The organism is Sinorhizobium meliloti (genome assembly GCF_017876815.1).
GTDB lineage: Bacteria > Pseudomonadota > Alphaproteobacteria > Rhizobiales > Rhizobiaceae > Sinorhizobium > Sinorhizobium meliloti.
Genome location: NZ_JAGIOS010000001.1, coordinates 449,088 through 671,936 on the forward strand (window position 1 = coordinate 449,088; position 222,849 = coordinate 671,936).

Here is a 222,849-nt window from a genome sequence, read left to right on the forward strand (position 1 = left end):
GGCAATCGCGCGCGACATGGGTGTCGGGCCGATCACGCTGAAGCTCGCGCTGACCTCCTATATGGTGGCGCTGGCGATCTTCATTCCCCTGAGCGGCTGGATGGCGGACCGGTTCGGCGCGAAGCGCATCTTCCGCGCGGCGATCCTCGTCTTCATCGCGGGCTCCGTCTTTTGCGCGGTGGCGGATAGCCTCTTCGCCTTCGTCGTTGCGCGCTTCCTGCAGGGCATGGGCGGTGCCATGATGACGCCGGTCGCGCGGCTCGTCCTTGTCCGCAGTGCGCCACGAAGCGAGCTTGTCTCGGCAATGGCTTTGCTGACGATCCCCGCACTGGTCGGACCGCTCGCAGGCCCGCCGCTCGGCGGCTTCATAACGACCTATTTCTCCTGGCACTGGATCTTCCTGATCAACGTGCCGGTCGGCATTGTCGGCTATTTTCTTTCCGGCATCTACCTGCCCGAGATGGAGCGGCGAAATCCGCCCCCGGTTGATATCATCGGTTTCCTGCTCGGGGGCATTGCCGCCGCCGGCGTGGTCTTCGGGCTCTCAGTCATCAGCCTGCCGGCCCTGCCGCCGGCGATCGGTATCGCTTCCGTGTCGGCCGGCGTCGCCGCCTCGCTCCTCTATATCTTCCATGCGCGCCGGCATCCGGCGCCCGTGCTCGATCTCAAGCTCTTCCGCGACGGCGCCTTCCGCGCCGCGTCGATCGGCGGCACGATCTTCCGCATATCCGTCGGCGCTGTGCCTTTCCTGATGCCGCTGATGCTGCAGGTGGGCTTTGGTCTCAGCCCGTTCCAGTCGGGCCTCATCACCTTCGTCGGCGCCGTCGGCGCCATCACCACGAAGTTCCTCGCGCGCCGCGTGTTCGCTTTCGCCGGCTTCCGCACGACGCTGCTCATCGCCGCCGTGATCGCGGCCGTCACGACTTTCGCCAACGGCTTCTTCACGCCGGCGACACCCTATCTCCTGTTGATCTCCGTCCTGCTGATCGCCGGCTTCGCCCGGTCCTTCTTCTTCACCGGCGTCAACGCACTCTCTTTCGCCGATATCGACGATGCCGACGCCAGCAAGGCGACGTCGATGAGCGCCGTACTGCAGCAGATCAGTCTCGCATTGGGGGTCGCAGTCGCAGGCGCCATTCTCGAATTCGAGACGGCGCTCAGCGGCAAGCCGCTTGAGCTTGCAGACTTTCACGTCGCGTTCATGATCATTGCCATCGCCAACCTTCTGGCGGCGATCCCCTTCATCGCCATGGCGAAGAATGCCGGCGCCTCGGTTTCGGGGCATCGGCTGGCAGTACGGGAAGTGGAAACGACGGCTGCCGGCAAATAATCTGCCGCAGGGTCTGATTAGGCAGCACTGTCAGGGGGGCGCTCCGCCCCTGCCCTTTCAAGCAAGCCGCACAACTCCTATTCCGGCCGCTCGCAGACCGCCGAAAGCTTGTTGCCGTCCGGGTCACGGACGTAAGCCGCATAAAAATTGGCATGGAACGGGCGCAGCCCCGGCGCGCCCTCATCGGTGCCGCCGCCGGCGAGCGCCGCGGCATGGAAGGCGTCCACCGCCGCGCGGCTTTCCGCTTCGAGCGCCACCATCGAGCCGTTGCCGATCGTCGCGGCCTCGCGATTGAACGGCGTCACCACCCAAAGCCGGCAGCGGACGTCACCCTCCGCGCCGTAACCGATCTCCACCTCATCCTCCTTGCGGCGCTTCAGGCCGAGGGGCGCAAGCGCCCGATCGTAGAAAGCGCCCGCCGTTTCGAGATCGTTGGAGCCGAGGGTCACATATAGCAGCATGGCTCTATTCTTCCGCAGCACCCTCTGCCGGTTCGTCGCTCTCAAGCGCATGGCGGCCCTTGAAACCCTTGGCGAGCAGAAACATCTCGACCGATTCGGCACGCGACGATGCCGGCTTCACATGGACGACCTGGCGGAAATTCTGCTTCAGCATGTTCAGGAGGTCGCGCTCGGTGCCGCCCTGGAAGGTCTTCGCCAGAAAATGTCCGCCCTCCGCGAGTACCTCGACGGCGAAATGCGCCGCCACCTCGCAGAGATGCATGGTTCTGATATGGTCGGTCTGTCGATGACCCGTGGTCGGCGCCGCCATATCGGACAGGACGATATCAGGAGCTCCGCCGATCGCCTGTTTCAGGTTTTCCGGCGCCTCGGGATCGAGGAAATCCATCTGCAGGAAGCGGACGCCCGGGATCGGATCCATTTCGAGGAAGTCGATCGCCGCGACCCGCGGATCGGCATCGGTCGAGTTCGTCACCTTGGCGGCGATCTGAGACCAGCTACCGGGTGCCGCGCCCAGATCGATGATGCGCTTGGCGCCGGCAAGAATCTTGTGCTTCTCGTCGATCTCGAGAAGTTTGAACGCCGCTCTTGCGCGGTAGCCTTCGAGCTGCGCCCGCTGAACATAGGGGTCGTTGATGTGGCGCTCGATCCAGCGGCGCGAAGACGCCTTGAGCTTGCCCTTCTTGACCTTCTGTCCGAGCTTGCGGCCGCTGCGATTGCCGCCGATCGGGGATTTCGTCATGCCTCGGTTCCTTCGTGGCGCTTCACCCGTTCCTCGCCCGCCTGCGCAGAACCGAAGCTGCGCTGATGACGGCGCGGACGCCCCCGGCGCCAGGCCCCGTCATCCGCCATCATATCGGTCAGCAGCCCTTCGCGAAGCCCGCGATCGGCGACGCGCATGCGGCTCGACGGCCAGCGGCGGCGGATCGCCTCGAGAATCGCGCAGCCGGCAAGCACCAGATCGGCCCGGTCCGGGCCGATGCAGGGATTGGCGGCACGTGCGGCGAAATCCCAGGAGAGCAGGCGTGCCTGCATGGCCGAGACCTCGTCGTCGGAAAGCCAGAGCCCGTCCACGCGGCGGCGGTCGTAACGCGGCAGGTCGAGATGCACGCCGGCGAGCGTCGTCACGGTTCCCGACGTTCCGATCAGATGGAAGCCGTCGCCGTAGGAGCCGCTTGCCAGCGCGTCGACCGAGGGGCTCTCGAAGCCGGCGAGCATCGCCTCGACCTCGCGCACCATCACCTCGAAACTCTGGGGCGTCACATGCTCGCCGCCGTGGCGCTCGGAAAGGGTGACGACGCCCACGGGCAGAGAAGTCCAGTGGGTAATGTGATTGGCAAGCCGGCTCGAGCGATTTTCGCCTATCCGGATGACGGCGATTTCCGACGAGCCGCCGCCGATATCGAAGAGCACGACGGACCTGGTTTCGCGGTCGACGAGCGACGAGCAGCCGGACACGGCAAGCCGTGCCTCCGTCTCGCGATCGATGATCTCGAGTTCGAGACCGGTTTCCTCGGCGACGCGCTTCATGAAGGCTTCGCCGTTGGCAGCCGCACGCGCAGCCTCGGTCGCAATCAGCCGGCGACGGCGGATCGAGCGGGCACCGAGCTTGGCGGCACAGACCTTGAGCGCTTCGACCGACCGCTCCATCGCGTCGTCCGAAAGCCGCCCGCTGGCGCCGAGCCCCTCGCCCAAGCGGACGATTCGCGAAAACGCATCGACCACACGGAACTGGCCCGGCCGGGTCGGCTGCGCGACGAGCAGCCGGCAATTGTTGGTGCCGAGGTCGAGTGCCGCATAAAGCGGTGCCGGCGGCTCGCCCGGCGCGACGAACGGCGCACCGAGCCTCTCCGGACGCGCCTGCTGTTGCGCGGCGGCTTCGCCGTTCCGCGGCCGCGCAGTATCGCCGGGCCGCTCGCCCGGCCGGCCGCCGGGCCGCTCGCCCGGCCGGCCGCCCGGCCGCAGGCTTGTCGTCGGGTTGCCCGCGGAAGCCAGCGGCCGCCCCTGAAGGCCGCGCCGATGGCGCGCCTTCCTGTTGCGCTTTTGGCCGCCCTTCTTGTCGCTGAGCGCCGCATCCAACGCCGGCGCGCTTGCACCGGAGGCAGCGGACTGATCTTGCGGTCTTGCTGATTTCGAACGCCGGCGCCGTTTGCGCTTGCGCGACGGCTCCGCCTCGTTCAGTGCTGCGGGACGCCCTGCTTCCCCGGACGGGCCGGATCCGCTGGCAATTGCAGACGGGGAACCGGACAGCTTACGCCGCCTCCGTTTGCCCTTGCCGCCCCGCGGCGCGCCTGTGCGCGCCTCGCTGCGGTCTGCTGCCGACGCCCCGGATTCAGACGGCTTCTCGCCGTGATCGGGGTCTTTCACTTGTCTCAACCATGGCGCCGCGCGAAGCCTGACGGCCGCTCAAGGCGCTCTCTCGATTTTGCGTTGGCGCGACTGTACCAGCGCCGCTTCTTTTCGCCAAACTTTTTTTGAAACCATAGCGGAGCGGGCGACCCCGACCGCCCTTCCCTGCGGTTGCCGGAGACCGATGGACTTCGAGGCTCAACCCAGAAGCAGAAGGACACAGCCCGGCCGCATTTTTTTGGCAAAAGGTATTTGCATCGGGCGTTCTTTTGTTTATAAGCCCGCCACACCGACGCGGCGGTACACCGTCTGCGGGCCTTGGGGAATAGGTTAACGGTAGACCAGCGGACTCTGACTCCGTTAGTCCTGGTTCGAATCCAGGTTCCCCAGCCAACCACTTTCCCTGATAAAACAGCTACTTAGCATGCATTTTGCTTAAATAAGCGATTATCGTCGCCTATCGGCGCTGTACGCTGTTGCCGCTCAATGAAATGTCTTACTCAGCCGACGATCCCGCACCAGACCCCAACCGTTGCCCGCATGTTTCCGCAGCGATCTAGCATCCAACGGCACCTCGCCGCCCTTCCCGCCCCAGTGCCGGGCTCCTCCGGCAGCGGGCCGCAAGCATCGCCGCGAAGCATGTTGTTAATATCTCCTTCCGGTTGCATTTCCTTGTAGACAGATCGGGGGGAAGAGCGATTGATTGCTCTTGTAAGAACCTATGGGCAATCGGGGCTATCAACATGAATCTAAGAATATTTTCGGCGCTGACCGTGATGGTTGCGGTGTCAGGTTGCGGATCCATCACCCGCGGAACCACGGAAAACGTAACCATTACATCGTCACCCAGCGATGCAAGTATAAGTACTTCTATAGGAAAGTACTGCCCTCGTTCTCCATGCACGATCGAAGTCAACCGTCGCACGGAGTTCACCGCATATGCTGAGAAAGATGGTTACAAAAAGGGGTCCATCGAGATCAAGACAAAAGTAGTCGGCGCGGGTGCTGCCGGTTTTGCTGGCAATGTTTTGATTGGCGGCGTCATCGGAATGGGTGTGGACGCAGCGACTGGAGCGGCGTTGGACCATTATCCCAACCCTGCGCATATCGAACTGGTCCCGCTGGGAAAGCGTGCTCCCGATAAGGCGGCCAAACCAAAAAGGCGGAAACACACGAGCACGGCTAAACCATCCGTATAGCGCCACGCTCTTCAGCGAACACAGGCCCGCCGCTCTTGACCGGCGGGCTTGTCGAGCGCCCCGCCATACCTCTCCTCGCAGCATCGTCGTTGCCTGCCATTCATCCGGCGTTCAGGGCCGATCTTCGAAACTAAGCGCTCAGAGATGCGTTGATCCGGCATACGAGAATACGACGAAGGAGCCCGACCATGAAGCTTTTGACCATCGCAGCGGCGGCCGGCGTGGCTCTCACCCTGTGCGCCGGCAACGCGCTGGCCGACCCCTGGAAAGACGAAAGCGGTCACGGGCGCTGGCGTGGGTATCATGACGAGCCACGCTATGAACGAAGAGCATACAAGGAAGAGTATCGCCGCGGTCGCTGCAAGATCGAGCGGAAATGGGACGAGGACGAGTACAAGGAAGAGATCAAGTGCAAGCGCGGGCCGCGGCCTGCCTATGGATATTACCGGTACTGAACGCAGCTCGCGTGGCTATCTTCCGGTCAGGCGCCGGTGGCGCTCGCCGGCGGCCGGTCGGTGCCGCTTATCAGTCGACGCATCTGGTCCATGGCAGAGATCATCGCGCGCGGAGCCCGAAACATCCGGACCATTGACCATCGCTTGACAACGACAGCCAAAGGCCAGAAAACACGTTCCATGGGGTTGCGATCACCCCACGAGGCGACAGCCGAAGCATCGCGTCCGATAAACCGCCAGGCGGAGGACGCGCCATGTCTTCACTTCTCGAAATTTCCCCCGAAAAGCTTGCCCGCTTCATAGGCACCCCGAACTGCCCGGTCCTCATCGCCGTGCGCTGGTGCCGTGACGCGACTGATGAGATACACACATGGCCGTCGCCGAAGAAGGGAGCGTGGAATTGACCGAAACTGCACAGAACACCACCGCATCGGCTCAAGGTCAGGCTTTGAGCCATGGTATTTCCTTTGGCGAGGCGCTCCGGGTCTGGGCACGCGTGGCGGCTTTGAGCTTTGGTGGCCCAGCCGGACAGATCGCGATGATGCACCGCATCATTGTCGAGGAGAAACGCTGGATTGGCGAGACCCGGTTTCTACATGCGCTGAACTATTGCACCCTGCTGCCGGGGCCGGAAGCGCAGCAGCTTGCAATCTATATCGGCTGGCTCATGCACAAGACCAAGGGCGGTCTGGTCGCCGGAGCCCTGTTCGTGCTCCCCGGCGCCGTTGCCATCATGGTGCTGAGCTGGATCTACGCCATCTTCGGAAATGTCGGCGCCGTTCAGGCGCTGTTCTTTGGATTGAAGGCCGCGGTTCTGGCGATCGTGCTCGAAGCGGTTCTTCGTATCGGCCGCCGGGCGCTCAGGAACCGTGCCATGATAGCCCTTGCCGCCGGGGCATTCATCGCGCTCTTCCTGTTCCGCGCTCCCTTCCCACTGGTCGTCCTCACTGCGGGTCTCATCGGCTTTGTCGGCGGTCGAGCCGGCTGGGCTGCCTTTCAGGCGGGGAACGGACACGGAAAAGTTGGCAGCAGGCAAGTCGCTGATATCGAGACCGCGCTTGGCGAAGAGGTTCCGGCCCATGCACGACCCCCAATCAGCTGGTCGCTCAAGGTTGCCGGTGTCGCTCTCTTTTTGTGGTTCGCTCCGGTGCTGGCACTTGTCGCGTTGCTTGGCCCAGGCAATGTCTTCACCGACATCTCGATCTTCTTTTCGAAGATGGCGATGGTCACCTTTGGCGGCGCCTATGCGGTTCTCTCCTATGTCGCTCAACAAGCCGTCGAGCACTATCATTGGCTGAAACCCGGCGAGATGCTCGACGGTCTCGGCATGGCTGAGACGACGCCTGGCCCGCTGATCATGGTCACTCAGTTCGTGGGCTTCATGGGCGCCTACCGCGACCCCGGTCTGCTTCATCCATTGCTCGCCGGCACGCTCGGCGCGCTGCTCACGACCTGGGTGACTTTCGTGCCCTGCTTTCTCTGGATTTTCCTCGGCGCGCCGTTCATGGAAACGATGCGCAACAACAGGGCTCTGTCCGCCGCGCTGGCGGCGATCACCGCGGCGGTCGTCGGGGTCATCCTCAATCTGGCAGTCTGGTTCGCGTTGCACGTGCTCTTTCGCGAACTCTATGAAGCGCGCGGATTCGGCATGACGGTCGATGTGCCGGTTCTGAGTTCTGTGAACCTTGCCTCTCTCATCCTGACCGTCGGCGCGATTGTCGCGGTGTTCCGGTTCAAAATCGGCATGCTGACAGTCTTGGCCGGCTGCTCCCTCATCGGCCTCGTCTATGGATTGTTCATGGGGTGGATCTAGCTCCCGAAAACGCGATCCGGCAGCGCTTCGATTGAGAAGCGCGCAGGGCTCGAGGGAGGGGGCGCTCCGAGCGAAGGTATGAAGGCGGTGCAAAGCATTCATCCGGCCACCTATCTTTTTGCGGCGCGCGCCTTACGCGATTTTGGCGACGGGTTCGTCGCCATTCTGTTGCCGGTCTATCTGCTTGCTTTGGGATTTTCGCCGCTGCAGGTCGGCGTCATCGCGACCGCATCGCTCTCCGGCTCCGCACTCTTGACGATCGCGATCGGATTCCTCGGTGCGCGCCGTGATCTCCGCGGCTTGCTCCTGGCCGCCGCCGGCCTGATGGTCGCCTCCGGTGTCGCCATGTCTATCGTCAATGATTACGCGCTCCTGCTGGTGGTCGCCTTTGCAGGTACGATCAATCCATCGGCAGGCAGCGTGAGCGTCTTCGTCCCACTGGAGCATGCGGTGCTTACCCGCGAAGTGGCGAGTGCCGAGCGGACGCGCATGTTCGCTCGCTACAGCCTCGCCGGAGCGCTCGCAAGCGCCGTCGGGGCGCTCGCGGCAGCTCTACCGGATTTCATGACGACCTTCGGCTCGGGCAACTGACCGCCATCAAGCTGATGTTCGTTGTCTACGCGTTTTTAGGTCTGGCTGGCGCAGTACTTTATGCCCGCATGCCTCCGCGCATCACCCGCGGCGAGCCCGCGAAAGCAGCACTTGGCCCTTCGCGCGCTATCGTATTCAAGCTCGCAGCCCTGTTCAGCCTCGATGCATTCGCTGGCGGGTTCGTGGTGCAGTCGTTGCTCGCCCTGTGGCTGTTCGAGCAATTCAATCTGTCGCTCGCGGAAGCCGGGGTGTTTTTCTTCTGGTCGGGCGTGCTGTCGGCCTTCTCTTTTCCTGTCGCCGCATGGTTATCGAAGCGGGTTGGCCTCATCAACACGATGGTGTTCACTCACATCCCATCGAGCATCGCCCTGATGCTGGCAGCATTCGCGCCTACCTTGCCGCTGGCGCTTGCCTTGCTATTGATACGTGCGGCACTCTCGCAAATGGATGTTCCGACGCGTTCATCCTATGTGATGGCGGTCGTGACCGAGGCGGAACGCGCCGCGGCCGCAAGCTTCACCTCGGTGCCGCGCAGTCTCGCCGCAGCGGTCAGCCCTGCACTGGCAGGCGCTCTCTTCGCTGCTTCGTTTCGTGCTTGGCCGTTCCTAATCTGCGCCGCGCTGAAGATCACCTACGACGTCCTGCTCTTGCTGCAGTTCCGACACCACAAGCCACCTGAGGAATACTGAGCCGACCGCCTCCTCCGCACCAGGAACCACGCCGCGGCTGGCCCGTTCTCCTTCTGCCGAAAGGAGAAGACGATGAGTACCAAGGATACCAATGCCACTCCGGAACAGTCGGAACCAGCCGACGTCCGTCAGCCGGCAAACCGAAAGAAGCATCGGGACGAGGAGTCGATCGCACCACCAGCGGTCCAGCCTCCAGGGGCAAAGGACACAAGTGAGAAACCCGAAGTGAACCCGGTCACCGGCGGGGCGTTGTAGCGCTCGCCGCGCCTATTTGACCACCTGCACGACGGTGCGGCTCTTCACATCCGCGATGACGCGCTTCTCGTTGACCACCGCAAAACCATAGCGCCTGTCGGCCGGAACCGTATTGAGAAAGACTGTTTCAGGCACCGGTTTGCCGACGGATATCTGTTCCTGCAGCACAAGCGGCCGTTGCGGAAATGGCTGCAGTTCGACGTATTCCGTCACGCCTGGCGGCGGCGGATCGATCGCCGCACCCTCAACGGGCCCTGCGACAGCCGCCACGGTCGTATCGGCAGCGCTGATTTCGTTTGTGCTTTGCGCTTGGGCAGGAGCCGCGGTCAAGAAAACCGCAACACCCAATGCAACGGAGCTCTTGACGAGTACAATTGTCATGAGAGCTACTCCAGCTACGAATCCCTTCTCATGAAGAATCGCCTGCCGAGAGCTTTGTTCCGGCGTGCCTGCGGCATCAGACCTTGGTCCTACACGGGAAGGTTAAAGGTCCTAGGACCGTTGCACGCTGCTCCTCGTGACGCATATCGCTCTGAGACGACCACGGCGGCATCCTCGTCAGCCGTCCACGTCGTCTGAAGGTCCCGGAGCCAACGCGATTGTCCCTTCTAAACGCTCCGGGACCTTCATTTCCGTCCATATACGGGGGACCGTCTAAGCGGAGACCCGGCTTGGCCTGCGCACGGCCCTCACCTTCCCGCTGCTTCCTCCGCCACAGTAAAACCGGTCTCCGCCATCGGATTCGAGGCCGGAAACGCCTACACCCGGGGGCATCTCGAGCGTTTCGAGGACTTCTCCCGTTTCCGGGTCAAGGCGCCTCAGGTCGCTCTCGTCGCCTTCCCATGTGGCATGCCAGAGCTCGCCGTCGACCCAGGTGACGCCGGTGACGACTCGGTTGGATTCGATGGTGCGGAGAATCTTCCCGGTGTCGGGATCGACCTGGTGGATCTTCCGCCCTCGATAGTGGCCCACCCAGAGCGTTCCTTCAGCCCAGGCGAGGCCTGAATCACCGCCCTCGGCAGGCGCCGGAATGGTGGCAAGCACGCGGCCGGTCGCCGGATCGATCTTCTGGATACGATCCTCTGCAATCTGGTACAGATGCTCACCGTCGAAGGCCGTTCCCGCATGTGCGGCGACATCGATCGAGCGCACCGTCTTGCCGCTCTCCGGATCGAGGGCGTTCAGCCTGTCGCCGGAGGCGAACCAGACATGCCGGCCATCGAAGGTGACGCCGGCCACCTGCCCGGTATTCGGGAAAGGTCCGTATTCCTGGAGAATTTCTGCTTTCGATCGTTTCATTTTTCCGTCCTCGTCGCTGTAATGTCTCGCATCCTAGTCGCTCGGTAGCGGGCCCGGGAGTAACAAGACTGTCGGGAAGCCCAGGACGGGCGGGGTCATCCAGCGAAGCGCCCGTCCGCGGCCGAAGGACTGCACCTTGCCGGCCGACGCAAGCTGCTCGAGTGCCCGCTGCACGGTGCGCGGGCTCGCCCCGAGCGCAATCGCCAGCGCCGAGCTCGACCACGATTCGCCGTCGGCAAGGAAGGCAAGCACCGCCGCATGCTGGTCTTCGACGGGCGGCGCCAGCACGACGATCTCACCGGCGGCGCGGAGTGAGAGCGCGAAACCCTGCTTCGTCGCCCGCACCTCCGCCAGAGACCGAAGCTCTGCCCGAAGGCGTCCGATCTCCACGCGCAACCGCGCGCGGTGGGATTCGTCTGCATGTCTCGCACGGAAGGCGCGCGCTAGGAGCGTTGCTCTCGGCACGTCTTCCGGCCAGGCTTCGCCGAGCGCACGCGCAAGCGCGAAGAGCACCGGACGCGTGGCGAGCGAGACCACGCGCTTTTCGTTCCGCACCACATTGCGGCAGGCATCCACCACGAGTGCCCCGGAAGAGAGCAGCGTTTCGACTTCCTCGATGAGGAGAGACCGCTCACCGCCGCTGCCGATCAGGCGCGCGACCGGCGCATCCAGCACGAGCGATGCGCTTTCGACCTCAGCCGTCAGTGCCGGGATGTCGGCTTCGCGCGCGGCGCGTTCGGCTCGGGCGAGCGATATCCGCGCGGCTTTCGCCTGCAGACGCCGTATGGCGATGCCGGCGATGACCAGTTCGCGGGCCGCCCGCGTCGCCGGGGGGAGCGGCATGCCGGAGTCGAGCTCCGCAAGCGCGCGTTCGGCCTCGTCCAGGCGGCCGATGAGAAGCAGGCGCCGGGCCTCGAGATTGCGCGCATGCGCGGCATTGACGTGGTCGCCATGCGCTTCGAGGGTCGATCTCGCCGCTTCGAGCGTTTTCGTGGGCCAGCCGAGATCCCGCGAGACGAGAGCGATCTCGGCCTCGGCGACGATGCAGCGCGCGCGCGCCACCGCCTGCCTCTGGCCGAAGGCATGCGCAGCACTTCTGAGAAGGGTCTTCGCCCGGCCGAAATCGCCGAGCTGCGCCATCGCGATGCCCCGAAGCGCGAGCGCATGGGCGTCGTCGCGCAAAGCCACGCGGTTCAGTACGCCGAGAAGATCGCCGGCCGCGAGCGCCCGTGCCGCAGCGGTGATCAGCGAGTCCATCGAAATCCCGTCACACTTGTCACTCTCACCGTTCGATCTCCGGCTCTAGTCTGGGTTCCTGTCGGTCGAGCAACCCGCCCCCGGGCAATGTACGACGACAAATGGCCAAAGGAGAAGAATGATGACGGCACATGCAATCGGAACACGGGAAGAATGGCTGGCTGCGCGGCTCGACCTGCTCGAGGCCGAAAAGAACCTGACGCGGCGAAGCGACGAGCTGGCGAAGTGGCGCCGGGAATTGCCTTGGGTACGGATCGACAAGGCGTACCGGTTCGAGACTGACGAAGGCGAGGCCTCGCTGCGCGACCTCTTCAAGGGGTGTTCGCAACTCCTCGTCTACCATTTCATGTTCGGGCCCGATTATACCGCCGGCTGCCCGTCCTGTTTGGCGATCGCCGATGGTTTCAACGGGATCGTCGCTCATCTCGAAAACCACGACGTCGCCTTCTCCGCGGTCTCGCGCGCGCCGCTTGCGAAGCTCACGGCCTATAAGCGACGGCTGGGATGGAGCTTCCCCTGGGCTTCTTCGGACGACGGCGCCTTCAACCGTGATTTCTGCGTCTGGTTCACCGAACAACAACAGCGCGAGGGCGGCATCGAGTATAATTTCCGCCGCGAGCCGCCAATCCCCGAGCAACCGGCGTCCGAGCCGCTCGCGGGCAGGACAGTCCGGGAATGGGACGCAAGCGGCAGCGAGGGGCCGGTCGCACAGATCGCAGCCATGACGGGGACCGACGTCGCCACCTATACACGCGACAGGCCCGGTGTCAGCGCCTTCGCGCTCGAAGACGGCATCGTCTACCACACCTACTCCAGTTATGCGCGTGGACTGGATGGGCTATGGGGCATGTATCAGTGGCTCGACCGGACCCCCAAGGGACGCAACGAGAACGGCATCTGGTGGCGCCGCCACGACGAATATGCCCAAGGGTGACCGTCCGATGCGGCTCGCAACGGGTACCGCCGCGCGTGGCCTGGCCGACTGGCTGGGCCTCGCCGCCGCACCGGCTTTCGCGGTCATGGCGCTTCTGACCGCCGGCGGTGATGCGGATATCTGCTCATCGATACAAGGTGCTTCGCTGCTGAGCGGAATGAGCAGCATGTATTTGCTGATGTCAGTTTTTCACCTGGCGCCATGGCTGAAGCTGATTTCCGCAAGACGGGAAGCGCCAACCGATCCGGCGCTTCCGCGGATCACTCCGCCGACTTGAACTGCAGCGTGAACACGTTGCCCGCGATCTCATCGGAGAGTGATTTCGAGAACTCCAGCGGCACGCAATTCTGCAGCGCCTCGGTGGCGGCGGTCACGAAAGCCTGCCGCTGCTTTTCGTCGCCGTTCACTTCGATCGCGGTCGGCCGGGGCGGCCCCATCAACGTACCGTCGCCGCGGAACCCGAACCTGAGGGTGACGAAGGAATCCTTGAAGCCTTGCGGCGGAGTCCAGCATCTGCCAAGCGCGGCTCCAAGGTCGGCCACCGTATAAAGCGGCTCGGCGTGGAGCCTCTCAGCCCCCGAAACGGCAAGGATTAGACCAGTGCAAGCCAGTCTCGCCATCTGCATCGTCTTCAGCCCCTATCCCAGAGGATGGTGAAGCTAGAGCGGGATGAGGAAAAGTGTGTGCAGTTTTCCGCCCGCATCCCGCGTCTCAACCTACTAGAATCGATCACGTTCATGCCTTTAGGCCGACGGCCTGAAACCATCATGATCTAGCAGATTCGGAAACGCCTGCAACGGGCCCGTATTCACATACGGACTTGCGCCTCAGCGGCGCTTCGTTTTCAGCGCCGCATGGCTCGTGAGGCTGAGAAAGACGGCCAGGAACATGATGCCGAGGATCTTGAAGCCCTCCTCGACGAAAACCAGTCCGGCGAAGTTTTCCGAAACCGCGTCCACCAGGAAGGAACAGCCGAGCGAGGCGACGGCGGCAGCAAGCAGGACCCACTGAATATTCCGGCGGATAAACCAGGCGTGATAACAGAGCGTCGCCAGCAACAGCATATGGGGAACAAGGACAAACGGCTCCGGGACCCCGGCCGTGGCAATCGCCTCATGAAGCATCAGGAGATCGTCGATGCCCATCAACCCGGAAAAGAGCCCGCCGGCGAGAAGCGTGCGTCGCAGATGCGGCGCGTCGTAGCCGGCTCCGGACCAATAGGCCTGGAGAGCCGCGATCCCTCCCGTAAACCAGAGAATGACGCCGAGATTGGAGACCAGCCCGAAATATTTCGGCTGCCCGGCAATCGCGTTGGGGTCGCGTACGAGGTCGTAGTAGTCGATGCCAAAAAGCCGGTCGGCGATGACGATCGACGTCAACAGCACGATGCAGGAGCAGATGACGAGGAGGGCGTAGTGGAAATCACCCTGTATTCGCCTCTCCCGTGGCAGGGCTTTGGCCGTGGTGATGCCTTCGACATCCATCTCGATCCTCCGCAACAGATGCCCCAGCATGCCACCGCGGACGGTCAGCTGCCTTTGTGACAGTTTTATGACAAGGCGCGACCGGCGGTTGCGGACCTCCCGGCAAGGTGGTCCGGGACGCGCGGCACGGTCCCGCACACAACGGAACCTTGCAGGTTTTCGGACGTTAATCGTTGCGTCGTGTGCTCACCGGCCCGCGACAAGGTCGCAATTTACTTGCGGTGGTACGGAACCCCTCCCCTAGGGTCATGCTGATTGGGGATCTATGCAAAGGCGAATTTGCAGGCGGGGTGACGGAGAGAAAGGATGTATGCCATGAACCAGCACGAAGAATTGCGGGAGAAGCCGCCGCTCGATCCTGCCACCGGCCAACCGACGCCGCGGGACCCGGAAGTGCCCGTGACCAGATCGCGCCGTAGCAGCTGGCCTTTGCTGGTCATCATTCTTGCCGGTCTGATACTCGCGTTGATCGCCTGGCTTCCGGCAGAGCTGACCAGGGATGCCGAGAACGAGCCGGTCGCGCCGGGCCAAACCGAGACGACCCCGTCCGACGCCACCCCGCCGGCCGCTCAACCCGCGCCTACGGACCAGGCCGCGCCTACGAATGAGGCCGCACCTACGGACCAGGCGACGCCGCCCGCCGGGGGAACCACGGCGCCGGCAGCACCTGAGACCCAGACCCCGGCAGCGCCCGAGACGCCGGCAGCACCGGCAGCACCTGCCACGCCGGCACAGCCGCAGAGCGCTCCTGCGCAGTAGAACGACGAACGCCCCTTGTCGAGCGGGATGAAGCGGCTTGCCGCGCCATCCCGCTCTTCTGCAGTTAGATCCTCCCCGAGGGGTCGAGTGACGGAGCGGGTTCGTCTTTCATGAACGAAATCTTTGCCGACATCCTTGCCGATACCCAAACACCTTATCCGGTGATATTCGCGCGGCTCTTCGGCGCGGTCCTGCTCGGCGCAATGATCGGCGTCGAGCGTGAGAAGCGGCAGCGGCCGGCAGGGCTCAGGACCCATATTCTCGTCAGCCTCGCCTCCGCGATCTTCGCGGTGGTCGCCATCGAAAGCGTGCACATGAAAAGCCTTTCCGGCCCCGAGGTGCGCATCGATCCCATTCGCGTCGTGGAAGCCGTAACCGCGGGAGTGGCCTTTCTCGCTGCCGGCATGATCGTCTTTTCGAAGGGGGAGGTGAAGGGGCTGACGACCGGCGCCGGCATGTGGCTTGCCGGCGCCGTCGGTCTCTCGGTCGGCTTCGGCTTCTGGCTGATCGCGGCCTTCGCCGCCGTTGCGAGCCTCGTCGTGCTCTTTGTCCTCGGCCGGCTGGAGGTGGCGCTGCAGTGGAAGGCACCGGACGAGTTCTACAACACGGGTTCTACGTCGCAGAAGAATGAAGATGCAGGAGAAGACCGGCCCCGAGACCGGGACGATATACGCGAACGTTGATCGGAGCCGCCAATGGCGGTTCGATCAGCGCAGTTCGGAAATTGGGGTTGTTTGATACCCGCCCAAGGGGAGCGGACGGTTATCGAAGACCGCCCTCCCCTCCTTCAGGCCATGAATGACAGCAACGGCCTTGCGGGCTTCGTCCGGCGTCGCGAACAGCTGGCCTTCCAGGGACCAGACGCTGAATTTCACGGCCATGAACCGCAACCGTCCGTTCTCCGGAATCAGCGCGCCGACAGCCTCGCCGGCAAACTCCACCGTCTGCTTGCTCATCGTGTTTGAAACTCCTCCCTCGGCCGGGCAAAGCCCAAGCGGGCCGACTCTTGCGGTCAGCCGCAGGAGAAACACGCGAAGCGCAGGTTGGTTCCGGCGCCGAACGGAAAAAGCTTGAGCCATGAAGGATAAGGACCTCCGGATGGAAACCGCTCTATGCGAGGAAGCGCTCCGGCCGATACGGCGTGATGTCGATCACAGGCTTCTCACCCGTCATCGCCTGTGCCAGCGCCCGGCCGGTGACCGGCCCGAGCGTCATGCCGTGATGCGCGTGGCCGAAGGCGAACCAGAGGCCTTCGTGCCGCGGAGCCTTACCGATAACAGGCATCATGTCGGGCGTGCAGGGGCGCGCGCCCATCCACGGTTCCTCGTCGCGCCGCTCGGCGAGCGGGAAGAACTCGCGAGCGACCCGCTCCGCTCGTGTCAGCTGCACCGGCGTTTTCGGCGCATCGCGCAACGCGAACTCGGCGCCGGTCGTCAGCCGGATACCGCGCAGCATCGGCGCCAGGAAATATCCCTTCTCGGCGTCGAGCACCCAGTTGTTGAGCTGAGCGCCCTCCCTGATGCCATAATGCATGTGGTAGCCGCGCTTCACGGCGAGCGGGAAATGGTAGCCGAGCTTTCGCGTCACCGTGTCGGCCCACGGCCCGAGCGCGACGACGACCTCCCGGGCCTCCAAAGGGCCGTCCGGTGTGGCGACACGCCAGCCCGCCCCTTCCAGAATATGCTCCAGCGTCGCCGCATCGCCGGAAACGAGCCGGCCGCCGAGCGACTGGAAGTAGGCGAGATATGCCTTGTTCAGGCTGTGCGGATCGCGGATCGACCACGGATCGGTCCAGCGCAGGCCGCCGGCGAGTTCGGCCTGGATGGATGGTTCGATCGTCTTCAGCTCGCTGGTCGAAAGCTTCTGGTGATTGACTCCGAAGCCGGCGGAAAGCCGCTCTGCGTCCTTATAGGCCGCGTCCCGCTCCTTTTCGGTGCGGAAAACCTTCATCCAGCCATCCTTGCGAATGAGGTCGCCGGCGCCGGATGCGTCGATCAAGTCCTGATGTTCCGCGATCGAATGTTCGATAAGCGGTGCATAAAGATGGGCTATCTTCTGGTGCTGGGTGAAGCCCGAGTGCCACCAGTAGCGCGCGAGGAACGGCACGAGACTGGGCAGCGCACGGAAGTGATAGCTGGCGTCGATCGTGTTGTTCAGGGCGTAACGGAAAAGCGCTCCGAAATTGTGCGGGAAGCCGTAGGGGAAGACGCCCTCGCGCTGTATCAGGCCTGCATTGCCGTAGGACGTCTCCTCCCCCGCACCGCGCCGGTCCAGAAGCACCACCGACTTTCCAAGCCGAGCCAGATGGATCGCGCTGGAAATGCCGACAATGCCGGCACCGAGAACCACTACGTCCGTCTTCATGTGCAGATGCTCTCCTATCCGTCAAACCGCCGTGCCGCGTCACTTCACGACGACAACTTCCAGGGATTTCGTGGGAGGTGGTGTCCTGACATGCGCGGCGGGTATTCGCATGAATAGCCAAGCGAGCCCGGCAGGGCAAGGGAACAGAGCGTCACACCGCAACTGGAAAGGGGTGGAGACGAGAGCTCCACCCCTTATCGTTCGGCACCAATTTGCGGGCGGCAAGCCCCGCCTGGAGGCTCACGTTCGCCGGATGAGACCCGCTACGAGCGAGATCACGAGGAATATGAGGAACAGGAAGAACAGGACCTGCGCAATTCCCGCCGAAGCGCCGGCAATTCCGCCGAAGCCGAGCACACCGGCGATGATCGCGACGATCAGAAACACGAGAGCGTAATAGAGCATCTGCTATCTCCTTGTCTGCGCTACCGAAATCGAAACGCGTGTCGGCTCGCCTTTGTTCCCGGATCGGCCCCGGCTGCGCGGCGCGAGGGTGTTTGCGTGGTTCAGAAAGCATTGATTAACCAAGAGAACCGCAAATAGAACGGAACTTATATTTCCCGTGCAAGCGAGAGGAACCTTCGAAAGGCGCTTGGCGTTGTTCGCATTGAAAGAATTTCCGGGAAGACAATGAAGATACCATCGCGACATATTTGGAAGACCGTAAACGAGGCCGGCCGTTATCAGGCGGATCTGCGCGATCGGAATCTTCATATAGGCAGGACGATGCGCGACCTTCAGCGCCACTCCGAGGAAAAGTACAACAAGCGGATCCAGGCACTGCTTGAAACTCTGGAACGTGCCGAACGCCAGTCGCATAAATGACGATCGCTCCGTGTCCCTCCGGCAACAGGCATGCGCCCTGGCGTCGTGCCGCGCGGAACAAAAGGCGCCAATCGGCGTTTTGGCGACAATAACAAGCGCCGCGGCGGCGGCATCCATGGGAGATGGGAATGCAAGCCTCGGCGGCGCCTGTTGTGATCACCCCTCCAGTGGGGATCGACGCTCAGATGAGCGTCGCAGCGGCTCCAGCCATGGCCTCGGCGCGCATTTCCGCCGAAGACTGTGCTCGGCAACTCCAGCAGTTCTGTATCAACCCTGAATAGGAACGCGTCATGAAGAAGCTACTCGTCGTCGCAAGCCTGATCCTTCCCCTGGCTGCCTGCACGCAAACCGAACGAGGTGCGGCGATCGGCGCTGCCTCCGGCGGTATCATCGGTGGTGCCATATCGAATGATGTCAGGGGAGCTGCGGTAGGCGCCGCTGTCGGCGGTGTCGCCGGAGCCCTTATCGGTCGTGCGAACGAGCCCGGCTATTGCGTCTATCGCGACCGCTACGGCCGCCGCTATACCGCGCGCTGCTGATACGAACGGCCAGCCGAGCCGCGCTCCGGCCGGCTCGGCTCGTTTCGTCGGTGGCCGACTGGCGTGAACGCTGCGACGTTACTCGCGCGGTCGTTCTTCGGCCTCATCCAGACGGTGCAGAAGGTCCAGAAAGTGCTGCGGCACCGGCTCGTTCTCCACCGCCTGGTAGAGCGCCTTCAGCTTCGAAGCGATTTGACCGTGAGGTTGCGTCGTTTCGGCGGGGGCGACCCCCGCTGGCACGGCGCCTTTCTTTGAGGACTTCTTCATCTTCCCGTTCCGTGCGGGCTGCAGTTCCGCGCCATTTTCAGATCCGCGGTAACCTGATGTGGCGCTTTTCGTGCCTGTCGGGTTCAGCTTCGGCCAATCCCATCCAAGGCCGCACCAGCCGGTCGCCCAATTCATTTGCCGCGACTGTTTCTCAAGGCTTTCCATAAACCGGAATACGTGCTCAAAACATTTGAGGTATCCTGCTGCGCGCCGTCGGCAAGACAGGAACATATGCATAATAGTTTAGGAAGGTCTAAATGCCACTTTCCACAAGGATTGCGCCCCACCTCCCCTATCTTCGGCGTTACGCCCGTGCCGTCACCGGCTCGCAAGCAGCAGGCGATGCCTATGTCGCTGCCGTGCTCGAAGCGCTGATCGACGATCTCGAGCTTTTTCCAGCCGCGTCGAACGATCGCATCGGTCTTTACAAGCTGTTCTGTTCCCTGTTCGAAAAACTCAAGATCGACCGAACCCAGCTCGCCTCGCCTTTCGCATGGGAGCAGAGGGCGGCCTCCAATCTCTCCCTCATCGCGCCGCCCCAGAGACAGGCATTCCTGCTCGTCGCCCTCGAGGGTTTCTCGACCGGCGAGGCGGCGGAAATCATGGGGCTTGACCAAGGCGCCTTCGGCAAGCTGCTGACCAGCGCCTCGGAGGAGATTTCGCGCCAGATCGCAACCGACGTGATGATCATCGAGGATGAGCCTCTCATCGCGTTGGATATCGAGGACATGGTGACGAGCCTCGGTCACCGGGTCACCGGGATCGCCCGCACGCGCCGCGAGGCGCTTGATCTCTATCACCAGACATCGCCGAAAATGGTGCTTGCGGATATCCAGCTGGCCGACGGCAGTTCGGGCATCGACGCGGTCAACGACATCCTGACGCAGGCGGCCGTACCGGTCATCTTCATCACCGCCTTTCCCGAACGGCTGCTGACCGGCAAGAAACCCGAGCCGGCCTTTCTGGTAACCAAACCCTTCAACCCGGAAACCGTGAAGGCGCTGATCAGCCAGGCTCTTTTCTTCGACGAACATGCGCAAGCCGGAGCGAGCTAGATAACCCTTGAAGTCAGCATGAAGGGTCAGCCCGGCAACTGGCGTTCCGGCTGGGGCAGCAGTATCTGCTCGAATATGATCATCGCGATCAGCGACAGCGGAAAGGCGAGGAGCGCCCCGACAGCACCCCACATCCACGTCCAGAAAATGATCGCGACGAAGACCAGAAACGGATTGATATCGAAGCGTTGGCCGAGGATGGCGGGCACCAGCAGATTTTCCATGGCGAGGTGAACGGTGAAGAAGGCGACCGCCGGGGCGATGGCCACGATGAGCGCATCATGCGTCATCAGCCCGCCGACGACCAAAGAGAGGGTCATGAAGGTGACGCCGAGATAGGGAATGAAACTCGAGACGAAGGCGAACAGCCCCCAAAGCGGGGGCATCGCCAGTCCGCCGACCAGCGCAATGACCATGGTTATGAAGCCCAGCGCCAGATAGATCAGGCTGGCGGTCGAGAAATATTGCGTAAGCGCATCCTCGAGGGCGTTCATGACTCGGATCGCGCTCAGGCGACCTTCGCGGCTGGGAAAAGCGAGAATGATCGTGCTGCGCAGCTGAACGCGCCCGAGCAGGAAGAGTACAAGGGCGGCCAGGAAGATCAGGGTCTGCACCAAAGCGGGCGTCAGGCTCGCCGCCGCGCCGCCGATCAGCGGTCCCGCATTCTTGACGATGACGTCGGCAAAAGCCTCTTCTCCGCTGCCGCGGGCAAGCGCTACGTTTACCCATTCGAAGCGCTGCAGATAGGGCAGTATCCGCTCCATGAGGCCTTCGACGAGCCGCGGCGCCTCGCGCGCGACCTCGGTGATCGGCCAGAGGATGGCATTGACCAGGTATGACAGGCCAAGCAGAAAGCATAGCGCCAGCAAAAGGCCGCCGAACATGGGCGGCAGCCCGAACCGCGCCAGTTCATCGGCAGCGCGGCCGAGAACGATGCCGATGACGACGGCGAGCGTGATCGGCAGGAGGATCGCTTCCATCGTATAGACGACTGCCGCGCAGGCGATCACGAACAGGCCGATGACGCTCCAGGCGCCGGCGAGATCGATGTTGTCGCGTTTTCTGGCGACGATCGCCGATGCCTCTGCCAGAGCGATTTCCCTCTCCGCTTCGCGCTTTCGTCGACGCTCGGCCGTCGTCCGCCCGGCTGTGTCCATCGGCACCTACCTCTCAAACGCTCGTGCGGCGAACAGCCCGTTCGCGGATGCAGGACGGAGGTGGCGCACTCCACCGCAGGATGCCCCCCGCGAAGCGTTGCTCAATGTTGCTCAGGCGGGAACAGGTGGAGCGTGGCGGAAAGCAGGCCAAGCCCACCGATGATGATCAGCAATGTGTAGGCCACGTCCTCCGGCGTCCGCGGGAAGAGACCCATGCCAAGTACCAGCACGGCAAGCGCTGACACGACGAGCCGTGGCACCCAGTAGAGCATGTCTCAACCTCCATTGCGGAACGCACCGATAAACGCCGCAACTGCGGAAATCGTTCCTGCGCGACACGCGTGTAAGGACGGCAGCAAAACGCCGCCGGCCCAGGGGCCGACGGCGGGGAAAGTGGAGCGTATATCTGCTTGCGTGAAACGGCTTAGAGAGCTGCCGTCACGATGACTTCGACGAGATATTCCGGGGTTGCGAGTTTCGCTTCGCCGGTCGCGCGGGCCGGCGCGTGGCCCTGAGGCACCCAGGCGTCCCAGACCGAGTTCATCTTGGCGAAGTCCGCCATGTCGGCAAGCCAGACGGTCGCGGAAAGAATGCGCGTCTTGTCCGTGCCTGCGAGCGCCAGCAGACGGTCGACCTCCGCCAGCGCCTGCTTCGTCTGGGTGACGACGTCGTCGCCGGCATTGCCGACCTGGCCGGCGAGATAGACCGTGTTGTTGTAGACCACGGCCTGGCTCATCCGCGGGCCGGTTTCGAAACGCCTGATTTCCATAATCCTCATCCTGGTATTGAGCCGAACAACGGTCTGCCGGCATTTGGGTGATACGTATTTCCGCTCAGGCGGCATTCTTCCGGGCGAGCCGGGCCTTGATGCTGGCAACATCCGCCCGCGGCGTCGCCGCGAACAACGTCTTCGTATAATCGTGCTGCGGGTCGGAGAATACCGCGTCCCGGCTGCCATACTCGACCGCTTCGCCGTAATACATCACCATTACGTCATCGGCGATGTAGCGCACCACCGACAGATCGTGACTGATGAAGACATAGGTGAGCTTGAATTCGTCCTGCAGATCGGCGAGCAGGTTCAGAACCTGCGCCTGTACGGAGAGGTCGAGGGCCGAAACCGGCTCATCCAGAACCAGAAGCTTGGGATTGAGCATCAGCGCACGGGCGATCGCGATGCGCTGCCGCTGGCCGCCGGAGAACATGTGCGGATAGCGATTGTAGTGCTTCTCCTCGAGGCCGACCTTCTTCAACATCGCCATTGCCCGCTCGCGGCGTTCGCCTGCCGGGACCTTGGTGTTGATGATGAGCGGTTCCGCGAGAATATCGCCGATCTTCTGGCGAGGATTGAGGGAGCCGTAAGGGTTCTGAAAGACGATCTGGACCTTGCGGCGCATCTCCGCCGTCAGCCCTTCGCGGGCGATGTCGACCGTCTTGCCGTCGATCAACAGCTCTCCCGCGGTCGCCGGGTCGATGAGCGTGATGATGCGTCCGAGCGTAGACTTGCCGCAGCCGCTTTCGCCCACGATCGCGAGCGTCTTGCCCTCGTCGACCGTGAAGCTTACGCCCTTCAGCGCATGAACGGTGCGCGCCTTGCGGAACAGGTTGCCGGGAATGTGATAGTCACGCACCAGGTTGCGGGCTTCGAGAACATGGGTCATCGAGCAGCTCCCTCGAGCATTTGTTGCTCATTGAAAAGTTCGGAAATCGTCGGCAAGCGGTCTCCCGTCGCATTCTCCGGCAAGGCCGAGAGAAGCGCGCGGGTGTAATTGCTCTTCGGCGACTCGAACAGCGACAGGACATCCGCCTCTTCGATCTTCCGGCCCTTGTACTGCACGATGACGCGATCCGCCGTCTCCGCCACGACGCCCATGTTATGGGTGATCATGATGAGGCCCATGCGGAATTCCTGCTGCAGCTTCATCAGGAGATCGAGAATCTGCTTCTGGATCGTCACGTCCAGTGCGGTTGTCGGCTCGTCTGCGATGAGCAGTTTCGGGTTGCAGGCAAGCGCGATGGCGATCATCACGCGTTGGCACTGCCCGCCCGACATCTGGTGCGGAAAGTGCCCGAGGCGCTCGGCCGGGTCGGGAATGCCTACCGCCTCGAAAAGCTCGATCGCGCGCTTGCGCCGCGCGGCCCGGTCGAGGCCCATATGTATCCGCAGCACTTCCTCGATCTGGAAACCGACGGTGAAGCATGGATTGAGGCTGGCGATGGGCTCCTGAAAGATCATCGCAATGTCCTTGCCGACGATCTTGCGACGGTCGGAGGCCGGCATCTTCAATAGATCCCGTCCGTTGAAGGCGAGCTTGTCCGCGGTCACCTTGGCGGTCCAGGGCAGAAGCCCCATGGCGGCAAGCATGGACACGGATTTGCCGGAGCCCGATTCCCCGACGATCGCCAGGACCTCGCCCTCATGCACTTTGAGCGAGACGCCGTCGACGGCTCGGAACGGCCCGGACGCCGTCTGGAATTCGACGACGAGGTTTTCGATTTCGAGAAGCGCCATGTCAGGACCTCTTCAGCTTGGGGTCTAGAGCGTCGCGCAGGCCGTCGCCCATCAGATTGATTGCCAGAACGGTCACGAGGATAGCGAGGCCTGGAAGCGTCACGACCCACCAGGCACGGAGGATGAATTCGCGTGCTTCCGCCAGCATCGTTCCCCATTCCGGCGTCGGCGGCTGCGCACCCATGCCCAGGAAGCCGAGTGCCGCCGCATCGAGGATCGCGCTCGAAAACGAGAGCGTCGCCTGAACGATGAGCGGCGCCATGCAGTTCGGCAGGATGGTCTTGAACATCAGCCTCGCATGTCCGGCTCCGGCGACCTTCGCCGCCACCACGTAGTCGCGCGTCTTCTCCGTCATCACCGCCGCCCGCGTCAGGCGAACGAAATGCGGCTGGAAAACCAGCGCGATCGCGATCATCGCATTGGTGAGGCCCGGCCCCAGCACCGCCACCAGGACGAGCGCCAGCAGGAGCGACGGGAAGGCCAGGATGATGTCCATGACCCGCATGATGACCGTGTCGATCCACCCGCGGAAATAGCCGGCGATGACGCCGACGAGGATTCCGCCGGTCAGCGACAAAACCGTCACGATGACGCCGACGAAGAGCGAGAAGCGGGTGCCGTAGATGAGACGGGAGAGCATGTCGCGGCCGACGGCGTCGGTGCCGAGCAGGAAAGTCGCGCGGCCGCCTTCCTGCCAGACGGGCGGGAGCAGCACCGCCTCACGGAACTGGATGGTCGGGTTATGGGGTGCCACCAGCGGAGCGAAGATGGCGAGCAGCACCAGGAACAGGAAGAAGAACAGGCCGATGACGGCGCCGCGGTTCTCCGAGAAATAATACCAGAACTCGGCGAGACGCGCCCGGCGCGTCGGATCGGTGGATATGGCGGTTGTTGCGGTAGCTTCGGTCATATCGCTCTCCTCAGTGCCGGATGCGGGGGTTGATCAGGCCGTAGAGCAGATCCACGGCGAGGTTCACCAGCATGATGACCGCGGCTATGATCAGGAGCCCGCCCTGTATGACGGCATAGTCGCGCCGGAAGACCGAATCGACCATCCATTTGCCGATCCCCGGCCAGGAGAAGATCGTCTCCGTCAGGATCGCGCCCGCCAGCATCACACCGATCTGCAGGCCGATGGTGGTGACGACAGGGATCATCGCATTGCGCAGCGCATGAATGCCGACCACACGGAAGGTGGAGAGCCCCTTGGCACGCGCGGTGCGCACATAGTCCTCGGAAAGCACTTCGAGCATTGCCGAGCGGGTCTGGCGCGCGATGACGGCGAGCGGAATGGTGCCGAGAACGATCGTCGGCAGGATGAGGTGATTGAAGGCCGACTGGAACGCCCCTTCCTGGCCGGACAATAGCGAGTCGACCAGCATGAAGCCGGTGACAGACGGGAAGAAGAACATCAACGAGATGCGCCCGGACACCGGCGTCCACTGCAGAATGCCGGAGACGACGATGATCAACAGCAGGCCCCACCAGAAAATCGGCATCGAGAAGCCGATGAGCGCGGTGCCCATGATGATCTGGTCGAAGATGGACCCGCGCTTGACTGCCGCGACGACACCGGCGGGGATGCCGACGACCACCGCGAAGATGATGGCGCAGAGCGACAGCTCGACGGTCGCCGGGAAGAGCTCCATGAACTGATCGATCACCGGCTTCTTGGTGACGATCGAGGTTCCGAAATCGCCCTGCAGAACGCCCCAGAGATAATCCAGGTACTGCATGACGATGGGGCGGTCGAAGCCCAATTGGTGGGAGATCTCGGCGTGCCGCTCCGGCGACATCACCCGTTCGCCGGAAAGCAGCGCCACGGGATCGCCGGGAAGCAGGCGGATGAAGGAAAAGGCGATGATGGAAACCCCGATGAAAGTCGGGATCAGAACTGCCAAACGCCCCAGAAGGAATCGGAACATAGTCAAACCTCATGCCAACCGTGGCCGCATAAGCGGCGCACTGGCAAAAAGGAAGAGGGGCGCTCGCCAGCGGCAAACGCCCCCTTCGGATCATTCGATAAGATTACTCTACAATATCAACGCCGTCGAAAGCAAAGTCGCCGAGCGGGCTCTGCACGAAGCCTTCGACATTCTTGCGCATCGGGACGATGGAGAGCGAGTGGTCGAGCGTCGCCCAGGGGGCTTCGCGCTTGAAGACGACCTGCGCCTCCTCGTAGAGCTTGGTGCGCTCTGCCACGTCGGATGCTTCCTTCGCCTTCGTGACGAGTTCGTCGAACTCCTTGTCGCACCACTGCGCGCGGTTGTTGCCGCCGACAGCGTCGCAACCGAGCAGCGTGTCGAGGAAGTTGTCCGGGTCGCCATTGTCGCCCGTCCAGCCGAGGATGACCGCACCGTCGCGGTCCTTCGCCTTGGACTTCTCGAGATATTCCGCCCATTCGTAGGAGACGATTTCGACCTTGACGCCGACCTTGGCGAAATCGGCCTGCATCAGCTCGGCGGCACGGCGGGCGTTCAGCATGTAGGGACGCGCGACCGGCATCGCCCAGACCTTCATCGAAAGGTCCTTGACGCCGGCATCCTCGAGCATCTTCTTCGCCGCTTCCGGATCGTAGGTGTCGTCTTCGATGTGTTCGTTATAGGACCACATCGTCGGCGGGATCGGGTTGGTCGCCGGCGTGGCCTGGCCCTGGAAGACGGCGTCGACGATCGCCTGCTTGTTGATCGCCTTGTTCAGCGCCTTGCGCACTTCGACCTTGTCGAAGGGCGGCTGCGTCGTGTTGTAGGCGAGATAGGCGACGTTGAGGCCGGCCTGCTCCATCACCTTGAGGTTCGGATCGGCCTTCATGGCTTCCACATCGGCCGCGTTCGGATAGGGCATCAGGTGGCATTCGCCGGCCTGCAGCTTCTGGAAGCGAACGGCCGCATCCGTGGTGATCGCGAAGACCAGATCGTCGATCTTCTGTTTTCCGCCCCAGAAGTCCGGATGAGCCTTGTAGCGGATGACCGCGTCCTGCTGGTAGCCGACGAAGGCGAAAGGACCGGTGCCGAGCGGCATCTGGTTGAGCTGGTTCATCTTGCCTTCGGCCTGCAGCTTGTCGGCATATTCCTTCGACATGATCGATGCGAAGGGCATGGCAAGATTGGCGAGGAACGGCGCTTCCTTGCGCTTCAGCTTGATCTTGACCGTCATGTCGTCGACTTTCTCGACCGACTCGAGCAGTTCCGGCAGGCCCATGCCCGCGAAATATTCCCAGGAACCGCCGGTTACGTAGCCGTGCCACGGATGGTCGGACTTCCACTGGCGCTCGATCGAGAAGATCACATCATCGGCGTTCAGTTCGCGGGTGGGCGTGAAGAACTCGGTCGTCTGGAACTTGACGCCGGGACGCAGCTTGAAAGTATATTCGAGACCATCGTCGGAAATCGTCCAGCTTTCGGCGAGCCCGGGCTCGGTCTCCGTCGTGCCCTTCTTGAACTCGAGAAGACGGCTGTAAACGGTATGCGCGGCAGCGTCGAACGTGGTGCCGGCCGTATAGAGGCCCGGGTCAAAGCCTTCCGGCGACCCTTCCGAGCAGAAGACGAAAGTTTTCGACCAGGCAGTGCCGGCCATCAGCGTGGCAATCGCCGTCGCTGCCAAGAGAGTAGTGAGCTTTTTCATGAGCTTGCTTCCCAGATTTGTTTTTGTTCTCGCAATTTATCTGACGCGGCATGACGTTTACACCCGGTCAAGGCCGGATGGAACGACATTTGGCGTCGCAATGCAATAAGTCGCTTTGGAATTTTGTCTATGCGAAAAATTCTTCCGCAAATAGAACGTGCGGAACTATCCCCGACTTTCGCCGACAACCGCGGTTCCGGGGCAAGCAGCCCGAGTCGCGAACCCTTAAGGGGAGTGCAGATAAACTCTAAGCTGTGCTGTCGAAGGGAAGCATTCGACCTCGAAAGTGCTCACCACCGTTCGAGGTTCTGAGTTCGCCCGCCGGAAGCACGAGCCGCCGAGGCAACTAGAAGCAGCAGGTCGCGGGTGAGCTCCGCCACCAGCATGCGTGCCGCGGCATGCGTGGGCTTTCCGCCCGCTCTCACGCTGCTTCAAGGCGGAGCTTTACGGCCCGCAAGCTCGCAGACGCGAGTGAATTCAGGCGGCCGAGGTCTGCGGGCGCACCGGCTCTTCCAGGCCCAGGAGGAAGTTGATCTGCGGCCGGGCCTTGACCAGGTCGTCGATCGTGTATCCCTGAAGTACTTCGAAAAAGGCGTTCAGCGCCTTGCGCAGCGCGGCATTGAGGCCACAGCTGTCCACCAGCGGGCAGTCGATCTCGCCCGCCTCGAAGCATTCCGCCATGGCGAAACTGTCTTCCGTCACCTTCACGACGTCGAAAAGAGTGATCTCCGACGCCGGTCTCGGCAGGCGGACTCCGCCGTTGCGGCCGCGTACCGTCTCGACCAGGCCGGCTCTCGTGAGCGGCTGCAGTATCTTGAAAAGGAACAGTTCGGAAACGCCGTAAGCCCTGGCAATCTCGGGAATGCGGCTGAGCTTCTCGCCGTTCGCAGCGCAGTACATCAACATGCGTACCGCGTAGTTGGTTTGCTTCGTCAGACGCATTTTTTGCTCCGGATCCGATAAATTCGTGCCTCATCATATAGGACGGATCGTAGTTTGGAACAATTCCAAAAAGTGGAAAAGTTCACGAAGGTTATCTCTTCACCGTTTCGCTTGTTGACTGGCGCGCCTGCTGGCGGCAGAAATACGAGAAATATGATTGACTAAGTTAAGTTTAAAACACGAAAAAGGAGAGAACACCATGAATATTTCAAAAGCGCTGATCGGCGCGCTGTCCGTGGCGGCGACATTTCTTGCCTCGACGGCGCCTGTCCGCGCCGATGGGGAGGTCAACATCTACTCCTACCGGCAGCCGGACCTCATTCAGCCGCTATTGGACGCCTTCACCAAGAAGACGGGCATCACGACCAACGTGCTCTTCCTCGACAAGGGTCTCGTCGAGCGCATTCAGGCCGAAGGCGCGAACTCTCCCGCCGACGTAATCCTGACCGTGGATATCAGCCGCCTGACCGAGGCCAAGGATGCGGGCGTGACGCAACCGGTCGCCAACGAGACCATCAACAAGGACATCCCCGACCATTTCCGCGATCCGGACGGCAACTGGTTCGGTCTGACGACGCGCGGCCGCGTCGTCTATGCCTCGAAGGAGCGCGTCGCACAGGACGACATCACCTATGAGGAACTCGCCGACCCGAAGTGGAAGGGCAAGATCTGCACCCGCGACGGCCAGCACTCCTACAATGTCGGCCTGTTCGCCTCCATGATCGCCCACCACGGCGAAGCCGAAGCGGAAAAGTGGCTGACCGGCCTCAGGAACAATCTTGCCAAGAAGCCGGACGGCGGCGACCGCGACCAGGCCAAGGCAATCTTCGCCGGGGAGTGCGACCTGGCGCTCGGCAACAGCTACTATGTCGGCCTGATGATCACCAACGAGAAGGAGCCCGAACAGAAGGAATGGGCCTCGGCGATCAAGGTTCTGTTCCCGAACACGAAGGACCGGGGCACCCATGTGAACATCTCCGGCATGGCGCTCGCCAAGAACGCGCCGAACAAGGAGAATGCCCTGAAGCTCATGGAATTCCTGTCCGAAGGCGAAGCGCAGAAGATCTATGCCGAGCAGGTCTTCGAATATCCGGTGCTGCCGGGCGCCGAACCGTCGGAAGTCGTCAAGTCCTTCGGTGAGATCAAGCCCGACACGCTGCCGCTCGCCGAAATCGCGGCAAACCGCAAGAAGGCCTCGGAACTCGTCGACAAGGTCGGCTACAACGACGGCCCGCAGGATTGACGGGAACCCGCCGGATAGGTGCGACGACGGCGGGCGAATGCCCGCCGTTTTCGTCCGTGCCGGCGGAAGTGCTCCCTATTTCCGTTCGTGGCCGATCCAGTCCAGGATCGCCTTGCGCCGCTCCGGCGTCGAGGGATGCGTCGAAAAGATGCTCGTTCCACCTTTGTCGTCGAGCTTCGTTTCCAGCAGTTCGAAGAAACGGGCGATCGCTGCCGGATCGAAACCCGCCTTCATCATCAGTTCGACCGAGTGCCTGTCCGCTTCCGCCTCTGCTGAGCGTGAGTAGGAAAGTGCGAGGAGGCCGCCGCCCTGCACCAGCATGTCCTCGGCTCCCGATCCGATATCGCCGGCGACCAGCATGAGGAGGGCAGTGATGCCGGCGGCACGATAGATCTGTCGAAGGCTGTGCTTGTGCGCGACATCGCCGATCTCATGGGCCAGCACGCCGAGGATCATCTCGGTATCTTCGCCCGCGAGTTCCACGAGTTCGTCGGTAAGGATCAGTGTTCCGTCGGGCAAGGCGAAGGCGTTCGGACCGAGCGCGCCGCCTCCGCGGAAGTGGAGCGTATAGCCCGCCTCTCCCCGTGCGGATTGCGACGCGACGCGGCGGAACCCTTCCACGATCCTGTTGCGCTTCGCCTCGTCGAGCTTCGACTTGTCCAGCAGGGTCCGATCCATCGTCTCCAGGGCGCTCGCCGACATGATTTGCGGCACGGCCGGCGGCGTGACGGCGATGGCAACCTCCACCAGCAAGGGCAGTGCCGAGCGATAAATCAGCGCGCCAAGCAGGATCGCGGCGGCGACGAAGGCGATCAGCCGCGGATGGAAGCGCTCCAGCCGGTGGATCGCTCCCTCGCTTGCGCGACCTTTCCCGGTTAGGAACCGGTCGACCGCGTCATTGTCGGCAGTCTCGAACAGCGATCCGTCCGGAAAGGTGACCCGGCGCGGAATGCGGCCTACCCGGGACGATATCTCGATCGAGTGCAGGTTGCCGCCCGCAAGCTCGCCGCCGCTTTCTCCGTCGACGACAAGGTGCCCTGCTCTCTCGACGAGGCTTGCGGGAACCGAGCGACTCGATCCCGGAGGATGCCACTCGCCTGAAGCGATCGTCGTGCCGTCAGAAGCCAAAGTCGAATCCTTCTATATCCATGAATTCGGCACCGACCGCCGAGCCCTCCTGCGCAATCTGCGACAAGAGTTCGCCGACATCTCCTTCGAATCGCACGCCCGTATGCTCGTTCACGTAGCGCGCCATCCTCACTGCCGCCCAGGGCCGCATCAGGCCGAGCGTAACAAGGGTAACGATCAGGTTTGAGACGGCGATCCAGGTATAGCGCAGGCGCGACAGGTCGCTCAACAGCCGATGCCTGCCGTCGAAAGAGGTGGCGGACCAGGCGACGTTGCGCACGCCGGCGCGGTAGATCAGCGCCGCCAGGCCGAAGATCGCGAAGAGAAGGAGGTAACCGAGCACAAGCAGCAAGCCGGTAAACCCCTGCAAAGCCTGGGAAGAGAGTTCGGCACCCTCTGCCACGGCGTTGACCAACGCCACGCCGAGGAAAACAAAGAAGCCGCCGATCAGCATGCCCAGCACCAGGACCGCGGCCGGGGCCACCCAGGTTCTGTAGAGCCGACCAAGAGGGGGATCGGTCGAAAACGGCTTCTGACCATAGCGCAGATTGTTGCCGACATAGCGGTAGGACCAGCGGCTGGCGAGCGGCGCCAAAATGCCGAGGGTCAAGGCCGCCAGGACCGGACCGATGATAAAAGCAAGGAACGCCCCGCCGGCGCCGCCGACGAAGTCGAAGCGCACGTTGCGGTAGCTCGTCACCCTTGCGCTGAAGCGCAGCCCCCGCGCGACGAGCCAGGGTACGAAGAAAAGCATCAGGACGCCGAGACCGATGCCGACGAGCGGCACGAATGTGAGCATGATGTTGTAGAGGACCAGATAGGCGAACACGATCAGGCGGCCGATGAGGATCTGCCCGCCACTCGCGTGATACTCGAACCCGCGCCCGAGCAGGATGGTGTTGCCGTAGAAATAACGATTGCGGCGGACCTTCGCCCAGGCCGAATAGATGCCGAGCGTTATGATCGTCAAAAGGATATTGACGATCCATATCCCGAAATATTCCCTGCCGCTTCCCGTGAAGGATAGGCGCTGGATATCCCCTTCAGCCGCGCGTCCGAAGCTGCGCTCGCCGGCATTTTGTGCCGGCAACGACTCTGCCATTGTCATGGTGCCCCCTACAAACCGATGCCTGCCGCCTCAGCGGCAGGTGCCGCTTGAATATTCGACGGCCATCCCCCAACGACCATCTGCTAGAGCACTTAGGTAACGGTTTTCCGTCCCGAAGTGCGTATCTGACGAAGGATGCGAATCTGCGATTCACATCGAGCACAACTGACGATAGTTTCCCTGCCGGATCTCGCGCAACAAAAAAGAGCCTCCCGAAGGAGGCTCCGATTGGAGGAGGAGAGCTTTGTTCGCGTTACCGCATCGTCGGTATCGAGAACTCGGCGCCGTCCTTGATGCCTGACGGCCAGCGCGAGGTGATGGTCTTGGTCCGGGTCCAGAACTTGATCGAATCCGTGCCATGCTGATTGAGGTCGCCGAAGGACGAGGATTTCCAGCCGCCGAAAGAATGATAGGCGAGCGGAACCGGGATCGGAACATTGACGCCGACCATGCCGATATTGATGCGGGAGGCGAAGTCGCGCGCCGCATCGCCGTCGCGGGTATAGATGGCGACACCATTGCCGTATTCATGCTTCATCGGCAGCGACAGGGCCTCTTCGTAGTTCCTGGCGCGGACGACCGACAGGACGGGTCCGAAGATTTCGGTCTTGTAGATGTCCATGTCGGGCGTGACGTCGTCGAAGAGGCAGCCGCCGATGAAGTGGCCGTTCTCATAGCCCTGCAGCTTGAAGTCGCGGCCGTCGACCACGAGCTTCGCACCCTGCTCGATACCGCTGTCGATCAGGCTGCGGATGCGCTGCTCCGCCTCCTTGGTGACGACGGGGCCCATATCGGCCTTTTCGTCGGTATAGGGACCGATGCGCAGGCTTTCGACCATCGGCACGAGCTTGTCGATCAGCCGGTTTGCGGTTTCCTCGCCGACCGGAACAGCGACCGAGATCGCCATGCAGCGCTCGCCCGCGGAACCGTAGCCGGCGCCAATGAGGGCGTTGGCCGCCTGGTCGAGGTCGGCGTCCGGCATGATGATCATGTGGTTCTTTGCGCCGCCGAAGCATTGCGCACGCTTGCCGTTCATCGCAGCCGTGCCGTAGACGTAGCGGGCGATCGGGGTCGAGCCGACGAAGGAGACGGCGGCGATATCGGGATGCGTCAGAATCGCATCGACCGCGCCCTTGTCACCGTTGACGACGTTGAGGATGCCCGCCGGCAGACCGGCTTCGATCATCAGTTCGGCAAGGCGGATCGGCACGGAGGGATCGCGTTCGGAAGGCTTGAGGATGAACGCATTGCCGCAGGCGATCGCCGGGGCGAACATCCACATAGGGATCATGCCAGGGAAGTTGAACGGGGTGATGCCGGCGCCGATGCCGACCGGCTGGCGGATCGAGTACATGTCGATGCCGGGACCGGCGCCTTCGGTGAATTCGCTCTTCTGCAGGTGCGGAATGCCGATGACGAATTCGCAGACCTCGAGGCCGCGCACGATGTCGCCCTTGGCGTCGTCGATGGTCTTGCCGTGCTCGCGGGAGAGCATCTCGGCCAGCTCGTTCATGTTGTCGTTCAGGAGCTGGACGAACTTCATGAAGACGCGGGCGCGGCGCTGCGGATTGGTTGCGGCCCACTTGGGCTGGGCAGCCTTGGCGCTCTCGACGGCGGCGGCCAGGTCCGCGTCGCTCGCCAGCGCCACGGTGCCTTGAACTTCGCCCGTTGCCGGGTTGAAGATGTTGCTGACGCGACCGCTCGTGCCGGCAACGCGCTTGCCGTCGATGAAATGACCGAGTTCATACATGAGTGTTCCTCCTGACCCTTGATTGTGCCCTCATGATCGCACTACGATTTCAACAATTCAATTTCCGAATTTCAGGAACCGTTGTGCGCAAATTAAAGTCCATGAAAGCGTTCGCATGAACTGGGACGACGTCCGGGTATTTCTGGCTGTCGCGCGGACGGGCCAGATTCTCGCCGCCTCGAAAAGGCTCGGCATCAATCACGCGACGCTCAGCCGGCGGGTTACCGCGCTCGAGGAAGAGCTGAAAGCGAAGCTCCTCATCCGGCGTCCCAACGGCTGCGAACTGACGGCCGAAGGCGAGGTCTTCTTTGCCGCGGCCGAGCGCATGGAAACCGAGATGCTCGCCGCCCAATCGCAGGTCGGGCGGATCGACACGGCGATCGCCGGCACCGTGCGCATCGGCGCGCCTGATGGTTTCGGCGTCTCCTTCCTGGCGCCGCGTCTCGGGCGGCTCACGGCACGCTACCCGGAACTGAAGCTCCAGCTCGTTCCTGTTCCGCGCTCCTTCTCGCTGTCGCAGCGCGAGGCCGACATCGCGATCACCATCGAGCGGCCGGAACAGGGGCGGCTCGTCTCGTCCAAGCTCACCGACTATACACTGGGTCTCTACGCATCGGCAGAATATCTTGGCCGCTACGGCACACCCGGGACTGTCGACGACCTCAAGAACCATCGCCGGATCGGCTATGTGGAAGACCTCATCTTCACGCCGTCACTCAATTTCTCCACCGAGGTCATGCGCAGCTGGGGCGCCTCCTTCGAGATCTCCAGCGCCATGGGCCAGACCGAGGCGGTCCGCTCCAGCGCCGGGATCGGCATCCTGCACAATTATATCGCCCGGCAATATCCGGAGCTTGTACGCCTGCTCCCCGATAGGACGATCCGCCGCGCCTATTGGACGACCTATCACGAGAGCGCCCGCGACCTGGTGCGCGTGCGCACGGTCGCAGCGTTCCTGCAGGAAATGGTGACGGCGGAGCATCAGATATTCGTTTAGCGCGGGATGAGGAAAAATGTGCGGTTTTCCGCCTGCATCGCGCGTCTCAACTCGACCTGAAATCATCGCTGTCAGCCGAGCAGCATCTTCAGATGGTCGTTGAGGAAACGACCCTTCGGGTCCAATTCCCTTCGCAGCGCACGGAAGTCTCCGGCGCGCGGATAGAGATGCGTCACGTCGTCGGTGTCGAGGAAATGCATCTTCCCCCAATGCGGCCGCGAGTCGTATCCGCGCAGGATCTGGTCGACGTCCTTCAAAAACGCCCAGTAATCGATCCCCGGGCCACCCGAGACGGAGAGCGTGATGCTGTCCTGGTGATGGAACGGGCTCATCCACGCCGGATCGCCGGCGGTGAAGCGATACTCGATCGGATAGATGCAGTTCGTATGCTTGTTGAGCATGAGGTCGCGCACGGCTCTGACTGCTGCCTTGCCATGTTCCACGGGCACCGCATATTCGAGTTCGACGAAGTTCGGGACGTATTCGATGGGATAGACTTCCGAACTGTAGGCGATCTTTTCGAACTCGCTCTCCATCGGCGCCGCGTCGGTGATGTCCATCACCTTCATTTCGCAGACGTCGGCCGATTTGTTCGTGGAGGAGACGGCCGAGGTATCCGGCAGGCAGTAGAGATGGCGGCTTTCCGGCGTCGGGCACCAGAAGAATCCGAAATGCCGGTGGTTTGCCGCCAGTTCGTCATGGCGCTCCATGCAGGTCTCGAAGTCGTCACGCCACAGCCGCTCGTGCAGGTTATAGGCATCCATGACGTTGAGGGTCATGGATGAGATGATACCGAGCGTGCCGACCGAGACCTGCGCCGCGTGGAGGAGTTCTTCGTCACTCCCATCGATGTCGAGTATCTCGCCGTTCGCCTTTACGATTCGCATTCCGGCGATCGAAGAGGCCATGTTTCCGAGCTTGATCCCGGTCCCGTGCGTTCCGGTGGTAAAGGCGCCGGCGACCGCCTGGCTGTCGATATCGCCCTGATTGATCAGCGAGAGTCCGTGCTGCTTCAGCGTCTTGCCCACCTCGTTGATGCGCGTTCCGCCTGCTACGGTAATTTGCTTGCGTGCCTTGTCGACCTTCTGGACGCCCCTGAGATCTGCGAGCGACAAAAGGAGACCACTGGTTCCGACGACCGGCGTGAAGGAGTGGCCCGAACCCGAGACGCGAACTCCGAGATCCCGCTTGTCCGCTTCTGCGACCAGCTCCGCCAGTTCGGCCTCGGTGCCGGGCGAGGCCTTGTACTGCGATACGCAGTACTGATTGCCGACCCAGTTCCGCCAGACTCCACCTTTCTCGAAAGCCATGTTTCTTCCCCTCACATCGCTGTAAAACAATTGTCGACGAACAGATGGGCGCCGCTGACAAAACTCGCGTCTTCGCTCGCAAGATAAAGGGCTGCCTTGGCGACCTCGTCCGGCCGGCACATCCGCCCCTGTTGGGCGGCGATCGCTGCGTCGGAAACATCGACCCCGTACCGGGTCAGCTCCTCGACCTCCCTCTGGCCGTGAGCCGTCTGGATGAAGCCGGGGCAAACCGCATTGCACCGGATATTCCGGTCCCTGAACTCCACGGCGACGGACCGGGCGAACATATGGCACGCCCCCTTGGTCGTATTGTAAAGGACCTCCATGGGGGTTGCCGCAACCGCCGATATGGAAGAGGTGCAGACGATCGATCCGCCGCCGGCGTCGATCATCTGGGGAAGGACGGCGCGGGTCATGAGGAACATGCTGCGCACGTTGACCGCCATCAGCCGGTCCCACTCCTCGGCCGTCGTCTCCAGGAACGGCCGAATGACGATGGTGCCGGCATGGTTGAACAGGACCGTGATCGGTCCGAGTTCTCCCGAAACCCTCTCCACCGCCTGCGTTACCTGACGTTCGTCCGACGCATCTGCCGAGGCGAAAGCCGCCCTGAAGCCCTCGCTGCGGAGGCGGGCGGCGACGGCTTCGCCCTGGCTCTGCGGGAGATCGACAATCCCGACCGCTGCGCCCTCCCGAGCGAAAAGCTCGGAGGCTGCGAGACCACATCCCCCTGCCCCGCCGCTGATAAGCGCAATTTTTCCATGCAATCGACCGGCCACCTGCTCCTCCAGCTGTCGTAGTGCTGCCTTTGGGCGCGGCTTGGAGGACTGCTCTTGGCGTTTTGGTGTCTGGTGTCCGGCCGGCTTGCGGGCAGCTATGATGCTTGTTCCACGCGGTCACATTGCCGGAGGATGACGAGCAGGTCCATATTCCGGCGACGGAACGTGCGCGTATTCTCAGGAGAAACAGCAATCACAGACGATTTTGAAGAAAATGGTACGGTTGGGGGGGATCGAACCTCCGACCTCAGGTGCCACAAACCTGCGCTCTAACCAACTGAGCTACAACCGCACTCGGCAAGCGACTCCAACTTCGTTTGGGGTCGTCGCTTGGCGGCTCACATACGGTCACTCACACCGATTTGCAAGCCTTAAGTTCAGATTATCCAGCAAAAAGACCGGATGGCAAGTCACCCGGTCTTTGCTTTGAATCCGATCGATACGGCGCGGCCGATCAGCCCTTCTTGAGGCTGGACATCGCCTTTTCCGCGGCATCCTTGCCGGGCTTGGCAACGTTCTCGGCGACCTTGCGCGTCGCTTCCTGCATCGTCTTCGCCTGCTCGACGGCAAGTTCGGCCTGCTTGCGGATGAAGGCGGTCTGCAGCTCGACGAGTTCGGAGAGCGACCTCACGCCGAGCAGAGCTTCCATGTGCGAGAGCGAGCTTTCGGCATTGGTGCGCAACGCGTCGATGGCCTTGAGGCCGAGTTCGACGGTTCCCGACTGAGCGCTCTCGACCGTCGCTTCGACGGTCTTCGCTGCTTCTTCGGTCGCGGTCTTCATCTTGGCGTAGGCTTCCTTCGACTGCGCGGCGCCCTTTTCGGCGAACTCGCGGAAGCTGTCGGCAAACTTGGTCGGGTCGAAAGAGAGGGAAAATGCGTCTTCGGTCTTCCTGGTAGCCATTTCATGCGCTCCTTGGTGTGGCCCTCTTCAGAGGCGCCGTTTTGATTGATGGCCGTTCTATAGCCGATTTGGTTGTGCGTTGCAATAAATTTGTGCAGTGCACAATAAGCCATGCCCATTAACCTTCCGCGCCGAAAGACGTGGCCGAGGCCGTCCCGTTGCTGGACCCTCGCCGATGGGCTGGGTATTAATAGAGCGTTAACGCGCAAACGATCCGTCAGTAGGTCTGCCTATGCCCGAAAGACAGTACCCCTTCATCGACATTGCCGTGCATGCACGGGTGCGGGAGCATTTTGCCCGGGGGGATGCGTCCGTCCTTTTTTCGAAGAATGTCGCGCGGGTGCTATGGGCCAACGACCAGGGCGCAAAGCTGTTCGGGACGACCTCGGTCTACGATTTCATCGATACCGACCTCGACCCGAGCGATCTTTCGCTTCGCCAGCTGCGCGCCGCCGCGGCGCAGCTCGCGGCCGTCGGGGACCGCCGGCAGCTTCTGATCCGTATGGCGTCGGGCTTTCGCCGGCTTCCGCTCAATGCCGCCGTGGAGTTGATCCGCATCGGGCCCGGCGAAGAGGCAATTCTGTTCACCGTGCCCAACAACGGCAAGGCGCTTTCGACCGAAGCGCGCGCAGAGGCGATGATTGCCGGCCTCGACGGGCCGGACACGCATATGGCCGTGCTCGATGCCGATGGGACCGTCATTGCCGGCTCGCCCGGCTTCGAGAGTCTTGGCCTTTCGGCGGATATTCGCCGGACGCTCGTTGCAGCCGCTGCGAGCGACAAGGATCGGCTGATCAAGCGTCCGGTCGCGACGGAAAAAGGGCGCCTGCCGGCGGCAGTCGGCAAGATTTCGGACCATCCGGCGCTCCACCTGCTCTTCGCGGTCGAGGCAATTCTCGAGAAATCCGAGACCGGAGAGGCGGTCGGCGCGGCGGCGGCGGAGCAGGCTATCCCCGCCGCACCTGCGGCGCCCGCTGAAACACGAGAGGCGGTCCCCTCCTCCGCGGCACCGGCGGAGACGGAACAGCCGGCGGGCCGCCTCGAGGAAGCCGAGCCCGCTCCCTCGCCGGAGGCGGCAGCACCGGCAGAACACGAAGCGTCCGTCGGGGACGGCACCGACGACGAAGCGCAAGGGGAGCTCGCTCCGCAGGACGAGGCCGAGGCCGCCGATCTCGCCGAGCCTGAAACGCCGCTTGAAGCAGAACCGGCTTCCGGTGAACCGGCTGCCGATGCGGACCGTGGCGGAGAAACCGCCGACTTCGCTTTCGCAGCCGGCGGACGGGCGGTACGGTTCGTCTGGAAGATCGACGCGGAGGGACGTTTCAGCGAAATTTCCGAAGAGTTCGCGTCAGCCGTCGGCCCGAAGGCCGCCGACGTGATCGGCGTTAGCTTCACCGATCTCGCCGATCGCTACGATCTCGACCCCGACGACAAGATCAACGAGCTCCTGCATCGCCGCGATACCTGGTCCGGCAAGACGATCTTCTGGCCGGTCCAGGGAACCAATCTCAAGGTGCCGGTCGATCTCGCCGCTCTTCCCACCTATTCCCGTTCGCGCGAGTTCGACGGCTTCCGCGGCTTCGGCATCGTCAGGATCGCCGACGCTGTGCCGGACGCCAAGGCGGCCGGGCTTGCGCTCGACCGGCCGGCGCCGGCGCAGATCGCGCAGGCTTCAAGCGACATGTCGGCTGAGGGCGCCGGTGCGCCGCAGGCTGAGGCTGGCTCCAAGACCGGCCCTGACGCCGGCAGTGGGAAAGATGCGGCCGAGGCTGCACCGGACGTATCGGAAGACCCGTTCCGTGGCGAACAGCCCGCGTTGCGGGTCGTCGAAACGCCCGGCCGGCAGGCCTCCGACAAGGTCATCGATCTCGACGAGCGCCGACCGGCGGGAGCCGGCGCGCTGACCCGCGGTGAGCAGGCGGCCTTCCGCGAGATTGCAAGGCAGCTCGGCGAGCATTTCGCCCCTGACCAGCTGCCGCAGGAAGGCAATACCGAAGGCCGGCACGAAGCTGACACCTCCCCCAGCACGCCGGCTGACACGGAAGAAAGCCGACAGACGGAGGAAGCGGAGGCGCCAGGCGGATGGCACGATCCGACGCCGGCGGGCGAGACCCCTGCTGCGGCAATGGAGCCCGGCCTCACCGCACGCAATGGTGCAGCCATGAGCAGCGAGATCCTCGACAGGCTGCCGGTCGCATTGCTGGTTCACCACGGCGACGCTTTGCTGCATGCCAATGCGGAATTCCTGCGGCTGACCGGATATGAGAATCTCGAAGCCTTCGAACAGGAGGGTGGCCTGGAGGCCCTGTTCGCTCTCGGAAACGAGGCCGGCGCGGCAAAGCCGAACGGAACCATGACGCTGGTCCGCAAGGATGGCAGGCTCATTCCCGTCGGCGCCCACCTGCATTCGATCCGATGGGAAGGAAAGAGCGCGCTGATGCTTGCGCTGACCCCGGCCGGCGCAAGCGAAGCGGAGAAGCAGGCGCGCGAAGACGAAGGAGCGGCAGAGGCAAGCCGGCTTCGGATGGAGATCGACGAGCTCCGATCGATTCTGGAAACCGCGACCGATGGGGTCGTGGTCCTCGGACGGGACGGCGACATCCGGACGATGAACCGTTCCGCAAGCGCGCTCTTCGACTATGACGAGTCCGATATGCGCGGAAAGCCGTTCGCCGCGCTCTTCGCCCATGAGAGCCAGAAGGCGGTGATCGACTATCTCCAGGGCCTTTCCGGCCACGGCGTCGCAAGCGTGCTCAACGACGGCCGGGAAGTGATCGGCCGCGAAGCCGCCGGCGGCTTCATTCCGTTGTTCATGACCATCGGCCGGCTCTCCTCCTCCAACGGTTACTGCGCGGTCATCCGCGACATCACCCAGTGGAAGCGGACCGAAGAGGAGCTTCGCAACGCCAAGCGCGCCGCAGAGACGGCAAACGCCCACAAGACGGAATTCCTGGCCCGGGTCAGCCACGAGATCCGCACGCCGCTCAACGCCATCATCGGGTTTTCCGACATGATGGCGAGCGAGCATTTCGGCCCCATCGGCCATCCGCGCTATATCGAATATGCCGGCGACATCGGCCGGTCGGGGCGTCACGTCCTCGACATCGTCAACGATCTGCTCGATATCTCGAAGATCGAGGCCGGCGAGATGGATCTCGACTTCGGCGCCGTGGATCTCAACGAGGCCGTCTCCGAGGCCGTGTCGCTGGTGCAGCCGCAGGCCAATAGCCAACGCGTGATCATCCGCACTTCGCTGTCGGGCTCCGTGCCCGAGGTCGTCGCCGACGACCGTTCGATCAAGCAGATCGCCCTGAACATCCTGGCGAATGCCATCCGCTTTACGCCGTCGGGCGGCCAGATCGTCGTGTCGACGTCCTACGAGGCTAATGGCAGCGTCATCCTGAGAATCCGCGACACGGGCATCGGCATGACCCGCAACGAGCTCGACCAGGCGATGAAGCCCTTCCGCCAGGTCACGACCGGCGGCCGCAAGCGTGGCGACGGCACCGGGCTTGGCCTGCCGCTGACGAAGGCGATGGCGGAAGCGAACCGCGCGCAGTTCGCCATCACTTCGGCCCCGAACGAGGGCACGCTGGTGGAAATATCCTTTCCCTCACAACGCGTCTTGGCCAATTGAGACCGAATGCTGTAAGGAAATGTTGACCTGCGGGAGCCAGTTTGTCGGTTCTTGAAGGTTGAGGAAACTGCGGGCCGTTCCCTCACTCGTCATTTCGATCGGCATTGCTTCGGACGGATCGTTTGCACTTCACCGCCAAAAGCCTCAAGCGGCGCTACGCCAGCTCCGGCACCGGCCTTCACCATCCGCTGCTCACCGGCTGGGCCGGACTCGCCTCCGCCGTCGTGCTCATGCCGATTCTTGCCATTGCGTGGCTAGCCGTTTCCGGCGGCACCGCAGACTGGCCGCATCTCATCCAAAACGTGATCCCGCGTGCAACCGGCCGCACGCTTCTCCTGGTCCTGTTCACAGGCACCGCCACCGCCATGATCGGCATCGTCACCGCCTGGCTGGTGGCGACCTATGAATTTCCATTACGCCGCTTCCTTTCGGCGGCCCTGGTGCTGCCGCTTGCCATACCGGCCTATCTTTCGGCCTATGCCTTCGGGGAGTTGCTCACCTTCACCGGCCCTGTGCAGGGCTTGGTGCGGGCCCTCTTCGGATTTCAGACGAGCCGCGATTACTGGTTTCCCGACGTGCGTTCCCTCGGCGGCGCGGTGCTCGTTCTGAGCTCGGTGCTCTATCCCTATATCTATCTCGCCTGCCGTTCCATGTTCCTCATGCAGGGCCGCGCCGCCGCGGACGTGGCGCGGACGCTCGGGGCCGGACCGCTGAAGGTCTTCTTCCGCGTCCAGCTTCCGATGGCGCGGCCGGCGATCATGATCGGCCTCACGCTCGTTGCCATGGAAACGCTGAACGATATCGGGGCGGTAGAATTTCTCGGCGTGCAGACCCTGACCTTCTCCATCTTCGATACCTGGCTCAACCGTGGCAGCCTCGCCGGCGCGGCGCAGATCGCCTGCATCATGCTGGTTTTCGTCATCGGCCTGATGATGGTCGAGCGGGCGGCACGCCGCAGACAGCGCTTTGCGAGCCAGAAGACCACGGCCGCAGTTCACGACGCCGCGAGGCTGAAACTTTCCGGCTGGAAGAAATGGGCCGCGACGGCCGCCTGCCTTCTGCCGATACTGTCGGGCTTTGCCGTTCCCTTCCTTGTTCTGGGCGACTATGCCCTGAAACGCCTCGACCAGTTCCTGGCGCCGCGCCTCCTGAGCGCGCTGCTGCACAGCATCCTGGTGTCCGGTCTGACGGCGTTTGCGACCGTGCTCCTGGGTTTCGTGCTCGCCTATGCCGCGCGCACCGGGCGTTCGCGCATCACCGATATCGCCGGGCGGCTCGCCTCCTTCGGCTATGGTGTGCCCGGTACCGTACTGGCGATCGGGGTGCTCTTTCCGCTCGCGGCCCTCGACAACACCATCGACGCCGAGATGCGGGGGCTTTTCGGGATTTCCACCGGCCTGCTCATGAGCGGCACCGGCTTTGCCATCATCTATGCCTGCACGGTCCGCTTCCTGACCATGGCGGAAGGGACGCTCGAGGCCGGCTTCCAGAAACTGTCGCCGCATCTCGATATGGCCGCACGAGCGCTCGGGCGCACGAGCGGCCAGACGCTGCGCGCGGTGCTCCTGCCGATGATGCGGCCCGCAGTGCTGACGGCCGCGCTCCTCGTCTTCATAGAAACGATGAAGGAGCTTTCCGCGACCATCATGCTGCGCCCGTTCAATTTCAATACGCTGGCGACGCTCGTCTACGAGGATGCCTCGCGGGCGAAGGTGGAAGACGCCTCCGTTGCGGCGATGATCATCGTCCTCGCCGGGATGGTCCCCGTCATCCTGGTGTCCCGGTCGCTCGAACGCCGGTCATAGATCACGTATTCCTGTGCCCGTCGCAGGGATGAGATGGTTGGGCAGAGGGGGGTGTCACCCGACCTAAAATCTCGTGATCTATGCAAGGGATCGCACCCTCTCCGCCCTCATCCCTGTGCTCGTCACAGGGATGAGGAAGTCGGGGATGAGCCGGCACTACGACAACGTCCGCTTGCGGTATGCGAGTGAGTCTCACGGACTGCACCCACTCTTCCTTCCATTCTCCTGCCCCGCGTCAGCGGCGCGGGCAGAAGAACAGCGGCGCAATGGAGACGGATGTCAGCCCCAATTCAGCTCTTGAGTTCCTCGAGCGCCGCAAAGAGGTCGAGAGCTTCCGGGTTCGCCAGCGCTTCCTTGTTCTTGACCGGACGGCCGTGCACCACGTCGCGCACAGCCAGTTCGACGATCTTGCCGGACTTGGTGCGCGGGATGTCGGCGACGGCGATGATCTTCGCCGGCACGTGCCGCGGCGAGGCGCCGGACCTGATCCGGTTCTTGATCTCCCTGGTCAGTGCTTCGGTCAGCTCGACCCCGCGGGCCAGCCGCACGAACAGAACGACGCGGACATCGTCCTCCCAGTCCTGGCCGATGCACAGTGCTTCGGCGACTTCATCCATCTGTTCGACCTGATTGTAGATCTCCGCCGTGCCGATGCGCACGCCGCCGGGGTTCAATGTCGCGTCGGAACGGCCGTGGATGACGATGCCGCCATGCGGTGTCCATTCGGCAAAATCGCCGTGGCACCAGACATTGTCGAAGCGGTCGAAATAGGCGGCTCGATACTTCGCGCCGTCCGGATCGTTCCAGAACATGACAGGCATCGACGGAAACGCCCTGGTGCAGACGAGTTCGCCCTTTTCCCCCCGCACCGGCTTGCCTTCGTCGTTCCAGACATCGACGGCGAGCCCGAGGCCGGGGCCCTGGATCTCTCCGCGCCACACGGGTTTCAGGGGATTGCCGAGCACGAAGCAGGAGACGATGTCGGTGCCGCCGGAAATCGAGGCGAGCTGGAGATCGGGCTTGATACCCTCATAGACGAAGGAGAAGCCCTCCGGCGAAAGCGGCGAGCCGGTGGACGTCATGAGCCGCAAGGACGACAGATCGTGCGTCCTTGCCGGGGTGAACCCGCCCTTGCGCACGGCGTCGATATATTTCGCCGAGGTGCCGAACACGGCGAAGCGTTCGGCGGCGGCATAATCGAAGAGCACGTTGCCGTCGGGGCAAAAAGGTGAGCCGTCATAGAGGCACAGCGTTGCGCCCACTGCGAGGCCCGAGGCCAGCCAGTTCCACATCATCCAGCCGCAGGTGGTGAAATAAAACAGCCGCTCGCCGTCCCTCAGCCCGCAATGGAAGCGATGTTCCTTGAGGTGCTGCAGCAGCGTTCCGCCGGCCGAATGGACGATGCATTTGGGTACGCCGGTCGTGCCCGAGGAGAACAGTATGTAGAGCGGATGGCCGAACGGCAGGCGCTCGAAGACAAGCGGTCCGGCCTGGAATCCGGCGATGAAATCGGCAAGCGTCACCCCGCCCTCGACGGTCGGCGCAAGCGCGGCGCTGTCTCCGGCATAGGGAACGATGACGGTGGGCGCGCCGAGCGACTTGGCCACCGCACGCACCTTCGAGTCCACGTCCTGCCGCTTGCCGTTGTACCAGTAGCCGTCGCAAACGATGAAGAGCTTGGGGGCGATCTGGCCGAAGCGGTCGAGGACGCCCTGCTCGCCGAAATCGGGCGAACAGGACGACCAGATGGCGCCGACGGAAGCGGTCGCAAGCATGAGTGCGATCGTCTCGGGCATGTTCGGCATCATCGCGGCGACGCGGTCGCCGGCGCCGATCCCCTGCGCCCTCAGCGCCTGTTGCAGACGCGACACCAGGGCGCGCAGTTCGTCCCAGGTCAGCCGGTAGCTCACCTTGTCCTCGCCGCGGAAGATCAAGGCATCGCCGCTCCCCGTCTTGCGCAGCAGGTTTTCGGCGAAGTTGAGCCTCGCTTCCGGAAAGAAACGGGCATCGAGCATCCGGTCGCCGTCGACGAGCGCCTTCTCCCCGCTTTCGCCGATGACCTTGCAATGTTCCCATACGGCGGTCCAGAACGCGCCGCGCTCGCTCACCGACCAGTCATGAAAGGCATCATAGTCGGCGAAGCTGCGCCCGAAGCGCTCCCCGCACCAGTCAATGAACTCAGCCATCGGGCTGCGTTCGACTATCTCCCTGTCCGGAACCCACAAAGGTCGTTCTGCTTGCATGCTCTCCTCCACTCTTCGGACTTTTCTATATCATGCTGCAGCGCGGTACAAACAGCGCGGATGCGGCTCCGCATGGTCGCGACGGCGACATTTTCATGTCAGTGGCATTTGCTTTATGCAAGCCGAAGTCCTATCCAAGCGGCTTACCCGAGGCGATGGCAAGTCCGACCGAATGACGAGGAAGATGTTCCAGATATTGCGCGATTCGCGCCTGTGGGCGCGGCTTCGCCGACGCCACCTCGTTTGGTCGGCCGCCATAGGCATCGCCCTCGCCGCCGCGTACAATGCCGCGCTGCCGCTCGTGGTTTCGACGACCGAGGCCCGCGCGACGATGGAGCGGATGCTCGACGACTGGTCGGGCGGGAAGAGCACGATCAGCGGCGAGCCGGAAGTCCGGTTCTGGCCGGAACCCCTGGTGACGCTCCCCGCAACGACGATCGTCTCCACCGGACCCGAACCGCGCCGGCTCGCAGAGATCGGCCGCATCACCGCTTCGTTCAGCCTGCTTTCCGCACTTCGGGGCGAACAGGCTCTTGAGGAGATCACGCTCGTCGATCCGGTCATCACGCTCGAGCGCGGAGCGAACGGCGCCGTCAACTGGCAAAAGCCGGACTGGCTGGTGCCGCCGGGTAATGCCATGCCGCGGGATGAGGCTCCCTTCGGAGATATCACGATCGAGAATGGCCGCTTCCGCGTTGTCGACCGCCTGGCGGCGACCGGGGAGGGCGTAGACGTCGCGGGGATTTCCGGGACCCTCAAATGGCCTTCCTTCGGTGGGCGGCTGAGCGCACAATTTGCCGCGGTCATCGGCGGCGAAGCGGTAGGCTGGGCCTTCGTATGCGAAGAACCGCTCGCCCTCTTTGCCAGGCGCAACGCCGCTCTCAAGACATCGCTGACGTCGGCTCCGTTGACCTTTTCCTTCGAGGGCACCGGCAATTTCTCGTCGCAGCCTTTCGCCTCCGGCCATCTGCAGATGTCCGCACCTTCGCTGGCAGCGCTTGCCGCGTGGTACCGCGGGTCTCCGGATGCGGAATTGCCCCCGGGCGGGTTCAGTATCGATACGAGGGTGACCACCGGTGAGACGGCGCTGAAGCTCGAGGAGCTCCAGCTGGCGATCGGCGAGGCCACGGCGACGGGCGTTCTGGACGTGCAATTGCCGTCCGGCAAAGGGCCGCGCGTGGAAGGCACGCTCGCCTTCGACCGGATCGATCTCAACGGTTTGCCATTGGCAACGCTGAAGCCGGCGCAGGGGGACGACCGCGGATGGCGGATGGCCCAGGCTCTTGTCGGGGGCTGGCGCCTGGATGTCCGGCTGTCGTCGCAGGAAGTCCTGGCCGGTCCGTTGCACCTGACCGATGTCGCGGCCGGGGTGATGATCGATGGAAGCCGGGTTTCGCTCGACATCGGAGACAGCACCTATGCGAATGGCAGGCTGAGCGGCCGCGCCGTGCTTTCAGAGAAAGGGGTGGGGCAAGGCGGCAAGCTGCAGGTGAACCTGAAAGACGCCGACTTCGCTGCGGTCCTCGACAGCTTCGGCCTCAAGGGTCCCGTTCCGACAGGCCGGGGCGTTCTCAGCGTCGATCTTGCCACCGGTCGCCCCCTCTGGGAGGCCGGCGTCGCCGATGTCTTCGGCCGTCTCGATTATTCGCTCACCAATGGCAGGCTCGCCGATTTCGACGTTCACGCCTTCACCGATCTCGTGCGCAAGGGGGAATTCTTCTCCCTGTCGCAGGCAAGCGACGGCACGCTCGAGTTCCAGACGGCAGACATCGAGGCGAGCTTCGGCGGCGGCACCGCCCGGCTGGACCGGGCCGCTTTCGTCGGCCCCGCCGGCAATATTTCGGTGACCGGCGTCGTCCCCTATCGAAGCGGCAGTCTGGCCCTGGCGGGGACGCTCGCGGCCCCCGAGGCCGGCAAGGAGCCGCTGCAATTCTTCATCGGCGGCTCCTGGCCGAATGCGGTGATCTCGCCGCTTTCGGTTCTCCTCAGCCCGAAGTGACATCGATGCAATAACGCACTTCCGGAGGGAAAACCATTACACACTTTTCCTGGAAATGCTTTGAGGCCTGTTGAGATTGGGAATCTCGCCGCGGCTTGTTTGATCTTCTCATCCCTGTGCTCATCACAGAGATGACGAGGAAGAGAGATGGCACTCGTCCGAGCAGCCGTCACAAACTCGAGATGAACCTCAACACGCCCTCGCTCACCCAATCGCCGCGAAGGCTGCTCGCTCGTCCTTTTCGCGCTGGACTTCACGACGCTTCGTGACGATCGATGCGACGATCACGCCCAGCGCGACGATGCCGATCAGGATCGTGCAGATGGCATTGATTTCCGGCGTCACGCCGAGACGGACCTGGCTGTAGATCTTCATCGGCAGCGTCGTGGCGCCCGGCCCGGTCGTGAAGCTTGAAATCACGAGATCGTCGAGCGACAGCGTGAAAGCGAGAATCCAGCCGGAAAAGACGGCCGGCGCGATCACCGGCAGCGTGATCGCGAAGAAGGTCCTGACCGGGGTCGCGCCGAGATCGAGCGCCGCCTCCTCGATCGACTGGTCGAAGCTCAGAAGACGCGACTGGACCACGACCGCGACGAAACACATGGTGAAGGTGATATGGGCGAGCGTGATCGTCCAGAAACCGCGGTCGAACCCGATCGCCACGAAGAGCAGCAGCAGCGACAGGCCGGTGATCACCTCCGGCATCACCAGGGGCGCATAGACCATGCCGGAAAACAGAACGCGGCCGCGAAAGCGGGTGTAGCGCACCAGCGCGAGCGCCGCCAGAGTTCCGAGGACGGTCGCGCAGGTCGCCGAAAGGAGCGCCACCCGGATCGTTACCCAGGCCGCGTCAAGAAGTCCCTGGTTATGCCAGAGCTGGGTGTACCATTTGGTCGAGAACCCGGCCCAGACGGTGACCAGTTTCGACTCGTTGAAGGAGAAGATCACCAGGAGCACGATCGGCAGATAGAGAAAGCCGAAGCCCAGAACGACCGAGGCGATGTTGAAACGGGACCACTTCTCCATAGGTCACCTCTCCTCGCCGTCGGCTTTGGCCTGGATGTTCTGGAAATAGACGATCGGTATCACCAGGATCATGAGCAGGATGATCGCCACCGCCGACGAAACCGGCCAGTCGCGATTGGAATTGAATTCGCTCCACAAGGTCTTGCCGATCATCAGTGTTTCCGAGCCGCCGAGGAGGTCGGGGATCACGAATTCGCCGACAGCCGGAATGAAAACGAGGAGGCAGCCCGCCACCACGCCGGGGAGCGACAGAGGAAAGGTCACGCGCCAGAAGGCGGCGGCAGGCGTGCAGCCGAGGTCCTGGGCGGCTTCCGTCAGCGAATGGTCCATCTTCTCAAGCGCCGAGTAGATCGGCAGCACCATGAAGGGCAGATAGGAATAGACGATGCCGATATAGATCGCCAAGTTGGTGTTGAGGATGATGAGCGGCTGATCGATCAGGCCGACCGCCGACAGAAACTGGTTGAGCAGGCCCTCCGGCTTCAGGATGGCGATCCAGGCATAGACGCGGATCAGAAAGCTCGTCCAGAAGGGAAGGATCACCATCATCAGCAGCGTGGGCCGCAGCGAACGCGGCGCCTTTGCCATGCCATAGGCGATCGGATAGCCGATCAGGAGCGTCAGGAAGGTCGAGATGGCGGCGATGACGACGCTCGACACATAGGCGTTGAAATAGAGGACGTCCTCCGTCAGCCAGACGTAGTTGTCGAGCGAGAATTCGCCAAGCTTCTCCATAATGCCGGAAAGGCCGCCGGCCAGGTCGAAGACGGGCATATAGGGCGGCATCGCAACGGCCGTCTGCGACAGCGAGATGCGGAAAACGATGAAGAACGGGATGAGGAAGAAGAACAGGAGCCAGGCATAGGGAATGATTATGACCAGGCGGCTGACGAGGGCTGAGGCAAGTTTCGCCATGGCTTCAATCCTTCAATACGACGCCCGCGTCGTCGCCGAAGGAGATCCAGACCTGCTGGTCGTAGCCGAGCGGGTCCTCGACCGCCCGCACCGCATTCAGCGATGACGCCTTGACGACCTTGCCGTCCTTCAGCCGGATGTGAAAAACCGTCATGTCGCCGAGGTAGCCGATGTCCCATATCTCGCCTTCGGCGGCGTTCACCGGCGCATGCGCCGGCGGCTGTCGGCCGATTCTGATCTTCTCGGGCCGGATGGCGACAGCCGCCTTTGCGCCGTTCCCCGGTTTTTCCGGCGACGCCATCCGGACCGGGATGCCGCCCGTCGTCTCGACACGGATATAGCCGTCTTCAGCCGAGGTCACCTTACCGTCGAATATGTTCACGTCGCCGATGAAGTCAGCGACGAAGCGCGAATTCGGCGCTTCGTAGATCTCCGCCGGCGTCGCCACCTGGACGACCTTGCCGTGGCTCATGACGGCGATGCGGTCCGCCATCGTCATCGCCTCTTCCTGGTCGTGGGTGACGACGACGAAGGTGAGGCCGAGTTCCTGCTGCAGGTCCATGAGCTCGAATTGCGTTTCCTCGCGCAGCTTCTTGTCGAGCGCGCCGAGCGGCTCGTCGAGCAGCAGCACCTTCGGCCGCTTTGCCAGCGAACGGGCAAGGGCGACGCGCTGGCGCTGGCCGCCGGAAAGCTGATGCGGCTTGCGCTTGGCGAACTTCTCCAGCTTGACAAGCTTCAGCATCTGCGCGACGCGTTCGGCGATGTCCGCTTTCGGCATTCCGTCCTGCTTCAGGCCGAAGGCGACGTTGTTTTCGACCGTCATGTGCGGAAACAGCGCATAGGACTGGAACATCATATTGACCGGGCGGCGGTAGGGCGGGATGCCCGCCAGGCTCTGGCCGTCGAGGATGATTTCGCCTGATGTCGGCTGCTCGAAACCGGCCAGCATCCGCAGGAGGGTGGATTTGCCGCAGCCCGAAGCGCCGAGGAGCGCGAAGAATTCGCGCGTGTAGATGTTCAGCGAAAGATCGTCCACGGCGGTGAAGTCACCGAACTTTTTGGTGACGTTCTTGACGGAAATGAAAGGCTTGGAGGCGGGGTCCGCCCATGGCGCGAAAGAACGCCGGATACTTCCGAGAGACTTCATCATCTATCCTCGAATGGCACAGTCCATACGCAATGGCCGGCGCCGACACGTCGAGAGTTGAGCGCAGAAACTTACAAGAAAATTGCCCGGATTTGAGGTCCGGGCAATTCGTTTTCGCTCCTACTGACCAGTGACGATCCTGGTCCAGAGCCGGGTCAATACCCTCTGCTCCTTAGCCTCGAAGGGCGTCGTGGTGAAGAGTTTCTGCATCACGGCATCGGACGGATAGATGGCGGTGTCCTCGAGCACTTCCTTGTCGAGGAACTGCTGCGAGGCCTTGTTGCCATTGGCGTAGAACACGTAGTTCGAGGCCTTGGCGATGACTTCCGGCTTCATCATGTAGTTGATGAACTCGTGCGCCTCGGCGACATGCGGTGCGTCGGCAGGGATAGCCAGCATGTCGAACCACATCTGCGCGCCCTGCTCCGGGATCGAATAGTCGACCGTCACGCCGGCCTTTGCCTCGGCAGCACGGTCGCGCGCCTGGAAGACGTCGCCCGAGAAGCCGACGGCCAGGCAGATGTCGCCGTTTGCGAGCGCGTTGATATATTCAGACGAATGGAACTTGCGGATATTGGGACGGACCTTCATCAGCAGGTCGGCTGCCTTTTCGAGATCCGCCTGGTCGTGGCTGTCGGGATTGAGCCCCAGATAGGCGAGCGCCGAGGGCATGATGTCGGTGGGCGAATCGAGGAGATGGATGCCGCAGTCCTTGAACTTCGCCGCAATCTCCGGGTCGAAAATCACATCCCAGTTCGGCTTCTCGTCCGTGCCGAGAATCTCCTTCATCTTCTCGACATTGTAGCCGATGCCGGTCGTGCCCCACATGTAGTCGACGGCGTATTCGTTGCCGGGATCGTACTGCGCGGTACGCTCCATGACCATGTCCCACATGTTGGAAATGTTCGGCAGCTTCGACTTGTCGAGCTTCTGGAACACCCCGGCAGCGATCTGGCGCTGCAGGAAATAGGCGGTCGGAACGACGACGTCGTAACCGGAACCGCCGGCGAGCAGCTTCGTTTCCAGAATCTCGTTCGAGTCGAAGACGTCATAGACGACCTTGATGCCGGTCTCCTTGGTGAACTCCTCCAGAATACTGTCGTCGATATAGTCCGACCAGTTATAGACGTTGACGACCCGCTCCTGAGCGAAAGCCAGCATGGTGGATCCCGCAAGCACCGCGGTGGTCAAGGTTGCGACGATGAGTTTGGACATACAACTCCCCTCTTGATTATCGGCTCGGGACAGTAATCTTCTTCTCCAGTGCCGTTACGCCCCGTCTGTTGATCGTGCCGATGCGGAGGTTAGGCATCTTTCTCGATAAGCTCAAGGAGTTAGAGCGGTTCCAGGAAAAAAGTGGCTCGCGGTTTTCCAGCCCGAAATTCCCTCCTCTCACCTCATCCCTGTGCTTGTCACGGGGCCCAGCAGCGCCGCGTCTGCGGACGCGTAAGAGTTCAATCGGCCCAAGGACTTGGGCCGGCTGGATTCCTGTGACGTTTCGGGACTCGCGGTCGTATAACGACGTTCGCTTGCGGATTGCGCGCCATTTCGCGCGGGCTCACTGAAAGTCGAAGACGCTCAGCCCGGTGGCCATTTCGTCGAGACCGAGCGGTCGGGTGATCGGCGGTTCGGCGCGCGCCAGGCACCCCTGCCGCTCGCAAAGCCGGCAGGCCGGACCGGTTGCGATCGCCGGCATGACTGCGGCGGCGCCATAGACCGTCTCGTTCGCTAAGGTGGCCTCGCAGCCGATGAGAATCGCCGTGCGCCGAACCCGTTCGTGGAAGGCGGCCTGCGGACCGTCGACGGTGCGGGCGACAGTGAGGAATTCGGTGCCATCAGGCATCTCGACGCGGTCGACGAGAAGCTGGCCGGGCACGGCAAAGGCAGCCTGGACGTTGAGCTTGGGACAGCCGCCGCCGAAGCGGGCATGGGGAAATCCTTGCGCTCCGGCGCGACGCAGCCTGTTGCCGGCGCTGTCGATCTCCATGAGAAAAAACGGAACCCCCGCCGCGCCGGCCCGCTGCAGCATCGTGAGACGATTGGCGACCTGCTCGTAGGAGACCTGGAAACGCACCGCAAGAACCGCGACATCGTATTTCATCCGCTGCGCGGCGGCGAGAAATGCCGCATAGGGCATCATCAGCGCATGGGCGGCATAGCGCGCCAGTTCGAAGCGGCCGATGCGCCGCGCTTCGGCGGTGGTAAAGCGGAACTGCTCGAGCTCGGCGGCAATCGCCTCGTGGCAGGCGATCGAAGCCACCTCGATCGCGATCTCGCGCAGCCGATCGAAAGGCGACAGACGTTCGGAGATGAAGAGGCGCATCGAGTGGCGGTCGAAGCGGCGGCGCAGGGTGGGCATAACGTGCACCGGCAGGGTCCGGACCGCAAGTCCGTGCTCCCTTCTCAGCCAAGCCTTCATTGCGCCTGAAAGATCGTCGCCGGGCGAGAGGCTTGCATGCAGGGCCTCCGCCGCCTCCTCTATGCGGGCGAAGTGATTGGGCCGAGCCTCGAACGCCTCGCGGACTTCGTCCATCGGCAGCCGGGTATCGGCAAGTGCCGCCATATGTCCCTCGCCCGCCAGCAGAGCGGCGAGATCCCTCAGACGCGAGGCCTGTTCGCGGTAGGCGCGATAAAGCTTGACGATGCCGCCGGAGACGTTCGGCGCCGCTTCGGCGACCTCCACCAGTTCCTGGTCCCCCGGCAGTTCGCCGGCAAGCAGCGGATCGGCAAAGACCTCGCGCAGCTGCGCAAGACCGCTGCCCGCCTCACCCTGAAGCTCTTCGAGATCGACCTTGTAGACGGAGGCCAGTTTCAAGAGCAGCTGCACCGTCAGCGGCCGCTGGTTGCGCTCGATGAGATTCAAATAGGAAGGAGAGATGCCAAGCGCCTCGGCCATGGCCGTCTGCGTCAGCTGAAGGCCGTTGCGGATCCGCCTGACCCGCGGCCCCGCAAAAATCTTGTTCTCGGCCATTGTAATTCCCTTTACAAACCAGGCAGATGATCCGCTTTGACATCTTTTACAACTTTACTTGCGGATACTGTCAAAGGCAAGACAAGCTAACCCGTTTCCGCCGGCTTGAAACAGGAATTCGATAGCGGGTTTCTGCAGCGCAATGTAAAAACTGTCACATGATCTTCCGGCCTAGAGACGCCATAAGACGAAAGCCGAAGACGAACCGATTTCACGAGGAGGCAGGTATGACTGATTTTTACAAGCTCGTTCCAAATGCGCCGGAGGGGCGCTTCGACGGAATCGAGCGGCCCTATTCCGCCGAGGACGTGAAGCGGCTCAGGGGCTCGGTGGAAATCCGTTATTCGCTTGCCGAAATGGGGGCGAACCGCCTCTGGAAGCTCATTCACGAGGAGGACTTCGTCAACGCACTCGGCGCGCTTTCCGGCAATCAGGCGATGCAGATGGTGCGCGCAGGCTTGAAGGCGATCTATCTCTCCGGCTGGCAGGTTGCAGCCGACGCCAACACCGCTTCGGCCATGTATCCGGACCAGTCGCTCTATCCGGCCAACGCGGCTCCGGAACTCGCCAAGCGCATCAACCGCACGCTTCAGCGCGCCGACCAGATCGAGACGGCGGAAGGCAAGGGTCTCTCCGTCGAGACCTGGTTCGCGCCGATCGTCGCCGATGCGGAAGCCGGCTTCGGCGGGCCGCTCAACGCCTTCGAGATCATGAAGGCCTTCATCGAAGCGGGTGCGGCGGGCGTCCATTACGAGGACCAGCTCGCGTCGGAAAAGAAGTGCGGCCATCTCGGCGGCAAGGTGCTGATCCCGACCGCGGCTCATATTCGCAATCTGAACGCGGCACGGCTTGCCGCCGACGTGATGGGCACGCCGACGCTGGTCATCGCCCGTACGGACGCGGAAGCGGCGAAACTGCTCACCTCTGATATCGACGAGCGCGACCGCCCATTCGTCGACTATGATGCCGGCCGCACCGTCGAGGGCTTCTACCAGGTGAAGAACGGCATCGAGCCCTGCATCGCCCGCGCGATCGCCTATGCGCCGCATTGCGACCTCATCTGGTGCGAGACCTCCAAGCCCGACCTGGAGCAGGCGCGCAAATTCGCCGAAGGCGTGCACAAGGCACATCCGGGCAAGCTGCTCGCCTATAATTGCTCGCCGTCCTTCAACTGGAAGAAGAACCTCGACGACGCGACGATCGCCAAGTTCCAGCGCGAATTGGGCGCCATGGGCTACAAGTTCCAGTTCATCACGCTCGCCGGCTTCCATCAGCTGAACTACGGCATGTTTGAACTGGCGCGCGGCTACAGGGATCGTCAGATGGCGGCCTATTCGGAGCTGCAGGAAGCGGAATTCGCTGCCGAAGCCAACGGCTATACGGCGACCAAGCACCAGCGCGAAGTGGGCACCGGCTATTTCGATGCCGTGTCGGTCGCGATCACCGGCGGCCAGTCGTCGACCACTGCCATGAAGGAATCCACCGAGCACGATCAGTTCCGCCCGGCAGCAGAATGAACGAGCGGGACGCGCGGCACCCCTGCCCCGCCGCGCGTCCCCAACCAGACCTCGAAACTGAAGCGGGGATCAACGAAGTCCCCCGCGACCATCGCCCAAAGGAGCACTCCGATGACTGTACAGACACGCGTCAAGGAACGGGCCGAGGAACAATCGTCGGCCATGACACCGGAACAGCAGGCGGCGATCCGCATGGTCGCCAACGACCTGCACCGCCTCAACCAGGCGGTCATGAAGGCCGTCGATGCGGGGGTTTCCGTAGAACTGGTCCGTTCGGCGCGCCATCACGGCGGCGACGGCAACTGGGGCGACCTGCTGATCCCCGTCATCGTCACGCAAGGCAGGCACTGATTGTTGTCGTGCAGCGCGACGTCGCCGAGGCCGGCGATCGAAAGATCGCCGCCGAGAATCCCCGTTTGACGCCGTTGCGTCGAGAGAAGATGGCCCGCGCCGTCGTAGCAGGCGGTCTTTTCAAAGCAGCATTGAAGACGGAGTGAGTTCGCTTCACTACGGCGCTATGTAGGAGCCCGTTCCGAGGTCTTTTCCGATCCGGCCCAGCCGACCAGACCGACGCTGGACCTGGCAGCGGGGATATACCGGTAAAGCGTCGCTGGCGAGACACCAAGGCGGCGGGCCACGTCCTCTACGTTGATCTCCCGATCAGCGAGGAGTACCTTCGCGGCCTCCAGATCGGATGCCTTCAACTTCGGCGGCCGGCCACCCTTGCGGCCGCGTGAGCGGGCCGCATTGAGGCCGGCGCGGGTACGCTCGCGGATCACGCCACGCTCGAACTCCGCAAGCGCCCCGAAGATCTGGACCACGAGCCCGCCGCCGGCCTTCGTCGTGTCGATCGCTTCGGTCAGCGACCGGAATCCGATTCCGCGATCCTCCAAGGCTTCGACTGTCTCAATGAGCTGCTTGAGGGACCGGGCAAGCCGATCGAGCTTCCACACCACGAGCGTATCGCCCTCGCGCATGTAGTCGAGTGCGGCGGCGAGCTGCGGCCGATCGCGGTTCGCCTTCGAGGCGGTCTCCTCGAAGATTCGGGCGCACTCAACCTTCTGCAGCTCATCGAGCTGCGCGGCGACTGTGTGATCTCGCGTCGAGACACGGGCATAACCTATCAACGCCATTTTTCGATATCCGTGTGTATGAAATCGTCACCCTTGAAGAGCAGGGGAGCCGAGAGGCTCTTGGCGAGGGCATAGGCGGCACAGTCAGCGAGGTTGAGTCGAGCTTTCGAGTGAATGCCCTTGCCGAATCGGCCGAAGGCTTCCGAGGCCTCGCGCGCCTGTTCCTCATTAAAGGGGGCAACCTCGATGCCGTTTACGCTTAGGAAGCGCCAGAAATCCTCCGCGCTCTCAGGGCCCCGCGTGCTCGCAGGATCATCGCGGTTTCATGTGCGTTGACCGCCGACATGACAAGCTGGTCGGCTGACGCCATAGCGTCAGCGAGCGGTAGGGCGTCGTCTTCTGCTTGGAAGATCGCGACAACGGCTGACGAATCTACGACCATCATAGGGCGTTCAAATCGTCAGCTATTTCCTGCGGGCTACGTGGGTCGAGGACCGGCCGAGCGGCGACCTTCTTACCGAAGGCGAGCATTTCGGCGGCCGTCATCCGGCGCTTCGCCGACAACTCGTCGGAGACGCCGAGCGCCTTGGCCTCGCGTTCGAGCGCGGCCCGGATCAGGTCTTCAGGTTTGCGGCCAACCCGGGCTGCAACCCTGCGCGCGAGCTGTTCAGTATCGTGGGTGAGCCGCAACATTGGCTTCTCTCTCAAAAGTCGCGAATATGTAGCATGTTTTGAGAGATCGAAACAAGCAAGCGTTTTGAGAGACAAAGGCTTGTGCTTCGATGCCCGTCGGGATGTCCGCGAAGTCGTTCAATGCTTCATGGAGGAAGCTCATCGCGGCGGTGTAGTCCTGCGGCCACGCCGACTGCGCTGTCGCGTAGTCGTAGAGCGGGAGGTTCGACAAGGCCGTTTCGGCGTTCAGAAGCGTGTTGCGATGTTCACTGGAGCCGCTGTCGAGTTGCCCGAACACGGTTTGGCCGTCGACATAGATCGGCCCCACGTAACTCTGCTGCGTCTTCGCATCGTAGGAATAGATGTCCTGCACGGCGGCGAGGCACGACCTCGTCCTTCGCGGCGAGGCGGATGGAGCCGCCGCTGCCGAGCGCCGTGCCTACGAGGACCGCGCTGTCGCCAGCTTGACGATCAGCAGTTCACCCCTAACGTCTCAACATTAGCCATTGGCACGCGCAAGAGGTGCCCAGGTGGTCTCAGCTATTCGAGCCGGCACACTGAGTTAACCGGCGCCCGCACGCTGCTACGTTCATCGCGTAGCTGCTCGCGCCGTCTTCCGGAAAAGGTCGTTCTGGACAGAAACTTTAAGGTCACCGCAGCCCGCCCGCACTGATCCGTTTCGAGCCCAGAAACAGGGACACCGCCCAGCAGGAACGCACGGACGAGGTGAACCTCAGGCTTTCTCCAATGCAATATCAATGGCACGGTCGATCATCTCAGGCTTGATCATCGGCACAAAATTTAAACGTTTTCCCCTCCTGAATATCTCCTGGTAATCCATTAACGTGCTGAAATCGCCCAAATATGCCAAAGCGGTCAAATGTTTCAACTGAGATTGGCCATTATCGGGCGGAGGACCAGAAAGCGCCTTGACTTCAGTAAAATTGTCCTGGGCTTGCCACCATTCGATTGCTTCGCGGCTAACCATCTCTATCTCTTTTCTGGAAATTTCGGCAGCTCGCCTTTTCACGCAGTTCTGAAGAAGCCACATGTGCGTTTGCTTTATTCCGGCTATTCTTCCAAATATACTTGTGTAAGATTTTAAACCAGAAGAGATGCCGAAATACATTGTCTGATCGCAAAGAAGCTGACGGATCTGAAGAACGGCTTGGAGCTCATTATCGCCCTCGTCCATGGACAGGACAGCATCACCTGATTGTTTCTCCCTACTTGCTGTCCAGCGGAGCAACTTGAATTCCGCAAGCGCCTTCTTTTCAAATGTATTCATGATTTACAATCCCGGTGCGGAAATTTGAAAGACAGGTATACCGTTCGGATAGCCTTGATCCCGCAGGGGGACATTCGGAATGAGCCTCAAACGTTCTGCGACTGGACCTGACGGCACAGCATCGCCACTCGAAATCTGCGGAAAGATCGACATTTGGGACGACGTGTTTGGCCCATTTCCAGTCTTAATCTCAATGATGCCACTGACCTGAGTTTCGCCGGGTCGACGATAAACAATGTCCGGCTTACATGAACCGGTTTTGCAGAGGCTCCCGAACGTAACGTCATTCTCAACGGTATAGCCTTGCGACGACAATTGTGCACTCACATCATTCACATATTCTTGGTGATGCTTGTATTTCCGCGTGATCGACACATTTGGATTGGTTGATGGGTTTGGAACCTGTGCTTTTCTCCCGCCAACTAGGGTGTAGTAGCGGCCACTGGTGTCCCGATAAACCTGCTGACCATCAAGGTCCGTACCTGCGACCGTGTACGATCCGCCTCTCGGGCCGGAAATCGTTCCGTCGGCATTGCGGGAATATCCCGTGGGCAGTCCACCCTCTGGAGCCTCAACCGCCTGCCTTGCCTCAGCGACCGTATCGTACTGCTTGCCGTCCGGATCTTGTAGCACACGACGACCCGAGGACAAGGCGACGACGGTCATCCCTCTTGTCAAAAGATCGCCGAACAATGCCTCTTCCAAGGCAACCCCGGCGACCGGCCCCCATGTTCCGTTGAGGACGGCGTTTTCTACCTCCTCGGGCGTAAGGCCCGTGCGTCCCGTCGTTCCCTCGGCAAAGCCGATGGCCGCCGCTGACCGTGACTCCGAGGGCAGCGCGGCAAGCAGCTTCTTTATCCCGTAAGCTGCTGCTATCGTCGGCTCTGCCGCACGGATGTTCGAGGCGCCATACGCCGCGAAGATCGACCGCGTCCGATCCGGCGAAGACGACAGAGCGGCGACAAAGGCTTGTGCTTCGATGCTCGTCGGAACGTCCGCGAAGTCGTTCAATGCTTCATGGAGGAAGCTCATCGCGGCGGTGTAGTCCTGCGGCCACGCCGACTGCGCTGTCGCGTAGTCGTAGAGCGCGAGGTTCGACAAGGCCGTTTCGGCATTCAGAAGCGTGTTGCGATATTCACTGGAGCCGCTGTCGAGTTGCCCGAACATGGTTTGGCCGTCGACATAGATCGGCCCCACGTAACTCTGCGCAATGAATGCTCGGGCTTCGTCTTTATAGTTGGCGCGTCGGCCGGGACCTCCATACACGCCGAAGGCGTCCGAGACGCCGTCGAGGGTTTCTGCTGCCAGGATGCCCAGCGCCTGCTCCCGTGTCAGGTCGCAGACGTTCTTCATCCGGCACATCCAGGAAATGAATGCGCCCGCGTTTTCGTTGATCCATTCGACTTCCGTGCGGTGAAGCTGGCGGTTGTTGGTGAGCGCGGATACGGCAATCGCAGCGGCGAGGTTGACGTTATCAGCGTCACCGCCGGAAAGTAGGTAGCCGGCGACGGCGCCGATCAGCTCGGCGCGATCACGCTGCTCCTGATCGGACAGAGTCGTACCCTTGAGAGAGCCAGCAAAAAAGCTCTGCGCGACGGCGCCTGCCGCACCCGCTGCGCAATTGCCGCCCTGTGCCTCGGCTGCGGCGCAGCCGGCAAGCCCGTGCAGCAGCGCGCTCGGCAGGGTGCCTTCGCCGAGCCCGAGATCGCCGATGCCGCCCTGGACATCGGCGAGCGCCAGGTTGACGACGGTGCTGAGCAGCGCCTGGGAGAAGCCGGACCCGAAATCGGTGCCGTAGACGAGCGACGTCAGGCCGGAACCGATGGCGCCGTCGAGCGCTCCGTCGAGAATGCCGCCGAGCGTCAGCTGGCCGTTGCCGAAGCCGCCGAGCAGGCTTTCGTTGAGGAGGCCCTCCGTATCGATGCCGAGGGCCGAGAGATTGACGGCGTCCTTCAGCCCCGCGGTGGCACCGGAGAAGGCGGCGCCCTTGAGGATCTCGCCGATGTCGTAGTTGCCCGAGACGATGCCGTCGAGGCTCTCGACGATGAAGGAGGAAGTGAAGGCTTCGGCGGCGGCCCAGCCGCTGAGACCCGGCAGGACCGTTCCGACGATGGCCGGCGCCACGAAGTTGGCAACCGCGACGGCGACGAGGGCCTTGAAGGCGGGCGAGAGGGCGACCTGCTTGTCGTAGAAGTATTCGTTGGCAAGGCCCGCCTCGATGAAGGCGAGCCCGGCGATGGCGAGGAGTTCCTCCGGATAGAGATCGCCCGGATTGGCCGGATCGACGCCGGCCTGGTTATAGAGGCTGAGGTTCGCCTGGCCGCCGATCGAGAAGTCGACCGCGCCGCCTGCCTCGAAGGAGGAGAGCTTGGCGGTCTCGCGGAAGCTTCTCTCGGTGATCGTCGTCATGGTGACGAGGCCGAGATTGTTGGAGAAGAAGGCCTTGCGCTCGCTGTCGATCGCCGCTTCGACCTTGAAGTCGCCGCCGGTATCGACCGAAAGATTGCCGCCGGCGGCAAGATGCGCCCCGACGAGCGTGGTATCGGCGCCGGAGACGAGGGTCAGATCGAGCGCTGCGAGCGCATCGGTGCCGGTGCTGAAGCGGCTCTCGGCGCTGGAGTTCGTGGTCGAGCCGAAGAGGCCGAAGAAATAGCTTTTCTTCGTCGTGCGGCTTTCCTGGAAAATGTCGGTATAGGCGCCGGCGTAGATGTCGCCTTCCGTCGCCGAGAGGCCGATGTCGCCGCCGGCCGAGACGAAGCGGGAGCCGGCGGTGACGAAATCGCCGGTCTCGGCGATGACGTCGACGTCGCCGGCCGCTGCGATCGAGACGCCCTCATTGGTGACGCGGGCCTTGGAGACGGAGGTCGACTTCTTCTTGAAGAGGCTCTTCTTCTGCGTCTTCGCATCGTAGGAATAGATGTCCTGCGCCGCGGCGAGCACGACCTCGTCCTTCGCCGCGAGGCGGATGGAGCCGCCGCTGTCGAGCGCCGTGCCGACGAGGACCGCGCTGCCGCCGGCAAGCGCCGACAGGTCGCCGCCGGCGTTAAGCTTCGTCGCGGAGCTGGCGACGGTGGAGATGTCGAGGCTGGACCTGCGGCCGCTCCTTTGAAACGCGGTGGTGGACTCCACCGCCGACAGCACCAGGTCGCCGGCCGCCGCCAGGCTGAGGGCGCCCGCCGCATCGCCGGTGACGCCGGCAAGCGTCAGCGCGCCGCCACTGACGATCGCAAGGTCGCCGCCGGATTGGAGGGTGGAGAGCTGTTGGTCGACGGTCTCGAAGGTGCCGTTGGCCCAGGTGCCGGCGAAGCTGCGTTCGAGCCCGGTCAAGGTCACGCCGGCGTTTCCGTAGATCGAAAGGTCGCCCGCGGAAACGATCGAGGTGCCGGCCGCGAGGAGTTCGCCGCCGGTCACCAGCGCAACGCTGCCGCCGCTGATCGTGGCGTTCTCGAAGGACGCGGCGTCGAGGGCGGAGAGTGTCAGGGCGCCGCTTTCGGCGATGAGTCTGCCACTATCGACCGAGACCGTGCCTGCGCTGACCGTCAGGCTGCGGCTTCCCGCGATTGTCCCGCTGCTGGTGAGCGAGCCGGAGGCGATCGCCACGTCCCTGCCCTGGATCAGGGCGCCGGTCGCGTCGAGCGAGAGCGGCACGGCCTTCGGATAGACGGTGCGCGAGCCCGAGCCGTCTGGCGCCGGCACCTGGACCGGCTTGTCGAGATAATCGAAAGCGGGGACGGGCACGCGCTCACCCGCGCGCTTCAGGGCAGCGAGGATAGTCTCCCGACCGTTGTTGACGAGGTCGTCCCGGTAGGCGAGCCGCCCCTCGGACATCAGGTAATCAGAGGTGACGAAATTGGCGTATTGCGTGAACTCCGGATCGGTCTCGGCAAGCGTGGTGAGGCCGGCGACGAGGAGCGCATCGACGGAAGCGGTGGGCGAGAGCGAGGGCCGAAGCGGCACGACCGGCAGCAACTTTTCGGAGAGCACCGCGGTATCGACGGGAATGACGGTCGGCGTGCCGGGAAGCGCAACGGACGCCGGTGCGGGCCTGTCCACCGCGACCGGCGCCAAAGGATCGACGACGACCGGCCCGTACCGGTTGACGGCAATCGGAGAAAGCGGATCGAACTTCGCAGGAGGGCCGGTATCGACCTTCGTTTCTGATCCCAGATCGGTGCCTTCGACCTTGCGGACCTCGCTGCCGTTGCCGGCCACGGGCGCCGTATAGTCGTCTGTCCGGGTTTCCGTAAGCTCGAAGTTCTTGTCGCTGGCGGGCGGGACGCCGGCCATGTCCGGATCGCCTGCAGCCTGCCGCTCGGCGATATAGGCGTTGAGTTTGTCGAGCACGTCCTTCGTGGAGAGCTCGGAGGAAGGCAGCGTGACGTTCTCGAGATTGCCGGAGATCGCAACCGTGCCGTTCGCCTCGATGCGGCCGCCGAAGGTGTCGTAGAACTCGACCTTGCCTTCGTGGCAGGTGAAGCAATCCGGGCGCTTATGCACCTCGACGAGGAACTGGCTGGCGCCGAGCGCCTGGTTCTTCACGTCGTCGGCGGTGATGACGATGTTTTCGGCCGCCGAAATATTGCCGTAGATGTTCTCGACCTTGCCGGCTTTGATGTCGATGCTGCCGCCGGCGACCAACTCGGCAAGCACGCCGTCATCCTGGAAGCGGTCCTGGTAGAGGATCTTGACGATGTCGTAGGCGGCGCCGGACCCGGCGGTCATCGCGTTCCACGGCGAGGTTGCAGCGGCCACCAGCCGGTTCGAATAGACCGTTGCGGTTTCACCCGTCGCGGGATCGGTACCGGTGCCTTCGACCTCGAGCGAGGTCGGTTTGAGGATTGCCTTGACGTCGTCCGTGACGGTGGTGCCGCCGGAGGCGAGCGTGTCCCAGAGCGCCGCATAGGCTGCGGCGTTTTGCGGCAGGATGTCGCCGTTTGAGGCGAAGGCGGTGTCGCTGACGAGCTCTTTGATCGCGGCGGCCGGATCGGGCGTTCCGGCGGCATTCGCCCTGGCGAGCATGTCCGGCCAGATGCCGGCGAAGGCGGCGGCGAGCGCCGTACCGCTCGGTGTCGTCACGCTCGGTTTGACGATCGAGCGGCTTGTGGCGGAGAGCAAGGAACCGCCACTCACCAGGTCGGCCCAGAGCGCGGCATAGGCACCGGCATGGGACGGCTTGATGTTGCCGTCGGCATCGAGATAGGCGGGATCGATCAGCTTGAGGATCTCTTCCGCCGGCTCGGTCGTCCCGGCACTGCCTTTCTCGAGCCATTTGATGATCTGGCTCGAGCCTATCGTGGGCGCGGTGCCGACATTGTAGACCTCGTTCGCGCGGATCGTCAGGTCGCCCTGGAGAGCCTCGATGCGGCCATCGGTGTTCTGGACGACATCTGCGGGATCGAGCGCGGCGTTCGCGGCAAGTGTGATCGAACCGTTCGCCCAGATGACGCCGCCATTGTTCAGGATCTGATCGTTGTAGATCGCGAGGTCGCGGCCGGAGACGAGCGCGGCGGCGTTGATGAAGGGGGCGGCGGCTGCAATCGTCAGGGTATCGCCGCCCGAGACGAGACCGGTATTGGCGAAGGTGCCGGCGGAGACGAGATCGATAGAGCCGCCGCTGAGCGTGCCGCTGCTCTTCAGACCGCCGGAGCCGGCATTCACGGCAAGCAGGCCGGTTGCGGCAAGCTTTCCGGCGATATCGACGGCATCCGCAGAAATTGCCGCATCGCCGGCGCGAATGCTCGAATCTTCCGTGGCTGCGAAAACGGTGGCCGCGGCGATCGTCAGCGCCGACGTGCCCTCTATATTGCCTTGGTTGTCGATCGCCGCCCCGGAAGCAAGCGTCGTGCTGCTGCTGACGAGGCTGCCGGAATTGAACAGACCGCCGGTGCCGGCGGAGACGTTCAGGCCGGTATCGGCGAGGGTCGTACCGGCGGAGAGAATCCTCTCGGCGGCGAGGTCCACGGCGCCGCCATCGATGCGGGCGTCGGCCGTGGTGGTCAGCGTTTTGCCGGCGTCAAGCCGGATCGCCCCGTCGCCTGCGAGGACGCCGCTGTTGGTGATATTCTCGGCGGCGGCAAACAGGTCCTGGGCGCCGACGATGCGGCCGTCGTTGCGGAACGCCGCCGTGGTCTCGAAGCGCGCCGATCCGCCGATGAGCGTCCCGCTGTTGCCGATACCGCCACTGTCCGCGACGATCTCCAGCGTCCGGTCGGCCACGATCGTGCCGGCGGTAGCGACGCTTGCGGCATCGATCGCGACCGCGCCGGCCTGGATGCCGGAGCCACGGCCGGTGGCGACGGTTCGATCGGCGTCGATCCCAACGCGACCGCGGCTGAGCAGCGTGCCGTCGTTGGTGACGGCCGCGGCGCCGATGATGACCTTATCGATCCCCTCGACGACCCCGGCATTGCCGACCTCGCCCGTGGACACGAGCTCGGCAGTCGAGGCGCTGATCGTTGCCGAACTGGCGGTTCCGCCGCTGCCCGAAGCGAGCCGCAGCGTCGTTTCGGCAAGGATGACGCCGGCGGTTGCAAGGCTCTCCCCGGAGACATCCACGGCACCGCCGGCGACCCTGGAACCGTCATCGGTGACGACCGAACGCGCGGCCTTCAGCAGAACGAGGCCATTGCTGGAAAGCACGCCGCTGTTGCGGATATCGGTCGCCGCGATGAGCAGTTCGGTACTGCCCGCGACCGCGCCCTCGTTGCGGAAGGAGCCTCCCGTCCCCGCGACCGCCCGGGCGCCGACGAGCGTGCCGCTGTTGACGATACCGCCGCTTGCCGAGACGATTTCGAGGGCGGCGTCGGCGACCACCGTGCCGGCCGAACGGACCGAACCACCCGTGAGCGCGACCGATTGCCCGGCGATTTCGGCGGCGGCCATCGTTGACAGCGTCTGCTCCGCCGAGAGGCCGATCGTGCCTTCGCTGGTGATCGAGCCGCTCACCAGCAGACTGGCGGCGGCGCCGAGGGAGACGGCGCTGCGTCCGCTGATGGCGCCGCTATTTGCAAGTTGACCCTTTGCCGTAGCGTTAACGGTCTCGCCGGCCAGAAGCCCGCTGTTGCCGATGCCGCCGCCTCCGGCCGCAATCGTCAAGGCGGCGTCTGCGACGACCGTGCCGGCGGAGTGAAGCGCTGCCGCTGAGAGGGCGACATTCCCGCCGGATGTCTCGGAGTTCTTGCCGAGCGCCATCGTCGCGCCGGACTGCAGCCGCACTGTCCCGAGGCTGGAAATCACCCCTTCATTGCCGAGATCGGCGGCGGCGGCGATTGCCACCTCGTCCCGGCCGCCGATCTGCCCCTCGTTGAGGAGGGCGGCCGCCGAGCGGATGCCGGTCGTCGCCGCCTGGACGGTTCCCCTATTGGACAGACCTCCCGCCGCCGCTTCGATCGTCAGTGCAGCATTGGCGACGATCGTGCCGGCGGTTTCGACCGTTCCGCCGCTGAGTGCGACGGTTCCGCCTGATATCTTCGAGCCGGCCGTTGCCGAAAGCCTGAGCCCGGCGGATATATCGAGTGCACCCGCGGCCGCGATGGTGCCGCTGTTGGCCGTGTCGCGCGTGGCAACGAACGTCGCCGATGCCCCCGCGAGCGAACCGCTATTGGCGATCGAATCGAGGCTCTCGATACGCAGGTCACGAGCAGCGAGGATCGCGCCGGAATTGCTTGCATTGCCGGTGCTGGCAATGGCCACCGATTCGCCGCTGAGTTCGCCATTGTTCGCCAGACCGCCGGAGCCGGCCGTCACGGCCAGAGCGCCGGCGGCCTTGAGCAAGCCCGCGGTCGCTACCGCCGTGCCGCCGAGCCGCAGGCTGCCGGCCGAGACCTTCGCGCCCGCTCCCGCTTCGAGCGTCTCGCCGGCAGCGAGTTCTACTGCCCCGCCGGCGTCCAGACTGCCCTTGAGGGTGAGGTTCCCGCCGGCCGTGAGCACGGCGCTGCGCGCCGAGAGCGCCGCATCGGCCCCGACGGCGAGGGAACTGCCCGTCGAGCGCAATGTGAGCTTGCCGCGGGCCGCGACGGCGGCTGCGACATTGGCGGCGCCGGCGCTTTCGAGCAGGATGTTGCCGCCGGAGGCCTGGCCGGTAAAGGTCAGCGCGCCTCCCGTGCGGATGTCGACGAGGTCGCCCTGTTCGGAGGTTACGGACCCTTCGAGCAGAAGCGGTCCGTCGCTGCGCACGATTACCTTCTGCCTGGCCTTGAGGCCGACGCCGGAGGATGAACCGAGGCTCAGGCGTCCGGCACTCGAGAGCGAAAGGCTGGATCCCGAGGCCATTTCTCCATCGATGCGCACCCCGACGCCGCGCTCCGTGGCGATCATCTGAATGGCATCGGCGTACATGCCGCCAAGTGCCGAGACGTCGACGGCGAGCGCCGGCGCGGCCCCGATTCCGTCCTGGGGTGCGACGCCGGTTACCTTTCCGGTGGCCGGATCGTAGGACCAATCGTATTTGACGGCGTTGGCGCCGCTGACGACGTTCAGGCCTTTGGCACGCATGCGGCCGTAGATCGCGGCCGCGCGCGCGATGACGTCGACACGTCCCGTATCGGAAGCGCCGACACGGCTTTCCGGGTTCAGGCCTGCGCCGGTGATCGTCACGGTGCCCTGGCGCACGTCGAACCGGTCGAGGCCACCGGCCGCGTTCAGCGCCGGGGCTCCGGTCGTAAGTGTCGCGCGGCCCGTATTGATGAAGCCGCAGCCGCTGCAGGTGATGCCGTACTCGTTGGCAAGCACGACGTCCATCGTCGGTCCGCCGACCTCAAGCATGCCGTTCAGCTCGGCCGCACTGCCGCCGACGACTTCGCCGATCCAGAGCTTTGCGGGATTGGCGGGCTTGAGGTTCGGATTGCCCTCGATCCATCCGCCGAGTTCGGTCGTGACATTCGTCGGCGAGTTGTTGAGGATCAGGTCCCCGGCGGAGAACTTCCTGTATTGATCATGCGAGACGCCGGCGGCATTCGGCGTGTCGATGTTGAGGATCGTCGTTCCATTATGGGCGCGGTCGACACGCGGGCGTGCGGTGTCGGGTCTGACATGGACGATCTCTCCGGCACGAACGAGCATGGGCTGGAATGCCAGGACGGCGGCAAGCAGCCCGCTGATCGACCGTTTGAACCCATTCTTCATTCCCGAACCCTCATGGTGCCGGCCCGGGCCCGCAGACTGTGGCCGTCGTCAATGCCTCAAAAGCCGATTTGGCCGGCCCGCCTGTGCGGACCGGCCAAAATCCTCAAAACCGCAGGTCGACGCCTGCGTAGCCGATGGTCCGCCCGGCCCCGAAATCCGAGGGCCGGTCGAGCGCATGCGCCAGGACGAGGGACATGAACATGCGTTGCCGGATGATGACGTCGGCCGACAGGCTGACGCCGATCAGGTGACGTTGATCCCATTGCCGCAGCGGTGAGGGCTTAAGCCAGCCGACGTCCAGTCCGGCGCCGAGGCGCGCCTCCAGCCCCGGACGGCTGAAGGCCAGCCACTCGAGCGTGTTGCGGAAATAGATGCCGCTTTCGCCGTACATGTTGTCATCGTGGAATCCGCGGACACTCGACCAGCCGCCGATCGAGAATTGCTCCGATGCGGGAGGATATCGCTGGCGAGCTGCGCCGAAATCACGCCCCTATAGGTCAGCGGACTGGAACCGAGCGGCTGTTCGTTGGTGAGACGCAGGCTCCAGCTCTTGAAGCTGGGGTCGATGGCGCTCTTGTCGGGAACCTCGCTGCCGAGCGCCTCGATACCGAAGCGCGCGCTCGCGTCGAACTCGAACTTGCCGGCGCCGGCAAAGGTCTCGCCGCGCAGGCCGAGGCTGCCGGTCGCAAGCCGCTGGCGCTGGCTTTCGATTTCGTAGCCTTCGATGAAGCTTGCCGAGCGGCTGAACTTGAGGCCACCATAGGCATGGAGTTTGCTGATGCTGTCGCGCGAGATCAGGCGCTCGAGGGTGAGCGACAGATGCCGGGAGCGGCCGGAGACGGGATAGGTCTGGTTGACGCCGTCGAGAGCGAAGGCATAGCGGCTGGTGCCCGCATCGAGCCCAAGGGACCAATTGCCGTAGGGAATGAGAGTGTTCACCGACAGCGCGTCGGAATAGCGGCTGCCGCGCGGGTCGAACGGCGTGGAACTCAGGCTGAAGCTCAGCTGGTCGTTGATGCCGATCAGGTTGTCGATGCCGACCGTGGCATTGCCCTTGTAGACACCGGTCGACTTGAAGCCGGTATTGTCGGTCGAGAGATTGGCGTGGAACCGCCGCTCATCCTCGGACAGCACCTGGACGAAGGAACCGCCGACGGCTTGGCCCGGAATCAGCTGGAACTTCGCCGAGGCCGACCGTGGCGCGTTGTAGTTGTCGAGGCCCTGCTCGATGTCGCGGAGATTGAGGAGATCGCCCCGCGCGGCGGGGAATGCGGCGGCGAGGCGCCGGTCCGCCTGCCGGCCGTCGCCATAGATATAGCCCTCGATGCGGCCGGGAATGACGGAGATTTCCAACGATCCGTCCGAGACGTCCTGTTCGGGCAGGTAGGCGCGTGTGGTGATGTAGCCTTCCTCCTGGTAGAAGGCGTTGATGCGGCCGAGCGCACGGGCGATATCGGCCGCGGTAGCGCAGGTGCCGACGAGCTGCTCGTGGCCCGCCGGAGGCTTGCCGAATGGTTCGTGGCCGGTAATCCGGATCTCATGGATGGTGAAACAGGGCCCGCCCTCCGCAGGTGCCGAGCCGCTCTCTGCGGCGGGGACTTCGGAAGCGCTCTCCGCGCGGGCGCGCGCCGCATCGCGCCTGGCGCGCTCAGCTTCGGCGCTGGTGCTTGCCTCGTTCTGCAGGGTGTCGCGCAGCGTGTCGATCGATTGCGCAAAGGCTGGTGCGCCGCAAAGGAGCCACAACAGGCTGGCCAAGAGGCGATGGCTTACGGGCCGAATCAACGAGAAGGTCTGTCTCACGGTCACGGCTTGCCTCCGCGCTTTAGCCCCTCGAGCGCTTTCGAAAAGCCGTTAAGGGAGACGGCGAACTCGACCGCCTTGTCTTTCGCAGTCCATATGCGGACCTTGGCTGCTGCGCCGCGGCGAAAAGCGTCGAGGACCGGACCGGCGAGCTTGAAGCCGGCATGGCAGCCGGCATCATCGCAGAGTTCGAACAGCGCCTTGAACGGCCGGCGCTTGTCGACACGGATCTCGATGCCGGGCACGAGGTACACCCTTTGCGGGGCAGTAATGACCGCGAATTCCCCCGACCCGTCCGAAGCGGGCGTGACCGTCAGCAGGAAAGCCGGCGGAGCTCCGTTGCGGGTCTCAGGTGCGGCGTACATCTGGCATGAGGCCGAGGCATCCTCCCGGCACTCGACCTTCCAGGCGGGCGAGCCCGATGCTGCCGCGGCCGACGAGCAGGGAAGCGTTGCGGCAAGGAGCACCAGGGCGATCAGGAACGTTGTAACCGACATGCCCGGCTACTCGCCGGTTTGGTCGATCGGAAGCGCTTTCCAGTCGCGTGCGGTGGCGTGCGCCTTCTTGAGTTCCTCCGGTCTCAACCGCGCGCCAAGCTCGTCGCGCAGGGATGCGGCCTCGACGTGGCCGCGGGCGGCCGCGAGATTCGCATAGGCGTGTGCCATTATCGGATCAGCGTCGACGCCCACACCCTCGGAATAGGCCCTTGCGAGTTCGTAGAGCCCCATCGGATTGCCGGCGGCGGCGGTTCGGCGGAAATACGAGACTGCCCTGTTGCGATCGGCATCGACGCCGTTCCCCTCCCGATGAGCAAGTCCGAGATAGTTGAGAGCGGCGACACTGTGCTGCGCGGCAGCCTTTTGCCAGTAGTCGATGGCCTTCGCCCAATCCTGACCGACAGCCTTGCCTTCCGAATAGATCAGGCCGCAATTGAACTGACCGTTCGGATCGCCCGCCGCGGCCGCGGCGCAGATCAGTTCGGTGGCGCGGGCGTAATCCTGGATGACCAGTTCGCCCTTGAGATACATCAGACCGAGCCGGTTCTCGGCCTTGGCGCTCTTCTTGCTGACTGCAGCGGCATAAAGTTCCGCGGCGCGCCTCATGTCCTTGTCCGTCCCGAGCCCCATTTCGAAGAGTCGCCCGATATAGAAGGCTCCATCGGCGTCACCGGCCTCGTAGGCCTCCTGGAATTCCTTGACCGCTCCGGCGATGTCGCCGCCTTCGAGCGTTTTGATCCCCTCGGCGACGCCCGCCCGGGCGGTAGTTGCCGACACCAGTAAGAGCAGGCTCAACGAAGCGTAAAAGGATGCGGTCATGAGGGCCTCGAGTCGGGTGCAGGAACTGCCTGGGACAATCGTGCGATCCGTCGGTGCCAGCCGAAATGGAACGTCAGTGGCGCGAGCGCGGAATCCCTCCGCGCAGCGCAGTCCGTCTCACGCCATCTCGTCGTACAAGACCGAGCGAATCCAAGGAATCAAAGCGCGAATAGCTGATTATATGCAAATAAGGGTTGCGTTGCGGAAGACGAATTCAGCCAGGCAAAACAAGGACCGGCCGGCCCCGGCGCCGGCCGGTCAAGGCTGGAGGCTCATGCCGAATTGCGCGGCGGGCGCTTGCCGGCAAAAAGGTCCGTATGGCTGCGCAGGAAACGTGTCATCCGGTCTACGACCGTGCGGATGTCGCGCCTGTGGCGGTCCTCGTTGTTCATGACGATCCACTGCCGGTGTCTGAGCGGCTCGATCTCGTCGCCCACCCGCTCGAGCAGAGGATCGAGATCGCCGACGAAACAGGGCAGCACCGCCCGTCCCGCGCCGGCTCGCGCGAGATCCAGCAAGGACCGAGGCCGTGTGACGGTTGCAACGATCCGGCCCGGCGCATGCTCGTGCGGCCATCTCAGATAGGCCGATATAGCATCCTCTTCGGCGACTGCGACCCAGCGCTCCACTCCGCCCGGGGCGTTCTTCTGCCGGTAGGCGGCATAGGCGACTTCGCCCACCGGCCGCGCCGCAAGATAGGTTTCCTCCGGCTCGAAGGCACGGATGCCGATATCGCTTTCGCGGTAGGCGAGATTCGCCCGCGCCTCGCCGATCGTCAGCGAAATGTTGAAAGCGTCCCGTTCCGTGCAGATGGCGGGAAAATTCTCGGCGATAAGCCAGGAGACCCATGTGCCGGCCGCGATGCGGACGACGGTCGCCCCCTCGCCCTCCTTCTGCCAGCTTTCGACCTTGCGGGCCGCCGCCTCCATTTCCTGCAACTGTTCGAAGAGAAAGCGGCCGTCTCCCGTCAGCGTGTAGCCGGTCTGGCTGCGGATGAAGAGCGAGCGGCCGGTGCGCTCCTCGAGTTCCAGCATCCGGCGGCCGACGGTCGCGGGGCTGAATCCCGTCGCCTGCGCCGCCCCGGTCAACCCGCCGGTACGCGCCACGGTCACGAAGCAGCGGTAGATGTCCCAATCCGTGTTTTTCATAGCTGAAAAACATATGGGGAAATCGGCTGTATGTAAAACAATTCCGGATGCATAAAAAAGGGGATGCCCAAGAATGAAGGAGCATCACCATGGATATGATGGCAATGGCACTGCTGTTCGATATGGCCTCGAGGAACCGTCCCTGGGACGAGAGGTTCGAGCCCCGGCCGCCGAGCCGCCGGCGGCGCTTCGCGAAACGCCTGCTTTCGGCAGTGTTCCGCAAGCGGCAACCGGCGGAGACAAGTGAAGGTTGCGCCGGCAGCTTTGCTGTTTCCTGCGCAGGCGGCGTCAAATGAAAGCGCCGCGCATCCGGGATGCGCGGCGCCACTAGCAGCGTTTTGAATCCGATTAGGCCGCCCGGTAGCTGTGGTCGGCTGCGGCCACCGGCTCGAGCCGGAACTGCTCGACCAGCATCATCAGCGTATCCGCCTGATTGGCGAGCGCCCGGCTGGTGCCGGTCGCCTCCTCCACCATGGAGGCGTTCTGCTGCGTCATCTGGTCCATCTGGTTGACGGAACCGTTGACCTCGTTCAGGGCTGCGGCCTGATCGCGGCTGGCCGTGGCGATCATCTCGACATGCTGGCTGACCGTGACGATCTCGGCGCTGATCGAGGCGAGCACCGCGCCCGTTTCCTTGACGAGACGCGAGCCGGAACTCACCTCTTGGGTCGATTTGTCGATCAGCCCCTTGATCTCTCGCGCCGCCTCGGCCGAGCGCTGCGCCAGTTCGCGCACTTCCTGAGCCACGACGGCAAAGCCCTTGCCCGCCTCGCCGGCACGCGCCGCTTCGATACCGGCATTGAGCGCCAGGAGGTTGGTCTGGAAGGCGATATCGTCGATCACTTCGATGATCTGCTCGATCTGGCGGGAGGCGGCCTCGATGCGTCCCATGGCGGCGACGGCGTTGGTGACGACCGTCGCCGAACTGTCGGCGCTCCGCTTGGTATGAGACACGGCCTGGTTCGCCTCGTGCGCCCGCTCCGCCGAGGAGCGCACCGTCACGGTGATCTGGTCGACGGCCGCCGCCGTCTCCTCGAGCGAAGCGGCCTGAGCCTCTGTCCGCTTCGACAGCGCGTCGGCGGACCGATGCATGTCGGCGCCACCCTGCTGGATAGCCTGGGCGTTGGCGCGAATCTGCGCCAGCGTATCCTGAAGGCGGAAGAGCGATCCGTTGAAATCCAGCCGCAACTGTTCGAGACGGCCGGCGAAGGGCACTTCGATCTGTCGCGACAGGTCGCCCTGTGCCAGGCGTCCGAGACCGGCTGCGAGTTCGCTCACGGCAAGATCGATCTGTCTGTCGAGCTCGCGCTTCTCCGCATCGTTGCGGCTGCGCTCGGCTTCGGCGCGGGCACGCTCTTCGGCGCTTTCCGCCTCGATGCGCACCTTGGAGAGCGCATTTTCCTTGAAGACGCCGAGGGCACGCGCCATGTCGCCGATCTCGTCGCGGCGCATGCCGCCGTCGATCGAGGTATCGAGCGCGCCGTCCGCCAGCCGCCGCATGGCAGCCGTGATCTGGCCGATCGGCTTTTTCAGCGTGAGCGTGAGCGCGATGCCGGCCAGGAGCGCGATCACGACGCCGGTGATCGTCGCCGCAACGGAGATCTGATTGGCTTCCGCACGCTCGCTGCCGGCGGCGACCTTCTGCTGCTCGGCAAACCCGGTGAGGTCGCTCCAGATCTCGTTGATCGCGGCGCCCGCGGCCTCGAATTCGACAGTGCGCTTATCCGTGATCTCGACCAGCGCAAGGCCATCCTTCTTCATCCCGTCGATGATCGGCAGAAGTGCGCCGGCGGCCTGGTCGAAGAAGCTCATGCCGCTCGCGATGCCGCGCAGAGTTGTGAGGTTGGACTGGACTGCAAGGAACCTGTCGAGGAGCTTCTTGCGGCTTTCCTCGCTCGTCGTTCCGAGAAATGCCGCGGCGGCGATCTGAATGTCGGTAAGCGATGTGGAGAGCCTGCGTGTCGCGGTCAGTACCGACTCCGTCCCGGCGATCTTGCCGTCGAGCTCGCTGAATATCTGCGTCGCCTCGCGCATCTTGCCGACCGAAGCTGCCTCCAGCCGGAAGCTCGCGGTGCGGAAGCGGTCGACATATTTGGAAAGGCCGGCGAGCGTTTCGGGGCCGGGCGGCGTCTTGATAAGGGCGCCGATCGCCCCGGAAGCAGAATTGACGGTTTCGGCAAGGGATTTCTCGCCCTTCGGCAAAAGCACGAAGATATCCCGTTGCGTGCGGCCTATGGCCGGGAAGTGACCCTCTGCGACCTTCAGCTTCTCCTCGACCGTTATCGCCCCGCTCACCTCGGTCGCGAATTCGGCGTAGAAGCGGCTGGCACGCATGAGTTTTTCGGCGTTGCGCAGCATCGTCTTCGCCGCATTCTCGTCCTTGCGCACCGCGTATTGCAGCCGGTTCGCCTCTTCGTTGATCTTCGCCTGTTCGGCCGCCAGACGCTCCAGATCGGCCCTCGTCTCGGCCCGGAGCTTCTGCTCGCCCTCATGCAATGTCCAGAGCCCGTCGATGCGCGTCTCGATGTCGCTGGTCGCGGCAATGGCGGCAGCCAGCTCGTCCTCGCCGTTTCCGCCCGCAACCTGCGCCGCGGTTTCGGCCAGAACTTCCTTCTGCGTGACGATTGCGTCCTTGAGCATCCGCCGACTTTCGTCGGTCGTCTGCTGCAGGAAGTTGTTCATCTGGGCATAGACGTCCTTGAAGCCGCTCAGCGTCTTGAGGACGCTGTTCGAAATCTCCATGCGGCCCTGCAGCAGTCCAGAGGCATAAAGTCCGGTTATGCCGACGGCCGAGATGCTGACGACGAAGGGCAGGATGAAGAACAGAACCTTCGTCTGAATCTTGAAGCGGGCAAGTATCCTGTCGATGAACATGGAAAACACCTTGGCTACAGCGCGCGTTCGCCTCCCCGATGGCTCGAAGCGCTCCGGGGCGCGTCAGGTGAACGCACCAAAGGCGCTCGGGCGCCACCCGATGCGCAAACAGGCTGATGTTTTTCGGAAAAGTCATGCGGCGCACGCCGCCAGCCCGCCAGCAGTCATTGCGGGACCGCGCAGCCGGCTTGGCGGCGAGGACCTGGCGGTGCTCATTTGCTCGCCATAATCATTTCAAACGATTAAGAATTCCATAAGCGGAATTTGCCCCGTTGGGGGCGAAATACCGGTGCTCCGGCACATCGACGTGGCGCGTCGGAAGCGACGCCTCAAAGCCAGGAAAAGAGAGCAACGGCCGTGACGGCAAACAGAGCGAGCGTCGCAAGGTAAGCCGTCAATTCGTTCTGCCCGCGGCTTTTCTCTGCGCGGGCGATGGCTATTGCACGGGGACGGCGGCGTTGCTGGTTCATGGCCTCTTGTCCTTGTCGCTGCAGCACCGAGCGTCTTGGGCGCGCAAGGTCGCTGCAGCACTTCGAGTTGCCGGCAAAGACCGGTCTGTCTTTGCCGTTACCATCATGGTGCATCCATCCTGCGGCTGAAGAAAGTCCCCGAAATGGAAACAATGCGGTTTCCGTTTGTTGACTTCCGCTGCCCTTCGCGGCTGTCGCGCCATGATAAACAGGTTCAGTAATTTCCCTTATATTTCCCTTAAGAATGGCCGAAGAAGCAAATCACCAATTTTGCCGCACGGTTACACGTCTTGACCGGCGACGAAGCCCGACGCCCAGGCCCATTGGAAATTGTAGCCTCCAAGCCAGCCGGTCACGTCGACACACTCGCCGACGAAGTAGAGGCCGGGGACTTCTTTTGCCTGCATGGTCCGGGAGTCGAGCGCACGCGTATCGACGCCGCCGAGCGTGACCTCGGCCGTCCGGTAGCCTTCCGATCCCGCCGGCTTCACCGCCCAGGCCTGGATGGAGCTGGCAAGCGCGTCGATCGCCTTGTCGGAAAGGTCGGCAAGCATGCGCCCCGTCAGCTTCGCTTCGTCGGCGAAGAACTGCGCGAGCCGGCGCGGCAGGATGTCGGCAAGTGCCGTCTGGACTGCCTGGCGGCCGTTCGCCCGGCGCATTCCCTTGAGGATCGAGGCGATATCGATGTCCGGCATCAGCCGGAGGACGATCTCCTCACCCTCACGCCAATAGGATGAAATCTGCAGGATAGCCGGTCCGCTCAAGCCTCGATGGGTGATGAGGACAGCCTCGCGGAAGGCGGCCTTCCCGAACCGCGCCTCGGCATCGGCCGCGACGCCGGCAAGCGCGCCGAGCTTTGCGAGCTGCGCCTGGTCGAGTGTCAGGGGAACCAGTGCCGGCCGGGTTTCGACAACAGGCAGGCCGAACTGCTCCGCGATGCGATAGGCAAGACCCGTCGCTCCCATTTTCGGGATGGACTTGCCGCCGCTTGCCACGACCAGCGAGGCGGCGTCGACCGTGCCGGCGCTCGTCGTCACACGGAACCCGGAGGCGGTCCTCTCAACCTCCCCGATGCTGGTTTCGAGCCTCAGTTGCACTCCCGCCGCCATCATCTCCGCCATCAGCATGCGGATGATGTCCTTGGCCGAATGATCGCAGAAGAGCTGGCCGAGCGTTTTCTCGTGCCAGTCGATGCCATGGCGCTCGACCAAAGCGACGAAGTCCTGCGGCCGGTATCGGGCAAGAGCCGACTTGCAGAAATGCGGGTTGCCGGACAGGAAGTTCCTGGGGGACGCATGGATATTGGTGAAATTGCAGCGGCCGCCGCCGGAGATGCGGATCTTCTCGCCGGGCGCCCTGGCGTGGTCGATGACGACCACCCGGCGCCCGCGCTTGCCCGCCTCGATGGCGCACATCATGCCGGCGGCGCCCGCCCCGATGATCACCACGTCCTGCATTTGCGCCACGGAAGCTCCCTTCTGTTTCCGTATCCTCCTTTCCGGTGAGCAGGGCGAAAGTCAATCGCGGGCATCTAGCTAATTGCCGAACTGCGGCTATGATTGCGCTATCCGAAGCCAAACCCGGTGATTTATGTCTTCCAAGAGAAGTGTTGCCCAAGAGACAGCAAAGGTCAGCAAGAGTTCGAAGATACCCCTCGCCCTGCATGCCGCCCGTGGCGTGAAGACCTGGACCGAAGCGGTCGACTGGCTCAAGATCCGCGGCATCGAAGATATCGAGTGCATCACGCCCGACCTTGCGGGCGTTGCGCGCGGCAAGATGATGCCGACGTCCAAGTTCACGTCCAATACCTCCCTTGCCTTGCCCTCGGCGATCTACCGGCACACGATTTCCGGCGAATATCCGGAAGAGACCGGGCAATTCCGCTATGATTCCCGCGACAGCGACATCAAGCTCGTTCCGGACCTGTCCACCCTTTCCATCGTTCCATGGGAAAGCGACCCGACGGCGCAGGTCATCTGCGACATCGTCGGCTCGCAGGGCGAGCAGATCAGCTACACCCCGCGCAATGTGCTGAAGCGCGTCATCGAGCTCTACCGGCAGAAGGGCTGGAAACCGGTGGTCGCACCGGAGATCGAATTCTATCTCGTCGCCCAGAACGACGACCCGGACTATCCGCTGCGGCCGCCGAAGGGCCGGTCCGGCCGCTCGATCCTCGGCGGCCAGGGCTATTCGATCGCCGGCATCAACGAGTTCGACGAGCTCATCGACGACATCTACCATTTTTCCGAAAAACAAGGCCTCGAGATCGATACGCTGATTCACGAAGAGGGGCCGGCCCAGCTCGAGATCAACCTCAGGCACGGCGATCCGATCGAGCTTGCCGACCAGGTCTTCCTGTTCAAGCGGACCATCCGCGAAGCGGCGCTGAAGCACGGAATCTATGCGACGTTCATGGCCAAGCCCATGCAGGGCCAGCCCGGCTCCGCCATGCATATCCACCAATCGGTGATCGACATCGAGACCGGCCGCAACATCTTCTCCAATCCCGACGGCTCGCCATCTCAGGCGTTCTTTTCCTTCATAGGCGGCATGCAGCTTTACGTGCCGCGGACGTTGTCGATGATGGCGCCCTATGTGAACTCCTATCGGCGCCTCACGCCGGACATGTCGGCCCCGGTCAACACCGCCTGGGGCTATGACAACCGGACCACGGCGTTCCGTATCCCCGTCTCCGATCCGGTCGCCCGGCGCATCGAGAACCGCCTGCCGAGCTCCGATGCGAACCCCTACCTGGCGCTCGCGGCTTCGCTCGGCTGCGGCTATCTCGGCATCATCGAGGGCCTGCAGGCGACACCGCCCACGGAACACACCGCCAATGAGGGCGAAATCGAACTGCCGCGAGGGCTGCTCGAGGCGGTTTCGCTGCTCGAATCGGCTCCCGCGCTGGCGGAGGTCTTCAGCGCCGAGTTCATCGCCATCTATGCCGGCGTGAAGCGCGGCGAGTTCGAAACCTTCATGCAGGTCATCAGCCCGTGGGAACGCGAGTTCCTGCTCCTGAATGTCTGATCCGGAATAGGTTCCATGACCTGGCAAAGCCCGATCTCGCCCGGATATTCCTGGTACGAGGCGACGATTCCCGAGCGGCCCGTCTTCCCGGTCATGCCGGGCTCCCGCAAGGCCGACGTCGCCATTATCGGCGGCGGCTACACCGGCCTGCAGGCCGCCTGCAATCTCGCCCGGAGCGGGACGGACGTCACGCTGATCGACGCCTGCCGCTTCGGCGACGGCGCCTCGGGCCGAAATGGCGGGCAGTTCGGCACCGGGCAACGTGTCTGGGCCGACGAAACGGAGGAGGTGCTCGGCCGCGAATGGGCGCAACGGCTCTTCGATATGGCCGAGAACGCCAAGCGCTATGTCCTGGGATTTGCCGAAGAGCACGCGATCGACATCGAATTCATGCCGGGCCAGCTCTCGGTCGGCCACAAGGCAAGCCTCGAAAGGGACTATCGCAACCACGTCGAGGCGATGACCGGGCGGTACGGCTATCCGCACCTTTCCTTCATGGATCGCGAGGAGACCGTGAGCCGGCTCGGCTCCAGCCATTACCACTTCGGTATCCGCGACACCGGGACCGGCCACATCCACCCGATGAAGCTGGTTGTGGGGCTCGCCAGACAGGCGGCGCTCGCCGGCGCCAATCTCTACGAAGGGACGAAGGCGCTCAAGATCGAGAAGAAGGGCGGCGCGGTCGTCATCGAGACGACAAGCGGCACGATCACGGCCGACCGGGCGCTGATCGCCTGCAATGGCTATATCGGCAATCTCGAGCCGGTGACCGCGAGCCACGTCATGCCGATCCGCTCCTTCATCGGCGCGACGACGGTGCTGCACGGCCATCCCGAGATTCTGCCCGGCGGCGAATCGGTCGACGATTCGCGCTTCGTCGTTCGCTATTTCCGAAAATCGAAAGACGGGCGGCTGCTCTTCGGCGGGCGCGAAGCCTACACTGCCGACAATCCGCGCGACATTTCGGCGCACATACGCCGGCAGATCTGCGAAATCTACCCGGATCTCGCCGATGTCGAGATCACCCATGCCTGGGGCGGCTCGGTCGGCATCACCATGCCGCGCCAACCCTTCTGCCGCGAGGTCATGCCGGGCGTCACCACGATCGGCGGTTATTCCGGCCATGGCGTCATGCTCGCCAATTATTGCGGCAAGCTCTATGCCGAGCTCGCGCTCGGCAAGTCAACCGAGCTCGATCTGCTGAAGCAGCTCAAGATACCCGCCTTCCCCGGCGGGACGCGGTTCCGCTCGGCACTCCTGTTCCTGGCGCTCAGCTGGTACGCACTGCGCGACCGTTTCTAAAGGGAAGGCCGTCCCTGATTTCCGACGGTGGCGCAAAGTCCTTGAAATCCCGCATATTTCTGTTCCCCGGACGGCGGTGATATAAGGATCGGTGCGTCGGCAGCCGTGCGGCCGCCCATTTTGTTGCGGTGCACCCTAGCCATTTTAAATCGATTAGATTATACCAGCCCAGACCTCAACGAGATCGAGACATCCCATGAGCAGCCAGATCATTCCCGTCGAACCGTTTGACTATGTGGTGTTCGGGGGCACCGGCGATCTTGCGGAGCGCAAGCTGCTGCCGGCACTTTATCACCGTCAGATGGAAGGTCAGTTCACGGAACCGACGCGGATCATCGGCGCATCGCGCGCGAGCCTTTCCCATGACGAATACCGCAGGTTCGCGAGCGACGCCCTGAAAGAACACCTGAAGTCCGGGGAGTTCAACGAGGCGGAAGTCGAGAAATTCACCTCGCGTCTCTATTACGTCTCCGTCGACGCCAAGTCCGAGCAGGGCTGGGACGATCTGAAGAAGCTCCTGGAAGAGGGCAAGGATCGTACCCGTGCCTTCTATCTCGCCGTCGGGCCGGCGATTTTCAGCGACATTTCCGAAAAGATCCGCGATCACAAGCTTATCACGAGGAACACCCGCATCGTCGTCGAGAAGCCGATCGGCCGCGACCTCGCTTCCGCGACGGAGCTCAACGACACGATCGGCAAGGTCTTCCGCGAAGAGCAGATTTTCCGCATCGACCACTATCTCGGCAAGGAAACGGTGCAGAATCTGATGGCACTGCGCTTCGCCAACGCACTTTACGAGCCATTGTGGAATTCCGCCCACATCGACCACGTGCAGATCACCGTTTCCGAAGCCGTCGGGCTCGAGAATCGCGCAGGCTACTACGACAAGGCGGGCGCGCTGCGCGACATGGTGCAGAACCATATCCTCCAGCTTCTCTGTTTCGTCGCAATGGAGGCGCCGACGTCGATGGACGCGGAGGCCGTGCGCGACGAGAAGCTCAAGGTGCTTCGCGCGCTGAAGCCGATCACCGCCTCCAATGTCGAGCAGGTGACGGTCCGGGGCCAATACCGCGCCGGCGCATCGTCCGGAGGCCCGGTCAAGGGCTATCTCGAAGAGCTCGAAGGAGGCGTTTCCAACACGGAAACCTTCGTCGCGATCAAGGCCGAGATCAGCAATTGGCGCTGGGCAGGCGTGCCCTTCTATCTGCGTACCGGAAAGCGCATGGCGGGCCGCATGTCGGAGATCGTCATCACCTTCAAGCAGATCCCGCACTCGATCTTCGATCAGAGTGCCGGCCGGATTTCGGCCAACCAGCTGATGATCCGCCTGCAGCCGAATGAAGGCGTCAAGCAGTCGCTGATGATCAAGGATCCCGGACCGGGCGGCATGCGGCTGAGGAACGTGCCCCTCGACATGAGCTTCGCCGAGGCCTTCGCGGTCCGCAATGCCGATGCCTATGAACGCCTGTTGCTGGACGTCATCCGCAACAACCAGACCCTGTTCGTGCGCCGCGACGAAGTGGAAGCGGCCTGGCAATGGATCGACCCGATCCTCAAGGCCTGGGAAGCAACCGGACAGCAGGTGCAAGGATATACCGCCGGAACCTGGGGCCCGAGCCAGTCGATCGCGCTGATCGAGCGCGACGGCCGCACTTGGAACGATGCGATCTAGGGCCGATCATGAGCGCGAACATGCACATATTCGAAAATCCGTCCGCACTGGCCGAGGCCCTCGCGGATGACGTCGGTGCAAGGCTCGCCGCCGCGATCGCTGCGAGAGGCACGGCAAGCCTCGCGGTATCGGGCGGCTCGACCCCGAAGGCCTTTTTCCGGTCGCTGTCGCGTCGCGAGCTCGATTGGTCGAAAGTGACGGTCACCCTCGTCGACGAGCGCTTCGTGCCGCCGGAAAACGACCGCTCCAACCATCGTCTGGTTGCCGACAACCTGCTCAAGGACGGAGCTGCTGAGGCGCGTTTCGTTCCGCTCTATCAGGCGGCCGAGACTGCGGAAGCGGCCGCGGCGATCGCGAGCGGGAGGACGGCAAGCCTCGGCGCCCCCCTCGATGTCGTGGTGCTCGGCATGGGAACGGACGGCCATACGGCCTCGTTCTTCCCCGGGGGGACGCGCCTTGAAGAGGCGCTCGACCCCACGACGCCACGCGGCGTGATCACCATGGAAGCGGAAGGCGCCGGCGAACCCCGCCTCACCTTCACCTTCTCCAGCCTGCAGGATGCCGGCTATCTGGTGCTGCATATCGAAGGCAGCGGCAAGAAAGAGGTGCTTGCTCAGGCCGAAGCGTCCGGCGACGAGGCGGAGATGCCCATCCGGGCCATGCTTCGGCGGGCCGCATCGCCGCTGCAGATATACTGGGCGCCCTGAGGCGACCCGGAAAGCGCCGCAACGCTGTGGCGCTCGAAGCCGATGATCGATGAAAAAGAGGAGTCGTAAGACTCCGGAAGAGGATGTGTCCATGTCCGCCGATTCCCGCATAGCCGCCATTACCGCCCGCATCGTCGAACGCTCGAAGCCTTACCGGGAGCCCTACCTCGATCGCGTCCGCAGCGCTGCGACGAACGGACCGCACCGGACCGTTCTCGGCTGCGGCAATCTCGCGCATGGATTTGCGGTCTGTTCCCCCGCCGAGAAGGTGGCCCTTGCGGGCGACCGCGTCCCCAATCTCGGCATCATCACCTCCTACAACGACATGCTCTCGGCGCATCAGCCGTTCGAAACCTATCCGGCACTGATCCGGGAGGCCGCGCACGAGGCGGGCGGCGTCGCTCAGGTCGCCGGCGGCGTTCCGGCAATGTGCGACGGCGTCACCCAAGGCCAGCCCGGCATGGAACTGTCGCTCTTCTCGCGCGATGTCATCGCCATGGCGGCCGGCATCGGCCTGTCGCACAACATGTTCGACGCGGCCGTCTATCTCGGCGTCTGCGACAAGATCGTGCCCGGACTCGCGATCGCCGCGCTCACCTTCGGCCATCTGCCCGCGGTCTTCATCCCCGCCGGACCGATGACCACGGGCCTGCCGAACGATGAGAAGGCCAAGGTTCGGCAACTCTTCGCCGAAGGCAAGGTCGGCCGCGACGAGCTCCTGGAGGCTGAGTCCAAGTCCTATCACGGCCCTGGCACCTGTACCTTCTACGGCACCGCCAATTCCAACCAGATGCTGATGGAGATCATGGGCTTCCACCTGCCCGGCGCCTCCTTCATCAATCCCGGCACGCCGCTTCGCGACGCGCTGACCAGGGAAGCGACGAAGCGGGCGCTTGCGATCACCGCGCTCGGCAACGAATTCACGCCCGCCGGCGAGATGATCGACGAACGGTCGATCGTCAACGGCGTCGTCGGCCTGCATGCGACCGGCGGCTCGACGAACCACACGATGCATCTCGTCGCGATGGCCCGCGCCGCGGGCATCGTGCTTACCTGGCAGGACATTTCGGAGCTTTCCGATCTCGTGCCGCTGCTCGCGCGCGTCTATCCGAACGGGCTGGCCGACGTGAACCATTTCCACGCGGCAGGCGGCATGGGCTTCCTGATCGCCCAACTCCTCAGGAAAGGCTTGCTGCACGACGATGTCCGCACCGCCTACGGGCAGGGGCTGAGCGCCTATGCGATCGACGTGAAGCTCGGCGAGAACGGCAGCGTCAAGCGCGAGCCCGCGCCGGAGGCAAGCGCCGACCCGAAGGTGCTCGCGACCGTCGACCGCCCGTTCCAGCACACCGGCGGCCTCAAGATGCTGAGCGGCAATATCGGCAAGGCGGTCATCAAGATCTCCGCCGTGAAGCCTGAGAGCCACGTCATCGAAGCGCCGGCCAAGATCTTCAACGATCAGGCGGAACTGAACGCCGCCTTCAAGGCGGGAAAGCTCGAAGGCGATTTCGTGGCCGTCGTGCGCTTTCAGGGGCCAAAGGCCAACGGCATGCCGGAACTGCACAAGCTAACGACGGTGCTCGGCATCCTGCAGGATCGCGGCCAGAAAGTCGCGATTCTCACCGACGGGCGTATGTCCGGTGCCTCCGGCAAGGTTCCGGCAGCGATCCACGTGACCCCGGAAGCGAAGGAAGGCGGCCCGATCGCACGTATTCAGGAAGGCGACATCGTCCGCATAGACGCGATCAACGGCAAGGTCGAGGTGCTCGTCGAGGACATCGCGCTGAAGACGCGCGTTCCGGCGCATATCGACCTCTCCGACAACGAGTTCGGCATGGGCCGCGAGCTCTTCGCTCCGTTCAGACAGATCGCCGGTGCGGCCGACCGCGGCGGAAGCGTGCTGTTCCATTAGGCAAGGCCCAGTCCGATCGGGTTATCGCGGGAACCGCCCCCTCTGGCCTGCCGGCCATCTCCCCCACAGGGGGCTACGGCATGCACATATCTCTACAGCGCCGCGCGTCTTATGAGACGCGCAAAGGTCGCTGTAGCACTTTGATCTGCTGCATGTTTTTGTCCTTTAATCGGATAGGATTAAAGGAAACATGCAGTAGATTGCCCCCTCATCCGCCTGCCGGCACCTTCTCCCCGCAAGCGGGGCGAAGGAACAAGCGGCGCCGACTGAACCTCGCATTCACCGCCCGCTCGAGGGAGCGAGCGGGCGCGGCATATCCCTTCTCCCCGCCTGCGGGGAGAAGGTGGCGGCAGCCGGTTGAGGGGCAATCCCACGCTCGGCCTTCCCTCGAACCGCCAGGTTGTGGGGAGATGGCCGGCAGCCCAGAGGGAGTATAGCCCGCAAACCACACCGAGCATCGCCAGCGGACGGCCGCGTCATTCTCAGCGATAGATGTCGAGCGTGCGGTTCCGATGGTTCGGATGGGTGCTGTAGACGAAGATCCGGTCGAGGTCCCGCTCGCTCAGGAGCCGCAGGAAGCGCGCCTCGATGATGTTGTTGGCGTGGACCCGCCTCAGGAGGCAGCCGATCAGGGGAATGCGGGCGCTCGGTATGTCGAGATAGAAATTCTGCGGCAGCTGGAACTGGGTCAGGATGCCGATCAGGGCGCTGCTCCTGGAGAGCTTGATGATCTCGCAGCGGCGCGACGAGAGATGCTGCATACCCTTTTCGGTGAATTCGATCCGCGCCTCGTTCCGCGTGTCCTCCATCGGGAAATTCGCCTCCCGATCGTACATGAATGACTCTTCCTTGTTGAGAAAGTGCCGGTTGATCACGGGGGCTGCACTGCTCATCGAACTCGCCTTTTCGCATTTCACTGCGACGACGCTAACCCATGAAATTTAACAGAGGGTTCAGGGCTGCAGGCCGAAAATGCCCCCGGCCCTGCAGCCGAACTACGCCCGATAGCTCTGTCCCTTGGTGTCGAAGAGATGCAGCTTCGCCTTGTCGGCCGTGAACCGCACCTTGTCGCCGCGGCCGACGCGGGCGATACCGGGCATCTTGGCGATGATCGGCTCGTTTTCGACCAGTCCTTCGATGTAGAGCAAGGTCACCTCGCCCAGCGCCTCGACGATCGAGACCGTGCCCTCGAACAGGAAATCGTCGGTCTCGGTCACCTGCAGGTCTTCCGGGCGCACGCCGAAGCTTGCCGTCTTGCCGTTTTCGGAGGCATTCGTCGGAATGTCGAGCGTCACCGATTTTCCGCCCGCGAGCGTGACGGCGGTCTGTTGGCCGGTCGCGGTGATCGTCGCCGGGATGACGTTCATGGCCGGGGAGCCGATGAAGCGCGCAACGAAGAGATTTGCCGGCCGCTCGTAAAGTTCGAGGGGCGCCCCGACCTGTTCGATGTGACCGGCGGAGAGGACCACGATCCGGTCGGCGAGCGTCATCGCCTCCACCTGGTCATGGGTGACGTAGATCATGGTGGTGTCCGACATCCGCTCGCTGAGCTTGGCGATCTCGATGCGGGTCGCTACCCGGAGCGCGGCGTCGAGGTTGGAGAGCGGCTCGTCGAAAAGGAAGACCTTGGGATTGCGGCAGATCGCCCGGCCGATGGCCACGCGCTGCCGCTGGCCGCCGGAAAGCGCCTTCGGAAGCCGGTCGAGATATGGGGTGAGCTGAAGCATATCCGCGGCTCCACGCACACGCCGGTCGATCTCCTCCTTCGATTCCCTGGCGATGCGCATGCCGAAGGCCATGTTGTCGTAAACGGTCATATGCGGATAGAGCGCATAGGACTGGAACACCATGGCGATGCCGCGCTTCGAAGGCGGCACGTCGTTGACCCGCTCGCCGTCGATGAACATGTCGCCGCCGGTTATTTCCTCGAGCCCGGCGATCATGCGCAGAAGTGTCGACTTCCCGCATCCGGACGGTCCTACGAAGACGACGAACTCGCCTTCCTTGATGTCGAGATCGATGCCGTGAATTACGTCGACGGCCCCGTAGGACTTGCGGATATCTTTCAGCAGCAGGCCTGTCATGGCACCCTCCCCTCGGTTCTCAGGCCAGGCGCGCGAAAAACGCGCCCCAGGCCGGCAGCTTGACCTCGTGATCCAGTATCTCAGAGACGAAGCCGTGACCCTCGAGCGGCTCCAGCCGCTTCATCGGCAGTTCCTTAGTCGCAGCTTCGTCGCTCATGTTGAACAGGCAAAAGACTTTCTCGTTGCCATGGCTGCGCAGGAAGCCGAGCAAGGAGCCCCTGGTCTCGACGAATTCGATCTCGCCCTTGGCCAATGCCGGATTTGCCTTTCTGAAGGCGAGAAAGCGTCGGTAGTGGTGCAGCACCGAGGCCGGGTCGCCCTCCTGCACGGAAACCGCCCGCGGAATGTGGCTCTCGGAAATCGGCAGCCACGGCGTCGCGCTGCTGAAGCCGCCATCGGGCAGGCTCTCCCACACCATCGGCGTGCGGCAGCCGTCCCGGCCCTTGAAGTCGGGCCAGAACTGGATGCCATAGGGATCCTGGAGATCCTCATAGTCGAGCTCCGCCTCGGCGAGCGCGAGTTCCTCGCCCTGAAAGATGCAGACGGTACCGCGCAGCGACATCAAAAGGCTGGCGAGCAACTTCGCATGCGCGTCGTGATCGGTGACGCCATCGGCCCAGCGGCTGACGTGGCGGACCACGTCATGGTTCGAGAAGGCCCAACAGGCCCAGCCTTCGGGGGCCGCCCTGTGGAAGTCGCGCAGAACCTCGGCCACGCGCTGCGGCGTCAGCCGATCGGGCGCCAGAAACTCGAAGGCGTAGCACATGTGCACCTTGTCGCCGCCCGACGTGTATTCGCCTGCGATCTCGAGGCCGCGCTGGCTGTCGCCGACCTCGCCGACGGCGGCGATCGCCGGGAACTCGTCCATAACCGCGCGGAAGCGCTTCAGGAACTCCAGGTTCTCCGGCCGGTTCTTGTCGTAGATATGCTCCTGATAGTTATAGGGATTGACCGCCGGCGCAGTCGAGGCGTTTCGGCGTTCGGGCACGAGCGCGGGGTTGTCGCGCAACTCGCGGTCATGGAAATAGAAGTTGATGGTGTCGAGCCGGAAACCGTCGACGCCCCGCTCCAGCCAGAAGCGCTCGACGGCAAGCAGCGCTTCCTGAACCTGCGGGTTATGCAGATTGAGGTCGGGCTGCGAAGTGAGGAAGTTGTGCAGATAATATTGCAGGCGGGTCGGATCCCACTGCCAGGCGGACCCGCCGAAAATCGACAGCCAGTTGTTGGGCGGTGTGCCGTCCGGCTTCGAATCCGCCCAGACGTACCAGTCCGCTTTCGCATTGCTGCGGCTGGAGCGGCTTTCGACGAACCAGGGGTGCCGGTCGGAGGTATGTGACAGCACGAGGTCGATCATCACCCGGAGACCGAGCCGGTGGGCCTCTGCGATCAGCGCATCGAAGTCTTCGAGCGTCCCGAAGATCGGGTCGACATCGACATAGTTCGAGACGTCGTAGCCGAAGTCCCGCATCGGCGACGTGAAGAAGGGCGATATCCAGATCGCATCCGCGCCGAGCCCTGCAATGTGGGGCAGACGGGCCGTTATCCCCTGCAGATCGCCGATGCCATCGCCATTGGTATCCTGAAAGGAGCGCGGATAGATCTGATAGATCACCGCGCCGCGCCACCAATCCCTATCGGGCTCGAGGGGTGAGCTCGTCGTTTCGTTCATTGTCATGCTGTTCAGGGTTCCTTGTCTGAAATCGATCAGCCGCCCTTGACCGACCCAGCCAGCAGACCGCGCACCAGGTAGCGTTGCAGGGCGAAGAAGACGATCAGCGGAACGACGATGGTGATGAAGGCGGAAGCGGTGAGAATTTCCCAATTGCCGCCGCGCGAGCCGAGGAGATTGACCAGACGCCCGGTCAGCACCAGCTTGTCGTCCCCCGCGCCGAGGAAGACGATGGCGACGAGAAGGTCGTTCCAGGTCCAGAGAAACTGGAAGATGGCAAAGGAGGCGAGCGCCGGAAACGACAGGGGCAGAATGATCTTGACGAAGATATCGAAATCGCTGGCGCCGTCGACGCGCGCGGATTCCATGATCTCGCGCGGCAGGCCGGCCATGTAGTTGCGCAGGAGATAGATGGCGAGCGGCAGGCCGAAGCCGGTATGGGCGAGCCAGATGCCCATATAGGTCTTGGCGGAGACGCCGAAGAAGGCGCCGACGCCATTATAAAGCTGCAGCAGCGGAATGAGCGACATCTGCAGCGGCACGACCAGAAGGCCGACGACCACGGCGAGCAGCACCGCGCGGCCGGGAAAGGGCATCCAGGCGAGCGCGTAGGCAGCGAAGGCCGCAATCAGGATCGGAATGACGGTCGAGGGTACGGCGACGGTCAGCGAATTCAGGAAGGACCTGCCGATGCCCGCAGCACTCAGGACCTCGGCATAATTGTCGAGCGTGAAGCGCGGTGGCGTGGTGGCCGTAAAGAATATCCGCTGGCCGCGCGAACCCTCCATCCGCTGATCCGAAACGATTTCGAAGCTGCCGTCGGATTGTACCGTCAGCCTTTCGCCGTCGTTGAGCTCAGCCGTTTCGCCGGGCTTGAATTTAGTGGGTTCGCGGCTGGAAAATCCGAAGGCGGAAACCTCGCCCCGGCCCTCCAGCAGGTTTCCGGAAATCACGAACTTGCCGTCGCGCTCGACCTGGTCCTCGGCCGAGGGCGCGCGGACGACGGCATTGCGCGACGAGCTGGAAAGAGCCGTCCACCAGCCGGAAACGGCGAGCTGGTCCTTGTCGCGCAAGGAGGAAATCAAGAGGCCGGCCGTCGGCAGGGTCCAGAGCAGGACCAGAAGCAGGACGGAAAGATGCACGGCCCAGGTGAGCGGAGAACGCCTTGACGGATTCATCTCAGTGGCCTCCCGATTCCCTGGTCGCGTTGCGGATGTTCCAGATCATGATCGGGATGACCAGGATCATGATGACCACCGCGATTGCCGCGCCCCGGCCGAAGTCGCCGCCGCCGCGGAACATCCAGTCGAACATGAGATTGGCAAGCACCTGGCTCTGCCATTGCCCGTTCGTCATCGCCAGCACGATATCGAAAACCTTGAGGACCAGGATGGTGATGGTCGTCCACACGACGGCGATCGTGCCCCAGATCTGCGGCACCATGATCTTGAAGAAAATCTGCCAGCCATTGGCGCCGTCGATAACCGCCGCCTCGATCGTCTCCTCCGGAATGCCGCGCAGCGCCGCCGAAAGGATGACCATGGCAAAGCCGGTCTGGATCCAGATGAGGATGACCATCAGGAAGAAGTTGTTCCAGAAGGGCAGCGTGATCCAGGCCTGCGGCTCGCCGCCAAGCGCGACGACGATGGCGTTCAGGAGACCGATCTGTTCGGAGCCTGCGGCGCGGTAATCATAGATGAATTTCCAGATGACGGCTGCGCCGACGAAGGAAATCGCCATCGGCATGAAGATCAGCGTCTTGGCGATATTGCCCCACCAGATGCGGTCGGTCAGTGCCGCAATGATCAGGCCGAAGAAGGTCGAAAGCGCCGGCACGACGAGGAGCCAGAGGAAATTGTTGAAGATCGACTGGCGGAATTCGCCGTCATTGATCATCCAGGAATAGTTGCTCAGGCCGACGAAGTTCTGGCCTCCGCGCCCGTGAAGGCTCAGCCAGACCGATTGGACGACGGGGTAGACGAGGTAGAGCGTCAGCGCCAGCAGGGCCGGGGCGAGAAACAGCCAGGGACGAATGCTGTTGGCGATACGCAGGTTGCGCGAGGCGACGGCCCCGAACTTCCCCTTGGAGGGGAAGATCCAGTCGAGAACGAGATTCGTGCTCCAGAAATAGGCCGCGCAGACCAGAACGCCGGCCACCATCGTCAGAATGGCAGCAATCAACTGTTCCATGACACATTCCTCCCCTCTCACGCCTTCGCAGGCGCCTGCTCCAGGCGCCTTGAATAACGGCGGCTGCTTTTTATTGGCGGCCCTCTACAGCGCCGCGCGTCTTATCAGACGCGCAAAGGTCGCTGTAGCACTTTGATCTGCTGCATGTTTTTGTCCTTTAATCGGATAGGATTAAAGGAAACATGCAGTAGCCGGAGGGCCGCCCAATCAGGAACAGGCGGACGATGCCCCCACCGTCCGACCGACCGGATCTTACTTGATGGAGTCCCATGCCTTCTGTACGCCGGCCGCGACGTCAGCCGAGGACTTGCCCCCGACGAAATCGACCATGCCGGTCCAGAAGGCGCCGGCGCCGATCTTGCCGGGCATCAGGTCGGAGCCGTCGAAGCGGAACGTCGTGGCGTTCAGCAGGATTTCACCCTGTTTCTTCAGCGGCGGATTTCCGTAGACGTCGACGTTGACGCTCTTGTAAGGCGTGAGGAAGCTCGTCTGCGCCATCCAGACCTCGTGCGCGATCGGGGTCTTCAGGAACTCGATGAAGGCGCGTGCCGCCGGCGTGTCCTTGGTGATCATCGCAAGCGTGCCTGCGCCGAGCACCGGATTGCCGAGCTCCTTTTTGCTTTCATAAGGCGGCATGTAGAAGAAGTCGGCATCCTCTCCGACGACCTTGCCTTCCGGGAAGAAGGACGGAATGAACGAGGCCTGGTGGTGCAGGTAGCACTTCGGCGGAGAACTGAAGAGGCCTTTCGGGCTGTCCCGGAAGTCGGTCGACGCCACCGCCGCTGCGCCGCCGTCGACGAAGGCGTCATTGCGCGCGAACCAGCCGAACTCCTCCAGTGCACCCGTGACCGCCGCATCCGTGAAGGGTATCTCGTTCTTCACCCATTTGTCGTAGGTCTCGGCGGGCTGGGTCCGCAGCATCAGGTCCTCGACCCAGTCGGTCGCCGGCCAGCCGGTCGCGCCGCCCGAACCGAGACCGATGCACCACGGCTTTTCGCCGTCCTCGGCGATCTTCTCCGTCAGCGCTTTCAATTCTTCCATGGTCTTGGGCACTTCGTAGCCGGCATCCTCGAAGTTCTCCGGCACGTACCAGACGAGAGACTTGACGTCGATCTTGTACGGGAAGGCGTAAAGCGCGGACGTTCCGTCCTTGCCGTTATAGGTGGAGAGGTCGACCCAGGACTGGCCTGCAGCGTAGTTGTCGAGGAGCCATTGCTTGGTTTCGTCGCCGAGCGGCGTCAGAAGGCCCTTGGCGGCCAGATCGGCGATGAGACCCGGCTGCGGCAGGATTGCGACATCAGGCGGGCTTCCCGCCTGCGTATCGATGACGATCTGCTGCTCGTAGTTTTCCGAGGAGGAATATTTGAGCTCCACGCCGGTTGCCTCGACGAAATAGGCGTAGACGCTCTTGAACAGAGCCTCGTCCTCGCCGCGCCAGGGACCGAAGATGGTGAGCGTCTGACCCTTGAGGTCGTGACCCTTCTTGAACTCCTCCAGGCTCGCCCAGTTGAACCTGGAATCCTCTCCCGGCTTGAATTTCAGGTCGGCGGCGCCGGCAGTCCCTGCAAGCCCAGCAGTCCCTGCAAGCAATGCGAATGCGGCCACGCCGATCAGCAATGATCTCTTCACCTCTTGTCCTCCCCCAAAAAGAAGCCCGGGCGGACGCCTCGGGCGAATGTCAAAGCGCGAATTCATGGCTCCGTTTTATGCCGAGCATTCAAAGCGCTTTGAGCTCGCTAACACTCCATCGCTGCAGAGAAAGAGTCAAGAGCTTTCCTTCCCCTGCAGAATTGTGCGGCATTTTGCTTTGCGGCAACGTTTTGCGGCGCAAGATGCAGGTTTTTCGCTTTTTTGAAGCCGATCCCGATGATACAGGTCATCAGAGGTGCTTGCCGAAGCAAGAAAAATGAAAAAGATATTCAAAGCGCTTTGGAAGGAATCTCGCCATGCCGGTCAACCTCAAGCAATTGGCGGAACTGCTCGGCCTGTCCCAGACCACGGTCAGCCGGGCGCTGAACGGCTATCCGGAGGTCAATGCGGAAACGCGGGCACGGGTGCTGGAGGCGGTGCGCGAGACGGGATACAGGCCCAACCGTGCCGCACAGCGCCTCGCGACCGGGAAAGCCTATTCGATCGGGCTCGTCATGCCGATCGCAGCCGGAATCGATTCGGACATCCATTTCGGTGAATTCCTGGCGGGGCTGGCGGAAGAAGCGGTGGAGCACGATTTCCACTTCGTGTTGAACCCCAGTGCGCCCGAAGACGAGGAGGCGACATTCCGCCGGCTTGCAGCGAGCGGCAATGTCGACGCTGTCTTCATCGCCTATATGCGCGCCAACGATCCCCGCATCGAGATGCTGAAGGCACTTTCCATTCCCTTCGTGGTGCATGGCCGCTCCATCGGCGGTCCCCGGGACTATCCGTTCCTCGACGTGGACAATACCGGCGCCTTCTACGACGCCGCCAGGCTTCTCATCCAGCTCGGCCACAACCGCATCGCCCTGATCAACGGGCCGGAACACCTCACCTTCTCCATCCGCAGGAGGAAAGGGCTGGTGCGCGCGCTCGCGGAGAAGGGTCTCAACCTCGACGATGCGCTCGTCCATCACTCTGCGATGACCGACGAGCATGGCTATCGGAGCATGCAGCGTTTCCTCAAACGGCCGGCCCCGCCGACCGCCGTCCTTTGTTCCAGTACAGTGCTGGCGCTCGGCGCCGTACGGGCGATCAACCAGGCCGGACTCGCCATCGGCACCGACATCTCGCTCATCGCCCATGACGACGTGCTGCCGATGCTGAAACCCGAGAACTTCAGCGTACCGCTGACGACGACGCGCTCCTCGCTTCGCGCGGCAGGTGCACGCATCGCCAAGCGGCTGATCGGCGGCATCCTCAATCAGGGAGACTATCCCGAGCAGGAGCTTTGGCGCGCCGAACTGATCGTGCGTGCCTCGACGGGGCCTGCACCGGACAGATCACCCCTCCCCAACCCCTCCCCACAGGTGGGAGGGGCTTAACCCGCCGCATCCATCTCGCCTTTCCGGACCGTTCCAGCAGAGTGGACGGCCGAAAAGCATGTAGCGGGCGCAGCAACGAAGCCCCTCCCCCTTGTGGCAGGGGAATCGCATTTAGCAAATAAGCGGTTGTTTTGTTGCGGCAAATCGATTCTTGGAGTTCTCCGCTGACTTGGAGGTCTCGATGAGTAGATTTGCCGCTTGCTTTGAAGATTTGCCCGATCCGCGCGGTCGCAATGCGCGCCATCCGTTGACGTCGATCCTGTTCATTGCCGTTGCGGCGATTGTCTGCGGTGCGGAAAGCTGTACCGATATGGCCGATTTCGGCGTTGCCAAGAAGAAATGGCTGAAGACAATCGTGCCGCTGCCCTATGGCATTCCCAGCCATGACACCTTCTCCACCGTCTTCCGCCATCTCGATCCGGATGCCTTTGACGCGGCCTTTCGCCGTCTCACGGCGAGCTTTGCGCAGGGTCTCGAAGGGGTGGTAGCGATCGATGGCAAGGCGGTGCGCGGTGCCTACCGGCGCGCCGCCAAGGCCACGCCACTCCACTTCGTCAATGTCTGGGCTGCCGGTCCCGGTCTGGTCATCGGCCAAAAGCTCGCGCCGGGCCGCAATGAGGTGCAAGGGGCTCTCGATGCGCTCGCGCTGCTGGCACTGGAGGGCTCTATCGTCACCGCCGATGCCCTGCATTGCCGGCCCGACACCGCCCGCGCCATCCTCGCTGCCGGCGGCGATTATGCTCTGGCACTGAAGGCCAACCAGCCCGGCCTCTTGGCCCAGGCGCTCGCCCGCATCGAGGACGCCGACCACGTCGAGAGCATCCAGATTGCAGCCGAGACTGCCCATGACCGCACCGAGACACGCCGCGCCAGCGTTGTGGCTGTCGACGATATCAACTTTCCGGGCCTGCAGGCCATCGGCTGCGTCGAGACCACAAGCCGTCATACCAACGGCCATTTGACCAGCCATGTCCGCTACTTCCTGCTCTCCACCACCATGTCGCCGAGCGCGCTGATCGAGGTTGTAAGAACCCATTGGCAAATCGAAAACAAACTGCATTGGGTTCTGGATGTCCACTTCCGCGAGGACGCCGCCAGAAACCGCAAGGACAACGGCCCTCAGAACATTGCCTTCTTGCGCAAGATCGCTCTCAACCTCTTGCGATCTCACCCCGACAAGGCCTCCATCCGCCGGAAAATCAAAAAGGCGGGCTGGGATGACCAATTCCTCACTTCTCTTATCGCTCATATGCGATAGCCCTGCCCCTTGTGGGGAGCTACGGCATGCACATATCTCTTGTTGTCCAGCCCTTCGCGGACTTACTCCGGAGTGGCGGCATCTGTATTTCCAGCAGTGGCGAGGCTTGCGGATGGGTCCTTGGGATCAAACCCGTATGCGCTAACATTGGCATTAGCGGTCACCCGCCCCTCATCCGCCTGCCGGCACCTTCTCCCCGCAGGCGGGGAGAAGGGACAAGCGGCGCCGACTGAACCCCGCATTCACCGCCCGCCCGAGGGAGCGAGCGGGGCGCGGCATATCCCTTCTCCCCGCCTGCGGGGAGAAGGTGGCGGCAGCCGGTTGAGGGGCAAGCCCGACCGAGCGGGGTTGAGCCGGTTGGGTTCACGAGGGATCTCCTTCATGAGCAGTATCCGCCGCACCGGCGCGCAAGAGATATGTGCATGCCGTAGTTGTGGGGAGGGGTTGGGGAGGGCTGTCTTAGACCCAAGCGGCAGTCAGAACTTCGGAGGCTTGCGGCCGGCCATGCGGCAGGCGGCGATGATCGTGTTCGCCATCAGCATGGCGATCGTCATCGGCCCGACGCCCCCCGGTACCGGCGTGATCACGCCTGCAACCTTCGCACACTCGTCGAAGGCGACATCGCCGACGAGCTTCGTCCTGCCCTCGCCGCGTTCGGGCGCCGGGACGCGGTTGATGCCGACGTCGACCACCATGGCACCTGGCTTCACCCAGTCCGCCTTGACCATCTCGGGGCGCCCGACCGCAGCCACCAGGATGTCCGCGTTGCGGCAAACGGCCGCCAGATCCTTGGTGCGCGAATGCGCCGTCGTGACCGTCGCATTGGCCGCGAGAAGCAGGGCGGACATCGGCTTGCCGAAGAGGTTGGAGCGGCCGATGACGACGGCGTTGAGCCCGGAAAGATCATCGCCGTAAGTCCGGCGCACGAAAACCATGGCGCCGGCCGGCGTGCAGGAGACGAGCCCGCCTTCGAGGTCGCCGGTCGCGAGCTTGCCGGCATTGACGACATGCAGTCCGTCGACGTCCTTTTCCGGAAGGATCGACTGGATGATCGGTTCCGAGCGGAGGTGTTTCGGCAAAGGCAGCTGCACAAGAATGCCGTGGATGGACGGATCCGCATTGAGCTCGGCGACCAGCGCCGCGAGTTCCTCCTGCGAGGTCTCCTCCGGCAGCGTGTGCTGGACCGACAGGAAGCCGCATTCCTTCGCCATCCTGCTCTTCGCCGACACGTAAGTGTGGCTTGCGGGATCGTCCCCGACGATGACGACCGCGAGACCCGCGCGCACGCCCGTCTCGCTTTCCAGCGCGCCGGTGGCGGATTTCACGATTTCGATGACCGAAGCAGCAACGTCCTTGCCATCAATCACAGTCGTCACGGCGTATCTCCCGATTAGTCCCGAACGCGGCACACTCTAGATCAAGCCGCATCCGGCGATTGCCTGCATGCGCCCTATGCTGTTCCAAACGCATAATTGCAAGTGCCCGGCGCGCATGGAAGCGCCATCCGCAGTGCGACGCGGCAATTTCGTTGTACCGATGAGAGATCGCCTTGCTCCCTGGGACGCATCGACGATTCCGGCTTTTGCATTGCCGAGACCGGGCGTAAAATCCTCATTCGAAAGGCTGTTTTGGATTCAACCTCTGTTTAGGAAGATTTGCTGTACTCATTGCATCGAATCGGCGCGGGCTTTGACGATGACGTCGGACGGCCAGGACAGTTTCATCCATTTTCAGACGAAGCTGGAAGATGCGTCGGATATCGAGCTCGTCGTCATCGTGCCGACGTTCCGGCGTCCGGATCATCTTGTCAAGACGCTGAGGACCATCGTCTCGCAACGGCCCGATGTCCCCCTCGCGACCATTGTCGTCGAAAACGACGCGGACGGGCTGGCCGGCGCGCAGGCGGCCAAAGACTTCTTCAGCGGCCATTCCTTCGATTCCTCCGTCGTCGTCGCACGCCGCCACGGATATGCCCATGCCTGCAATGCCGGATTGACAGCCGCTCTCGAACTCTTTCCGAGAATCGGCCTCGTCGCCGTCATCTATGATGACGAGATAGCCGCTCCCGAATGGCTCGATTGTCTGATGGCGGTGCAGGAAGCCCATGACGCGGACATCGTCGGCGGTCCGCAGCTTCCCGTCTTGGGGCATCCTCAGGAACAGAAGTGGAAGCGCCACCCCGTCTTCGCACCTCCCTACCATGGGAGCGGGTCCGTACCCGTCCTTTACTCCGCAGGCAACGTCCTGATCACGCGACGGGTGCTCGACGGCATGCCGCGGCCGTTCCTGGATCCGGTGCTCAATATCGTCGGCATAGGCGACGCGGATTTCTTCGACCGGTGCAGGGCGAAAGGCTTCTCCTTCGCCTGGGCTGCGGATGCCTGGGTCGCGGAATCGGTTCCGGCTCATCACACGACGGCTTCGTGGACACGTGCCCGCAGCCTCGAGAAAGGTGCGATTTCGACGCTGATGGAGCACCAGCGCGACGCGACCTTCTCCGGACGACTGAAAACCCTCTGCAAGTCTCTATGGCTGCTGGCCTCATCGCTGCCGGTCGGAATCCGGCTCTGGACGGAGACCGGCCTTGCCGCGGCCAGCCTCCATCCTCTCCACGTCGCGATCGGCCGGCTGACCGCCAGGATAGACGCGGACGATACGCGGGACGGCAATCGCGACAGGGACTGACGCTGTCGCCGGCAAGACGCGCTGCACTGTTTCGTCAGTGCGTGCTCGTCGCCTGCGCCGCGCTCTCCGGTAGCCGGTCAGAGGCCCCCTGGCCGTTCCTGTCGAGGATCGGCACAGGCTTCTGATAAGGGCGGTTCTGGCTGTTGGCGACGCGTTCCACGTCCTCTTTGGTCAGATACTCGAGCTGCTCGACCAGAACTTCGGAAATGACCTCGCTTCCGAGCTTTCTGTTGAGGCCATCCTTGACCGCAACCTTGAAGGCAGCCAGATCGAACGTAGCGGTATCGGCGACATCGATGAACCTCGAGCCCACGAGCATGTCGTAGAGCTCGTCGGTGACGAGCTGGCGCAGAGGCGCGTGCAGCTTGGCGATACCTTCCCGCGATGCCGAGAAGGAGAGCTTCGCAAGGAAATAGCCCTGCACCGCGCCGTCCTTTATGGACGGGATCGTTATCATCTCACCGGGGACATATTCCTGCGACGCGCGCCGGTCCGCCTCCGCATCCGAAACCACCGGCGCCGAGGCATGCTGCATCGAAAAATAAACCGACCCGAGCGTGAAGGCGCAGACCCAGACTCCGGTGAGGACGAGCTTCAACATCAGAAATCGCTGTAGCGGAATTGCGCTTCGGTATAGATGCCGTCCGCATCCGCATCCTGGGCGGCGGTCTTGAGGAGATCGACGACGGAGCGGACCGCTTCCAGGTGCGCCGCCACCTTCTGCGCGTTGACCTGCAGCTTGCTCCTGAGATGGCGCGTCTGCGCCGCGAAGGCCGGCGAGATCTCACCGGGCCCGGCGTCGCGATGAAGCATGGTCAACTCGTAGAGGCACCGGCTCTTGTGGGCATTCGACGTCTTGAGGTCGAATTCGGGGTCCGCACCGATACGGCTGTTCTCGTTGTCGATGATCATCTCCAGTCGGCCGAGAACGTTTTGGATCCGCAGGTCGTTGGATGCCACAGCTTCCATAATCAACTCCCATATGCACTATCGCAGGGCGCGGGCGGAACGATGCCCAGGCATTCTTTCGCCCGCTTGTTTCGATTGGTATGAATGTACTTCGCCAAGCCGCTTCGCGGTCAGAGCGACATGCATCAGGCCTGCTTCTTCTTTTCGTCGTTGGGCAGGAAGGACGAGAGCGCCTTGCGCTCATATTCCTGGACCATGCCGGCGGCGAGGTTCCGGCTGTCGCCGTCGAGCGAGGCGTTCACCCGGTCGGTCGCATCGTCGCCTACCATCTGATCGGCGATGCCGATCCCGCCGCCCTTGGCGAGCACGTCGCCGATCTGCTCGGCCATCATGCTCTTCCAGATGTCGCCGGAGGTGCCCTTGCCGAAGACGTTCTCGCTTTCGCTCGGAAGCATGGATTTCACGAAATTCTGCAGGACCATCGCCTCGAATTTCCGATAGGTCTCCGGGATCTTCTTCGCTTCGGCCCGATTGCTGATGTCTCCGAGTCCGCTCGATCCCTCGGCGGAATTGAGCACCGAAGAAACGTGCGCCGCGAAGCCATCGCCGTTTTCCGCGAGGCTGGTCGCCTGAAAAGCGGCGCGATTGGCCTTGAGCCGCGCCTGGGCCTCCTGGACCTCAGCCGGATCGGCCGCGCGGACGACGTCCATCACCAGATCGCTGGGCGGAGAAATAGCCATGTCAGATCCTCTCAAAGCCGAAGCCGGCACCTCGTTTGCCGGGCAAGGCGATGTTCGTGAAGCGGAAAGCCACCCTTGCTGGCTCCCCGGTTGAGGCACTATCGCCCGTCAACCTTACCGGAAGCTGGCGCGCCGCCCGAGACGTGCTGGTCGATCAGGTCGAGGATCGAATTGTCGGCGGCTTCGCGGTCCTCCGACAGCCTGGCGTCCTTCATGTGTTCCTCGAGCCGGTCGCCCTTGGCGCGTTCCTTCATCATGCGGGCTTCATGCACCTGCTGGATTCCGAGCAGCATCTGGTCCTTCTGCACGAGGCGCCCGAGTTGGGAGGCATAGTGACCTGAAAACACGCGATGCATCGGATGGGCCGACCCCATGGCGTCGACCACGACGTCGATCGTTCCGGCAAGTTCGGTCCGTTGGCGGGCGGTCTCGGCCACTTCGCTTTCGGCCATCCGCTCCAGGTGCCGCTGGACGGCGACCAGGCGTTTCAGCTTTTCCGACCGCGCCTTCATCGAGCTAGCCGCCCTGCATGACGGGCGCGAAGCCGTCGGCGAAGAGACGCAGCATCGCGGCGATGCCGAGATAGAGAAGGAACAGGCCCCCCATGATGAGGTAGGGCTGGGAAATGAAGTAGACCGGTATCTGCGGCGCCAGCTTGTTGACCATGCCGATCGCCACGTTGAACAGCAGGCCGTAGATCACGAAGGGGCTGGCGAGCCGGAGCATGATCATGAAGGTCTGACCGAGCGAATTGGTGAGCGTGATCAGCGTGCCCTGCGGGTCGAAGCCGGCGCCGATCGGCATCACCCGGTAGGACTGCGCGATCGCCTCGAAAATCACGTGGTGGAAATCCAGCATGAAGAGAATCATCAGCCCGGCAAAACCGATCATGCTGGTGAGCTGGTTTTCCGCCGTATCCTCCAGCACGTCCGCCGCCGGCGGCGAGCCGAACCCCATCAGCATGGTGATCGCGGTGCCGGCGAACTGCAGCCCGAGCACGTAGTAGCGCGCGACGAGCCCGATCACGGCGCCAATGGCGGTCTCGGTCGCGACGAGGTAGAGATAGTCGTGACCCTTGCCCGTCACCTGCGGATAGATGTCCGTCCACATGATCGGCAGGATGGCCATGGAGAGCGCCACCGCGATGAACAGCCGTATCTGCATGGGGACGCGCGCGGTCGAGAATCCCGGCATGATCATGACGCAGCCCCCGATCCGGCAGAAGGCCGCAAACAGCGCCAGAACCGTGCCCTCGGGGTCGGTGATCATGAAATCGAGCCGATGATCTTGATCTCGAGTCCCTTTGCGAGCTCGACATGCGAGAGCACGGGCAATGTGGCGAAGAGGCGTTCGATGATCATGCGCACATAAGACCGGGATTCGGGCGAACTTACCAGTACGAAGGGCATGCCGCGGTCGAGATGTTCACGGATTACCTTCGTCGCCTGCTCGCTGAATTCCTCGAGATGGCGCGGATCGATATCGAACTCGACGATCTCACCCTTGGCGTCGCGCTTGAGCGCCTGGTGGAAGACCATGTCCCATTTGTTCCCAAGCCTCAGCACGCGCAGCACGCCATTGTCGGCGAGATCGCCGCAGAGCTGCTGCGACATCCGCACCCGCACATGTTCGACGATCTGCTCGGTCTTGCGCACATGCGGGGCGAGCTCCGCCACGGCTTCGAGGATCAGATGAAGATTGCGGATCGAGACGCGTTCGGCGAGCAGCAGTTTCAGCACCGCCTGCAGGCCGGAATAGGACATGTGCGAGGTACAGATCTCGTCCGCGAGCTTGCGGTATTCCGGGTCGAGCCGTTCGATCAGCACCTTCACGTCCTTGTAGGAGAGAAGCTGCGGAAGATTGTTGCGGATCACTTCGCTCAAATGCGTCAGCACCACCGATACGTTGTCGATCGGGTGGAAGCCTTCGCGCTTCAGGTCTTCCGTGAACGTCTCGAGGATCGACACCGCCGGCATGCCGAATGCCGGTTCCCGGATGTCGTCGCCAGGCACGCTCGGCCGCCGCCCGCCGCCGGTAACCACCAGCACTTCGCCCACGCGGACCGTGTTGGAGGCGATCGTGGTGCCGTGGATGCGGACATGATAGGCCTTGTCGGGGATGGTGATGTCGTCGGAGACCTTGATCTCCGGAACGACGAGGCCGTATTGCAGGGCGAACTTCCGGCGCATCTTGCCGACGCGGAAGGCAAGCTCCTGATGGGCGCCCAGCAGCCTGGTGGAGACCTGCTTGCCGAGCAGCAGCTCGATCTCCGCGGTCTTCAGCACCGATTTGACCGAATCCTTGTCGCTTTCCTTGCTCTGCTGCGCCTTCGCCGCCTCCTCGTCCCGCTTTGCCGCCTTCTCGGCCTCGATCTGCTTCGGAATGAACCAGCTGAGGAAGGCCATGCCGCCGCCAAGCGCCGCAAAGGGGAGGAAAGGCAGGCCGGGCGTGACGGAGAGCAGGACGATCAGGCCGGAGGCAACCATCAGCGCCCTGGGATAACCGCTGAGCTGGCCGACGACCGCCTGGTCGGTGGAACCGGCGGTGCCGCCGCGCGAGACGAGCAGGCCCGCGGCGAGCGACACGATCAGCGCCGGGATCTGGGAGACGAGACCGTCGCCGACGGAAAGCTTGACGAAGACATCGGCCGCCTCGCCGATCTCCATGTCATGCCGCAGATAGCCGATGATGATGCCGCCGAAGACGTTGATGGCGGTGATGATCAGGCCGGCGATCGCATCGCCGCGCACGAATTTGGACGCACCGTCCATGGCGCCGAAGAAGGAGCTCTCCTCCTCCAGTTCGCGGCGGCGGCGCTGCGCTTCCTTCTCGTCGATCAGGCCGGCCGAGAGGTCGGCATCGATCGACATCTGCTTGCCGGGGATCGCATCGAGGGTGAAGCGGGCGCCGACTTCGGCGATACGCGTGGCACCCTTGGTGATGACGATGAAGTTCACCGTGATCAGGATCAGGAAGACGATGAGACCGATCACGAAATCCCCGGACATGACGAGGCTGGCGAAACCGGAGATGACCCCGCCTGCGGCGCCATGGCCCTCATGCCCATGGGAAAGGATGACGCGCGTGGTGGCGATGTTCAGCGCCAGACGGATCATGGTCGAGATCAGCAGAATCGTCGGGAAGGACGAGAAATCGAGCGGCCGCTGGATCCAGAGCGCGACCATCAGGATCAGCACCGAGAATGAAATGGAAAAGGCGAGCCCGAGATCGATCAGGAAGGGGGGAATGGGCAGGAACAGGATCGACAGGATCATCACGATCCCGAGCGCAAAGCCGACGTCCCGGCTCTTGGGTGCAAGTTTCGGGATGGTCAGCGTCGCCTGTTGTGCCATGTCTCTTCCGTCTCTTCATGAGAGGCGGGCAGCGATCATAAGATCTGCCCAAGGGTATGGCAGAGTCCTAGAGGGCCAAGCTTGCGCGAAGGTGGTATGGGGTAGGCGGCGTTGTCGCCGATCTCTAAAACCCGCTTTGTATCCGCGAGAACACGATATCGGTGAAGATCGAAATCTGCGCGCCGACGAAGGGCGCGGAAACGGCGGCGGTGATCATCACCGCGAGAATCTTCGGCACGAATGTCAGCGTCATCTCCTGGACCTGGGTCAGGGCCTGGATGAAAGCGATGCCGACGCCGACCACCATTGCGGCGAGAACGGCAGGGCCCGAGGCCACGATCACTGTCCAGATCGCCGCCTGTACGATGTCGAGGGCATCTGCCTCATTCATGGGAACTCACTTCATTATGACGCCCGGACCGATGACGAGCTCCTTGCCCGTATCGAGCACCGCGATGATTCCATCGGAGTATAGTTTCACCTCCTTGACGACGCCAGTGGTCTTGCCGTCGGCGCTGGTGACGGTCCTGCCGATCACCGCGTCCGCCTCGCTGAGCGCGGTGCGCTGCAGCAGGCTCTCGAGGTTCTTGTTGGTCTTGATCGTCTGCTCCACCTGCGAGAAGGTCGCAAGCTGCGCGATCTGCTGCGTCGCGTCCATCGGCTGCGTCGGATCCTGGTTCTTCATCTGCGCCACGAGCAGTTTGAGGAAGCTCTCGTAGTTGAGCGTCGCCGCGCTGGCGTCACCCGCCGAATCCGTGGCGGAAACCGTGGGCGTGTAGCTGTTGGACGTGTTGTTGACGCCGCTTACCGCCATGGCGCGATCTCCTTGCGTATCTGTTCCACCGTCGCAGGCGTCAGTTCCTGCGCGTTGAGTATCTGGTCCTCGATCGGATAAAGCCCCCGGATCGCCTTCAGCGCCTCGAAGGCCCGGCCCTGCGTGACCAGCCCGTCGATGCGCTTGAGTTCGGCCAGCACCTCGTCGTGCTTGAAGCAGTTGAGCAGCATCACGATCGACTTGCGGAACATCGCGGTCGACTGGTCCGCGCCTTCCGGATTGATCAGGATCATCTGGGCGATGAAATAAAGCTGCCGCAGCGGTGTCGTCGCATCTTCGGGCTGCAGGACGTGGTTTTCCAGGAGGAAGGTCACGTCGTTCAGGAATTCGATCGCGACCTTGCGGTCGACGCGCAGCACTGCGCCGTTTACAAAGATTCTTTCGCCCGATTTCAGCGAAATACGCAGTGTGCTCTTCATTTCAGTCCATCCCTGATGATGGTGGTTATGTCGATTATGCCCTGGAAGTTGGAAGATTCGCGTTTGCGGATCTTCTCCGTCTCGTTCAGAATCCAGATTCCGATCGAGATGAGGTTCGCGCGCAGCTCTTCGTTGAGCTGGTTGTCCGGCGCGCGCAGATCTTCGATGAACCGGATCCAGAGACGCCGGGTGAAGTAGACCGCTTCGATCGCTTCCCGGGTGTATCCGTCCTTTTCCTTCGCCGCCTGCAAGAGCGCGATGGAACGATCGAGAACCTGCTTCTCCCGATCCTTGGAAACGGCTACGCCTTCCTCCATGATCTCGGCGTATGCAAACTGATACATTCAGACATCCCTCATGCTTGTCCGCATCCTCTAGTCATTAGAGGAAGTCTATCAAACTCAACCGCTGGATCCGCGCCGTCAGTGTGTAGGAGGTCTCTACCTGCGTCAGCAGCGTGTTCATCCGTGTCGAAGCCTCGTAGGTGTCGACGCCTTCGAGATCGGTAATATGTGTGTTGATCAGCTTGATCTGGGCTTGAAGGGAGGTATTCGCCTTTTTCACGCGCGCTTCGGAAATACCGAGAGTGCTGCGCTCCGCCGTGATCTGCGTATTGGCCTGCTCGACATAGCCGAGCGCGGCCTCGCCGATATAGGCACGGACCTCGGAGCTGACATTTTCGTCCATCAGTTCCAGCGCGATCACGCTGGCGAGAGCGAATTTCCGGAAGCCTTCCGTCGTCGCATTGGTGGAGCTCTGCACCACTTCCGTCGTGCTGATGCGGCTCGTCATGTTCTGGCTCGAGGCCTTGGACCAATCCGCGGCCCACTCTGTATCGTAAAGCGGCTCGAGCGTATTGGTGATGAAGTCTTCCATTTGCGCCTTCGTGAAATCGCTCATGGAGGCAATGCCGTTCGCCGACATGAAGGTCGCGAGCGCGGTGTCGAAGGTCGACTTCGCCGCAGCATTATAGTCCTCGAGGGGTCTCACATCGGTGTTGATGCCGGCAAAGAGAAATTCGCCGTTGAAGGACAGGTTCGCCGCCGAAGAGAAGGCCGACATGGCGCTCTGTATTTCGGTCTTCTGGATCGCGAGCTGATCGGCGGCATCATTGCCCTTGAAGGTGACGAGGGTGTTGCGCACCTGCTGCGCCGCCTCGGCCATCGCGGAGAGAGCGGATTGCGAGGCGGCAAGCCGCTGGGTGACGACGGAATTGGTATCGACGAGCGTACCGAGCCGCGCGAGCTCGCGCTGCAGGCTCACGGACCGCGCCGCCGAGGAACCGAGCGCCAGCCCGACATCGGCGTGGCGGCCGGTCGTCACCTCCGTCTGCAGCTTCAGAAGTTCAGCCTGCCCCTGCTGGATGGTCAGCCGCATGGCGTTCTGAACGGCCAGGTTCGAAACGAAGGACGTCTTCATGATTACCTCACGGCTTCGAGAAGCGACGCCATCATGGCGTCGACGGTACTGATCAACTTGGCCGAGGCCTTGTAGGACTGCTCCAGATCGAGAAGCAGCGACAGTTCCTCGTCGATGCTCACCCCGGTCACGCTGCCGAGCGCCTCCTGCGTGCGGGCCAGCAGCGCCGCCTTGTTGTCATCGGCCGTGGAGGCGCCGCTGCGTATCTGCTCGAACCAGCCGATGGAAGACGCGGCGAATTCCATGATCGAGCTCGTGGCGTCGAGCCCGGTCGCGCCGTCGAACGCCATGTCGCCGTCCATCGCAGTGACGAAACCGTCGAGCAGGACCGTATAACCGGCATTGCCGTCCGGGTTCGAAACGACGCCGTTGAAGCCGCCGTCGCGCAGGAGGAAGGGATTGGCCTTCGCCGCGGGATTGACCGAAAGGCTCGCGGCGAGCCCCGGCTGGACGGCGCCGGCGGCCGGTACGGTTCCGCCCGACCAGGTGAAGAGTCCCGGCAGGCCGCCTTCCTTGAACAGAGTGACGAGGCCGCGCGCCATCTCGTCGAGCTGCGACTGGAACGTCGGAGCGATGTCGTCGCGCAGCTGAAGCAGGCCCGCGAGCTTGCCCTGGGCACTGGTATCGGCGCCGCTGCCGGCAGCGAGCGGCACGCCGTCGATGAATATGCCGTTGCCGGTGACGGTAGCATCGTAAGCGCTCTTCGGCGCAAAGGTGACCTCTCTCGGAAGCGTCTCGAACAGAACGGTGCCGCCCGAGGTGTAGATGACGGTATCGTTGTTTGCCCGCGTGACGGTGGAGATACCGACAAGCTCCGATACCTGCTTCAGGATCTTGTCGCGATCGTCGAGCGCAGCGGTCGCGTCCGTTCCGGCAGCCGTCGCCTGTCTGACGGCATTGTTCGCCGTCTCGAACTGCGCGAGAAGGCGGTTCAGATTGGCGACCTCCTCGGCGATTTTCTTGTCCGAGTCGAGACGAAGGTCCTGAACGGCGGCCGATGTCTTGCTGATCGAGTTGGCAAGATCCGATGCATCCGACACCACCGTGGCGGCGATCGTCGTATTGCCGGGCGTCGACGCGAAAGTCTGCAGGCTGTTGCGGAAGGCCGAGAGATAGGTGGAGGGCGACGACTCGTAGTCGTTGCCGCCGAGCGCCGATTTCATGATCTCAAGCCCGGACAGGAGGCTGCTCTGCGCGGAGGACTGCGAGATGCCGATCAGGTTCTGCTTGAGGAGCGCCTCGTTCTGCGCCCGATAGATCGATACGACCTGGGCGCCGCCCGGGGTGGTCCCGAGCATCGCCATGCGGCGCGAGTAGTCCGCATTGCCGGAATTGGCAATGTTCTTCGAGACCGTGGCGGTTTGTTGCGCCGTGGTGCTGAACGCGGATTGCGCAATGGCGATTGCAGAAGACAGCGACATGCCGGGGACCGTTTTCTCAGAGCACTCCCGGGAAGAGCCCGTAATGGGCCTTACGTCCGGAAGTGCGTAGTTTCGAAGTTGGAATTACCGCTTCAGATTGACGAGAACTTCGAGCAGTTCCGAACCGGTCTGGAAGACCTTGGAGTTTGCCGTGTAGTTGCGCTGCGACTCGATCATCGCCGTCAGTTCCTCGGCGATATCGACATTCGAGCTTTCGAGCGCGCCGGAGAGGATTTCGCCGAAATCGCCCGAGCCGGCGAAGCCGGTGATGATGACGCCGGAGTCGACGCCCTGCGAATAGACGTTACCGGATTCCGGCTTCAGCTTGTCCGGGCTCTGGACATTGGCGAGCGCGATGCGATAGCGCGGATCGAGCTTGCCGTTCTCGTATTTGACATAGACGATGCCGTCGGAGTCGATCTGGTAACCGGCAACCTTGCTCGGCGCATTGCCGTCGATATTGCCGCCGTCGGCGTTGAAGGCGTAGCCGAGCTGCGTCGTCTTCGTCAGATCGATAGTGAGGGCCGAGAGGTTCGCGCCAGTGCCGGGAAGGGCCGTCATCGCCGATGTCGTCAATGTGGCAGGGGTCGCGGTAAGGGATCCGTCCGCGTTGAAATTCAGCGTCTGTGTACCGAGGACCGTTGACGACGTCCGGTCGACCACCTCGACGGACCACGCATTCGCGCCAGTTTTCTCGTAGTTGAAATCCAGAATGCGGGTATTGCCCTGGCTGTCATAGACGACGAGCGAAGTGGTGGAAACATCGCCCACGGCAGCACCCGAGGGCAGGTTCGCGCCCATGGAGCCCTTGGTCGAACCGGTCGCGATAAGCCCATCCGAAGCGAGATTGACCCTGGTCAGGCCATCGAAACCGTTGACGACGACCGTCGGGTCGACGCCGGCCTCGTATTCGTAGCCCATCAGAGTGAAGCCGGAGGCATTGACCAGATTGCCTTCGCTGTCCGGAACGAAGGAGCCGGCGCGGGTCAGATATTCCTGGCCGTTGGCGCCTTCGACGATGAAGAAGCCACCGCCGTCGATCGCCAGGTCGCTGGCCGAGGTGGTGAAGGTCGTCGCTCCCTGCTGCGAGATGCTGTACCGCACCTCCGTCTGCACGCCGCCGGAATTATAGGATCCGTTGCCCGACGGCAGGATCATCGATGAGAATTCCGTCGACGCGCGCTTGTAGCCGGTGGTGTTGGCGTTCGCGATGTTCTCGGCGACTGTGCTGAGCCGGTTGGACTGGGCGTTCATGCCGGACACGCCCGTTCTCATGGTACCGTAGAGACTCATATCGGATCCTCATTTCCTTGTTGCGGCGACACTAGGGACCGGGCCTTGCGTGAACCTGTCTTGAGCTATCCTCGCCCTGCCCTTCGGCGCTCAATTCCAGTCGATGCAGTAGCCAAGGAAACGCTTGGAATCGATCGGGTCGAAGCCGAGCTTCTTGCGCAGTTTCTTGCGCAGCTTGCTGATGTGGCTTTCGACGACATTCTCTTCGACGTCCTCGTCGAAGATGCCGTAGATCGCGTTGAATATCTGCGACTTGGACACCCGGCGCCCGCGGTTGGCGACGAGATATTCGAGGATACGTCGTTCGCGACGGGGAAGCGCGAAGACTTCGCCGTTGATCTCGGGATCGCGCCCGTCGGCAAAAACGCGGATGGGACCGATATCCGTGAAGTTGGCGATGGCCGTCAAACGCCGGCGGATCGCTGCGACGCGTGCGAGGATTTCCCTCGGATGCACCGGCTTGCGGACCACGTCGTCGACACCGCAGTCGAAGAGCGCAAGCGTGTTTTCCAGCGACGGCGTGTCGCTCATGGCGATGACCGGGGCACGGGAGCGATCCCGGATCGCGCGCGGCAGGGTCAAAGTGCTCTCCCCCTGCCCGATCAGGAAGGCTTCGACAGCGTCGATATCGGAATCGGCGGCGGAGCTTACCCACTCGCCGAACTCCCTCGGATCGAAGCCCGTCGAGGGAATGCCCTCGCGGCCGAACAGCGACGCATAGCCGTCCTTCACAAGAGCTCTATCATCAACCACCACGATCATTCGCCCGCCTCCGAATCAGTATGGATGCCACATTGATATAGAGGTACGAATCCCGGGAATCGGGAACAACTAGAGGAAGTTAATGGGGGATTTTAATAGTTGATTAAGAATTGCGTGCCGATTTGGCCTATATCTAGTGGGTGATCGTTAACCTTACCACTAACATGATGTTGAAAAGTTAACGCGAGATGCTGAAATCGCTTGCGATCACAATCTGTCCGCATTGTCGCCACAATGAGACAGCCGCTGCGGCAATGCAACCGCAAGTCGGTCATCGGCAAAACTGCTGCGCGTTCGGCGTCCACTTGCCATAGCCGGTTGCGACCAGGTTTGCGATGACGCGGCAGACGTATTTCTTCTGCGCCGGATCGTTGTTGGGGCCGGCGTGATAGCGAGCGACCGCCATCGTCCAACTCTCGTGCCGGGCGCGCAGATTGGACAGGAAGCGGGCCGCATATTCGACATTCCTGCGCGGGTCGAGCATCTCCTCGGGAGAGCTGAAATGTTCGCCGTGAAAGTGGTAGTTGATCTGCATGCAGCCGAGATCGATGAGCTTGGCGCCCTCGGCACGCGCCGCGCCGAAACGCGCGAGGACATCCTGGACGCTTTGCCCGAAATAGGCCTTGCCTTCGATGTTCATCGCATAGGGCTGCAGGGATCCCTTTCGACCCGTCTCGGTCAATCCGACGGAATAGAGAATCCCGGTCGGGACGCCGTATTTGGAGGCGGCGGATGCGATCTCGCGTTCGCAGACGCCTGCGCTCGCAAGGGCGCTACATGTAGACGTGGCCAGCGCGAGAACGCTCAGCACCGTCAGGCACATCGTCCGTAGCATCATTGCCCGCCCACCTTTCCGTCGCCGCCCGGCCGCCATCCCGCGGCTGACGCCCCTGGCCATCATCACCTGCCCGCTCGCGGCCCTCGTAACCGAGCTGTGCCTGAGCCTGGGACTGTCCGCCGCCGCCACTTGCGGAATCTCCGCCGCCGTTGAAGACGATGTTCACCTGGTCGACCGCAAATCCTTGCGCCCGCAGGGCCTTCACCATTTCGCTCTGATCGTCGCGCAACTGGCGGAAGGCCTCACCGGTTTCGACCTTCAGATCGACCTGCAGCTCGTCGTCCTTCAGCCTCAGCGTCGCCGTCACCATGCCGAGGTCGACCGGGTGCATCTGGATCTTCAGCGTATTGAGCGTCTTGCCGGCCTGGCTCCAGGCTTCGGGCTTCGTCGTCGCGGCGCTCGACTGCAATGCCTCGGCCCATCCGCTATCGCCGGCGATCGCGGTCGTCACCGACGTGGCGTTCTCGTTGACCGCAAGGCCGAGATAGCGGCGCGCCTCCAGGACGGTCACGGTCTCCACTCCGGGTTTGACCGACGATCGGCTGTTCTCCACGACGGCCCGCTCGCCATCCCGGGAAATGCTCATGGAAACGACCTGCCCCTTGCCGTCGGCACGGGCGAAGCGGAAAAGCCGATCCGGCTCGCTGCCGCCGGTCCCATCCCCGGTCTGCGGATGCGCGCCGTCCGCCACGTCCGGAGATATGCCGCCTACAGCCTTTGCCGGACCGTCGGAGCCGTCTCGAACCGCCGAGGCGGGCTTTGCCCTGCCTTCCGGCTGCAAAGCCGCGGCCACCGCCGGTGCGGCGCCTGTAAGCATCGACAGGAGATCGGAGACGGTCCCGCCGACAGGCTCGGCATTCTCGTCACCTTCCGTCGCCGTCATACCCGACGCTTCGTCTATGGCGTCGCGCAAGGCATGCACTGTTTCGCGCGAGTGGGCTGCCGCCGGTTCCACCGGCTCGGCCGTTTCCTCGCCGGCACCATCGCGGCCGAGCGACAGAGGCGTCGTGCCGGCAGGGTGGCCGTGCTGCAATCGTTTCGCCGCCTGGTCCCGTGTGGTGATCGCGCGCTCGGAGGCGGGTCGAGCGTCGGGTGATGCAGCATCCGCCATGGATGCCGGAACGTCCGCGCCAAAGCCGTCGGCCTTCGGCACCGCCGAGGCGTTACCGCCGTTCGCGACGGAGTCCCGTCGCGGGTCATCAGCAGATGTCCGGCCGCCTTGCCCCTGCGTCCTGCGGCGGCCTGCGTCGGCGATCGCCTCGCCAAACGCTCCGGATTCCGCCTCCGGCTGACCCCGAACACTCAGCGACTGTGCCGGCCTGCTGGCGGCGGATGTGCGCAAATTCTCGTCAAGAGGCCTCATTGTCCTTCCCTCTTCAGCAGCGCATCGATCTCGTCGATCTTCGAACGACCGCTGGCAAGAAAGCCGTCGAGAGCCGGATCGTCTGAAGCGGCGGCATCGGCTTCGGCCGTCATCTCGGATGGCCTGCCGGGCGACGCCTCGACCGGCTGGCCGAATGGGCTCATGCCGCTTCCGCTTTCCTCCGCAGCCAACTCGCTTTGCTCCCCGGCCGGTCTTTCCGCTATAGGCGCGGGTGCTTGCGCCGGGCTTTCTCCGAATGGTGGCCGGACCACCGCATCGGCAACGGCCTTGGCCGCCTCGCGCAGGGCGCGGTCGCGCGGCGACAGCTTTTCGTCGGGGATCGCTTCGAGGGCTTCGGCGGCCGAAAAGACATCCGCGGACGGCACGGCCGCCAGCCCCTCGTAGAAGCTCGCAAGCACTTGCGATCGGGAACTGTCATCCCCTGCCAGTTCCTCGGCGCGCCTGGACGCCAGCCGCGCCAGGGCCTGGTTGCCGGCAATCGCGGCGCGGCGCGCCACCCTGAGATAGACCTCGCGCTGGCGCGCGCTGTCCATGAAGGAGAGTATCTCCGAGACGCGCCCATCGGCCGCCTCGTCGAAATGGGCGACCGCCAGCTCGACGAAGACATCGGCAAACTGGCTCGCATAGGGTGACGTCAGGTAGCGCCGCGCGTAGTTCAGCGCATAGCGAAAGCCCTTCTCCGGAAGGCCGGCCCCCGCCGCCAGCGAGACCGAACGGCGAAGGGCAGCCTCCTCGATTATGGTGCCCGGTGCCGTCAGGCGCGCCCAATCGTAATGTTTCATCGCCTCGATCGGGTCCTGCTGCGACATGGCGTTACCGAGGATCAGGAACAGATACGGGCCGATGCGGGAATTCTTGTATTCCGGGGCGGCCTTGGTGAGATTCTCGACGATCAAAGGGCCCTTGCCGTTCAGATATTGCCTGAGCGCATCGGTTACCCGCGAGTCGAAATTGCCCTCGATGTCGCGGTCGGCCAGAAGGTCGAGCGTCGCCGGATTGCCGCCGCTCATGACATAGACGAGAGCCGCATCGACATTGCGCGGATCGCGAAACGCCGAGGGATCGGCGGCTCTCAGCCGCTCGTCGATCGCGCCGAGCATGAAGCGCTGCATCTCGATCGCCGAATGGTCGCCGAGCACCACCGAATCCTGCACATATTGCAGCGACCTTATCATCTTGTAAGGCGTGAGCTCCTCCGTCCCGTTAGCGCGGGCAAGGCCGAGAGCGAGGGGAGCGGCAAGGGCCGACGCCGCAAGAAGGGTGCAGAGCCGCTTCAGCATTTCTCAGCCCTGGCCCGACTGCAGCAGGATTTCGATGCGCCGGTTCGCAGGCGCATAGGCATCGTTCGGCACCTGGAGTCGGCGGTCGGCAAAACCGCTGATCTGCTTCACGCGCTCTTCCTCCAGGCCGCCGCGCACGAGCATGTAATAGGCGCTCTGGGCGCGTGCCGCCGAAAGGCGCCAATTGTCGTAGGTGCCATCCTTGAACGGCCGTCCATCGGTATGACCGCGAACCGCCACGGCGCCCGGGCGCTCGGCGAGCAGCCTGCCGATCTTCTCCATCGCGAGCACCAGCTCCTTTTGCGGCACGGCGGATCCGACCGCGAACATCGGCGCATCCGTCTGCTCGCTGATCGTCACCAGAAGGCCGCCCTCGGCCGGGGTTACCGCCAGGCCTTCAAGGAGCCGCCCGGCCTCGCCGCCGAGTTCCTTTTCGATTTCGGCCTTCAGGGCTTCGGCTTCCTTCTGCGGATTTTCAGCCGGCGCTTGGTTCTCGGGTGCGTCCGCGGCCTTTGCGCCCTCTGCCTTATCCGGCACTTCCGGCGCGGAAGCCGCTTCGCGGGCGCTGTTTGCCGCTGACGCCACCTCGCTTTCGGCCGTGTTGCCTGCGTCCTTCACCTCGACCTGCTTGGTCCAGAAGTCCGGGTCGAAGGGATCGCGATACGCTTCGCCGCCGGCGGCGCCGGTTGAAGGGCCGGACTGGGCCGCGCCGCCGTCGCCCTTGACGCTGATATTCGCCTCGTGACCCACTTCGCGCGCGATTTCGGACAGGACCGAGTAGGGATTTTCGAAGAAGTCGGCGTCGGAATATTTGGTCTCTTCGCCCGAGGTCGCCGTCAGCTGATCGCCGGTCTTGGCCGAACCGCCCGACTTCGTCTGTTCGCCGTCAACCTTGGAGCGCTGCTGCGTCTGTTCGCCCTGCGCATCCTTGGCAGGATCCTTGAGGCCCTTCTCGGCCGGCTTCTGATCGGTCAATTGCACCGGATTGAAATAGGCGGCGATCGCCGCCTTGGTCTCCTCGTTCGCGGCGTTGATCAGCCACATGACGAGGAAGAAGGCCATCATCGCCGTCATGAAGTCGGCATAGGCGATCTTCCACCCGCCGCCGTGATGGCCGTCGTGGCTGTCTGCCGAACGCCGGACGATGATGATTTCGTTCTTGCCGTTGTGATTGCTCTCGTCGTTCATGCCAGAACCTTGCGAACAGTATCGGACCACGCAGCCATTCGCGTCACGAGTATCGCCTCGCCCATTTCGACGGTCAGGTCGACGTCACCGCTTTCGACGTGACGGAACGCGGCCGTTTCGGGTAAGAGGGCTTTCAATGCTTCGAAAAGCGCAAGCGGCCCCCGCACCGTAATCGCGATCCCTTCGCCGGCAGCGAGGCCGTGCCGGACCATGCCGGCCAGGTTCTCGACCGCGCGCTTGGCGAGCGCCTCGTCCATGACCGGAGCAAGGACGCGCGCCGCCTGGTCGCCGAGCGCGAGCGCCAGCCGATCCGCCATTTCGCCGAAACCGGCGGCGATCCTGGCGGCTGCCTGTTCCTCGAGGCGCTGCTTCAGGGCGTCGATCTCTTCTGCATGGCGCGCCTTGAGATCGGCGATCTCTTTCTGATGCTCGAGAGCGAGTTCGGCGCTGGCCTCGGCACGTCCCTGCGCAAAGGCTTCGCGGCGCTCGGCGTCGATATCGATCTCGGGCATGGCCGGCCTCGCACCGGCACGGTTCTCCGAAAGGCCGGTGTCGAGGTCCGGAAAATATCTCGGCGGCATCCGCGTGAGCTCGATCTTCGGCGGGCTGAAGTCCTTGAGATAGCGGGACAGCGACGCGCTCATCGGCACGCCTCCCGGCTCACCCCGGCGAAGGCCGATATTGCCAGCCGCATCTGCGAAGGCTCGCTTGCGGCCCGGAAATCCATAGAGCCCGACACGTCTTGACCGTCTCCTTCGGCCCGTTCGCCCGAATAGCGACGGACCAGCATTCTTGATTCTGCAGCGCTTCGCGGAAGGCGAAAGCGCGATGCAAGCGGCAGCCGGAATGGTTTCCGGCCGGCAATTTCGAATATGACTGCGAAGGAAGGCTATCCGGTCAAACTTGTGCGAAGGTGTTGGACCGCGCCAGGGCAACAGCGCGGTCCAACCTTTCTCCGACCGATGCCGATGACCGGCGGCACGGCGGAAAGCGTTGTCCTTACTCCTGGAACAGGCGGAGGATGTTCTCGGAGGTGGTGTTGGCGATCGACAGCGACTGGATGCCGAGCTGCTGCTGCGTCTGCAGTGCCTTCAGCCGTGTCGATTCCTCGTTCATGTCGGCATCGACGAGACGCCCGACGCCTTTGTCGATCACATCCATCAGATTGGCGACGAAGCTTTCCTGCATCTCGATGCGGCTGGTGATCGCACCGAGCGTGGCGGCGGAGTCGGTCAGCTGACTGATGAGCTCGTCGACGACGCTGATCATGTCGCCCAGCTGCGCACCGGTCGTTGCGTTGTCGATCTCGATCTCGGTCGCGCCCCCGGGAGCTGCGCCTGCATCGATGAGATAGTAATTGCGGGCCGTGCCGGTCGGAGTGGATTGAAGCGCGTCCGCGTCCACGGCCTTGGTGAGCATGCCGCGGCTTGGATCGGTAACATCGATCAGAACGGACTTGGCGGTGTCGTAATTGAGCGTCGACACGGTAACGCTGCCGTCGGCGCTGCGGTTGAAGGAGGCGACGATCGATTTGGTGCCCAGTGCTGCAGCAGCACCGTTATAGAGCCAGTTCTCGCCGGAGAAGGAGGCGGACTGCGCGGCCGAGTTCAACTGGCTCTTGAGCTCGGCCACTTCCTTATTGATCTTATCCTTGTCGACGCCCGGCTCGCTTGCCGCGACGAGCTTGGCCTTGATCTCGGTCATCACGTCGATGACCGTATCCATCGCCGAATAGAACGTATCGACCTTGGCGGCGCCGAGGCCCAAGGCGTCGTGGACCGTCGACAACGCGGCATTGTCCGACCGCATCGTGGTTGCGATGGACCAATAGGCGGCATTGTCGGCCGCGGTTTCCACGCGAAAGCCGGAGGAGATGCGGCCCTGAGTCGTCTCGAGATTATGGTTGATCGCGCGCAATGTCTGCAACGCTGCCATGGCGGCGGGGTTGGTCATGATGCTGGTCATTGGTGGTCACCCTGGGGCGCTATGCTGCCCTGGTTGGGGAAATCGGACCATTCCGGAAAGCCGGCTACGACGGTGAGGCGTCATGCGCGCTAACACCTTTTTGCCCTGGGTGACAGACCGCCGTTCTTAACGAACCATTAACGGAAATGGTTAAGAAGAAGTTAACGGCGTCAACGAGTCGGTAATCAAGGTGAAGAATTCGTTAAAGCGGCCAGCCTGGCGCAAGCTCTATACGAAAACCCGCAGCCCCTTCCAGGACCGCGGGTTGTTCTCCTTCAGAGCGGGACGAAGCCGCCCCCTAGCCGGGGCGCCGCTTACTGACGGAAGAGCTGGAGGATGTTTTCCGAATTGGTGTTGGCGATCGACAGCGACTGGATGGCAAGCTGCTGCTGTGTCTGCAGTGCCTTGAGCCTGGTCGATTCTTCGTTCATGTCGGCGTCGACAAGGCGGCCGATGCCCGAGTCGATCGAGTCGGTGAGCTTCGATACGAACTCTTCCTGCATGCCGATGCGCATGGAAATCGAGCCCAGCGCCGATGTGGCGCTGATCAGATCCTCGAGCGCTTCGTCGACGCCCCTGATCAGCGCGTCGAGGTTTGCTGCCTGCGCGGCGTTGGTGATGTCGATATTCTCGATCGAGGCAGGTGCAGGTACGCTGGCAGCCGGGCCGGCGGTTGTGTCTACGGCCCAGGAATCGGCGGTGATGGGTGCTGCAGCGGTCGTCACGGCAGCGACTTCCTGACCCGGTGCACCGGATGATGCAACCGCTTCGACCCAAACGCCCTCAACCTTTACATAGTTCACACCTCCGGCAAGGGCGTAGTTGCCCTGGAATACCGCGCCGCCGGCGATGAGGTCGTCAACGGTGTAGGCCGCCACCGTATGCTCGGATACGACGCCGCCGGTGTTGATCGAAAGCGTGACGCTGGACTCGGAGACATCATAAACCTTGTCCAGAATCCCGTTGTTGCCAACGGTATCGAAGAGGACGGAGTTGCCGTCGAGAACATAGTCGATCGTCTTTACGGACACGACGCCCGAGGAATCGCGGACGAAAGAACCGACAACGCTCTTCGTGACGGGCGCAGTTAGATCCGCCTGGAGCCAGTTCTCGCCACTGAAGGAAGCGGCCGTTGCTATGCTCGTCAGCTGTTGCTTGAGCTGTTCGATCTCTTCCTGAATCTTGGCCTTATCGACACCGTCTTCGGTGGCAGCGACGAGCTTGGCGCGAATTTCCTTCACCACCTCGACGGCATTCTCCATCCCGGCATAGGCCGTGTCGACCTTGGCCGCACCGAGACCCAGGGCATCCTGAACGGCGGAAAGCGCCATGTTGTCCGATCGCATCGTGGTGGCGATCGACCAGTAGGCAGCGTTATCCGAAGCCGTGCCGACGCGGAGGCCCGAGGACACGCGAGCCTGCGTTTCCTCCATGTTGGAGTCGATACCGCGCAGGGTCTGGAGTGCAGCCATCGCTGCAACATTGGTGAGAATGCTGGTCATTACGGGCCCCTTTGAATGGCTAGTTGGAAAGGGACATCCCGGCTGCCCCGGGGGAACGAACGCGAGGCATCATGCCGTTAACCCCTTCTTCGTCTTGGTTAACCGTTCGTTGCGTTGAGCCCAGTTAGCGCAGTTATGGTTAACAAAGGTTAAACGGCTATTCGCCGATGGATCGGCATAGGGGGCGGTCGTTATGACCGCGCCCCTGCCACACCACCCGGCATGCGGGTCCGCACCGGGCGGTTCGAAGAGTTGAGGTCAGGCGAGGCGGGGGATACGGAGGGCATCCATCCACCTGAGGGTTAGGACCGAATTGAGCAACATGCCGCTGTTGCGCCACCATCTGCGGCTGTTGGCCGCGACCTGCCGTGCCACTTCGGGCTTGGCGCCCTTGGCAAGCAGGGCCTTGTAGGTGGTCTTGCCACGCTTCCAGTGCTTGAGCTGGGTCGCTCGCACCCGGTGACGCATCCACTCCTCCAGCTCCTTGAAGTGCCTTGGAGTTTGTGCCAGCCGGAAGTAGGCTTTCCAACCCAGAACATAGACGCGCAGGCGCTCGGCCATTTCCGCCATGCTGCGCCCGCCCGAACGGCGGGTCAGTTGCCGGACGCGGCGCTTGAACGCCTTGAGCGGCTTGTCGGCCACCCTGCGCTTGACCGCGCCATCCCGGCCCCGCCAGAAGCTGAAGCCGAGGAACTTGCGGCCAAACACACTGGTAACCGCGCTCTTACCCTCGTTGATCGTCAGGTGCAGCCGTCAGTAAAGCCGCCGCAGAAGCGCCATGACCCGTTCGCCGCCTTGCGGCTGCCAACGTAAACGTTGCAGTCGTCCGCATAGCGCACGAAGCAATGGCCCCGGCGTTCCAGTTCCTTATCCACCTCATCGAGCAGCACATTGGCCAGAAGCGGCGACAGCGGCCCGCCTTGCGGCGTGCCCATCACCCGCTCCTGGACCACGCCATGGTCCATGATGCCGCTGTTCAGATAGGCCCGGATCAGGCGGATAACCCGCTTGTCCGATATCCGTTTGCTGAGGCGGTCGATCAGGATGTCGTGGTTGACCCGGTCGAAGAACTTCTCCAGGTCGACGTCCACGACAATTCGCCGGCCCGATTGCACAAGGGATTGCGCCGCAAGCACGGCCCCATGCGCACTGCGGCCCGGACGGAAGCCGTGGCTGTGCTCGCTGAAAGCGGGATCAAGGAGCGGCTGCAGCACTTGCAGCAGCGCCTGCTGGATCAAGCGATCCGTCACCGTCGGGATGCCGAGCTCGCGCTCGCCGCCATCCGGTTTCGGGATCGTCACCCGTCGCACCGGCATCGGCCGGTACGTTCTCGCCAGAACCCGTTCGCGGATGCCAGGCCACGACGTGCGCAGATGAGCCGCGGTCGCCTCGATGGACAGACCGTCCGCACCAGCCGCGCCCTTGTTGGCCTTCACCCGTTTCCAGGCTCTTTGCAGGTTCTCGCGCGCCAGGGCCGCTTCCAGCAGCCCCGGCCCTGTGCTCTGCGCGTCACAGCGCGGGCAGGTCGCTTCATCGCTGCCCGGTTCAGACAGGGCTTCACCCTGTCTCCTCCCGGACCGCCCCGCTCTCGCGGGCATCTGATGCCTGGCTTCCTGCATCGCTATGCCTCAAGCACTCCTCTTCGTTCGGTCCTTCGCCGCGGATACGGCTACTACGACCTCTGCTGACTTCTCGCTCCGGCTCGACACCGTCGCCCTTTCAGGCGCAAGGCGAGATCTCCCCGGGTAAGAACGCATTCCTTCACCGCACTACCGCCGGATCTACGCCGCCGCCCCTTGGTCACGAGAGCTTCGCGGTTCATGGCCCGCTCGCCCTGGTCGGCACCGCCTCATATCCGGTTCTTGTTCATCGGCACGCGGTTTACGCTCCACGCTTCCTCCCCACGCTCGGTCACCCTCACGCAGTTGCGCTTCACTTCACTCGCTGTGACCAGCTCGTGGCGGGACTTCCACCCGCAGGAATGCGCCCATGCCGGGCGCACAACGAGGAAGGGGCCACGCTTGATGAGCGCGGCCCCTTTGAAGGTTCGAACAGGGTGGCAGTCGCTCAATTCGCGACCACCTTTCCGAGTCTGATTAGCGGAAGAGCGTGAGGACGTTTTCCGAAGCCGAGTTGGCGATCGACAGCGACTGGATGGCGAGCTGCTGCTGGGTCTGCAGGGCCTTCAGGCGGGTCGATTCTTCGTTCATGTCCGCGTCGACGAGACGGCCGACGCCCGAATCGATCGAGTCCGAAAGCTTGTTGACGAAATCGCTCTGCAGGTCGATACGCATGGCGATCGAGCCGAGGTCGGCGGCCGCGCTCGTCATGTCCGTCAACGCGGCGTCGACACCGCTGATCAGGGCATCGAGCGCAGCTGCACCCATTCCGACGATGTTGATTCCGGCAACGGACTGCCCGGCCGAAACGTTGGCGGCAGGGGCGTTGCCGACATCGACGACCCAGCTGTCTGCGGTGATGGTACCAGCTGCCGTCGTGGTGGCGGCAAGCTCCTGACCGGTGGCACCGGTTGCGGCCGTTTCAGCCCGAACCCAGACGTTGTCGACCTTGACGTAGCTGTTACCGCCCTGAAGAGCGTAGTTGCCCTGGAATTCCGCGCCGGCCTGGGTAAGGGATTCCAGCGAATAGGCAGCAACCGTGTGCTGGGATGCGACACCGTTCGTGTTGATCGTCAGCGTGACACTTGCCTGCGAGACGTTGTAGACCTTGTCCAGGATGCCGGTGTTACCCACCGTATCAAACAGAACCGAGTTGGTGTTGAGGCTGTAGTCGACCTTCTTCACGGACACGGCGCCGCTTGCGTCACGGACGAACGAGCCGACGACGCTCTTGGTGACGGCGCCTCCGCTGAGGTCCGCCTGCAGCCAGTTTTCGCCCGAGAACGAAGCGGCCTCGGAAATGCTCGTCAGCTGATCCTTGAGCTGATCGATTTCTTCCTGGATCTTGGCCTTGTCGACGCCGTCTTCGGTAGCGGCAACGAGTTTTTTCTTGATTTCCTTCACGACTTCGATGGCCGATTCCATACCGGAATAGGCGGTATCAACCTTGGCAGCGCCGAGGCCGAGGGCGTCCTGTACGGCCGAAAGGGCCATGTTATCGGAGCGCATGGTGGTCGCGATCGACCAGTAGGCGGCGTTGTCAGCGGCCTGGCCGACGCGCAGACCGGAGGAGACATGCGCCTGCGTCTCTTCCATGTTGGAGCCGATGGTGCGCAGGGTCTGGAGAGCGGCCATTGCCGCAATGTTAGTGAGAATGCTCGTCATGGTTTAGTGCCCCTTGATGGCTGATGAGAAGGGACATTCCGGTTCCACCGGCGAAAGACGGTCAACGTCATGCTTGCTAACCAGCTGTTATTGCTGAAGTTAGCCCGTCCTTTCGATGGGTCTAGATAATCTCAGGTTGGTTAATGAAGCACTAAGCGCGAGAGAGATTTTGCGTAAATTTTTCAACCCATGCGCGTGCGCGCGTGCCATAGCATGTTTAAGAAATGGTGAAGCACGACTTCGCGACGAGACAATGCAAAAAACCGCGCTCGATCTCCGGGCGCGGTTCGAAGGAAGCGGACGCAGGCAAAAGCTTGCCTGCATCCGGCTATTGCATATCTTCTTAGCGGAAGAGCGACAGGACGTTCTGCGAGTCCGAGTTGGCGATCGACAGGGCCTGGATGGCGAGCTGCTGCTGGGTCTGCAGGGCCTTGAGGCGGGTCGACTCCTCGTTCATGTCCGCGTCGACGAGACGGCCGACGCCCGACTCGATCGAGTCCGAGAGCTTGTTGACGAATTCGCTCTGCAGGTCGATGCGCGAGGAGATGGAGCCGAGCGAGGCGGCAGCGCTGGTCATGTCTGTCAAAGCGGCGTCGACACCGCTGATCAGGGCATCGAGCGCAGCTGCACCCATTCCGACGATGTTGATGTTCGCGACCGACTGGCCGGCCGAAACGTTGGCGGCAGGAGCGTTGCCGACATCGACGACCCAGCTGTCTGCAGTGATGGTACCAGCTGCCGTCGTGGTGGCGGCGATTTCTTGACCGGTGGCGCCGGTTGCAGCGGTCTCAGCCCGAACCCAGACGTTTTCGACCTTGACGTAGCTGTTACCGCCCTGAAGAGCATAGTTGCCCTGGAACTCCGCACCGGCTTCGGTGAGGGACTCCAGCGAATAGGCAGCAACCGTATGCTGCGATTCGACGCCGTTGGTGTTGACCGTCAGCGTGACGCTTGCCTGCGAGACGTTGTAGACCTTGTCCAGAATGCCGGTATCGCCGACCGTGTCGAAGAGAACCGAGTTGGCATTGAGGCTGTAATCGACCTTCTTGACGGCTACGGAACCGCTTGCGTCACGGACGAACGAGCCGACGACGCTCTTGGTGACGGCGCCGCCGCTGAGGTCCGCCTGCAGCCAGTTCTCACCGGAGAAGGAAGCCGCGTCGGCGATGCTCGTCAGCTGGTCCTTGAGCTGAGTGATTTCTTCTTGGATCTTGGCCTTGTCGACGCCGTCTTCGGTGGCAGCTACGAGCTTGGCCTTGATTTCCTTAACGACTTCGATCGCCGATTCCATACCGGAATAGGCGGTATCAACCTTGGCGGCGCCGAGGCCGAGGGCGTCCTGGACGGCCGAAAGGGCCTGGTTGTCGGAGCGCATGGTGGTCGCAATCGACCAGTAGGCGGCGTTGTCGGAGGCCGAACCGACGCGAAGGCCGGAGGAGATGCGGCTCTGCGTGTCTTCCATGCTGGAAGAGATCGAGCGCAGCGTCGAAAGCGCGGCCATTGCGGAGTTGTTGGTGAGAATGCTCGTCATATTCATTGTCCCTACGAAATACTGATTGGGGGGACATACCGGACTGAAAATCGCTACCGGTCCCGACGGTCCGGCATCATGCCACTCGGCTCCGCTCAACTCGTGATGGATACCAAACCCGTCGTGTGAGGACGAAATTCGCAGCCATTCATTGCCAAGTGTTTAACCGGAGAAGGGCGTGCCCGGTCCCGGCGAAGGTGTGGTTAATCGCCTGTGAAATCCTATGCTTAACGGATTCTTGCCGGACCGCCGTGCCTGGCGGCGGGGCCTCAGATAAAGGAGCGCACGAGGCTGCCGACCAGCAGGTTCCAGCCGTCGATCAGCACGAAGAACAGGATCTTGAAGGGCAGCGAAATCGCCGTCGGGGGAAGCATCATCATGCCCATCGCCATGGTGATGGTCGCGACGATCAGGTCGATCACGAGGAAGGGCAGCATGATCAGGAAGCCGATCTCGAAGCCGCGGCGGATCTCCGAGATCATGAAGGCCGGCACGACGGCGCGCAGGTCCACCTTCTCGTCGACGACGACGGTCTGGCCCTTCTCCCGAGCGATGTCGATGAAGAGCTGCAGGTCCTTGTCGCGGGTATTGGCCAGCATGAATTCGCGGAAAGGCTCCGACATCCGCTGAATCGCATCCGTCTCGGAGATCTCGTTCTTCAGGAGCGGATCGATGCCGTCGCGCCAGGCGCGGTCGAAGGTCGGGGCCATGACGTAGAAGGTCATGAAGAGCGCGAGCGACACCATGATCATATTGGAGGGCGTCGTCGCCAGTCCCATGCCTGAGCGCAGGATCGCGAAGGCGATGACGAAGCGCGGGAAGCTCGTCACCATGATCAGGATGCCCGGGGCCACCGAAAGAACGGTCAGGAGGCCGAAGGTGCGGATGATCCACGAGGCGACGGAGCCGTCGACCGGCGTGTTCAGGATATCGGCGGGGAAGCTCTGAGCCCCGGCAATTCCCGACATCGCCATCATGGCGATTATGAAGGTGGCAAACCGGAGCATCAGCGAATCATTGGATGACGAAGGTGCGGAACATCACATTCGTTACGCGGCCCTCGGAGCGCAGGTCAACCCGCTCCTGGATGTCATCCCGGAGATATTGGAAGCCGCGCGGTCCTTGAATCTGCTGCAGCGACACGGTCTTCAGATAGGCTGCAATGTCCTGGTGTATCGTCTCCGCCAGTGCAACGTCGGGAGCGCCATCGAACTGGAGCGCGACCTCGAGGCGAACCCAGTTTTCGGCCGGATAGGCAAGGTTCGTCGTAATCGGATCGAGCTGCACGATGCCGTGTGCCACCGCTGACATTTTCGGTATGTCCTCCTCGCCGGTCGCGTTGGCAGGAAGCTCGGCCGCGGTTTCCGTCTTCTCGGACGGCGGCGGCGCGAGGAGCATGCCTGCAAGCCAGCCGCCACCGCCGGCGACGAGCGTCAGCACCGCCACGGCCGCGATGGTCATCAGCCGCGAGGTGGCCTTCGTTTCTTTGCTCTCGATTTCTTCCATCGTGCTTCCGGCCGGTCAGAGGGGCGAGACGAGATCGACGAGCTGCTGGCCCCACGGCGGCTGCTGGACCTCCGTCAGGCGGCCGCGGCCGCCATAGGAGATGCGCGCCTCGGCGATGCGGTCGTAGGAAATGACGTTGTCGGCATCCACGTCGCGCGGCCGGACGATGCCTGCGACATTGAGGATGCGCAGCTCGTGGTTGACGCGCACTTCCTGCGAGCCGCTGATGAGCAGGTTGCCGTTTTCGAGGACGCCGGTCACGACCGCGGCGACCAGCAGCCTGAGCTTCTCCGAACGCTCGGTCTTGCCGTCGCCTTCCGTCTTGGTGTTTGAGCCGTATTCGAGATCGCCCGACCAGGCGAAGTCGCTCGTCTGGGATTGTCCGCTGGCGCCGAGATTGAAGCCGCTCGAATTCTTGCGGCTGCGGTCCGTCTCGTTTTCAAAGGAGGCCTTGTCGTCGATACGGATGTCGACCGTCAGTATGTCGCCGATATTGATCGCGCGGGCATCCTTGAAGAGGGCCGCCTGCTGGTCGTTCCAAAGCGAGTACCCGTTCGTGACGTGGCGCGGCTGCTTCGGATACATGGCAAGCTGCGGCGTCTGCGTGTATTGCAGACCGCTGCCGATCGGGCTCATGGCCGGCGCCCGCCCGATCTCGTTGAAGGCCTGATTCTGGCAACCCGCCAGGAGCCCTGCGGCCAGTACGGCCGTGATGCGCGTTCTCATGATGGCTCCTTGGAGGTATTGGGATCGCTCGCGCTCGAAATGATGTTGGTCAGCACCGCTGCCCTTTCGTCGCTCATTTCGCTCAGGATCAGCGACGACTGGCGCGGCGGCAGGCGCATGACGATCGCGGCCGCGATCTCCGGACGCACCATCTCGAGTTTGCCGGCGGCGGCATCCGGCTTCATCGTCTTGTAGATGTCGACAAGGCCGAGCTCCGCCTGTTTGAGGAAATCGTTGCGGCGCTTAAGCCAGTCCTCGTATTCCGCCCGACGCGTTTCCAGAGTCGCGATCCGCTCGTCGACATTCGCTCTCAGCTTCTCCAGGTCCTGGCGCTGCAGAACGTAGCGCTGGTCGCGCGCGGCGTCGGCGATATTGGTGCAGAACTTCTCGATTTCGCTCGCCGTCGCGCTGTCGGCCGGCGGCGCCGTGACGTCCTGCGCGAAAGCACCGGGCATCGAAAGCATGAGCGCGGCGGCGGCCGAGCCCAGGAGAACGCGGCGCGCCTTTCCGAAAAGACGATCGAAGTTTTCGGTCATTGCAGAACAAGCTCCGCCTGTAGGGCTCCCGCCGATTTGATGCTCTGGAGGATCGCGATGATCCCGTCCGGCTTGACGCCGATGCTGTTCAGGCCCGCGACGAGCGAACGCAGGCTCGAGCCGTTGAGGATGGCGACGGTGCCGCCGTCGGCCTGCGCTTCGATCGTGGTGTTGGGCTCGTAGGCCGTCTCACCGCGCGAGAAGGGTTCCGGCTGGACGATCGTCGGCGTCTCGCTGACCTGCACCGTCAGGGTGCCGTAGCTGACGGCTACTTCGGCGACGCGGACGTCCTGGCCGATGACGATCGTGCCGGTGCGCTCGTTGATGACCACCCGGGCCGGCGCGTCGGTCTCGATCACCAGGTTTTCCACGTCCGCCATCAGGCGCGCGAGATCAGCCATCTTCGGCTTCTGGACCAGGACGGACTGCGAGTCCAAGGCTTCGGCGATGCGGCCGCCAAATTGCGCCGCGGCATATCTGTTGATCGCCGCGGCCATGCCGACGGCGGTCGAAAAGTCCGGATTGCGCAGCTGCAGCACCAGGTTGAAGCCGTCCTTGAATTTCGACGGCAGTTCCCGCTCGATGATGGCGCCGTTCGGGACACGTCCCGCCGTGGTCACGCCCTGGCTCAATTGGGCGGCTTCACCTTGCGCGTTGAAACCGCTGACGACCACCGAGCCCTGCGCCACGGCATAGATCTGGCCGTCGGCACCTGAAAGCGAGGTCATGACCAGCGTACCGCCGCGCAGCGACGTCGCATCGCCCAACGAACCGACGGTCACGTCGAGCCGGCTGCCTGGGCTCGCGAAGGGCGGCAGCGTGGCGGTGACGAGCACCGCCGCGACGTTGCGCGTGCGCGAGTCCCCGCCCTGCGTGGAAATGCCGAGGTTCTGCAGCATGGCGCGGATCGACTGATCCGTGAAAGGAGAGGAGCGCAGGCTGTCACCGGTGCCCTGCAGGCCGACCACCAGGCCGTAACCGATGAGCTGGTTGTCCCTGCCCGACTGCAGGGACGCGACGTCCTTGATCCGCGAGGCCGCATAGGCAGACGTCAAGGTCGCGGCGAAGGCCACCGCGAGCGTCAGCAGCCACTTGCATGCATTGATCTTCATTTCGCCACCACATGGATCGTGCTGTCCGCCATCACCGTCCCGGAGACGATCACGCCGGTATCGACGTTGCGCACGCGGATCAGATCGCCGACCGCGGCGTCCTGCAGCGGCGAGCCGGCGGCCGTTATCGTCAGACCGCCATTGTTGAAGACGAGGCGAACGGTGGAGCCGCGTTCGACCGCATATTGCTCGCGCAGCGCCGAGGCCAGGATGACACGCCCGGGAAGAAGGGTCCGCTTGGTCACCATGCCGTCGACCTCGTCGATCGAGTGCACATAGCCGTCGCGCAGGTCCGGGTTGGTCACGTCGACCACCTCCAGCATGCTCGCATCGAGCTTTTCGCCGGGATAGATCGTCTGCTTCGGAATGACGGCCGTCGGCGGCTCGGCAAGAGCTGCGGCCGGCGAAAGCAGGCAACTCGCCATGGCCGCAAACAGAACGGCACGCGCCGGCTGCGCGAGGCCGCTCATGTTTGCTTTTCCTCCGGGGGATCGGCGAAACATCATGTTTGCCTCCTCTTCCTGTTACCTCAGGTTCTTGCTCACCGTGGCGGCCATTTCGTCCGCGGCCTGGATGATCTTCGAATTCATCTCATAGGCACGCTGGGCCGAGATGAGGTCGGTAATCTCCTTGACGGGGTCGACGTTCGAGGATTCCAGGTAATTCTGCTTGATCTGCGCAAAGCCCGGATCGGCCGGCGTGCCGACGATCGGATCACCGGAAGCCGGCGTCTGCCGGAACAGGTTCTCGCCCATCGGTTCGAGACCGGCCTCGTTGACGAAGTTCGCGATCGTCAACTGGCCGATTTCCTGCAGTTCCGTATCGTTGCCGATCCGCACCATCACCTGGCCCGACGAGGTGAAGACGATCTCGGTCGCGTCCTGCGGCACGGTGACGCCCGGAACCACGGTATAGCCGTCGATGGTCACGAGCTGGCCCGTGGCATTGGTGTTGAAAGCCCCCGAGCGGGTGTAGACCGTCTCGCCATCCGGCGTCTCGATCTGAAACCATCCGCGGCCGACAAGCGCGAGGTCGTAATCGTTGCCGGTGTTGACGAGGCTGCCCTGGATATGAAGGTTTCGCACGGCGGAGGTCTGGACGCCCAGGCCGATGATCGCGCCTTCAGGCACGATCGCCTGGTTGGAGCGGTTCGGGACGCCTTGCGCCCGTTCGGTCTGGTAGAGCAGGTCCGAAAATTCTGCGCGCGCCCGCTTGTAGCCGGTCGTGTTGATGTTCGCGATGTTGTTCGCGATGACTTCGAGATTCAATTGCTGGGCGTTCATGCCCGTGGCGGCGATGGAAAGGGCTTTCATGTCTCTTTTCCTCAGATCTGCATGCGCGCGATTTCGAGATAGGCGGTGACCACCTTGTCGCGGATGGCGATTGCGGTCTGGAGAGACTGCTCGGCGCTCATGACGGCATCTACGACTTCGCGGGTGTTCGCCTCTCCGCGGATCGCCTGCAGCGAGGTGCCCTCCGCCGACTTCATCGAGCGGATGGCGTCCGTGGTCATGTTGCCGAGGACTTCGGCGAAGCTCCCCGCCTGAGGCGCGGCCGTGCCGGCGCCCGGCATGACGAGCGAGGCGGAAGAGGCCGGGCCGGCACCTTCGGTCTCCCTGATGGTCGAAAACGCGCCGACGGACTGAATTGCATCGATCATTATTGCGAAGCCCTCAACAGGTCGATTGTCTGGGAGATGAGATCGCGAGACTGCTTGATGGTCTGCAGATTGGCCTCGTAGGCACGGTTGGCCTCGCGCATGTCCGCCATCTCGATGAGGATGTTGAGGTTCGGCAATTTCACCATGCCCTTCTCGTCGGCGGCCGGATTGCCCGGGTCGAACTCGATGTTGAACTCCGAATCGTCGGTGCCGAGGCGTTCGACCTCGACGAGGGACGCGCCGCTTGCCCGGTCGACCTCCGCGGCGAAGCTGATCGTCTTGCGGCGGAAAGGATCGGCGCCGGGGGCGTCGCCGGTCGAGCGGGCATTGGCGATGTTTTCCGAGACGATGCGCAAACGCGTCGATTCCGCCTGCAGACCGGAGGCCGAAACTTTCAGTGCCGAGGTCAATGGATCCATGTTCGCTTACTTCCGTACCGTCATGAGAATCATCCGATGAAAGGACTTCACCAGCCCGGCATTGAGCTCGTAGTCGCGCTTGATCGCGCCGGTCTTCATCAATTCCTCTTCGAGCGCGACCGTATTGCCGGACTGCTGCACGGCGACATCGTCGAGAGCGCTGACTTCGGTCACATGCGCGGCTTCCGGGCTTTCGGTGAAATGGGCGCGATGGGTCGCGGCCATCTGGATGCCGGTGTTCTGGAGCACGCTTTCGAAGGGCTGAACGTCTTTCGCCCTGTAGTGCGGCGTGTTGGCATTGGCGATGTTGCCCGCCACCACGTTCTGGCGAACGGTCAGCCACTGGGCCTGCCGCGACGCGAGTTCGAAAAGCTGAATCGGTTCCATCAAGAGCTCCTGCTGATGATGGCGAACCTAGGCCGGTAATCTTGCGTGGGACTTGTCGGGGATGCGGAAGGACTGCACCGTGATCTTGCCCCTCTCCTCGGATTTAACCCGAGGACTAACCCTCTCCCCGCAGGGGGGGAGAGGGGACATGGCTCACATACGCGACCCATTTGCGGTGAAGATTGCACGGGCTGAGGCGGGTGCCTCTTGTTTCCTTCTCCCCGCATGCGGGGAGAAGGTGCCGGCAGGCGGATGAGGGGCAAGCGCGACGGGAAATAGCCCCGCCGCACCCCGCTTGTGGCCCCTACGCTACTTCGCCTCGAAGATCTCGCCCTTGGACGTGATCATCACCCAGCGGCCGTCGCGCTCCTCGAAGGTCGCAAGCCGGCTGTTGTCCGGCAATACCGAACCGATACGGACGATATACATGCCGCTCGCATCCTCGATGAGCGCGCGGCCATTGGCGACGTGCATGAGTTTGAAGCTCTCTTTTCCGGGGAACGGCTGATCGTGAGCCCCCATGTCCGTGTCTTCGGCGGGATCCTGATCGAGCCCCGGCACCGTCGCCGTCGTCAGGCGATCGACCGCGGCGGCGGTCTCCTCGTCCATGTCCGTCATTGCCAGCGGCGACACCGACAGGATCCGCCGGTCCGGGCGCTCCGGCAGATCGCGCGTCGTTCCCTGCCAGAGCGAAGGCATCGAGAATTTCTCCGGATGCAGATAGACGTACCACGGCAGGAACGTCGCACAGGCAGCCATGGCCAGGCCGATCGCACCGAGTATCTTGTCGATCAGCGGCATCCGGGTTTCGCGGCGGCGTTGGCGTACGATCTCGTCTGCATCGAAGTCCGTCAATTTCATCCCCTTCCGCGCAGGCCGGCGGCGCCCGGCTGATTGCCCATCGCGGCTGCCTTCAGCGCGTTGGCGAGGTCCGTGAAGGCGTCGAAGGCGGGCCGTTCGCCGGGCATCTGCTTCAAGACGTCGTAGATGACCGGCACTTGCTTTATCGCCATGTCGAGATCGGCGTCGCCGCCCGGCCGGTAGCCGCCGATAAGCCTGAGGTCCCGGGTTTCCTCGAAGCGGTGGATCAAGGACTTCAGCCGGGCAACCAGCTTCTCCTGGTCCGGCGTCCAGGCTTTTCTGGCCAAGCGCGAGATGGAGGCGAGCGGATTGACCGGCGGGTAGCGCCCCTCTTCGGCAAGACTTCGGTCGAGGACGATGTGCCCGTCGAGAATGCCGCGCGCCGAGTCGGCGACCGGGTCGTTGTGATTGTCGCCATCGACCAGGATTGAAATGATCGCCGTGATCGTGCCCGCTCCCTCGGCGCCGGGCCCGGCGCGCTCGAGCAGCCGCGGCAATTCGGTGAAGACCGAGGCCGGATAGCCGCGGGCGATCGGCGGCTCCCCCGCTGCCGTCGCCACCTCACGGATCGCATGGGCGAAACGGGTGACGCTGTCGACGATGAGCAGCACGTTGTCGCCCTTGTCGCGATAATGTTCGGCAATCGTGACCGCGGTCAGCGGCGCCATTTTTCTCAGCATCGGGCTCTCGTCGCTGGTGGCGACGACGGCGACCGATTTCGAAAGATTGTCGCCCAGCGTGTCCTCGATGAATTCGCGCACTTCGCGGCCGCGCTCGCCGACCAGGGCGATCACCACCTTGTCGAAGGCGTCGGCGCGGGCCAGCATGGAAAGCAGCGTCGATTTGCCGACGCCGGAGCCCGCGAAGATGCCGAGGCGCTGCCCGAGGCAGAGCGGGGAGAAGATGTCTATCGCCCGCACGCCCGTCCTGAAGCCCTGCTCCACCCGCTTGCGCGTCATGGATGGCGGCGCGGTGTTCGCGATCGAGCGGCGGATGTCGCCCTGCAGCAGCGCGCCCAGGCCGTCGATCGGCTCGGCCAGCGCATTGATGGTGCGGCCACACCAGTTGTCGGTCGGCGCTATGCGGAAGGCGCCCTTGCGGATGACGACGTCATGGATGCCGATCGGGTCACCCGGTTCGATCGGGCAGACGACCACCCGCTCGGGCTCGACGCGGACGACTTCGCCGAGATGGGTGCCGGTCGCGCTCTTGTGCGCCACGAAGTCCCCGAGCCGGACGTGCCGCGACAGGCCGCTGACCGTGTAATGCCCCGGCGAAATCGTCTGGACATGACCGCCCGGTGCGATGGCAAAGTCGGGATTTGCATATCGCTCGACCAGCCCGGCGAGCGCCGCGAGCGACGTCGATGTTGCAGTTTTTTCAGCGGCTTCGCGTGCCATCCGGCTTCCGTCCCGTCCCGCCCCAAATTCCGTCGATAGAACCGTCAACGGCTGCCGCCGAGCGTCTCGATAGCCTTATCGAGCGATCCCTCACTGTCGCGCATAAGCGCGGTGACGTTGTCGAAGGCGCGGGTGATCATGATCAGCTGCGACATTTCCTGTATGGCGTTCACGTTCGACTCCTCCAGGAAGCCCTGCATCACGCCGACATCGAACCGGTCAACGACCGGTTCCGGCTGGGCGGCCGGCATAACGGAACTGTTGTCGTAACGCATGAAGCCTTTGCTGAAATCCGCCTCGTAAAGCCCGAGCAGGGCGATCTGGACGCCGTTCTGGTGAATGGCACCATCGGCACCGACGGCAATTTCACCGGCACCGCCGTTCAGCTGGATCGGCGCGCCGCCGGCGTCGAGCACCGGATATCCCTTGATGGTTACGAGCTCGCCGGTCTCCGTCAGGGTGAACCGGCCGTCGCGCGTCAGCGCCGGGCCGCCGGGCGTGTCGATCGAGAACCAGGCGTCACCCTTGATGGCGAAATCGAGTGCGGAGCCGGTGCGCGCGAGCGCGCCGGTTTTGGTGCTCAGGAATTCCTCGCCCTCCGAAACATAGGAGACCTTTGTCGGCTTGGTATCGCCCAGCACCTGGTTGAACTTCACTTCCGTCGCGCGGAAGCCGACCGTGTTGGAGTTGGCAATATTGTCGGCAAGCGTGTTCAGGCGCTTTTCAAGCGCCATCTGAGACGAAAGCGCGACATAGAGACCGGTCTGCAAATCAGCGTCCCCCGAGTTTCAGATTGTTGATGGTCAGGAGCAGGTCGGGAGAAATTCCGTAGCCGCTCGACGCGCCGAAAACCGCAAGTGGGTCATAGCCGTCGGAGGAATTGTCGATTTCCCAAAGAGCGGTGAAGCGGTCCAGGAACTCGGCTATTTTCTGAGGGTCCTGGAAATCCTTGAAATCGATCGCCGCCTCGTAGGCCTCAGCCTGGCGATCCACGTCGGCGGCCGCGAATTCGGCCGGCAGCTGCAGGACGGTTCGGACCACATGCGAGAGGGCCTCGTCGGCGATGATTTCGTAGCCATTGGCGATCGTCGGCGCCATGCGCTGGAAATAGAGCGCCAGCCGCACGCCGGTGTTTTCCTCGCCGGCCTTCTGCTCCAGCGTCTGGCGCGTATATTTTTCGGCCACACCCTTCTGCGCCCGCTCGAAGGCAGTGGCGGCTTCGCCGTGCCGGGCGAAATTCAACGACTCGACCAGCGCCTTGTAGCGCCCGTCGGCCAGCTTGTTGGCAAAGGCGTCGTCACTGTCGATGCCTTCGGCGAGCACCTTGCGCATGAAGGCCTTGGCATAGGCCATGTCCTCGAGGCCGTGCGCCTTCATCGCGTAGTTGTAGAGCCGGCTGTCGGCGAAGAAATCGTCGAGCGTTTTGATGCTGCCGATCTTCGACAGGTAGTACTCCGTCTCGCGGGCGACGTCCGGCTGCGCCGAAACGCGTTCCAGCGATTTCGTCAGATCCGCAGTGATCAGCCTGTAGCTCGTATAGGTCGTCGTCACGATCGGCTCGCCTGTCGCAATGAAGCGGGATGAGGAAATGTGTGCGCGGTCTTCCGCCCGCGCCAACTGTCGGGACCGGACGCGATTGCGGTCCGACCCTGGCCAACCCTGACGGCGTTGGCTTGCGCGAACCTGTCCCGGACGCGGGGTTTCCGCGGCCAGCCTCACGCAAGGATCGAACCCTATTTCATCGGAGGAAATTCACGATCGCGACAGGTATCGGCATGAACATCATCATCGGGCTTCTTGTGACTTTCGGCTGTATCCTCGGCGGCTACATGGCGATGGGCGGCCACCTGGAAGTCCTCAACCAGCCCTTCGAGCTGATGATCATCGGCGGGGCCGGCATCGGCGGCTTCATCATGGCCAACTCGATGAAAGTGGTCAAAGACACCGGCAAGGCACTCGGCGAGGCCTTCAGGCACAAGGTGCCGAAGGAACGCGAATACCTCGACACGCTCGGCGTGCTCTACAGCCTGATGCGCGACCTGAGGACAAAATCCCGCAACGAGATCGAGAGCCACATCGACAATCCGGAAGAGTCTTCGATCTTCCAGTCCGCACCCACCGTCCTGCAGAACAAGGAGCTCACCGCCTTCATCTGCGATTATGTGCGCCTGATCATCATCGGCAACGCCCGCTCGTATGAGATCGAGGCGCTGATGGACGAGGAAATCCAGACGATCACCCACGACAAGATGAAGTGCTACCACGCGATGACGACCATGGGCGATGCTCTGCCTGCGATCGGCATCGTCGCCGCGGTTCTCGGCGTCATCAAGGCAATGGGCGCGATCAGCGAGGCACCGGAGGTGCTGGGCGCCAAGATTGCCGCCGCGCTCGTCGGAACGCTGCTCGGCGTGTTTCTTTCCTATTCGATCGTCGGGCCCCTCGTCGCAAACATCAAGTCCGTGCGGGAAAAGCAGAACCGTCTCTATGTCATCGTCAAGCAGACGCTGCTTGCCTACATGAACGGCTCGGTTCCGCAGGTCGCACTCGAATACGGCCGCAAGACCATCTCCGCCTATGAGCGGCCGTCCATCGATGCGGTCGAGCAGGAAATGATGAATCCCGGCGGCGGCAGCGAAAGCAAGGCGGCCTGACATGAGCACAAGCACCGCATCGAACGTCCATGCATTCGACAGGAGGCTGATCGCGCGCATGACCGGCGCGCTCGGCGATGACAAGGTCATCGGCCGAACCGCTCTCGAGCTGGCGCAGGTCTTCGATGAACTCCTGCCCGGTGTCCTGCAATCGGAGACCGGATGCGACGTCACGATCGCCTATGCGGGCTTCCGGACAGGCCTCCGCAACGATCTCATCGCGGCTCTCGGAGACGGAGTCCTGCTCGGCGATTTTTCACTGCGCAACTGGTGCGCGGACTTCCAGGTCGGCTGCGACAGCCCGGTTCTGATCGCACTCGTCGAGGCTCTGCTCGGGGCCGAACCCACGAGCATAGAGGAGCCTGCGCCGCGCTCTCTGTCGAAGATCGAGATCGATGTCGCCTTGCCGGTATTTCACGGCATCGCCGAGGTCCTGCGCACCGCGGTGAACGCGCCCGGCGGGTTCGAGCCCGTCGTCGGCCGCCCGTACAACAGCGCGGAACGGGCAAAGCCCGATCCGGTGCTCGAAGATGTCTTCGCAGCCTCGATCGACATGACCATAGGCCTCGGGCCGGTGCTCTCCACCTTCTCGGTCATCGTCCCGCAAAGCACGCTCCTCAAGACCCGGATCGTCTCTCGGAAGGGTGCGGGCGAGGACCGGAATGCGAAGACCGAATGGACGGAACAGCTGGAGGAGCAGGTCCGCCGATCGGCCGTCGCGCTCGAGGCACGCATCCGGCTGGAAAGCCTGACGCTCGACACGCTCAGCCGCCTGCAGGCCGGGGACGTCATCCCTTTCCACGACGGGCAGGATGTCCGCGTCGAGGTGAGCGCCAACGGGCGCGACCTCTATGTCTGCGAGTTCGGCCGTTCGGGATCGCGATACACGGTCCGGGTCAAGGATACCCACGGCTCCGAGCAGGACATCCTTCGCCACATCATGAGTTAATCCGCCCTCGCCCGGCAGAATGCCTGAGGCAAGCTTCAACTGGAATATTCGGCACATGGCACCCAAGAAAGCAGCACCCATCGCAGAACCGGCCGTATTCGCGGCAGATGCCGAGCTCGACCAGGCGATCGACGACCTGCGCGGCGTTCTCAAGAAGGACGGCGAGGCTGACTTCGGGGCAGATTTCGCCGCCGCCGGGCCGCTCGAACAGCCCATGGATTTCGGCAGCGACTTCGGTTCCGCCGACGGTGCTGGATTCGGCGGCGATTTCGCTGCCGGCTTCGGCGGCGGCCTCACGGAAACCGGGGCAGCCGGCGGCTTCGACGCCGGCTCCGGTTTCGCCGGTGGAGATTTCGACGCGGCACCGATTGCCGGCGAAACTGCGCCCGGCAGCGGAATGACCGCCAATATGGACCTGATCATGGATATCCCGATCGATGTCCAGATCGTGCTCGGAACCAGCCGCATGCAGGTTTCCGGTCTCATGGCGCTTACCGAGGGCGCAACGATCGCGCTCGACCGCAAGATCGGCGAACCGGTCGAGATCATGGTCAATGGCCGGGTGATCGGCCGCGGAGAAATCACCGTTCTCGAGGGCGATGTGACCCGCTTCGGCGTCAAGCTCCTGGAGATCAAAGGCAGTAAGAAATAGAGCGGGATGAGGAAAGGTGTAAGCGGTTTTCCGCCCGCATCCCGTTTCAACTCACTAGAAGCCCGATGACCGGGCGGGGATGAATCCATGACGGATTTCGGAAGTTTCGAGGCACAGGCTCAGGCGCTTGCACAACCGTTGAGCCAGACGGAAAAGGCGGCCGCGGTGCTGCTCGCCATGGGCAAGTCGATTGCCGGGAAGCTGTTGAAATTCTTCACCCAGAGCGAGCTGCAGGCCATCATCGCCGCGGCACAGTCGCTCAGAGCCGTCCCGCCGCACGAGCTCGAAGCCCTCGTCAACGAGTTCGAGGATCTCTTCACCGAAGGTGCAGGCCTCATGGACAATGCCAAGGCCATGGAGAGCATTCTCGAAGAAGGCCTGACGCCGGACGAGGTGGACGGGCTCCTCGGCCGCCGGGCCACCTTCCAGTCCTACGAGGCGAGCATCTGGGATCGGCTGATGGATTGCGATCCGGTGATCATCGCGCAATTGCTCGCCCGGGAACATCCGCAGACGATCGCCTATGTTCTGTCGATGATGCCGTCGAGCTTCGGCGCCAAGGTGCTGCTGCAGCTTTCCGACAAACAGCGGCCGGAGATTCTCAACCGTGCCGTCAACATCAAGAACGTCAATCCGAAGGCGGCGGCGATCATCGAGGCGCGGGTGATCGAAATCATCGAAGAGATGGAGACCGAGCGCAACTCGCCCGGCCCGGCGAAGATCGCCGAAGTCATGAACGAGCTCGAGAAGCCGCAGGTGGACACGCTGCTCGCCTCGCTCGAAACGATCAGCACCGATTCGGCCAAGAAGGTTCGGCCGAAGATCTTCCTCTTCGACGACATCCTTTTCATGCCGCAGAGGAGCCGCGTGCAGCTCTTCAACGACGTCTCCGCCGACGTCATCACCATGGCGCTCAGAGGTTCTGCGGCGGAGTTGCGCGAGTCTATCCTCGCCTCCATCGGCGCCCGCCAGCGGCGCATGATCGAATCGGACCTCGCCGCCGGCGACGCCGGCATCAATCCCCGCGATATCGCGATCGCGAGGCGCTCGATCACGCAGGAGGCGATTCGCCTCTCCGCAAGCGGGCAGCTCGAGCTCAAGGAAAAGGAACCGGAGGCCGCCTGACGCCTCCAGCCTGCCGGTATATCGCGTTTGGTTTCCGATTTCTGTTGACCCGCGCGGGCTGCCGCACACCCACCCTTGCGCAGGGACCTGTCCGGGTTCACCACAACAGCGTGCGCTTGCGTCTGCTGCCACGATTCCCTCGCGAATTCGGGTCGAGCGGTAACCGGAAGCGTCGTTCAGATTGTCGCCTGCTGAGGAGCTTGCTGGTTCATGGCGGAAGAGCAGGACAAGGACAGTAAAACAGAAGCGCCGTCGGAAAAGAAGATTTCCGACGCGACCGAAAAAGGCAACGTCCCTTTCTCGCGTGAGGTGACCGCTTTCGCCTCGACGCTGGCAATCTACATTTTCGTCGTCTTTTTCCTTTCGGACGGCGCGGCAAACATGGCCGAGGCGCTGAAGGACATTTTCGAGCAGCCGGAAGCCTGGAGGCTCGATACGGCAACGGACGCCGTCGCCCTGATTTCGCATGTCGTTCTGAAATGCGCCGCGCTGGTTCTGCCGGTTTTCATCCTGCTCATCCTCTTCGGCGTCGGATCGTCGATCTTCCAGAACCTGCCGCGGCCGGTCCTCGACCGCATCCAGCCGAAATGGAACCGGGTATCGCCCGCGGCCGGTTTCAAGCGGATCTACGGCGTTCAGGGGCTGGTGGAATTCGGCAAGTCGCTGTTCAAGATAATTGTCGTTTCGATCGTCGTCGTCCTCGTGCTCTGGAACGATTATTTCGCCACGCTCGACATGATGTTCTCCGATCCGGTGACGATCTTCACGACGATGATCTCCGACCTCCAGCAGATCATCATCGTCGTTCTCTTCGCCACCGCGACGCTCGCCATCGTCGACCTCTTCTGGACGCGCCATCACTGGTACACAGAGCTCAGGATGACGAGGCAGGAGGTCAAGGACGAGCTGAAGCAATCGCAGGGAGACCCGATCGTCAAATCGCGGCTCAGATCGATGCAGCGCGACCGCGCCCGCAAGCGGATGATCTCCTCGGTTCCGCGCGCAACCCTGATCATCGCCAACCCGACCCACTATGCCGTAGCGCTGCGTTATGTGCGCGAGGAGAGTGACGCGCCGGTCGTCGTGGCTATGGGAAAGGACCTGGTGGCCCTGAAGATTCGCGAAATTGCGGAGAAGAACGGCATCCCCGTCTTCGAGGATCCGCCGCTTGCACGCTCCATGTTTGCACAAGTCTCGGTGGATAGTGTCATTCCACCGGTGTTTTACAAGGCAGTCGCCGAACTGATTCACCGGGTTTATGCAGCTCAGCCGCAACAAAGACGGGTGACATGATCTTGAAAAAGTGCCAATTCTCCGAAGAACGAGAACAGATAGTTGCGGAGGCGATCCGTCCGGTTGCGACCGAATTGCGCCTCATCGATGCTGCGGATTTCATCGCGCTCCTGCGCTTCGAGTCCTATGCGAGCATCGCCGATTTGGTGGAATCGGCGGCAGAGCTCTACTTCCTGCCCGGCACCGTGAACTTCGGCCTCGGCGGCAACTATAATCTCGACTGGGACACTCGCCCGGAGGTCATCCTCGACCTCGAACTGAAGCCCCGCGGCGTCACGGTCTATGCGCGCCTCGTGCTCGCGGGCGATACGGCCGGCATCGAGATCAGCCACATCAACTTTCAGCAGCCCTCCGGCAATCCGGACGAGAACACGGCCTTTCTCGCCAAGAGCCTGGCAGAAGCGAAGTTCGTCAAAACCTATCCTCTGCCGCTGGCGAGTTGAGAAGCTGGCTAGCTGATATAGCCGAGGCGGATCGCCTTGGCGATCGCCTGGATCCGATTGACGGAGTCGAGCTTCGTCGTCGCTGCCCCCAGATAGGCATTCACCGTGTGCACCGAGAGACCCATCTTCTCGGCGATCTCCTCGCTGATATGTCCGTCGCCGGCCATTTGCAGGCAGGCGATTTCGCGATCGCTCAAGGCCTCCGCCTTGAACAGACGCTTCTCGTCGGCGGCCAGGAGGTCTGCCATGATCTGCGCGCTGCGGCCGTGAAGCTCCACGATCTGTTCGCCCGAAGCATCGATGTAGCTTCCGGCGAACATCACATAGCCATTGCCCTGCGCGCCAAGCCGTATCGGAAAGGCGATGCCCGAATAGGGAAGCTTGCGCTCCCTCAGCCGCCGTGTGAACGGGCCGAAATCCGAGACTTCGGCGGTCTGATGCTCGCCCTGACCGTTCCAGAGGACCGGCAGCAAGGAAAGATCGAGATGCTGGAGCAGTTCGTCGCCATAGAGCATTATCAGATCACGCGCGTTTTCCTCGCAAGAGGCTCCCCAGTTGTGGAGGACGCAGGTGAGCTTGCGCGTTGCAGGAAGGCCCCTGCCATTCGTTCGCAGAACGGCGAAATTCTTCGCGTTGATCTGCCGTTGCATGGCCTGCAAGCGCGTCACCAGAGTCGCTGCCCGCGCCGCGCGGGCGTTACGGCCCGACCGGCCGGCGTCGTCGCGATCTTCGGTCGCGAGATAAGCCATCGTCACCGCTCCTAAACCAGATTGTTGCGCACGGCGTGGGCGATCGCTTCCGACCGCGTTCGCGTCGCCGTCTTGCGCATTACGCTGGTGATGTAATTGTTGATCGTGTTGCGGGAGATCCCGAGTATGACGGCGATCTCATCGCTCGTCTTGCCTTCGGCAATCCAGAACAGACATTCGAGCTCGCGCTCGGTCAGTTCGCATTCCCTATCGTGACGCACATCGGCTTTGATCTTGTGACTGGCGACATAGCCGGCAAGCACCGCGATGTCGCGCAGCGACTCCTGGGAGAGGATCACGTCCTCGGGGAAGAGCAGCATCAAGGAGAACCGCGTGCGCCCCACGCTGAAGGTCACGGCGCAATAGCTCCGGCTGACCCCCCGCGGCAAGCCGATATCGTCGGGCATCGTATGGAAGGCCGGCTGCAGTTGGGCGAGGCACTTTTCCAGTTCGGTGATCTTCGCATGGAGCCCGGCGATGATGCCCGAAAGGCGCCGAACGATGTCGAACGGCCAGTCGGAACAGACGACAAAATCAAGTCCGCCGTCCTGCGAGACATCGTGCCGGGCGAGAAGGTAATGGGTTGCGCCGACATACTCCGTCAGCGCTGCCAATCCGTTGCCGAGACCCGCGCCCGAGGCCACTTCCCCAAGCCTTCGGATCAGTTGCTCCCTTGATATTTTGCGTCCACACACCCGCGGCGCAGCGGTCTCCGAAGACCAGACTGCGTCCGACCGCGACATTTCCATGACTTTCAGCCCCCGTGCCGGATTCGACGCCCTGAAATGTCACGCTTGCCCTGCCGTCCCCGACAGCCGGCTTCGCCGGTATTCTTGCCACCAAGCGAGTATCAGGACGCGAATCAATTGCTAAACTGTACATCGCCGCCCCCAAAAAGACAGGGCGTCCAGTTGCGCGGTTACTTGGCAACCTTGCCCTGCGCATTCACGTATGCGTGAGCTGGCGGGCGGCCGGGCGCGCTTCTTCTCCGACCGATTCTCTAATCAAGGCATTGATTATTAACGGCATCCGGCGATCGCTGTGCGTGGCCGTGCAGTTGAAAATCCGTGACATCGGACGGGAGTTCGCCTTTTCGTTGCAGATCAGTTGCTCGCGGGACGCCTCAACTCTTCATCCAAGACTTACTTTAAGCCGGGGAATGTTGCCGAAATGCATCAAATCCTGCCGGGGTCATTGATAGCAACGCCGGGAATGCGGAAAGTCTGTTCACCAAATTATATTCAGCTCTTTCGAAGATATATTTTAATGCAACTCCGGAACCTGCAAACAACGCGGAGTAACGGGCTGCGCAAGCCGCAGCACGGAGAGCGCCGCGTGAATCTAAAATAATTAAAATTTGGTTTAAATTTGCCGACGGCCATCGGACGTGATTCCGGACGCGGGGCGGATTCTTTAGCCAGACTCCTCCGCGTCATCGCCAGCCGGAGCTAGACTCGCCAATACTCCCGGAAGGCCCGCTGCGCCGGCGCGGGCCGGATCGAGGCGCGCCCGCAACGGGCAAGTCCCGCCTGTTGGGCGGGACTTCGTTCCAATTCAGGTTTCCGCCGGCATCTTTCACGCCGCTCGGTCGACTGCCCATTTTCGCAGTATCTTCGCTGCCCGCTCTTCGCTGATCTCTACCATCCGGGCGAGGCGCCGCTCCGGCCCTTCCTTGACGCGGCGGTTGAAGCCGGCCTCGTCGCCGAGATTGAGCAGGTCGTCGCCGCCGTCGAAGCCGAAGTCGGAGCCGAAGCCCTCCATGAGGGCGCCCCCTGCGCCGGCGCCGGCCGGCGAGAAGTCCGGCAGTTCGAGCCCGGCGGCTTCGCCTTCGAGCTTGCCCGCCTGTCCGCCGAAGCCCAGCTGGCGGGCAAGCGGCCGCATCCCGAACCATACCACCAGGAAGGCGACCGCGACGAAGGCGAGCGCGTTGATGATGCCGCCGAGGTTGCGCGTCAGCATCTCCATGATCCCCGGGCCCGGCACCGCCTGGTCGAGGAGCTGTGTCTCCACGAAATCCATGGCGTTCAGCGTAACGACGTCGCCGCGGCCCGGATCTATCCCGGCGGCGGAGGAAACGATCTTCTGCATCTCCTGGAGATAGGCATCGATTTTCGCCTGATCTGCCGGTTCGCCGGCCATGGCCGCGAGGCGCCCGCGATTGACGACGACCGCGATCGACAGCCGCTCGATCGAATAGCTGTTCTTGACGGTGGCGATCGTCTTGCTGTTGATCTCGTAATTCGTCTGCTCTTCCTTCTTCTCCGCCTCGTCGCTCGACTGCTGACCGGCTCCGCCGCGCGGCGCCGCCTGGGGGACGTTCTGCTGTACCGTGGCGGCATTGTCCGGCTGCTGCTGGCTGGACTTCTGCTCTTCCTTGATCACGCGCGTCGAGCGCTCGACGCGCGATTCCGGATCGAAGACCGTCTCCTGAATCTGCTGCGCATCGGTGTTGAGCCTGGCGGTGACGCTGGTGCGGAAATTGTCCATCCCGAGGAATGGCGCGAGAGCATTGTCGATCTTCTTTTCGAGATCGGACTGGACGTTCTGGACGACGCCGAGTGACTGATTGAGCGCGCTGTTCGACGGGTCGTCGCCGGATGCGAGCAGCTGGCCGGTCGAATCGAGGACGGTGACGTCGTCGACATCGAGGCCCGGCACGGAAGACGCGACCAGATGCCGGATGGAGGACGCAGCGCTACGGCCGACCGTGGCGCTTGCCCGTATCATGACCGAGGCCGTCGGCGTCTGCTCTGCTTTGCGGAAGCTGCCGCGCTCCGGCATGACGATGTGGACGCGTGCGGCGGCGATGCCGGAAATCTGCTGGATCGTGCGGGCGATTTCGCCCTCGAGCGCCCGAACGCGGGTCACTTCCTGCATGAAGGACGTCAGTCCGAGCGAACCGACATTGTCGAAGAGCTCGTAACCGGCATTGGCGCTGCTCGGCAGGCCGCGCTCGGCAAGCAGCAGACGGGCCTTGCCGGTCATGCCGACGGGCACCTGGATGCTGCCGCCGTCGGTGCCGACTTCGAAGTCGACATTGGCCTCCGCAAGCGCAATGCTGATCTGGGTGACGTCGCTGCGTTCGAGACCGACATAGAGCGTCTCGAAGGACCGCCGGTTGACATAGATACCGGCACCGAGGACGAAGCCGATCGCCACGACGCCAGCCACGGCAAGCGCAATGAGCTTTCCTTGTCCGAGATTGCTCAGATTTTTCGTGAACGTCGAGAATTGATCGAACAGATTCATTCTGTTTCCGCACCCAGTATCGCAAGGCACCCGCTCCGATTATCCGGTCGGTACCCTGCGCAGATCCAACATTCGGGTTTGCTGGAAAAACGGCCTGCGCTCAGCCGTTCTGCATTAGCCGCGAATCTACCAGCCCCGGAAGCGAAGCTAGGCCACGAAACTTGCGCGAACTTGGCGAAGGGCAGGCATCGGCGAACTGTCGCGCAGCGCACCGCTCCGGCCGCGCGGCCGCCCCTCATCCGCCTGCCGGCACCTTCTCCCCGCAAGCGGGGCGAAGGGACAAGACGCATGCTCCACATGTCCGCTCTCCCCGCCTGCGGGGAGGGTTACGGTGAGGTGCGACCGCGCGCCTCAGAAGGCCTCGAAGTCGCCAGCCGCCTTGGTCAGCGGCTGCGAATGCCCATGCCGGAGAATGCCGTTGCCGAGCGCTTTCTTCATGTCGGCAAGCTTGACGAGGCTGACTGCGGTGGTGACGTCGACTAGGCAGGTGTCGGGAATGGAGGCGGTGATGGTATCGATGAACTCCGCGAGCCCGCGCGTCTTCTGCACCGCGAGGTCGATGCCCTGCAGCACCATGATCCTGTCCGCGCCGGCGCCGTCATCGCTCATGAGTTGGGGCTCTATGCGTTCGATCAGATAGGCGACGTCGTGGAGCTCCGTGACGACGCGCATCAGCACGTCCGGCAGCGATTCTTCCGCGTGAGGCTGGTTGTGGTCTTTCCGCATTGTTTCCTCACATGGCCTCGGCCGGTATGATCAGAAGAATTCGATGGAGCTTTCGGCCGGCTTCGGCACGGCGGGCCGCTGGTCCATCTGAAGCGCCCGCTGTGCCTCAACGCCGGTCAGCGCGTATTGCCGCGCGCGCCCTGACGACGGCCAGTATTCGAGCTTACGCCCGTGGTCGCCGCCGGTGCTTTCGCCGACGATGCGGATACCCTCGTCCATCAGGAACTGGCGCGCGAAGGCGGCATTCTGCTCGCCGACATTCGAGAAACGCGCAATCGTCCTGGCTCCGCCGAAGATTTTCGCCTCCAGCCGGTCGCGGCGCGCCCCCTGCTTCAGGAGGCCGTTGATGAGAAGCTCCATCAGATGCACGCCGTAGCGCGTGGCGTCCGCGCCGGAACTCGGCGAGGTCGCCGATCCCGGCAGCAGGAAGTGATTCATGCCGCCGACGCCGGCCGCCGGATCGCGCATGCAGGCGGCCACGCAGGAACCGAGAATGGTCGAAAGAACGATATCCGGATCGTTGACGACCTTGAACTCGCCCTGAATGACATGGACGCGCCTCCCGGCAGCCTCGGTGTTCATTTCAGCGCCCCGAAAACGGCCTCGATCGCGGCTTTCATCTTTTCGATCGTGAACGGCTTTGCCAGCACGTTGTTGGCGCCGAGCGCAGCCGCCTTCTGCACCAGCGCGCGGTCGCCCTGCGCCGTCAGAATGATGAAGGCCGCCTTCTTGGTGGCGGGGTTTGCACGCACCGCCTGGAGCAGGCCCAACCCATCCATTTTCGGCATGTTGAAATCGGAGATCACCAGATGATGGGGATTCTGAGCCATGATCTTCATGCCCTGCTCCCCGTCACCGGCCGCGGTGATCTGCTTGAAGCCGAGCTGCTGCAGTGCGTCGCCCAGGAGCAGACGGCTCGTGACCTGATCGTCGACGATCAGAACTTTTATCTTTTCGGCGAGAGACATTATTCGATTCCTTCTTTTCGGGCTGCCGCCGTCTTCAAAATCTCCTCCCCGATCGATCCGAGGGGGAGCTGCGTTTCGACCGCGCCCAATTCATAGGCGACGCGCGGCATGCCGTAGACGACACAGGTCTTTTCGTTCTGACCGAAGGTGCGTGCTCCGGCATGCCGCAATTTCAGGAGACCGGCGGCGCCATCGCGGCCCATTCCGGTGAGAATCACCCCGATGGCGTTCCGGCCCGCCAGTTCGGCGACGGAATCGAACAGCACGTCGACCGAGGGACGATGTCCGTTGACCGGCGGATGATCCACCAGTCGGCAGCAGGGTGCTGCGGCATTATGGACCTCAAGATGGCGTTCGCCGCCGGGCGCCAGATAGACCCTGCCGACCTCGAGCCGCGCGCCATCCGTCGCCTCCTGGACCGTCGGGGCGCAAAGCCGGTTCAGCCGTTCGGCGAAGCTCTTGGTGAAGGTGTGCGGCATGTGCTGCGTGATCACCGTCGGCGGGCAATTCGCCGGGAACTTCTGCAAGACCGTGATCAGCGCCTCGACCCCGCCGGTCGAGGCTCCGATCGCGACGATCTTGCGCCCTGCCCGGTAGTCGGAAACGGCTGTCGCCGCCGGCGCGGCCGCCCTGTTGCTGGTGATCATGGACTTGCGCTGCGAACGCGCGGCCGCCTTGACCTTGTCGGCGAGATCGCGGAACGGATGCGGATCCCCCGGCTGGGGCTTGCCGACGCAGTCGAAGGCGCCGATCTCGAGCGCGGCGATCGTCGCTTCGGCGCCCCTATGGGTCAGCGTCGAGACCATGATCACCGGCATGGGCCTCAGCCGCATGATCTTGTCGAGGAATTCGAGGCCGTTCATGTTCGGCATCTCGATGTCGAGGGTCACGACATCGGGGTCGAGCTGCTTGATCGCCTGACGCGCCTCGAGCGCGTCGGCAGCCTGTCCGACGACGGAGATATCAGGGTCGGCATTGAGCACGGCGGAGATGAGGCCGCGCATGGTGGCCGAGTCGTCGACGACGAGAACACGTGCGGGAGCGCTCATGCCCGGCCCCCGTGGAACTTGCCGGTATGGCGATAGGTCGTGATGCCGATATTGTCGAAGAGCGCCTTGGCATCCCCCGACACACGTTCCGAGTGGCCGATATAGAGGTGCCCGCCATTGTCCAGCACGCCGGCGAAGCGCGACCAGATCTTCATCTGCGTCGGCTCGTCGAAATAGATCACGACATTGCGGCAGAAGATCACGTCGAACGGCCCCTTGATCGGCCACTGCGCCATGAGGTTGAGTTCGTTGAAGGTGATCAGCCGCTTAACGCGATCGTCGACCTGCCACTTGCGGCGGCCGCCGGCTTCGACCTCGCTGAACCATTGCTTGCGCATGGCAGGGTTCACCGTCTCGAGCGCCGTCGCATCGTAGGCGCCGGCCCGCGCCAGCGCCAGGATCTTCGGGTCGATATCGGTCGCTAGGATGCGGAAGTCGTAGTCCGCAGCATTGGGCAGCAACGACAACACCGTCAGCGCGATCGAATAGGGCTCCTGGCCATCCGAACACGCCGCAGACCAGATGCGGACGCGACCGCCGTTCTTCGCGCGGGCGATAAGACCAGGCAGAACGTCTGTTTTCAGGTGCTCGAAATGATGGTTCTCGCGGAAAAAGCGGGTGAAATTCGTCGTGAGATGCGAAAGCATGTCGCGGCGCGCCGCCGCACCGGCAGGCGAAGCGACGAGCTGGCAGTAGTCGCGGAACCCCTTCAGTCCGAGATTGCGGATATGCTTCGAAAGCCGCGAATAGACGAGCGATGCCTTGGATTCGTTGAGATAGATGCCGGCATCCGCGTAGATCATCGCGGCGATCTCGGTGAGATCGCGGCGGGTCAGCGGATATTCTCCGCTCGCGAGACATTCGTCCGGATACGGCCTCTGATCGATGTTGGCCTGGACCCTCATGCCGCCTCCCTTTCCTCGCTCGGGAAGACCGAGTCGAGCTCTACGAGGCAGATCATGCGCCCCTCTATCGCCAACACGCCGCGTGCGAAACTCCGCTCGAAATCGGACGCGATGTCCGGCGTCGGCTGAATATCGCGATCGGAGACGGTGAGAATGTCGGAAACGGCGTCGACCAGCAGGCCGACCACCCTGCTCTTGACCTGCGCGACGATGATCACGTGCCGAACCGTCGGCTCGGCCGCCTTCATGCCTAGCCGGGCGGAGAAATCGACGATCGGCAGCACGGCGCCGCGCAGATTGATGACGCCGAGCACGTAGGCGGGCGCATGCGGCATCGGGGTCGCCGGCGTCCATCCGCGAATTTCTCGCACCGACATGATGTTGACGCAGAATTCCTGGTCGCCGACGCGGAAGGCGATCAGCTCCCGTCCGCCATTGGTCAGATGTTTTGCGGCATTGGTCATGGGAATTATCCGGCTGCAGCAAGAGACATTTCAGGTTTCAGGGATTGCCCGCGCGACGCAGCGACGATGGCGTCGACATCGAGGATGAGTGCCACGCGCCCGTCGCCGAGAATTGTGGCCGCGGCAATGCCGGGCACATGCGTGTAGTTGGCTTCGAGGCTCTTGATCACCACCTGCCGCTGGCCCTGGATGGCATCGACCATCAACGCGCGCTGGCCGCCGCCTTCGGATTCGACGAGAAGCGCCACGCCTTCGACCGGGTTGGCCTGTGCCCCGCGGAAGTTCAGGATGCGGCCCACGTCTACGAGCGGGCAGAAGGAGTCGCGGATCGAGATCAGCCGCTGGCTGGAACCGAAGCTGTGGATCGCAGAGGCCTCCGGCTGCAGCGTCTCGACGATTGCCGTCAGCGGCACGACGAGCGTCTGGTTGGCGACGGTCACCACCATGCCGTCGAGGACGGCGAGCGTCAGCGGCAGGCTCATGGTGAAGATCGAGCCCTGGCCCGGCTTCGAAGAGATGTTGATGCGGCCGCCGAGTGCCTGGATGGAGCGCTTGACGACATCCATGCCGACACCACGGCCGGAAATGTCGGAGATCTTGTCGGCCGTGGAGAAACCAGCGTGGAAGATCAGGTTGTCGACTTCCTCGTCCGAAAGGTTTGCGTCCGCCGCAATGAGATCGTTGTCGATCGCCTTCTGGCGCACCTTCTCGCGATTGATGCCGGCGCCGTCGTCGGCAAGCTCGATGACGATGCGGCCGGAGCGGTGCTTGGCCGTGAGCCGCACGGTTCCTTCCGGGTTCTTGCCCGCGGCAACCCGCTTTTCAGGCGTCTCGAGGCCGTGATCGACCGCGTTGCGGATCATGTGCGTGAGCGGCTCGGCGAGCTTGTCGATGACCGTCTTGTCGACTTCCGTATTTTCACCCTCGGTGATGAGACGGACGGACTTGCCGGTCATGTCGGCGATTTCGCGGACGATGCGGGACATGCGCTGGAAAACCGGCTTGACCGGCTGAGCGCGGATCGCCATGACACTGTCCTGGATTTCGCGCGTAAGCTGCTGCAGTTCCTCCAGGCCCATATTGATCGACGACGTGCCGTTGGTGTCGTTTTCGATCACGCTCTGCGACAGCATCGCCTGGTTGATGACGAGTTCGCCGACGAGGTTGATCAGGCGGTCGACACGATCGAGATCGACGCGAATGGTCGGGGTCGCGGCGGAAGCGGCCTGCTGGGCGGCAGCCTGTGCCGCCGATGCCGATTGGGAATTGCGGGCATTCTCCGGGGAGACGCGCGCCGTGGACTGCGCCATTTGCAGGACGTTGCTCGCCGTCTGCGCCGCCGCGACGGCCGCATTCCGGGGGTCGCCCTCGCTGGCGGCGGCCCGGTCCTCTTTCCCGGCAGGCGCCTGGGCTTCGTCCTCGAGGATCGAAAGGTCGAAGGGGACGGGCTGCATCGGCAGGTCTTCGTCCATCCCGACCGTACCGCCGGCGAGCGCGACGTCGAGCTCGCAATCCCACTCGGCGAATTCGAACACGGAGCGGATCGCCTCTTCGCCCTTGTCGGTTTTGAGCGAAATCTTCCAGGAGAAATACGCCTCCTCCGGATTCATCCGGTCCAGCGGCGGCAAAGTGTCCATGTCGCAATGGATGCTCATCTCGCCGAGGCGCGAGAGATCACGCAGGAGCAGCGTGGCGTCATTGCCCTTGGCGTAAAGTTCCGACTTGGGCTTGAAGACGATCTCATAGGTGGATGGTTCGATCGTCGGCTCGTCGCCTGTCTCGAAATCGTCGAAGGAGAAGGCAACGGGCTGGAAGCCTTCCTCGTTGACGACCGGAGCAGCCGGGGCAACGCCGGCCGGCGTCGTTTTCGGCGCGGACTCGGCGGCGGCTTGCGGCAGTTCGCCGTTGGCGAGCGCTTCGAGTTCCTTGATCAGTTGCCGGCTGCGCGCCTCGTCTACGCCGCCGCCGTCACGGGCGGCGTTGGTGAGATCGGCAAGCACGTCCGCCGATCTCAGCATGACTTTCAGGACGTCCTGATTGGGTTCCAGCCTGTTGGATCGAACGCAGTCGAGCGTCGTCTCGAACACATGCGCGAAGGAGACGAGATCGTCGAGCCCGAAGGCGCCGGCGCCGCCCTTGATGGAATGGACCGCACGGAAAACGGCATTCACCGTTTCCGGATCGCGATCGCCGTCATTGAGCTTGAGGAGACCCGATTCCAGTTCCGCGAGTTGCTCCTCGCATTCCTGGAAGAAAATCTCTTTGATTTCGTTCATATCCATTGGATGGCTGTCCCCGGATTTCAGGCCGTTACGCGCTCGATGGCATCGATCAGCTTGGTCGGGTCGAACGGTTTGACGATCCAGCCGGTGGCGCCCGCCTGCCGCGCACGGTTCTTCTTCTCCGCATCGCTCTCGGTGGTCAGCACGAGGATCGGCACCGCACGGTAGCGATCGTTCTTGCGCACACCCTCGATGAAGCCGAAGCCGTCGAGGCGCGGCATGTTGATGTCCGTTACGATCACGTCGGGGTTGGCCGTATCGAGCTTCTCGAGGCCCTCGACGCCATCCTCCGCCTGGATCGTTTCGAATCCGGCATTGTTGAGGGTGACGAGAAGCATGTTCCGGATCGTCCGGGAGTCGTCGACAGTCAGAACTCTCTTCTTCATTGCTCAAATCTCCTTTGCCATCAGGGGACCGATGTCCGCCCCGATGAGCTGTGTCGTCTTGATGAAAGCGTCGGACACCTCGGCAAAGGTGAAAGACAGGCGATCCGCTTCCCAGCTTCTCGCGGCGGCCATGAGCACCTGGACACAAAGCGCCCCAACGCGCTCGACCGCGGACGCGTCGATCGCCACGGCGCCGCCTTTCAGTGCCAGGAGCCTTTCATGCAGCACCGTTGCCTCGTTCAGGTCCAAAACCGGAGCGAGCATCAGCGTGTTTCGTGCGGAGTTTCTGCTGGCCATTTTTCCCTCGCTTGAAATGCTCTACCTAGCGCCGCCATCCGGCCAGATGACGTTCGGACGTGACTTCGCCGAACGGGCTCGTGGTCTCGTCTTCCGGCGCCTCTATCCTCATCCGCGGGGCGAAGCTCGCGGCCGATCTCGCCTGACGGTCGAGATGAAAGCGACGGACGGTCTCGCCCAGTTCCACGATGACGCCGTGAAGATCGTCGGTCGACGCGAGGGCCGCGCCCGCGAGTGCGGCGCTTCGGTTCATCGCCTGCGCGACCCCGCCGATCTCCGAGGTTGCGGAGGCGAGATCGTTCACCTGACATTCCGCCTCGCGGGCAATGCCGGTGACGGCCTCGTTTATGGAGACTACCTGTTCGGCGATGCTGCTGATCGCGTGCTGGGTCCGGCCGACGATCTCGACGCCGGCCACGACCTGGCCCTTGGTTCCGGTCACGAGTTGCTTGATCTCGCGCGCCGCTTCGCCGGAGCGTTGCGCGAGCGCACGCACCTCCTGTGCGACGACCGCGAAACCGCGGCCGCTTTCGCCGGCCCGTGCGGCTTCGATGCCCGCATTGAGGGCCAGGAGATTGGTCTGGAAGGCGATCTCGTCGATCACGCCGATGATCTGACCGATTTTCTCGGCAGAAGCCTCGATGTCCGCCATGGCCGAGATCGCCTGCCCGGCGATCTCGCCGCTGCGCTCCACCGCGATGCGGGTTCGGCTTGCCTGGGCCTCGGTCTCGCCGATCCGGATCGCTCCGGTGCGGATCCGCTCGGTTACGGTGCCGAGGCTCGCGAGATGCTGGTCGATGGCTTTCGCTTCTGCGCCGGCATTGCCCGAGAATTCGGCGGCACTGCCGCGCAGGTCCGAGACGATGGCCTCGGCTGCCGTGGCGCGTTTGTCGGCCGCAAGCAGCGCATCCCTGATCTGGCCCAATGCCGTGTTGAGGCCCGCCACGATCGGCTGGTAGGTATCCGGCGCATCTTCCGGAAGACGCGCGGTCAGGTCGCCCTCCCCCAGAGCCCGGAGAAAATCCGCAAAGAGTGTCTTCAACTCGCTTTCGTCGTCCCGGCGCTGCTCCGAAAGCTGCCGCTGGTGTTGCTGGCGCAGCGCGTTGAAACGCAGCGAGACTGCAATCTCCGTATCGACGAAGGCAGTGCGCACGAGAGCGGCGACGAGGTCGCGGAGTTCCCTCCTGCGTGCCTTGCCGAGGGAGAGGATCGATTTCGGCCAGGCATCCTCGATCGCACCGAGGATAAGGTGCTCGAGCACGACCGCATGGCTGGCGATCTGCCAGCGCGGGTCGAGACCCATGCGACTTTCAGTATCGGCGAGCACCTTCACGCGCTCGGCATAGAGCCCGTCGAAACGGGCGTCCGTGAGCACGTTCCAGTGGGACGACTGAAGATCGTGCAGGCGGTCGATCTGGCGGTCGCTGTCGAAGTGGCGCGCCGCATCGGGGCTCGCCTGCAGGCGGTGCGAGAGGGCTCGCAACGCCAGTTCGATGCGTGGCGAAAGAGCCTGGCGGTGATCGCGCAGCAGCGCGCAGGCATCCTCGTCGAGACCGGCAAAGCGCAGGCGTTCCAGCAGGCTGCCCGCCTGGCCCTTTCTCGCCTGTTCTGACGCTTCCTGTTTCACGCTGGTCCCCGGCTGCTGATGCGTCCCGCATTCGAAATCCGCTGGGGAAGGGTCGCCGCCGGCGGCCGGTCACGCCCACCCGATGAGAGCAGCGCGCCCGGAGGCGCCCGCCATCGTCCGTCCCACAGTGATTTCAGTGAAAGTGGATACCGGACCGAAACCGGTACGGCGGTGCGGCATCATGCCTTGAGGAGAAGTCGAGACTTCCTATTCCGACGTGTTGGACCATGTTTATGGTTAATTCCTTGCTTGAAAGTTAATGCCTCCTGCCTCTTAACCGGAATCGCTAAAATTCAACCGGAGCTTTGCCGTCCACTATCGATGCAACGTTTTCTTTGAACGCAGCCACAGGTTTTCAATGATGAGAGTTTAGAATTGCGGATCTGTTTGACGTTCAGTATCGAAGCATACAGCGCCATGCGTCTCTCTTCGGACGGGCAGAGGTCGCTAGAGCATTTGAAGTGCTGCATGTTTCTTGTGTCGGCTGCGATTCAAAACATGCAGGTGTAATGGCGCGAAATATGCGTTGAGTAGCATCTTCAGGCACAGGGCGGCATCATGACGGTGCGCCACGGGACGTGAACAATGATTGTTCTTGGAATAGGCGCCATCATCACCGCAACGCTCGCAATGGCGGCGATATCGATCGTCGTCAATCTTGAGCACGGCCGCGCAACGAGCAGAACTTCCGTCTTCTGAGATTCCTTTACGGATCACTCCGGACATGCGCGGCAGTGCGCCGGCGCCATGCCTCGGCATAAGCCGCATAGGCGTCCGGCTTTGCGGCCGGTATCGGCTCGGCCCCCGTCCTGACGCGGGCGCCCGCGACGAGGCAGGCGGCGCCGAGGCTCGTTCCCGTGCTGTTCAGCCTGTTGGCGAGCACCGGCCGGCCGGTGGCGGCCGCAAGCATCCTCAGATAGGCGTCGTTCAAGGCAAACGGCCCCTCGACCAGGATCTCGCCCCTTGCGCCGATCAGATCGAGGCAGGTCGCCGTCATCAGTGCAAGATGGAAGGAGACGACCGCGAGCCGTTCGGCGGGAGCGAGCTTGTCTTCGTCCGCCGTCCAATGGGGGCTCGCAGCCGGAAACGGCCCTGAACCACCCGGCAGCGACGGCAGCAGCATATGCCCTTGCTCCAGGACACTCGCTTCCGCCTCCGGCGAGGCCGTCGGCGGATCGTCGCCGATCAGCAGGGAATAGGCGCGCCCGCCCATGAAGCGGGCCGAAGGCACCGGATCGCCGAGTGCGTTGACGTTGATGAGCGTGTCGCGCCGCTCGTCGAGTTTCACGGGCTCGGCGCCGACCGCGAGCATCACGACCCAGGTCCCGGTCGAGGCTACGGAGAATGGCGCCTGGCGCGTAATGAGATGCGGCAGCAACGAAGCGTTGGAATCGTGAATGCCGCAGTGGACCGGCGTTTCCGGTGGCAGACCGGTCTCATCCGCAACCTGCCGAAGCAAGGGACCAAGCACGTCGCCCGCCCTTCGCACCGGCGCAAAGAGATGGCGCCAGCCCTGCTCGTCGACCATCGACGAGAAGGTTGCTGCCTTCGGGTTCCAGAGATCGGTGTGGCAGCCGAGCGAGGTCAACTCGTTCGTCCTGACCCCCGTCAAGCGGTAGGACCAATATTGCGCATAGGTGAGGATCGTCGCGACGCGGGCGAAATGCTCCGGAAACATGCGCTGCTGCCAGAAGAGCTGAGCGCCGACATTGAGCCCCATCGGCAGGCGCGCCGAACCGGTCTCCGTGAAGGGAGGGCGCGCCTTCTCATATTCCTCCGCGAGCGCATCCGGCCCGGTGAATTCATAGTCCAGAACCGGCAAGGCGAGTTCGCCCGCTTCGTCGAGCAGCACGGCGGTCGCGCCGTGCGTGGTCACCGAAATCGCATCCACCGGGTGCTCGCGGTGAAGCGCCGCTAGACTGTCAAGAACGAAACGCCAAAGGCGCTCGGTGTCGAAATGCGGGTAGGGCCCGTCGTCGCTCACGCCATTGCCGGACTTGCGCACGGCGATTTCCTCGAAGCGCTCGAGATCGACCAGTGCGACCTTGGCGTTTGTCTTGCCGATATCGATGACGGCGACGGTTTTCATCATCATTTGAGGTGGAAGACGGTTTTGAGCGGCACGGCGACCGGCTCGTTGTCGGCGCGGGTCTCCATGATATCGGCCATATGGGCCCACCATTTCCGCATCACCGGATGCGACGGCAGGTCGCCCATCCTGTGATCGTCCGACCGCCAGAGCACGCCGAAAAGCAGGCAGTTCTCCTCATCGAGGTGGATCGAATAATCGGAGACACCGGCGTCCTTCAGGAGCGTGACCAGCTCCGGCCAGATCGCGTCGTGACGCGCCTGGTATTCGGCGGCCTTGCCGGGATGGAGCCGCATGCGGAAGGCATATTTTTCCATGACTTGCATCTCAATGAACGGGACGGCGGCGGGCGCGCTGCCAGAGGATCGGCAGCGCGATCACCGAAATCAGGAGCAGGCCGATGAAGATCGACATGACGATGCCGGGCACGTTCAGGAGGCCGAAGCCGAAGGTGACCATGCCCATGATCAGCGCCGCCAGAACGACGCCGGGTATCGTGCCGGAGCCGCCGAGGATATTGACGCCGCCGAGCACCACCATGGTCACGACCTCGAGCTCCCAGCCGAGCGCGATCGAGGGCCGTGTGGAGCCGAGCCGCGAGGTGAGGCAGACGGAGGCGAGCCCGGCCATGAGGCCGGTCAGCAGGAAGAGCGTGAACTTGACCCGCCCGACCCGAACGCCGGAAAAGAGTGCAGCCGTCTGGTTGTTGCCGATGGCATAGACGGCACGGCCGAAATTCGTCCTGTGCAGCAGGACTCCGTAAATTACGGCGAGCACGACGAAGAGCGTGAACTCGAAGGAGAAAACCCACCAGACATAGCCCTGGCCGAACCAGGCGAAGCTCTCGGGATAGCCGGTAAAGGCCTGGTCGCCGAGCACGATGAAGGATAGGCCGCGAAACAGGCTCATGGTGCCGATCGTCACCACGATCGACGGCAGGCCGAGGCCCGTGATCAGGAGCCCGTTGACGAGACCGCAGAGGAGACCGACGCCAAGGCCGATCGCGACGAGCGCCGGCGTGTCGAAACCGAGTTGCACGGCATAGCCCATGGCGGTCGAGGCAAGGGCGATGATGGAAGCGACCGAGAGGTCGATCTCGCCGGAGATGATCACCAGCGCCATGGCGAAGGCGATCATCGCCTTCTCGGTGAAGTTGAACGTGGCGTCGGAGAGGTTCCACGGATCGAGGAAATAGGGCGACGCCAGCGAATTGCCGAGGAAGATCACGATGGCGACCACGAAGAGCAGCGCTTCCCAGCTCTTCAGAAGGCGAGCGCCGCCTCCTTGCAGGCGATCGGGAATGTTGCGGGGAGAAATTTGCGCGTCCGCCATCAGACCGCCTCCGCTTTCTTGAGAATGACCCTGCCCTTGCGCCGCTCGGCGCGGGCGTTGACGGCGACCGCGATGATGATGACCGTTCCGGATATCGCCAGTTGCGCGAAGGGCGAGATATTGATGACCGGCAGAGCGTTCTTGATCACGCCGAGGAAGAGCGCTCCGAGGACCGCGCCCGCCACCGAGCCGATGCCGCCGGCAATCGAAATGCCGCCGATGACGCAGGCCGCGATGATGTCGAGCTCGAAGCCGGCCGCGATGTCCACATAGGCGACCGCATAGCGCGATACCCAGAGGTAGCCCGACAGACCCGCAAGCGCGCCCGAGAGACAATAGGCGAAGAAGCGCGTACGTCCGACATCGATGCCGGTGTAGACGGCTGCGTGCGGATTGCCGCCGACGGCATAGAAGGCGCGCCCGAGCGGCGTGCGCCCCATGACCAGGAACATCAGCGCGACCATGACGAGCGAGAGCCAGGAAAGCACCGGCATGCCGGCCACATCCAGCCGCGGCAGCGCCTTGAAGGCATCGCTCATCTCATGGGCATTGATCCACTTGCCGTTCGTCAGCACGAAGATGAGGCCGCGATAGATCGTCAGCGTCCCGAGCGTGACGACGATCGGGGGAATATTGAGCTTCCAGACCAACGTGCCGTTGATCGCCCCGAGGAAGCCGCCCAGCGCCATGACGGCGACAATGATGAGCGGTATCGGCAAGCCGGGAAAGGCGTTGTTCAACATGGCCGCGACCATGCCGCAGAGCGCGAGGTTCGCCGCCATCGACAAATCGATGCAGCGGGTGAGAATGACGGCCATCTGCCCGAGCGCCAGGATGACGAGGATAGAGGTGTCGCTATAGACGCGCGCGAGATTGGACGGAGCCACGAAAGCCGGAAAGCGCAAGGCGATCAGGGCAAGCAGCACGGCAATCGCGACGACGAGCAGGATTTCTCGGTTCTTGAGGAGCCTGGCCATCATGCGGCCCTCCCATCGGCTTGCGTTTCGATGCCTGCGGCGGCCCGCACCAGCTTCTCAGCGGTCAGTTCAGACCGCTCGTATCTTCCGGCGACGCGCCCCTCGCGCATGACGATGACGCGGTCAGACATCCCCATGATCTCGGGAATTTCCGAGGACACCATGATGACGCTCAAGCCTTGCGCCGCAAGCTCGCTCATGAAGGCATGAACGGCGGCCTTGGAGCCGATGTCGATGCCCTTGGTCGGCTCGTCGAGGATGATGACCTTCGGCCGGGTCGCGAGCCACTTGGCGATGACCACCTTCTGCTGGTTGCCGCCGGAAAGCGTGCCGACGTCCTGATCGAGCGCGGCGGCCCGCAGATCGAGGCGGGAGGTGTATTCGCGCGCCAGCGCGAATTCCTCGGCAAGCCGCAGGAAGCCCGAGCGCGAGGTGTGTGAAAGCGAGGGCAGCGTCACATTCTGGAAGATCGGCATGCCGATGATCGCCCCCTGCCGTCCGCGCTCTTCCGGCACATAGACGATGCCGGCGCGGATCGCCTCCGCCGGGCTGCGGATGACCAGCACCTCGCCATCGAGCTTCACGGCACCGGCGGACGGCCGGGTGATGCCGATCAGCGACTGCATGAATTCCGAACGCCCGGCGCCGACCAGGCCATAGAAACCCAGGATCTCGCCGCGCCTGAGTTCGAAGTTGATGTCCTCGAATTCGGTCGGGTGGCGATAACCGGAAACGGTAAGCACCGGCTGACCGATGGTCACCTCCTTCTTCGGATAGACGGAGCCGACGGCGCGGCCGACCATCATGCGGACGAGATCGTCCTGGCTGACGTCGGCGATCAGCCCTTCGCCGATCATCGCCCCGTCGCGAAAGACGGTATAGCGGTCTGCGATGCGGAAGATCTCATCGAATTTGTGGCTGATGAACAGGACGGCCTTGCCGTCGGCCTTGAGCCTTTCGATCAGATCGTAGAGCTCGTGAATTTCCTTGTGCGACAGCGCGGCCGTCGGCTCGTCCATGATGACGACGCGCGCATCGACCGAGAGCGCCCGTGCGATCGCGACCAGATGCTTCTTGGCGATGCCGAGATCGCGCAGGCGGATCGTCGGGTCGAAATCGGCGCCCGCGCGGCGCAACAGGGCCTGAGCGTCGGCGTTGAGCTGCTTCCAGTCGATGAGGCCGAAGCGGTTGCGCGGTGCGTGGCCGAGAAAGATATTTTCCGCGACGGAGAGCTCGTCGAAGAGCACCGTCTCCTGATGAATCGCCGTGACCCCGGCGCGGGACGCCGCAAGGGCGGTCGGAAAGGTGGTCTCCGTGTCGCCGAGCCGGATGGTGCCCGCATCAGGCTGATAGATGCCGGTCAGTATCTTGACGAGCGTCGACTTGCCGGCGCCGTTCTCGCCGACGAGCGCCGTCACCGAGCCGGGATAGAGAGCGAGCGAGACATCGGAAAGAGCGCGCACGCCCGGAAAGGACTTCGATATGCCTTCAAGCGCAATGGCGGGCTTCATCCGCGATGTGGTTGTGTCCTGCAACAAGAGTGGATCCACCAGTTCAGTCGTTTCAATTGGGTGGCGGCCAAGCCCTCGATCACATGAGGCTGCCCCTCTCCTCGGGTTTAACCTGAGGACTAGCCCTCTCCCCGCAGGCGGGGAGAGGGCGGCCGGCAGGCCGGATGAGGGGCAAACACCCCAGCACGATCAGAAGATCTTCGCGAATTCCTCGACGTTCGAGGCATCATAGACGAACGGGTCGGCCATGGCGCCTTCGTTGTTCTCGTCGAGCTTGACCGTGCCCATGCGGCCCATCTTGAGTTCCGCGCCGGGCTTGGCTTCGGCACCGTTGATGAGGTCATAGGCGATCATCGTTGCCGAATAGCCGAGGTCGATCGGGTTCCAGATGGCGAAGGACTTCGAGGCGCCGGACTTCACGTGTCCGGCCATTTCGGAGGGAAGGCCGAGACCGGTGACGTTGATCTGGCCGATCTTGCCGGCGTCGGTCACGGCCTGCGCCGCGGCGACGATGCCGACGGAGGTCGGCGCGATGATGGCCTTCAGGTTCGGATGGGACTGGATGAGCCCTTGCGTCTCGCGATAGGACTTGTCGGCCAGGTCGTCGCCATAGACGGTGGCGACCACATTGATGCCTTTGTAGTTGCCCTGGACCTTCTTCATTTCGGCGATCCACGTATTCTGATTGGTCGCCGTTGCGGAGGCCGAGAGCACTGCGACATCGCCGCCTTCGGGCAGATTGTCGGCGGCGAGCTTGATGATCATGTTGCCGATCAGCGGGCTCGAGGACGGGTTGAGATGCATCAAGCGGCCTTCCTTGGCCACACCCGAATCCCAGGAGATGACCTTGATGCCGCGGTCCATCGCCTTCTTCAGTGCCGGGACGAGCGCGTCCGTGTCGTTGGCCGAAACCGCGATCGCATCGACTTTCTGCGCGATCAGCGAGTTGATCACTTCGATCTGGCCTTCGGCCGTCGTCGAGGTCGGGCCGGTATAGATGATCTCGACGTCGCCGAGTTCCTTGGCCGCTTCCTGAGCGCCCTTGTTGGCGGCTTCGAAGAAGCCGATGCCCAGTGCCTTGACGACAAGCGCGATCTTCTTGTTTTCCGCATGAGCGGCATTGGCCATCAGCGCCACGGCGACGGCGGCCGTCACCATCAATGATTTCAGGACTTTCATCGTTTTTTTCTCCTCCCATGGGCCCGCATCCGGAGTGGCTGCGTCTTCCTGCCCGAACAATCATTTCCCGATCTTCACCCGGAAGCTCGGGACATCAGCTCCTCTCCCCATGCTTCATGCGGATGTCGAAGCCTTTTCGGCGTCGGCCTTGGCGCTCTGAGCGGCGACGATCAGGCTGACGCCGGCATTTTCAAGCATCGAGGCATGTCTGTCCTCGATACCTGAATCGGTAATGACGGTGGCGATGCGCTTGAGGCCGCACAGAATGAGGCTCGAGCGCCTGTGAAATTTCGAGGAGTCGACGAGCACGACGAGGTCGTCGGCCTGGTCGATCAGCTTCTGCTCGGCCTGGATCAGCAGCGGATCGGCCTCCATCAGCCCGAGAGGCCCCAGCCCCTGCGCCCCCATGAACATGCGCCGCGCATAGAAGTTGCGCGTCACGTCGTTCTCGAAGGGGCTCAATATGATGTTCTGCTCGCGATAGATCGTCCCGCCCGACAGCATCACGGTGTTCTTCGAATGCTTGAGCAGGTGTTCGGCGATCGGGAAGGAATTGGTGAAGACCTGCATCCGGCGATTGGCCAGGAAATGCACCATCTGAAAGGTCGTGGTGCCGCCATTGATGATGATCGGCTCGCCGTCCTGACAGAGCGCCACCGCTTCCCGGGCGATCGCCTGCTTCTCCCGCGCATGCAGACCTTCGTTCACCCGGAAGGGACGGCCGGCAAGGCCTACGAACTGCGGAGGGTTGATCGCTTCGGCACCGCCCCTGACGCGGCGCAGCCGCTTCTGCACATGCAGCGCCGCGATGTCGCGGCGGATCGTCGCCTCCGAGCTGCCGGTGAGATCGACCAATTCGGGCACGGTTGCGACCGGCTTTTCCTGCACCGCCGACAGGATGATCCTGTGTCTTTCTTTCTCGTGCATGCGCTCCTCCGATGCTCCGCATGCTTCCATCCCTTCCGAGCATTGTCAATCACAATCAATCATGTTTTTTCATTGTGCGGCGCATCATGAAAGTTTTTGATCGTTTTTGATTGACATCCGCGTAATCGCCGTGTGATCTGATGCCAATCATATCGCTGCGGCCCATGTGGCGGCAGCCAGACCAGCGGGAGGAGTTCGACATGCTCGACAAGCACCAGGGCGCGCGCCTTGCCAATCTTTGGGACGACGGCAAGGCGGCAGGAATGACCGAGCCGGAAAAGCTCCTCTACCGCTCTAACCTCCTCGGATCGGACAAGCGGATCACCAATTACGGCGGCGGCAATACCTCCGCCAAGGTCATGGAAAAGGATCCGCTGACCGGCGAAATGGTCGAAGTCCTCTGGGTCAAGGGCTCCGGCGGCGACGTCGGCACGATCAAGATGGACGGCTTCTCCACCCTCTACATGGACAAGCTCCGCGCGCTGAAGGGCATCTATCGCGGCGTCGAATTCGAAGACGAGATGGTCGGCTACCTGCCGCATTGCACTTTCAACCTCAATCCGCGCGCCGCCTCGATCGATACGCCGCTGCACGCCTATGTTCCGAAGCCGCATGTCGACCACATGCATCCGGATGCGATCATCGCCATCGCCGCCTCGAAGAACAGCAGGGAACTGACGAGCAAGATCTTCGGCGACGAGATCGGCTGGCTGCCATGGAAGCGGCCTGGCTACGAACTCGGCCTCTGGCTTGAAAAATTCTGCCAGGAGAACCCGGATGCGCGCGGGGTCGTGCTCGAAAGCCACGGCCTCTTCACCTGGGGCGACACGGCGAAGGAGGCTTACGAGACGACGATCGAGATCATCAACCGCGCCATCGCCTGGTTCGAGACCGAGAACACGGGTCCCGCCTTCGGCGGCCGGTCCAAACCGGTGCTCGCCGCCGCCGATCGCGCCGCCATCGCCAAGAAGCTGATGCCGGTGATCCGCGGTCTCATCAGCGCGGGGGAAAGCAAGGTCGGTCATTTCGACGACAGTCAGGCGGTGCTCGATTTCGTGACTTCGACCAGCCTCGAGCCGCTGGCGGCGCTCGGCACGAGCTGCCCCGACCACTTTCTGCGCACCAAGATCCGGCCGCTGGTCGTCGATTTCGACCCGGCGCAGCCGGATGTCGGCAATACCCTTGCGGGCCTGCCCGAGGCGATCGCCACCTATCGCGCCGACTATGCCGCTTATTACGAGCGCTGCAAGCGCGCCGACAGCCCGGCCATGCGTGATCCGAACGCGGTGGTCTATCTGGTGCCCGGCGTCGGCATGATCACCTTCGCCAAGGACAAGGCGACGGCGCGCATCTCGGCAGAGTTCTACGTCAATGCGATCAACGTGATGCGCGGCGCGTCCGGCGTGTCGACCTATGTCGGGCTGCCGGAGCAGGAAGCTTTCGATATCGAATACTGGCTGCTCGAAGAAGCCAAGCTGCAGCGTATGCCGAAGCCGAAGAGCCTTGCCGGGCGCATCGCGCTCGTCACCGGCGGCGCCGGCGGCATCGGCAAGGCGACGGCCAACCGGCTGATGCAGGAGGGCGCCTGCGTGGTGCTTGCCGATATCGACGAGACGGCGCTCGAAGCTGCTCAGACCGAGCTTTCCACGCGCTACGGCAAGGACTTCGTCCGTTCCGTCAACATGAACGTCACGAGCGAGGCAGCCGTCGAATCGGGCTTCGGCGACGCGCTGCTTGCCTTCGGCGGCCTCGATATTCTCGTTTCCAATGCCGGCCTCGCCACATCGGCGGCCGTGGAGGACACGACGCTGGCGCTCTGGAACAAGAACATGGACATTCTCGCGACCGGCTATTTCCTGGTCTCGCGCGAGGCTTTCCGCATCTTCCGCAGCCAGAAGGCCGGCGGCAATGTCGTTTTCGTCGCCTCGAAGAACGGGCTTGCGGCCTCTCCCGGGGCGTCGGCCTATTGCACGGCCAAGGCGGCCGAAATCCACCTCGCCCGCTGCCTGGCGCTCGAAGGAGCGTCGGCGCAGATCCGCGTCAACGTGGTCAATCCCGACGCGGTTCTGCGCGGCTCCAAGATCTGGACCGGCGAATGGAAGGAACAGCGCGCAGCTGCCTACAAGATGGACGTCGACGAGCTGGAGGCCCATTACCGCGAACGCTCGATGCTGAAGCTCAGCGTCTTCCCGGAAGATATCGCCGAGGCGATCTACTTCCTCGCTTCCGACATGTCGGCGAAGTCCACCGGCAATATCGTCAATGTCGACGCGGGCAATGCCCAGTCCTTCACCCGCTGATAGGGAGGCTCCGATGACCCTGATGATCAGCAAATCCGCCGTCGATGCCGAGAATGCAAGCCGCCGGGACGCTCTGACACGTGACTATGAAAGCCTCGGCGATCGCCTCGCCCGCCGCGGCATCGATATCGATGCGGTGAAGGCCAAGGTCGCGGCCTACGGCGTTGCGGTCCCGTCATGGGGCGTCGGCACTGGCGGCACGCGCTTCGCCCGTTTCCCCGGCCCCGGCGAGCCGCGCAACATATTCGACAAGCTTGAAGACTGCGCCGTCATCCAGCAACTGACGCGGGCGACGCCGGCCGTGTCGCTCCATATCCCCTGGGACAAGGTCTCCGATCTTGGGGCCCTGAAGGAGAAGGGCTCGGCGCTCGGCTTGAGCTTCGACGCGATGAACTCGAACACCTTTTCGGACGCGCCCGGTCAGGCGCATTCCTACAAGTTCGGCTCCCTCTCCCACACCGATTCCGCGACCCGGCGCCAGGCGATCGAGCATAATCTCGAATGCGTCGAGATCGGCAAGGCGCTCGGTTCCAAGGCATTGACGGTCTGGGTCGGCGACGGCTCCAACTTCCCCGGCCAGAGCAATTTCACCCGGGCCTTCGAACGCTATCTCGACTCGATGAAGGCAGTTTACGCGGCGCTTCCGGATGATTGGCGCGTCTTCACCGAGCACAAGATGTTCGAACCGGCCTTCTACTCGACGGTCGTGCAGGATTGGGGCACGAACTACCTGATCGCGCAGGAGCTCGGGCCCAAGGCCTTCTGCCTCGTCGATCTCGGGCACCACGCGCCGAACGTCAACATCGAGATGATCGTCGCCCGGCTGATCCAGTTCAAGAAGCTCGGGGGCTTCCATTTCAACGATTCGAAATACGGCGACGACGATCTCGATACCGGATCGATCGACCCCTACCGCCTGTTCCTTGTCTTCAACGAGCTCGTCGATGCGGAGACACGCGCCGCGAACGGGTTCGATCCGGCCCATATGCTCGACCAGAGCCACAACGTGACGGACCCGATCGAAAGCCTGATGACCAGCGCCATGGAGGTCGGCCGTGCCTATGCTCAGGCGCTTATCGTCGATCGCAAGGCACTTGCAGGCTATCAGGAGGAGAACGATGCGCTGATGGCATCAGAAACACTGAAGACTGCCTTCCGGACCGACGTCGAGCCCATCCTCGCCATGGCCCGCCTGGAAAATGACGGCGCAATCGCGCCGGTTGCCGCCTACCGGGCAAGCGGCTACCGCGCCAGGGTGGCGGCCGAGCGTCCTGCAATCGCCGGCGGTGGCGGCGGCATCGTCTGAACGGCACCGTCTGAGCGGCACCGGCAGCGACTTTCTCCGAACCAGAACGGTAGAAAGTCGCGGCAGCGGCGCAGAAGGCATTCCGCGGTCAAAAATTCAGCGCGCGGCCAAATTGCCTTCTATCTCATTCCGAAACATGGTTTATCCTCTTCTTCAGATACAACGAGAGGGTGATTCATGGGCATTGAAAGCATTCTGGTATTCCTGATCGTCGGCGCGGTTGCAGGCTGGCTTGCCGGTTTGATCGTCAGCGGAGGCGGCTTCGGTCTGCTCGGGAATATCGTGATCGGCATCGTCGGCGCCTTTCATCGCCGGCCTTCTCTTCCCGGCCATCGGGATCAGCATCGGCACCGGCATCTTTTCTGCCATTATTCACTCGACGATCGGCGCCGTGATCCTTCTGGTGCTGATTCGCGTCGTCAAACAGGCCTGATCCGCGTTTACCATCATACGGTCCGCGCCAGGCGTGGACCGGCCATCGCAAGCCAATGAGCGGAGGCGAAAATGACCGAACTCTACGCGGAAAAGATCGAAGACGCGCTCAAGTCGTACATCGCGGACCACCCCGGTACCCTGACGCGCGAACAGGCGATTTCCACGATTCTCGAAACCTGGTTCGCAAGCCACGGCTACCTGCCGTCGCAGCAGGAAGGGATGCGTCCCGAAGATCTCGATGCCTCGAATGACGACTGAAATGTGCCGCGCCTGAACGGCGGTTTTTAGCCATGCGCGGCCTGCACGCTGATTTCATCCAAAGTACAGATTGCCAGAAATGAGTCTTGCTTCCGTCAAACAGTTCTTTTCCCGGCACGCGCCGGACATCGACGTCATCGAGCTGGAGCAAAGCACCGCAACCGTGGCGCTCGCGGCAGAGGGTCATGGCGTCGAACCGGCGCAGATAGCCAAGACCCTCGCGCTCCGGGTCGGCGACGAAATCATCCTCATCGTCACGCGCGGCGATGCGCGCCTCGACAACAAGAAATACAAGGCGCGGTTCGGAACCAAGGCGCGCATGCTCGGCTTCGACGAGGTCGAGGCGGAAACGGGCCATCCGGTGGGCGGGGTCTGTCCCTTCGGCCTCGCCAAGCCCCACAGCGTCTATTGCGACGAGTCGCTCAAGTCGTTCGACATCGTCGTTCCCGCCGCCGGTGCGACCAACGCCGCCGTCCATATCAGCCCGGAGCGGATGGCCGAGCTGACCGGTGCAAAATGGATCGATGTCTCGGCGGTGTAGCGTCTACGTGCCGCAGCACGCAGTGGTCCCGGAAGAGCGGCCTTGGAATGGCCACATAGTTTAACTGAATGCTGGCATTCCCACCCCGCGAAGCAGGCCGATGAGTCGGAATGCCATCGCGCTGTAGATCTGGAGCGGTACGGAGAATGAGAGCACTCGCATGCGCCTTCACCATCGCCATTATGGCGGCATGCCCGACGCAAGCGATGGACCGGTCCCTCGTCCGGCAATTCGAGAAGCTCGATCCCCAGACGCGGCTGGAGCAGCGTTGCGACACGGAAGCGATGGAGCGGATCGGCGCAGACAAGAACCGGTTCAAACCGGACAAGGTCATCGCCTATACCTTTGCCGATCCCGTCATGAAAGGCGACAAGATGAAGGCGACGGGCGCGGTATTCCGAAGCAAGGGGGACTGGTACAAGCTGGCATTCAGGTGCAAGACGGATTCCGAGCACCTCGAAGTGCTGTCTTTCGAATACAAGATCGGCGAACGCGTGCCGCGGGAGAACTGGGACCAGCTCTATCTTTACCCCTGAGGGAGCCGCACAATCTCGCCTAGAGGACCGCCATCAGGAACAGGAAGGACCCGAGCGACAGTACGGCGATGATGCTCATCAGCACCTTCATCATGTGTTCCGTCATTTCGTACATCCTACCAACTCCTCAGGAAGACGAATGCCGCACCTGCGCCGGACCGACGGGCCAGCCGGCCCGTCATCATCGACGTCAAGAATTTTGTAAGAAATTGGTTAACAAATCACTTCCATGGGCGTGATCCGGCTTGCTTCGCCCCGCGACCCGCATTGGCGCGCGATTAACGCAGGACCCCGCCTGTCTTCGAACCGCCCTGCGACTGCCCGCCTCCCGGGCCGCCCTGCGACACGCCGCCGCCGTGCGCGCTACCGGGATTTGTTCCGTCCGGCCCGTTGCCGTAACCATTGTTGCCCTTCGAACTGCCTCCGCCGCCGCCGCCCGACTTGGCGATCGCGTTCGAGGTGAGGCTCGTGGAAAGCAGCATGGTGACGGCGGGTGGCGTCACCACCGCGAAGCGCCCACAGTTCTTCAGAAACTCGCGCCGGTCTTCGTCGCTGCGCGACGGCAGCCCGTTTGGCATTTCGGAACTCATGGACGCCTCCCCTGTGCGTTGACTGTTTCGCCGAATTTACAGTAATATTTTTCGATATAATAGTGTTACATTTGGGTGCGTCCCGAAATATAAGAATACTATATAATCAATTGTAATTAATCACAGATAACTACAAATATTTATTTCCGCTTACATTAAAGAACGTTACAGGAAATCGGCACCTTCAATTATCAATATCTGCCCTAGATCTTTCCTGACGGTCTCGATCGAAAGATGCGTCGTAGCTCGCGCATTTTCCGCTTGGCCTCCTGGCGGCGCGACGGGTATGGCTCACCGCCGTACCGGTCCCAGGACGGGTAGTGGGCGATCTCGGTCAAGAGCGTGAAAACGGTGAAGGGGACGAAGAGATAATCCCTTCCAAGCTGGACCTGTCTGCGTTGCAATTGAAGCCGCGGCAGCTTCCCGGCGGACAAACCGGACGCTCCGCCTTCCCCGAACAGCGTGTCGGCCGTCAGAATTTGCGTCTCGACCGCATGTCTTTCGTAGCCCCTGGCGAAAAGCGACATCAAATACTCCCAGTCGACGCTGTTCGAGGCTGCGAGCTTCGACAGATCGAGAAGGTGCCGTAGATCGATCAGGCCGCGCCAGTAGTCGCCATCCTGGAACTGATCATGCAGGATCAGGAAGACGATCTGGGCAAAGGGCGTGGGAACGCGGACGTCTCCTCCATCGAGGGCGATCCTGCGGCTGTGCCCATACAGCCATTCGATGTCGCTGAAGGAGGCCGGCCCCTTCGGCCGGCATTGAAGATCGATGCTCCCTGCATCCGTCGGCCGCTCCAGGACTGCGGGCAGATGGAATTTGGGGTTTCCCGGCCATGAACCGCTGCCGGCGGCAAGGCGGATCTCGTAACCGATATCCTGCAGTGCTCCAATCGATGAGGCCATGTCGGCGGGGCGGACGAGAATATCGAGGTCGGTCAGCATCCGCGCTCCGATCTCGTCCGGCTTCTGTCCGACCAGGATTGCCGCACCCTTCATGAGGACCGGCTCCACGCCGATGCGGTTGAGGCAGTGTACCGCCTCGGTCAGTTGCGCCAGCAGTCTCCTGTTGCGCTCCGTGTTCCTGTCGTAAATCAGAGAGAGGTATCGGCGGACATCCTCGGGCACGTCCCCCGCATATTTCCTCGCCGCTAGAGCGAGCGAGGAAACCGTCAGGCTTTCATTCGCAAGCGCGATGACCTGCTCCCAGTCCACGTCAGCCGGAGGGTTGCCGTTGAGGCAGGATGTGAGCGCAAGAAGGTTTCGGTAGCTACGACCCGTCATGGTGCCTGCTCAGCATCACGACGGCCTCGTCCAGTCGCATATAGGAAAGCTCGACGGCACTGGCGCCGCGGATGGCGCCCAGCAGGGCGTCGAACTGCGACAGATCGAGGCGCCGTGTCGGCGTAAAGGCGCCGAGAAAGAGTTCCGACAGAACCCGCGCCGGTTCGACCGCGGCAAGTGCGGTCCGACCTTTGCGGCGGCGCAGAAGCACGATTGTGCCGAGCGGTACCGCATCGTCAGACGCAAAGGGGACCGACGCAAGGTAGCGGACATATTGGTTGTCGAGGCGGCGATGAACCGGCGCCGCTTCGATCGTGCCGCGCATGCCTTCGAGGAGACCCCATGAGCCGCGCTTCAGAGCAGGGGCGAAGGGAACGCCCCGCAGCAGGCCGTCCGGCCTCATCAGCGCGATATCGTCGCCGCCGCAGGCAAAGCCTGCTTCGAGAAGCGCGAGAGCGAGGGTCGACTTGCCCGCGCCCGGCGCGCCGCAAATCAGAAGCCCCTTCCCGTTCTTCACCAGGAGGGCGGCATGAAGCGCGACCTTCGTGCCGAGGCTTGCCAGCACATCCTCCGTCAGCAGCGCTTTCACCGCCGGCACCGCTTCGTTGACCGCGACGATCATGCCGGGGGAACGGCTGCGGCTGACGCACACGCGGTTGCCGAACTTGGCCACCGCGTAGGAGGCCGACGGCTTCAGGCCCTCCGACGCCTGATGATCGAATACGGGCAGGATCAGATCGAGGAGACCTCTATCGTGATAGGCTATCGAGACGGCGGCTCCCTGCAGATCCAGCACATGCGTGTGCAGCGGCTCCCCCTCCTCGGCGTCGAAAGCAATCTCCAGCAGACCCTCGCCGGACATGTAAAGGAGGTAGTCCCGCACCGATCTGCGCGCTTCGGCCCGGCCGGCGCCACGCGCCACGAGATCGGCCTCCAGCCGGCGCTGCGACATGGATTCGGCGAGAAGGCAGGTGAGATACGCCGTAAGATCGTCCACCTCAAGAATCTGCTGCGACGCTTCGACGAAAATCGTCTTGCGCTGTCCAAGCAGAAAAAATCGTGCCCCGTCGGAGACGCGGAACTTCATTCCAACTCCCCTCGCGCTGCCGCGTGCCTCGGCATGTTTCGTATTTGTGGTCGAAAATTCGCGATCCCGCCAGCCCCGATGAGGCGCCAACGACAGAGGATTCAATGGGATACTGCTAAAGATACATGTTTCGGCGGTGAAATAAGCAGCTTGGATTAGGGGCGCCGATGAGTGCCGTGGTCTCGAACTGCCCGCGCGGGGTTGGTGTGACGGCTGCGGACGGCCAACTCGCACAAACGACCGCTTTTGCGCATTTATTGTGTGCATGTTCTTGCTACGCGCTATTTTACGCATATATTTGCGCATAGTGGAGGGCTGATGCCGAAATTTGAAGATGATCGCCGTAAGATAGTTTCCCACCTTGAAAGTGAGGGCTGGCACAATATCGGCGGCGGCGAACATGATAATTTCGTCAAAGCCGGCCACAGGAAAATTCAGGTGCCTCGCCACCGTGTGGTTACGCAAGGCGTGGCGCGCTCGATAGCTAAGGCGGCGGGTTGGAAATGACCGGCCAACGGACGGAGACGGAAATGGCTAGGTTTTTTGCTCTACTGGACGGACATGATGGGGCTTACGGTGTCGCCTTTCCTGATGCACCGGGCGCGACTGCGATGGGCAAGACTGTAGATGAGGCATTGCGCAATGCTGCGGCCGCGATCGCCGATTGGATCGACGACGGCGAGGTCCCGGAGCCGCGAAGCATTGACGAACTGCGTCAGGACCCCGAGGTCGCCGAACAACTCGCGGATGGAGCGGCCTTCGTTGTCGTTCCCGCCATTGTCGAGGATAGCCGCCCGGTAAAGGCCAATATTTCGATGGAAGCCGGACTCTTGGCGGCTATCGACGAGGCCGCAAGTTCCGCCGGTTTGACACGTTCCGCATTTCTGGTGACAGCCGCGAGAGAGAAAATATTCGGCGGGTCGTTGCGCGACAGTGTCCGGGAAATAGCTAAGCGGGATGCACACTGACTGCGCCACGCGAATGAGGCTGTCCGCGACGACCTGACGCCGCGCTAAAATGCCGTGCCATCACAACTGCTCCCCCCAAAAAAGAAAATGGTGCCCATAAGCGGATTTGAACCACCGATACGCGGATTTTCAATTGACCGATGCACCCGCTAAGCTATTGGTTTGTATAGTACCGATCGCGGATGCGCCACTTGCAAGCCGGCTATATACCTGCAGCTTTTCGCAGCGCCTCATTCATCCGGCTCTGCCAGCCTTTGCCACCAGCTCGAAACTTAGCGATCACGTCTTCGTCCAACCGGAGGGTGACTTGCTTTTTCGGATGCTCCAGCGAGGGGCGCCCACGCGATCTGCGATGCTCCTCCATAGCTTTGAAAAACTCAGGCGGCAGCACATCTCTTGCGGGACGCATGTTGGTAAGCTCTTCATCGGTCAACTCGGGAAAATCGACTGCATCCCATTCCTCTTTTGTATAGCCGTGACCTGGCTCGAACGTTTTCGATTTTCGGGTCCTGGTAGTCATGGAAGCCTCCTTCTTTCTCTGTCGCTTGCAGGACGAAAGCTGATGATCGATATAGCTTCCGTTCCGAGTGTCGCGAAAATGACCGCTGCCGTCCCGTCACGAAAATAACCGATAGCCTTCAGGCGCTTTCTGCCAGAAGTATCTGGCTTGCTGTCCTCTATGATGGCACTCGCCCAATCGAGGTCGCTTACATCGGCAAAATCGAAACCATGCTTCTCAAGGTTGGCTCGCCGTTTGGGTTCGCCCCACACAATTCGCATGATTTAATGTAACTACATTTATGATGGATATCAACCCGCATGTAGCGTAGAAACATGGTAGCTGGCGCTGCAGGCAACGGTGCAGCGACGATCGTGTCAGATGTGGAATTGTCGGCTGCAGCGCATAGAGGCAGTCATCGAGTGGAAGCTGCCTCTGTCGCCGTGGCGCTCCCATGAAGAACCTGGCCTATAGCGCATCCTTTGATTCGGAAGACAAGGAGCCCCATCAAAGTCTGGTATCAAACATCCAGCGTATTTTGAGAGTTTAATGGTGCCCGGAGGCGGATTTGAACCACCGACACGCGGATTTTCAATCCGCTGCTCTACCAACTGAGCTATCCGGGCATCTGCCTTGACGGCGGCAGTTTCCTTTGGGAAACCGCTGGGGCGTGTCGTTCGCCCCGGAAGCGAGCGGGGTTATAACATCTTGTTCGGCCGTGTCCAGCACCAAATGACTCTTTTTCGAAGGAATTTAGCTGCCCGCGGAAAAGTGGTGAAAGTCGAAGAAATTCAGAGAGATCGCCGGCGCCCGCGAATTCCCCGGGGCCGCTCGACAATAACGAACGTTTCGGTGGAGAGAAGAATTACCGTTCGTCGCCGTCGTCGGCCTTCGACTCGTCGTCGGCGACCGGGATCGCATAGGAACCGGACAGCCAGCGATTGAGATCGACGTTACGGCATCGCTCGGAGCAGAAGGGATAATGCTCGCGCACGGACGGGCGTCCGCACTCCGCACAGGGCCGCGTTGCGCGCAGGGGTTCTACGTTCGATCCGTTTTTCTTGCCTCCGCCGCGCATCTTCTCAGCCTTCCAGCCAACGATCGTGCACGTCGTACCCTTCGCCGACGAGGAGATTGACGGTCTCATAGAGCGGCAAGCCTACCACATTGGTGTAGGAGCCGACCAGCTTCACGACGAACCCTCCGGCAATTCCCTGGATACCATAGCCCCCGGCCTTGCCGCGCCACTGGCCGGAAGCGAGATAGCTCTCGATATCGAGCGTGGAAAGGCGCTTGAAGCGAACCTTGGTGTCGATCACCTTCTGGCGAAGCGTGCGGTCGGGCGTGACGAGGCAGATGCCCGTATAGACGCGGTGACTGCGGCCCGACAGAAGATGCAATGCGCTCGACGCCTCGCTCACCAGCTCCGGCTTCGGCAGGATACGGCGGCCGACGCAAACGACGGTATCGGCTGCGAGAATGTAGCTGCCGTCCCAGGCCGGGTCGCCGGTAATCGCAGCAAGCGCCGCCTTCGCCTTTTCAGCCGAGAGCCGCCGCGCAAGCGAGCGAGGGTGCTCCGAGCGCTTCGGCGTTTCGTCCAGGTCCATCGGCATGAGGCGCGCGGGCTCGATTCCCGCCTGCGCCAGGAGCTCGACGCGACGCGGCGATCCGGACGCCAGTATCAGTTTCTTGGTCACTGCCATCGATGCGAGCCGTTATTCCCGGAAGTTTGTGCCAAGGTCATGCATGTCGCTGCCCAAAACTGCTCAGCACTTTTGGGCGACGTGCATTTGGCCGGGGCCTACTTGAAGCGGTAGGTGATACGGCCCTTCGTCAGATCATAGGGCGTCATCTCGACGAGCACCTTGTCGCCGGCCAGAACGCGGATACGGTTCTTGCGCATGCGGCCCGCCGTGTGGGCGATGATCTCGTGCTCGTTTTCAAGCTTCACGCGAAAGGTCGCGTTGGGAAGCAATTCCGTGACCACGCCCGGAAACTCTAGGACTTCTTCTTTCGCCATGCAGGACTGTTCTTTCTCGTGTTCAATAGCGGATGCAACAGGCATCCTCGAAAAGTTGCCGGAAACTACACAATCGCCGCGGCTTTGTGAACCGCTTTGATCAGGCTTTTTCGGGTAGCCGATCTTGGCGCACCGGATCGCGGCGCAAGGATCGGGATCATGCCGCCGGAGGACTGCCTTTCTGCTGGCTTTCCACGGCGAGACGGCTTGCGATCAGCGTCGCCAGATGATCGCGCACCGCCCGGTAGGCGGCCACGATCTGCTCCCGTGTGCCGGTCGCAACGGTCGGGTCGGGTGTCGGCCAATATACCACATCCACTGCCATGGATCGGGTCAATTCAAGCGCCATGTGGTGGGCTTCGGGCGCCAGCGTCACGATGAGGTCGAAGTAATCGTCCTCAAGCTCTTCGAGCGTGCGCGGCTGATGCCGGCCGATCGTCAGCCCGACCTCTTCGAGAACCACGTCCACGAAGGGATCCCGCTCGCCCTGCCGGACGCCGGCGGAGGCGACATAGGTCCCTTTCGGAAGCGCCACGCGGGCGAGCGCCTCGGCCATCGGCGAACGGATGGCGTTCATGCCGCACATGAAAAGAACCGAGCGGGGCGCTTTCGATTGCGGCATCGCGGTCGCGATCATCTCCGCCTCCCCGTCAGCCGCGCCAGTAGAGCACGCAGACAAGCGTGAAGAGCCGGCGTGCCGTATCGAAATCCAGCCTGATCTTGCCCGACAGCCGGTCCATCAGGGTCTGCGAACCCTCGTTGTGGATGCCGCGCCGCCCCATGTCGATCGCCTCGATCTGGCTCGGCGTCGCCGACCGGATCGCCTGGTAATAGCTTTCGCAGATCATGAAGTAGTCCTTCACGATACGGCGAAAAGGCGTGAGCGAGAGGATGTGGGTGGCGACCTCGGTACCGCCGTCGGTCGAAATCCGGAAGACCAGCTTCGCGTCGACCAGCGACAGATTGAGCCGATAGGGGCCCCCGGGATGCCCGACGGGCTCGAACAGGTTTTCTTCGAGCAGGTCGAAGATCGCAACCGCGCGCTCGTGCTCCACGTCCGGCGTCGAGCGGCCGATCGTCTCGTCCAGCACGACATCGCAGAGCCGCAGGTTGCGATCGGCCTTCATCCCTCTTCCCCGAGATTGAGACGGATGGCGACCGACCGGGCATGGGCCTCGAGGCCTTCCGATCTCGCCAGCGCGATCGCGGCAGGCCCGAGAATGCGCAACTGATCCGGACCGAGCCGCAGGATCGAGGTTCGCTTCACGTAGTCGAGCACGCCGAGGCCCGAGGAGAACCGCGCCGAACGCGCCGTCGGCAGCACGTGGTTGGAACCGCCCACATAATCGCCGATGACTTCGGGTGTGTGCCCGCCGATGAAGATCGCGCCGGCATTGCGGATCGCGGGGACCATCGCGTCCGGATCGGCGGTCGCCAGCTCGAGATGTTCCGGGGCGATGCGGTTGGCGAGCGGCACGGCCTTGTCGAAATCCGGAACCAGGATCACGGCGCCGAAATCGCGCCAGCTCGCTGCCGCCGTCTCGGCGCGCGGCAGCGTCGTCAGCTGGCGCTCCACCGCCTTTTCGACCGCGTCGCCGAAGGCGGCATCGTCGGTGATCAGGATTGCCTGCGCGCCGGCGTCGTGCTCGGCCTGGGCGAGCAGGTCCGCGGCGATCCAATCCGGATCGTTGTCGCGGTCCGCGATCACCAGCACTTCCGACGGCCCGGCGATCATGTCGATGCCGACGGTGCCGAAAACCTGCCGCTTGGCGGCCGCGACATAGGCATTTCCAGGGCCGACGATCTTCGCCACCGACTCGATCGTCTCGGTGCCGTAAGCGAGCGCCGCCACGGCCTGCGCGCCGCCGATGCGGTAGATCTCCTCGACGCCGGCAAGGCGGGCAGCCGCGAGCACCGCCGGATTGATAGCCCCGCCGCTGGCCGGCACAACCATGACGATGCGCGGCACGCCTGCGACCTTGGCCGGCAGGGCGTTCATCAGAACCGAGCTCGGATAGCTCGCCGTGCCGCCCGGCACATAGAGACCGACTGCGTCGATCGGCGTCCAGCGCGAGCCCAGGCCGACGCCCATCTGGTCTTCGTAAATGTCGTCCTTCGGCAATTGCCGCCGGTGATGCGCCTCGATGCGGGTCGCCGCGACCTTCAATGCGCCGAGTACTTCCGGAGCGACCGCGTGGATCGCCGCGTCTATTTCCGCCGACGTCACCGCCATGCCGGTTACAGTAAAGTCGACCCCGTCGAAACGCGCGGAATAGTCGGCGAGCGCCGCATCTCCGCGGGCGCGGACATCGTCGATGATGGCGCGCACGACGGCGTTGACGTCTTCGGAACCTTCCCGTTTGGTCGTCAGGAACGCGGCGAAATCGCGCTCAAAGCTCGTATCGAGATAGTTCAGCCTGATTGCCAATGCGATGATCCTTTTGGTGGTGGCCGGCGGGGACGCTCAAGCGGGAGGTCTCAATCCGAGTGCTCAGGCGCCCTCGGGGTGGCGCGGCTTGAATGCCGTCTCCCAGGCGCCGCCGGTATCGGCAAACTGCACCTCGATGCACTCCACATCGAGCGCGATCGATGCCTCGCCCGCGAGCACGAGCTCGATCGTGCCGTCCGGCCCCTCCCCCTTGACGTCGAAACGCAGGGCGAGAAGATCGAGCACCGCTTCCATGTCGGTGCGATCGAAGCCGAGCGACCGCACGGCACTGACACATTTGAACAGAAGGACGGCACGGCGCCGCTCGAAGCTGCGGCGCTTGCCCTCCGCCTTCTCCCAGACGAAGCGGTTGACCACCAGGGTGAACTGCCGGCGCCGGGCATCGTAGGCGGTGCCCGCCACCTTGAAGACTGCGTCCTGCACATGGGCGGAGACGACACCAAGGTCTTCCTCGTCGAGTGCCAGCAGTTTCAAAGCATCCATGCGATTCATCCCGTCCGTTTTCATGCCCCGCATTTTAGCGGGCGATCGTCAAGGACATAGGACGTTGCGCCCGAAACCGCAACGGCTCGGGCGCGGGAAGTGACCGAAAGGGCTACAGCGGCTCCGCGCACCTGATTGGACGCGCCAGGCCGGGTCAGTCGCTGACGCGCTCGACATGGGCGCCGCAGCGCGTGAGCTTCTCTTCAAGGCGTTCGAAGCCGCGGTCGAGATGGTAGACGCGCGAGACCATTGTCTCGCCCTCCGCCGCCAGGCCGGCGATGACGAGCGAAACGGAGGCCCTGAGATCCGTCGCCATCACCGGTGCGCCCTTCAGCCGCGACACGCCCTCGACCTTGGCCGTCTGGCCGGAAAGCGAGATCTTGGCGCCGAGCCGCGCCAGTTCCTGCACATGCATGAAGCGGTTTTCGAAGATCGTCTCGGTAATGTGAGAAACCCCGCTCGACCGGGTCATCAGCCCCATGAACTGCGCCTGGAGGTCGGTGGGGAAGCCGGGGAACGGATCAGTGACGATGTCGACCGGCTTGATGCCGGCGCCGTTGCGAACGATGCGGATGCCGCTGTTCGTCTCGCTGATCTGCGCGCCGGCGCGGCGGATCGCCTCCAGCGCCGTGTCCAGGAGGCTCGCCTCGGTATCTTCGAGAATGACGTCTCCGCCTGCCATCGCGACGGCCATCGCATAGGTTCCAGTCTCGATGCGGTCGGGCAGCACGCGGTGGCGGGCGCCCGAGAGCGAGCGCACGCCCTCGATGGTAACAGTGCTCGTGCCCTGGCCGCTGATCTTCGCGCCCATGGCGTTCAGGCATTTGGCGAGGTCGACGACTTCGGGCTCGCGCGCGGCATTGCCGAGCACGGTCGTGCCGTTGGCAAGCGTTGCCGCCATCATCAGCACATGCGTCGCGCCGACGGAAACTTTCGGGAACACGTAGCGCGCACCGATGAGCCCGCCTGCCGGCGCCGTGGCGTTGACGTAGCCGCCCTCGATCTCGATGTTGGCGCCGAGTGCTGCCAGTCCCTCTATGAAGAGGTCGACCGGACGCGTTCCGATGGCGCAGCCGCCCGGCAGAGACACCCGCGCCTTGCCTTCGCGGGCGAGCAGCGGCCCGATGACCCAGAAGCTCGCGCGCATCTTCGAGACGAGTTCATAAGGCGCCGTCGTCGAAACGATGTTGCGGCTGGTGAAATGGACCGTGCGGGCATAGCTCTCGCCTTGGCGCTCGCGCCGGCCATTGACGGAAATGTCGGCACCATGATTGCCGAGGATGCGGATCAATTGCTCGACATCGGCCAGATGCGGGACGTTTTCGAGCGTCAGCGTGTCGTCGGTCAGGAGCGACGCGATCATCAGCGGCAAGGCGGCGTTCTTCGCGCCGGAGATGGGGATCACCCCGTGGAGTTCATTTCCGCCTACAATCCTGATGCGATCCATGAGACCTCTCGCACGGGCGCTGCCCGCCTTTCTGGAAAATCGATGCCGATCCGGCATTGTTGAAGGGCGTCTCTTTAGTGGAGATGCGGTGAAATTAGAAGTGCCTTGAAATGCGGGGGTGCAGGGAAAGCGAGGACCCGGAAGGCCCCGCCTGCCGCCGGTTGCAGAACCTAATCTTCCGATTCGTCCGATTTTGCGGCAGGCAATCCGGATGTCTCGTCCGCAGCGCCCGCCCGGCGCGCGCGCATCTGCTGCTTGCGCCGCTGGAGATTGTCGCGCAGGTTCTTCGCCAGACGCAGCCGCCTCGCCTCGGCCTCGCTCGAATGCCCTGCGCCCTTGGCCCGCCCCGGCGCATGCTTATTGTGGTCGTCGCTCTGCATGGCCATCCATTACCGCAAAACCAGGGCCTTCGGAAGCGGCAAGCCGGCCAGGTGAGAGCGAAATCGGGGAAAACCGCGAAGCGGCTTCCGGGCCGGTCCGTGGCGCAAAAGGCTGCAATGGAAGAGCTTGAGCGCCCTGGACCGTGTAAGCCCGCCATCTTCCCGGCGCGGCCCGCCCAAAAACTTCGAAATGCGGCTTGCGCTCTCCCTCAAGCTATGGCAATAGGCCCCTCGCCTGATGCGGCTTGCCACGAAGCGCCGCCGGATGCTGCTATAGCTCAGGGGTAGAGCACTCCCTTGGTAAGGGAGAGGCCGAGAGTTCAAATCTCTCTAGCAGCACCAGTTTTCTCCAAGGAACACAGTGATTTAGCCGCCTGAACTCAGAGACCTAGGCTGCTCGAAAGCACGCAACTGCGCAGAACAAAGAGCGAAATGCACGGGTTTCACGTGCACAATCCGTGCAGTCCGTTCCGATTTGTTCTCATTCTAGACGCGCATACTGGCCCAGGGATGGGCGCGATCCAAGACGGGTGGTGCTCGTCTTCAACTCGCCTTTCGAGGCCGAATGGCGAGCTCGTCAATACGCTATGCTGCACACACCACTTCCGGACGGACGAGAAGGGCTGGGCGAGACAGCGAAAGTTAGCACGGGACCGCTTGGCACAAGAGCATTACGCCTCCCGGCATTGACTGTTACCTGTAAACGTGGCGAAGTATCGATTGCCGTCCAAGTATGAATCCCGACAACTATTCGGGTTTTGCTATAGTCGGTGGGGGAACCGTGGAAGATCAGCAAAACACGACAGTTGCGCTAGATGTTGGAACACTAAAGGAAGTTCTCTTTAAGTGGGCAGATATCGTCACCAGCCAGTCAAATGATCTCTGGACCCTTTCGCTCGCCTTCTTTGGCATCTGCATCCTAGTCGTCGTACATTTGCACGCGAACCAACAGATTGTACGTCCGCGCAGTTTGATGTGGATGCTTTACATCTCTGCACTCTCTTCTGCGGTGTCTCTTGGTATGGCCTACAAGCTCAAGGGATCCGTGGTGACCGCACTCAAAGGCGCGGTATCTGCGAAGGCAATCACCATACCGGACACTGCTGCGTTCGACGGGCTTGTGCAATTCGGCGCATTTTTCCTCGGCCTAGTTCTGTTTCTGTTGGCCCTTGGGTGGAAGTCAGAAATAGTTGCGAAAGCCGTTCTCGACACAATCAAGGGGAAGTAATCATGAGGCGACGCGAGGTTCTCATTCTGTCGAGTGTGGTCTTGGCAGCGACATCCGTGCCTACCGCTCAGGCACAGCAGGGTTCCTTTCGCCCTACTAAACGCCAAGTCGCGGAAGCCTTGAACGAGGCGGCAAAGTTCTCAGAAGTCCTCGTTGCGGTGGACGCATTGAGGCTGAACTTGCTGTTGACGAAGAGTAGCCTTGGGGAGGCGCTGACCGCGTCGATGGAGCAGTTACCTGAATACAGGCGGCTTAAAGAAGCCGCAGTCCTCGGGGCGGAAAAACTGAGGGGTACTTTAGATCCTTCACCCGAACCTATGGAGGAGTTGGTTACCGCACTTCAAGCGCCTGTTGACAAAGCGATTTCAATCCTAGTCGAGCACGGCCTACAGCCCGGATCCGAATTGCTAGAGAGGCAGGTGGAAGGTTTTTGGACTTTCCTTTACGCACTCACGGAGAGTGGCCAGGAGACAGCCGAAAACATCGGTCAGTGGATTTGCGGGTCGAACCCGTTTGATGCGCTTTGTGGTTAGACTTCCCCGATCGCATAACTCCAGCAGTGGTGCTTCATGCCGGGCCACCTGAATTTAATAAATTCAAATGCTTGCTGAATTTCTGGATACTTGTTCGTCCAGCAATTTCATTATGTTTTTCCGCGAGAGTGTCCAGCCAAAAAAAGGCTGTGCCGCTGGTGGCGCTCAATGCCGGAGCAAAGAGAGATCCAAATATCAATAGCTTGCCGGCATGTGAGACACGTGGGTTGCGTGTCGTTTTGCTACATTTATTTCCGTCTATGTCTCACTCACTCACACCATCAGCCCACGCCGAATAGGTGGCGAATATTTCCGCCGCTACCTGACGGTGGCACTCATTCGACGGATGGAAATGAATTTCGGTCTGGAATAGGGGCCATTGCCCTGCCTGCCGGATGAGGAATACCACCTCTGCCTCTACCGTTTCCATATTGAGATGAGAACGATCTACCGCGTCATCGTGAGCCCAGACATGTAGCTTCGCCTCGCTGCCATTGTGGCGCCATTGGTAGCCGTAGTAACCGGTGTCGCCGGCAGCTTTCCATCCGACCCGCATTCGCTCGCCCATTGGACGTTTTGTGGCGCCGACATATACCGGCGCCCCGTCGATGCTGGCGATGTAGAGCTTGGGTGCCTTGGAGGAAGCTATGCCGGAGAAGTTGGGCCGTCCTTTTGCACAAAGGACGGTGTAGGCATCCGGTGTGTATTTCAGCGAATAAACGTCCGGCCCAATGAGTTTCATGGCTTCACTTCCTGCATTCAACTAGTCTTCCTCGACGTACCTCTTTGGTTCAATTCAGCTAATCGCTCTTCACGGGCCTTATCAGCAGATACGCGGTCTTCATTGATAGCCACGCCGATGACGTAGCCCCCGAACCTATTTACCTCGGTCATGATGTCGCCAATAGGAGTCGAGGCCGGATACGTCCACGTCTCGCGGCTTGTGAACACCTTTTGCAAAGGCGAACCGTCCTGCGGATCGATGCCGTCTTATTCGCGGTTCAGGATGTCGGCGGTAATCACGTAGAGCAATTCGGTCATGTACGGCTCCTCGGGTGAATCAGTCCGCGAGACTACCAGAAAGCGCAGGGCAGATTCGAAGGGAGGTAATGCCGTATCCCCCAATATTTTCTATTTCACAACGCCCATGGACGGGCTCCCTGCGTCATCACCCACGCGTGCGGCCAGCGCAAGGTGTTAGCGGATGTCGAAACCTTTTCAAGCCATCGCAGCATCTTCTCCTCCGCGCTGGGCGAACATTGCCCAAGGCAGCAAATTGCGCTAGGCATCTATGAATAGCTGGCGCGGATCCCACCTTTCGAATCAAGGAAAGCACGTTCTAACATACAGCAAGTCGCTGACCTTCGCGCAATGCTTTCAGGCTATTGTCAGTTGTGGCCGCTATACAAGTTCCGTTCGACTAGACGATCGCGAGACGGATGCGATGGCGGACAATTCACAAACGAGCACAAGGAAATCCTTACATGAGATCCTCACCGAAAGAGACCGCCACCGCGGCCATCCCGATTCATCGAGTGCATCCCCCGTCTTTCTGGAAGGGGATGATCCTTGCTGCGATCGTCCTCGTACCGAGTAGTCAGGTTTCGGCTGCGGACAAGGGGCAAACCGTTCACCACATCCATCTAGCAGCCTCAGCTGGTTGGGAGAGCAAGGAGATGGAAGAACTTGCAGCCTCAGTCGGTTGGGAGAGGAAGGAGATGGAAGAACTTCCAGCGGGAACAAAGTTCAACCACGCTAATAGGGATGGGGTGTGGGGCGGTTCGGGGCAAAGCGGGCACACGGGCGAAGCAATTTGGATGAGCTCAGAAAACGATGTAAACGCGGCAGGCGGCTATGCAGCTAGTTCTGGAAAGTACTTTGTTATCGAGGCGCAAGAGCCCCTCAAATTAGCGGTCATGGACGAGGAGGGTGCTCAAGTGTTCCCTGACGAACTAGGCGCATGGGCTCCCTTGGCGCAGAGATACGGCTTGGATGGAGTGAAGACGGAATATGGAAGCTCGTACGAGGTGATGTTATTTGACAGAAGCAAGATTGCACCTGTGGACGAACGTGGTTTCGATTAGCACGGACGCCAGCGCATGAAGTTTGCGAGGTCGGTCATGGTCTGTTGTCCTGAGTGTGTGTTTCCCGAAGGGAAAGCCCTTTCGGGCGAAGCCTCCCCGGACAGAGTCCGGACAGAGGGGGAGGGCGAAAGCCCGCCCCACGGCGGCGGGCGGGACTGTCAAGTGGCGTGCGGATCGGTTGACCGCCGTGGATTTCGGCGACGGATGCGCCTTGCCGAACGTTCTATTCGACGTTGAAGGCGCGCGGCCCATCCCCACTTTTGTGCTCGATGCATTGCGAGCGTTTCGCCATGACGATCCCGGGCTTCGAATGTTTGCTGAATACAACCCACAGGATATGGTCTTTTGGCTTTGACGACAACATTCCTAATCTGGGGGTCGCGCGTTCGAATCGCGCCGGGATCACCAATATTTGCAATAGTTTAGATGAATTTTTGCCGCTCAATTTCATGCGTCATGCATTTACCAATATTACCAGCATATCCCGGCGTTGTCCGGACGTTAGCGGGAATTCGTTGGCGCACGATTGGCGCATGACGGCTCACGAGAACTCGAAAAAGGTCGGGTCGTCCGCACACGTCAGGGGAGCGCTCGGGGTAAATGACCACGCGTCACCAAAAACGCTCGCCAGTTACTAGTGAGTCGTCGCTAGACGGCTAACTTTGACGACTATTGCTGTGCGCCGCCAGACGGGGCTTGCGTTCCGTGGCCGCCTGCAGGCCGTACCCTCGCCGCCCGAAGGTGCCTGCGGCAGCGGGGCGACCTGTTCGACGCAGCGGTGGCAGTGGTGGAAATACGAATGTCGATGTGAACGTTGACTTATTGCACCCATCCTGAGACAAAGCGGCCACCGAGCTTGCCGGCGGGGTCAAGTCAAGCTCAACACCGACGAAAACCCCGAGCTGGCGGCGCAGTATGGAGAACGCATCGATCCCAGCGCTTTCCATGTTCAAGGGTGGGAAGCCGTCTACGTCGGAGGCGGCTCACTCCCCTCCTGGATTTCGAAAATGGTTCGAACACAAAGGAACCACGATGGACACCGTTCGCAATGAGCACCCCACGGCTATTGTGAAAGTCGATACTTCCAATTTCGCGGAAGAAGTTATGAAGCCGGCCGAACCGGTCATCGCCATCTTCTCGTTCGAAGGGTGCGGGCACTGCGCGATAATTGCACCTTTCCTCGAAGAAATCGCCACCGCGCTTGCTGGCAAGGTCAAGATCGTCAAGGTCAACGACACTGAAAACCCCGAGCTCGCGACGCAGTATGGCGTATTGGGCTTCCCAACGCTTGCCATGTTCAAGGGTGGTGAAGTCGCCGACATTTTCCTCGGAGCCAAACCACCTAATATTGAGACGAAACTCCGCTCCTGGATTTCCAAGACGGTTCAAACAACGAAGATGAACACCACCATTCCCAATGAGCACCCCACGGCTATTGTGAAAGGCGATATTTCCAATTTCCCGGAAGAAGTTCTGAAGTCGGCCGAACCGGTCATCGTCCACTTCTGGGAAGAATGGTGCCCGCCGTTCGAGCTGATTGAACCCATCCTCGAACAAGTCGCCACCGAGCTTGCTGGCAAGGTCAAGGTCGTCAAGCTCAACATCGGGGAAAACCGCGATTTCGCGACGCAGTATGGCGTACACGGCTTCCCAATGCTTGCCATGTTCAAGGGTGGTGAAGTCGCCGACATCTACGTCGGAGGCTCACTCGGCTCCTGGATTTCGCACGCGACGGCTTGAGTCACCGGTCTTCGGCTCCTTCGATACGCCGAGCGACCAACCCTTCTACCGGCGCATCTCTAACTGATCCGAATGCTCACCAACGTCCAACTCTGGAGGACCAATGATCCTGCAGAGTCCGGTGTTGGGCGCAGAAAATGGCGCTCGCCACGCCTTTTAACACCGGCTTCTGCCGAACATCCCTGGCAAAGGGACTCTTCTCTACGTCATAGTATGAGGAAAGGGAGTGTCTAATATGAAGAAGTTTTCCCAGCTCGCGGCGGGGTTCGGGCTGTTGGCAGCGATAGCCGCTTCACAGTCCCAGCTTGGTGCGGGCGCTGCAGGTTTAGTCGCGCTCGGCGCCGCCTCTATCTCCTCACCTGCCTTTGCGCAAAATCAGCCATGCAATGATAATGGTACACATTGCTCGATGGTAAAAGCTTATAACCGAACGAACGAGACGCGTTGTTTTCGCTTTTACTTGCCGACGGGAACGCGGCAGTTCACTCCCGCTAACGGTGTCCCTATGGACCTCGGGGGGTTACATCCTGGTAGCAGATTTACATATTCCATTTTTGGATCAACTTGTGGCGGCGCCGCGTGGTCGACGCGAACCTACACTGTGGCCGCTGTCGATGGCCAAAGGCTCGAAATCTTTGAAACGCCGGAATAAAAATTCCGCTCTTTCCTGCTCCCCCCGATGTAGCTTGCTGCATCGGGGGGAGCTTTCCCGGGTCTGGTTTCTCCATCTATGATCGAAAGAACACGAATCGCGCCCGTCGGCCCAGGCATCGAGCGCGCAAAATGCTGCCGCGGACGTCGCGTCGTCCCCATAGGCGTTTGAACAAGAACTGCTCCCAGCGGCACGCTAAGCACGAACATAAACTGCTTCAAGGAAGTGCCGGAAGGGCGTCAAGAAGTCCGCAGCTAGATCGAGCAGAAGCAGACGAGCCAGGAACACCCAGGCTGACGCCGGCCAGGAGGCTCTTAATTACGACCAGCCATGCAGACCCCTTCACCTACATGGGAAGTGATGGAGGAGCTTGACCCGACGACGTTATAGCGTCCTTGTCGCCTGGGCCAGGGTCGGTGACGCAGACTTTCTTGTATTTGCAATACGACATTGTCCGTCAATCGGCTCCACGACACAGATTGTTCCTTGAACCGTGTGGTCATATCTCCATCTAAGTAGCTCAACAGCGAGCAATGTCCTTCCTTCATCTCTCACCCCTGCGACCAAGCACGACTTTTGCAGGCTTTAGCCCCCGGGGCGTGCATGCTGTTGAGACATTCATGTTGCGGACCGAAATGGTTCAAAACAGCAAAGGAAAACAAGATGATACCCGTCTCTTCACTCAATGGGCGAATGCTGCTAACCGCGTTGATGTTCGTTTTTGTTTGCGGACTATCGATGCCGGCGAGCGCGGCTGAGGTCATTGATCACGATAAGGTGGAAGGATTTCCCGACAGCACCTCCGGCTTCCTCGAGACCTTCCAGCCCTATCTGGAAGTCCATGGCGGCTGTGTGCCTTTTCCGGCCGTGGATGCCGCCGGCAACGTCAGCGGCGGTCTGAAGCCATCGGGAATGTTTTCGTACGACGGTTGCTCACACAACCTTGGACAGATCTATGTCAGAGCGGCGGAATATCAAGGCGAGTGTGCCGTCATGTACTCGTGGTTCTTTCCCAAGGAGCAGATTCCGGATTGGCCCCACGCCAATGGGTCTCGGTATAATTGGGAGGATGTCGTCGTATGGCTGACGAGTTGCGATAGCGAAGCGCAGGTTAACGCGGTCAGCTACTCGAGCAATGGTCGTTACGTCCTGTCGACACATCCGCACATGGATGGAACACATCCGCTGGTCGCCTATCAACGCAACAGCCCCGGGGACCACTTGACACTCGCTGACACCGGGTACCGTGGCGGGAAGCAGCCGGCAGTCAGCTGGTCCGGCCTGACCGAGGAAGCGAGGCAAACGCTCGAGACCTATGACTTCGGCCACGGTGTGCCATTCAACTCTGACAACTTCGAATCCAATCTGGCGAGGGCCTATTATCGGGATCGTTGACGGCTGGCGGCGGCCCCTCTTAGGCAAGGAGATCGCGTATGAGGTCGTCTGCCGCCCAGCCTTTTCACCTGGGTCGAACTGTAAGAGCGCGCGTTGAAATACCTCATCGCAGTAGCTGGGCAACAGCGGCAACAGTGGCCAAGCTTGGCCAGCATACAACTGTCGGAAAGGAAGGCTAGAAACCATGGCGATTGATTGGGTTGCAACCTTGGCCGAGCAAGGGGATATCGCGAAAAGCAAAGCGACAGAGGTGGCAACGCTCGTGGTCAAGCCCGAGCTCCCCTTGGAGATCGCAAGTCGGCTGTACAGGGACATTGAGAAGGGTGCCCAAACTTTTGACCGCATACTCTCCGACATGGAAGACGCGGATGTCAGTGACGAACTGCTAGAGGCGGCCGATACGCTCGCGGAATTGTGGAGCCAGCTTTCTATCGCATCAGCCAACAAGCTCCGCGAGCTGCAAGGCCTCCCACCGATCATGATGAGCGAGGCCCGTCACTTAGGCTCGCGGGTCTGACTCGACACGAGCTGCAACAATCTGAGGAACGAAAAATGACCGACTGGCAAAATCTAACCGAACACGACGCCATCGAGGCAGCCATCGCCGAGCAAGGTAAGGACCCAATGGCATCGGTCGCATACTGCGCGCTTGGTGCATACGATGGAAACAGCCCCGGCGAGTACCGCTTTTGGTTCGGCCTGTTCCTGAAGCTTGCAAAGGGCAAGCACGTCGGCTGGGCGTAAGGGCCGATGAGCCTCACGACCGCATTCATTGCCGAGCTGATCAGGGCTGCGAACGAGGTCGAAAGGCTTACGTACTACCAGATCAGCCGCCTACTGGATCGTTCAGTTGACACGATCCGTGATATGCGTAGACAGACTGCCATCGCTAGCGGCCACCGTGCCCGCGACGTTGTGATCGATCTCCAGTTGGCCTCGGCACGCGCCCGGGACCTATCTCCGGCGGAGACTAGAGACGTCTTGCTGGACGCGGCCGATATCATCAGGGCGCTGAAAATCGCCCTGGATGGGATGACCTAGCCGACCCGGCGCGTGGTGTTCGTCGGCACCACAGTTTGCGCCGTCCCGGACGCACCACCGAACCAGGCGGCGACCGCCGATGACCAGGGAAACGAAGCCCAGGAGGGCTCCGCTTGAAACAACAGTTGCAGCGGTGTCGGCGGCTTCGGTCGCCTGCTGCTTGGCTCGTTCGAAGGATGCCTTGAAGGATGCCTTATAGACGCTAGCAGACTTATGTTTCCAAATCTCAGTTTGGTTTGTCCAGTAACCCTTTCGGGCTACTTGGCAGCGAAAGGCTGGCCCGAGTTCGTCGATCTGCCGAACGGCGGGAACGCTCTCGCGGTTGGGTGTTGACCTGCCGAGAGCCGGATCATGGCTGACACAAATGAGCTGCAGCGGGGGACTGCTACAGCTCCGAGCGCGACGTATTCTTCATCCCAGCTGGGGCGCAATTGCCCTGTTCCATTCAAGGGAACCGCTTCGAACGTCGCTTGCGCATATTGTACTCTCGGCGGGACTCGAACCAAGGGAAAGCGCCTGACTTACCGGGATAGTCAACGCTTCTTCAAGCCAGGGAATGGATCTCGCCCCAACGCCTTGGCAATCTTCCGCCAGTCTTGTCCGCCCATCCCGGGTATGCGCAGCAATTCTGGAGTCGGCTGATTTTGCATATCTCCGACCACCTCATACCCGGTCTGGTTTAGCTCGCGGAGAAGCGAAGGCCTGAGTTTCAAGTCTGCAAGTTTTGTGTCCATGCGAACAAGGAAAGCAGACCGACGCGCATCGCGCAAGTGCATGACTATGCAAATCAGCGCCGCAACTGCGCGCCGTCGCGCTGACCAGCCTCGATCCTCTGCAGGATCTCGCGCATTACACGTGTATCGATCGAGAGGCTGTTGAGCGTATTCTCGACGGCCTTCATCGACGTCGCCGCTTCGGCCGCCTGCTTCTCCACGGCCGATATTCGGAGCTCGTGATTGTCGATCTGCCGGAGGGAGACTTCGGCCGCTGTCAGGCGCTTGTCGAGCCGATCGATCGAATTAGCCTGCGAATCCTGGTTGGCGTTCACCCTCTCCCAGGTCGCGCCCCACGCAACGAGGCCGCCGGCAAAGCCGAACAGGATCACCAGGGTGTTGAGGTTATATTCAAACCTCCATTTCGGAGTTGCGACCATCTTTTCGGTTTCCTGTGTTTCAGACAATCCCCTGCCCTCGTAGTGTGATGCGATTACTACTGCGCTTCGCCGTGGCGGGCGCATTCCGCCGCGGCACAGATGCCAACGACAGTCCGATCTATCTTCCGCTGGTCCGCCGGCGTCGCGCCGCGCGCGCCGATCAGATCAGTGCCCACCACCCGCCGCAGTCCGTCGGCACTTGCTGGCGCCGAAGTTCCACATCCCTGGAGGGCAAAGGTCAAAGCGAGAGCGGACATCGCCCGCAGTGCGGCCAGCTTCATTGTTCTGCCTTTCGATGGATTGACGAACATCGTCGCCGCCCTGCCGGCAACGGCCGCGACGACGACAGCGAGAGCGGCCGCAGCCACGATGAGGCGAGGAGTGGAGAACATCACGCCATCCCCTCGACCTGCTTCGCCACGGCCTTCCGATCAGCGTTCTTGCGCCAGTAGAGGAAGCCGGCGATACCTCCGAACGCCACAAGGATCAGGAGGAGGTTCTGCCAAGGTATGCCGCCGATCGCAGTGACCAACGAAACCAAGCCGCCGATCGTGCCGGGCCCAAGCACCTCTTTCGACTTCCACCAGGGCGCATCGAGGCTGGGCGGCGTGATCGGGACCGGTACCGGCTTCTCCTCGGTCACCGGCGCGACCTTAACCTCCGGCCGCGCTGCTTCGCCCGGAGTGAGCGCCACAAGCGCCGTATGCATCGCCGCACGGGTTTTCGGGCCTACGTCGCCGTCGACCTGCAGGCGCTGGTCCGCCTGGAACTGAAGGACATTGTCGGCTCGGTAGCCGAGAAGAACGAGCGAGATCCGCGCCAGGCGATCGAAGCGGTCGGAGAGGCCGTTCTTGCCGCCGTTGATCTTCTTCGTGATGGTCTCGGCGTCGCCCTCGTCGGCCCAACGGTTGAGGTCGCGCGTGTCCCAGTAGAACAGAGGCACCAGGCCTTCCCAAGGATCGGTGTTGACCGCATCCGGATCCTTGACGAAGTCCGGGCAGTCGAGGCCGGCCGCGCGGCACCAGTTGCGGAACTGGCGGTAGTTGTCCTTGCCGGTGAGCTGCATGCCGGTGCGGCCGCGGTAGAGATGGCCGTCGCCATCCTTCTCCGGCGTGTTGCCAAGATCGGTGCGGGTGTCGTAGCGCTGTTGCGCCGGCGTCGGGCCCCAGATCTCGCGATCGTAGCGGAAGTCTCCGCTTTCATGCATGAGCTGGGCGAAATATTGGGCGAGACGGTGCGGCCGATCCATGCCGAAACGCTCCCCGTATCTGTCCAGCGTCACAAGCACGGACGCAAGGTTGCTCTCGTTCACCCTGCCCTTCACGGCAGCGCGAACGTGCTGAGCGGTGATGGCGCTCATTCGTTTCTCCTGATTGTCGTTGGGGAATGCTCGGCGGGCTAAGCCACACACTGGTGTATGGTGGCCGGCGATGGTCGCGTTTAAACTGACGTTGGTCGCTTTGCCCCCCTCGCAGGCGGCCGGGAGGCTCGTCACCGGCCGCAACCCTTGACGGACCTCGCCATTGATCCCACATCATTGGAAATGGGGGCTTGGACTTGGGCTTGGACATAAACGACAGCGAAGCGGAAAGCGCCGGCCCAATCGAGCTGGTTGCTGACCTCTCAGAAATCGCGGCACAGTGCGCCGCTTCGAATCTTCTTGACTTTGCGGCGCAGCTTGCTGGGCTCGCCGAGGACCTCAAAGCTCTAGCGGCGAGGCCAATCGAGCCCGTACCGAAATTGACCGAGGCCGACGATCAGCCTTGAGCGAGCGGTGCAGAGCCAGAATACGGTCTGTTCTTAGACGCGAAAGGGCCCCTTCTCTCTCGACGAAAGAAGAGGCCCCGCGTCTGAGCGTTCGAATTCACAGACGCTTCCATTTACGTGTTGAACGCGGTTGATGCAATCGAATATCGCCGCGCCGGGGGCACCGCTTTATCCATCTGATTTTCCTTTGTGGTGGGAGAGGTGATCTGCCCATCAGGGCAGATTGGTGTCAAGCCAGCGCTAGGTGTTGCTCGATCGCTGAGAGGCGCAAGGCCATATCTCCGTTGGCTGCCTTAAGCGTCTCGATCTCTTCGCCCTGCAACATGTTCTTGTGAATGACGCACTGGAGCGCCGCGACGATATCCGCAGTGATAAGACCGTAGTCCATTGTTTGAAAAACAGGCACTTCGCCCGTCTTCTCAAACACGGCGCCCGCCGCCAATGCGTCGCGACGCACGCCCTCGTTGACGACTTCCGGGACGGTGATGGTGACCGTTTTGCTGTTTCCGTCCTCGTCGGTTATCTCCCGCTCGACCTCGTGCGCGGGGATGATTTCGCGACCGACGTCGACGATCTCGTCTTTCTTGCCGGTCACGGCATGAGGAACGACCTGCTGCGCCTCATGAGCAATAAAGCCTGTCACGATGCCCTTTTCCGGAGCATCATTCCACCTGTGGAATACAGGGCGGAGGGCCATGATCTTCAGTTCGGCATTGTCCAGAATGTCAAACTGTTCCGGAGTCAGCGAGAAGGTCACGATCGGCTGAATATCCGACTTAAGACGGTAATCCGATGTGGTGGAATAGCTGGTCCCAGTCGCGGTAACTGAGATGCCGCCTACTGACGAATTCTCGCGGTAGAACTCCTGAACGGCGCCGTCAGTAGCAAGTCTGGACTGATAAAACGGGTTATACCCCGATGCGCGCCGCCACATGCGTCCGGTCGCGGGACGCATTGCAACGCCGGTTGTACTCCCGGTTGCAGGGTCAATCGTTGCTGTAAGCCCTACAAGAAAATCGCCGTTAGTCGGCTCGAACCGGGCGCGCTCGACATTGTTTGCCTTAAATATAAGCGGGTGATCACTTACGGAACCGAGTCCAATGAAATTCACACCCGACTCATATGATCCGACAACCGAGCCTCTGTTCAGTGCAAATTGAACATAACTTCCTGCGCCGTCCAAAGATTGCGTACCGGCCCAAGTGTTGTTTCTGTCCTGCAGCCCGACCTTCGCCCATGAACTCCAAGTGGAACCATTGTTCCACCGCATGTACATGTTGCCGCTACTTCCCCGGATGTATATTTGCGTAATAACCGTAGCCGTGACGGCAACGACGGTGAGAGAACCTTGCGCCCCTTCGGGGGTGTTAACGGTTCCTGCATTGACACTGTAAAACCCGGTTTCTGTTGCGGTATTTGCATCAGAGATTGCCGTTTGCACCGTCCTGAGACGAGCGGGCAACGCACCATTTAGTATCTCTGATGCACCAGGATAAGCGGGGTTTGTTATGTTCCACCAAGGATTAGGCCACGTTCCCGCAGAAGCTTCCGCCGAAAACCGTAGAAATTTCTTCGGGGAAGTTGCATCAGCTATATAGATTTCTTGAAACACCATCCCGAAACGCCGGTAAACGTTCAGGATAGCTGTATATCCTATAGCCGCCGCCCCGGATGGTCCGTTCGTCCAATTGCCTGTGATCGTGTACGTACCGGGGATGATGATCGTGTTGAAATCACCGTCCGAAAGTCCGACCCCTGCGGCGGACGGGACAGGCGAAGCAACACCACCATTTACCGGGCCGAGTTTCCCCAGGAGCGACAGCATGGAGTCTGCGGCAAGCAGGTCTCGGCCCTTAGCCTTGATGTCGGTCAGGGCCGCCCCAGCCGCCCCAGTGAAATACGCGAGCTTGTCAGCGGCCGGCGTCAGCCCGGCCAGTGCCGTGAACGCCGCATTGTCGAGCCGCTGGATGTAGGTCGAGAGCGCCTGGGCATTGACGGTCTGCTGCTGCAGATAGGCCGTGTCGCGGATGATCCAGTAGCCCTGCCCGGCCGCCGTAGTGCCGCGCCACGGCTTCGCCAGCGTCAGCTGCGTGTTGCTGTCGACTGAGAGAATCGGGACCGGGTTGCCGTTGCTGCTGTCGAGGCCGAAGAGCCCGCCGGCAATCAACGCCGTGGCCCAGGCAGTCCCGGAGCCAGTGACAACGGCGCTGCCGGCGGTCACGGAAACCGTGCCCGTTACATAGGGTATCGTCATGTCAGGAGTTCCTAACACTACAGTTGCATATTTATCTATGATCTGAATCTATGGGTCTCCATGATTCGGAGGTCATGGATGGCAGGTGCATCAATCGAGACGACGCTTGAGCTTTGGGCATCATCGTTGCGCGACGTGAAGGCTCGCATGCGCGGACTGTTTACGCAGGAGCGAGTTGCAGCCTCTGCGAACCTTTTCCTGGACGGCTTGCTGGGTGACGAGCGGCGTAAGACAGGTTGGATGCGTGCTGAGGCGGCCGGTGATCCCGGCCCGTGGCGGCAACAAGCCATTCTGGGGCGCGGGCGCTGGGACGCGGACGCACTTCGCGACATCGTGCGAGAGTATGTCGTAGAAAACCTCGCCACGGATGATGCGGTCCTGGTCATCGATGAGACGGGCTTCCTCAAGCAGGGCAAGACATCGTGCGGTGTTGCACGTCAATATACAGGTTCGGCTGGCAAGATAACGAACTGCCAGATCGGTGTGTTCGCCGCCTATGTGTCCGATCGCGGCCATGCCTTTATCGATCGAGCCCTGTACTTGCCCAAGAGCTGGACTGGCGATCCGGCAAGGCTTGCAGCAGCTCATGTTCCTCAGGCTACAGCCTTCGCTACCAAGCCAGGCCTGGCTGTCGAGATGATACGGCGTGCGCTGGCAGCCAATGTGCCGTTTTCATGGGTGGCCGCAGATGCGGTCTATGGCGTCGGGGACATCGAAGGAACCCTGCGCCGAGCCTGCAAAGGCTACGTTCTTGGGGTTAAATCGGACCACCATTTCGGCTCGTGGTCGGGAAAGCCTCCGGTCGCCGGCACAGCGCAGGAGATCGCCCGTGATCTCGATCCAAGTGCATGGCAGCGTCTTTCCGCCGGTGAGGGCACCAAAGGCGCTCGGCTTCATGACTGGGCCTATTGCGAACTCGCCGACCTCGATGCCGACGAATACAACGAGACGAAATCTGGGCTTTGGACCCGTGGCCTCCTGATCCGGCGCAATATCAGCGACGGTGATCTCGCATTCTTCACCACATGGTGCCCGGCCGGGACGGGCATCCAGACGCTCGTTTCCGTTGAAGGCCATCGCTGGGCGATCGAAGACAGCTTCGAGACCGCCAAGAACGAGCTCGGACTCGATCACAACGAAACCCGGTCATGGCATGGCTGGCATCGCCACGTCTCCCTCGTCATGCTCGCCTTCGCCATGATGGCGGTGATCCGATACCGCGCCAATGACGCGACGCCCCAAAAAAGACTGCGGATGCCGACCATCAGGATTTAATCCGCTGGTCTATCCAGGAAGTCCGACGCATCGCCATAAGACTCGCTCAGCGTCGCATAAGCCCCGCCTACGTCATCGCATGGTCATGCTGGAGGCGCGCCCATCAGGCGGCCGCTCGACGAGCTCACCTCAAAACTAAAATGCAACTGTAGTGCTAAGCTGGAATGCCGAGAATGTAGTAGCGGATGCCGAGCACGTTGTCGGCGCCTTCGGTGCGCCACGTACCAGGGTCGTCGGCGTCGTTATAATAATCGCCCGGCCGTCCGCGATTGGTAACGAAGGTTGCACTCGTCTGAGTAAGACGACAATGAGAGCTGTCGCCGCATTCGAAATTGCTGGTAGCCGAATACATCAGTTGGCGAACGGACGGCAGTTTGATCGACTCCTGCCAACTTCCGACAAGAGACTCCGAACCGGGCCCATGTTTGGTCATGTATTTGACCATGGGGAACATGCCTGTCGCGTCGAAATTGACAACTGTCTCGACGGGGCTCCCAGCAGAAACAGGAAAATACCCTTCCGCGAGGATCTGCACACATGGCCAACGACTGTCGATCACGATGTCTGCCCAGGATGGCGGGTTAGCGGAACCGGGCCGCAAGAATTGAACGACATCAACGCCGCCCTCGGTGAATTGCCTAAACACCTTGTTACTGCCGTTCGTCGGACTGTCGCCAGCGTCGAGATACAGCATGAACCGAGCGCGTAGCGCGCTGGCCGCGTTGAAGTAGATGCGAGACCCGTTAAACCAGTACTCCGCGCCTGCGCCGTTCTCCATCTCGGGGGTCCAAGGATAATAGATCGTGGAACCCGTATAGAAGTGAACGTCGAGGGCGATATTAGAGGGAAGCGTTATGCCAGTTTCGTAGAACGACTCTCCCGCCGGGATCGCAATGTCTGCTGCAGCAATCACCTTCACGGGAACGCGTCGACTGTCATAGGCGATCTGCCATTCGGTCGCGGTCTCGGCGTTGTAGCCCGGCTTAGCGATGATCATCTTATCCGAGCGAATAATGATGTTCTTAGTGCCATTCGGGGCCAATGCCGGGGCCTCTTGTGACGGATCCTCATTGCCGGGAAGGTTCCACACGATCAGACGTTTGTCTCGCGATTGAAATCGGTTGTACGCGTCGTCAAGTGTGGACGTGGTGATCTCCGCAAAGGTTCCATAGGGGAAGGAGCCATACTGACTAACCACCCCGTCGAAATCCTTTACCCAAGGCGCTTGATACCAATTACCCATAAAAAGGTATCCGCCTTGGTCGTGATAATATTTGCCGCTATATCGCCGTTGTATGCGCATCTGGTTGAAGCGCCCTGTGTTTGTCCGAGTGGCCTTCACGTCAAACAGCGGCATATTGTATTTCATCTTCGGGAACGCAGTATTGCGAAAGAGCCACGTGCTTTCGCCGCCACCTGAACCTTGGCACTTCTGATAGTTTCCAGAGTTCGAACCGGATGGGTAATAAAGATAGACGACACTACCACTTGAGGCGATCTGATTGATCACTTCGATGTGGGCGATCGACGCATTCAGAGCATATTTCGAGTTGTAGAGGAACTTCGAGCGCTGGCTGTCCGGCGTCGTGCGCGGATTGTCAGCATCATTTTTCATGATTTTGACGCACCCTGCACCCGTACTGTCGCGGCCTATCATTGTCCGGGTCATCAGCTAAGGATCTCGATCGTGCCGCTGTTGAGATCGATCTTCATTTTGCTGTTACGGCTTGCAGCCGGCCGGCGTCGACCGTGCCGATGTCGGCGGTGGCGAGCCTCATAACGCCATCCTTGAAGACTAGTGGACTCCGTTCGGACGTCGGCACGACCGCACTGGTGGCCGCTGGGACAAAAGGCGCACTGATGAGCGTCAGTAGGAAAGACCTGCGTTTCATGATTGAACCCTCTTTTTAGCTAAAGATTTCGATCGTGCCGTTGTTGAGGTCGATCTTCATTTTACCATTCAGCGACTGAAGGAGGCCGGCATTGACCGTACCGATGTTGGCAATCGCCAGCTTCAGCTCCCCGTTCTCGAAGGCGAACGGCAAGTGACCGCTGTTGCCCGAGAACACGAGAAACTGGTCTACCTGGATGGCCATGCGCGATTTCTGTATTCCGCCTTGGGTGTAGAGTTCGATGTAGAAGCCAGACACTTTGAAGCTCTGATTGGTGCCGGCCCGCAGCATGACGGAAAAGCGAGCGTCGACGCCGGACGGTGCTGCCACAGCCTCGAACTTCACCAGGCCTTGCGCAAAGCGGCCGTTGAAATCAGCACTCACCCCATTGATGCTGGTCGCGAGCGAACTGTCGCCATCGGCGCGCGCCGTTTCCTCCTGGATCAGCCGGGCAAGATTGTCACCGACCTCCGCATCGAGGCTGTTGATCTGGGTAGAGAGTGCGCTGTCGGCATTAGCGCGCGCGGTAGCCTCCGTCTGGATGGCCGCCGCGTTGCTCCCAGTGTCTGCGCTAAGTTGAGTAATCTGGCTGCTCAGCGCCGTATCTGCCGTCGCCCGCACAGTCTCCTCAGTAATCAACCGCGCATTCGTGCCGCCGAGGCTCGCCTGCAGATATGTCAGCAGTTGCGCCGTCGCCTCGTTCTCCGAAACGCGCACCCGGCGCTCCTCGGTGATCTGCGCCAGCGCATCGCCTATGGTGGCAACGATCTGCTGGCGCTCGATCTGACCGACTGCGCCTTCGAGCGAGAACGCATCCAGCAGCTCGACGAGGCGCGGACGGAAGAACTCATCCATCTCCTGCTGCAGTTCCTTGAAGCGGTTAAGCGCATCGTCCTGTAGCTGCTGCAGCCCGGTTAGCAGCGTCTGCAAGCCGGTCGGCTGCGCCGTCGTCGCCCATGGCGTGAAGGTGCGCAGCCGGTCCGGCACGGTCGTGATCGTCGCCCGGGCATTGTAGACCTTGCCGGAGACCACGTTCTTCGTTGTGCGGAACAGGCCGTCCTCAGGCGAGGTGCACTGATCCTCGAAAAGCTCGGTCGTGCCCTCGATCTGATAGATGAAGCGCACGGCCGTGATGGTCGGATCATCCGGCGGGGTCCAGGTGAAGACGAGCGCCGGCGTGTCATAGCCCTGCGCGCCGTTGATCATGCCAACGGCAACGTTGAAGTTCTGCACCGTTGAGAGAAGCGACGGGTTGATCGGTGGCGTCGGTGGGATGACGATCGGCCCGGGCTCGATGCCATCGTCGTCATAGATCTCAGCGCTGGTCTCGGAGAGTACCAAGGTGATGCGCAGCCGCTCGTCGGCCCGCCACTCGCTGATCAGCCAGCTCTTGCCACGCCAGGTGATCCACTCGCCTTCCTGCACCGCCAGGCCGAAGCGACGGCTGACAGGGACCGTCGCCTTGCCGCCCATGCGGTTCTGTCGATAGCGAATGTTCAGCAGATACTGCGCAATGTCCGGATCGGTCACCTGCAGGAAGTCGATGCTCGTCTGCCGATTGCGGCCGTCGGCAGCGATGTCGGCATTCACATAGACCGGCTTCAGGCTCTCCGGGTTCCACATCGATTCGATCGAGGTGAACTGGCCGGAAAGGTGATTGAAGCGCTCGAATGCCGACGGCCGGAACTGCACGTCCTTCGCCCGATCGATCGGGATATCGGCCGCGGTCAGGTCCTTGACCGGGATCTGCGGCGCACCAGGGATGACACCGGAGAGGCCTCGGCGGTTGAGCCCATAGCCGGCCATGGCGTCGTCGAACTGCTTCAGCACCTCGGTATGGTCATCGTCGCCGCTGACAAAGAGCGAGCACTCATAGGTCCTCTTGCCGTTCGCCCGCAACGTGTCGCAGACGTTCATCGCCACGAAGTAGGTGGCGAGATCGATCTGTCCGAGGCTCTTGCCCTCACCGATCAGCGTCCGGCCGGAGACCAGCGCGCGCAGCCCCAGCTGATAATTGAGGCGGTGGACGGCCGGGTTCTTCGTGTGCACCCAGGTCGACGGTGTATTGAGCCGCTGCGGCCCGGAGCCCCCTGCAACCGTCGAGTCCTTGCGCGGATCGTATTCGCGAAGCCCGCGCAGCACGAATTCAAGTTCCGGCCGTCCCTTCGAGCCAAAGAGCTTGTCGCTATAGATGCGCTCGACGACAGCGTAGCAGATGCCGGCATTGACGCTCGTGCTCTTCCACTTGTTGCCAAGGGCCGCCGAGACGTCGACCAGCTTCTGATCGACCTGCTGGCCCGGCCTGCCATCGTAAAAGCGGATCGTCAGGACCGGGTCGCCGGAGCCGTTGACGAAGCCCTCGATGTGATAGTTCGCAACCTCCTTGCCGATCACCGGTCTGGATACCAGCGCTTTCTTCTCGCCATAGATGTAGACGTACGGCTCCAGCCCGTCGCACCAGCCGTTCGCGAGCACGAAGACCTCGGCATTCCATTTGTTGCCGCTGCCCCACTTGGCATAGAAAGTCCGCTGCCCCTTTGTCTTGCCGACGCCGTAGAGCGTGCCGACCGGCACATCCCCGCCGAACTGGATTTCACCCTGAACGGCCGTGTATTTCCGCTTCTGCTGCTTCTGCTGGCCGAGCTTGCCGATCGCCAGCTTGGCACCGAAGGCCAGAGCGCCGCCGATGAGGCTGGCAGCAAGCGCAGAGCCGCCGAACAGCGCACCGGCGATCGCGGTCGCGATTGAAGTGAAAATTGCCATGTCTGATTATCCGAGGTGGAAGGCTGCAATGACGTCGGCGAGAGCGTGATCGCTGCGGCCGCGCTCGGTCTTGGTCACGAAACGGCCGCCGAGGCAGACGCCAACATGCTCGGCGCCATCGGCAAGGCGCAGGATGACGAGATCGCCAAGCCTCGCCTCCGCTCCGCCCTTCGGCTGCTGGCTGAGCTCGGCCGCGAAGAAGCTCACCAGCGACTTGTACCCGCGCCGGCGCAGCGCCCGCTGCGCACCGGCAAGCGTCCGATAGGCGCCCCGGTACCGCTCAGCGGTGGCCGAGCCCGTCAGCGCATCGACAAAGGCGCAGCCGAGCATGAAGCAATCGGCCGATCCATAGGCATAGGGTTTCGCAAGCTCACGCGCGAGCGTGGCTTCGACGATGCGGAAGCGGTTCATGGGGACCTATCAGGATTCGACATTTTCGACTGGGGATGCTTATCTCCCGCAACTTCCAGGAGAGATAAAGCATGGCGAAGAACGAGCAGGCCGTTGGGGCCGGAGTAGCAGCGCAAGCATTGGCGGCTGCTGCGCTGGAAATGCTGCTGTGGTTAGGCCACGACGACGTTATTGAGGAAGTCAAGTCGATTGCGTTGCATACTGTGAACCGGTCCATCGACGAAGCATCGAACATAGACAAGGATCGGGCGAAAGATCACGCCCGCCACGCCTTGTTGGCACTCGTTGAAACCATTAAGTTGAAGCAGGCGACGGACAAAACACGGCAGGATCGATTGTCATAACAAGAGAGCCGTTGACTCCCGATAGCTGTGGCCAATCGAAGAGGCTATCGTGTTCAGTCTTTGGTTGGCGTCTGCGGGACATTCGTGCGGCGCACGCCCTGAGGACTTGTAATCTACTGCTATTACGTTTTTCATCGAAGGAACTCCTATCGGCTCACCTGTCCCCATTCCTCGGGGATGGTCGCATTCGTCGCCACGTGCTCCAGGCCCGTGTCGGCCGGATTATTGTCGAACTGCTGCTCGGCCTGCGAGCGCTTGACCCCGGTCGAGCCCCGCGCCGACCGTCCGGGCGGCTGCAGATCGATCATCATCGTCAGCGTTCGTTCGGAGCCCGAAACCGCACCCTCGTTGTAGCGCACCTGGTCGATCTCGTAGATGGTCGAGACCAGCACCCCGACGGGATTGCTCGTGTTCGGCTCGCCGGCAAGCGCGGTGATGATGACCGGCGCGTTCTGGTAGTTGAACTCCTCAATCCGTGCGACCGCATCCTCGGGATCGGTCACCGGAATATTGGAGAAGACGATGGTGCGCGTGGTCACGGCCACGCCCACGGCGCTAACCAGGTCCCCGGGCTGCAGATACCGGTTCGGCAGATACACCAAACCATTATACGTGAACTTGCGACCGCCGCGGTGATAGCCGACCGTTTTGCCGGGTAGATCGAAGCGGATCAGATCGAGGATGGCGAACTCGCCGCTCTCGATCAGATCCTCGACCTCGGGAGACAGCACGCTCATGCGAGGAACAACTCCGTTGCGGTAAACTGGACGTTATAGTTCGGCCAGGTCTTGGGCAGGCTAAAGCTTCCCGCGTCCATTTCCATGATGCAGGAAGGCTTCTCGAAATGGACGGTGCATGGCAGGGTGAAGACCTGCGTGTTAAGCGCGAAGCGGATCTTCAGGGTCACCACACCGGCCGCACTTGCCGTCGCGGCTTGCGTAATCCGATGCAGCGATCGCACGAAGGTCGATTTCCGGACCTCGACATAATCGCCGCGCCCCAGCTTAAACCCGGCCGGCAGTCCCGAAACGACGATGGTGTTGGCGTCAGTTATCGACTGCAACACCGCGTCGCCGGAAAATACCCCGCCGCCCGCCTTCACGCCGGAAAGCGGGTTGCTGCCCTGATAGGCAATCGGCCGAGGCCGGTGCGGATCGTAGCCGGCAATATAGCCGCCATCGTTCGCGTCCATGTTGAAGGCGTCGAACAGCGCCGCCTCGGCCGTGGTTAGCTTCGATGCGGAATAGGACGCGGCCCAATATGGCGTCCCGGAATAGGCCGTCTCGGTACGCCTGCCTTCCATACGGTTGGTATCGCGGATGCGAACCGGATCAAACGCGACCTGCCCGTAAACCACGCTCGGGAGCGAAATGAGAAACGCCATCAGAAATCTTCCCCGCCGTTCTGGCGATAGTTCGTCCGGGCTTCCTCGTTGCTGCGCACGATGCGCACTGTCTGGTCGCCGGTCTGCTCGAGGATGCTGGCCAACAAATCCTTGCTCAGTACGATCTCAACGACGGTGCGGCCGCCGCCTCCCTCGCCTTCAGCTGACGCACCCGGCAGCTTACTCGGCGCGAGGATCCGGCCGTGGCTGGTCGGCGCAAAGAACTCGTCCTCATATTCGTTGACACGGTAGATGCGTCCGGGAGAAACATCGCCGCCGCCAGCGCGAGCGCCGCCATAGCCAAGGGAATCGCCGAGCGTGGTGGTCGGCACGAAGTTGGAGGAGGAACCGCCGCCGCCGCCGAAGATCGAGCTGAACAGCGACCCAAAGAGCCCCTTCCCGTTCGTCTGCACGTTGATGATCTCCATCAGCAGCGCCGCGATCGCCTCCTTCGCGTCGAAGCTGCCGTCGACGATGCGCATCAGCTGATCGTCGAGGACCTGTCCCATCCGCTCGGCCGCTTCTTCGCTCCGCTCATACTGCTCGGCCAAAGCCTCCTCGGCCGCGAGCTGGCGGTATTTTTCGTCGATCAGCGCCGAGATCTGCTGGCCTTCCTTCGAGGTCGCCTCGACACCTGCCTCCCGGAGCGCAATGGTGCGCTCGCGCTCGATATCGGTGAGGCCCATGATCGCCAGCTCCTCGCGCAACGACGCGATGACGTCGTCGATCGCCTTCTTTTCCTTTTCGGCCTCCGAGACTTTCTTGGAGCGGCTGCCGCCGGAAGATCCTCCACTTGATGTTGAGCTGAAAGCCTCATCGATCCTGCTTTGGGCCATCTCCCCGCGCATGATGTCCGTGGCGGACTGGATGCGCCCGGATTTGGGCGAGGCACCTTGCGCTTTGTCGATGATGCCGTTCCGCCGATCGAGCAGCACCTCGATCTGCTTCAGCTCCTCATCGATCCGCGCAATCTCCGAGGCGCTGTCGCGGCCGAAGATCGAGAGGATATCGTCCTCTGTCGTGCCCTGCTGCCGCAAGGCCCTCTCTCGCGCGCCTTTGAGGACCGACTGCCGGTAAAGCAAGCTGCTGCTCTGCTGTTGCTCAAACTCGCGAAACGAGTCCGTGAGACTCATGAAGGCACCGGCAGCATCGACAATCGCGCCCTTCAGGTTGGTCGATATCGTCGTGGCGATGAGGTTGAATTTCCGGTCAACCTCTTCCGCCCGCTTGATCAGCTCCTCGTCCATCACGATGCCAAGATCGTTGGCCGCCTTGATCTGGTCGCGAATGCCTTCTTCGCCGAGCCGGAGGAGCTGCACGAACTGCTCGCCTCCGGTACCGCCGAATATCTCGTCCGCCACGCGGATCTGCGCAGCCCTATCGAGTTCCCCCAGGCGCCCGATGATTTCCGTGAAGAGCTCCGCGGGATCCTCGAGCCTCCGCTTCAGGTCTTCGGCGGAATAGCCGAGGCGCTGAAAGGCCTCGGCCGCCGAACCTCCGCCGGTAACGATGAATTCGTCCGCGCGGAGGTTCAGTTCTTTGATCCCATCGGTCAGAGCGTCAATCCCGACGCGGTTCTGCTCGGCGACGAATTTCAGCTCCTGAAAGCTCTTGACGTCGAGACCCGCTCGCCGCGCCTCGTCGCCGACTGAGGCGATGGCATTCGCCGCATCGCGCAGCACCGCAACGCTCGACGCCGAGACGAGGCCGGTCACGAGACCGGCGCCGCCGGCAGCGAGACCTTTGATCCGACCGAATGAATTCATAACGTCGGAGGCAGTCGTCTTCGACAGCGCACGCACGCGAGCAAGCGCATCTTGAAAACCTTTGCTGTCACCGGAAATGGTGACGGGAATGTCGGGACGGGACATGTCGATCTCGCTTGAAGAAAAACGATTAGGAGGCGCCGGAGACAGGAGCTCCTTGCCTCATCCCCGCATGACTATAAGAAGTTGTGCTCTGAGGGTTTGGAGGGGTGTAATGATCCAGGAGCCACGTCGCGAGAAGAACTGCCCTGACTGCGGCGAAACCGTCTTGACGTTGCGAAGGTTTGCAAACATTGCAGCTCTCGCTTTGACCACTCACAGGCGATCAAAGCATGAAGTGGTTAGTTGCCATCTTTGTCGCGCTTGCCGTGACGTTGACAGTGCATCCTTGACGAGGTTGACCGTCTTCGACAGCTTCTGCTGTCGAAGGCGGTACAACCGGTAACCTCATCTGAAGGTGGCGAAGTAGCCACCGGCGCTACTTTATCCTGCCCCGATCGTCCTCGCGTTCGGAATGCCCTTCAGCGAAGGCCGGACGCCGTGCTCTGCGGCGATGCGCCGGACCTCCTCGCGCGAAATGAACGGTCCACCGCGAACATTCCCGGAAAGCCCCTCCACGGTCATCTCGAATTCCGCCGCCGTCGCCTTCCAGAACATTTCCGGCGACCAGCCGAGCATCTTCGGGTTCGTGGCGATACGGTACAGCGACTTGAGATGATCCTTGATCAGGAGGGGCTTACGGGCTTTCCCAGGACGGCGTCTCCCGCGATCTGCGACGCGGTCCGCTCGTCCCGCCGAATTGTCCCGGCAGCAATGTGAGCCGAGAGCGCCTTTTCGACCGCCTCGCGCCAGGCGAGCTGGTCGGCGGCCGAGATATTGCCGTCGTCGAGGATCTTCGCCGAAAGCGCCGAGATCTGATCCTCGTCATCCGCCACGATCAGGCAGCGGACGGCGCAGGCGACCGCCTTCGGCTCGAAGCCGAGGAGACGGCCGTAGATCTCGTCGAGCGTGCGGGCGCCGATCGCATCGGAGAGACGAGCGAGCCCGGAGAAGGTGACGGCGATGCGGAAGTCGATCGCGCCGATGCGAACCTCCGCCTCGCCGCGCAATGGGTTGGCAGGCAACATGAAAAGTCTCCCGTTAGACGGCGGGCACGAAGGTGAGCGCGCCGGTCATGGCGCAGCGGATATCGGCCTGCAGCTCGTTGGTCTTGTCGCCCGAGAACGTCATCGAGACGAGCATGTCGCCTTCGAACGTGCCAACGCCGGGCACCGTGACCTGATACTCGGTGATGACCTGGTTGACGGCGTCGGCGGTTACCGCCTTCATCGTGACAGTATCGACGAAGGCGCCCTGCCCGCTGAAACGGATGGACTGGATGCCGTACATCAGCGCCAGCGTGAGCTTGCTGCCGGGATCGGTACAGCTCGGCTTGGTGATGTCGATTTCCTCGTTGTTGATCTCGAGGGATCGCTGTTCGGTGATGCAGGCAAGGGTGAAGGCGCCTGCGCCGGTCGAGCGGGCAAGCGTGAGCTGACGGCCGAGAGCCATGGCAAAATCCTCTTTTGCTGGTGGGAGTGGTGGCGCTACTGCATGCCGCCCAAAAGTGTGCAGCGGTTTTGGGATAACGGCATGCAGAGCGTTTAGAGCGCAGCCTGTTCCGGATTGGCGGCGAGCGTCTTGTAGGCGATCTGGTAGTTGAGCGAACCGGCAAGCAGGGAGATGCCGGTTTGCGGGTTGACGAAATACTGTTCCGACTGCAGCAGCGCCTCAATGGCGAGGCCGCCGAGAGTGATGTCCGAGGCCATCGCAGCCTCGATCAGCACGCAAAGTCGATCGAATTCCTCTTCCGGTTCATCGTCCTGCAAATGCACGACGACCGAGAGCGGCAAGGACCGATCGTAGCCGTCTTCTCCGGCTGGCCCTGACGAGGGCCGGACCGTCAAGGTCTCCGACCTGTCGGCCCAGGTGACCGTGAGGGCCGGCAGCTTCTCCTGCGGGATGGCACCCTTGCGGCCGCGCTTCACCTTGTCAGCACCGGAGAACTCCGAAATGGCCGAGAGGCGCGCGATGACGGCCGCGAAGATCTGACTGCGGAGATGCGGCATATCAGGCGACCGTGCGGCCGAGGTCGCGCAGCACCTGGTTCACGACAACCGCGGAATAACCCGCCTCGAGAATCCGTGCGCGCGCCTTGCCACTATCAAGCAGGCGACCGATGTCGGAGCGGATCGCCGAGCGGAGCCGCGACGGCAATTGCGGCCACGGCCGCTGCGTCATAGCGCCGGCGGTCTGGCGCGCAGCCTTCTTCTTGGCGCCCTCTTCCGTCGAGAACAGCGCCTGGCAGAGGTCCTCCATCGGGTCGACCGCGGCGGCCGGCGCTTCCTGTTCCTGTGTCTTCATGATCAGATGTCTCCGGCAAGCGAGATGCGGAGCATGGCCCGCGCATCATCGTCGATGTTGATGACCTGGTAGGTGACGCCGCCGATCGCGACGCTGTCGCGCTGGCTGGCGAGACCGGGAACCGCGGAGGCGGACACGGCGAGCAGATGGGTGGTGCCTTCGACCGCCTGCTCCTGCTCCTCCGCCAGGTCGGTTTCCCGCCACACTCGCAGGATGACCCGGACGGCAGGCCTCGGGACCCCGTCGACCGTGAACACCGCGTCGGCATTGCCGAAGGCCTTGGCGAACTTCGGCCCCATCCGTTCGAACATGGCGGGACGCGGCGTCATTTTGGAGCCTTGAGCTTTTCGATCTCGGCCTGAAGCTTGGTGACTTCGCCAGCCAGCGTCGCATTGTCGGCCTCAAGCTGCTCGTTCTGCTTGAGCAGCGTGTTGCGGTCGCCGATGGCGCTGTCGCGCTCCGCCGTCATACGGTCATTGTCGGCCGAAAGCTTGTCGTTGTCGGCCGAGAGCTTCTCGATCGCCTCGCGAAGCTTGTCGAGATCGATGGAAGGCACGGGCGCCGCGGACGTGGCGTCGGGACCGGCGGTCCAGGCACCAAAATTTTTGCGGAAGTTTTCCGCTTCCTCGGCCGTGATCCCGCCGGTACCGACCGGAACCGGCTCACCCGGCCTGTAGGATTTCTTGCCGACCTTGACGGTCACATTGAACTGCTCGGTTTTCTTGCTCATCGGAGCGTCCTTTCAAGTCCCGATATCCGCCGGCTGGAAACCGGCGGATATGCGGACGAACACGGGGTTGGGGATTAGCGGACCAGCGCGAACAGGCTGGCGTCGGGCTCCGGAGCGATCGGAAGCGGTGCTGCCTGCGTCTGGACGATGGTTCGCGAGGGGTTCCGTTCCCGCCACATGTCGGGGAAGCGCTCCATAGACAGGAGCGCGTCGTTGTCGAGGATGGCGCCGTAAGCGAAGTGGCCCATGAAGCCGAAGGGATCGAAGATCCCGACGCCCATGGAAGGCCAGAAGTTGTTGCGCACGCCGCCAACCGTGTAGGGCTGCGAATACTGGATGAACGTCAGCTCGCCGATGGTGCCGAGAACCGCGTAATACTTGTTCTCCGCGCCGGTGCTGACCGGCCCCAGCTGCATGATGCCGCCGTCCTGGCGCCGGTTGTCTAGCGCCTCGAGGAAGCGCAGCGACTTCTTCAGGAGACCCGCAGCGCCCGGGCCGAGCAGCACCTCGCGGGCGGTGAAGCCGCTGGTATCGGAAAGCAGCTGCACCCACGCCTCGACATCGTCCATCGGGTCGACGCCGGCTTCGCCCCAGCGCGCTGCGCCGGCGAGCGCGATCGTCAGCGCGGCATTGCGGCCGAAGTTGACCGTCTGCGTCGGATAGTCCTCGCCCTCGACGATCACCTGACCGGTGCGGATAACCTGCGAGCACATGAACTCCTCGCGCCGCGTGATCCGCTGGTCCTGGTCGTCGATGATCGTCGCCAGATTGTAGGCGTAGCGTTGCGCCGGCGAGTTGCGGCCGCCGATCGGCTCGCCCGGCATGCGGATCATGTTGCCGCCGGGGCGAAGCGTATTCTGCGGCTTGACGTAAGCCGGCGTGAAACTGGTCGCCTTGAAGCCGCGGTTGGCCGAGTCCTTGCCGGGAACATCTGGGTGGACGAACGGCGCGAGCTCACGGTCCGGCAGGATCTTGTCGAAGACGATCTGTTCCATGTCGGAAAGGACCGTGGTGGAGAAATAGCGATCGCGCAGGAAAGCTTCCGGGCGATCGCGAGGCGGCAGAACCGCAACGAGTTCCGCGGTGGAGAGGAGAAGTTCTTCCATGTGTGTGGTGTCCTTTCGGTCTCTGGCTTACTTCAGGACGCGCACGTAGAGGGGAGCGCCTGCCTTGCGGAAAGCGGCCTCGACGGTCGCGGCCGTGTGTCCGGCGCCCAGAAAGAGTTTCGTCGAATCGAAGGCGCCGCTCGCGTAAGCCGCGGCGACGACGTCACCGGCGGATGCATCGCAATCGGTCGCCAGCACCAGGCCGGGCGTCTGCGACCCATCAGCAGCGGCCGAAGCGGACAGGGTGTATTTGTCCGATGCGGTGATATTGCCGAGGACAGCACCGCGCTTGAGGTTCTGGCCGCTGACGATGGTGATGTTGCGGGTGATGACCGGAACGTCGGAAACGAGCAGGTCGTTCGGGGCGAAGGTTGCTTCTCCCATGATCAGGAATCCTTCCGGTTACGGCCGTGACGGGCCAGGATGGTGGAGCGGACGGTGGAGATCACCGCCTGTTTCTCGGTGGCCTTGCCGCCGCCCGGCGTGCCGGCGCCGAGAGTCGGGCTCTTTCCGGCCATGCGACCGGCAAGGCGCGAACCGCCGGCGGAAGCGGAGGAGAGAAGCGCACCCGCTTCCTTGGCCGAGTAGAACCTCGAGCCGAAGGCAAGCTCGGCGGCGAGGCCGGGATTGCTCTCGGCCTTCGGGTGCATGAGGATCGAGCGGATGCGACCCTGCTCGGCGCGGCGGACGGTGCTTGCCGACGTCTTGCCGTCGTCGGTCTCTTCTCCCTCGGCCTCGGCGCTGGTGTCCTCCTCCTCGGTCTCGCTCTCCGGATCGGAAGGGGTATCCTCGGCGGAAGTGTCCTCCTCTTCGGTTTCGATCACTTCCTCGTCTTCCGGCCGCTCGTCTTCCAGCCGGGAGCCCTTCTTGCCGCTAATGGCGGCGAGCACGCTCCGCGTGAGCGCGCTGCTACGCGTCAAGTTCGACATTCGTCGTCTCCAGTTGATGTTGGGGTTAGCCGGCTGTCCGGCTCAGTTCAGCTTCGAAGGCCTCGAGAACCTGCGAAGGGCGTGCAACCGCGTCGGCGAGGCCGGCATCAACCGCCTTCTGTCCGCGATAGACCCGCGCCTCAGTGGCGAGAGCGGATTGCTGTGTCAGCCGGCCGGCGCGGTACCGCGCGACGGTGGCTGCAAATTCGACGCGGAGCTCCTCTAGCTCGGCGAGTTCCTGCTGAAGCACATCGTCGGGGATGGCTTCGTACGGATTGAAGTCGGCCTTGTGCTCGCCGGCCTTCAGAATGGTGACCTTGAGGCCTTCCTTCGCGAGCCAGGCGCTCATATCGACATGCATCGAGATGACGCCGATCGAGCCGCAGATACCGGTCTGCGGAATGACCAGCTGCCGGCAAGGTGAGGCCAGCAGATAACCGGCCGAGCACGCATGATCCGTCAGAACGGCGATCGTGGGCTTCACCTGCGAAAGCTCAAAAATCTGCTCGGCGCAATCGAAGGCGCCGGTCACCTCGCCGCCATAGCTGTCGACTTCGAACACGACGGCCTTGATGTCGTCGCGCTCGATGCAATCCCGGACCTGCACTCCGATCGCTTCGTAGCTGGTCATGCCGCAGGACTTGCCGATCCACTTGCCCTTGTTCACGAGCGAGCCCTCGATCTCGATCAACGCAATGCCGGACGCGACGAGATCCGGACCAGGGTAGACACGCTCACCGTCCCAGTCGGTCGCATTGCGGAGCTTCTCGCCGAGAAGTCCCATCTCCTCGCCGCCGCCGACCTGCGCCGGAGCGTCCGGGCTGCCGAGCACGCGCGGGCCGAAAGCCCGCGCAATGATGTCGCCCTTTGACGGATGCAGCATCAGCGGCGCGCCGAACATCCGACTGGCGATTTCGGGATAGTTCCTCATGCCGTTTTCCTTCTGGAGATCCTCGGGATGCCGGCGGGATGCCGTGCCGAAGTCCGGCCGTTGACTTCTTCCTCGGTCTCGTCGCCCGGCTCGGCTGGCGGAGCGGCACTCGCCTGCGATCTGGCCTCGGGCTTGCCCGGATCGGGATCGAGGCCGAGCCGTTCGTAGAAGGCCCGTTCCCGGGCGCGCTGCTGCGCATCCATCTTCCAGTCCCGCCCCTGCTCGGCCGCTTCCTGCTGGAGCGTGGTGAGATTGCCGGCGAGCCGCTCGCTGGCGGCCTGCGCCTCCCGCAGCGGGTCGATCCAGCCTCGGCCGGGACCGATCCAGTCCGCATGGCACCATGCGGCCGGGTTCTGCTCGAAGCGAACGGCGCCCGCCGGAAGCTCGATCAGGCCCTTGTCGAACACCTCCTCGAGCCATGCCCGATAGATCGGCGCCATGAACTGCGAGGCGAAGCCGCCCTTCTTGGCGGTAAAGCCGCGCCAGATTTCCAGGAGTGCGGCGCGTGCCGACGAATAGTTCACCTGGCTCCAGTCCATGGTCAGCTGCTCGTAGGTGACGCCGATGGCGCTCGCGACCTTGCGCAGCGCCGCATTGACGAAGGCCTCGAAGTTGGCGTTCGGGTGCTCCGGCTTGGTCAGCGTCGCCTTTTCGCCCGGCTGCAGCGTGTTGACGCGAACGCCGGGCAAATCGATCGGTGCGGCCCCGTAATAGGCCTTCTGCGCAGCCGACATTTCGCCGAAGAGCTTGGCGATACCGTCGTTGCCGTAATCGGCGCCCATCGCCTCTAGCATCTCTTCCGGATCGAAGGGCGTTTCGATGAAGGCAGCCATAACGGCGTTCAGCATTGCCGCCTGGCTCTCATAGTCCTCATAGTCGGTCGACTGCTTGATCGACCGCATGACCGGCGCCCAGTCGGAAACGCCGCGCGTCATGCCGGCGCGCTTCTGCTCGTAGGCGTGAACGACGATCGGCCGCCCCCATTCGGTCTCCCGCTCGACATACTCCCAGTGCCACAGGCCGGTATTCCCGGCAAAGAATTCGCCAGGATGCGACTTGCGGAAGTGGTAGCCGACCGGTGCGCCGTAACCGTCGATGGCGACGCCGTCGCGCAGGAACTCTTCGTCCATCCGCCCGTTCGGATTGGAACACCGGGCCGGGTCCACGACATGAATTGCCGTCTGGAACAGCGGCGCATTGTCCTGCCAGACGATGACCCCGAAGGCCTCGCCCTCAGGACCGAACCGCTGACGGGCCGCAAGGCCGAGAATGCCGGCCATCGTCTTCGTCCGCTCGGCGTCGCACCATTTGTCGACGTCCTGCGTATAATCCCGCCACAAGGCTTCGATCTTGTCGGCGATCTCCTCCGCCTGCTCAAACGTCATGTTGAGCGAGACGTGGTTCGGCCGCGCTGCAAGCGTCCAGCCCGAGCCGATGATGTTGTCGACGAGGCGCGAGGTGCCCGCCGCGCCCCAGCCGTCATTCCGCGCCACGTCGTTCAGCCGGTCGACGAGCTCGGAGCGCGACCAGGTCAGCGCCGACTGACCGGACCATGTGCCCGGCCGCCATTTGGCAAACGACGGGTGATCGTAGGATGCGCCCTGGTAGGCCGAAGACGCCATCAGCCGGTTCTTCGCGACCTGCACGCGGGCAGCGGCACGAACTGCCGGCGAAAGCGGTTTCGCGTCAGGGCCGAGGATCGTGACTTCGCCGCTCATCCGAAGATCACTCCCCGGCTGCGCGCCCGGGCGAAGCGGCGAAGGCCGAGTTTCGCCTCGAGGTCCCGGACGTACTGACGAAGCGCTCCGATGTTGGTCGCGGCATAGGTGACGCTCTCGCCGTTATAGCTGAGCGAGACCTCGGCGCGGCCGAGCTCCATCTGGTGCAAGGCCTCACGTGCTTCGTCGAGCCGTGCCAGAAGCACGGCGCTTTCCTGTTCGGTCAGTGCCATATGGATCTTCCTAGCGGTTCCGCTGCGCTGCCCGGGCGGCGCGCGCGAGGGCGGCAGCGACGAGCGGCGATTGCTGTTCTGCCGTGGCGCTCTGGCCTGCGGCAGGTTCGGTCTTGACGGCGATCTGGTTCAGACGATCCTCGAGATCGCCCTGCTGCGGCGCTTCGAGCCGGCCGAGCCGATCGGCGATCGCGTCCCATTCCTCGTCGGTCCAGTAGGGCACGCCCCAGCGATAGGCACCGGCCAGGCTCTGGTTGAGCATGTCGATGATTTCGTTGCGCTTGCCCTCGCCGAGTTTCCAGACGTAGCGGGTGTGACCGCTCCGGGTCTTCTCCGGTACCCGGGCTTCCGAGGTTGCCTGCTGGTAGAAATCGTCGCCGAAGCCGCGGGCGAAACGGATATAGCCCGCCTGCTCCAGATCGTCCTTCTTGTAGTCCCGATAGAGCCGGATCTTGAAGGCCGAGGCGTTGAAGGTGAAGAACCGGGATGACCACTTCTGCTTTTTCGGCTTGCCCTTCCGGTCATACTCTTTCGTCTGCACGATCGGCGGCGCGGCCTCCGTATTGCCGCCGCGCACCATGATAACGCGCGACTTCGGATGCTTGCGGACCCAGTTCCAGACATCGTCAGTATAGGCGTTGCCATCGATCGCCACCCGGTCGGCAGTGCGCTTCCGGCCGGCATCGTCGAGCCATTCGCGCTGGAGCAGCCGATCGAGGGCGGCGCGAACCTCCGGCTCGGAGATATGGCCGGAATGTTCCTTCGCGTCTGCCAGGTGACTGCCGGCGCGATGGTCGACGACGCCGTGATCTATGACGGCCCGGTACCGATTCCGGCCGTAGCCGACGAGCAGCCACTCGACACGATCGCCCTGCACGTCCATTCCGAACACCAGCGCCAACGCCTCGGCCGGGATGACGCCGCGCGCGAAACCCTGATCCTCGGCGCGATCGCGGAGCACTTCCCAGTCGATCGCCTTGTTGTCCGCCTCGAAAGCGAGCCCGAGCCAGTCGTTCCAGAACGTCTGCTCGGCGCCGGAGCCCTTTTCCCGGTTCTCCGGGCCACCGGCCTGGACCGTCAGCCACTCGCGCGCCAGGTTCTCCCAGCGCTCGAAGGGCGAATAGGCCATCCAGATGCGGAAGGACCGATGGCGGCGGCCGCGCTCCGGATATTTGGCGACCCACTTCGCGCCGTTTTCCGGCTTCACCATCCATTCGCGATGGTGCTCGTGGATCTCGCAGCCGCAATGGATGCAGACGAAATGCGCCTGCTCGGGATGCTCGGGATCGATGTGATCCCGCATGTTCTCCCAGCGCAGCTCCTGCAGCTCGTGGCAGTGCGGACACGGGACGTGATAGGTTTCCTGCGTCCCTTCCTGATAGTTCGACGTGATCTTGCAGCCGGGCGAAACCATCGGCGTCGAGATCTTGAAGATCTTGCCGTTGAAAAACGCCTTGCTGCGGCTGTCCGCCTGAACCTCCGGATCACCGGCCTCGTTCATCTGCCACTTGGCAAGATCGTCCTGGACCTGCTTTCGCGGCGAGATCATCGACAGGCCTGCCGGCGAGTTGGCGCCGGCAGCCTGGATGGCGCCGCGCCCGTCGATGCGCTCCTTGTAGAGCACCGAATTGCTCGCATCGCGGCTGTTCTGGGAAAACAGCTTGGCGATCCCAGGCATCTCGCGCACCAGCGGCATCAGCTTCGTCTTCGACCAGCGGGCGGCGTTTTCCTCGGTCGGGTGGACATAGAGGAAATCGCCGGGCGCCATGTCGAGCGAGCCGAGCGTGAAGATGTTGGCGCAGATGGTGCCGCCGATCTGCGCCGACTTCGCCAAGCTGACGATGTTGCACGGATCTTCCGGCGATAGCGCCCGCAGGATCTCAGAGAAGAACGGCACCAAGTCTTCGTTGTACGGCCCCGGATGGTCCGTGATGCGTTCCGAGAACACGATGTTCCGCTTCGCCCAGTCGAGATAATCGACTGCTGGCGGCGGCTCGCAGATCTCGGCAAGTACGCTGAGAGCGAGCCGCTCGGGATTGAACAGCACGGTCATTGCTGCTCGTCCTCGACATGCTCGTCCAACTCGGCCGCTGCGTCGGCGAAGTCGCGCGCCTTCTTGGCCCGATGGTCCCGGAACGCCTTCAGCAGCACATGGGTCGCATCATGGGTCGACACCGAGAATTGCGCGGCGATCGCCTTGGCCATCTCGGGGATGGCCTGCTCCATGACCTTGAACGCCTCGGCCACGGCCTTGACCATCTCTCGCCGGGCGTCGTCGGTCAGCATGTACCGGCCGAGCTCGAGCGCTTCCTCGCGCTCCATGCGCGCGGTGGTGATCTTTTGCTGTTTCAGCTTCTCGGCCGCGACCTCGTCAATGAACGGGTCGACGATGACGGTCGGCTTCACAGTCGCCTTCGGCTTCTCCGGCCCATCGAACGACAGCTCGGAAGCAACCGGCGCTGGCGCCGATCGCGTCGCCGTGCCGTTCGCTCCGAACCGCTGCGATGGATCGAGGGTCTTGCGCAGCTGCTCGACCGCAACCGATGCGCGGATCTTCGCGTTCCGCCCCTCGCCTTCGAGCGCATCGCCGAAGATCTTCCGCTCGGCGATATACTGCGAGATGCGCCCGGCGCTGACGCCGACATGAGCCGCAAACGCGCTCTTCGTCATGATGTCAGCTGCAAGGCTCATCTTTAGGAACGCTCGTTCTTTAGCCCGGCTCTTTAGTTTAGGCTCTGACTTTAGGCTTCAAAAAATCGCTCAGACTGGACAACCTCCGCCGTGCCAAATACCCGCAGGCGGGCGGATGCCAGGAAGGACCCGCGAAACGTCGGAGGACCTATCGGGCCGTCCGAACCGCCCGCTGGAAGGCGACGGCGAAATGATCGTGGACGTTAGCGACCACGTACCGCTCGACGACTTCACGCAGGCGAAGACGGATGCGATACGAGACCTGAGGCACGAACAGGATCACCGGATGGATGGCGTTCGTTGCCGGATCACGCTGGTAAACGCCCGGGTAGAGGTGCGAAGGCTGCCTCGGCACGAAGAACCGAGCGCTTTTGTAGTTCTTGTTCCGCTTGAGCGACGATGATGTGCGGGTACGGGTCGCACCAGCTCCACGATAGTCGATCTGCAGGTCGGCCATGACGCGGTTGAGAAACCCTTGCGTCATGTTGCCGTAGCGATCGAGCGGCGCCCGCTTTGCTGGCACGGCCACCAGGTTCCGCTGCATCAAACCACGATCGACGAGCTGCCGCTCGAAGGCCTTATGCGTGCGCATGCCACCTTCGATCTGCGGACCGAGAAATGCGGTGGCAGGCAAGCCGCCCTTGGTGCGATCACCGGTCACAACAACCGCTGCCCTCAGGTTCTGCCGCGATGCCCGGTCATAGACGACGCCCCGCTTTGCGTAGGGGGTCGGCCGGTCGAAGACCCGATCCATTTCTCGCTGGACTTCGAGGCGACCACCCTTGGCCGTCTCGTTCAGCGTGAGCATAATGGCATAGGGAAGCTGCTTTCGCTCGATATCAGCCAGGGATCGATTGAACTGCTGGAGATCGACTTTGATCTGAGCATCCATCATCGGCTTCTCTCGTCTGGCGCCATTACAGCGCCGGGGTGCATGGCCGCCTCCATCGCTAAATGCGAAACCCGCCGGTCTGTCGTCCAGCGGGTCGAACCTGATCTTTTCTACTGTGGCCAAGCTATGTCAACTTTCTGCCGCGCGCAACAACGTGCAGAAATTTCTATTTATCCAACTTTGTCAGTGGTTTGCGCAATTCCGACAGCCAGTTTCCATGGTGCTCGGTTCGGGCGAAATGGCAGCAGTTCGTGAGAGGAAAGGCACTTCGGAGCCGAAAGGCGAAGGTGCAGCAGCTCTAAAGTGGACTGCCACAGCTGCCAATCGAGGCGGGAAAGGACATCACCACGGATGGACCGATCAAGGCACCACTTGCGATAAGCGCCTTTGTACGGGCGCTGGCGACGCTGATCGAAGCCATTGTCCTCGTATTCATAGATCTTGCCGGTACGATCCTTCGCCTTCCGCATGACGAACCACGCCGGCTTGCCCCGATGCTCGACCATGACGGTCTTCGGTGCATTGCCTTGCCAGGTCGGACCACGGTCCAGCACTGCCGAGGTTATGACCAGCGACAGGATATGGCGCCCACTCAGGCGATCGGCGCGCTTACGCTGCTCGGCGGCCAGCTTCTCGACGGCCTCCGCGATCAGCCCAAGCTCATCGATCCAATCAGGGACGGGATTCCATCCGTCCGCAATCTCGAAGCCTTCATGGGCCAGGGCGCGCACCGCGTCGCCGACCACAACTGCGTCGGCGGCCGGCTCGCCCTCGTAAACGAAGCCCGGGATGGCGCCGTACACGTTCGGGCTGCGGTCGACCATCGTTCCAAGCGCTGCCATCTCCAGCATGCCACTCCAGGCGACGCTATATCCCGGTCCAGCGTAAGTGCCGCCAGAGCCGACCTTGCCGAGTTCCTTCGTAAAAGCCCAGGTCAGGAGAGCTTCGATGGTTATTTTCTTCATCTTCAATTCCTTCTGACCAGTTCTGACCAGTAGATGACTAGTTGAATGTAGGGTTTTAGACATTGAAATCAGCTAGTTAGATCAGTCTGACGAGTTCAGGTTACATCACCCATGCTTTTCCCTCCGAACCTCCCCAACGCCCTATATATGAACGTGCGATAACCCGTCACAACTCATCATCCCCATTGTTTTCATTGCACTTTCTGCCCTTGAGAACTCATCATCAACTCGTCACGAACTGGTCAGAACTGATCCTGAAAGAGGGGTTACGGGGAAGCTACGGCAGGTCGTCGGGCCAAGGCTCGTTCGGATCGAAGCGACCGGCAGGAGGCCCGCGCATGCTGCTGCCGCTCGGCACGTTCTTGAGCCGGACCCCGAAGTAGACGACGCCCGTCGCGGTTCGCTCCTTACGGAATTTCTTCGACATGACGCGGCCAAACGCGGTGACGTTCATCGGCTTGCCGCCCTGGTCGACCGTGTCGTCGCAATAGGCCTGATAGAGATCCTTGCCCTGTAGCGGGTCAGCATTCGCATCTCGCTCGATGCACCGGCCGACGAAGCCCGCTGTGCGGTCCATGTCGTCACGATACTCCTGCGTCGCCTTCTCGACCGCCTCCGGGATCACGAGGCCTTCGCGGAGGAAGATGTGCGCGCCCTCGATCAGCCAGTTGAGGATGCCCGGGTGCTCCGGCTCGAACGATGAGACAATCTCCTCGAACTCGCGCCGGTCCTCTTTGGCGATCTTGTTCGGCCAATGGATAACGGCCATGCGTCGCCAAATACCATCGTCGGTGCCCGTAATACGGGGATAGCCGTTACCGCTCATGATGGCGATGAAGATCGGCAGGAAGTCGGTATAGCCGGAAAAGAGATCGCGCGCGGTGATCGTCTCGCCGCCCGTCAGCTCCTTCACGAGGTTCTCGCGTAGATCCTCGCCCTCAGGCAGCTCCTTGACGCGCAGGAGGCGCCGGCCGTGCAGACGCGCCAGGTCAGGGCTGGCACTGCCGGACGATCCGCCTTCGCCGATCAAGCTCGTCGCCGGCAGTGTCACTGCGACGTCGCCGAGCAGCCGGCAGAGGGTTTCCATGTAGACGGATTTGCCGTTGGCGCCGTCGCCGTAATGGAAGAACAGGTATTGCACCGTGATGCCAAGAAGACCGAGGCCGGAGCTAACCTGCACCAGGCGCCGCACATCCTTGTCCGGCAGCTTGCTTTCGATGAAGGCCATCCACTTCGGGCACTTCGCCTCCGGCCGGTAACGCACCGGAACGATATGGGTGATCATGTCCCGTCGACGATGGCCCGGGATCACCTCGAGGGATGAATCTACGCAGGCATCGATGTATTCCGGCGCATCCGGCGTCTCGCTCACACTCTTGTGGCGTGGGTTCTTTCGCCGCTCGGTTTTCCGGTGGAAGACCAGCGTCGCATTCTGCACCGCCACCATCATCCGGTTTGCGTTGAAGTCGTTCGGCGAGCGCATGATATGCGGTGCGGCGCAGGAGAGCGCCGCCTGCATCTTCGCCACATTCTTCGATGTCACGGCGTGGTCGAGCCGGCGCTTGACACGTTTGCCATGGGCCTCCTCCGCCTTCTCGGCCGCAATCGCGAGCCGCTTTTCGGTCGGGTTGCGATCCTCCTCCGGCTTCTTTCGCGCCTCGATCGCCTTGTCTATGAACATCTGCTCGAATGCGTTCGGCTTGATGTAGGCAACCTCGCGCGCGATCCGGTCGCCGAGGCGCTGCGCGATCGCCGTCGCCTTCGGGCCGCCGTTGGAAACATCCCAATGCGAACCGGTCCAGACGGCGAAGGCGGGCTGCTTCGCCTTCTCCTGCGCCAGGACGATGAAGTCCGTACCGAAGTGTGTGATCAGCCGCTTGCCATTGTCAGTGTCGGAGTGGTCGAACTCAGCGCAATACTCGACGGCCGCTTCATTCGGCTTCAGATCGGCCGAGAGGTGAGCCGGCGGCTCGTCCGAAGGACCAAGAGGGGTTTCGGGGTTTTCGGGCTCCCGCTGCGCGGAGAATTCTTCCAGTTTTTGCGCGACATCCTCAGGGAGGGTCGGCCGCTTCTTGCGTTCCGCCACGTCAATACCTCGTCATCAATGCTGAAAAATCCATGCCGACCGGTGGGCACCAGGTCTCGATCGTTCGGCCCTCTCGGGCCAGACGCTTTTCGGCGCGCACCATCGCGGCCGCAGTGAAGACCGCTTCGCTGTCACCGTCGGCGAGCAGCACGAGCTCGGCGACGTGATCCGCCACCTGCATCGCTTCATCGGGCGCCTGGTCGGCCTTAGGGACCGGCCCCGCGACCATCACACGCCTTTGCTTGCCGTTCTTGTCCGCCTTAGTCAGGCTCGGATGCGCAAAACGAGATTCTGGATCAGCTGGGCCGGTAAGGTTGCCGAGGTCGCCGGCCGCGAAATAGAAGGTGTCCTTCCGGAACCGCTCGGCGCCGGCGATTGCAAGGCCATTCTCGATACCTTCGCCACCAACCCATCGGTTCGACGACATCAGCCCAAAAAGCGGGATCAAGGAGCCACGTTTCGTGCCGCGCACCTTCTTCGTCGGCAGAGGCTCGCCCTTGTCGTCTCGGCCGAGATCCGGCCGGAACTTCGGCTCGAGGCTCATGTCGATCCATGTCTGGTGGCAACCGGTGACGTGCCCAGCCAGGTCGACGAAGGGCGCGACCATCGCCACGCCGACATGACGCGCGATTTCATGACCGCGATCGTCGCGGCCGTGCCAATAGGTGCAACGCGCATTGCTGCGCAAATAAGCGAACACCACAGCTGGCATGTTATAGCCGGTGCGCGCCCTCAGATATGCGGCAACATCCGGATGCGGCTCGACCGAGGCATTGAAGAAGATGCCGCGCGATTGCTTCACTTCGCGGTCGCGATAGGCGTTGTTCTGCTTTTCTCGCTCGGCGGCCGCAGCCTCGTTCTTCGCCCTTTGCGCCGCGATCCGCTGGCGACGCTCGGCAATCTGGTCTTCGGTCTCGCGTTCGGCCTCATTCGGCAAAGGCTTGCCGAGGACCTCGGCGCAGGCCGTGAGAAAACCGGCGCGCGACCGCAGGTCGATATGCCCGGCATGGGCAACGAGGCTGATGCCGTCCTTGCCACCGATCCCGCAGCTGCGGCAGTTCCAGGCGCCCTTGATGCTGCTGATCGCAAAACGGTCCTTGCCCTGGCAGACCGGGCACGGCCCCGCGTGATTGCCCTTGAAGGTCGGGCCGACGAGGCCGAGCGAGAACGCTGCGTCGACGACGCTCACGCCGCGCGCTTCTTCGATGAAGAGCTCGATCGCGGTAGTCATAGCGCACCTGCCGGCGCACTCGCCAAAACCGACGTACGCTCTGCGCCTGCGCGCAACGGCGCCAGATCACGATCGTCGGCGGCGCGGAAATGTCCGCAACGCTCAAGAGACGTCAGCGCGAGATAGAGCGGATGACGACCAGGCAGCGGCCAGAACATGCGGCCGAGGCTGATGAAGGCGGTGCCATCTTGCCAGCCGAGCAGCCCATACAAGGTGCTGATCAAGCGGATGCGGTTGAGGTTCGCTTCGACATCAATGCCGAAGGCTTGAGCCGTGCGGATGCATTCCGGCCGTGACGGCGCCACAACGAGGAGGATGCGCGGCCGCTCCATCACGCCGCCTCGCGCCAGCGGGTGAGAGCAGCTTCACCCTTCAATGTCAGGCGCAGCACGGCCGGGACATTGGTGCGCCCTTCGCGCAGCTGGTCCACATAGCCGCCATCGCGCATCTTCTGCAGGATCGACAGCATGGCCTTTTGGCGCATGCCGATCGCGCGGGAAAGGTTCGCATAGGTGACGGTGACAGTCTTGTCATCGCCGGCCTCGATATGGCCGAGCAGCGCTATACGGTACTTGCGCGCCAACGTGCTGCGGTTCTCGACCGACGCCTCGTCCTCGGCTTGGGGGGCACCTTTGAAGGGGTTGTGATTGAACGTCAACACGATGGCAGTGCGGACAGCAGCGGCCGGTACGCGCATCATCTCGGCAACATCCGGAAGAGCGATCCCCGCCTCGGCGGCCAAGAGACAGAACTCTGTGCGCTGATAGGGTTCGAAGCGCGCGAAGTTGGCGGCGGTAACGAGACCCGGCTCGAAGAAACCAATCTTGGCTACTTGCTTTCCCATGGTCCGGCTCCTTTCAGGTGAATTGCTGGACGAGGCTTGGACGAGCAGCGGCTGCCATCGGCGGCATCGCTGAGGGTTCGGGTCTGGCGGGTTTAGCGCCGCCCTTGCGCTTGGCGATCCATGCGGAAAGCCGCTGCCAATCCTCATCACTGAGGAAGATGATGCCGCCGAACATGCGGCGCTCACGCCAGGACAATTCCTGTACGGACGCACCGGGACCAAACCACGCGCCGATGCACTTCGCGCCGTCAGGAAGGCGGAGGATCTCGACAGGGTCGCTGATGACGCGGCACCAAACCGGCGCATTGGTCGTCGCGCAACCGAGCGTCTCTCCAAGGGCGCGCTCCGGATCGTTGGTGACGATGAAGAGGCGGATCTGGCTCATTCGGCGGCCTCGAGCAGATCGAAGAGGCTCGGCATCGCCATCTCGCGCGCCGCCGCCTCGACATACTTGCAACCGTCGGAGAAATAGGCCGGGTTCAGTTCGACCGCGAAGGCGGCGAAGATCGCGCGGCGTCCGCCGGCGCACGCCCACTTCACGATGGCGCGTTGATGGCCCTTGAGAAGAGGATTGATCTCGGCGTCGACCTCGAAACCGCCGGCCGGCGCCATCTGGATCTTGTCGGCGAGAAAGGCGGCGTAATCCATCATTGCGCCTTTCCGTCCATCAGGTCGGCAATGCGCTGCATGCTGACCTCGACCCCGGCGCCATCGCGCCAGGCCTTCACGGTCTTGCGGATGGCGCGCAGCAATTCCTTCCGCTGCAGGCCCTTTTCCGAGCGAAGGCGATCACGATCGCGGCGGGTCTGATGATGTGGCTCGTTCATCGCGCGGCCTCCGCCTGCCATCGTGGCGTTACGCCGGCGATTGCATAGATGGCGGCGGCCTCGCTGCGCAGACGCTTTGAAGTCGAAAGGCCGTAATCTCCGGAAACGAGACCGGCACCAGCCAAAGCATGACGTTCGTCAGCCATGGCAAGCGCCTTGGCGACAGGCACCTTGCCCTGTCCCTCACAACGCGGGCACGGGCCGGTGATCCAGCCGAGTTTCCCAGTCCCACGGCAGCCCAGGCAAACGATCCGAGTGATCCGTACCTTCGTCATGCCGCACCGCCGATGCGCTGCTGGAGCGCCTGGAGTGCTTTGATCGCCTCGTCGATCTCGCGGGTGATTTCCTTCTTCTCGCGGCCGTCGACATGATCGTCGTCGAGTGCGTCGCCCACGGCGCGCACAACGTCCATCAAATCGGAGTTGAGGCGCACCAGGTCCCTGTGCGTTGGCGGCGCCAGAGCGACCGACAGATCAGCGCCCTCGACGATCGGGGTCACCCGGTAACCGACAATGTCTGCCATGGCGGAGAGGATGATCGGCGAGCCCGCCTCGATGTCCGCCTCTACTGCGACATCGATCGGCAGGAACTTTTCGGCGTTCTCCTCGCCGGTCGAGCCACACTTCGAGAGTTGCGCAGACCGGATGCGCGTGACGTGCTGAAAGGCGTCGCCGCCGCCAGCCATATCGACCGATCGGCGGGTCGCGGCCTTCAGCGTCAGGCCCTGTTTGTCAGAAATAGTGCGCAAGCCATCCTCCCTGAAAATCAAGGAAATCGTTTCCAGAAGTCTTTCCGTGAAAGGCGCCCGTCGCGCCCGTAAGGTCAGCCCATCAGATCAAGGGGGACCACATGCAAACCAACGCACCATCATTCCGCAGCCTCCGAGGGCGGATAGAAATCCGGACGCAGTACGTGACGAGAGACGCCACTGATGCGCTCGACCGAGAGGACACGGCTAACCGGAACGCGCTGCCACTGAAGGACAGCCGCGGGAGTGATACCGAGTTTTCGCGCCAGTTCGCTCGCGCTTCCCACGCGGTCGATCGCCAACGCTAGTGAAGGGTCAATCGTCGTCATGCACAGATATAAGCAGAACTTAGAAAAAGACACAAGCGATAATTACATAGACCAAGAAGCCGTGATTAGACCAGTTATAAGCATGGCTAAAGGCGAACTGGCGATCCAAATCGGAACTGCAATCAGGACGGCGCGCAAACGTCGCGGCCTCGTTCAGCGCAACATTGCCGAGCATTTGGGGATCGATGTTGCGGCCGTCGGCATGTGGGAAGGCGGGCGCAATCTCCCGAGCACCGAGAACTTGATGCGGGCGGCACTCTTTCTTGGCATCAATCCGGTCGCCCTGGCGCGCGGTGAACTCGTCTACATAAATGGGACCGATGATCTCGCCGACGCCGAGATCATATCAGATCCATCGCCGCCTCCGACCGGACCGATGGATGTAAAGCTTCTCGGTGTCAGCTATGGCGGCGACGATGGCGATTTCACATTCAACGGCGAAGTGGCCGGCTACGTCCGCAGGCCTCCGGGCATCGCCTCACTGCACAACGTTTTCGCGCTGCATGTTCTGAGTGACAGCATGGTCCCGCGTTACGATCCGGGCGACATAATCTATTGCGGCGGGCGCGATGCCGTGCCTGGAGACCACGTAGTGGTCGAGATGTTCGGGGAATCCGAAGATCAACCCGGCAAATCGTTTATCAAACGGCTGAAGCAGCGCACGACGAAGCAAATCATCGTCGACCAATACAACCCGGCCAAGGAAATCATCTTCGACCGGTATCAGGTCAAAAACCTTTGGCGCGTAATCCCGTTGAAAGAGCTGCTTGGTTTCTAAGAACCTCTGCTTCGGCGCGGAGCCTATCCGCATCGTGATTGAAGTACACCTGAACTGACACGTTCTTTCCGGGCAGCCCGCTCTCACGGCACGCTGAGCAACTGAACTTCTTCGCAACGACCGACAGCGCCGTGTGCAGCGTCACTCCATGGCAAAGCATCTGTTCAGGCGTCCGCCACCGGTTGCGCCCGCAGTCTGCACACTCAATACCTAGCCGACTGGCCTGCCCCAACAAAACGCCAGATGACATCGTTGCCGCACCTCATGTTCTCGATGTGTTCACATAATTGATTCTTTACCTTTAAGAGTCCAGAGCCATTCGACCTAAGTTTTGCTTATAATTTCCACTTGCAAGCAAATGTAATTATCGCTTATATCTGTCAGCCTCGAAACGGAGGCTAGCCGATATGAACCGAATTCAACGCCATTCCGAAACCGCCGCCGCCAAGATTGCCGCGGCACCTCGCTGCGTTCGATCACTCGAAGAGCGCCTGGCCGACGACATGCGCGAACTGGCCTTCTCCGGCCAAGACGTCAGCGTTGAGATGCTGAAGTACCGCGGCTGGTCTGAGCCGACCCTTAAGCGCCTCCTGCCTGAAGCCGCGAAGATCGCCCGCCGTCAGTCTGTCCGTCAGGTCGCCTGACATGGACAATCACTTCACCCCCTTTGGCGGTCGCGTTGATCCTCCCAAGCAGATCACCCTTCGCGAACCGCCCCTCTGGACGTACCGCATTGTCGCGATCCTCTTCGCGCTCTGCTGTGCGTCCGGAGGCTGGCTCGCCAATGACACAGTCGATGCTCTCGTCAGCCTTGACCGTGATTACGCCTCCATGGATCGGAGGTGAGCATGGCCGCAACCGCCCGCCTCGCTGACGATGCAATCACGACCGTCTGGGTGGGCGGATCGAGCATCGATTTGTCGTGCCCCGATCCGGCCATCGTCTGCTTTCGCGAGATCGGCAACACCCTTTCCAAGATCGCCCGCTTCAACGGCCGCTACGAGGGCCCGCTCTACTCGGTCGCCCAGCATTGCGTCGTCGGTGCGCAGGCATTGATAAATGAGGGCGAGAGCGCCATGCACGCGGCGCTCTTCCTGCTGCATGATGCGCATGAATGGATCCTCGGTGATCTCATCACGCCGGCTGCGAAGCTATACGCCGCAGTCGGCCGCGAGCTCTATGGCGAAGCTAACGTCCTCGACGCGATCGGAGCCTGCAAAGCCGCATGGGATGAAGCGATCTATTTCGCGGCCGGTCTCCCCGGCCCCGAAGCCTGGAGCCGAAAGCAGCGCGCCACCGTCGAGAACATGGACAAGCGCATGCAGCTTGCCGAGGCCGTCGCCCTCTTCGGTCCGCGCGCGGCCGCGCACTTCCCCAAATCCGAAACTCCAAAGCTGACCGGCGCCATCAAACCATGGCCGCCGATGAAGGCCGAGGAAGAGTTCAGAAAACTGGCCTACCGCCTGATCGGCGAGGATCGCGTGCTCGAATGTGCCTCGATCGTCGCCGCCAACAGAGCCTTGAGGTGACTTGTGTCTGGCTATCTCAACGAAGTAACCCTGATCGGTAACTTGGGCGCCGATCCTGAAATCCGCCGCACCCAGGACGGCCGGCCGATCGCCAGCCTCCGGCTTGCAACCACCGAGAGCTGGCGCGACCGCAACACCGGCGAGAAGCGCGAGAAGACGGAGTGGCATAGCGTCGTCGTCTTCAATGAACGGCTCTGCAAGGTCATCGAGCAGTACGTCCACAAGGGCGATAAGATCCTCGTGAGAGGCCAGCTCGCCACCCGCAAATGGCAGGATCAGAACGGCAACGACCGTTACTCGACCGAAATCGTGCTGCAGGGCTTCAACGCGTTCCTGACCATGCTGTTGGGCCGCCGCGAAGGCTTCAGCTACCGCGCCGGCGATGGCGCTTCCGACTATGGCTATGACGGCGACCGTGCCGCCGGCTCTTCCTCCTCTTCCAGACAGTCCACCGGTCCCGGCTCGAGCCGTGACTTCAACGACGACATTCCCTTTTGACGGAGACGACGATGGGGCAAGTGCTCAGCAATGATCCGGCCGCGACGGTCGGAGGCGTACCGATCGGCGCCGTGAAGGCCGCGGCGAAGGCGATTAGCAAGCAAGCAGCTGGCGAGCAGCCGGCCGAAGAGGCGCAAACCGAGGCCTTCGACAAAAAGGAAACAGGAGCGTCGGAGGCGCACGGCGTCGCGCGCGACCAGCTCCGCGCCTTCATCGAGCGGATCGAACGCCTCGAGGAAGAAAAGGCGACGATCGCCAGCGACATCAAGGACGTCTATGGCGAGGCCAAAGCCATGGGCTTCGACACGAAAATCCTGCGCAAGGTCATCCGCATCCGCAAGCAGGATCACGATGAACGCATAGAGCAGGAGGCGATCCTCGACACCTACCTCCAGGCGCTTGGCATGGTGTCAGCGGGGGAGGACGAGTGATGTCGACGATAGTTACCCTGCTTTGCGAAACTCAGATCGAGCTTGCACGGATCTCCGAAAGCGACTTCCGAGACGAGCTGCGCCGCCGCACCATCATCATGGAAGAGATCAAGGAAGAAGTTCGCCAGGACGTCTTGGACACGCTCTCGCCGAGTTCTTCCGCGACCGAGGATCTTTTCAATGAAATCGAGCGCCGGAAGGTGACCCACGATCATTGGACCGATCGCGTCTATAGGCTCCTCGCTGAAGGTGATTGCGCAGGCGCGATGGACATCATGCATCGCGAACTCGACCTTTCCCCCCCGTCCCACGAGTGCGCGATCGCCGACCTCATCGCCGGCCGTAAAGGAACCGCCCATGTTTAAAACCAAGAAGGCGGCCTTTCAGGCTGCGCTGTCATCCGTGAAGGATGCGGTCAACAGCAAGAACACGATCCCGCACCTCGCCAACATCGCGGTGGAACGCCACGCCGAAGGCATCCGCCTGCGCGCGACAAACCTCGATATCGAGATCGCCGCGCCCTTCCAAGCCGAGATCGGCGCCGACTTCTCCGGCTTCACATTTCCCGCCAAGACCGTCACCTCGATTGTTGGAGCGGTCGACGACGGCAAGGACATATCCTTCGAGGCAGTGATGCTTGGCAACAAGCTCGAGGCGGTGACGATCCGTTCCGGCCGGTCGAGGATCAAGGTTCCGATCCTGCCCCTCGCCGATTTCCCGATCCTCGACCAAGGCGAACTACCTTTTGCGGTGTCGCTCGGCAGTTCATCCTTCATCCGCTGCCTCTCGGCCGTCGACTATGCCTGCTCGACCGAGGAGACGCGCCACTACCTGAACGGCGTGTTCCTCGACGCGTCGGAGGCCGGGCTGATGTTCGTGGCGACCGATGGCCACCGCATGGCCCGTCGCTTGCTACCGTCGTCAGATGTCGACGATCCTATCGAAAGCATGCCGAAGGTGATCCTACCCAGGGAAACCGCGCCGCTGCTCGTCAAGCACCTGCCGAAGGACGAGACGCTGTCGATCTCCCTTTCTGAGTTCCGCATCCGCTTCGCGGCGGGGAACATCGTCATCATCTCGAAGCTCGTCGAGGGCACCTATCCCGACTATCGCCGGCTGTCGCCCGGCTCGCACAAGATCCGCGCCCGGATCAGTGGCGCCGAACTAAAGGCGGCTATCGCCCGCGTGCTGACAGTTAACACTGAGAAGGGCAACGCCGTCCGCTTCACTTTCGATAAGACGTCAGCGACACTCACCTCTCGGCCGGGCGACGCTGGCGAGGCTGAGGACGTCGTCACCGCCGCCAGCGACGGCGAATTCGTCGTCGGCATGAACGGCGCCTATCTCCGAGAATCGATCGATCACCTCGACACCGAGGAAATCGAACTCGACTTCAACGATCCCGCATCGCCGATCCTGCTGCGCAAGCCAGGCGAGACCGACACCCACACCATCATCATGCCGATGCGCGTCTAGGAGGCCACCATGATTACCGAGATCACTAAAGACGCGATCAGGAAGGTTCAAGCCGCACTCGGCCGCGAAGGCGTCTATGTTTCGTGGAGTACAACGCAGCGGGCGCTTGCCGCCGCATTCAAGGGTAAAGGTTATCAGGATCGCGTTTCAGCCGCTCATTCTGCCCTTTTTCATGATGACCCAACCGACGTCCCAGAGCGCCTTGCTCGCTTCTTCGAGGAGGTCAACGAAACCTGCCAGGCATTCGGCATGTCTCGCGAGGACGCGCACAAGCTTGTCGATTACACCTATGACCGGCCGGTCGGCGATCCAGCCAAGGAGATCGGCGCCGCCCTGCTCACCCTCGCTTCGCTTTCCGTCGTAACTGGCTTCGACATGATGAGCTGCGCCGAGGCAGATCTCGAAAAGCTACAGCGGCCCGAGACGATCGCTCGCATCCGGGCCAAGCGGTCAACCCGCCATGGTCGCGGACCATTGCCTGGCTTTGACGCTGAACAACGGGTGCCTGAATGAGCAGCCGGCGCGACCAGATCCGCGAAAAGATCATGGCGCGCGTCATGATCGACCCGGTGACCGGTTGCTGGAACTGGACCGGGCCGACCTCAGGCAAGACCGGCCGAGGCAAGGATTATCCGCGCATGTGGTTGAGCGGCCAGACGGTCGCCGTGCATCTCGTCATGTGGACCAATGAGCACGGATACATCCCCGGCAAGAGGCAGCTCGACCACAAGTGCCGCAACCGCCTCTGCGTCAATCCGGACCCCAAGCATACCGAGCTGGTGACGTACAAGGAAAACCAGAAGCGCCGCGACAGAGCCCGCGCGGCAATGATCCGACACAACGGCGGCCCGCCGCTTGAGTGCGCGGAGGTGCTATGATGCGTGCCGCTGACGGTCCCTTAGGCAAGATCTTCACGCTCGACGAGGCGAGCGCCTATCTACGCATGACCGGGCGCGCGATCGCCAAAGTTGCCAAGCGTGAAGGTCTGTGCACTATTTCCGGTCGAGACATGCTCTTCAGCGAGAGCGACCTTCTGGCAATTTGGGATGCGATGCGATGCCCCTCAAGCTCGTCCAGCGCAAAGGCTCGGACTTCTACTACATCCGTGGCACCGTCCGCGGACAAAGCCTATTCGAATCTACTGGCACTCGCGACAGAGAAGTCGCGGAAGCGATCCGTATCAAAACGGAAAGCCGGCTGCTGAACGAAAGCGTTCACGGCAAGAAAGCCCTGATCACGTTCGAAGAGGCCGCAGAGTCATACATCGCGTCTGGCGGCTCCGAACGATTTCTCATCAAGGTCTCACCCTCGACCGGAAAGGTCTCCGGCATTGTCGCGCATTTTCGAGGCAAGCTGCTGAAGGACCTGACCCAGTCAGATCTTGACGCGGCCGCTCGCATTCTCTTCCCGACAGCCTCGGCCGAGACGCGCAACCGTCAATGCTACACGCCCTTCATCGCCGTCTGGAACCATGCCGCCGGCAACCAGTGGGCCGAGGTTCGCCAATGGAAGCGGCCGCGCAAGGCGAAGGGTACGAACATCGTAAAACTCAAGGTGCGCGCCGGCACCAAGCCGACGAGCTATGACCGAGCTGCCCAGTTCGTCGCCGCCATGTCACCCGCACCGGCTCAGTTGATGACCGCCCTATTCTACACCGGCATGCGACCAATCGAGATGTTCCTCCTCGAGGCGTCAGACGTGAACATGCCAGGACGATGGATAACGCTCGACGCTAGCAAGACAGGCGAGCCGCGCGGCATTCCCATCCACGAGTTTCTAGTGCCGCTCTTCGAGGCGCTGGTGGCCCGTGGCGGCGTTCTTTTCCGCTCGCACAAGGGAGACCTCTACCCGCCGACGGAGGAGTTTGGCGGCCAGATTTCCAGCGCCATCACCGGCGCCCGCAATCGCCTTAAGAAACGCGGCGTCTCTATTGTCGACATCGCGCCCTATACTGCCCGCCACACAGTATCCACGCAGCTCGTCATCAACGGCATCCACCCCTACATCAAGGATCAGATCCTCGGCCACGCCGCCGACGACATGAGCCGCCACTACACCCATGTGCCGCAGCAGCCACTGATCGATGCCATCAACACCCTGCCCGTGCCGCAGCTCTGGCGCGATCAGGAATGGTGGAGCGATCCAGTCTACTGGTCGCGAAGACTGGTGAAGTGGGGTGATCCGGCGAAACGCCGAGTGCAGAAGGTGGGTTAGCGCAACTGTGCATTATCCGTGCACAGCGCTTGCGAAAAGCGAAATTCATGTTTAGCTACGCATGCTTACAAAGGCTCGCTGCTGGCCTTGGTAAGGGAGAGGCCGAGAGTTCAAATCTCTCTAGCAGCACCAGTTTTCTCTAGCGAACAGCTATTTACCAGCCATGAAGGCCGATGCCTTACGCCTGCGTTTGCCGTGGCAGGTACCAGACGTCGACGGGGAGCCGCCGGCCCGCCAGGGCGGCTGATTTCAGGGACATCCACTCGGCTGTCGGGATCGGGCCTTGCAGCCGCTCGTTCAGCGCAAGCGAGATCACAAGCGGAGCGTCGAGCGACTTGGCCAGGGTTTCGAGTCTCTGCGCCACGTTCACCGCATCGCCTATCACGGTGAACTCGCTGTGGACGCCGCTGTCCAGAACGCCTCCGACGACCGTGCCGTAGTGCAGGCCGATGACGGCATCGAGGGTGGGATAGCCGTTCGAGAGGTTGTGGTTCCTCCAGTCGTCGA

The 222,849-nt window shown here is 62.4% G+C and carries 227 protein-coding genes, 4 tRNA genes and 7 pseudogenes (2 of these 238 running past the window's edge); 69 read left to right on the top strand and 169 right to left on the bottom strand.

The annotated features are described in order from the left end of the window. Positions 1-1,330, top strand: the 3' portion of a protein-coding gene (locus JOH52_RS02150) for a DHA2 family efflux MFS transporter permease subunit (protein WP_003527196.1). 83 nt of this gene lie to the left of the window's left edge; 1,330 of the gene's 1,413 nt are visible here — the last part of the coding sequence; its start codon lies beyond the left edge, outside the window; it ends in the stop codon at positions 1,328-1,330. Positions 1,331-1,407: 77 nt separating this feature from the next. Here JOH52_RS02150 and JOH52_RS02155 read toward each other — a convergent pair whose 3' ends face one another. From JOH52_RS02155 to JOH52_RS02165, 3 genes are read right to left on the bottom strand one after another with little or no spacing between them, the layout of a single operon-like run. Then, on the bottom strand, positions 1,408-1,791 hold the full coding sequence (locus tag JOH52_RS02155) for a VOC family protein (RefSeq protein ID WP_010968794.1): 384 nt from the start codon (positions 1,789-1,791) through the stop codon (positions 1,408-1,410). 4 nt (positions 1,792-1,795) lie between these two features. Next, entirely contained in the window at positions 1,796-2,533 is a 738-nt protein-coding gene (locus JOH52_RS02160) for an RlmE family RNA methyltransferase (RefSeq protein ID WP_010968793.1), read from the bottom strand. Continuing rightward, complete coding sequence (locus JOH52_RS02165) at positions 2,530-4,158, bottom strand: Ppx/GppA phosphatase family protein (protein WP_014529061.1); 1,629 nt, start codon at positions 4,156-4,158, stop codon at positions 2,530-2,532. Before JOH52_RS02165 ends, JOH52_RS02160 begins: the two co-directional genes overlap by 4 nt. A gap of 301 nt (positions 4,159-4,459) precedes the next feature. Here JOH52_RS02165 and JOH52_RS02170 point away from each other — a divergent pair. The 7 genes and pseudogenes from JOH52_RS02170 to JOH52_RS02200 all read left to right on the top strand — a co-directional run bounded on the left by JOH52_RS02170 (position 4,460) and on the right by JOH52_RS02200 (position 9,142). Beyond that, a tRNA-Gln gene (locus JOH52_RS02170) sits at positions 4,460-4,533 on the top strand. 350 nt (positions 4,534-4,883) lie between these two features. Continuing rightward, on the top strand, positions 4,884-5,339 hold the full coding sequence (locus tag JOH52_RS02175; protein WP_013844065.1) for a hypothetical protein: 456 nt from the start codon (positions 4,884-4,886) through the stop codon (positions 5,337-5,339). 188 nt (positions 5,340-5,527) lie between these two features. Next, on the top strand, positions 5,528-5,794 hold the full coding sequence (locus JOH52_RS02180; RefSeq protein ID WP_010968791.1) for a hypothetical protein: 267 nt from the start codon (positions 5,528-5,530) through the stop codon (positions 5,792-5,794). A gap of 254 nt (positions 5,795-6,048) precedes the next feature. Beyond that, positions 6,049-6,198, top strand: a complete 150-nt coding sequence (locus JOH52_RS02185) for a hypothetical protein (protein WP_013844064.1) — start codon at positions 6,049-6,051, stop codon at positions 6,196-6,198. Beyond that, complete coding sequence (chrA, locus tag JOH52_RS02190) at positions 6,165-7,607, top strand: chromate efflux transporter (RefSeq protein WP_010968790.1); 1,443 nt, start codon at positions 6,165-6,167, stop codon at positions 7,605-7,607. Before JOH52_RS02185 ends, chrA begins: the two co-directional genes overlap by 34 nt. Positions 7,608-7,685: 78 nt before the next feature. Continuing rightward, positions 7,686-8,887, top strand: a pseudogene (locus JOH52_RS02195) (MFS transporter). Positions 8,888-8,959: 72 nt separating this feature from the next. Beyond that, on the top strand, positions 8,960-9,142 hold the full coding sequence (locus tag JOH52_RS02200) for a hypothetical protein (RefSeq protein ID WP_013844062.1): 183 nt from the start codon (positions 8,960-8,962) through the stop codon (positions 9,140-9,142). Between the two features lie 12 nt (positions 9,143-9,154). Here the strand turns inward: JOH52_RS02200 and JOH52_RS02205 are convergent, their stop codons facing one another. The 3 genes from JOH52_RS02205 to JOH52_RS02215 all read right to left on the bottom strand — a co-directional run bounded on the left by JOH52_RS02205 (position 9,155) and on the right by JOH52_RS02215 (position 11,698). Then, the gene (locus JOH52_RS02205) at positions 9,155-9,523 is read right to left on the bottom strand and encodes a DUF1236 domain-containing protein (RefSeq protein WP_010968788.1); all 369 of its coding nucleotides are present in this window, start codon (positions 9,521-9,523) and stop codon (positions 9,155-9,157) included. Between the two features lie 273 nt (positions 9,524-9,796). After that, positions 9,797-10,441, bottom strand: a complete 645-nt coding sequence (locus tag JOH52_RS02210; protein ID WP_010968787.1) for a Vgb family protein — start codon at positions 10,439-10,441, stop codon at positions 9,797-9,799. Positions 10,442-10,474: 33 nt separating this feature from the next. Next, complete coding sequence (locus JOH52_RS02215) at positions 10,475-11,698, bottom strand: hypothetical protein (RefSeq protein ID WP_010968786.1); 1,224 nt, start codon at positions 11,696-11,698, stop codon at positions 10,475-10,477. 121 nt (positions 11,699-11,819) lie between these two features. On the opposite strand from JOH52_RS02215, the gene JOH52_RS02220 reads away from it, so the two are divergent. Both JOH52_RS02220 and JOH52_RS02225 read left to right on the top strand, forming a co-directional pair. Then, entirely contained in the window at positions 11,820-12,632 is an 813-nt protein-coding gene (locus JOH52_RS02220; RefSeq protein WP_164855810.1) for a DUF899 domain-containing protein, read from the top strand. 7 nt (positions 12,633-12,639) lie between these two features. After that, positions 12,640-12,909 (top strand): hypothetical protein, encoded by a 270-nt coding sequence (locus tag JOH52_RS02225; protein WP_013844061.1) that lies wholly within the window; start codon positions 12,640-12,642, stop codon positions 12,907-12,909. On the opposite strand, the gene JOH52_RS02230 is transcribed toward JOH52_RS02225, so the two are convergent. Together JOH52_RS02230 and JOH52_RS02235 are read right to left on the bottom strand one after the other, a co-directional pair. After that, complete coding sequence (locus tag JOH52_RS02230; protein WP_010968784.1) at positions 12,893-13,258, bottom strand: hypothetical protein; 366 nt, start codon at positions 13,256-13,258, stop codon at positions 12,893-12,895. The two genes, JOH52_RS02225 and JOH52_RS02230, sit on opposite strands and share 17 nt — an antisense overlap. 201 nt (positions 13,259-13,459) lie before the next feature. Continuing rightward, a complete protein-coding gene (locus JOH52_RS02235) occupies positions 13,460-14,116 on the bottom strand; it encodes a hypothetical protein (RefSeq protein WP_010968783.1) in 657 nt (218 codons plus the stop codon). 306 nt (positions 14,117-14,422) lie between these two features. Here JOH52_RS02235 and JOH52_RS02240 point away from each other — a divergent pair, with 306 nt between their 5' ends. Continuing rightward, the gene (locus JOH52_RS02240; RefSeq protein WP_014526621.1) at positions 14,423-14,875 is read left to right on the top strand and encodes a hypothetical protein; all 453 of its coding nucleotides are present in this window, start codon (positions 14,423-14,425) and stop codon (positions 14,873-14,875) included. Between the two features lie 110 nt (positions 14,876-14,985). Next, on the top strand, positions 14,986-15,558 hold the full coding sequence (locus JOH52_RS02245; protein WP_010968781.1) for an MgtC/SapB family protein: 573 nt from the start codon (positions 14,986-14,988) through the stop codon (positions 15,556-15,558). A gap of 24 nt (positions 15,559-15,582) precedes the next feature. Here the strand turns inward: JOH52_RS02245 and JOH52_RS02250 are convergent, their stop codons facing one another. The 3 genes from JOH52_RS02250 to JOH52_RS02260 all read right to left on the bottom strand — a co-directional run bounded on the left by JOH52_RS02250 (position 15,583) and on the right by JOH52_RS02260 (position 17,644). Then, positions 15,583-15,831, bottom strand: a complete 249-nt coding sequence (locus JOH52_RS02250) for a hypothetical protein (protein ID WP_010968780.1) — start codon at positions 15,829-15,831, stop codon at positions 15,583-15,585. Positions 15,832-15,985: 154 nt separating this feature from the next. After that, entirely contained in the window at positions 15,986-17,239 is a 1,254-nt protein-coding gene (locus tag JOH52_RS02255; protein ID WP_003527152.1) for an NAD(P)/FAD-dependent oxidoreductase, read from the bottom strand. A gap of 240 nt (positions 17,240-17,479) precedes the next feature. After that, a complete protein-coding gene (locus JOH52_RS02260) occupies positions 17,480-17,644 on the bottom strand; it encodes a DUF1328 domain-containing protein (protein WP_003527150.1) in 165 nt (54 codons plus the stop codon). Between the two features lie 710 nt (positions 17,645-18,354). On the opposite strand from JOH52_RS02260, the gene JOH52_RS02265 reads away from it, so the two are divergent. After that, entirely contained in the window at positions 18,355-18,603 is a 249-nt protein-coding gene (locus JOH52_RS02265) for a YMGG-like glycine zipper-containing protein (protein ID WP_003527142.1), read from the top strand. A 78-nt stretch (positions 18,604-18,681) separates the two neighbouring features. Here the strand turns inward: JOH52_RS02265 and JOH52_RS02270 are convergent, their stop codons facing one another. After that, on the bottom strand, positions 18,682-18,870 hold the full coding sequence (locus JOH52_RS02270; RefSeq protein ID WP_003527140.1) for a NepR family anti-sigma factor: 189 nt from the start codon (positions 18,868-18,870) through the stop codon (positions 18,682-18,684). A gap of 257 nt (positions 18,871-19,127) precedes the next feature. Here JOH52_RS02270 and rsiB2 point away from each other — a divergent pair, with 257 nt between their 5' ends. After that, positions 19,128-19,925, top strand: a complete 798-nt coding sequence (gene rsiB2, locus JOH52_RS02275) for a PhyR-type response regulator RsiB2 (RefSeq protein ID WP_013844057.1) — start codon at positions 19,128-19,130, stop codon at positions 19,923-19,925. A 26-nt stretch (positions 19,926-19,951) separates the two neighbouring features. Here the strand turns inward: rsiB2 and JOH52_RS02280 are convergent, their stop codons facing one another. The 9 genes from JOH52_RS02280 to rirA all read right to left on the bottom strand — a co-directional run bounded on the left by JOH52_RS02280 (position 19,952) and on the right by rirA (position 28,160). Further along, positions 19,952-21,082 carry an AI-2E family transporter gene (locus JOH52_RS02280; RefSeq protein ID WP_003527136.1) on the bottom strand — a complete coding sequence of 377 codons (1,131 nt, stop codon included), beginning with the start codon at positions 21,080-21,082 and terminating at the stop codon, positions 19,952-19,954. Positions 21,083-21,183: 101 nt separating this feature from the next. Beyond that, positions 21,184-21,354, bottom strand: a complete 171-nt coding sequence (locus JOH52_RS02285; protein ID WP_003527134.1) for a hypothetical protein — start codon at positions 21,352-21,354, stop codon at positions 21,184-21,186. A 152-nt stretch (positions 21,355-21,506) separates the two neighbouring features. Next, on the bottom strand, positions 21,507-21,851 hold the full coding sequence (locus tag JOH52_RS02290) for a RidA family protein (protein ID WP_014529056.1): 345 nt from the start codon (positions 21,849-21,851) through the stop codon (positions 21,507-21,509). Positions 21,852-21,915: 64 nt separating this feature from the next. After that, on the bottom strand, positions 21,916-22,743 hold the full coding sequence (locus tag JOH52_RS02295; RefSeq protein ID WP_003527132.1) for a dipeptide ABC transporter ATP-binding protein: 828 nt from the start codon (positions 22,741-22,743) through the stop codon (positions 21,916-21,918). Beyond that, a complete protein-coding gene (locus JOH52_RS02300; RefSeq protein WP_003527131.1) occupies positions 22,740-23,594 on the bottom strand; it encodes an ABC transporter ATP-binding protein in 855 nt (284 codons plus the stop codon). Before JOH52_RS02300 ends, JOH52_RS02295 begins: the two co-directional genes overlap by 4 nt. 1 nt (position 23,595) lies before the next feature. After that, on the bottom strand, positions 23,596-24,504 hold the full coding sequence (locus JOH52_RS02305) for an ABC transporter permease subunit (protein WP_003527129.1): 909 nt from the start codon (positions 24,502-24,504) through the stop codon (positions 23,596-23,598). Positions 24,505-24,514: 10 nt separating this feature from the next. After that, a complete protein-coding gene (locus tag JOH52_RS02310) occupies positions 24,515-25,519 on the bottom strand; it encodes an ABC transporter permease subunit (RefSeq protein ID WP_003527127.1) in 1,005 nt (334 codons plus the stop codon). A gap of 103 nt (positions 25,520-25,622) precedes the next feature. Further along, entirely contained in the window at positions 25,623-27,218 is a 1,596-nt protein-coding gene (locus JOH52_RS02315; protein ID WP_003527124.1) for an ABC transporter substrate-binding protein, read from the bottom strand. A gap of 477 nt (positions 27,219-27,695) precedes the next feature. Continuing rightward, positions 27,696-28,160, bottom strand: coding sequence for an iron-responsive transcriptional regulator RirA (gene rirA, locus JOH52_RS02320; RefSeq protein ID WP_003527122.1), 465 nt, complete (start codon positions 28,158-28,160; stop codon positions 27,696-27,698). Between the two features lie 199 nt (positions 28,161-28,359). Here rirA and JOH52_RS02325 point away from each other — a divergent pair, with 199 nt between their 5' ends. Then, positions 28,360-29,403: a Fe(3+) ABC transporter substrate-binding protein gene (locus JOH52_RS02325; RefSeq protein WP_010968778.1), complete on the top strand. Its 1,044-nt coding sequence runs from the start codon at positions 28,360-28,362 to the stop codon at positions 29,401-29,403. Positions 29,404-29,478: 75 nt separating this feature from the next. Here the strand turns inward: JOH52_RS02325 and JOH52_RS02330 are convergent, their stop codons facing one another. From JOH52_RS02330 to JOH52_RS02340, 3 genes are all read right to left on the bottom strand, one after another. Next, positions 29,479-30,531, bottom strand: coding sequence for a M48 family metallopeptidase (locus JOH52_RS02330; RefSeq protein ID WP_014529055.1), 1,053 nt, complete (start codon positions 30,529-30,531; stop codon positions 29,479-29,481). Next, positions 30,521-31,639, bottom strand: coding sequence for a YjgN family protein (locus JOH52_RS02335; RefSeq protein ID WP_013844056.1), 1,119 nt, complete (start codon positions 31,637-31,639; stop codon positions 30,521-30,523). The genes JOH52_RS02330 and JOH52_RS02335 overlap by 11 nt, the downstream gene beginning before the upstream one ends. Positions 31,640-31,892: 253 nt before the next feature. Then, a complete protein-coding gene (locus tag JOH52_RS02340) occupies positions 31,893-33,389 on the bottom strand; it encodes a CoA-acylating methylmalonate-semialdehyde dehydrogenase (protein WP_010968775.1) in 1,497 nt (498 codons plus the stop codon). 115 nt (positions 33,390-33,504) lie between these two features. On the opposite strand from JOH52_RS02340, the gene JOH52_RS02345 reads away from it, so the two are divergent. Continuing rightward, on the top strand, positions 33,505-34,386 hold the full coding sequence (locus JOH52_RS02345) for a LysR family transcriptional regulator (protein ID WP_014529053.1): 882 nt from the start codon (positions 33,505-33,507) through the stop codon (positions 34,384-34,386). 71 nt (positions 34,387-34,457) lie between these two features. Here JOH52_RS02345 and JOH52_RS02350 read toward each other — a convergent pair whose 3' ends face one another. From JOH52_RS02350 to phaP1, 4 genes are all read right to left on the bottom strand, one after another. Further along, positions 34,458-35,696, bottom strand: coding sequence for a D-arabinono-1,4-lactone oxidase (locus tag JOH52_RS02350; RefSeq protein ID WP_017266077.1), 1,239 nt, complete (start codon positions 35,694-35,696; stop codon positions 34,458-34,460). Positions 35,697-35,707: 11 nt separating this feature from the next. Then, a complete protein-coding gene (locus JOH52_RS02355) occupies positions 35,708-36,475 on the bottom strand; it encodes an SDR family NAD(P)-dependent oxidoreductase (protein WP_010968772.1) in 768 nt (255 codons plus the stop codon). Between the two features lie 215 nt (positions 36,476-36,690). Then, positions 36,691-36,767 (bottom strand) — tRNA-His (locus JOH52_RS02360). A gap of 162 nt (positions 36,768-36,929) precedes the next feature. Continuing rightward, on the bottom strand, positions 36,930-37,376 hold the full coding sequence (phaP1, locus tag JOH52_RS02365; protein WP_003527110.1) for a phasin PhaP1: 447 nt from the start codon (positions 37,374-37,376) through the stop codon (positions 36,930-36,932). Between the two features lie 232 nt (positions 37,377-37,608). On the opposite strand from phaP1, the gene JOH52_RS02370 reads away from it, so the two are divergent. Together JOH52_RS02370 and JOH52_RS02375 are read left to right on the top strand one after the other, a co-directional pair. Beyond that, positions 37,609-41,013 carry a PAS domain S-box protein gene (locus tag JOH52_RS02370; protein ID WP_014529051.1) on the top strand — a complete coding sequence of 1,135 codons (3,405 nt, stop codon included), beginning with the start codon at positions 37,609-37,611 and terminating at the stop codon, positions 41,011-41,013. A gap of 122 nt (positions 41,014-41,135) precedes the next feature. Beyond that, a complete protein-coding gene (locus JOH52_RS02375; RefSeq protein ID WP_003527107.1) occupies positions 41,136-42,818 on the top strand; it encodes an ABC transporter permease in 1,683 nt (560 codons plus the stop codon). 290 nt (positions 42,819-43,108) lie between these two features. Here the strand turns inward: JOH52_RS02375 and JOH52_RS02380 are convergent, their stop codons facing one another. Next, a complete protein-coding gene (locus tag JOH52_RS02380; RefSeq protein WP_014529049.1) occupies positions 43,109-45,061 on the bottom strand; it encodes an acetoacetate--CoA ligase in 1,953 nt (650 codons plus the stop codon). 172 nt (positions 45,062-45,233) lie between these two features. Here JOH52_RS02380 and JOH52_RS02385 point away from each other — a divergent pair, with 172 nt between their 5' ends. Then, a complete protein-coding gene (locus JOH52_RS02385) occupies positions 45,234-47,060 on the top strand; it encodes an AsmA family protein (protein WP_013844052.1) in 1,827 nt (608 codons plus the stop codon). A gap of 204 nt (positions 47,061-47,264) precedes the next feature. Here the strand turns inward: JOH52_RS02385 and JOH52_RS02390 are convergent, their stop codons facing one another. The 5 genes from JOH52_RS02390 to JOH52_RS02410 form a co-directional block, all read right to left on the bottom strand. Beyond that, a complete protein-coding gene (locus JOH52_RS02390) occupies positions 47,265-48,086 on the bottom strand; it encodes an ABC transporter permease (RefSeq protein ID WP_003527099.1) in 822 nt (273 codons plus the stop codon). A gap of 3 nt (positions 48,087-48,089) precedes the next feature. After that, a complete protein-coding gene (locus JOH52_RS02395) occupies positions 48,090-49,001 on the bottom strand; it encodes an ABC transporter permease subunit (RefSeq protein ID WP_014529047.1) in 912 nt (303 codons plus the stop codon). Between the two features lie 4 nt (positions 49,002-49,005). Beyond that, the gene (locus JOH52_RS02400; protein WP_003527095.1) at positions 49,006-50,148 is read right to left on the bottom strand and encodes an ABC transporter ATP-binding protein; all 1,143 of its coding nucleotides are present in this window, start codon (positions 50,146-50,148) and stop codon (positions 49,006-49,008) included. Between the two features lie 120 nt (positions 50,149-50,268). Beyond that, positions 50,269-51,363: a polyamine ABC transporter substrate-binding protein gene (locus JOH52_RS02405; RefSeq protein ID WP_003527093.1), complete on the bottom strand. Its 1,095-nt coding sequence runs from the start codon at positions 51,361-51,363 to the stop codon at positions 50,269-50,271. A gap of 343 nt (positions 51,364-51,706) precedes the next feature. Continuing rightward, positions 51,707-53,119 (bottom strand): helix-turn-helix domain-containing protein, encoded by a 1,413-nt coding sequence (locus tag JOH52_RS02410; protein WP_014529046.1) that lies wholly within the window; start codon positions 53,117-53,119, stop codon positions 51,707-51,709. Between the two features lie 227 nt (positions 53,120-53,346). Between JOH52_RS02410 and aceA the strand changes: the two genes are divergently transcribed. Together aceA and JOH52_RS02420 are read left to right on the top strand one after the other, a co-directional pair. Further along, positions 53,347-54,636: an isocitrate lyase gene (gene aceA, locus JOH52_RS02415; protein WP_003527089.1), complete on the top strand. Its 1,290-nt coding sequence runs from the start codon at positions 53,347-53,349 to the stop codon at positions 54,634-54,636. A 111-nt stretch (positions 54,637-54,747) separates the two neighbouring features. After that, on the top strand, positions 54,748-54,987 hold the full coding sequence (locus JOH52_RS02420) for an SMc00767 family acetate metabolism repressor (RefSeq protein WP_003527087.1): 240 nt from the start codon (positions 54,748-54,750) through the stop codon (positions 54,985-54,987). Between the two features lie 164 nt (positions 54,988-55,151). Here JOH52_RS02420 and JOH52_RS02425 read toward each other — a convergent pair whose 3' ends face one another. The 10 genes and pseudogenes from JOH52_RS02425 to JOH52_RS02475 all read right to left on the bottom strand — a co-directional run bounded on the left by JOH52_RS02425 (position 55,152) and on the right by JOH52_RS02475 (position 71,056). Continuing rightward, positions 55,152-55,769, bottom strand: a complete 618-nt coding sequence (locus tag JOH52_RS02425; protein WP_014529045.1) for a recombinase family protein — start codon at positions 55,767-55,769, stop codon at positions 55,152-55,154. Further along, positions 55,760-56,154: pseudogene (locus tag JOH52_RS36460) on the bottom strand (type II toxin-antitoxin system VapC family toxin). Before JOH52_RS36460 ends, JOH52_RS02425 begins: the two are co-directional and overlap by 10 nt. Continuing rightward, complete coding sequence (locus JOH52_RS02435) at positions 56,151-56,402, bottom strand: type II toxin-antitoxin system VapB family antitoxin (RefSeq protein WP_017266446.1); 252 nt, start codon at positions 56,400-56,402, stop codon at positions 56,151-56,153. The pseudogene JOH52_RS36460 and the gene JOH52_RS02435 overlap by 4 nt, the downstream one beginning before the upstream one ends. Continuing rightward, on the bottom strand, positions 56,377-56,754 hold the full coding sequence (locus JOH52_RS02440; protein ID WP_014529044.1) for a hypothetical protein: 378 nt from the start codon (positions 56,752-56,754) through the stop codon (positions 56,377-56,379). Before JOH52_RS02440 ends, JOH52_RS02435 begins: the two co-directional genes overlap by 26 nt. Before the next feature lie 360 nt (positions 56,755-57,114). Continuing rightward, positions 57,115-57,669 carry a DUF6990 domain-containing protein gene (locus tag JOH52_RS02445; protein WP_107010461.1) on the bottom strand — a complete coding sequence of 185 codons (555 nt, stop codon included), beginning with the start codon at positions 57,667-57,669 and terminating at the stop codon, positions 57,115-57,117. Between the two features lie 3 nt (positions 57,670-57,672). Then, positions 57,673-66,792 carry a two-partner secretion domain-containing protein gene (locus tag JOH52_RS02450; RefSeq protein WP_107010460.1) on the bottom strand — a complete coding sequence of 3,040 codons (9,120 nt, stop codon included), beginning with the start codon at positions 66,790-66,792 and terminating at the stop codon, positions 57,673-57,675. Between the two features lie 286 nt (positions 66,793-67,078). Further along, positions 67,079-68,598 (bottom strand): annotated as a pseudogene (locus JOH52_RS02460) (ShlB/FhaC/HecB family hemolysin secretion/activation protein); the annotation flags it as partial. After that, on the bottom strand, positions 68,595-69,089 hold the full coding sequence (locus JOH52_RS02465; protein ID WP_014529040.1) for an invasion associated locus B family protein: 495 nt from the start codon (positions 69,087-69,089) through the stop codon (positions 68,595-68,597). The pseudogene JOH52_RS02460 and the gene JOH52_RS02465, both read right to left, overlap by 4 nt. 6 nt (positions 69,090-69,095) lie before the next feature. Then, positions 69,096-69,908 (bottom strand): tetratricopeptide repeat protein, encoded by an 813-nt coding sequence (locus tag JOH52_RS02470; protein WP_014529039.1) that lies wholly within the window; start codon positions 69,906-69,908, stop codon positions 69,096-69,098. 272 nt (positions 69,909-70,180) lie between these two features. Continuing rightward, positions 70,181-71,056 (bottom strand): LysR family transcriptional regulator, encoded by an 876-nt coding sequence (locus tag JOH52_RS02475; protein WP_014529038.1) that lies wholly within the window; start codon positions 71,054-71,056, stop codon positions 70,181-70,183. An 89-nt stretch (positions 71,057-71,145) separates the two neighbouring features. Here JOH52_RS02475 and JOH52_RS36095 point away from each other — a divergent pair, with 89 nt between their 5' ends. Further along, positions 71,146-71,352, top strand: coding sequence for a hypothetical protein (locus JOH52_RS36095; protein ID WP_014529037.1), 207 nt, complete (start codon positions 71,146-71,148; stop codon positions 71,350-71,352). A 52-nt stretch (positions 71,353-71,404) separates the two neighbouring features. On the opposite strand, the gene JOH52_RS02480 is transcribed toward JOH52_RS36095, so the two are convergent. From JOH52_RS02480 to JOH52_RS02490, 3 genes are all read right to left on the bottom strand, one after another. Continuing rightward, the gene (locus JOH52_RS02480) at positions 71,405-73,930 is read right to left on the bottom strand and encodes a methyl-accepting chemotaxis protein (RefSeq protein ID WP_014529036.1); all 2,526 of its coding nucleotides are present in this window, start codon (positions 73,928-73,930) and stop codon (positions 71,405-71,407) included. A gap of 329 nt (positions 73,931-74,259) precedes the next feature. Then, positions 74,260-74,400: a hypothetical protein gene (locus tag JOH52_RS02485; protein WP_010968761.1), complete on the bottom strand. Its 141-nt coding sequence runs from the start codon at positions 74,398-74,400 to the stop codon at positions 74,260-74,262. A gap of 281 nt (positions 74,401-74,681) precedes the next feature. Beyond that, on the bottom strand, positions 74,682-75,866 hold the full coding sequence (locus JOH52_RS02490) for a BaiN/RdsA family NAD(P)/FAD-dependent oxidoreductase (RefSeq protein WP_014529035.1): 1,185 nt from the start codon (positions 75,864-75,866) through the stop codon (positions 74,682-74,684). Positions 75,867-75,990: 124 nt separating this feature from the next. Between JOH52_RS02490 and JOH52_RS02495 the strand changes: the two genes are divergently transcribed. The 5 genes from JOH52_RS02495 to edd all read left to right on the top strand — a co-directional run bounded on the left by JOH52_RS02495 (position 75,991) and on the right by edd (position 83,020). Next, positions 75,991-77,427 carry a glutamine synthetase family protein gene (locus JOH52_RS02495; protein ID WP_003527057.1) on the top strand — a complete coding sequence of 479 codons (1,437 nt, stop codon included), beginning with the start codon at positions 75,991-75,993 and terminating at the stop codon, positions 77,425-77,427. 15 nt (positions 77,428-77,442) lie between these two features. Beyond that, positions 77,443-78,729, top strand: a complete 1,287-nt coding sequence (locus tag JOH52_RS02500; protein ID WP_014529034.1) for an NAD(P)/FAD-dependent oxidoreductase — start codon at positions 77,443-77,445, stop codon at positions 78,727-78,729. A 196-nt stretch (positions 78,730-78,925) separates the two neighbouring features. Next, positions 78,926-80,401, top strand: a complete 1,476-nt coding sequence (gene zwf / locus JOH52_RS02505) for a glucose-6-phosphate dehydrogenase (RefSeq protein ID WP_003527054.1) — start codon at positions 78,926-78,928, stop codon at positions 80,399-80,401. Positions 80,402-80,409: 8 nt separating this feature from the next. After that, on the top strand, positions 80,410-81,108 hold the full coding sequence (pgl, locus tag JOH52_RS02510) for a 6-phosphogluconolactonase (RefSeq protein WP_003527053.1): 699 nt from the start codon (positions 80,410-80,412) through the stop codon (positions 81,106-81,108). Between the two features lie 91 nt (positions 81,109-81,199). Beyond that, on the top strand, positions 81,200-83,020 hold the full coding sequence (edd, locus tag JOH52_RS02515; protein WP_014529033.1) for a phosphogluconate dehydratase: 1,821 nt from the start codon (positions 81,200-81,202) through the stop codon (positions 83,018-83,020). Positions 83,021-83,502: 482 nt separating this feature from the next. Here edd and JOH52_RS02520 read toward each other — a convergent pair whose 3' ends face one another. The 6 genes from JOH52_RS02520 to JOH52_RS02545 all read right to left on the bottom strand — a co-directional run bounded on the left by JOH52_RS02520 (position 83,503) and on the right by JOH52_RS02545 (position 90,592). After that, on the bottom strand, positions 83,503-83,913 hold the full coding sequence (locus JOH52_RS02520; protein ID WP_014529032.1) for a hypothetical protein: 411 nt from the start codon (positions 83,911-83,913) through the stop codon (positions 83,503-83,505). Between the two features lie 102 nt (positions 83,914-84,015). Then, on the bottom strand, positions 84,016-85,104 hold the full coding sequence (locus JOH52_RS02525; RefSeq protein WP_014529031.1) for an ABC transporter ATP-binding protein: 1,089 nt from the start codon (positions 85,102-85,104) through the stop codon (positions 84,016-84,018). Between the two features lie 19 nt (positions 85,105-85,123). Beyond that, positions 85,124-86,779: a beta-galactosidase BglA gene (bglA, locus tag JOH52_RS02530; protein WP_014529030.1), complete on the bottom strand. Its 1,656-nt coding sequence runs from the start codon at positions 86,777-86,779 to the stop codon at positions 85,124-85,126. Between the two features lie 29 nt (positions 86,780-86,808). Beyond that, positions 86,809-87,951, bottom strand: coding sequence for a carbohydrate ABC transporter permease (locus JOH52_RS02535; protein WP_003529834.1), 1,143 nt, complete (start codon positions 87,949-87,951; stop codon positions 86,809-86,811). A 1-nt stretch (position 87,952) separates the two neighbouring features. Further along, positions 87,953-88,963: a carbohydrate ABC transporter permease gene (locus tag JOH52_RS02540; protein ID WP_014529029.1), complete on the bottom strand. Its 1,011-nt coding sequence runs from the start codon at positions 88,961-88,963 to the stop codon at positions 87,953-87,955. A gap of 252 nt (positions 88,964-89,215) precedes the next feature. Continuing rightward, the gene (locus JOH52_RS02545) at positions 89,216-90,592 is read right to left on the bottom strand and encodes an ABC transporter substrate-binding protein (protein WP_010968756.1); all 1,377 of its coding nucleotides are present in this window, start codon (positions 90,590-90,592) and stop codon (positions 89,216-89,218) included. A 317-nt stretch (positions 90,593-90,909) separates the two neighbouring features. On the opposite strand from JOH52_RS02545, the gene JOH52_RS02550 reads away from it, so the two are divergent. Together JOH52_RS02550 and JOH52_RS02555 are read left to right on the top strand one after the other, a co-directional pair. Further along, positions 90,910-91,980, top strand: coding sequence for a substrate-binding domain-containing protein (locus JOH52_RS02550; RefSeq protein ID WP_014529028.1), 1,071 nt, complete (start codon positions 90,910-90,912; stop codon positions 91,978-91,980). A 181-nt stretch (positions 91,981-92,161) separates the two neighbouring features. After that, a complete protein-coding gene (locus JOH52_RS02555; protein WP_010969728.1) occupies positions 92,162-93,238 on the top strand; it encodes an ISAs1-like element ISRm21 family transposase in 1,077 nt (358 codons plus the stop codon). A gap of 476 nt (positions 93,239-93,714) precedes the next feature. Here JOH52_RS02555 and folD read toward each other — a convergent pair whose 3' ends face one another. Continuing rightward, the gene (gene folD, locus JOH52_RS02560; RefSeq protein ID WP_014529027.1) at positions 93,715-94,614 is read right to left on the bottom strand and encodes a bifunctional methylenetetrahydrofolate dehydrogenase/methenyltetrahydrofolate cyclohydrolase FolD; all 900 of its coding nucleotides are present in this window, start codon (positions 94,612-94,614) and stop codon (positions 93,715-93,717) included. A gap of 319 nt (positions 94,615-94,933) precedes the next feature. Between folD and JOH52_RS02565 the strand changes: the two genes are divergently transcribed. Further along, positions 94,934-95,923, top strand: a complete 990-nt coding sequence (locus JOH52_RS02565; RefSeq protein ID WP_107010438.1) for a glycosyltransferase family 2 protein — start codon at positions 94,934-94,936, stop codon at positions 95,921-95,923. A gap of 34 nt (positions 95,924-95,957) precedes the next feature. Here JOH52_RS02565 and JOH52_RS02570 read toward each other — a convergent pair whose 3' ends face one another. The 39 genes from JOH52_RS02570 to JOH52_RS02755 all read right to left on the bottom strand — a co-directional run bounded on the left by JOH52_RS02570 (position 95,958) and on the right by JOH52_RS02755 (position 130,204). Next, positions 95,958-96,524 carry a hypothetical protein gene (locus tag JOH52_RS02570; RefSeq protein ID WP_017266695.1) on the bottom strand — a complete coding sequence of 189 codons (567 nt, stop codon included), beginning with the start codon at positions 96,522-96,524 and terminating at the stop codon, positions 95,958-95,960. After that, positions 96,524-96,892, bottom strand: a complete 369-nt coding sequence (locus JOH52_RS02575; protein WP_003529850.1) for a hypothetical protein — start codon at positions 96,890-96,892, stop codon at positions 96,524-96,526. Before JOH52_RS02575 ends, JOH52_RS02570 begins: the two co-directional genes overlap by 1 nt. Positions 96,893-97,017: 125 nt before the next feature. Further along, the gene (locus JOH52_RS02580; protein ID WP_014529025.1) at positions 97,018-97,572 is read right to left on the bottom strand and encodes a rod-binding protein; all 555 of its coding nucleotides are present in this window, start codon (positions 97,570-97,572) and stop codon (positions 97,018-97,020) included. Positions 97,573-97,670: 98 nt separating this feature from the next. Then, positions 97,671-98,084, bottom strand: coding sequence for a hypothetical protein (locus tag JOH52_RS02585; RefSeq protein WP_003529852.1), 414 nt, complete (start codon positions 98,082-98,084; stop codon positions 97,671-97,673). 4 nt (positions 98,085-98,088) lie between these two features. Next, a complete protein-coding gene (gene fliR, locus JOH52_RS02590; protein ID WP_014529024.1) occupies positions 98,089-98,841 on the bottom strand; it encodes a flagellar biosynthetic protein FliR in 753 nt (250 codons plus the stop codon). Further along, entirely contained in the window at positions 98,838-100,925 is a 2,088-nt protein-coding gene (gene flhA, locus JOH52_RS02595) for a flagellar biosynthesis protein FlhA (RefSeq protein WP_003529855.1), read from the bottom strand. Before flhA ends, fliR begins: the two co-directional genes overlap by 4 nt. Positions 100,926-101,049: 124 nt before the next feature. Then, a complete protein-coding gene (locus JOH52_RS02600; protein WP_014529023.1) occupies positions 101,050-101,316 on the bottom strand; it encodes a flagellar biosynthetic protein FliQ in 267 nt (88 codons plus the stop codon). A gap of 6 nt (positions 101,317-101,322) precedes the next feature. Then, positions 101,323-101,739: a flagellar hook assembly protein FlgD gene (gene flgD, locus JOH52_RS02605; RefSeq protein WP_003529859.1), complete on the bottom strand. Its 417-nt coding sequence runs from the start codon at positions 101,737-101,739 to the stop codon at positions 101,323-101,325. Then, complete coding sequence (gene flbT / locus JOH52_RS02610) at positions 101,730-102,179, bottom strand: flagellar biosynthesis repressor FlbT (protein ID WP_003529861.1); 450 nt, start codon at positions 102,177-102,179, stop codon at positions 101,730-101,732. Before flbT ends, flgD begins: the two co-directional genes overlap by 10 nt. Next, on the bottom strand, positions 102,176-102,523 hold the full coding sequence (gene flaF / locus JOH52_RS02615; RefSeq protein ID WP_003529863.1) for a flagellar biosynthesis regulator FlaF: 348 nt from the start codon (positions 102,521-102,523) through the stop codon (positions 102,176-102,178). The genes flbT and flaF overlap by 4 nt, the downstream gene beginning before the upstream one ends. A 37-nt stretch (positions 102,524-102,560) precedes the next feature. Beyond that, positions 102,561-103,598: a flagellar hook-associated family protein gene (locus tag JOH52_RS02620; RefSeq protein ID WP_014529022.1), complete on the bottom strand. Its 1,038-nt coding sequence runs from the start codon at positions 103,596-103,598 to the stop codon at positions 102,561-102,563. Positions 103,599-103,600: 2 nt separating this feature from the next. Further along, positions 103,601-105,019 (bottom strand): flagellar hook-associated protein FlgK, encoded by a 1,419-nt coding sequence (flgK, locus tag JOH52_RS02625; protein ID WP_014529021.1) that lies wholly within the window; start codon positions 105,017-105,019, stop codon positions 103,601-103,603. Between the two features lie 84 nt (positions 105,020-105,103). Beyond that, positions 105,104-106,312 carry a flagellar hook protein FlgE gene (locus JOH52_RS02630; protein WP_014529020.1) on the bottom strand — a complete coding sequence of 403 codons (1,209 nt, stop codon included), beginning with the start codon at positions 106,310-106,312 and terminating at the stop codon, positions 105,104-105,106. A 90-nt stretch (positions 106,313-106,402) separates the two neighbouring features. After that, positions 106,403-107,074 carry a transcriptional activator Rem gene (gene rem / locus JOH52_RS02635; protein WP_003529872.1) on the bottom strand — a complete coding sequence of 224 codons (672 nt, stop codon included), beginning with the start codon at positions 107,072-107,074 and terminating at the stop codon, positions 106,403-106,405. Between the two features lie 271 nt (positions 107,075-107,345). Beyond that, complete coding sequence (locus JOH52_RS02640; RefSeq protein WP_017266694.1) at positions 107,346-107,897, bottom strand: transglycosylase SLT domain-containing protein; 552 nt, start codon at positions 107,895-107,897, stop codon at positions 107,346-107,348. Continuing rightward, a complete protein-coding gene (locus tag JOH52_RS02645) occupies positions 107,848-109,275 on the bottom strand; it encodes a flagellar hook-length control protein FliK (protein WP_014529018.1) in 1,428 nt (475 codons plus the stop codon). Before JOH52_RS02645 ends, JOH52_RS02640 begins: the two co-directional genes overlap by 50 nt. Continuing rightward, positions 109,272-110,576, bottom strand: a complete 1,305-nt coding sequence (gene motC, locus JOH52_RS02650; RefSeq protein WP_014529017.1) for a chemotaxis protein MotC — start codon at positions 110,574-110,576, stop codon at positions 109,272-109,274. Before motC ends, JOH52_RS02645 begins: the two co-directional genes overlap by 4 nt. Positions 110,577-110,579: 3 nt before the next feature. Then, the gene (locus JOH52_RS02655) at positions 110,580-111,764 is read right to left on the bottom strand and encodes a MotB family protein (protein ID WP_014529016.1); all 1,185 of its coding nucleotides are present in this window, start codon (positions 111,762-111,764) and stop codon (positions 110,580-110,582) included. After that, entirely contained in the window at positions 111,761-112,408 is a 648-nt protein-coding gene (locus tag JOH52_RS02660; protein WP_014529015.1) for a hypothetical protein, read from the bottom strand. Before JOH52_RS02660 ends, JOH52_RS02655 begins: the two co-directional genes overlap by 4 nt. 355 nt (positions 112,409-112,763) lie before the next feature. After that, the gene (locus tag JOH52_RS02665; protein ID WP_014529014.1) at positions 112,764-113,729 is read right to left on the bottom strand and encodes a flagellin N-terminal helical domain-containing protein; all 966 of its coding nucleotides are present in this window, start codon (positions 113,727-113,729) and stop codon (positions 112,764-112,766) included. Between the two features lie 314 nt (positions 113,730-114,043). Continuing rightward, a complete protein-coding gene (locus JOH52_RS02670; protein WP_003529883.1) occupies positions 114,044-115,231 on the bottom strand; it encodes a flagellin in 1,188 nt (395 codons plus the stop codon). A 258-nt stretch (positions 115,232-115,489) separates the two neighbouring features. Next, entirely contained in the window at positions 115,490-115,939 is a 450-nt protein-coding gene (locus JOH52_RS34965) for a group II intron maturase-specific domain-containing protein (protein WP_014529011.1), read from the bottom strand. 32 nt (positions 115,940-115,971) lie between these two features. Continuing rightward, positions 115,972-116,850: a group II intron reverse transcriptase/maturase gene (gene ltrA, locus JOH52_RS34970; protein ID WP_014529010.1), complete on the bottom strand. Its 879-nt coding sequence runs from the start codon at positions 116,848-116,850 to the stop codon at positions 115,972-115,974. A gap of 477 nt (positions 116,851-117,327) precedes the next feature. Further along, positions 117,328-118,515 carry a flagellin gene (locus JOH52_RS02680; protein ID WP_003529884.1) on the bottom strand — a complete coding sequence of 396 codons (1,188 nt, stop codon included), beginning with the start codon at positions 118,513-118,515 and terminating at the stop codon, positions 117,328-117,330. Between the two features lie 343 nt (positions 118,516-118,858). Further along, positions 118,859-120,046, bottom strand: coding sequence for a flagellin N-terminal helical domain-containing protein (locus tag JOH52_RS02685; RefSeq protein ID WP_003529885.1), 1,188 nt, complete (start codon positions 120,044-120,046; stop codon positions 118,859-118,861). Between the two features lie 269 nt (positions 120,047-120,315). Beyond that, positions 120,316-121,053, bottom strand: a complete 738-nt coding sequence (gene fliP / locus JOH52_RS02690) for a flagellar type III secretion system pore protein FliP (protein WP_013844036.1) — start codon at positions 121,051-121,053, stop codon at positions 120,316-120,318. Positions 121,054-121,060: 7 nt separating this feature from the next. After that, a complete protein-coding gene (locus tag JOH52_RS02695) occupies positions 121,061-121,552 on the bottom strand; it encodes a flagellar basal body-associated FliL family protein (protein ID WP_014529009.1) in 492 nt (163 codons plus the stop codon). Positions 121,553-121,567: 15 nt separating this feature from the next. Then, the gene (flgH, locus tag JOH52_RS02700) at positions 121,568-122,278 is read right to left on the bottom strand and encodes a flagellar basal body L-ring protein FlgH (protein ID WP_003529888.1); all 711 of its coding nucleotides are present in this window, start codon (positions 122,276-122,278) and stop codon (positions 121,568-121,570) included. Continuing rightward, on the bottom strand, positions 122,275-122,814 hold the full coding sequence (locus JOH52_RS02705; RefSeq protein WP_014529008.1) for a MotE family protein: 540 nt from the start codon (positions 122,812-122,814) through the stop codon (positions 122,275-122,277). The genes flgH and JOH52_RS02705 overlap by 4 nt, the downstream gene beginning before the upstream one ends. Further along, positions 122,811-123,926, bottom strand: a complete 1,116-nt coding sequence (locus JOH52_RS02710; protein ID WP_014529007.1) for a flagellar basal body P-ring protein FlgI — start codon at positions 123,924-123,926, stop codon at positions 122,811-122,813. Before JOH52_RS02710 ends, JOH52_RS02705 begins: the two co-directional genes overlap by 4 nt. Further along, entirely contained in the window at positions 123,923-124,432 is a 510-nt protein-coding gene (gene flgA, locus JOH52_RS02715) for a flagellar basal body P-ring formation chaperone FlgA (protein WP_014529006.1), read from the bottom strand. The genes JOH52_RS02710 and flgA overlap by 4 nt, the downstream gene beginning before the upstream one ends. 18 nt (positions 124,433-124,450) lie before the next feature. Beyond that, complete coding sequence (gene flgG, locus JOH52_RS02720; RefSeq protein ID WP_014529005.1) at positions 124,451-125,239, bottom strand: flagellar basal-body rod protein FlgG; 789 nt, start codon at positions 125,237-125,239, stop codon at positions 124,451-124,453. Positions 125,240-125,250: 11 nt separating this feature from the next. Continuing rightward, positions 125,251-125,586, bottom strand: coding sequence for a flagellar hook-basal body complex protein FliE (gene fliE / locus JOH52_RS02725; RefSeq protein ID WP_003529899.1), 336 nt, complete (start codon positions 125,584-125,586; stop codon positions 125,251-125,253). Next, positions 125,586-126,005 carry a flagellar basal body rod protein FlgC gene (gene flgC, locus JOH52_RS02730; protein WP_014529004.1) on the bottom strand — a complete coding sequence of 140 codons (420 nt, stop codon included), beginning with the start codon at positions 126,003-126,005 and terminating at the stop codon, positions 125,586-125,588. Before flgC ends, fliE begins: the two co-directional genes overlap by 1 nt. Positions 126,006-126,011: 6 nt before the next feature. Further along, a complete protein-coding gene (gene flgB, locus JOH52_RS02735) occupies positions 126,012-126,392 on the bottom strand; it encodes a flagellar basal body rod protein FlgB (protein ID WP_003529904.1) in 381 nt (126 codons plus the stop codon). 309 nt (positions 126,393-126,701) lie between these two features. Beyond that, positions 126,702-127,253, bottom strand: coding sequence for a hypothetical protein (locus tag JOH52_RS02740; RefSeq protein WP_017265794.1), 552 nt, complete (start codon positions 127,251-127,253; stop codon positions 126,702-126,704). Beyond that, positions 127,250-128,653 (bottom strand): flagellar protein export ATPase FliI, encoded by a 1,404-nt coding sequence (gene fliI, locus JOH52_RS02745; RefSeq protein WP_014529002.1) that lies wholly within the window; start codon positions 128,651-128,653, stop codon positions 127,250-127,252. Before fliI ends, JOH52_RS02740 begins: the two co-directional genes overlap by 4 nt. A 44-nt stretch (positions 128,654-128,697) precedes the next feature. Further along, a complete protein-coding gene (gene flgF, locus JOH52_RS02750) occupies positions 128,698-129,423 on the bottom strand; it encodes a flagellar basal-body rod protein FlgF (RefSeq protein ID WP_010968729.1) in 726 nt (241 codons plus the stop codon). A 1-nt stretch (position 129,424) separates the two neighbouring features. Continuing rightward, positions 129,425-130,204, bottom strand: a complete 780-nt coding sequence (locus tag JOH52_RS02755) for a DUF1217 domain-containing protein (RefSeq protein ID WP_026029868.1) — start codon at positions 130,202-130,204, stop codon at positions 129,425-129,427. A gap of 224 nt (positions 130,205-130,428) precedes the next feature. On the opposite strand from JOH52_RS02755, the gene motA reads away from it, so the two are divergent. The 6 genes from motA to JOH52_RS02785 all read left to right on the top strand — a co-directional run bounded on the left by motA (position 130,429) and on the right by JOH52_RS02785 (position 135,769). After that, positions 130,429-131,307: a flagellar motor stator protein MotA gene (gene motA, locus JOH52_RS02760; protein WP_014529000.1), complete on the top strand. Its 879-nt coding sequence runs from the start codon at positions 130,429-130,431 to the stop codon at positions 131,305-131,307. Between the two features lies 1 nt (position 131,308). Continuing rightward, the gene (locus JOH52_RS02765; RefSeq protein WP_015241044.1) at positions 131,309-132,256 is read left to right on the top strand and encodes a FliM/FliN family flagellar motor switch protein; all 948 of its coding nucleotides are present in this window, start codon (positions 131,309-131,311) and stop codon (positions 132,254-132,256) included. Between the two features lie 55 nt (positions 132,257-132,311). Then, a complete protein-coding gene (gene fliN / locus JOH52_RS02770; protein WP_015241043.1) occupies positions 132,312-132,908 on the top strand; it encodes a flagellar motor switch protein FliN in 597 nt (198 codons plus the stop codon). An 87-nt stretch (positions 132,909-132,995) separates the two neighbouring features. Continuing rightward, positions 132,996-134,033 carry a flagellar motor switch protein FliG gene (fliG, locus tag JOH52_RS02775; RefSeq protein ID WP_014528997.1) on the top strand — a complete coding sequence of 346 codons (1,038 nt, stop codon included), beginning with the start codon at positions 132,996-132,998 and terminating at the stop codon, positions 134,031-134,033. Positions 134,034-134,243: 210 nt separating this feature from the next. After that, positions 134,244-135,326, top strand: coding sequence for a flagellar biosynthesis protein FlhB (gene flhB / locus JOH52_RS02780; RefSeq protein ID WP_014528996.1), 1,083 nt, complete (start codon positions 134,244-134,246; stop codon positions 135,324-135,326). Next, the gene (locus JOH52_RS02785; RefSeq protein ID WP_015241041.1) at positions 135,323-135,769 is read left to right on the top strand and encodes a hypothetical protein; all 447 of its coding nucleotides are present in this window, start codon (positions 135,323-135,325) and stop codon (positions 135,767-135,769) included. The genes flhB and JOH52_RS02785 overlap by 4 nt, the downstream gene beginning before the upstream one ends. 8 nt (positions 135,770-135,777) lie before the next feature. Here the strand turns inward: JOH52_RS02785 and visR are convergent, their stop codons facing one another. The 20 genes from visR to JOH52_RS02885 form a co-directional block, all read right to left on the bottom strand. Further along, a complete protein-coding gene (gene visR / locus JOH52_RS02790) occupies positions 135,778-136,518 on the bottom strand; it encodes a transcriptional regulator VisR (RefSeq protein ID WP_003529926.1) in 741 nt (246 codons plus the stop codon). 11 nt (positions 136,519-136,529) lie between these two features. Then, positions 136,530-137,267 carry a transcriptional regulator VisN gene (gene visN / locus JOH52_RS02795; protein ID WP_014528994.1) on the bottom strand — a complete coding sequence of 246 codons (738 nt, stop codon included), beginning with the start codon at positions 137,265-137,267 and terminating at the stop codon, positions 136,530-136,532. Between the two features lie 826 nt (positions 137,268-138,093). Continuing rightward, entirely contained in the window at positions 138,094-139,767 is a 1,674-nt protein-coding gene (fliF, locus tag JOH52_RS02800; protein WP_014528993.1) for a flagellar basal-body MS-ring/collar protein FliF, read from the bottom strand. 351 nt (positions 139,768-140,118) lie between these two features. After that, a complete protein-coding gene (gene cheT, locus JOH52_RS02805) occupies positions 140,119-140,493 on the bottom strand; it encodes a chemotaxis protein CheT (protein ID WP_014528992.1) in 375 nt (124 codons plus the stop codon). 30 nt (positions 140,494-140,523) lie between these two features. Next, on the bottom strand, positions 140,524-141,075 hold the full coding sequence (gene cheD, locus JOH52_RS02810; RefSeq protein WP_014528991.1) for a chemoreceptor glutamine deamidase CheD: 552 nt from the start codon (positions 141,073-141,075) through the stop codon (positions 140,524-140,526). Beyond that, positions 141,072-141,461: a response regulator gene (locus JOH52_RS02815; protein WP_003529938.1), complete on the bottom strand. Its 390-nt coding sequence runs from the start codon at positions 141,459-141,461 to the stop codon at positions 141,072-141,074. The genes cheD and JOH52_RS02815 overlap by 4 nt, the downstream gene beginning before the upstream one ends. After that, positions 141,461-142,510 carry a protein-glutamate O-methylesterase CheB gene (gene cheB / locus JOH52_RS02820; RefSeq protein ID WP_014528990.1) on the bottom strand — a complete coding sequence of 350 codons (1,050 nt, stop codon included), beginning with the start codon at positions 142,508-142,510 and terminating at the stop codon, positions 141,461-141,463. The genes JOH52_RS02815 and cheB overlap by 1 nt, the downstream gene beginning before the upstream one ends. After that, the gene (gene cheR / locus JOH52_RS02825; RefSeq protein ID WP_003529944.1) at positions 142,507-143,415 is read right to left on the bottom strand and encodes a protein-glutamate O-methyltransferase CheR; all 909 of its coding nucleotides are present in this window, start codon (positions 143,413-143,415) and stop codon (positions 142,507-142,509) included. Before cheR ends, cheB begins: the two co-directional genes overlap by 4 nt. Then, a complete protein-coding gene (locus tag JOH52_RS02830; RefSeq protein WP_014528989.1) occupies positions 143,412-143,879 on the bottom strand; it encodes a chemotaxis protein CheW in 468 nt (155 codons plus the stop codon). Before JOH52_RS02830 ends, cheR begins: the two co-directional genes overlap by 4 nt. A gap of 5 nt (positions 143,880-143,884) precedes the next feature. Further along, a complete protein-coding gene (locus JOH52_RS02835) occupies positions 143,885-146,161 on the bottom strand; it encodes a chemotaxis protein CheA (protein ID WP_014528988.1) in 2,277 nt (758 codons plus the stop codon). Positions 146,162-146,181: 20 nt separating this feature from the next. Then, entirely contained in the window at positions 146,182-146,547 is a 366-nt protein-coding gene (locus tag JOH52_RS02840; RefSeq protein WP_003529950.1) for a response regulator, read from the bottom strand. A gap of 3 nt (positions 146,548-146,550) precedes the next feature. Next, positions 146,551-146,844 carry an STAS domain-containing protein gene (locus JOH52_RS02845; RefSeq protein ID WP_014528987.1) on the bottom strand — a complete coding sequence of 98 codons (294 nt, stop codon included), beginning with the start codon at positions 146,842-146,844 and terminating at the stop codon, positions 146,551-146,553. A 25-nt stretch (positions 146,845-146,869) separates the two neighbouring features. Further along, positions 146,870-148,471, bottom strand: a complete 1,602-nt coding sequence (locus tag JOH52_RS02850; RefSeq protein ID WP_014528986.1) for a globin-coupled sensor protein — start codon at positions 148,469-148,471, stop codon at positions 146,870-146,872. A gap of 706 nt (positions 148,472-149,177) precedes the next feature. Next, positions 149,178-150,566 (bottom strand): FGGY-family carbohydrate kinase, encoded by a 1,389-nt coding sequence (locus JOH52_RS02855; RefSeq protein ID WP_014528985.1) that lies wholly within the window; start codon positions 150,564-150,566, stop codon positions 149,178-149,180. Continuing rightward, positions 150,563-150,877: an L-rhamnose mutarotase gene (gene rhaM / locus JOH52_RS02860; protein WP_003529957.1), complete on the bottom strand. Its 315-nt coding sequence runs from the start codon at positions 150,875-150,877 to the stop codon at positions 150,563-150,565. The genes JOH52_RS02855 and rhaM overlap by 4 nt, the downstream gene beginning before the upstream one ends. 10 nt (positions 150,878-150,887) lie before the next feature. Further along, the gene (locus JOH52_RS02865; protein ID WP_003529958.1) at positions 150,888-151,892 is read right to left on the bottom strand and encodes an ABC transporter permease; all 1,005 of its coding nucleotides are present in this window, start codon (positions 151,890-151,892) and stop codon (positions 150,888-150,890) included. Then, a complete protein-coding gene (locus tag JOH52_RS02870; RefSeq protein ID WP_014528983.1) occupies positions 151,892-152,872 on the bottom strand; it encodes an ABC transporter permease in 981 nt (326 codons plus the stop codon). Before JOH52_RS02870 ends, JOH52_RS02865 begins: the two co-directional genes overlap by 1 nt. Beyond that, the gene (locus JOH52_RS02875) at positions 152,869-154,380 is read right to left on the bottom strand and encodes a sugar ABC transporter ATP-binding protein (protein ID WP_003529960.1); all 1,512 of its coding nucleotides are present in this window, start codon (positions 154,378-154,380) and stop codon (positions 152,869-152,871) included. The genes JOH52_RS02870 and JOH52_RS02875 overlap by 4 nt, the downstream gene beginning before the upstream one ends. A 189-nt stretch (positions 154,381-154,569) precedes the next feature. Further along, entirely contained in the window at positions 154,570-155,559 is a 990-nt protein-coding gene (gene rhaS / locus JOH52_RS02880; protein ID WP_004436001.1) for a rhamnose ABC transporter substrate-binding protein, read from the bottom strand. A gap of 114 nt (positions 155,560-155,673) precedes the next feature. Continuing rightward, positions 155,674-156,486, bottom strand: coding sequence for a DeoR/GlpR family DNA-binding transcription regulator (locus JOH52_RS02885; RefSeq protein ID WP_004435998.1), 813 nt, complete (start codon positions 156,484-156,486; stop codon positions 155,674-155,676). 200 nt (positions 156,487-156,686) lie between these two features. Here JOH52_RS02885 and JOH52_RS02890 point away from each other — a divergent pair, with 200 nt between their 5' ends. The 6 genes and pseudogenes from JOH52_RS02890 (at position 156,687) to JOH52_RS02915 (ending at position 161,862) form a co-directional block, all read left to right on the top strand. Continuing rightward, entirely contained in the window at positions 156,687-158,786 is a 2,100-nt protein-coding gene (locus JOH52_RS02890) for a bifunctional rhamnulose-1-phosphate aldolase/short-chain dehydrogenase (protein WP_017266532.1), read from the top strand. 13 nt (positions 158,787-158,799) lie between these two features. Further along, complete coding sequence (gene rhaI, locus JOH52_RS02895) at positions 158,800-160,092, top strand: L-rhamnose catabolism isomerase (protein WP_014528980.1); 1,293 nt, start codon at positions 158,800-158,802, stop codon at positions 160,090-160,092. 177 nt (positions 160,093-160,269) lie between these two features. Continuing rightward, positions 160,270-160,525: pseudogene (locus JOH52_RS02900) on the top strand (GlsB/YeaQ/YmgE family stress response membrane protein). Between the two features lie 71 nt (positions 160,526-160,596). Next, positions 160,597-160,785: a hypothetical protein gene (locus tag JOH52_RS02905; RefSeq protein WP_004435975.1), complete on the top strand. Its 189-nt coding sequence runs from the start codon at positions 160,597-160,599 to the stop codon at positions 160,783-160,785. Positions 160,786-160,864: 79 nt separating this feature from the next. After that, a complete protein-coding gene (locus tag JOH52_RS02910) occupies positions 160,865-161,326 on the top strand; it encodes a YbaK/EbsC family protein (RefSeq protein WP_004435973.1) in 462 nt (153 codons plus the stop codon). A 146-nt stretch (positions 161,327-161,472) separates the two neighbouring features. Then, on the top strand, positions 161,473-161,862 hold the full coding sequence (locus tag JOH52_RS02915; RefSeq protein WP_013844021.1) for a DUF930 domain-containing protein: 390 nt from the start codon (positions 161,473-161,475) through the stop codon (positions 161,860-161,862). Positions 161,863-162,140: 278 nt separating this feature from the next. On the opposite strand, the gene JOH52_RS02920 is transcribed toward JOH52_RS02915, so the two are convergent. The 3 genes from JOH52_RS02920 to JOH52_RS02930 form a co-directional block, all read right to left on the bottom strand. Continuing rightward, positions 162,141-162,452 (bottom strand): hypothetical protein, encoded by a 312-nt coding sequence (locus tag JOH52_RS02920; protein WP_014528976.1) that lies wholly within the window; start codon positions 162,450-162,452, stop codon positions 162,141-162,143. Between the two features lie 203 nt (positions 162,453-162,655). Then, positions 162,656-163,738: a nucleotidyltransferase family protein gene (locus tag JOH52_RS02925; RefSeq protein WP_014528975.1), complete on the bottom strand. Its 1,083-nt coding sequence runs from the start codon at positions 163,736-163,738 to the stop codon at positions 162,656-162,658. Continuing rightward, positions 163,725-164,825 (bottom strand): hypothetical protein, encoded by a 1,101-nt coding sequence (locus JOH52_RS02930; protein WP_014528974.1) that lies wholly within the window; start codon positions 164,823-164,825, stop codon positions 163,725-163,727. The genes JOH52_RS02925 and JOH52_RS02930 overlap by 14 nt, the downstream gene beginning before the upstream one ends. Positions 164,826-165,143: 318 nt before the next feature. On the opposite strand from JOH52_RS02930, the gene JOH52_RS02935 reads away from it, so the two are divergent. Together JOH52_RS02935 and JOH52_RS02940 are read left to right on the top strand one after the other, a co-directional pair. Beyond that, the gene (locus JOH52_RS02935) at positions 165,144-165,332 is read left to right on the top strand and encodes a type II toxin-antitoxin system HicA family toxin (RefSeq protein ID WP_017266533.1); all 189 of its coding nucleotides are present in this window, start codon (positions 165,144-165,146) and stop codon (positions 165,330-165,332) included. Beyond that, positions 165,329-165,793 (top strand): type II toxin-antitoxin system HicB family antitoxin, encoded by a 465-nt coding sequence (locus JOH52_RS02940; RefSeq protein WP_013844019.1) that lies wholly within the window; start codon positions 165,329-165,331, stop codon positions 165,791-165,793. The genes JOH52_RS02935 and JOH52_RS02940 overlap by 4 nt, the downstream gene beginning before the upstream one ends. Positions 165,794-165,995: 202 nt before the next feature. Here the strand turns inward: JOH52_RS02940 and JOH52_RS02945 are convergent, their stop codons facing one another. The 13 genes and pseudogenes from JOH52_RS02945 to JOH52_RS03000 form a co-directional block, all read right to left on the bottom strand. Next, the gene (locus JOH52_RS02945; protein ID WP_010968708.1) at positions 165,996-166,313 is read right to left on the bottom strand and encodes a BrnA antitoxin family protein; all 318 of its coding nucleotides are present in this window, start codon (positions 166,311-166,313) and stop codon (positions 165,996-165,998) included. After that, positions 166,310-166,573, bottom strand: a complete 264-nt coding sequence (locus JOH52_RS02950; RefSeq protein WP_014528972.1) for a BrnT family toxin — start codon at positions 166,571-166,573, stop codon at positions 166,310-166,312. The genes JOH52_RS02945 and JOH52_RS02950 overlap by 4 nt, the downstream gene beginning before the upstream one ends. Before the next feature lie 64 nt (positions 166,574-166,637). Next, positions 166,638-166,736 (bottom strand): annotated as a pseudogene (locus JOH52_RS36465) (IS481 family transposase); the annotation flags it as partial. Positions 166,737-166,842: 106 nt separating this feature from the next. Further along, a tRNA-Phe gene (locus JOH52_RS02955) sits at positions 166,843-166,918 on the bottom strand. Between the two features lie 239 nt (positions 166,919-167,157). Continuing rightward, on the bottom strand, positions 167,158-167,370 hold the full coding sequence (gene yacG, locus JOH52_RS02960) for a DNA gyrase inhibitor YacG (RefSeq protein WP_010968706.1): 213 nt from the start codon (positions 167,368-167,370) through the stop codon (positions 167,158-167,160). Positions 167,371-167,374: 4 nt separating this feature from the next. Continuing rightward, positions 167,375-167,995 carry a Maf-like protein gene (locus tag JOH52_RS02965; protein ID WP_014528949.1) on the bottom strand — a complete coding sequence of 207 codons (621 nt, stop codon included), beginning with the start codon at positions 167,993-167,995 and terminating at the stop codon, positions 167,375-167,377. A gap of 98 nt (positions 167,996-168,093) precedes the next feature. Continuing rightward, positions 168,094-168,312, bottom strand: a complete 219-nt coding sequence (infA, locus tag JOH52_RS02970; protein WP_004435948.1) for a translation initiation factor IF-1 — start codon at positions 168,310-168,312, stop codon at positions 168,094-168,096. Between the two features lie 157 nt (positions 168,313-168,469). Further along, complete coding sequence (locus JOH52_RS02975; protein WP_010968705.1) at positions 168,470-168,949, bottom strand: arsenate-mycothiol transferase ArsC; 480 nt, start codon at positions 168,947-168,949, stop codon at positions 168,470-168,472. A gap of 13 nt (positions 168,950-168,962) precedes the next feature. Beyond that, a complete protein-coding gene (locus JOH52_RS02980) occupies positions 168,963-169,439 on the bottom strand; it encodes a UPF0262 family protein (protein WP_010968704.1) in 477 nt (158 codons plus the stop codon). Next, a complete protein-coding gene (gene hisD, locus JOH52_RS02985) occupies positions 169,436-170,740 on the bottom strand; it encodes a histidinol dehydrogenase (protein WP_014528947.1) in 1,305 nt (434 codons plus the stop codon). Before hisD ends, JOH52_RS02980 begins: the two co-directional genes overlap by 4 nt. Before the next feature lie 63 nt (positions 170,741-170,803). Beyond that, a complete protein-coding gene (locus JOH52_RS02990; RefSeq protein ID WP_014528946.1) occupies positions 170,804-171,244 on the bottom strand; it encodes a DUF2948 family protein in 441 nt (146 codons plus the stop codon). Positions 171,245-171,398: 154 nt separating this feature from the next. Further along, positions 171,399-172,691, bottom strand: coding sequence for a UDP-N-acetylglucosamine 1-carboxyvinyltransferase (gene murA / locus JOH52_RS02995; protein ID WP_017266536.1), 1,293 nt, complete (start codon positions 172,689-172,691; stop codon positions 171,399-171,401). Positions 172,692-172,861: 170 nt separating this feature from the next. Next, positions 172,862-173,077, bottom strand: a complete 216-nt coding sequence (locus tag JOH52_RS03000; RefSeq protein WP_014528944.1) for a hypothetical protein — start codon at positions 173,075-173,077, stop codon at positions 172,862-172,864. Between the two features lie 261 nt (positions 173,078-173,338). Here JOH52_RS03000 and JOH52_RS03005 point away from each other — a divergent pair. The 3 genes from JOH52_RS03005 to JOH52_RS03015 all read left to right on the top strand — a co-directional run bounded on the left by JOH52_RS03005 (position 173,339) and on the right by JOH52_RS03015 (position 174,832). After that, positions 173,339-173,413, top strand: a tRNA-Thr gene (locus tag JOH52_RS03005). 439 nt (positions 173,414-173,852) lie between these two features. Further along, positions 173,853-174,299 (top strand): hypothetical protein, encoded by a 447-nt coding sequence (locus JOH52_RS03010; protein ID WP_234704580.1) that lies wholly within the window; start codon positions 173,853-173,855, stop codon positions 174,297-174,299. A gap of 2 nt (positions 174,300-174,301) precedes the next feature. After that, positions 174,302-174,832, top strand: coding sequence for a hypothetical protein (locus tag JOH52_RS03015; protein ID WP_017265987.1), 531 nt, complete (start codon positions 174,302-174,304; stop codon positions 174,830-174,832). 265 nt (positions 174,833-175,097) lie between these two features. Here JOH52_RS03015 and JOH52_RS03020 read toward each other — a convergent pair whose 3' ends face one another. Next, positions 175,098-175,574 (bottom strand): hypothetical protein, encoded by a 477-nt coding sequence (locus tag JOH52_RS03020; protein ID WP_017265986.1) that lies wholly within the window; start codon positions 175,572-175,574, stop codon positions 175,098-175,100. Positions 175,575-176,508: 934 nt separating this feature from the next. Here JOH52_RS03020 and JOH52_RS03025 point away from each other — a divergent pair. From JOH52_RS03025 to JOH52_RS03055, 8 genes and pseudogenes are all read left to right on the top strand, one after another. After that, positions 176,509-176,916: a hypothetical protein gene (locus tag JOH52_RS03025; protein WP_234704579.1), complete on the top strand. Its 408-nt coding sequence runs from the start codon at positions 176,509-176,511 to the stop codon at positions 176,914-176,916. Positions 176,917-177,948: 1,032 nt separating this feature from the next. Continuing rightward, positions 177,949-178,302: pseudogene (locus JOH52_RS36100) on the top strand (thioredoxin family protein); the annotation flags it as partial. Positions 178,303-178,314: 12 nt separating this feature from the next. Further along, complete coding sequence (locus JOH52_RS36105) at positions 178,315-178,656, top strand: thioredoxin family protein (RefSeq protein ID WP_026030364.1); 342 nt, start codon at positions 178,315-178,317, stop codon at positions 178,654-178,656. Between the two features lie 235 nt (positions 178,657-178,891). Continuing rightward, positions 178,892-179,308, top strand: coding sequence for a hypothetical protein (locus tag JOH52_RS03035; protein ID WP_080590376.1), 417 nt, complete (start codon positions 178,892-178,894; stop codon positions 179,306-179,308). Positions 179,309-179,971: 663 nt separating this feature from the next. After that, positions 179,972-180,703 (top strand): NPP1 family protein, encoded by a 732-nt coding sequence (locus JOH52_RS03040; RefSeq protein WP_017266354.1) that lies wholly within the window; start codon positions 179,972-179,974, stop codon positions 180,701-180,703. A gap of 184 nt (positions 180,704-180,887) precedes the next feature. Next, on the top strand, positions 180,888-181,220 hold the full coding sequence (locus tag JOH52_RS03045; protein ID WP_017266353.1) for a hypothetical protein: 333 nt from the start codon (positions 180,888-180,890) through the stop codon (positions 181,218-181,220). A gap of 35 nt (positions 181,221-181,255) precedes the next feature. Then, positions 181,256-181,447, top strand: coding sequence for a hypothetical protein (locus JOH52_RS03050; RefSeq protein WP_017266352.1), 192 nt, complete (start codon positions 181,256-181,258; stop codon positions 181,445-181,447). Positions 181,448-181,453: 6 nt separating this feature from the next. Continuing rightward, positions 181,454-181,744: a hypothetical protein gene (locus JOH52_RS03055; RefSeq protein WP_017266351.1), complete on the top strand. Its 291-nt coding sequence runs from the start codon at positions 181,454-181,456 to the stop codon at positions 181,742-181,744. Between the two features lie 533 nt (positions 181,745-182,277). Here the strand turns inward: JOH52_RS03055 and JOH52_RS34975 are convergent. The 4 genes from JOH52_RS34975 to JOH52_RS03070 form a co-directional block, all read right to left on the bottom strand. Then, complete coding sequence (locus JOH52_RS34975; RefSeq protein ID WP_026030363.1) at positions 182,278-182,478, bottom strand: hypothetical protein; 201 nt, start codon at positions 182,476-182,478, stop codon at positions 182,278-182,280. 53 nt (positions 182,479-182,531) lie between these two features. Continuing rightward, positions 182,532-182,897: a hypothetical protein gene (locus tag JOH52_RS03060; protein ID WP_028004759.1), complete on the bottom strand. Its 366-nt coding sequence runs from the start codon at positions 182,895-182,897 to the stop codon at positions 182,532-182,534. Between the two features lie 56 nt (positions 182,898-182,953). Then, positions 182,954-183,178 carry a hypothetical protein gene (locus tag JOH52_RS34980; protein WP_028004758.1) on the bottom strand — a complete coding sequence of 75 codons (225 nt, stop codon included), beginning with the start codon at positions 183,176-183,178 and terminating at the stop codon, positions 182,954-182,956. A 110-nt stretch (positions 183,179-183,288) separates the two neighbouring features. Further along, on the bottom strand, positions 183,289-184,257 hold the full coding sequence (locus JOH52_RS03070; RefSeq protein WP_028004757.1) for a peptidoglycan-binding protein: 969 nt from the start codon (positions 184,255-184,257) through the stop codon (positions 183,289-183,291). A gap of 191 nt (positions 184,258-184,448) precedes the next feature. Between JOH52_RS03070 and JOH52_RS03075 the strand changes: the two genes are divergently transcribed. Next, positions 184,449-184,664: a hypothetical protein gene (locus tag JOH52_RS03075; protein WP_017274119.1), complete on the top strand. Its 216-nt coding sequence runs from the start codon at positions 184,449-184,451 to the stop codon at positions 184,662-184,664. 229 nt (positions 184,665-184,893) lie between these two features. On the opposite strand, the gene JOH52_RS03080 is transcribed toward JOH52_RS03075, so the two are convergent. After that, positions 184,894-186,918: a pyocin knob domain-containing S74 family peptidase gene (locus tag JOH52_RS03080; RefSeq protein ID WP_017274118.1), complete on the bottom strand. Its 2,025-nt coding sequence runs from the start codon at positions 186,916-186,918 to the stop codon at positions 184,894-184,896. Positions 186,919-186,978: 60 nt separating this feature from the next. On the opposite strand from JOH52_RS03080, the gene JOH52_RS03085 reads away from it, so the two are divergent. Then, positions 186,979-188,193 (top strand): IS701-like element ISRm31 family transposase, encoded by a 1,215-nt coding sequence (locus JOH52_RS03085; protein ID WP_080597544.1) that lies wholly within the window; start codon positions 186,979-186,981, stop codon positions 188,191-188,193. A 154-nt stretch (positions 188,194-188,347) separates the two neighbouring features. Here the strand turns inward: JOH52_RS03085 and JOH52_RS03090 are convergent, their stop codons facing one another. The 3 genes from JOH52_RS03090 to JOH52_RS03100 form a co-directional block, all read right to left on the bottom strand. Beyond that, complete coding sequence (locus JOH52_RS03090; RefSeq protein ID WP_017274117.1) at positions 188,348-189,862, bottom strand: hypothetical protein; 1,515 nt, start codon at positions 189,860-189,862, stop codon at positions 188,348-188,350. Positions 189,863-190,100: 238 nt separating this feature from the next. Continuing rightward, on the bottom strand, positions 190,101-192,848 hold the full coding sequence (locus JOH52_RS03095) for a phage tail protein (RefSeq protein WP_028004754.1): 2,748 nt from the start codon (positions 192,846-192,848) through the stop codon (positions 190,101-190,103). 6 nt (positions 192,849-192,854) lie between these two features. Further along, the gene (locus tag JOH52_RS03100; RefSeq protein ID WP_017275184.1) at positions 192,855-193,259 is read right to left on the bottom strand and encodes a DUF6950 family protein; all 405 of its coding nucleotides are present in this window, start codon (positions 193,257-193,259) and stop codon (positions 192,855-192,857) included. A 71-nt stretch (positions 193,260-193,330) separates the two neighbouring features. Here JOH52_RS03100 and JOH52_RS03105 point away from each other — a divergent pair, with 71 nt between their 5' ends. Continuing rightward, the gene (locus JOH52_RS03105; RefSeq protein WP_013843999.1) at positions 193,331-193,603 is read left to right on the top strand and encodes a hypothetical protein; all 273 of its coding nucleotides are present in this window, start codon (positions 193,331-193,333) and stop codon (positions 193,601-193,603) included. Positions 193,604-193,749: 146 nt separating this feature from the next. Here JOH52_RS03105 and JOH52_RS03110 read toward each other — a convergent pair whose 3' ends face one another. The 30 genes from JOH52_RS03110 to JOH52_RS03255 all read right to left on the bottom strand — a co-directional run bounded on the left by JOH52_RS03110 (position 193,750) and on the right by JOH52_RS03255 (position 215,416). Beyond that, the gene (locus JOH52_RS03110; protein WP_028004752.1) at positions 193,750-194,340 is read right to left on the bottom strand and encodes a DUF2163 domain-containing protein; all 591 of its coding nucleotides are present in this window, start codon (positions 194,338-194,340) and stop codon (positions 193,750-193,752) included. Then, positions 194,337-194,987: a hypothetical protein gene (locus tag JOH52_RS03115; RefSeq protein WP_028004751.1), complete on the bottom strand. Its 651-nt coding sequence runs from the start codon at positions 194,985-194,987 to the stop codon at positions 194,337-194,339. The genes JOH52_RS03110 and JOH52_RS03115 overlap by 4 nt, the downstream gene beginning before the upstream one ends. Then, positions 194,987-196,858 carry a phage tail tape measure protein gene (locus tag JOH52_RS03120; RefSeq protein WP_028004750.1) on the bottom strand — a complete coding sequence of 624 codons (1,872 nt, stop codon included), beginning with the start codon at positions 196,856-196,858 and terminating at the stop codon, positions 194,987-194,989. Before JOH52_RS03120 ends, JOH52_RS03115 begins: the two co-directional genes overlap by 1 nt. Before the next feature lie 378 nt (positions 196,859-197,236). Further along, positions 197,237-197,431 carry a hypothetical protein gene (locus JOH52_RS03125; RefSeq protein ID WP_017265702.1) on the bottom strand — a complete coding sequence of 65 codons (195 nt, stop codon included), beginning with the start codon at positions 197,429-197,431 and terminating at the stop codon, positions 197,237-197,239. 47 nt (positions 197,432-197,478) lie between these two features. Next, positions 197,479-197,880 carry a hypothetical protein gene (locus tag JOH52_RS03130; protein WP_028004749.1) on the bottom strand — a complete coding sequence of 134 codons (402 nt, stop codon included), beginning with the start codon at positions 197,878-197,880 and terminating at the stop codon, positions 197,479-197,481. 13 nt (positions 197,881-197,893) lie between these two features. Then, a complete protein-coding gene (locus JOH52_RS03135; RefSeq protein ID WP_011975792.1) occupies positions 197,894-198,304 on the bottom strand; it encodes a phage tail tube protein in 411 nt (136 codons plus the stop codon). 92 nt (positions 198,305-198,396) lie between these two features. After that, positions 198,397-198,861 carry a hypothetical protein gene (locus tag JOH52_RS03140; protein WP_014529615.1) on the bottom strand — a complete coding sequence of 155 codons (465 nt, stop codon included), beginning with the start codon at positions 198,859-198,861 and terminating at the stop codon, positions 198,397-198,399. A gap of 1 nt (position 198,862) precedes the next feature. Continuing rightward, positions 198,863-199,156, bottom strand: coding sequence for a hypothetical protein (locus JOH52_RS03145; protein WP_014529614.1), 294 nt, complete (start codon positions 199,154-199,156; stop codon positions 198,863-198,865). Between the two features lie 2 nt (positions 199,157-199,158). Continuing rightward, the gene (locus JOH52_RS03150) at positions 199,159-199,485 is read right to left on the bottom strand and encodes a head-tail joining protein (RefSeq protein WP_014529613.1); all 327 of its coding nucleotides are present in this window, start codon (positions 199,483-199,485) and stop codon (positions 199,159-199,161) included. Beyond that, the gene (locus tag JOH52_RS03155; protein WP_014529612.1) at positions 199,482-199,886 is read right to left on the bottom strand and encodes a hypothetical protein; all 405 of its coding nucleotides are present in this window, start codon (positions 199,884-199,886) and stop codon (positions 199,482-199,484) included. The genes JOH52_RS03150 and JOH52_RS03155 overlap by 4 nt, the downstream gene beginning before the upstream one ends. A gap of 74 nt (positions 199,887-199,960) precedes the next feature. Beyond that, positions 199,961-200,992 (bottom strand): major capsid protein, encoded by a 1,032-nt coding sequence (locus tag JOH52_RS03160; RefSeq protein WP_014529611.1) that lies wholly within the window; start codon positions 200,990-200,992, stop codon positions 199,961-199,963. Positions 200,993-201,019: 27 nt separating this feature from the next. Beyond that, positions 201,020-201,376: a head decoration protein gene (locus JOH52_RS03165; protein ID WP_014529610.1), complete on the bottom strand. Its 357-nt coding sequence runs from the start codon at positions 201,374-201,376 to the stop codon at positions 201,020-201,022. A gap of 2 nt (positions 201,377-201,378) precedes the next feature. Continuing rightward, positions 201,379-201,921, bottom strand: a complete 543-nt coding sequence (locus JOH52_RS03170) for a hypothetical protein (protein ID WP_014529609.1) — start codon at positions 201,919-201,921, stop codon at positions 201,379-201,381. 25 nt (positions 201,922-201,946) lie between these two features. Further along, the gene (locus JOH52_RS03175) at positions 201,947-202,852 is read right to left on the bottom strand and encodes a S49 family peptidase (protein WP_014529608.1); all 906 of its coding nucleotides are present in this window, start codon (positions 202,850-202,852) and stop codon (positions 201,947-201,949) included. Next, on the bottom strand, positions 202,849-204,570 hold the full coding sequence (locus tag JOH52_RS03180) for a phage portal protein (protein ID WP_153530236.1): 1,722 nt from the start codon (positions 204,568-204,570) through the stop codon (positions 202,849-202,851). The genes JOH52_RS03175 and JOH52_RS03180 overlap by 4 nt, the downstream gene beginning before the upstream one ends. Then, a complete protein-coding gene (gpW, locus tag JOH52_RS03185; protein WP_028004743.1) occupies positions 204,567-204,803 on the bottom strand; it encodes a gpW family head-tail joining protein in 237 nt (78 codons plus the stop codon). Before gpW ends, JOH52_RS03180 begins: the two co-directional genes overlap by 4 nt. Positions 204,804-204,813: 10 nt before the next feature. Beyond that, a complete protein-coding gene (locus JOH52_RS03190) occupies positions 204,814-206,856 on the bottom strand; it encodes a phage terminase large subunit family protein (protein ID WP_028004742.1) in 2,043 nt (680 codons plus the stop codon). Beyond that, positions 206,853-207,494 (bottom strand): hypothetical protein, encoded by a 642-nt coding sequence (locus tag JOH52_RS03195; RefSeq protein ID WP_017274591.1) that lies wholly within the window; start codon positions 207,492-207,494, stop codon positions 206,853-206,855. Before JOH52_RS03195 ends, JOH52_RS03190 begins: the two co-directional genes overlap by 4 nt. A 148-nt stretch (positions 207,495-207,642) precedes the next feature. Next, complete coding sequence (locus JOH52_RS03200; protein ID WP_017267128.1) at positions 207,643-208,389, bottom strand: hypothetical protein; 747 nt, start codon at positions 208,387-208,389, stop codon at positions 207,643-207,645. Positions 208,390-208,556: 167 nt separating this feature from the next. Further along, the gene (locus tag JOH52_RS03205) at positions 208,557-209,351 is read right to left on the bottom strand and encodes a hypothetical protein (protein ID WP_017267129.1); all 795 of its coding nucleotides are present in this window, start codon (positions 209,349-209,351) and stop codon (positions 208,557-208,559) included. A 277-nt stretch (positions 209,352-209,628) separates the two neighbouring features. Continuing rightward, positions 209,629-211,437: a DNA primase family protein gene (locus tag JOH52_RS03210; protein ID WP_017273558.1), complete on the bottom strand. Its 1,809-nt coding sequence runs from the start codon at positions 211,435-211,437 to the stop codon at positions 209,629-209,631. A gap of 1 nt (position 211,438) precedes the next feature. Next, positions 211,439-212,668, bottom strand: coding sequence for a DUF7146 domain-containing protein (locus JOH52_RS03215; RefSeq protein ID WP_017267131.1), 1,230 nt, complete (start codon positions 212,666-212,668; stop codon positions 211,439-211,441). Further along, positions 212,665-213,000: a hypothetical protein gene (locus JOH52_RS03220; RefSeq protein WP_013843977.1), complete on the bottom strand. Its 336-nt coding sequence runs from the start codon at positions 212,998-213,000 to the stop codon at positions 212,665-212,667. The genes JOH52_RS03215 and JOH52_RS03220 overlap by 4 nt, the downstream gene beginning before the upstream one ends. After that, positions 213,000-213,512 (bottom strand): hypothetical protein, encoded by a 513-nt coding sequence (locus JOH52_RS03225; RefSeq protein WP_013843976.1) that lies wholly within the window; start codon positions 213,510-213,512, stop codon positions 213,000-213,002. Before JOH52_RS03225 ends, JOH52_RS03220 begins: the two co-directional genes overlap by 1 nt. Positions 213,513-213,525: 13 nt before the next feature. After that, positions 213,526-213,897, bottom strand: coding sequence for a hypothetical protein (locus JOH52_RS03230; protein WP_017267132.1), 372 nt, complete (start codon positions 213,895-213,897; stop codon positions 213,526-213,528). Beyond that, positions 213,894-214,163 (bottom strand): hypothetical protein, encoded by a 270-nt coding sequence (locus JOH52_RS03235; RefSeq protein ID WP_026030356.1) that lies wholly within the window; start codon positions 214,161-214,163, stop codon positions 213,894-213,896. Before JOH52_RS03235 ends, JOH52_RS03230 begins: the two co-directional genes overlap by 4 nt. Continuing rightward, a complete protein-coding gene (locus tag JOH52_RS03240) occupies positions 214,160-214,339 on the bottom strand; it encodes a hypothetical protein (protein ID WP_013843974.1) in 180 nt (59 codons plus the stop codon). The genes JOH52_RS03235 and JOH52_RS03240 overlap by 4 nt, the downstream gene beginning before the upstream one ends. Next, on the bottom strand, positions 214,336-214,485 hold the full coding sequence (locus JOH52_RS03245; RefSeq protein ID WP_164827281.1) for a hypothetical protein: 150 nt from the start codon (positions 214,483-214,485) through the stop codon (positions 214,336-214,338). The genes JOH52_RS03240 and JOH52_RS03245 overlap by 4 nt, the downstream gene beginning before the upstream one ends. Before the next feature lie 125 nt (positions 214,486-214,610). Then, a complete protein-coding gene (locus JOH52_RS34985; protein ID WP_013843973.1) occupies positions 214,611-215,087 on the bottom strand; it encodes a phage regulatory CII family protein in 477 nt (158 codons plus the stop codon). A gap of 119 nt (positions 215,088-215,206) precedes the next feature. Beyond that, entirely contained in the window at positions 215,207-215,416 is a 210-nt protein-coding gene (locus JOH52_RS03255; RefSeq protein WP_013843972.1) for a transcriptional regulator, read from the bottom strand. Positions 215,417-215,498: 82 nt separating this feature from the next. On the opposite strand from JOH52_RS03255, the gene JOH52_RS03260 reads away from it, so the two are divergent. The 11 genes and pseudogenes from JOH52_RS03260 (at position 215,499) to JOH52_RS03310 (ending at position 222,342) form a co-directional block, all read left to right on the top strand. Continuing rightward, positions 215,499-216,194, top strand: coding sequence for an XRE family transcriptional regulator (locus tag JOH52_RS03260; protein ID WP_013843971.1), 696 nt, complete (start codon positions 215,499-215,501; stop codon positions 216,192-216,194). Between the two features lie 407 nt (positions 216,195-216,601). Next, positions 216,602-216,838, top strand: coding sequence for a hypothetical protein (locus tag JOH52_RS03265; protein WP_013843969.1), 237 nt, complete (start codon positions 216,602-216,604; stop codon positions 216,836-216,838). Between the two features lies 1 nt (position 216,839). Then, positions 216,840-217,040 carry a hypothetical protein gene (locus tag JOH52_RS03270; RefSeq protein WP_013843968.1) on the top strand — a complete coding sequence of 67 codons (201 nt, stop codon included), beginning with the start codon at positions 216,840-216,842 and terminating at the stop codon, positions 217,038-217,040. Positions 217,041-217,042: 2 nt separating this feature from the next. After that, complete coding sequence (locus tag JOH52_RS03275) at positions 217,043-217,723, top strand: hypothetical protein (protein WP_017267135.1); 681 nt, start codon at positions 217,043-217,045, stop codon at positions 217,721-217,723. Between the two features lie 3 nt (positions 217,724-217,726). Continuing rightward, positions 217,727-218,221 (top strand): single-stranded DNA-binding protein, encoded by a 495-nt coding sequence (gene ssb / locus JOH52_RS03280; protein ID WP_017267136.1) that lies wholly within the window; start codon positions 217,727-217,729, stop codon positions 218,219-218,221. Between the two features lie 170 nt (positions 218,222-218,391). Continuing rightward, a pseudogene (locus JOH52_RS34990) lies at positions 218,392-218,652 on the top strand (DUF2312 domain-containing protein); the annotation flags it as partial. Then, positions 218,652-219,017, top strand: a complete 366-nt coding sequence (locus JOH52_RS03290; RefSeq protein WP_013843964.1) for a hypothetical protein — start codon at positions 218,652-218,654, stop codon at positions 219,015-219,017. The pseudogene JOH52_RS34990 and the gene JOH52_RS03290, both read left to right, overlap by 1 nt. Then, a complete protein-coding gene (gene dnaN, locus JOH52_RS03295) occupies positions 219,010-220,128 on the top strand; it encodes a DNA polymerase III subunit beta (protein WP_017267137.1) in 1,119 nt (372 codons plus the stop codon). Before JOH52_RS03290 ends, dnaN begins: the two co-directional genes overlap by 8 nt. Before the next feature lie 9 nt (positions 220,129-220,137). Beyond that, positions 220,138-220,641, top strand: a complete 504-nt coding sequence (locus JOH52_RS03300; RefSeq protein WP_017267138.1) for a hypothetical protein — start codon at positions 220,138-220,140, stop codon at positions 220,639-220,641. Beyond that, the gene (locus tag JOH52_RS03305) at positions 220,638-221,006 is read left to right on the top strand and encodes an HNH endonuclease signature motif containing protein (RefSeq protein ID WP_017273560.1); all 369 of its coding nucleotides are present in this window, start codon (positions 220,638-220,640) and stop codon (positions 221,004-221,006) included. Before JOH52_RS03300 ends, JOH52_RS03305 begins: the two co-directional genes overlap by 4 nt. A 178-nt stretch (positions 221,007-221,184) precedes the next feature. Continuing rightward, complete coding sequence (locus JOH52_RS03310; protein WP_017267140.1) at positions 221,185-222,342, top strand: tyrosine-type recombinase/integrase; 1,158 nt, start codon at positions 221,185-221,187, stop codon at positions 222,340-222,342. A 178-nt stretch (positions 222,343-222,520) separates the two neighbouring features. On the opposite strand, the gene JOH52_RS03315 is transcribed toward JOH52_RS03310, so the two are convergent. Beyond that, positions 222,521-222,849, bottom strand: partial view of an adenylate/guanylate cyclase domain-containing protein gene (locus JOH52_RS03315; protein ID WP_014528943.1) — the end only. Its footprint extends 919 nt past the window's final position; only the last 329 of its 1,248 coding nucleotides appear in the window; its start codon lies off the right edge, out of view — the gene reads right to left on this strand; the stop codon is at positions 222,521-222,523.

Excerpts from the sequence above, each read along its gene's own strand:
- JOH52_RS02155 (WP_010968794.1), bottom strand. The coding sequence starts at position 1,791 with ATGCTGCTATATGTGACCCTCGGCTCCAACGATCTCGAAACGGCGGGC.
- JOH52_RS02160 (WP_010968793.1), bottom strand. The coding sequence starts at position 2,533 with ATGACGAAATCCCCGATCGGCGGCAATCGCAGCGGCCGCAAGCTCGGA.
- JOH52_RS02175 (WP_013844065.1), top strand. The coding sequence starts at position 4,884 with ATGAATCTAAGAATATTTTCGGCGCTGACCGTGATGGTTGCGGTGTCA.
- JOH52_RS02180 (WP_010968791.1), top strand. The coding sequence starts at position 5,528 with ATGAAGCTTTTGACCATCGCAGCGGCGGCCGGCGTGGCTCTCACCCTG.
- JOH52_RS02185 (WP_013844064.1), top strand. The coding sequence starts at position 6,049 with ATGTCTTCACTTCTCGAAATTTCCCCCGAAAAGCTTGCCCGCTTCATA.
- chrA (WP_010968790.1), top strand. The coding sequence starts at position 6,165 with ATGGCCGTCGCCGAAGAAGGGAGCGTGGAATTGACCGAAACTGCACAG.
- JOH52_RS02200 (WP_013844062.1), top strand. The coding sequence starts at position 8,960 with ATGAGTACCAAGGATACCAATGCCACTCCGGAACAGTCGGAACCAGCC.
- JOH52_RS02205 (WP_010968788.1), bottom strand. The coding sequence starts at position 9,523 with ATGACAATTGTACTCGTCAAGAGCTCCGTTGCATTGGGTGTTGCGGTT.
- JOH52_RS02210 (WP_010968787.1), bottom strand. The coding sequence starts at position 10,441 with ATGAAACGATCGAAAGCAGAAATTCTCCAGGAATACGGACCTTTCCCG.
- JOH52_RS02215 (WP_010968786.1), bottom strand. The coding sequence starts at position 11,698 with ATGGACTCGCTGATCACCGCTGCGGCACGGGCGCTCGCGGCCGGCGAT.
- JOH52_RS02220 (WP_164855810.1), top strand. The coding sequence starts at position 11,820 with ATGACGGCACATGCAATCGGAACACGGGAAGAATGGCTGGCTGCGCGG.
- JOH52_RS02225 (WP_013844061.1), top strand. The coding sequence starts at position 12,640 with ATGCGGCTCGCAACGGGTACCGCCGCGCGTGGCCTGGCCGACTGGCTG.
- JOH52_RS02230 (WP_010968784.1), bottom strand. The coding sequence starts at position 13,258 with ATGCAGATGGCGAGACTGGCTTGCACTGGTCTAATCCTTGCCGTTTCG.
- JOH52_RS02235 (WP_010968783.1), bottom strand. The coding sequence starts at position 14,116 with ATGGATGTCGAAGGCATCACCACGGCCAAAGCCCTGCCACGGGAGAGG.
- JOH52_RS02240 (WP_014526621.1), top strand. The coding sequence starts at position 14,423 with ATGTATGCCATGAACCAGCACGAAGAATTGCGGGAGAAGCCGCCGCTC.
- JOH52_RS02245 (WP_010968781.1), top strand. The coding sequence starts at position 14,986 with ATGAACGAAATCTTTGCCGACATCCTTGCCGATACCCAAACACCTTAT.
- JOH52_RS02250 (WP_010968780.1), bottom strand. The coding sequence starts at position 15,831 with ATGAGCAAGCAGACGGTGGAGTTTGCCGGCGAGGCTGTCGGCGCGCTG.
- JOH52_RS02255 (WP_003527152.1), bottom strand. The coding sequence starts at position 17,239 with ATGAAGACGGACGTAGTGGTTCTCGGTGCCGGCATTGTCGGCATTTCC.
- JOH52_RS02260 (WP_003527150.1), bottom strand. The coding sequence starts at position 17,644 with ATGCTCTATTACGCTCTCGTGTTTCTGATCGTCGCGATCATCGCCGGT.
- JOH52_RS02265 (WP_003527142.1), top strand. The coding sequence starts at position 18,355 with ATGAAGAAGCTACTCGTCGTCGCAAGCCTGATCCTTCCCCTGGCTGCC.
- JOH52_RS02270 (WP_003527140.1), bottom strand. The coding sequence starts at position 18,870 with ATGAAGAAGTCCTCAAAGAAAGGCGCCGTGCCAGCGGGGGTCGCCCCC.
- rsiB2 (WP_013844057.1), top strand. The coding sequence starts at position 19,128 with ATGCCACTTTCCACAAGGATTGCGCCCCACCTCCCCTATCTTCGGCGT.
- JOH52_RS02280 (WP_003527136.1), bottom strand. The coding sequence starts at position 21,082 with ATGGACACAGCCGGGCGGACGACGGCCGAGCGTCGACGAAAGCGCGAA.
- JOH52_RS02285 (WP_003527134.1), bottom strand. The coding sequence starts at position 21,354 with ATGCTCTACTGGGTGCCACGGCTCGTCGTGTCAGCGCTTGCCGTGCTG.
- JOH52_RS02290 (WP_014529056.1), bottom strand. The coding sequence starts at position 21,851 with ATGGAAATCAGGCGTTTCGAAACCGGCCCGCGGATGAGCCAGGCCGTG.
- JOH52_RS02295 (WP_003527132.1), bottom strand. The coding sequence starts at position 22,743 with ATGACCCATGTTCTCGAAGCCCGCAACCTGGTGCGTGACTATCACATT.
- JOH52_RS02300 (WP_003527131.1), bottom strand. The coding sequence starts at position 23,594 with ATGGCGCTTCTCGAAATCGAAAACCTCGTCGTCGAATTCCAGACGGCG.
- JOH52_RS02305 (WP_003527129.1), bottom strand. The coding sequence starts at position 24,504 with ATGACCGAAGCTACCGCAACAACCGCCATATCCACCGATCCGACGCGC.
- JOH52_RS02310 (WP_003527127.1), bottom strand. The coding sequence starts at position 25,519 with ATGTTCCGATTCCTTCTGGGGCGTTTGGCAGTTCTGATCCCGACTTTC.
- JOH52_RS02315 (WP_003527124.1), bottom strand. The coding sequence starts at position 27,218 with ATGAAAAAGCTCACTACTCTCTTGGCAGCGACGGCGATTGCCACGCTG.
- rirA (WP_003527122.1), bottom strand. The coding sequence starts at position 28,160 with ATGCGTCTGACGAAGCAAACCAACTACGCGGTACGCATGTTGATGTAC.
- JOH52_RS02325 (WP_010968778.1), top strand. The coding sequence starts at position 28,360 with ATGAATATTTCAAAAGCGCTGATCGGCGCGCTGTCCGTGGCGGCGACA.
- JOH52_RS02335 (WP_013844056.1), bottom strand. The coding sequence starts at position 31,639 with ATGACAATGGCAGAGTCGTTGCCGGCACAAAATGCCGGCGAGCGCAGC.
- JOH52_RS02340 (WP_010968775.1), bottom strand. The coding sequence starts at position 33,389 with ATGTATGAACTCGGTCATTTCATCGACGGCAAGCGCGTTGCCGGCACG.
- JOH52_RS02345 (WP_014529053.1), top strand. The coding sequence starts at position 33,505 with ATGAACTGGGACGACGTCCGGGTATTTCTGGCTGTCGCGCGGACGGGC.
- JOH52_RS02350 (WP_017266077.1), bottom strand. The coding sequence starts at position 35,696 with ATGGCTTTCGAGAAAGGTGGAGTCTGGCGGAACTGGGTCGGCAATCAG.
- phaP1 (WP_003527110.1), bottom strand. The coding sequence starts at position 37,376 with ATGGCTACCAGGAAGACCGAAGACGCATTTTCCCTCTCTTTCGACCCG.
- JOH52_RS02370 (WP_014529051.1), top strand. The coding sequence starts at position 37,609 with ATGCCCGAAAGACAGTACCCCTTCATCGACATTGCCGTGCATGCACGG.
- JOH52_RS02380 (WP_014529049.1), bottom strand. The coding sequence starts at position 45,061 with ATGCAAGCAGAACGACCTTTGTGGGTTCCGGACAGGGAGATAGTCGAA.
- JOH52_RS02385 (WP_013844052.1), top strand. The coding sequence starts at position 45,234 with ATGACGAGGAAGATGTTCCAGATATTGCGCGATTCGCGCCTGTGGGCG.
- JOH52_RS02390 (WP_003527099.1), bottom strand. The coding sequence starts at position 48,086 with ATGGAGAAGTGGTCCCGTTTCAACATCGCCTCGGTCGTTCTGGGCTTC.
- JOH52_RS02395 (WP_014529047.1), bottom strand. The coding sequence starts at position 49,001 with ATGGCGAAACTTGCCTCAGCCCTCGTCAGCCGCCTGGTCATAATCATT.
- JOH52_RS02400 (WP_003527095.1), bottom strand. The coding sequence starts at position 50,148 with ATGAAGTCTCTCGGAAGTATCCGGCGTTCTTTCGCGCCATGGGCGGAC.
- JOH52_RS02405 (WP_003527093.1), bottom strand. The coding sequence starts at position 51,363 with ATGTCCAAACTCATCGTCGCAACCTTGACCACCGCGGTGCTTGCGGGA.
- JOH52_RS02410 (WP_014529046.1), bottom strand. The coding sequence starts at position 53,119 with ATGGCCGAGAACAAGATTTTTGCGGGGCCGCGGGTCAGGCGGATCCGC.
- aceA (WP_003527089.1), top strand. The coding sequence starts at position 53,347 with ATGACTGATTTTTACAAGCTCGTTCCAAATGCGCCGGAGGGGCGCTTC.
- JOH52_RS02420 (WP_003527087.1), top strand. The coding sequence starts at position 54,748 with ATGACTGTACAGACACGCGTCAAGGAACGGGCCGAGGAACAATCGTCG.
- JOH52_RS02425 (WP_014529045.1), bottom strand. The coding sequence starts at position 55,769 with ATGGCGTTGATAGGTTATGCCCGTGTCTCGACGCGAGATCACACAGTC.
- JOH52_RS02435 (WP_017266446.1), bottom strand. The coding sequence starts at position 56,402 with ATGTTGCGGCTCACCCACGATACTGAACAGCTCGCGCGCAGGGTTGCA.
- JOH52_RS02445 (WP_107010461.1), bottom strand. The coding sequence starts at position 57,669 with ATGAATACATTTGAAAAGAAGGCGCTTGCGGAATTCAAGTTGCTCCGC.
- JOH52_RS02450 (WP_107010460.1), bottom strand. The coding sequence starts at position 66,792 with ATGAAGAATGGGTTCAAACGGTCGATCAGCGGGCTGCTTGCCGCCGTC.
- JOH52_RS02465 (WP_014529040.1), bottom strand. The coding sequence starts at position 69,089 with ATGTCGGTTACAACGTTCCTGATCGCCCTGGTGCTCCTTGCCGCAACG.
- JOH52_RS02470 (WP_014529039.1), bottom strand. The coding sequence starts at position 69,908 with ATGACCGCATCCTTTTACGCTTCGTTGAGCCTGCTCTTACTGGTGTCG.
- JOH52_RS02475 (WP_014529038.1), bottom strand. The coding sequence starts at position 71,056 with ATGAAAAACACGGATTGGGACATCTACCGCTGCTTCGTGACCGTGGCG.
- JOH52_RS36095 (WP_014529037.1), top strand. The coding sequence starts at position 71,146 with ATGGATATGATGGCAATGGCACTGCTGTTCGATATGGCCTCGAGGAAC.
- JOH52_RS02480 (WP_014529036.1), bottom strand. The coding sequence starts at position 73,930 with ATGTTCATCGACAGGATACTTGCCCGCTTCAAGATTCAGACGAAGGTT.
- JOH52_RS02485 (WP_010968761.1), bottom strand. The coding sequence starts at position 74,400 with ATGAACCAGCAACGCCGCCGTCCCCGTGCAATAGCCATCGCCCGCGCA.
- JOH52_RS02495 (WP_003527057.1), top strand. The coding sequence starts at position 75,991 with ATGTCTTCCAAGAGAAGTGTTGCCCAAGAGACAGCAAAGGTCAGCAAG.
- JOH52_RS02500 (WP_014529034.1), top strand. The coding sequence starts at position 77,443 with ATGACCTGGCAAAGCCCGATCTCGCCCGGATATTCCTGGTACGAGGCG.
- zwf (WP_003527054.1), top strand. The coding sequence starts at position 78,926 with ATGAGCAGCCAGATCATTCCCGTCGAACCGTTTGACTATGTGGTGTTC.
- pgl (WP_003527053.1), top strand. The coding sequence starts at position 80,410 with ATGAGCGCGAACATGCACATATTCGAAAATCCGTCCGCACTGGCCGAG.
- edd (WP_014529033.1), top strand. The coding sequence starts at position 81,200 with ATGTCCGCCGATTCCCGCATAGCCGCCATTACCGCCCGCATCGTCGAA.
- JOH52_RS02520 (WP_014529032.1), bottom strand. The coding sequence starts at position 83,913 with ATGAGCAGTGCAGCCCCCGTGATCAACCGGCACTTTCTCAACAAGGAA.
- JOH52_RS02525 (WP_014529031.1), bottom strand. The coding sequence starts at position 85,104 with ATGACAGGCCTGCTGCTGAAAGATATCCGCAAGTCCTACGGGGCCGTC.
- bglA (WP_014529030.1), bottom strand. The coding sequence starts at position 86,779 with ATGACAATGAACGAAACGACGAGCTCACCCCTCGAGCCCGATAGGGAT.
- JOH52_RS02535 (WP_003529834.1), bottom strand. The coding sequence starts at position 87,951 with ATGAATCCGTCAAGGCGTTCTCCGCTCACCTGGGCCGTGCATCTTTCC.
- JOH52_RS02540 (WP_014529029.1), bottom strand. The coding sequence starts at position 88,963 with ATGGAACAGTTGATTGCTGCCATTCTGACGATGGTGGCCGGCGTTCTG.
- JOH52_RS02550 (WP_014529028.1), top strand. The coding sequence starts at position 90,910 with ATGCCGGTCAACCTCAAGCAATTGGCGGAACTGCTCGGCCTGTCCCAG.
- JOH52_RS02555 (WP_010969728.1), top strand. The coding sequence starts at position 92,162 with ATGAGTAGATTTGCCGCTTGCTTTGAAGATTTGCCCGATCCGCGCGGT.
- JOH52_RS02565 (WP_107010438.1), top strand. The coding sequence starts at position 94,934 with ATGACGTCGGACGGCCAGGACAGTTTCATCCATTTTCAGACGAAGCTG.
- JOH52_RS02570 (WP_017266695.1), bottom strand. The coding sequence starts at position 96,524 with ATGTTGAAGCTCGTCCTCACCGGAGTCTGGGTCTGCGCCTTCACGCTC.
- JOH52_RS02575 (WP_003529850.1), bottom strand. The coding sequence starts at position 96,892 with ATGGAAGCTGTGGCATCCAACGACCTGCGGATCCAAAACGTTCTCGGC.
- JOH52_RS02580 (WP_014529025.1), bottom strand. The coding sequence starts at position 97,572 with ATGGCTATTTCTCCGCCCAGCGATCTGGTGATGGACGTCGTCCGCGCG.
- JOH52_RS02585 (WP_003529852.1), bottom strand. The coding sequence starts at position 98,084 with ATGAAGGCGCGGTCGGAAAAGCTGAAACGCCTGGTCGCCGTCCAGCGG.
- fliR (WP_014529024.1), bottom strand. The coding sequence starts at position 98,841 with ATGATCACCGACCCCGAGGGCACGGTTCTGGCGCTGTTTGCGGCCTTC.
- flhA (WP_003529855.1), bottom strand. The coding sequence starts at position 100,925 with ATGGCACAACAGGCGACGCTGACCATCCCGAAACTTGCACCCAAGAGC.
- JOH52_RS02600 (WP_014529023.1), bottom strand. The coding sequence starts at position 101,316 with ATGAATGAGGCAGATGCCCTCGACATCGTACAGGCGGCGATCTGGACA.
- flgD (WP_003529859.1), bottom strand. The coding sequence starts at position 101,739 with ATGGCGGTAAGCGGCGTCAACAACACGTCCAACAGCTACACGCCCACG.
- flbT (WP_003529861.1), bottom strand. The coding sequence starts at position 102,179 with ATGAAGAGCACACTGCGTATTTCGCTGAAATCGGGCGAAAGAATCTTT.
- flaF (WP_003529863.1), bottom strand. The coding sequence starts at position 102,523 with ATGTATCAGTTTGCATACGCCGAGATCATGGAGGAAGGCGTAGCCGTT.
- JOH52_RS02620 (WP_014529022.1), bottom strand. The coding sequence starts at position 103,598 with ATGAAGACGTCCTTCGTTTCGAACCTGGCCGTTCAGAACGCCATGCGG.
- flgK (WP_014529021.1), bottom strand. The coding sequence starts at position 105,019 with ATGTCGCTGTCTTCTGCAATCGCCATTGCGCAATCCGCGTTCAGCACC.
- JOH52_RS02630 (WP_014529020.1), bottom strand. The coding sequence starts at position 106,312 with ATGAGTCTCTACGGTACCATGAGAACGGGCGTGTCCGGCATGAACGCC.
- rem (WP_003529872.1), bottom strand. The coding sequence starts at position 107,074 with ATGATCGTGGTGGTTGATGATAGAGCTCTTGTGAAGGACGGCTATGCG.
- JOH52_RS02640 (WP_017266694.1), bottom strand. The coding sequence starts at position 107,897 with ATGTGCCTGACGGTGCTGAGCGTTCTCGCGCTGGCCACGTCTACATGT.
- JOH52_RS02645 (WP_014529018.1), bottom strand. The coding sequence starts at position 109,275 with ATGAGGCCTCTTGACGAGAATTTGCGCACATCCGCCGCCAGCAGGCCG.
- motC (WP_014529017.1), bottom strand. The coding sequence starts at position 110,576 with ATGCTGAAGCGGCTCTGCACCCTTCTTGCGGCGTCGGCCCTTGCCGCT.
- JOH52_RS02655 (WP_014529016.1), bottom strand. The coding sequence starts at position 111,764 with ATGAACGACGAGAGCAATCACAACGGCAAGAACGAAATCATCATCGTC.
- JOH52_RS02660 (WP_014529015.1), bottom strand. The coding sequence starts at position 112,408 with ATGAGCGCGTCGCTGTCCCGCTATCTCAAGGACTTCAGCCCGCCGAAG.
- JOH52_RS02665 (WP_014529014.1), bottom strand. The coding sequence starts at position 113,729 with ATGACCAGCATCATGACCAACCCCGCCGCCATGGCAGCGTTGCAGACA.
- JOH52_RS02670 (WP_003529883.1), bottom strand. The coding sequence starts at position 115,231 with ATGACCAGCATTCTCACCAATGTTGCAGCGATGGCTGCACTCCAGACC.
- ltrA (WP_014529010.1), bottom strand. The coding sequence starts at position 116,850 with ATGCAGGAAGCCAGGCATCAGATGCCCGCGAGAGCGGGGCGGTCCGGG.
- JOH52_RS02680 (WP_003529884.1), bottom strand. The coding sequence starts at position 118,515 with ATGACGAGCATTCTCACTAACATTGCGGCAATGGCCGCTCTCCAGACC.
- JOH52_RS02685 (WP_003529885.1), bottom strand. The coding sequence starts at position 120,046 with ATGACGAGCATTCTCACCAACAACTCCGCAATGGCCGCGCTTTCGACG.
- fliP (WP_013844036.1), bottom strand. The coding sequence starts at position 121,053 with ATGCTCCGGTTTGCCACCTTCATAATCGCCATGATGGCGATGTCGGGA.
- JOH52_RS02695 (WP_014529009.1), bottom strand. The coding sequence starts at position 121,552 with ATGGAAGAAATCGAGAGCAAAGAAACGAAGGCCACCTCGCGGCTGATG.
- flgH (WP_003529888.1), bottom strand. The coding sequence starts at position 122,278 with ATGAGAACGCGCATCACGGCCGTACTGGCCGCAGGGCTCCTGGCGGGT.
- JOH52_RS02705 (WP_014529008.1), bottom strand. The coding sequence starts at position 122,814 with ATGACCGAAAACTTCGATCGTCTTTTCGGAAAGGCGCGCCGCGTTCTC.
- JOH52_RS02710 (WP_014529007.1), bottom strand. The coding sequence starts at position 123,926 with ATGAAGATCAATGCATGCAAGTGGCTGCTGACGCTCGCGGTGGCCTTC.
- flgA (WP_014529006.1), bottom strand. The coding sequence starts at position 124,432 with ATGATGTTTCGCCGATCCCCCGGAGGAAAAGCAAACATGAGCGGCCTC.
- flgG (WP_014529005.1), bottom strand. The coding sequence starts at position 125,239 with ATGAAAGCCCTTTCCATCGCCGCCACGGGCATGAACGCCCAGCAATTG.
- fliE (WP_003529899.1), bottom strand. The coding sequence starts at position 125,586 with ATGATCGATGCAATTCAGTCCGTCGGCGCGTTTTCGACCATCAGGGAG.
- flgC (WP_014529004.1), bottom strand. The coding sequence starts at position 126,005 with ATGGATCCATTGACCTCGGCACTGAAAGTTTCGGCCTCCGGTCTGCAG.
- flgB (WP_003529904.1), bottom strand. The coding sequence starts at position 126,392 with ATGGAACCGATTCAGCTTTTCGAACTCGCGTCGCGGCAGGCCCAGTGG.
- JOH52_RS02740 (WP_017265794.1), bottom strand. The coding sequence starts at position 127,253 with ATGAAATTGACGGACTTCGATGCAGACGAGATCGTACGCCAACGCCGC.
- fliI (WP_014529002.1), bottom strand. The coding sequence starts at position 128,653 with ATGGCACGCGAAGCCGCTGAAAAAACTGCAACATCGACGTCGCTCGCG.
- motA (WP_014529000.1), top strand. The coding sequence starts at position 130,429 with ATGAACATCATCATCGGGCTTCTTGTGACTTTCGGCTGTATCCTCGGC.
- JOH52_RS02765 (WP_015241044.1), top strand. The coding sequence starts at position 131,309 with ATGAGCACAAGCACCGCATCGAACGTCCATGCATTCGACAGGAGGCTG.
- fliN (WP_015241043.1), top strand. The coding sequence starts at position 132,312 with ATGGCACCCAAGAAAGCAGCACCCATCGCAGAACCGGCCGTATTCGCG.
- fliG (WP_014528997.1), top strand. The coding sequence starts at position 132,996 with ATGACGGATTTCGGAAGTTTCGAGGCACAGGCTCAGGCGCTTGCACAA.
- flhB (WP_014528996.1), top strand. The coding sequence starts at position 134,244 with ATGGCGGAAGAGCAGGACAAGGACAGTAAAACAGAAGCGCCGTCGGAA.
- JOH52_RS02785 (WP_015241041.1), top strand. The coding sequence starts at position 135,323 with ATGATCTTGAAAAAGTGCCAATTCTCCGAAGAACGAGAACAGATAGTT.
- visR (WP_003529926.1), bottom strand. The coding sequence starts at position 136,518 with ATGGCTTATCTCGCGACCGAAGATCGCGACGACGCCGGCCGGTCGGGC.
- visN (WP_014528994.1), bottom strand. The coding sequence starts at position 137,267 with ATGGAAATGTCGCGGTCGGACGCAGTCTGGTCTTCGGAGACCGCTGCG.
- fliF (WP_014528993.1), bottom strand. The coding sequence starts at position 139,767 with ATGAATCTGTTCGATCAATTCTCGACGTTCACGAAAAATCTGAGCAAT.
- cheT (WP_014528992.1), bottom strand. The coding sequence starts at position 140,493 with ATGCGGAAAGACCACAACCAGCCTCACGCGGAAGAATCGCTGCCGGAC.
- cheD (WP_014528991.1), bottom strand. The coding sequence starts at position 141,075 with ATGAACACCGAGGCTGCCGGGAGGCGCGTCCATGTCATTCAGGGCGAG.
- JOH52_RS02815 (WP_003529938.1), bottom strand. The coding sequence starts at position 141,461 with ATGTCTCTCGCCGAAAAGATAAAAGTTCTGATCGTCGACGATCAGGTC.
- cheB (WP_014528990.1), bottom strand. The coding sequence starts at position 142,510 with ATGAGCGCTCCCGCACGTGTTCTCGTCGTCGACGACTCGGCCACCATG.
- cheR (WP_003529944.1), bottom strand. The coding sequence starts at position 143,415 with ATGAGGGTCCAGGCCAACATCGATCAGAGGCCGTATCCGGACGAATGT.
- JOH52_RS02830 (WP_014528989.1), bottom strand. The coding sequence starts at position 143,879 with ATGACCAATGCCGCAAAACATCTGACCAATGGCGGACGGGAGCTGATC.
- JOH52_RS02835 (WP_014528988.1), bottom strand. The coding sequence starts at position 146,161 with ATGGATATGAACGAAATCAAAGAGATTTTCTTCCAGGAATGCGAGGAG.
- JOH52_RS02840 (WP_003529950.1), bottom strand. The coding sequence starts at position 146,547 with ATGAAGAAGAGAGTTCTGACTGTCGACGACTCCCGGACGATCCGGAAC.
- JOH52_RS02845 (WP_014528987.1), bottom strand. The coding sequence starts at position 146,844 with ATGGCCAGCAGAAACTCCGCACGAAACACGCTGATGCTCGCTCCGGTT.
- JOH52_RS02855 (WP_014528985.1), bottom strand. The coding sequence starts at position 150,566 with ATGATGATGAAAACCGTCGCCGTCATCGATATCGGCAAGACAAACGCC.
- rhaM (WP_003529957.1), bottom strand. The coding sequence starts at position 150,877 with ATGGAAAAATATGCCTTCCGCATGCGGCTCCATCCCGGCAAGGCCGCC.
- JOH52_RS02865 (WP_003529958.1), bottom strand. The coding sequence starts at position 151,892 with ATGGCGGACGCGCAAATTTCTCCCCGCAACATTCCCGATCGCCTGCAA.
- JOH52_RS02870 (WP_014528983.1), bottom strand. The coding sequence starts at position 152,872 with ATGATGGCCAGGCTCCTCAAGAACCGAGAAATCCTGCTCGTCGTCGCG.
- JOH52_RS02875 (WP_003529960.1), bottom strand. The coding sequence starts at position 154,380 with ATGAAGCCCGCCATTGCGCTTGAAGGCATATCGAAGTCCTTTCCGGGC.
- rhaS (WP_004436001.1), bottom strand. The coding sequence starts at position 155,559 with ATGAAAGTCCTGAAATCATTGATGGTGACGGCCGCCGTCGCCGTGGCG.
- JOH52_RS02885 (WP_004435998.1), bottom strand. The coding sequence starts at position 156,486 with ATGCACGAGAAAGAAAGACACAGGATCATCCTGTCGGCGGTGCAGGAA.
- JOH52_RS02890 (WP_017266532.1), top strand. The coding sequence starts at position 156,687 with ATGCTCGACAAGCACCAGGGCGCGCGCCTTGCCAATCTTTGGGACGAC.
- rhaI (WP_014528980.1), top strand. The coding sequence starts at position 158,800 with ATGACCCTGATGATCAGCAAATCCGCCGTCGATGCCGAGAATGCAAGC.
- JOH52_RS02905 (WP_004435975.1), top strand. The coding sequence starts at position 160,597 with ATGACCGAACTCTACGCGGAAAAGATCGAAGACGCGCTCAAGTCGTAC.
- JOH52_RS02910 (WP_004435973.1), top strand. The coding sequence starts at position 160,865 with ATGAGTCTTGCTTCCGTCAAACAGTTCTTTTCCCGGCACGCGCCGGAC.
- JOH52_RS02915 (WP_013844021.1), top strand. The coding sequence starts at position 161,473 with ATGAGAGCACTCGCATGCGCCTTCACCATCGCCATTATGGCGGCATGC.
- JOH52_RS02920 (WP_014528976.1), bottom strand. The coding sequence starts at position 162,452 with ATGAGTTCCGAAATGCCAAACGGGCTGCCGTCGCGCAGCGACGAAGAC.
- JOH52_RS02925 (WP_014528975.1), bottom strand. The coding sequence starts at position 163,738 with ATGACGGGTCGTAGCTACCGAAACCTTCTTGCGCTCACATCCTGCCTC.
- JOH52_RS02930 (WP_014528974.1), bottom strand. The coding sequence starts at position 164,825 with ATGAAGTTCCGCGTCTCCGACGGGGCACGATTTTTTCTGCTTGGACAG.
- JOH52_RS02935 (WP_017266533.1), top strand. The coding sequence starts at position 165,144 with ATGCCGAAATTTGAAGATGATCGCCGTAAGATAGTTTCCCACCTTGAA.
- JOH52_RS02940 (WP_013844019.1), top strand. The coding sequence starts at position 165,329 with ATGACCGGCCAACGGACGGAGACGGAAATGGCTAGGTTTTTTGCTCTA.
- JOH52_RS02945 (WP_010968708.1), bottom strand. The coding sequence starts at position 166,313 with ATGACTACCAGGACCCGAAAATCGAAAACGTTCGAGCCAGGTCACGGC.
- JOH52_RS02950 (WP_014528972.1), bottom strand. The coding sequence starts at position 166,573 with ATGCGAATTGTGTGGGGCGAACCCAAACGGCGAGCCAACCTTGAGAAG.
- yacG (WP_010968706.1), bottom strand. The coding sequence starts at position 167,370 with ATGCGCGGCGGAGGCAAGAAAAACGGATCGAACGTAGAACCCCTGCGC.
- JOH52_RS02965 (WP_014528949.1), bottom strand. The coding sequence starts at position 167,995 with ATGGCAGTGACCAAGAAACTGATACTGGCGTCCGGATCGCCGCGTCGC.
- infA (WP_004435948.1), bottom strand. The coding sequence starts at position 168,312 with ATGGCGAAAGAAGAAGTCCTAGAGTTTCCGGGCGTGGTCACGGAATTG.
- JOH52_RS02975 (WP_010968705.1), bottom strand. The coding sequence starts at position 168,949 with ATGATCGCGACCGCGATGCCGCAATCGAAAGCGCCCCGCTCGGTTCTT.
- JOH52_RS02980 (WP_010968704.1), bottom strand. The coding sequence starts at position 169,439 with ATGAAGGCCGATCGCAACCTGCGGCTCTGCGATGTCGTGCTGGACGAG.
- JOH52_RS02990 (WP_014528946.1), bottom strand. The coding sequence starts at position 171,244 with ATGGATGCTTTGAAACTGCTGGCACTCGACGAGGAAGACCTTGGTGTC.
- murA (WP_017266536.1), bottom strand. The coding sequence starts at position 172,691 with ATGGATCGCATCAGGATTGTAGGCGGAAATGAACTCCACGGGGTGATC.
- JOH52_RS03000 (WP_014528944.1), bottom strand. The coding sequence starts at position 173,077 with ATGGCCATGCAGAGCGACGACCACAATAAGCATGCGCCGGGGCGGGCC.
- JOH52_RS03015 (WP_017265987.1), top strand. The coding sequence starts at position 174,302 with ATGAGGCGACGCGAGGTTCTCATTCTGTCGAGTGTGGTCTTGGCAGCG.
- JOH52_RS03020 (WP_017265986.1), bottom strand. The coding sequence starts at position 175,574 with ATGAAACTCATTGGGCCGGACGTTTATTCGCTGAAATACACACCGGAT.
- JOH52_RS03025 (WP_234704579.1), top strand. The coding sequence starts at position 176,509 with ATGGAAGAACTTGCAGCCTCAGTCGGTTGGGAGAGGAAGGAGATGGAA.
- JOH52_RS36105 (WP_026030364.1), top strand. The coding sequence starts at position 178,315 with ATGAACACCACCATTCCCAATGAGCACCCCACGGCTATTGTGAAAGGC.
- JOH52_RS03035 (WP_080590376.1), top strand. The coding sequence starts at position 178,892 with ATGAAGAAGTTTTCCCAGCTCGCGGCGGGGTTCGGGCTGTTGGCAGCG.
- JOH52_RS03040 (WP_017266354.1), top strand. The coding sequence starts at position 179,972 with ATGATACCCGTCTCTTCACTCAATGGGCGAATGCTGCTAACCGCGTTG.
- JOH52_RS03045 (WP_017266353.1), top strand. The coding sequence starts at position 180,888 with ATGGCGATTGATTGGGTTGCAACCTTGGCCGAGCAAGGGGATATCGCG.
- JOH52_RS03050 (WP_017266352.1), top strand. The coding sequence starts at position 181,256 with ATGACCGACTGGCAAAATCTAACCGAACACGACGCCATCGAGGCAGCC.
- JOH52_RS03055 (WP_017266351.1), top strand. The coding sequence starts at position 181,454 with ATGAGCCTCACGACCGCATTCATTGCCGAGCTGATCAGGGCTGCGAAC.
- JOH52_RS34975 (WP_026030363.1), bottom strand. The coding sequence starts at position 182,478 with ATGGACACAAAACTTGCAGACTTGAAACTCAGGCCTTCGCTTCTCCGC.
- JOH52_RS03060 (WP_028004759.1), bottom strand. The coding sequence starts at position 182,897 with ATGGTCGCAACTCCGAAATGGAGGTTTGAATATAACCTCAACACCCTG.
- JOH52_RS34980 (WP_028004758.1), bottom strand. The coding sequence starts at position 183,178 with ATGAAGCTGGCCGCACTGCGGGCGATGTCCGCTCTCGCTTTGACCTTT.
- JOH52_RS03070 (WP_028004757.1), bottom strand. The coding sequence starts at position 184,257 with ATGAGCGCCATCACCGCTCAGCACGTTCGCGCTGCCGTGAAGGGCAGG.
- JOH52_RS03080 (WP_017274118.1), bottom strand. The coding sequence starts at position 186,918 with ATGACGATACCCTATGTAACGGGCACGGTTTCCGTGACCGCCGGCAGC.
- JOH52_RS03085 (WP_080597544.1), top strand. The coding sequence starts at position 186,979 with ATGATTCGGAGGTCATGGATGGCAGGTGCATCAATCGAGACGACGCTT.
- JOH52_RS03090 (WP_017274117.1), bottom strand. The coding sequence starts at position 189,862 with ATGACCCGGACAATGATAGGCCGCGACAGTACGGGTGCAGGGTGCGTC.
- JOH52_RS03095 (WP_028004754.1), bottom strand. The coding sequence starts at position 192,848 with ATGGCAATTTTCACTTCAATCGCGACCGCGATCGCCGGTGCGCTGTTC.
- JOH52_RS03100 (WP_017275184.1), bottom strand. The coding sequence starts at position 193,259 with ATGAACCGCTTCCGCATCGTCGAAGCCACGCTCGCGCGTGAGCTTGCG.
- JOH52_RS03105 (WP_013843999.1), top strand. The coding sequence starts at position 193,331 with ATGGCGAAGAACGAGCAGGCCGTTGGGGCCGGAGTAGCAGCGCAAGCA.
- JOH52_RS03110 (WP_028004752.1), bottom strand. The coding sequence starts at position 194,340 with ATGAGCGTGCTGTCTCCCGAGGTCGAGGATCTGATCGAGAGCGGCGAG.
- JOH52_RS03115 (WP_028004751.1), bottom strand. The coding sequence starts at position 194,987 with ATGGCGTTTCTCATTTCGCTCCCGAGCGTGGTTTACGGGCAGGTCGCG.
- JOH52_RS03120 (WP_028004750.1), bottom strand. The coding sequence starts at position 196,858 with ATGTCCCGTCCCGACATTCCCGTCACCATTTCCGGTGACAGCAAAGGT.
- JOH52_RS03125 (WP_017265702.1), bottom strand. The coding sequence starts at position 197,431 with ATGCTCGGCTGGTCGCCGGAAATGTTCTGGAAGGCGACGGCGGCGGAA.
- JOH52_RS03130 (WP_028004749.1), bottom strand. The coding sequence starts at position 197,880 with ATGTTGCCTGCCAACCCATTGCGCGGCGAGGCGGAGGTTCGCATCGGC.
- JOH52_RS03135 (WP_011975792.1), bottom strand. The coding sequence starts at position 198,304 with ATGGCTCTCGGCCGTCAGCTCACGCTTGCCCGCTCGACCGGCGCAGGC.
- JOH52_RS03140 (WP_014529615.1), bottom strand. The coding sequence starts at position 198,861 with ATGCCGCATCTCCGCAGTCAGATCTTCGCGGCCGTCATCGCGCGCCTC.
- JOH52_RS03145 (WP_014529614.1), bottom strand. The coding sequence starts at position 199,156 with ATGAAGACACAGGAACAGGAAGCGCCGGCCGCCGCGGTCGACCCGATG.
- JOH52_RS03150 (WP_014529613.1), bottom strand. The coding sequence starts at position 199,485 with ATGACGCCGCGTCCCGCCATGTTCGAACGGATGGGGCCGAAGTTCGCC.
- JOH52_RS03155 (WP_014529612.1), bottom strand. The coding sequence starts at position 199,886 with ATGAGCAAGAAAACCGAGCAGTTCAATGTGACCGTCAAGGTCGGCAAG.
- JOH52_RS03160 (WP_014529611.1), bottom strand. The coding sequence starts at position 200,992 with ATGGAAGAACTTCTCCTCTCCACCGCGGAACTCGTTGCGGTTCTGCCG.
- JOH52_RS03165 (WP_014529610.1), bottom strand. The coding sequence starts at position 201,376 with ATGGGAGAAGCAACCTTCGCCCCGAACGACCTGCTCGTTTCCGACGTT.
- JOH52_RS03170 (WP_014529609.1), bottom strand. The coding sequence starts at position 201,921 with ATGTCGAACTTGACGCGTAGCAGCGCGCTCACGCGGAGCGTGCTCGCC.
- JOH52_RS03175 (WP_014529608.1), bottom strand. The coding sequence starts at position 202,852 with ATGAGGAACTATCCCGAAATCGCCAGTCGGATGTTCGGCGCGCCGCTG.
- JOH52_RS03180 (WP_153530236.1), bottom strand. The coding sequence starts at position 204,570 with ATGAGCGGCGAAGTCACGATCCTCGGCCCTGACGCGAAACCGCTTTCG.
- gpW (WP_028004743.1), bottom strand. The coding sequence starts at position 204,803 with ATGGCACTGACCGAACAGGAAAGCGCCGTGCTTCTGGCACGGCTCGAC.
- JOH52_RS03190 (WP_028004742.1), bottom strand. The coding sequence starts at position 206,856 with ATGACCGTGCTGTTCAATCCCGAGCGGCTCGCTCTCAGCGTACTTGCC.
- JOH52_RS03195 (WP_017274591.1), bottom strand. The coding sequence starts at position 207,494 with ATGAGCCTTGCAGCTGACATCATGACGAAGAGCGCGTTTGCGGCTCAT.
- JOH52_RS03200 (WP_017267128.1), bottom strand. The coding sequence starts at position 208,389 with ATGATGGATGCTCAGATCAAAGTCGATCTCCAGCAGTTCAATCGATCC.
- JOH52_RS03205 (WP_017267129.1), bottom strand. The coding sequence starts at position 209,351 with ATGAAGAAAATAACCATCGAAGCTCTCCTGACCTGGGCTTTTACGAAG.
- JOH52_RS03215 (WP_017267131.1), bottom strand. The coding sequence starts at position 212,668 with ATGACTACCGCGATCGAGCTCTTCATCGAAGAAGCGCGCGGCGTGAGC.
- JOH52_RS03220 (WP_013843977.1), bottom strand. The coding sequence starts at position 213,000 with ATGGAGCGGCCGCGCATCCTCCTCGTTGTGGCGCCGTCACGGCCGGAA.
- JOH52_RS03225 (WP_013843976.1), bottom strand. The coding sequence starts at position 213,512 with ATGGGAAAGCAAGTAGCCAAGATTGGTTTCTTCGAGCCGGGTCTCGTT.
- JOH52_RS03230 (WP_017267132.1), bottom strand. The coding sequence starts at position 213,897 with ATGAGCCAGATCCGCCTCTTCATCGTCACCAACGATCCGGAGCGCGCC.
- JOH52_RS03235 (WP_026030356.1), bottom strand. The coding sequence starts at position 214,163 with ATGATGGATTACGCCGCCTTTCTCGCCGACAAGATCCAGATGGCGCCG.
- JOH52_RS03240 (WP_013843974.1), bottom strand. The coding sequence starts at position 214,339 with ATGAACGAGCCACATCATCAGACCCGCCGCGATCGTGATCGCCTTCGC.
- JOH52_RS03245 (WP_164827281.1), bottom strand. The coding sequence starts at position 214,485 with ATGGCTGACGAACGTCATGCTTTGGCTGGTGCCGGTCTCGTTTCCGGA.
- JOH52_RS03255 (WP_013843972.1), bottom strand. The coding sequence starts at position 215,416 with ATGACGACGATTGACCCTTCACTAGCGTTGGCGATCGACCGCGTGGGA.
- JOH52_RS03260 (WP_013843971.1), top strand. The coding sequence starts at position 215,499 with ATGGCTAAAGGCGAACTGGCGATCCAAATCGGAACTGCAATCAGGACG.
- JOH52_RS03265 (WP_013843969.1), top strand. The coding sequence starts at position 216,602 with ATGAACCGAATTCAACGCCATTCCGAAACCGCCGCCGCCAAGATTGCC.
- JOH52_RS03270 (WP_013843968.1), top strand. The coding sequence starts at position 216,840 with ATGGACAATCACTTCACCCCCTTTGGCGGTCGCGTTGATCCTCCCAAG.
- JOH52_RS03275 (WP_017267135.1), top strand. The coding sequence starts at position 217,043 with ATGGCCGCAACCGCCCGCCTCGCTGACGATGCAATCACGACCGTCTGG.
- JOH52_RS03290 (WP_013843964.1), top strand. The coding sequence starts at position 218,652 with ATGTCGACGATAGTTACCCTGCTTTGCGAAACTCAGATCGAGCTTGCA.
- dnaN (WP_017267137.1), top strand. The coding sequence starts at position 219,010 with ATGTTTAAAACCAAGAAGGCGGCCTTTCAGGCTGCGCTGTCATCCGTG.
- JOH52_RS03300 (WP_017267138.1), top strand. The coding sequence starts at position 220,138 with ATGATTACCGAGATCACTAAAGACGCGATCAGGAAGGTTCAAGCCGCA.
- JOH52_RS03305 (WP_017273560.1), top strand. The coding sequence starts at position 220,638 with ATGAGCAGCCGGCGCGACCAGATCCGCGAAAAGATCATGGCGCGCGTC.
- JOH52_RS03310 (WP_017267140.1), top strand. The coding sequence starts at position 221,185 with ATGCCCCTCAAGCTCGTCCAGCGCAAAGGCTCGGACTTCTACTACATC.